This window comes from Streptomyces sp. 1-11 (assembly GCF_007176755.1).
Taxonomy (GTDB): Bacteria; Actinomycetota; Actinomycetes; order Streptomycetales; family Streptomycetaceae; genus Streptomyces.
Map to the genome: position 1 here is coordinate 1 of NZ_BJTV01000008.1, position 223,746 is coordinate 223,746.

Sequence of the window (223,746 nt, forward strand, 5' to 3'; positions counted from 1 at the left end):
CATCGTGAACGCCTGGTTGAACTGCTCGTTCGACATGATCTGCAGGCCCGGACGGGCCAGCTCGGCGCGCATCAGCAGCGCCATCACGCCGCCGATCAGGAAGAACGCGAACGAGGTGACCAGGTACAGCGTCCCGATCGTCTTGTGGTCGGTGGTCGTCAGCCACCGCACGGCCCTGATGTCTCTGATCCTCTTCACGTCCCGCCTGTGTCGGCGGCCGGCCCCCCGGTCACACTCGGACGGGGCGAGAAGGATCACGCAGGAGGGGTGTGACGATCCGGGCGGTGCCGGACACGAACCGGACATGAGCAACGACGAGATCTTCGCCGCTGCCTATCGCGAGCACTACTGGGCGGTCAGCCGCTATGTCGCGAGGCGACTGCGGGGGCGGGCCGACGAGGTGGAGGAAGTGGTGGCGGAGGTGTTCACGGTCGCCTGGCGCCGCCGTGCCGACCTGCCCGCGGCGCCGCTGCCCTGGCTGTACGGGGTGGCCCGCAACTGCCTGGCGAACGCGGTACGCGGCCAGGGGCGACGGCGCCGCCTGGTGGACCGCATCGGCAACGACGAGGCCGCGCACGCCCGGCACATAGCCGCCGGCCCCGACGCGGAGGCCCCCGGCGCCTGGGTGCACGAGGCCCTGGACCGGCTGTCCCCGGCGGACCAGGAGGTGCTGCGCCTCGCGGCGTGGGAGCAACTCGGCGCCGACGAGATCGCCGTCGCCCTCGGCTGCGGCAGCCGGGCGGCGGCCATGCGGCTGCACCGGGCCCGGACCCGGCTCAGGACCGAGATCGACCGGCTGCGGCCCCCGGTCGCGGCCGTGCCCGCCCCCGCCGACGCGACCCCCCGCGAGGACGACCGACATGGCTGACGAACTCGAACTCCTGCGCCGCGCCGACCCGGTGCCGGGCGACGGCTCCTGCTTCGCGGACGGGCCGCTGGACGGGCGGGCCGAGCAGCGGCTCCGGCGGCTGCTGGACGAACCCGGCCCACGCCGCCGTGTCCGGCTGATCCCGGCGTTCCCCGGCCGGAGCCGGCGCGCCCGGCTGGCCTGGGGCCTGGCCGCCACCGCCGCCGTGCTGGCGATCGCCGTCAACGCCGTGCTCGGCGAGGCCGGCACGTCACGGGCCGTGGCCGCGCCGCGGCCGCTGACCGTCCGCGCCGGCTCCGCGCCGGTGCCGCTCGGCGACCTGGTCGCCCTCGCCGACGCCGCCGCGGCGGCGGGCGCCCCGGGCCTGCGCAAGGGCACGCACGTGCAGTCCTGGAGCCTCGGCATGAGCGACGGCGAACCGCCCGTCACCCTGCCCGAGGAGCGGGTGGTGCGCTGGCGGGCGGACGCGAGCCACACCGAACTGGTGGTGGCGACGGACCCGCGCCGGCCCGGCCGGCCCGTCCTCACCGACGAGGGCGACGAGCCGCACCTGGTGGCGGACGGCCATGTGATCAGCCGGACCACGTACCCGCCGATGTGGAGCGACGCCCCGCCCGGGAAGGCCCCGCCGCACACCGAGGCGGGCCTGCGCGCCTACCTCACCGAGCTGGCCCGCCCCCCGGCCGACCGGGACACGGCGCCGCTGAGCACGGCCGAACTGCTGGACGCCGTCGCGGAACTGCTCGACAACTGGACCCTGGGCGCCCGTGAGTCGGCGGCCGTCGTCCGGGTGCTCGCGCGCGCCGGGGGACTCCGGCCGGCCGGCGAGGTGACCGACCGCCTGGGCCGCCCCGGACGCGCCTACGTGTACGGGACCAACGGCGTCCGGCACATGCTGATCCTGCAACCGCGCACCGGCGCCGTCCTCGGCATGGAGGACACCTTCACCGAGGACGACCCCCGGTACGGCGTGCGGGCCGGGGACGTCATGGCCTACCGCGCCTGGCTGCGCTGAGCGCCTCCCGGCGGGGTGCGCGGCCCCGGTGCGGCCACCGCGACGTCCGCCTGCGCGGGGCTGCGCCCTGCTCGGCCCGGCCGCCGCCCCGCGCGGGCGGGCCGGCTCGCCCGGCACCGTCCGCCCACGGCGTGACCGGCGCCCCCGGACCGCCTCGCGGGCGGCGCCGTGCCCCGCCCGCGGCCCGGCTCACCGGGGAAGGCTCACTGGGCCCGGCTCACCGGGGTCGTATCCGCCGGTGCCGGATACGGCGGGTCCGGGGCGCGCGGGGCAGCGCGGGGCGGCGGCGCGGGCGCACGGCGCGCAGCAACGACCGGACCACGGCGGCGGACAGGTGCACACCCGCGGCGGACACCGGGGCCGACCGTCGCGGGCGGGCCCGTCCCAGTGCGGCCCGGGCCGAGAAGGTCCAGGTCAGCCGCGAGCTGACCTGGACCCTCGCGGTCTTCCTCCCTACTCGTCCCATGCCTGGATCATGATCTGCTCGGCGATCTTTCCGTCATGCAGGGTGATCATCGACTCGGCGAGGACACGGGTGCCGTCCTCGTACTCGCACGACTCGCAGTAGGCCGCGTGGTCGCCCTGGACGACGCACCGGTCCAGCCTGTGCGTCATGTCGCGGCTGTAGACGTCGTCGAGCATCGCGGCTATCTCGCCCCGGCCGCGCAGGATCTTGGGATGGCTCGGCTGGGTGTTGCGGTCGATGATGCGGATCTGCGCGTCGTCCGCGTAGAGGCACAGCAGGTTGTTCCCGGTGTTCCCCTCTATGCCGCGGCGCAGTGTCTCGGTGTCGAAGCTGGAGCCTGTCGCGGTGCCCATGGTGTGACCTCCTTCAGGCGCCCGCGGCCCGGCGGAAACAGGGCCGCCCGGGCCCACCTCCGAGGCTCCTCCGCCCCGGCGGGGTCGGCAAGCGCAGCCGGGGTGGTCCGCCTGACGGGTGAGCGGCGTCCGGCGCCCGTGTCCGGCCGGGCCCCGGTCCCGTTGCTGAGGACATGATCTCAACACGACGCATCGTCACCGCAGTCGGCCTCGCCGCCGGGGTCCTCGGCCTCGCCGCTCCCATGGCCGCCGCGGCCGGCACCGCCGCACCGGAGAGCGGCCGGCTCGACCCGGTCACCGCGCTGGACTCGCTCGCCGACACCGGGCTCCCCGCCGAGCAGCGGGACCAGGTCCCGGCCGTCTCCGAACAACTGGGCGGGCTGAACCAGCTCACCTCACCGGACGGTCTCGGGCAACTGGGCCGGATCACCGATCTGGTCGGTCCCACGAACGGGCTGCTGCCCGGCCTCGGAGGCTGAACCGCCCGCGGCCCGGGGCCGTCCCGCCCGGCGGCGGCCCCGGGCCGGAGCACTGGACCGAAAGATCCACTCCTCCCGTCGTGGCCCGTGCCGGCGCCTGCCGCCGGAGCGTAGGGTCGCACCGATAGCACTACGAGGAAGGGGCCAGGCAATGGCGCAGGAAGTACGCGGCGTGATCGCACCGGGGAAGGACGAGCCCGTACGGATCGAGACGATCGTGGTTCCGGATCCCGGACCCGGTGAAGCCGTCGTACGCGTCCAGGCCTGCGGCGTCTGCCACACCGATCTGCACTACAAGCAGGGTGGTATTTCGGACGACTTCCCCTTCCTGCTCGGTCATGAGGCCGCCGGTGTCGTGGAGTCGGTCGGCGAGGGCGTCACGGACGTGGCCCCCGGCGACTTCGTGATCCTCAACTGGCGTGCCGTGTGCGGGAACTGCCGGGCCTGTCTGCGCGGCCGCCCCTGGTACTGCTTCAACACCCACAACGCCACGCAGAAGATGACCCTGGCCGGCACCGGCCAGGAGCTCTCCCCGGCGCTGGGCATCGGCGCGTTCGCGGAGAAGACGCTGGTCGCCGCGGGCCAGTGCACCAAGGTCGACCCGGCGGTCTCGCCGGCCGTGGCCGGGCTGCTCGGCTGCGGTGTCATGGCCGGCATCGGCGCCGCGATCAACACCGGCAACGTGGGCCGCGGCGACTCCGTCGCCGTCATCGGCTGCGGCGGCGTCGGGGACGCGGCGGTCGCCGGGGCGAGGCTCGCCGGCGCGGCCAGGATCATCGCCGTCGACATCGACGACCGCAAGCTGGAGAAGGCCCGCACGCTGGGCGCCACCCACACCGTCAACTCCAAGGAGAACGACGCGGTCGAGGCCGTCCGCGAGCTGACCGGCGGCTTCGGCGCCGACGTCGTCATCGAGGCGGTCGGCCGCCCCGAGACCTACCAGCAGGCCTTCTACGCCCGCGACCTGGCCGGCACGGTCGTCCTCGTCGGCGTGCCCACCCCGGAGATGAAGCTCGAACTGCCCCTGCTGGACGTCTTCGGCCGCGGCGGCTCCCTGAAGTCCTCCTGGTACGGCGACTGCCTGCCCTCCCGGGACTTCCCCATGCTGGTCGACCTGCACCTGCAGGGCCGGCTGCCGCTCGACGCGTTCGTCACCGAGACGATCCAGCTCGACCAGGTGGAGCAGGCCTTCGAGCGCATGCACCACGGCGACGTACTGCGCTCGGTGGTGGTGCTCTGATGACCGTGCGCATCGAACGCCTGGTGACGTCCGGCCAGTTCAGCCTGGACGGCGGCACCTGGGACGTGGAGAACAACGTGTGGATCGTCGGCGACGAGCGCGAGGTGATCGTCATCGACGCCGCCCACGACGCCGAGGCGATCGCCCGGGCCGTCGACGACCGGCGCCTGACCGCCATCGTGTGCACCCACGCCCACAACGACCACATCGACGCCGCCCCCGCGCTCGCCGAGCTGACCGGCGCCACCATCTGGCTGCACGCCGACGACCTGCCGCTGTGGCGGCTCACCCACCCGGACCGCGAGCCCGACCGGCATCTTGTCGACGGCCAGGTGATCGAGACCGCCGGCGCCGATCTGACCGTCCTGCACACCCCGGGCCACGCGCCCGGCGCGGTCTGCCTGTACGACCCCGGGCTCGGGGCCGTGTTCACCGGCGACACCCTCTTCCAGGGCGGCCCCGGCGCCACCGGGCGCTCGTTCTCCCACTTCCCGACGATCATCGACTCCATCCGGGACCGGCTGCTCACCCTGCCGCCGGAGACCAAGGTCCTCACCGGACACGGCGAGTCCACGACCATCGGGGACGAGGCGCCCCACCTCGAGGAGTGGATCAAGCGGGGGCACTGATCCCCGGCGCCGCCGAAAGGGCGGTGAAAGGCGACAGGAGATGTCCGGCTTCCCCGTGAGGGTGGACGACGACAGCAGTCGTCCACGGACAAGGAGGCCGGACATGTCAGGTTCACTGCGGGGCAGGGTCGCACTGGTGGCAGGGGCGACCCGGGGCGCGGGGCGGGGCATCGCCGTGGAACTCGGGGCGGCCGGCGCGACCGTCTACGTCACCGGGCGCAGCACCCGCGCCCGCCGCTCCGAGTACGACCGTCCCGAGACCATCGAGGACACCGCCGACCTGGTCACCGAGGCCGGCGGCAACGGCGTCGCCGTCCCCGTCGACCACCTCGACCCCGCCGCGGTGCGGGCCCTGGTGGACCGGATCGCCGACGAGCGGGGCCGCCTGGACCTGCTGGTGAACGACATCTGGGGCGGCGAGAAGCTCTTCGAGTGGGACACCCCGGTGTGGGAGCACGACCTGGACAACGGGCTCAGGCTGCTCCGCCTCGCCGTGGAGACGCACGCGATCACCAGCCACTTCGCGCTGCCGCTGCTGCTGCGCCACCCCGGCGGCCTGGTGGTCGAGGTCACCGACGGCACCGCCGACCACAACCGCGACACCTACCGCGTCAACCTCTTCTACGACCTCGCCAAGGCCTCCGTGCTGCGCATGGCCTTCGCCCTGGGCCACGAGCTGGGCCCGCGCGGCGCGAGCGCGGTCGCGCTCACCCCCGGCTGGATGCGCTCGGAGATCATGCTGGACGCCTTCGGAGTGCGCGAGGACAACTGGCGCGACGCCCTGGACCGCGAACCGCACTTCGCGATCTCCGAGACCCCGCGCTACACCGGCCGCGCCGTCGCGGCCCTGGCCGCCGACCCCGGCGTGTCCCGCTTCAACGGGCAGTCCCTGTCCAGCGGCGGGCTCGCCCGGGAGTACGGCTTCACCGACCTGGACGGCAGCCGCCCCGACGCCTGGCGGTACATGGCCGAGGTGCAGGGCCCGGGACGGCCGGCCGACGTCACCGGATACCGGTGAGCGCGGCGTCGCCGTCCCGAGCGGGCACGGCCCCGGCGCCCCCGTCCCGTGACGGCGCCCAGTTCACCGTTTCGTCACAGCCTGGCCGGAACCACAACCCTCCGGCGCCCGGGCGGGTCTAGTAGTCAGGAACCGCGGGAATCGCGAAGGGGACCACCCGGGCAGAGCCCGGGCGCAAGGGGACAAGGGGAAGAGGCCGACATGGGGGACATACGCAGACGCGGTGTCGTCGCACTGGGCGTCACCGGACTGGTGGCGCCGCTCACACTCGCCTTCGGCGCGGCGCCGGCCCAGGCCGCGAGCTGCACCACACAGGCGGGTCCGTACCAGAAGCAGGTGGAGAAGTTCCTCGGCCGGCCGGTCGACGGCAGGCAGTCCGCCACCGACTGCAAGGCCATCCAGGCCTTCCAGAACAAGCACGGCATCACGCCCAACATCGGCTACGCCGGTCCCGTCACCTGGGGCGTGATGGATCTCATGAACAAGCAGAAGGCCGTCGGGAACAACCCGAACAAGGCCGGCAAGTGCCCGGTGAACAAGGGCCGGATCGCCTGCGTGAACCTCACGCTCCAGCTCAGCTGGATCCAGGACGGCAGCCGGCTGGTCTACGGGCCGGTGCCGGTGCGCACCGGCCGCGACGGCTACGAGACCCGCACGGGCCTGAAGAAGATCTACTGGCGGGACATCGACCACGTCTCCAACATCTACGACGTGCCGATGCCCTACAGCCAGTTCTTCGACGGCGGTCAGGCCTTCCACTCGGTGGGCCTGAGCATGTGGAACCCGCCCGGGTCCCACGGCTGCGTCAACATGACCACCACCACCGCCAAGAAGTACTGGTCGCTGCTGAAGAAGGGCGACGACGTCTACGTGTACGGCCGCAAGCCGGGCACCTGAGCCTGCGGGCGAGGCGGCGCTGTGATGACGGTCACGGCTTCGCCGCCCGGGCCGCCGCGCCACGGCGGCCCGGGACGCCAACTGGCATGCCCCTCTGTCCCATTGACGTGATGAGTAACACGGTCCGATATGTCCACATCGGGGGTACTTACTCACAGCGTCTTCACGCCGGGCGGCATATGCTTCACAACATGTCCACCACTGTTGCAGCCGCCTCCGAGCGATCGGCCGCGGAGGTCAACGAGGAGATCAGGGCCCTGTGGCGCCGGTCGGGCGGGACACTGACCACCGAGCAGCGCGCGGAGTACCAGCGCCTCGTACTGGAGTGGGCCCTGGCGGCCCCGCAGTCCGACCAGGCCGCCTAGGCCCTGGAACCGACCGGCGGCCGTCCCGGCCGTACCGCCAAGGGCACCCGTGAGCCACGGGTGCCCTTCTCGTCGTTCGCCCCGGGCCGGTCGTCGCGCTCATGGCCGGCCGGCCCCCTCCGTCGCCGCCCGCTCAGCCCCACGTCGCCGAGTAGTGCCGCTGGTACGCCCTGCGGTCCTGCTCGGAGCGGATGTACCGGGTCGCGACGAGAGCGATCAGGCTGCCCGCGACGACCAGCAGACCGGGCCCCACGGTCCGGGTGTCCGTGAGCCGTGCCAGCAGCGTCCGCCCCTCGTCGCCGCCCGTGACGGGCGCCGCGGAGCCGGGCGAGGCGGCGCTCGGCGCGGCGGCGCCCCGCGAGGCCGGGGCGGACGGCGCGGGGGAGGACGCCGCGCCCTGCCCGCCGCCGGCGTTCCCCGCCGACACCAGGAGCCGGACGTTCAGCGCGGTCAGCGCCTTGGTCACCGGCTGGAAGAACGTCGTGCCGCCCGTGGTGCAGTCGCCGCTGCCGCCCGAGGTGACGCCCAGCGCGACGCCCTCGGAGAACAGCGGGCCGCCGCTGTCGCCGGGTTCGGCGCACACATCGGTCTCGATGAGCCCGGTGACGGTGCCTTCCGGGTAGTTCACGGTCGCGTTCAGGGCGGTCACCCGGCCGTCGTGCAGCCCGCTGGTGCTGCCGCTGCGGAACACCCGCTGGCCCACCGACGGATCGGCGGCCCCGGTGATCCGCACGCCCTTGCCGCCGCCCACCGCGACCACGTCCGCGCCGGGACCCGCCCGGCCCGAGTCGTACCGGACCAGCGAGAAGTCGCTGCCGGGGAAGGCGCTGTTCACCGTCGTGCCGAGCCGGCGGTCGCCCCCGTTGTCGGCGAACCAGGTCGAGCCGGCGGGCCCGCAGTGGCCGGCGGTCAGGATGAAGTCCCGCTGCCCGTCGGTGACGTTGAACCCCGCCGAGCAGCGGCCGCCGGTGGACAGGATCGGCTGCGCCCCGTTCAGCCGCGCGGTGAAGGCGCCCTTCGTACGCTCCATGTGCACGAAGCCGCCGATGCCCGAGGCCACTCGGCTCATCCGGGACCAGTCGGCCGCCGACACGGTGCGGTCGGCCCGCACCACGACCCGGTTGGTGCGGTAGTCCACCGCCCACGCGGTGCCCGCGACCCGGGGCGCCGAACTCAGCGTGCCGGTGGCCGACTTGAGCTCGTCCATGCTGTGCGCCACGACCTTGGCCTCGGCCCCCGCGCCGCGCACCGTCCGAGCCGCCCGCTCGTCCGTCACCGCCACCACCGGACGGCCGTCGGCGCCCAGCCAGCTCCCCGCCGTGCGCGCCGTGCCGAGCCGGGCCACGAGCGCGGCCCCGGGACCGCCCTCCGCGCCCGCCGAGCGCAGCGGCCGGGCGGATGCCGGGGGAGTCTCGCTCGCCATCGCGGCCTGCGCGGCCATCGCACCCCCCAGCAGGAGTCCGCCGACCGCCGCCAGCCGTGTCACCCGCCTCACGACCCGTCGTCGTGCGTGCCTCATGCATGGCTCCCGAACACCGGACGCGCGATGCCCGTACCGGCATCGCGGGGGTCCCGACCGGCGTCGGGCGCCCGGCGTTCAGTACGCGGCCCGGCCCGGCGGCGTTCACCGGCGGAGACGATCGGTCCCACCGGTCCGGCGGAGCCGTGCGCTCAGCGCTTGCGCGCCACCGCGCCGAACATGGCGACCTCCTCCGGCTCCGGCCCGGCGTCGGCGTCCGGGCGCCAGCGCGAGCAGGACACCACACCCGGCTCCAGCAGCTCCAGACCGTCGAAGAACCGGGCCACGTCCTCGGGCGTGCGCTGGGTCAGCTTCGGAGTGCCGTGCTCGTTCCAGAACTTGACGGCCTCGTCCACGTCCGGCATCGCCGGACTGGTGACGGTGTGCGACAGCACCAGGTGGCTGCCGGCCGGCAGCCGGTCGGTCAACTGCCGCACCAGGCCGTACGGGTCCTCGTCGTCGCCGATGAAGATGACCACGCCGAGCAGCATCAGCGCCACCGGCCTGCTGAAGTCCAGCGTCCTGGAGGCGTGTTCGAGGACGGCGTCCACGTTGCGCAGATCCTCGTCCAGGTAGTCGGTGCGCCCCTCCGGCGTGCTGGTGAGCAGCGCCCGGGCGTGCGCGAGCACCAGCGGGTCGTTGTCGACGTACACGATCCGCGCCTCCGGCGCGATCCGCTGGGCGACCTCGTGCGTGTTGTCGGCGGTGGGCAGCCCGGTGCCGATGTCCAGGAACTGCCGGATGCCGACCTCGCCGACCAGGTGCCGTACCGCCCGGCCCAGGAACAGCCGGTCGGCGCGCGCGTAGTCCCCGATGCCCGGGTGGAGCCCGCGGATCTGGTCGCCGGCCGCGCGGTCGACCTCGTAGTTGTCCTTGCCGCCGAGCCAGTAGTTCCATATCCGGGCCGTGTGCGGCCGGCCCGTGTCGATGCGGGCGCGCAGCGACACGGCCACGTCGTTGGTGGCTGCCGGGTTGTCGGTCACGTGGGTCAGCTCCTGGTCGCCTGGTGGGGATGGTGCACCGGTCAAGACGCAATCTAGACGCCCGAGTTGACCGGTGCGGCGGACCCGGGAATTCCACGGGCGCCGCGCGTCCGCCCGGCCCGCCGCGCTGCCCGCACCACGTGCCCCACCTGCCCGGCCTGCCCCGTTTCCGCACGGAGCGCGGGAGCCTATCTTGGGCCCATGACCAGCATCCCGCACGGCACTCCAGGCGAACCCGACCCGCTGCGCGCCCTCGGACTCGAGCGGCTGCGCCGGCGTACGAGCATGAAGTGGCGCACCTACCCCGAGGACGTGCTGCCGCTGTGGGTGGCCGAGATGGACGTCCCGCTCGCCGGGCCCGTCGTCCGCGCCCTCACCGACGCGCTCGCCCTCGGCGACACCGGCTACCCGGCCGGCACGGCGTACGCCGAGGCGCTGGCCCGCTTCGCCGCCGAGCGCTGGAACTGGGACGGGATCGACATCGGGCGCACCGCGATCGTGCCGGACGTGATGCTCGGCGTGGTCGAGATGCTGAAGCTGGTCACGGGACCCGGCGATCCGGTCGTCGTCAACTCGCCCGTGTACCCGCCGTTCTACCAGTTCGTCACCCATCTGGACCGCCGGGTGGTGGAGGCCCCGCTCGGCCCCGGCGGGCGCCTCGACCTCGACCTGCTGGCGCGCACCTTCCGGGAGGCGGCGGCCGGCGGCGGCCGGGCCGCCTTCCTGCTGTGCAGCCCGCACAACCCCACCGGCACGGTGCACACCGCCGCGGAGCTCGCCGCCGTCGCGGACCTCGCCGAGCGGTACGGCGTCCGGGTCGTCGCGGACGAGATCCACGCCCCGCTCGTCGCCCCCGGCGTCACCTTCACGCCGTACCTCGGCGTGCCGGGCGCCGAGCGCGGGCTGTCGCTGATGTCCGCCTCCAAGGGCTGGAACCTGGCCGGCCTCAAGGCCGCGCTCGCCCTCGCCGGACCCGGTGCCGCCGCCGACCTGGCCCGCATGCCCGAGGAGGTGAGCCACGGTCCCAGCCACCTCGGGGTGATCGCCCACACCGCCGCCCTGAACGAGGGCGCCGGCTGGCTCGACGCCCTGCTGGCCGGGCTCGACGCCAACCGGCGGCTGCTCGTCCGCCTGCTGGCCGAGCACCTCCCGGCGATCCGCTACGACCCGGCCGAGGCCACCTACCTGGCCTGGCTCGACTGCCGGGCGCTCGGCCTCGGCGACGACCCCGCCGCGGTGTTCCTGGAGCGCGGCCGGGTCGCGCTCAGCTCCGGCCTGCCCTTCGGCACCGGCGGGGCGGGGCACGCCCGTCTGAACCTGGCGACCTCGCCGGAGATCCTCACCGAGGGGGTGCGCCGGATGGCCGCGGCGGTGGCCTGAGTCCGCCGTCGGCCGGCCGCGCGTGTGCCCCGGGCGGCCGCACGTGTGCCCGGACGGCACGGGTGCTCCTAGACTGCCGGACATGGACGACACACGGCCCGAGCGGCTCGCCGCCGGCAAGTACCTGCTGGTCACCAGCTACCGCAAGGACGGCACCCCGGTCGCCACCCCCGTGTGGGTCGTCGGGGACGGGGACGGCCTGGGCGTGTGGACCACCGCCGACAGCTACAAGGTCAAGCGGATCCGCCGGCGCGCCGACGTCCTGGTCGGCCCCTGCGACGTGCGCGGCCGTCCCACCGGCGAGCAGGTTCCGGGGACCGCCGAGATCGCCGACGCGGCCACCACCGCCCGGTACCGCGGGCTCATCGCCCGCAAGTACGGCATCGTCGGCCGGCTCACCCTGCTGGGCAGCCGGCTGCGGCGCGGCACGGACGGCACGGTCGGCATCCGGGTGACCCTCGCGCCCTGAGCGGGCCGCCGCCCCGGCAGCGGCCGTGACGAGGGCGGCCGTCCGTCGCGGCGTCAGCTCCAGGCGCGGAAGGGCTCGTCGACGAGCTGGAACACCGGCTCGCCGCGCACCGGGTCCTTGGCCGTGGAGAGCCGTACCCGGTCCCCGCTGTGGATGCCGATCGGCGGTCCCATGACCCGGCCCCGGACGACGAACCCCTCGCTCATCTCGATCAGCGAAACGTTGCGCGCGGCGGGGGTGTTGCGGTGGACCACGGTGGAGTGGCGCACCGTGCCGGTGCCCTCGCTGCGCTCGGTGCGCAGTTCGCTGCCCTGGCACACCGGACACAGCAGCCGGTGGTACGTGGCGGTGCCGCACCAGGTGCAGCGCTGGAAGTGGATGGCGTCCCTGGAGTCCGCGGCGGTGGGTTCGAGCAGGCCCGTCGCGGAGCCGGCCGCCGGATGCGAGGTGCTTGCTGAGTGGTGGTACACGCTGGTCAACTCCCTGCGCTCGGCCGGAATCCCGCGTGCCCGGCGTGAACCGGGCACGTCGCACGGCCCCGGTGCCACCGTGCACGCCCACAGATTATGGCACTCAGTGTCACTCGTAAAGGCACTCGGTACCCCGAACTTGTGGAGGTCCGGTGCGCCACGAGCGGCCGGGCGCGACCGGGTCAGACGTGGCCGGCCAGCGCCTCGAACTCCTGCACCACCCGCCACAGCGGGGTGGCCCGGCGGGCCACGAGCACGACCACGTCGTCGGGGCCGTCGTCGCCCGGCCGCGCGGCGGGGCTCACCCGCACCGGCTGGGCGAAGGCGGCCTGCACGTGTGCGAGGGCGTGGTCCACCTCGGCGCCCGCGTCGCCCCTGCCGTCCGAACGCAGCCAGGAGCGCAGGGCGTTGTTGTGCGCGGCGACCACGGCGGCCGCGACCACGTCGGCGCGCAGCGTTCCGTCGGGCCGCCCGGCGAACCGCCGGCGCAGGTACTCGGCCAGCGCGCGCTCGTAGCGCCACACCACCGACAGCTCGTAGGCGCGCAGTCCTGGAACCCGCTTGGTGAGGCGGTAGCGCTGCACGGAGAAGGTCGGGTTCTCCGCGTACATCCCGAGCACCAGCCGGGCCGCGTCGCACACCCGCCGCACCGGTTCGTCGTCCTCCGCGCTCGCGGCGAGGAACGCGGTCATGTCGGCGAGGCAGCCCTCGTGGTCGGGGAAGACCACGTCCTCCTTGGACGGGAAGTAGCGGAAGAACGAGCGGCGGCCGACCCCGGCCAGCGCCACGATGTCGTCCACGGTGGTCTGTTCGTACCCGCGTTCCAGGAAGAGCCGGAAGGCCGCCGCGACCAGGGCCTCCCGCATCGGCGGCTTCGCGGCCGGCGCCGCGCTGCTGGAGCTCATGGACGCGAACGTAGCACCAGAACCAGTCATATGACACTCAGTGCAGCCCTCGGTCCCCGAGGAGGGAACTGAGTGCTTTTTCGGGCCGGTCAGGGCGGGAGTACGAGGGGCGTAACCTTTCCGCAGCCGCCGCCGGCCCCGTTCCGCGTCACGTTCCGCCAGGAGACCGCATGCCCGCCGCCCGCCCCAGCGTTCTCTACGTCACCGACCTGGCGTACCCGGCCCGCGGCCGCCGCTACTGCGACGAGGACATCCTCCTCACCTCCCGGCTGCGCGAGCGCTTCGACCTCGCCCTGTGCCACCCGCTGGACGCGGTGGCTCTCATGGACGGCTTCGACGCCGTCGTCGTCCGCAACAGCGGGCCCGTGCTCGGCTACCAGAAGGAGTACGAGGCCTTCCGCGAGCGGGCGCTCGCCACCGGGGCCCGGGTGTACAACCCGCTCACCGGCAAGGCGGACATGGCGGGCAAGCAGTACCTGCTCGACCTGAGCGCGGCCGGCTTCCCCGTCATACCGACCGTCGACCGCGCCGCGGACCTGCACCGGCTGCCCGCGGCCGAGCGCTACGTCGTCAAGCCCAAGCTCGGCGCCGACTCCCTGGGCCTGCGGATCCTGCCCGCCGGCCGGCTCGACGGGCTCGCCGACGGCACGGTCCTCGTCCAGCCGTGCGTCGACTTCGCCTACGAGGTGTCCTTCTACTTCATGGACGACGACTTCCAGTACGCCCTGTACGCCCCCGACCCGGAACGCCGCTGGGAGCTCACGCCGTACCCGGCCACCGCCGCCGACCTCGAGTTCGCCCGGCGCTTCGTGGACTGGAACGGTCTCGGCCAGGGCATCCAGCGCGTCGACGCCTGCCGCGCCCCCGACGGCGAGCTGCTGCTGGTCGAGCTGGAGGACCTCAACCCCTACCTGTCCCTGGACGCGCTGCCGGAGGAGGCCCGGGAGGCCTTCGTCGGCGCGCTGACCTCGTCCCTGGTCCGGTTCGTCCAGCAGGCGCCCGTCCCGGCCTGAACGGGGCCGCCGCCCGCGCCGTATCCCAGGCCGGGGACCGCGCACGTGCGTACGCACGGGACGGAAGGAGAGCAGGGTGCCGACACCGCCCGAGCCTGAACAGCCGCGCCCCGGACCGGTGCTTGAGCCGGTCCGCGTCCTGCGCCCGCGCCGCTTCGACGCCCTCGCCGAGCTGATGCGCGAGATGCACCCGGACCCGGGGCCGCCCGAGCCGGGGCCGCCCCGGCCAGGGCCTGGGGGACCGGGGGCGGACCGGCCTGGACCGAGGGGGCCTGGAGCGGACCGGGCCGGACCGAGGGAGCCGGGAGCCGACCGGCTTACACCGCGGGACCCGGGAGCCGACCGGGCAGGACCGAAAGAGCCGGGAGCGGACCGGCGGTTGCCGCACGCAAGCGTGCCGCACGGTCCGGTCGCCCGGCACGGGGTGTACGAGTCCTTCGGCCCGGCGCCCGGCGCGCCCCCGGCCGCCGAGGACGAGACCCAGGAACTGCCGCCTGTCCCCGCCGCCCCGCGAGCCGCCGCCCCGCGAGCCGGCGGCCCCGGCCCCGGCCCCGGAGCGCGCCGTGCCGCCCTCGCCCTCGCGGTCGCCGCGGCCGCGCTCGTCGGCTTCGGCTGCGCCCTGCTGCTGCCCGCCCGCCAGGACGCCACCGCCGCCCCGCGGCCCTCCCGCTCCGCGGCGCCGGCCCCGGCCGACCCCGCCCCGGCCACCCCCGCCCCGGCCGACCCAGCGGGCACCGCCTCCACCGACCCGGACGGCCCCGGCACGCTCCGGCAGGGCGACACCGGACCCGAGGTCACCGAACTGCAGCAGCGGCTGCTGCGCGTCCCCGACGTCTACCGCGACGGCTCCACCAGCGGCACCTACGACGCCCCGCTCACCGAGGCAGTGGCCCGCTTCCAGCTCTGGTACGGCATCAGCGGCGACGAGACCGGCGTCTACGGGGACGACACCCGCCGGGCGCTGGAGTCCCGCACGGTACCCGGCGCCGACGGCTGACCCGGCGGGGCCGCGACACGCTGCTGGCGCCTGCGGTTCGGCCCGGCCCCGCCGGGGCACTCCGACCGCATCCGACGCCTCCGGCAGGGCGTCCGCGACCCCGGAGCGCGGAGCGCCGGTGCGGAGGGGAGCTGGGTGGCATGACGGACGTGAAGGGCTTCTTCCGGCGGCTGGATCCGGACCTGTGCGTGGTGACGGCCGCCGCGGGCGGCGAGCGGGCCGGCTGTCTCGTGGGCTTCGCCTCGCAGTGCTCCATGCGGCCGCCGAGGTTCACCGTGTGGCTGTCCAAGGCCAACCGCACCTACGAGGTCGCCCGGGCCGCACGCTGCCTCGCCGTGCACCTGCTCACCGCCGACCAGCGGGCACTGCTGGAGATCTTCGGCGGCGAGACCGGCGACGAGGTCGACAAGTTCGCGCGGGTGCCCTGGCATGAGGGGCCGGACAGCGCCGTCGTGCTGCGCGACGCGGCGGCCTGGTTCGTCGGCACCGTCCTGAGCCGCACCGACGGCGGCGACCACGTCGGCTTCGTCCTCGACCCGGTGCGGGGCGGCGGGGGCCGCGGCGGGCCGCTGCTCCGGCTGTCCGACGCCAAGCCCGTCGAGCCCGGCCACCCGGTGGCCTGAACCGCCGGCCCGCACGGGCGCGGCCGGCACACGCCGCCCCGCTACCCCTCTGCCGGCGGCATCCGGATGCGACCGGCTACTCCTCCGCCGACGGCATCCGGATGTCCAGCACGCACACGTCGTCCCGCCGCTCGCCGGGCACCATGGCGGCGAGCAGCGCCTCCAGCGACCCGTCCGCGCCGTGCTCGTGCGCGTGCACCGCGTCGGCCATGCGGGCCAGGCCGGTGTCGATGCCCTCGCCGGGGCGCTCCACCAGGCCGTCGGTGTACAGCAGCAACCGGTCCCCGGGCTCCAGGCGGAGCTGGGCCGACTCGTAGACCGGCTCCGCGGTCGCGCCGAGCAGGATGCCGCGGGGGCGGTCGAGGTAGCGCACCTCGCCGTCGCGCACCAGCAGCGGCGGCGGATGGCCGGCCTGGGTCCAGGCGAGGACGCGGGCCGTCCGGTCGTAGCGGGCGAGCACCATGGTGGCCGTGGACCGGGCGTCCCGCGTCTGCAGCAGGAGCTGGTTCAGCCGCGCCAGCGCCCCGGTCAGCGAGGAACCCGTGCTGACCATGCCCTTGGCGGTGAACCGGAGCTGCGCCATGGTGGCCACCGCGCCGACGCCGTGACCGGCCACGTCGCCCACCACGAACAGCGCGGCGTCGTCGGGGAGTTCTATGGCGCTGAACCAGTCCCCGCCGACGTGCACGCCGGACTGGGCGGGCAGGTAGGCGACCTCCACGCGCAGCCCGGCCAGCCGCACCGGCTCGCTGGGCAGCGGCAGCAGCGCGTGCTGCAGCCGGGTGGCCAGCGCCCGCTCGGCCTGCAGGACCCCGCGCTGCAGCAGCATCTCGCGTTCGCTCTCGGCCAGGGCGAGTTCGGCGCTGCGCTGCGCGGTGAGGTCCTGGACGAAGCCGTGCACCTCGGCGAGGGCGCCGTCCGGAGCCGTCACCGCCTCGGCGACCATCCGGAGGTGCCGCACCTCCCGCGGGCCCTGGACGCGGAACGGCACGTCGAACCACTTCGCCCGCCGGGCGAGTTCGGTGACCGCGCGGCGCAGCGCCGGCGCGTCCTCGGGCAGCGCGAGGCCGGGCAGGTCCTCCAGGGCGACCGGTCCGCGCGCGGGGTCGCGGCCGAGCACCGCGTAGACCTGCGCGGACCAGGTGATCTCCTCGTTGACCAGGTTCCAGTTGGCCCAGCCGAGGTTGCCGAGCCGCTGGACGTCGGCCAGCCGCTGCTTCTGCAGCTCCGCGGGGTCGTGCCGCAGCCAGGACACCAGGAGTCCGTCGCCGTACGCCGCCGCCCGCACCGAGTAGATGCCGCTCACGGGCACCCGGTCGGTGATGTCCTGGTAGGCGAACGGCTCGCTCTCGAACGGCGTCCCGGTGGTGAGCGCGTCCAGGTAGCCCTGCCACAGCGGCTCGCCCGCGACGGTCGGATAGCTCTCCAGGATGTGGCTGCCGACCATCTCCCGGCCCGCCCGGCCGAACACGTCGACCGCTTCGGGGGTGGCGGCGTCGATGCGGTAGTCCTCCACCTCGCCGGAGGCGGCGCGTAGCGGGGTCAGCAGGATCGCCGCCCCGGGCAGGGCGTCGAGCACCGGCTGCACGGTACGGGCGGCGGCGTGGACGAGGTGTTCCGGCGGGGCGTCGAAGGCGCGCAGCCGGCCCGCGCACAGCCGGGCGACGGCCCGCAGCAGCTCCCGCTCACGGGTGTCGAACGGTCCGTCCTGCCGGCGCAGCACGCCGAGCGCGGCACCGGACGCGTCCCCGCCCGGCACCGGCAGCCAGGCCCGCGACGGCCAGCGCTCGGGCGGATCGCCGATCAGCAGGAAGCGCTCCCGGTCCGCGGCCGGGTCCTCGAGCCAGCGCGGCTCGCCGGCCCGCAGGGCGTCGAGCGGGGGGATGCCGGAGAGCGGCGGTACGTGGTGCCACTGGGCGGCGAGGGTCGGCTCGATCCCGGCGTGCCCGAGCAGTTCGAGTCCGCCCGCGGGCAGCCGCCCGTAGAGCATGACGGCGTCGGCGCCGGCCTCGGGCGCCAGGTGCTCCAGCAGGCACGCGGCCAGCTCCTGCGGCGAGCCGACCCGGACCAGGGCCCGGCCCACGCGCCCCAGGACGTCGATCAGGTCGCCGGTGCCGGCGGCCGGGGGGTCCCAGCGGCCGGCGGCCGGGGGCAGGGCGGGTTCCGCGGCGGCGGCCCGCTTGACCGGCAGCAGGGCGCCGAGGGTGAGCCAGCACTCCTCCAGGAGCGTGCGGCGCCCGGTCTTGGCGCGCCGCACCAGTTCGTCGTGCGCGGCGTCCGGGGAGCAGCCGGTCGTCGCCATGAGGGCGCCCGTGGCCCGCTCCAGCAGGGCCGACGTCGCCGCCTGGTCCCGCAGCCGCTCGAGCTGCGCGCGTTGCCGGGCCACGACTCTGGCCAGCGCCGCCACGTCGGCGCGCGTGCCGGGGTCCGCTGGGGGCACGGGCTCGCTCGTCACGGGTCGAGCATCGCACATCCGGGCCCCTGGATCACTCGTCTGCCGCATCGGCCTCTCCGGCTCGCGGAGGCTGTGCGCACCGGCCGTGGAAGGGCGGCCCTTGGCCAGGGGCGGAGTGCCCGGCCGTCGCGTTCAGCGTCCGGCGCCGCGTCCGGCCAGTGCCTCGCTGACCGCGCGGACACTGCGCGCGATGTGCTGGAGCTGCATGACCTCGGCGGCGTACAGCTTGATCGTGTGTTCGATGACCGACTCCGGCAGTCCGAGCACGGGCAGTTCGGACCGGGCCGTCTGCAGCGCGGTCCGCGCCACCCGGATCTCCTGCCCGACCTGGATCTGAGCGTGCCGCGCGAGCAGGACGGGATGCCGGATCATCGCCGGGTAGCTGCCGTAGCGCGCCGGGACCAGTTCGCGCAGCCACTTGGCCGCCGAGCGTTCCCAGTCGTAGGTGCCCGGTGTCTTGACCTGACAGGGCCAGTCGGGACTGATGCGCGTGGTGGTCAGGGGCATGGGTCTTCGCTTCCGGTGTGCGGCTCGTGCGGGTGGTCCGCCGGTCGGGGCGGCCCCGGCCTAGGGGATGACCGGGGCCGCCACGGGCGCGCCGCCGGGGCGGTGCGCCACCGGACGTCCCTGGCGCCGCCGTGGGTAGGGAACGGCGGCTCGGGGCGTCCGAGCGGGAGCCCCGGACGAGGACCGGCGCGTCGTGCGGGCTTGGCTGCGCATGCGGTACGTCGTCCTTCTCGGGGCGGTTCGCGGGGCGGGCCCGCGGAGGCGGACCTCCCCGGAGCGGGCCGGGTGCGATCCGTGAGCAGTATTTATATATGCCATCGGCTTGGCAAGACGTATGAAAACATTCATGCGCGGTATGGGCTGAATGATCCCCGTACGGCGAAAGATTTGCGTGCCGGTGGCCCGCGGCGGGGAAGATCTGGCCCGGACCGGGCCGCCCGGCGGAAGGATCAGTCCCGGAGGAAGAAGTGGTGCTGGTCCGCGCCCTGTTCGTACTTCTCCAGACGCGCCTGGGTGCGCTCGGGGTCGGCGTCGGTCATGGCCTGCAGGATCGCCGAGGCCAGCACACCGGGCGCGGCGTAGGAGTCGAACACCAGCCGGGAACCGGTGCCGGTGGCGAAGACGGTGTCGGCCTCCTCGGCCAGCGGGCCGAGCGCCAGGTCGGTGATCAGGGCGACCTTCAGCCCCGCCTCCCTGGCCACCCGCAGCGCGGTGAGCGTCTCCTTCGCGTGCCGTGGCATGGAGAACGCCAGCATCCAGGTACCGCCCGCCTCACGGGCCTGCAGCAGGGTGTCGTAGGCCACGCTGCCCCCGCGCGTCACCAGCCGCACGTCGGGATGGATGCGGCGGGCGGCATAGCCGAAGTACTCCGCCAGCGACACCGAGATGCGCAGGCCCAGAACGGTCAGCGGGGTGGAGCGGGACAGCTCCCGGCCGACCCGGATCACCCGGTCGGGGTCGGCGACGTCGCGACGCAGGTTCTCCAGGTTCTGGATCTCGGCGTCCACCGCGGCCTGCAGCTCGTTCGCCCGGTTCTCCTCGCCGGGCCCGCCGGCCAGGGCGCTCAGCGCGATCGACTGGAGCTTCTCCCGCAGCGCCGGGTAGCCGCTGAAACCGACGGCGGCCGCGAAGCGGGTGACGGAGGGCTGGCTGACGCCGACGCGGTCCGCCAGCTCGGTGATCGACAGGAAGGCGGCCTCGGTGATGTGCTCGATCAGGTACTGGGCGACCCGGCGCTGCCCCGGCGACAGTTGCGGGCCGTCGAAGAGCTCCCTGAGCTGGGAGGTCGGAGCCGCCTCGGCCTCCGGCACCGCCTTGCCCGAGGTGATCGCTGATGCCTGGGCGCGTGCCTGCTGCGGCGAGGGCACCGGTCCGCCTCCATTGTCTCCCACGACCACTCAACATAGCTCACCGGCCTTCATGAGCAGGGGGTTTACCGGGCTGCGGACTCACCGCCGGTACAGGGTGATGGAGTGCCCGACCTCGCCGACCGGACGGCTGGAGCCGATCAGTTCCGCCAGCCCGCCGCGCGCCTTCGCGGCCGCGGAGTCGGACACGGCCAGCAGCCCGTGCACCCGCTCCGGCGCCACCGCGCGCGGATCGCGGGCGGTGATCCCGTAGTACGACGGCACCCCGCTGCCCTTGTAGACCAGCCACATCCGCTCGCCCGGGTACCGCTGCCGCAGCCGGGCGGCGAGCCGGCCCAGGTCCTGGCCCCAGTCCACGTTGGAGTCGTGCAGCAGCCGGTGGGTGCGGGCGGGACCGCCGAACGCCTCGTTGGCGTACGGCAGGTAGTACGGGAAGGTGCGCAGCGAACTCACCGCCACCAGCAGCACCAGCAGCCCCACCGGGGCACCGGTCCGCCGCCGGCGCACCGCGAGCACGCACGCTCCGGCCACCGCGAGGAACACCGGCACGAACACCGCGTACCGGGTGCCGAGGTCGCGGGAGCCGGTCATCGCCGCCGCCAGCAGCACGGCGGGCGGCAGGAGCAGGTACGGCGCCACCGGCCGCAGTCGCCGCACCGCCACGGCCAGGACGGCGCCCGCCGCGCCCAGCGCCAGCAGCCCGAGCGGCGTCTTCACCAGCAGCGCGGCCGGCAGGTAGTACCAGCGCGAGCCCGTGTAGACGTGCCCGAAGAGGTAGCCCTGCCAGTGCTGGTTCTCCAGGCCGAACTGCAGCCGCATCCCGGCCCGGTACGCGGGCGGCAGCGGCAGCAGGTCCGTGAGGAGCCCGCGCAGGCCGTGCACGGCCGGCACCGGCTCGGTCGGGTCGAACCGCAGCCGCGGATCGACCGCCAGATAGCTCGCCCAGACCACTGCCACCGCCGCCACCGCCACGGCCGTGGCCGCCCCGGCCGACCGGAGCGCCCGCCCGCCGCGGCCCGCACCCCACACCGACACCACCGCCAGCAGCATCACGACCGGTACGGCCGGCAACGTGCTCATCCTGGTCGCCACCGCCGCCCCGAGCGCCACGCCGGACAACGGCAGGCAGAGCAGGGGCCGGCGCCGCGCCCGCCACACCAGCCACGCCGACGCCAGCACGAAACCCGCCGCCGGCACGTCGAGGGTGGCCAGCGAGCCGTGCGCGATCACATCGGGGGAGAAGGAGTACAGCGCGAGCCCGGCCAGCCCGCCCGCCGTGCCCGCCACGTCCCGTGCGAACGCGAACACCACCAGACCGGACAGCAGGGTCAGCGCGATCACCGGGAGCCGGGCCCACAGCATCAGCCGCCAGGGGTCGTTGCCCGACTCGTACAGCAGGTGCCGGCCCACCTCGCCCTGGTCGCCGGCGAAGGCCGGGTCGTAGCGCGGATCCGCGACCGCCACCCCGGCCGCGATCAGCAGCTTGCCGAGCGGCGGATGCTCGGGGTTGTAACGCACCCGGTGCTCGCGCAGGTAGTCGGTGGCCGTGGCCACGTACACGGGCTCGTCGATGGTGGGCGTCTGCTGGACGGCAGCCGTGACCATCGCGGCCGCCATCTGGCCCAGCAGCAGCGCCACCAGCAGCGGCACCGGCCACCTCCGGTACCGCGACAGCCGGGCGAGCCGGCCCGGCCACATCCGGACCCACGCCGGACCGCGGTCACCGGCCGCCTCCGGCACCAGGACCGCATCGGCCGCGCGGCTTCCCGGCACGGGGGCCTTATCGGGCGTGGGGCCCGTGCGGCTGCCCGGCGTGGCGGTCGTCCCGCCCGCGTCGGCCCCGTGCTGTTCGCGCGCCGTCATCCGTACCGCTCCCGCCGCCGGGGCGCCGCCGCTGCCCGGGTCGCACCGGCCGGTCCTCCGCCCCGCACACGGGTACGGCCGGCGGCCCGGAGCGGTTCAACCCCGGCGTCGCGCCGCCTACGGCGTGGGCAGCGCACCGGCCGGCACCACCAGGTCCGCCCGGTCCCGCGTCGTCGCGATCAGGTCGGCGTTGCGCTGGTCCGTGCCGCGCACCCAGGCCTCCGCCGCCGCGCGCTCCTTGCCGAACTCCACGTGCCGGTCAACGAGCCGCCGGATCCGCTCCTCCTCGTCGATCTCGCAGAACCACACCTCGTCCAGGCACGCCCGCACCCGGCCCCACGAACCCTCGCGCAGCAGCAGGTAGTTGCCCTCGGTCACCACCAGCCGCGCGGTCGGCGGCACCGGGATCGAGCCCGCGAGCGGCTGCTCCAGCACCCGCTCGAAGCCGGGCGCGTACACCACCTCGCCGGTCTCCTCGCGCAGCCGCCGCAGCAGGGCCGCGTACCCGGCCGCGTCGAACGTGTCCGGTGCGCCCTTGCGGTCTCGGCGGCCCAGCCGGTCGAGTTCGGCGTCGGCCAGGTGGAAGCCGTCCATCGGCACGTGCGCCACCCAGGGCGGCCCGCCGGAGTTCAGGGCCCGTACCAGATGTTCGGCCAGGGTCGTCTTGCCGGCGCCCGGACCGCCCGTGACACCGAGCAGGGCGCGCCGCCCGTGGCCGGCGAGGGCGCGGGCACGGACGAGGAGGTCGTCGAAGGTCAGCGGCACACCGGAGAGTCTGTCACCCGCGGTCCGGCCGGGTGGGACCGCGGTGTGCGGGCGCACTTCCTTCGGCCGTGTGGTCCGCGACACCCACTGGACCGCGCCCGACGGGGAACAGTGCTGAGTATGACTCAGCTCGGTCTGCCCGATTCCATCCAGGCCTGCCTCTTCGACCTCGACGGGGTCGTCACCAGGACGGCCGTCGTGCACGCGGCCGCCTGGAAGGAGACCTTCGACGCCTTCCTCAGTTCCTACGAGGGCGAGCGGGGAAGGCCGTTCGACGAGGTCGCCGACTACGACGAGTACGTCGACGGACGCCCGCGCGCCGACGGGGTCCGCGCCTTCCTCGAATCGCGTGGCATCCACCTGCCCGAGGGCGGTCCCGACGACCCGCCGGACGCCTCCACCGTGCACGGCCTCGGCAACCGCAAGAACGTGCTGCTGCTGGAGAAGATCCGCACCGGCGGCGTGGAGGCCTACGAGGGCACCCTGCGCTACCTGGAGGCGGTGCGCGCCGCCGGACTGCGCACCGCGATCGTCTCCTCCAGCGCCAACTGCCGTGACGTACTGCGGTCCGTCGGCGCCGAGCACTTCTTCGACGTGCGCATCGACGGCGTCGTCGCCGCCGAGCGGAGCCTGCCGGGCAAGCCCCGCCCCGACACCTTCCTCGCCGCCGCCCGCGACCTGGGCGTCGAGGCGGACCGGGCGGCCGTCTTCGAGGACGCGCTGGCCGGCATGGACGCGGGCCGGGCGGGCGGCTTCGGATACGTCGTCGGCGTCGACCGGACCGGACAGGGCGAGGCGCTGTACGCGCACGGCGCGAGCGTCGTCGTCAAGGACCTCGCCGAGCTGGGAGGCAAGCGGTGATCACCCACCGGTCGTACACGGTCGAGCCGTGGGCGGTACGCGAGACGGAGCTGAACCTCGACGTCCTCGCGCAGAGCGAGTCGGTGTTCGCGCTGTCCAACGGGCACGTCGGCTGGCGCGGCAACCTGGACGAGGGCGAACCGCACGGCCTGCCCGGCAGCTACCTCAACGGGGTGCACGAGCTGCACCCGCTGCCGTACGCCGAGGCCGGCTACGGCTATCCGGAGTCCGGGCAGACGGTCATCAACGTCACCAACGGCAAGATCATCCGGCTGCTGGTCGACGACGAGCCGTTCGACCTGCGCTACGGCCGGCTGGTCCGGCACGAGCGGGTGCTGGACCTGCGCCGCGGGGTGCTGGAGCGCACCTGCGAGTGGACGTCCCCGGCCGGTTCGACGGTCCGGGTGCGCTCCACCCGGCTGGTGTCGCTGACCCAGCGGGCGGTCGCCGCGGTGGCGTACGAGGTGGAGGCGGTGGGCAGCCGCAGCCGGGTGGTGATCCAGTCCGAGCTGGTCGCCAACGAACAGCTCCCCGGCGCGAGCGGCGACCCGCGCGCGGCGATGGCGCTGCAGTCGCCGCTGGAGCAGGAGGACGGCTTCGCCTCCGGCGACCGGCTGCGGCTGGTGCACCGCACCCGACGCAGCGGCCTGCGGGTGGCGGTGGCCGCCGACCACGTGGTCACCGGCCCCGAGCGCACCACGACCCGCAGCGAGGCGGACATCGACGTGGCCCGGCTGACCGTCACCTCCGTGCTGGAGCCCGGCCAGACGCTGCGGATGGAGAAGATCGTCGCCCACGGCTGGTCCGGCACCCGCTCGCTGCCCGCGATGGCCGACCAGGTCGACGCGGCCCTCGCGGCCGCCGCGCACGACGGCTGGCGGGGGCTGCTGGACGACCAGCGGGCCCACCTGGACGACTTCTGGGACCGCGCGGACGTCGAGGTGGACGGCGACGAGGAGATCCAGCAGGCCGTGCGGTTCGCGCTCTTCCACGTGCTGCAGGCGGGGGCGCGCGCCGAGCGGCGCGCCATACCCGCCAAAGGGCTGACCGGCTCCGGGTACGACGGGCACGCCTTCTGGGACACCGAGATGTTCGTGCTGCCCGTCCTCACCCACTCCGCCCCCGAGGCGGTCGCCCAGGCGCTGCGCTGGCGGCACAGCACCCTGGACGAGGCCCGCGAGCGCGCCGCCCAACTCGGGCTCGGCGGGGCCGCGTTCCCCTGGCGGACCATCCAGGGCGCGGAGGGTTCGGCCTACTGGCCGGCCGGCACCGCGGCCTTCCACGTGAACGCCGGCATAGCCGACGCCGTCCTGCGCTACGTCGAGGCCACCGGGGACCTGGACTTCGAGCGCGAGGCGGGGGTGGAGCTGCTGGTGGAGACGGCCCGCCTGTGGCGCTCGCTGGGCCACCACGACCACCACGGCGTCTTCCACATCGACGGTGTCACCGGACCCGACGAGTACAGCGCGGTCGCCGACGACAACACGTACACCAACCTGATGGCACGCCAGAACCTGCTCGCCGCGGCGGACTGCGTCGAGCGGCACGGGCGCGAGGCGCAGCGCCTCGGTGTGGACGAGGAGGAGAGCGCGGCCTGGCGGGACGCCGCCCAGGCCATCCATATCCCCTTCAACGACGAACTCGGCGTGCACGAGCAGCACGCCGGCTTCACCCGCTACCAGCGCTGGGACTTCGCCGGCACCCGCCCCGAGCAGTACCCGCTGCTGCTGAACTTCCCCTACTTCGACCTCTACCGCAAACAGGTCGTCAAGCAGGCCGACCTGGTGCTGGCGATGTACACGTGCGGCGCCTTCTTCGACGACGAGCAGGTGGCCCGCAACTTCGCCTACTACGAGCCGCTGACCGTGCGCGACTCCTCCCTGTCCGCCTGTGTCCAGGCCGTCGTCGCCGCCCAGGCCGGGCACCTGCGGCTCGCCTACGACTACACGGCCGAGGCGGCCCTGATGGACCTCGCGGACCTGGAGCACAACACCCGCGACGGGCTGCACATCGCCTCCCTGGCCGGTACGTGGATGGCGCTGGTCGCGGGCTTCGGCGGGATGCGCCAGGACGGCGAGGGCCTGCGCTTCACGCCCCGCCTGCCGGAGCGGCTGCGCCGGGTCGCGTTCCGCCTGCAGTACCGCACCCGCCGCCTGCACGTGGAGATCGGCGCCGAGAAGGCCACCTACACGCTCCTCGCCGGGCCCCCGCTCAGGCTCCACCACCACGGGGAGGCGCTGACGGTCGCCGCGGACGAGCCGGCCGTGCGCGCCGTGCCGCCGGTGCGCCCGCGTACCGTTCCCCGGCAGCCCGCGCACCGGGCGCCGAGCAACCGGTGAACGCCGGTCCGGCGGGGTCCGTCCCGCCGGACCTCAGGCGCCGTTCGCGGTGAGCAGTTCGCGCAGCGTCCGCTCCTGCTCGGCGCTCAGGCCGGTCACGAACTGCCGGAGCGCGCCGATCGGGTCCGGTCCCCGGTCCAGCGCCTCGCGCATCGCCTCGGCGGTGGCCTGGGCCGCGTCCTTCGCCGGGCGGTAGCCGCCCCGCCGGCCGTCGGTGTCCCGCAGCACCAGTCCTTTGTCGTACAGGCGTTTGAGGATGGTGTGCACGGTGTTGTAGGCGAGCGCCCCGTCGACCTCGGTCTGCACCTCCGCCGGGGTCAGCGGCCGGTCGGCGGCCCACAGCGCGGCCAGCACCTCGCTCTCCAGCTCCCCGGCGCCGCGCCGCTGCGCCCGGTCGCGGGGCCCTCTGCCAGCCATGGCCCAACCTTACAGCGCGTAGGGCCGTCGGCCGGACGGTCCCGCCCGCCGGGCACGGCGGGATGGTTCGCGCTACTTTGGCCGTGTTTTGGCCGAGGGAGAGGTGACCATGGCCGGCATCGCACAGGCGACACGCGAGGCGGCCCGGCGGGCGCGCACACGCCGCGAATCCGCCGGCGCGCGCCGGGCCCGCCGCGCCGGGCGCACCCGCCCGGCCCGGTCGCTCGCCGCCGTCGCGGCGGCCTTCACCCTGGCCCAACTGCTGCTGGTGCGCCCCGGCATGGGCCTCGGCTGGGACGAGACGGTGTACGTCAGCCAGGTCAGCGCGCACGCCCCCGCCGCCTTCTTCAGCGCACCCCGCGCCCGCGGGATCTCCCTGCTCGTCGCCCCCGTGGCGGCCTGGTCCTCGTCCACGGCCCTGCTGCGGATCTATCTCGCCCTGCTGTCCGGCCTCGCCCTGTACCTGGCCCTGCGGGCCTGGCGCGGGCTGTTCCCGGACCGTGTCCTCGCCCTGGCCGGCGCCCTGTTCGCGTCCCTGTGGGTAACCCTGTTCTACGGTCCGCAGGCCATGCCCAACTACTGGGTGGCCGTCGGCGCCCTGGCCGCCGTCGCCTGCGCCCTGCGGGCCCGCGCGGACCGCCGGGACCGGGCCGCGCTGTGGGGCCTGGCCGCGAGCGGCGCGCTGATGGCCTGGATGCGCCCCATGGACGCGGTCTGGGCCGCCCTGCCGCTGCTCGCGCTCGGCCTGTCGCGCCGCCACTGGCGGCTTCTGGCGGTCCTCCTGGCCGGACTCGCCGCCGGGGCCCTGGAATGGGTGGTCGAGGCGTACGCCGGCTACGGCGGGCTCGCGCGGCGCCTGGCCGACGGCTCGGCGATCCAGGGCGGGTTGGGCCTGCACATGGCGGTCGTCGACCAGTTCCGCAGCCTCGGCGGGCGGGCCCTGTGCCGGCCCTGCACCGGCCCGCCGCCGCACCCGCTGGTCACCGCCTGGTGGTTCGCGCTGCCCGTGGCCGCCGGGGCCGGTCTGGCGATCGCGGTCCGGGCCCGGCGGACCGCGCCCACCCTGCTGCCGCTGGCCTGCGGGGTGACGGCGGCCTTCCCCTACCTGTTCATGATCGGCTACGCCGCGCCCCGCTTCCTGCTCCCTGCCTACGCCCTGCTCGCCATCCCCGTCGCCGAGGCCCTGCTCCACCCGCTGGCCATGCGGCCGGGAACCCGGCGCACGGCGGCCGCGACCCTGGTCGCGCTCTGTCTCGCCGCCCATTTCGCCGTCCAGCTCGCCGTCCTGACGGCCGTCGTCGGGCGTACCACCGCCGCGCACCGGGACTGGTCCCGCACCGCCGCCGCCCTGCACCGGGTCGGCGTCCGCCCGCCCTGTCTGCTCACCGGCCCCGAGGCCATCCCGGTCGCGTTCTACGCCGGCTGCTCCTCGGCGGCGACGTCGGGCCACAACGCCAACAGCACGGACGCGACGATCACCCGCACCGCCCGCCGCACCCCCGTCGCCGCGCTGGTGCCCACGGGCTCGCGCCCACCCGGGTACGCCCGCACCTGGCCCTTCGTCCCGCTCACAGGGGTGCGCCTCTACTACGCCGTACCGGGGCCGCCCGGCGCCTGAGCCGGACGGCCGGATGGGCGGGGCGGCAGCGCGCGCGCCGGGGGAAGGCCGGCCGGTGACGAGATCGACGAGCGAGATTAGGCAGCGGACCTGCGGGAACGCGGACCGGGACCGAGCGCGTGCCGAGACGGAGGCGACGATGAGCGATCAGCAGGCCGGCCAGAGCCCGATGGCGGACGACGCCTACCAGCCCACCGGGAGCAACGAGGAACAGGAGGACGCCGGCCCCCTCGACCTGCAGGACGCGCTGGACGAGCGCGGCTACGACGACATCCTCGACGAGGGCTACTCCCCGCCCGAGCGGCCCCTCGGCGTCACCAAGCACGGCACCACCGCCGCCGAGCAGCACGAGGGTGAGACGCTCGACGAGCGGCTCCGCCAGGAGGTGCCGGACGTGCAGCCGCCGGCGGGCGACGAGACCGGGGACCTCCCCGGCGGCGAGGGCGAGCCCGTCGACCCGGAGGCGGGCGACGCCAGGGCGGGCCGGCTGGTCGCCCCCGACGAGGGAGCCCACACCGACACCACGAAGGAGGAGGTCGCCTCCGACGTCGGGATCGACGGGGGAGCGGCCGGCGCCGAGGAGGCGGCCATGCACATCACCGAGGAGCCGGAGGGTGAGGCGCCCTAGGGGCGCCTCACCGTTGGACCGCCGGACCGGAGCCGGCCGTGGGCAGCGCGCCGCAGCGCGGGTCCACGGCCGGCTCCGGTCGTTCGGCGGCGCGGGTTCCCGGCCGGCTCCGGTCCTGTTCGGCGGCGCAGGCACGACTCGGCGCCGGGCGGGCGCGCCCTGCGACGACGCGCGCCCGCCCGGCTCCTCCCCGTTGGTCTCCTCGGTGCTTCCCGGAACGCCCTGTCAGGGCAGGAGCTTCTCGATGGCCGACGGACCCTCGGTCTCCAGCTTGCGGCGCGCCCAGTCGAGGGTCGCCGGGGTGACGTCCCTGCCCGTCGCCATCACCAGGTCCTCCGGGGTCAGATCCTGCGAAGGAGCGGAGTGGAGCAGGGCGTCCGGGGTGCAGTGGTCGTCGGACGACCGGGACCCCTCGGGTGTGGATGTCGACATGATGCCTCCTCCTCGGTCCGGATGACCGCATCCGTGCCGGTGCCGCCGAACGGGGCACCCTCTCACCATTCACCCCGGCGGCGGACCCTGCATCCGGAAGGGGCCGCGGGACGGGGTGAGGACCGCCTGCCCAGCCCACGCCGGAGCACTCGCCCGTAAGCTGGGAATCCACCCATACCGGGGAAAACAGCAGTGTCCCGCACCGGGGAGGCCCACGATGGCCGAGATGCGCTTCCCGCAGGAGTCGTCCCGAAGCCCCCGCTACCTGCCGATCGCCGAGCACGGTCTCATCGGGGACCTGCGCAGCGTCGCACTGGTCGGCACCAACGGCACGATCGACTGGTACTGCTCGCCGTCCTTCGACTCGCCCAGCGTCTTCGCGGCGATCCTGGACGCCGAGCGGGGCGGCTGCTTCGAGCTGGCCGCCGCCGTGCCCGCCCGGACCAAGCAGTTCTACTTCCCCGACACCAATGTGCTGATCACCCGCTTCTTCACCGAGGACGGCGTCGGCGAGGTGCAGGACTTCATGCCGGTCACCGGCGACGGACTCTCCGCCGACTCCGACCGGCACCGGCTGATCCGGCGCGTGGTGTGCGTGCGCGGCACCGTCCCCTTCCGGACCAGGGTCGCGCCGCGCTTCAACTACGGCGCCGACCCGCACACCGTGCGCAGGCTGGACGGACTCGTCGTCTTCGAGTCACCCGAGCGGGCCCTGGCCCTCACCTCCACCGTCGTCCTCGAGAGCGACGCACAGGACGCGTGGGCCGACTTCAAGCTCGGCGAGGGCGAGACCGCGGTGTTCGCCCTCGACCAGGCCGGCGCGGAGGTGCCGCCGCGCGGCTGCCCCCACATGGAGGCCGAGCACCAGTTCAACGCCACCGTCACCTACTGGCGGCACTGGCTGCACCAGTCCCGCTACCGGGGCCGCTGGCGCGAGATGGTGCACCGCTCCGCGCTCACCCTCAAGCTCCTCACCTACGCGCCCACCGGCGCCATCGTCGCCGCGCCCACCACCAGCCTGCCCGAGCAGCTGGGCGGCGAGCGCAACTGGGACTACCGCTACGTGTGGGTGCGCGACGCCGCCTTCGCCGTCTACGCGCTGCTGCGGCTCGGGTTCACCGGCGAGGCCGAGGCGTTCATGCGGTTCCTGACCACGCACATCAGCCCCGGCTGCGGCGACCACTCAGGACCACTGCAGATCATGTACGGCATCGACGGCCGCACCGACCTGCCCGAACGCGAACTCACCCATCTGGAAGGGCATCTGGGCTCCGCCCCGGTCCGGGTCGGCAACGCCGCCGCCGACCAGCTCCAGCTCGACATCTACGGCGCCCTGATCGACTCCATCTACCTCTACGACAAGTGGGCCCAGCCCATCTCCAGCGGCCAGTGGGACGACGTCTGCCACCTCGTGGACTGGGTGTGCGACAACTGGGACCAGCCCGACGAGGGCGTGTGGGAGACCCGGGGCGGCCGCCGCAACTACCTGTACTCGCGGCTGATGTGCTGGGTGGCCGTGGAGCGGGCCATCCGCCTGGCCAACCGGCGCGGACTCCCCGCCGACCTGCCCCGCTGGCGCCGGTCCCGCGACACCGTCTACCGGTGGATCATGGACCGCGGCTGGTCCGAGCGGCGCGGCGCCTTCGTCCAGCACGACGAGAGCGACGTGCTCGACGCGGCCGTGCTCATGATGCCGCTCGCCAAGTTCATCGCCCCCACCGACCCCAAGTGGCTGTCCACCCTGGACGCGCTCACCGAGGACCTGGTCTCCGACTCCCTCGTCTACCGCTACGACCCGCAGGCCAGCCCCGACGGGCTGCGCGGCGACGAGGGCACCTTCTCGATCTGCTCGTTCTGGTACGTCGAGGCCATGGTCCGGGCCGGGCGGCTCGACGAGGCCCGGCTGGCCTTCGAGAAGATGCTGACCTACGCCAACCACCTGGGCCTGTACGCCGAGGAGATCGGCCGCACCGGAGAACAGCAGGGCAACTTCCCGCAGGCCTTCACCCATCTGTCGCTGATCAGCGCCGCCTTCAACCTCGACCGCGCCCTCGGCTGACCCGGCGCAGGCCGCCCGCGCCGCCCGCGCCGCCCGCGCCGGCGCCGTGTGCCCGCGGGCCGCACGGGTACCCGGGGTCTGCCCCGAGGGCACCACACAGGGTCCGCAGAGGGAGGAGACCCCGTATGACCAGCACCAGTGAGACCGGCGACGTCACCGGAACCCGCGACAAGGACTACAACCTCATCTGGTACGTCGAGGCGTGCCTGAAGAACGCGCTGCGCCTGGAGCAGTACATCCAGGACGCCGAGCGCGAGAAGGACGACGAGGTCGTGGAGCTGTTCCGCAAGGCCCAGTCGGACAGCCGCAAGGGCGCCGAGATGGGCAAGCAGCTGCTGCGCTCCCGGCTCGGCGGCGGCTGACCGGGCCCACGCCGGACGTACCGCGAGCCCCCGCGGGCGGGGCGCATCCGCCCCCCGCAGGGGCTTGTCGCGTCCCCGGCGGTGGACCGGCCCACGCGCCCCCGGGCCGGTGCGGTCAGGGCAGCGGCTGCTCCGCCCAGATGATCTTCCCGTTGGGCGTGTACCTCGTACCCCAGCGGTCGGCGAGCTGCGCCACCAGGAACAGGCCCCGGCCGCCCTCGTCGGTGCTCGCCGCGTACCGCAGGTGCGGCGAGGTGGTGCTGCCGTCGGAGACCTCGCAGATCAGCGTCCGCTCGCGCAGCAGCCGCACCCCGATCGGACCGCGCCCGTACCGGATGGCGTTGGTCACCAGTTCGCTGAGGATCAGCTCCGTGGTGAACGACAGCTCCGTCAGCCCCCAGTCGTCGAGCTGCCGGACCACCGAGGCCCGCACCTCGGCCACGGCCGCCGGGTCGGACGGCACCTGCCACTCGGCGACCCGGTCGGCGCCCAGGACCCGGGTGCGGGCCACGATCAGCGCCACGTCGTCGCTGGGCCGGGCCGGGAGGCGGTCCAGGACGGTCCGGCAGGTCTCCTCGGGCGAGGCGCCCGGCGTCCGGCGCAGCGCGTCGCGCAGCAGCTCCAGGCCGACGTCGATGTCCCGGTCGCGGTCCTCCACCAGACCGTCGGTGTAGAGCACCAGACTGCTGCCCTCCGGCAGTTCGAGGTCGACCGTCTCGAACGGCATCCCGCCCAGGCCCAGCGGCGGACCCGCGGGCACCTCGGGGAACTCCACCTCGCCGTCCGGGCGCACCAGCACGGGCGGCGGGTGCCCCGCCCGGGCGATGGTGCAGCGCCGGGACACCGGGTCGTACACCGCGTACAGACAGGTCGCGCCGGTGACCGCGGCCCCGTCGGCCGGGGTCTCGTCCTGGTCGATGCGGCCCACCAGCTCGTCCAGCAGGCCGAGCAGTTCGTCCGGCGGCAGATCCAGCGCGGAGAAGTTGTGCACCGCCGTGCGCAGCCGGCCCATCGTCGCCGCCGCGTGCAGCCCGTGCCCCACCACGTCGCCCACCACCAGCGCCACCCGGGCGCCGGACAGCGGCAGCACGTCGAACCAGTCGCCGCCCACCCCGGACTGGGCCGGCAGGTAGCGGTAGGCGATCTCCAGGGCGCCCTGGTCGGGCAGCGAACGCGGCAGCAGGCTGCGCTGGAGGGCCACCGCCATGCTGTGCTCCCGCGTGTAGCGGCGCGCGTTGTCGATGGACACGGCCGCCCGCGCCACCAGCTCCTCGGCGAGAGCCAGTTCCTCGGCGTCGAACGGCTGCGGCTTCTCCGAGCGCCAGAAGTTGGCGAGGCCCAGGACCAGGCTGCCCGCCCGCAGCGGCACGGTGATCAGCGAGTGGATCCCGTACGCCATGATCTGCCGGGTGCGCTCAAGGTCCTGCGCGTGCCAGCCGGGCGCCTCGCGCAGCACCGGCTCCACGACGGCCTGCCCGGTCGTCAGGCTCCGGGCCTGCGGCGACGTCGACACGAACCGGATGCGCTCGCCCATCGGGTACAGCGGGGCGTCCTTGCGGACGCCGCTGAACGCCGCCCGGCGCAGCGCGGTGCCCGGTTTCGGCTCCTCGCCCTTCAGCACCGCGTCGAACAGGTCCACGGTGACGAAGTCCGCGAACCGGGGCACGGCCAGCTCCGCCAGTTCCTCCGCCGTACGGGCCACGTCCAGACTCGTGCCGATGCCCACCCCGGCGTCGTACAGCATGTTCAGCCGCTCGCGCGCCACCTCCGCGCGGCCGGACAGCGCGCGCAGTTCCGTGGAGTCGCGCAGCGTGGTGACACTGCCCGGCGGCCCGCCGCGCAGGTCGGTGGGCCGCTGGTTGATGGCCAGCAGCCGGTCCTTGACCAGATGCACCTCGTCGGTCGCGACCCGCCCGGAGGCCAGCAGCCCGGCCGTCTCGTCGTCGAGCCCCAGCTCCAGCACGTGCCGCTGCTCGGCGTCCTCGGGCAGGTCCAGCAGCCGCTGCGCCTCGTCGTTGGCGAGCAGCAGCCGGCCGCCGCCGCCGACGATCAGGACGCCCTCCCGCACCGAGTGCAGCACCGCGTCGTGGTGTTCGTACATGCGGGTCATCTCGGACGGGCCGAGGCCGTGCGTCTGGCGCAGCAGCCGTCTGCTGACCAGGGCCGTGCCCGCGGTGGCCAGCGCCATCGCGGCCGCGGCCGCCGCGAGCAGCAGCGGGAGCTGCTGGTCGGCGGTACCGCCCACGTGCGCGGTGGTGATGCCGGACGCCACCAGGCCCACCACCTTGCCAGCCTGGTCCCTGACCGGCACCACCACCTGCACCAGCGGGCCGATGGTGCCGTTGACCTCCTCGACGACCGTGCCGCCGGCCACGGCCGGCGCGATCGTCCCGACGAACTGCTGGCCGATCCGGCTGGTGTTGGGATGGGTGTACCGGGTGCCGTCGGTCGACATCACGACGACGAAGTCCACGCCGGTTGCCTTGCGGGTGGCCTCGGTGCGCGGCTGCAGGACGGCCGTCGGGTCCGGGGCGCGCAGCGCGGCCGCCGTGCCGGGCGCGTTGGCGAACGACTGGGCGACGGCGAGCGAGCGGTTGCGCGCCTCCTGGTCGCTGTCGTGCCGCACCTGGAGCACCTGGGCCACCACCGCCGACACGACGAGCAGCAGCACGATCACCACTTGCAGCAGGAACACCTGTCCGGCGACGCTGCGCCCGGTCACCGCCGACCGCAGCATCCCGGGCGGCGCGCCGTTCGTGCCGGATGTCCGCTGCCTCGGCGCGCGCGGATGCCCAAAGGAACGGGGCGGCCGAGTCTCGGACCGGCCGGGCAGTCGGACCATGAGCCCATGTCTACACTGCGCGGCCCCCGGAGGCGAGGGCGTCGGCGGAGCCGGCTCCCGCGGGGGCCGCCCGGCGGTCCCCGTTCACCGCCACCGGGCCGCCGTCGGGCCGCCGCCGGGCAGCGCGCGGCGGCGCGGCGCCGTCGGGGCGGGCGGCCGCGTGGCGTGCGGCGGCCGTGGATGATGCGCGGGTCCGAGTTCAGGACTTGCGGGTCTTCGGCGGCAGGGCGCCGCCGGCCTCCAGCCCGGTCCCGCCCGGCAGGACGCGACCGGCCCGCAGGCTGCGCAGGGCGAGCAGCAGGACGGCGATGTCGTCCAGGTAGACCGGGTCCGGCAGCAGATCGGTGGGCAGCACCAGGTACGCGATGGCGCCCCAGAACACCCAGCGCGGTCCGGTGGGCAGCCCGGCGCGCCTGAGGTCGCGCCGGGCGCGGACCAGGCGCACCAGCAGGACGACGGCGACGGCGAGCAGCGCCGCCGCGACCACGGCGCCGATCACCAGCCAGGTCGCGGTGGAATCCATGCGGCCTCCAGACCCTCGTGACGGACGGGGCGGGCCGGTACGGACCCGTTCACTTCCCCTTCCCCTCCCTCTGCCCGCTCCCGGCCGCCGTACCGCCCCGCGGTGGGCGCGCTACCCCGGCTCCACCGCGCCGGCGCCGTCCGTGCCGGGCGCTCCGGGTGCTCCCGGAGCCTCCGGCGAGCCGTCCGGTACCGGTGCCGGACGCGGTCCCTTGGCGGTGAGGCGCAGCCGTTCGAAGGTCCGCGTGAGCTGCTGCAGCGCTGCGGGCGCCTTGGCGCCGGACCGCTGCTGCTGGGGCAGGGGGGCGGGCGCGGGAGCGTCGCGGAGGGCGGCCAGCGCCTGGTGCGCCTGCTCGGCGGCCTCCCGGTACAGGTCCCGGGACTTCGTCATGGCCTCCAGCGCGTCCGCGTACATGGCGACCAGCTCCCGCTGCCGGTCCAGCTCCTCCTGGAGGGTCGTCAGCGTCCAGTTCTCGCGCAGGTCCGTGAGCGCCTCCCCGGCGCCGCGCGGCAGCGGCCGGGGGAGGGCCACGAAGTGACGCAGCGCCGCCACCAGCCCGGCCGGCTCCGCCCCGTCCAGGAAGACGGTGCGCACGCTGTGCTCCCGGCCGTCGTAGTCCGCGGGGGCCGGGTCCGGGGGCAGCAGCACGGCGCCGCCGCGCGGCACCTCGACACCGAGGTCCTTCAGCGCCCAGTTGACGGCACGGAACTGCTGCGGCGCCGCCCGGTGCTCCATCACGCGGTGCCGCAGTCCCGGCGGCAGCAGCCGTGCGAGGGGCAGCCGGCCCTGCTCGTCGGGCGTCATCGCCTCGTGCACGACCACGTGGACGCACCAGGACTCACGGGCCGCGTCCTTCAGCCGCCGCCGCGTCTCCTTGTCGTCCTCGGGCAGTGCGTTGACCTGGCGGAAGCGCAGGCCGGCGATGGTCGGGTGGTGGTCCCAGGCGCCCTCGGCGCCCTCCGCCGGCCCGGCCTCGGGCCAGAACAGGGTCGCGGGCGAGGGCCAGGCGTCGTCCCAGGGGCGTTCCGCCTCGGCGACGAGCGTCCACTCCTGCCCCTCGGGGCGGCCGGCCCGGGGTACGAGGGTGAGCCGGGCGCGCACGGTCACCGTGCCCCCGGCCCGCCAGCGGGCCTCGAAGATCCGTTCGGGGGAGTCGTCGGGCGCGGGCGGCTCGGCGAAGTCGTCGATGTCCCCGCTCTCCTTGTGCCGTCCGAGGGTGCGGCGGACGACGTCCTCGGCGGCGGGGCCGGGGTGGCGGCCGCGGGCCGCCCAGAGGGTCTGCGGGATGGTGGCGCGGTCGGTGGCGGAGTTCGACATGGGCCAATCTGCTGATGGGGGCCGGTGCGCTACCCAGTATCACCGTCGGCGGCCGGAAACCGACGCCGGGGCCCCGGGCGGCGCGCCGCGCCACCGGTGACAGAGGCGCGGAGCGTGGCACGAGCGGGCTCGCGGTGGCGGAACGGTGCGCCCGGCGCGCGGTCGGGAGACTCGGCGCACGATGGGGCGCGCGTCTTGCGCAGTGCACGCCGTGCGGCGCGGGGCGGCACCGACGACGAGCGCCGGCGAACGTGATGTACGCCCGCACCAGGCCGGAACGCCGGCGCGGTGACGCCCGCGGTCCGCACCGCTCGCCCGCGGTGGTCCGGCGGAGGGGGCCCGCCCGTCATCCGCGCGGGGCGGGGCCCCTCCGCCGGGGAGTCACGCGCCGCTCTCCCGCAGCATGTCCTCGCGCTCGACCAGCTTCACCCGCTCGCGGCCCTGCGGCTCGCCCAGCGCCCGCTCGGCGGCGTCCAGCTTGTACCAGCCCTCCCAGGTGGTGAAGCGGACCGCGCGCTCGGCGAGGAAGGCGTCCACGGCCTCGGGCGCGGGCGAGGCAGGGGTCTGCAGACGGCCGTTCGCGTAGTCGTCCAGCAGGTTGGCCACGGTCTCGTTGGCGTCGCCCTTGGTGTGGCCGATGAGGCCGATGGGGCCGCGCCGGATCCAGCCGGTGACGTACGTCGACTGCAGGTGGCCGCCGCTCTCCTCGACGACCCGGCCGCCCTCGTCCGGGACGGTGCCGGTCTCCAGGTCCCAGGGGAGCTTGGGCAGCTTGTCGGAGAGGTAGCCTACCGCCCGGTAGACGGCGGTGACGTCCCAGTCCTTGAACTCGCCGGTGCCCTTGACGTTCCCGGTGCCGTCGAGGGCGGTCCGCTCGGTGCGCAGGCCGACGACCCTGCCGTCCTCGCCGAGGATCTCCGCCGGCGACTCGAAGAAGTGCAGGAACAGCTTGTGCGGCCGGTCGCCGACGTCGCGGATCGCCCAGTTCTCCAGGGTCTTGGCGACCATGTCGGCCTGCTTGTTGCCGCGGCGGGTCTCGATGGAGCCCGCGTCGTAGTCGATGTCCTCGGGGTCGACGATGACCTCGATGTTGGGCGAGTGGTCCAGCTCGCGCAGCTCCATCGGGCTGAACTTCGCCTGCGCCGGGCCGCGGCGGCCGAAGACGTGGATCTCCTTGGCCCGGTTCGCCTTCAGGCCGTCGTACACGTTCGGCGGGATCTCGGTCGGCAGCAGTTCGTCGGCCGTCTTGGCGAGGACGCGGGCGACGTCGAGCGCCACGTTGCCGACGCCGAGCACCGCGACCTTCTCGGCCTCCAGCGGCCAGGTGCGCGGCACGTCCGGGTGGCCGTCGTACCAGGAGACGAAGTCGGCGGCGCCGTGGGAGCCGTCCAGTTCGATGCCGGGTATGGACAGCTCGCGGTCGGCCGTGGCGCCGGTCGAGAAGATCACCGCGTCGTAGAACGCCCGCAGGTCGTCCAGGCTGATGTCGGTGGGGTAGTCGACGTTGCCGAAGAGGCGGATCTGCGGCTTGTCGAGGACCTGGTGCAGGGCGGTGATGATGCCCTTGATGCGCGGGTGGTCGGGCGCCACGCCGTAGCGGATCAGGCCGAACGGGGCGGGCATCCGCTCGAAGAGGTCGATGGAGACGCCGGGCTCGGCGGCCACCTCGGACTTGAGCAGGGCGTCGGCGGCGTAGATCCCGGCCGGGCCGGCTCCGACGATGGCTACCCGCAGGGGGCGCGGCATGATCAGTTCCCTTCGAGCGTGAACATTCGAGCCTGAACAGGAGACTCGCTCGATCGGGAAGCCTAAGCTAAGGCAGCCCTAAGTTAGTACGCGGGTCCGGTCTATGACCTCATAAGTCCATCTTATGAGAAGGCAAGGAGCCGCTTATGTGCCGGCCCTGGGCCGGGCCGGCGCGGCGGTGCCGGGGGTCAGACCGGCCGGATCACCCGGTGGATCGCGGACTCCCCGGCGCCGTAGACGGACTCCTCGCGGATGGTCGATCCCGGGCCCGGCGCGTGGATCATCATGCCGTCGCCGACGTGCAGGCCCACGTGCCGGTCGTCGTCGAAGAAGAGGACGAGGTCTCCCGGTTCCAGCGCGGCGAGGGTGACCGGGGTGCCGGCCAGCGCCTGCTCGTGGGCGGCGCGCGGCAGCGCGACCCCGGCGGCCTGCCACGCGGCCCGGGTGAGGCTGGAGCAGTCGTAGGAGCCCGGCCCGGTGGCGCCCCAGACGCAGGGCTTGCCGATCTGTGCCCGGGCGAACGCGATGGCCCTGGCGGCGCGGGAGGTGTCGGTGGCGGACCGGGCGTGGGTGCCGGTGGCCGGGGACGGGGGGAGCGGGTCGGTGGAGGTCGCCGGGGTCGGGGGGAGCGAGCCGGCGAAGGTGACCGGGGGAAGCGGGTCGGCGGTGGTCACCGTGGGTGAGGGGAGTGGGCCGGTGGAGGTCGCCGTGGCGAAGGCGCCGGTGGTGGAGGGCAGTGGAAAGGCGCCGGTGGTGGAGGGCAGCGGGAGGGAGCCGCTGGTGGCAGCCGGTATGAAGGTGTCGGCGGCGGCCGGCGGAGTGTACGTGTCGGTGAGGGCGTCACCGGTGATGGGCCGCGCGAAAGAGCCCGTGTCCGTCGAAGGCGCCGGGGCGGCGACGGAGGCGGGCGCGCTCGGTGCCGTCCACCAGGGCTGCTGCCACTGCTCGGCCGGCGCAGCGAACTCCGTTGTCGCCGCCGGGGGTTGAAGGGCGTGCCGGGCCAGCAGGTCGCGGGCCGCGGCCAGTTTGCGGCGGTGGTCCGTCTTGGACTCGGCGGGGGAGGGGTGCCTGGGCGCGGCGCCGGGCAGTTCCCTCGGCATGCGCGCCGGGGTGGTCGGCGGCACGGGAAGTGCGGCGACGGGCAGTACCGCCGTTCCCGCCGGGCCGGGGCCGCTCGCCTCCATGACGGCGGGGGCGCCCTGCTCCGCCGTACCCCACTCGACCGGCCGAGGCGGAAGCGGTACGGGCAACTCGGCCGGGGCCGACGGCAGTTCGGAGGCGAGGGGGGCCGGACGCTCGGCGGCGTCCGTGGGCGGAAGCGCCGGCCGGGTGCCGACCGGGCCGGACGGTCCCGCTTCCAGGGCGGCCCGGGGGCGGCCGTACGGCGCCGTCGAGGGCCCGCTCGTCAGCTCTGCCACCGCACGGCCGGCGGAGCCCGGCGCCAGCTCGGGCAGCGCGACGCTCAGGGCGTCCCGTTCACCGGCGTCCGCACGGTCCCACGAGCGGGCCGGGACGGCAGGGGGCGCGGGCAGCCGGTCAGCGGGGAGCGCGGCCGGGACCGTCGGGCCGACACTGGCGCGCGCCATGTCGAACCACTGCCGGGCCACCGCGTCGACCCCCGGCTCCGGACGCCGCCCGGAGCCCTTGGCGAGCGCGACCCCCCGGTTCCTGGCGGCCGCGGACATCGCCCGGGTCGCGTTGTAGTTACCGGTCGCGTTCTCCGCGTGTTCGTAGAGGGAGTCGATCCGCCGCCGAACCTCGTCGCGGCCCTCCGGCACCATGGAAGACGTGCTCCTTCCTCGCCCCGCGGGGCGGTCGGGCCGGTCCCGGGGTCGGTCGAGCCCCGGCCCCGGACGCCACGGCGGATTCGCTGGGGGCAGCCGGGCGGCCTGGCGGTCAACCTAGCCAACTTGTGTGCTCGGTGTGAAGGTTGCAGGGCGGAATGCCCGATACATATGTGTGATGTTCGCGGCGCCGTTCGAGTGGGAAGACTGTTCCGTTCTCCTGCGTGGCCCTGCCACCCGTCTCGCGCTGCCGTACGCTGCCGCCGCCGGTGTGACCGCGGTTTCCTGTGAGATCCCGGTGAATTCCCGTTGCGGTTGAACGCCGCGGTCCCGCCCTGCGTATGGGACGCGGGAACGCCATGCCCGACCGACCGCTCCACACAAGGGGACCACCTTGGCAAGCAGCAGGCGCAGACGCCCGACCGGCGCACGACGCGCGACCTTCGCAGCGGTCGCCCTGATGCTGGGCGGAGGCGGCCTCGCCGCCGTGAACGTCTACGCCTCGGCCACGGAGGGCGGTTGGGGCGGCGGGCCGGACCAGGCCGCCACCGGACAGGTCAGGTCCGCGGGCGTGACCACGATCGACTGCCCGGACGTGGGGAGCCGGCTGACGTCGGTCCCGGACGACGCCCGTGCCGACGTGGACCGCGAACTCGCCGCGCTCGACCAGCAGACGGCCGCCGCCTACCGGCAACTCCAGGCGTCGGCCGGGCAGATCAGCCAGGACCCGGGCGCGGCCGACGGACCGATCATGAACCCGCTGAAGGAGAAGCGGGCGGCGGCGATCGAGCGTATCGCCGCCGCCGTGGACCGGACCGGGGACCGGCCGGAGGGCCTGGAGTCCCTGGCCGCCTGCACCCTGCGCCCGGGCCAGGACGGCGCGGGCGCCGGAGCGGGCGACGCCGGCCAGACCACCGCCGCACCGGCGACCGGCGGCCGACAGGACGGCGGCCAGGGGCAGAACGGCGCCGGGCAGGCGGGCGCGGGACAGGGCGGCAACGGGCCCGTGGTCTCGGACTACGCTGACATCACCGCCGTACAGCCCAACGCCCCCGCCCCGCCGCAGCGGGACGGCGCCTCGCGCGGCACCTTCACCACCGAGTGCGGCGTCAACGCGAACGGCCTGTTCAACTCCGACAACGTCATCGTGGCCCCCGGAGTCTCCAACGGCGCCCACCACTTCCACGACTACGTCGGCAACCAGTCCAACACCGCCTTCGCCAGCGACGACGACCTGGCCAAGGCCGACACGAGCTGCGTCGACAAGGGCGACAGATCGACGTACTACTGGCCGGTGGTGCGCCTGCAGAACGGTAAGCAGGAGCGGGACGCCGGTGCGCCCGGCGGCGGCACGGAAGGCAACGCGGGCCAGATCGTCACCCCCAAGGACGTCACGCTGACCTTCGTCGGCAGCCCGCAGGGCAAGGTCACCGCCATGCCGCGCCTGCTGCGCATCATCACCGGCGACGCCAAGGCCTTCGTCAACGGCCCCGCCAACGCCAACGCCTCCTGGAGCTGCACCGGTTTCGAGGACCGGCAGCTCAAGGACAAGTACCCGCTGTGCCCGGCCGGCAGCGACGTGGTGCGCACCTTCCGCTTCCAGAGCTGCTGGGACGGCCGCAACATCGACAGCGCCAACCACCGTACGCACGTGGCGTTCGCGACGCCGGACGGCGCGTGCCCCGCGGGCTTCCAGGCGATTCCGCAGCTCGTCCAGCGCATCGTCTACGACGTCAAGGCGCCGAGCCTGAACGACGGCGGGCGGACGGTGCCGCTGTTCGCCGTGGACTCCTTCCCGGAGCAGCTGCACAAGCCGGTCACCGACCACGGCGACTTCATCAACGTCTTCGACGAGGGCCTGATGCGCGAGATGGTCGACTGCATCAACTCCGGCCGCACCTGCGGTCCGGGCGGCGACTCCGGCGCCACCGCGGCCCCCAGCCGGAGCCCCGGGGCCGGTGCGACGGACGAACCGGGCGGCGGCGCCTCGGCCGAGCCCAGCACGAGTGCCACGGCTTCGGCCGAGCCCGGCCCGGGTGATACGGCCACGGCCGAGCCGTCCTCCTCCGCCCCGGCCGAGGAGCCCAGGACCGACGCGACGACCGCACCGGCGAACACCACGAAGCACGGCAAGCCGGCCGAGGACGGCAGGCGGACCGAACACGCCGACGGCGACAGGCGGACCGAGGCAGGCGGCGGCGACGCGAACTCCGGTGGCACTCCGGCCACTTCGTCCGGTTCGGGCGGCGCCGGCAAGACCGGGCGGGCCACCGGGACCTCAGCCGCGCCGGCGGCCGACGGCGGCGGCCAGCCCACGGCCGCCCAGCCCACGGCCGCCCAGCCCACGGCCGTCCAGCCCGAGGCGCCGGTCGCCCAGCCGGAACCGCAGGCAGCCGGCCGGGGCGGACTCGCCGAGACCGGGGCCGACCTGTGGCCCGCCGGCATCGGCGTCCTGCTGGCGCTCGCCGGTCTGTTCATGCTGCTCAGGGCCAAGCGCCTGACCCACTGACGACCCGGCCGGCCCCGACGCCGACCCTGGTGCGCGAACGGCGGCCCTCCCCTCACGGGGTGGCCGCCGTTCCGTCGCCCTGGCCGGACGTACCCCTTGTGGGAGCGCTCCCAGGGGCGGGAGCATGTCTCCATGCCGACCAACGCCCCGAGCCCGTTCGTCCGCCCCTACCGCCCGGCCGACCGCGACGCGGTCGCCGACGTCTGCGTCCGCACCGCGCACAACGGCGGTGACTCCCGGGCGATCCATCCCGACCCGCGCCTGATGCCGACGATCTTCGCCGAGCCTTATTGCCACTTCGACCCGGACCTCGCCTTCGTGCTGGACGACGGTGCGGGCCGGGCCGTGGGCTACGTGGTCGGCACGGCGGACACCGAACGCTTCGTGAAGGACTGCCGGCAGGTGTGGATCCCCCTGGTGGCCGAGCGTTACCCGGCCCCGGTGGCGCCACCGCGCACGCCCAGCGAGGAGATGATCGGCCTGCTGCACCACCCCGAGCGCATGCTCCTCCCCGAACTCGTCGCCTACCCGGCCCACTTGCACATCGACCTGCTTCCGCCCTGGCAGCGGCGCGGACACGGGCGCCGGTTGATGGGCGCGCTGCTCGACGCCCTGCACCGGCAGGGCGTTCCCGCCGTCCACCTCGGCATGGTCACCGCCAACACGGCCGCCCGCGCCTTCTACGACCGCCTCGGCTTCCATGTGATCCCGGTCCGCGACCCGGGCCCGCTCACCTATCTGGGCCGGGCCACGGCGGACGCCTGAACCGGACGCCCGCCGGAGCGGTGCGTCAGCGGACGCGCAGGGTCCGCTTGGCGAGTTCCCAGGCTGGCCGCATCTCCTCGTGCTCCTCGGTGTCCATCCCGCCGAGGTGCAGCACGACCGGCCCGTCCGGAGTGCTCACCGCGAGGGCGGTCTCCTTCTTCGTCTCGTCGAGGAGCTTGCTCGTGTACAGGTACTCGACCTCGACGCCGGGCACGCCGGAGGTCGTCCGGAAGGAGTGGTACTTCGCCTCGCCGGCGTTGTCCTCGGCCGCCACGAACTCCCGCAGCACGGTGCGCGCGTCCGTGTCGCCGGGCTTGCCGGTCCATACGCGCAGGTAGCCGATGTTGCCGGCCGGCTTGGCGTCGATCTCGCAGGCGGCGGTGACCGGTCCCTGCCGCAGGAGGGCGTCGGCGAGGTCGCCCGTCAGGCCGCCGTCCGCGCCCTTCGACGCCTTCGACAGCTCCGCCCCGGCGTCGACGCCCTTGGCCTTCCAGTGCTCGGCGACGTCGAAGCTGACGGGCAGTTCGCAGGCCGAGCCGGCCGCGCCGACCGTGCCTCCGCCGGCCGCCGTCGCGGCACTCGCCGCCGACTTCGCCGGCCGGCCCGGCTCGCCCCCGTCCTGCGCCGTGGACGACTCGGTGCATCCGCTCAGCACCGCCGCCAGGAGCGCCGAGCCGGCCGCCAGACCCACTGCCCCGCCGCGCATGATCCCCACCTTGACCTGCACCGTCCCCTCCCCGGTCATCCGGCCGGACACTGTAGCGCAGGGGTCGAGGGCAGGGCGGGGAGCGGCGTCGCACCGCCGTTGCTGACGCGGCGTCTCATTACCCAACCGTGACCTCCCGTGGGCTACCGCCGGTAACTTACTCGACAGTAAGGTCCGTGCCACCCACCTCGGTACCCCCTGCCCCACCACTCGGGAGGTCCGCCATGCCCGCACGCACCCGTCTTCCGGTGCTCGCCCTCGCCGTCGCCGCCTGTCTGGGCGCACAGGCCACCGCGGCGCTGCCCGCCGCCGCCTCGGACACCGTCGTGTCCCGGGGCGTCACCATCCCCGCCTTCTACGACCCGCCCGCCACCCTGCCCGCCGCGGACGGCGCCCTCGTGCGCAGCGAGCACCTTCCGCTCGCGCTGAGCCTGCCCGGCCTCGACGGCCCGCTGCCCGGCCGCGCCACCCGGCTGATGTACAAGTCGACCGACTCGACCGGGAGTCCGGTCGCCGTGACCGGCGCCTACATCGAACCGGCCGCCGTCTGGAAGCACGGCGGAGCGCGCCCCCTGGTCGCCGTCGCGCCCGGCACCATGGGGCAGGGCGACCAGTGCGCCGCCTCACTCGGCCTGGAACACCCGCTGAGCGTCAACGCCCGGACGCTGTCGGTCGGTTACGAGGACCTGGCGATCTACCGCCTGCTCGCCAGGGGCGTCGCCGTCGTCGTCACCGACTACGCCGGCCTGGGCGCCACCGACCGGCTGCACACCTACGTCAACCGCCTCGACGGCGGGCACGCCGTGCTGGACGCCGTGCGCGCAGCCCGGAACCTGCCGGGCACGTCCGTGACGGCCGCCTCGCCCGTCGGACTGTACGGCTACAGCCAGGGCGGCGGCGCCACGGCCTCCGCCGCCGAACTCCAGCCGGCCTACGCCCCCGACGTCACCCTGGCCGGCACCTACTCGGGCGCCCCGCCCGCCGATCTGACCGCCGTCACCAGGGCGATCGACGGCAGCGACCTGGCCGGCGCCCTCGCCTGGGCCGTCAACGGCTTCCTGCAGGCCGACCCCGCCCTGCGGCCGATCGCCGACAAGCATCTCGACGCGGCGGGCAAGGCGGCGCTCCGAGACCTGTCGACCATGTGCGTCGGAGACGCCATCCTCTCCTACAACTCGGCGCACAGCACCGCCTGGACGACGGACGGCTCCTCCCTCAGCGACGTCATCGCGGCCGAGCCCGCGCTGCGGGACTTCCTCGACCGGCAGCGCATCGGCCGGGCGAAGCCGGCCGGGCCGGTCCGGGTGGCGACCGGGGTCAACGACGACCTGGTCCCGCACGCGCAGGCCCGCGCCCTCGCCGTCGACTGGTGCCGCAAGGGCGCCGACGTCACCTACGCGCCGGTCGTGGCGCCCCCGTTGGGCCGCTCCCTGCTCAACCACTTCGCACCGCTGATCGCCGACCAGGGCGACGCCATCGACTGGCTGACCGACCGCCTGGCCGGCAAGCCCGCCGGTTCCACCTGCTGGTCGCTGCCCGTCCGGCCCTGACCACGGCCGGCGCGCTCAGCCGGACGCGCGCCGGCAGTGCAGGAACAGGTGCGGCTCGGGCACGGCGCCGGGATGGGCCGGGGCGAACTCTGCGTGCTCCGCCGCCAGGACCGTCAGACCCGCCCCGGTCACCAGCGCGGTGAAGTCCCCGGCCGCGAAGCTGGTCACCCGTACCGGCTGCCCCATGAACAGCCCCTCGGCGCCCTCCAGGTCGAGGGGCACGGTGGCCAGCACCGCGTACCCGCCCGGCCGCAGCGCCCGGGCCAGCCGCGCCACCACGGCCGACTGCTCGGCGCGGGTCATCTGCAGCAGCGAGAAGTAGACGCACACCGCGTCGAACGAAGCCTCGTCGAGGGGCAGTTCACGGATGTCGCCGAGACGGAAGACGGCCTCGGGCACCTGCCGGGAGGCGAGGTCGACCATCACCGGGGAGACGTCGACGCCGAGCACCTCGTGCCCGGCGTCGACGAGGGCCCGCGCGGTCGGCCGCCCCGTGCCGCTGCCCACGTCCAGCACCCTGCTGCCCGGCTCCAGGCGGTCCAGCAGCCGGCGCAGGGAGTCGCGGTGCGCCTCGGAGGCGGCGAACGCGTTCTCGTAGTCGAGGCCGAGCGTGTCGAACAGCACGGCGGCCGGCGCCCGGTGGTCGTCCTCGGTCAAGACGGCTCCTCTGTCGTCACGTGCGGGTGCCGGGCATCGTCGCACCCCCGGTCCGCGTCCCACAACGCCGCGCGCCGGGCGCGGTTTGCGGGTCCGGCACCGGCAGGGCAGGGTTCGGGGCGTGCCCACCTTGCTGATCGTGCATCACACCCCCTCGCCCAACTGCCAGGAACTGTTCGAGGCCGTCGTCTCCGGCGCGACCACACCGGAGATCGAGGGCGTCCGCGTCGTGCGGCGGGCGGCGCTGTCCGCCACCGCCACCGACGTCCTGGAGGCCGACGGCTACCTCCTCGGCACCCCGGCGAACCTCGGCTACATGTCCGGCGCCCTCAAGCACTTCTTCGACCAGATCTACTACCCGTGCCTGGACGAGACCCGGGGACGGCCCTTCGGCTACTGGGTCCACGGCGGCAACGACGTCACGGGCGCCGTCCGCGCCGTCGAGACCGTCACCACCGGCCTCGGCTGGCGCCGTGCCGTCGATGCGGTGACCGTCACCGGCGCACCCGGCAGGCCCGACGTCCAGGCCTGCTGGGAACTGGGCGCCACGGTCGCGGCCGGGCTCATGGACGAGGCCTGACGGCGGCACCGCACCGGGGACCGCCGTCCCGCCCGCCCCTCGGGACCTGTTCGTCCGCCCGGCGCCGGCCCTCCGGGCGGACGACACGCCCTCCGGGCGGACGGTGGGCCGTCCGGGTGGCCTGCCGGCCGGCCCGTATCCCGTGTTCCGCCCGGTCGGGCGGGCGCGGGCCGGCGGGTGGAGGTGCGGGCGTGGTGTCCCTCGCCCACGATGGGACCGCGGCCGGCCTTCGGGTCCGGCCGCGTACGCACGTCGTCGACCCCAGGGAGCGTCGGATGCGAGCGGACGGCCATGCCCCCGGACGGCCAGCGCCGGACGGCCAGGACCCCGGGGAACTGCTGCGCCGGTGCGCCGAGGACGTACGGGACGTCGCCGAGGGCATCGGCGCGGTGGCCGCGCGCACCGGCGCGGCCCTGCTCGACCCGCGGCTCACCGGCTCCCCGCACCGCCGCCGCGGGACCGCCCTCGCCGCCCGCTGGGCGCTCCTGCGCGCCCTGACCGGCGGGCAGGGCCTCGGCCGTCCGGCGGCCGGGCCGCCGCGCGGCCCGGCACGGCTGCCCGGCCGTGCCGGACTGCCCGCCTGGGTGGCGGTCACCGCGCTGCGGCTGAGGGTCGCCGCCGTGCTGGCCGGGCACCCCGAGTTCGCCCGCGACCCGGGCACCCGGCGGCTGACGGACGCCCTCGCGGCCGGCGGCGACCCGGCGGCCGTACGGTCCCTGCGCGCCCTGTTCCGCGACCCGGGAGCACAGCGCGCCCTGGCCGGCCTCACCCCCCTGATGGCCGAACTCTTAGCCGTCAGGCGGCTTCTGGCAGGCGAGGCCGGGCCCGGCGACGGACCCGGCTGGGCGCTCGTCCCCGGCCCGCCGGACGGAGCGCCGCCCGCCGCCCCCGTGCCGCCCGTCCACGCCCGGGACAGGGGCGAGGCCGCGGCCGAGGCCGTCGACCTCACCGAACAGGAACGGCAGACCATCGCCGCCGAAGGGTCCTTCCTCGGCTTTCTGCGCAACATCCACGTGCTGTCCGGCGACGGACGGATCCTGGTGCAGAACGTGCGCGGCCCCGACGGCGTCGTCCGCTACGTCGTCCAGGCCCCCGGCACCCCGCCCGGACGGCCCCGCGACGACGGCCCGCGCGACTTCGCCGACGCCTGGCACGACCTGTTCGCCACCGACTCGCCCCACACGCGCTCGATCCGGCTCGCCCTCGAGGAGTACGGCATCCCGCGCGGCGCCGAGCTCGCCCTGATCGGGCACGGCGAGGGCGGCACCGCGCTGCTCAACCTCGCCCGGGACCCGGAATTCTGCCGCGCCCACCGGGTCACCCACGTCATCACCGTCGGCTCCCCGGACGCCGGGCTCCCCGCCGCCGACCCGGGCACCTGGATCGCCGCCATCACCGACCAGCACGACATGGCGCACGCCTCCGACGGCCGGCCCGGCGGCACCGGGACCGGCCCGGACCCCAACCGGTACGCACTCGACTACGCCGGACCCGCCGGCCCGTTCCCGCTGCGCCACACGGTCCGCGACTACATCGAGCACCTGCGGGCCGTCGTCCCCCAGGCCCGCGAGACCGTCGACGACGCGCTCACGCCCTACCGGGGACCCGTCGTGCGCACCCGGGCCTACCGGCTCAGGAACCGCGCCCACCCGCCCGAGGGGCACCCCTTCCTCACCCTGCCGACCGCCTCCGTCGCCACCACGGCCGGACCGGTGGACGTACCGGTGCGCTACTACGACTCCTCCGCCGCCCACCTGTGCTACCTCGTCGACGCCGGGGCGGCGCAGGCCCTGCTGCCCGCCGGCGGCCGGACCGTGCCAGGCCGGGCACGGTCCGGCCGGGCACCCGGCCGGGCGCTGGCGGTGCTGTCGCTGTACGAGCACCGCTGCTCGACCATCGGGCCCTACACCGAGGTCGCCCTGACGGTGCCGGTGGCCGACCTGTGGCGGCCGCGCCGGTACGATCTCGCCGCCGACCTGCTGCGCCGTGCCGACCTGCGCCGTACCGGCCGGCACGTCCTCTCCCTCGCCGTCAGCAGCGAGGAGGCCCGTGCCGTCGCCCGGGAGGTCTGGGGCCAGCCCGCCACCCTCGGCTCGGCCGTGGCCGACCTGATGGGGCGTCACCTCGGGTTCGCCACCATGGAGACCGGCCTCGTGGTGACCGGCCGTCTCGGTCCCGGCGTCCGCTGCCCGCAGCCGGACTGGGCGCTGTACGGCCGGCGCGACGGCTCCACGGTGCGCACCCTCGTCCGCGCCCACGGCGCACCGCGCCTGCACGCCGGCGCCCGGGTGCGGCTGCGCCTGGACACGGCGGCGGCCGAACCCATGGCCGGACAGCTGCGCCGGCTCGGCCTCGACCGGGCCCGGCCGCTCCTCGTGCTGCACCAACCGCGGTTCACGGCCCACCGCAGCGCCGGCGCCGTGCTGCCGCGCTGAACCGAACGCACCCGCAAGGGAGTTGGGAGCCGTCGTGGTCACCGAGTTGCTGCCCCGCACGATGCCCTCGCCTGCCGAGATCCTCGACCGGGCGGTCGCGTTGCGCACCGACGCAGACCTGCTGGACGGCTACGCCCGGCGGCTGCTCACCACCGCCCGGGCGCTGACCGGCACCGCGGCGCCCGAGTCGAGCCGCCGCGCCCTGGAACGCCAGGCGGCCGCCTGCCGTGTCGCGGCGCGCAGGCTGCGCACCGCCGCCGACGCGCTGCTCGCCCACCGGCGGACCACCGCGGGCAAACGGGGCAGCCCGCCGGCTGGCGCCGGCCGCTACGAGCCGTGGGCGGTGCCGGGCGAGGACAGAGGTGCGCGGGGATGACGGTACGGCGGCATGTGCGCGTCAGCGGCCGCGTCCAAGGGGTCTTCTACCGCGACACCTGCCGACGGCTCGCCGAGGAGCGCGGTGTGGCCGGGTGGGTGCGCAACCTGTACGACGGTGACGTGGAGGCCGTGTTCGAGGGGCGCCCCGACGACGTCGCCCACCTCGTGCGGTGGGCGGAGCATGGCCCGCCGGCGGCCACGGTGACGCGCTGCACGGACGTCACCGAGACCCCCGAGAGCCTGTCCGGCTTCCGCGTACTGCCCGACGCGGCGCCCGGCGACGACCCCGGCTAGGCAGCCGCCACGCGGGCGCCCCGTGCCCGTGTCCGGCTCCCGTCGAGCGCGCCGGCGTCGCCTCCCCCGGCTGCCCGCCCGGTCGGTGAACGGGTCGGCCCGAACGCACCGCGAACCGGAGCGCGGGTACGGCGACGGCCGGCCGCGACCGGCACTCCGACGGGGGTTCACATCGTGGTCCCACGTCACCGGGTGGTCGCCGGCGGGGACGCCCGGGCGGTACGGCGGTCCGTCAGGACGGGCGCGAGGGCGCCGAGCATGACGACGCCGGTCAGGGCGAAGGCCCAGGGGTAGCCGGTGCCGGCCGCGAGCCAGCCGAACGCGACCGCTCCGGCTCCCATGCCCGCGTCGTAGGCGCAGTTCCACAGTGCGCTGACGGTGCCGTATCCGGCGGCGGGAACGCGCGCGTACATCAATGTCAGCGTGGCGTTCTGCGCGATCCCGAAACCGGTCCCGAACAGGACGACGGCGGCGATGACGGCGGCCGGGCTGCCCGTCAGCGCCATCAGCAGCGTGCCGGCGGCCGACAGCAGCAGACCGGGGAGCAGCAGGGCGGCGGGGCCGCGCCGGTCCGCATGACGTCCGGCGATCCAGCGTGCCAGGGTGGCCGCCGCCGGCTGGACGAACAGGGCCACGGCGACGCAGCCCCTGGCCGGCCCGGACGCGGCGAGCGGCAGGAAGGTGACCACGATGCCGGCGGCGACTGCCGTGACCGTGAAAACCGCGGCGGGGCGCAGCAGTTCGGGTCTGCGCAGTCCCTCGGTCATGGCGACGGGGCGCCCGGATGTACGAAGACGTTCCGGCAGGCCGGGGACGGCCGGGAGGGCGGCGAGCGCGGCCACCGCCGCGGCGCCGAAGACCGCGCCGGGACCCGCGTGCGCGGCGAGCCACACGCCCAGCGGCAGAGCCACCAGCGACGGAACGCCCCCGACGACACCGACCAACGCCAGCCCCTCACCGCGCCGTTCGGCCGGAATGAGCGACGCCGTCAACGCACCGCCCGCGACCACGGTGAACGCGAAACCCAAGCCGCGCAGCACGCAGACCGCGACGACGCACCACAGGTCCCTGGAGAACACCAGCGCCGGCGCCGGCGCGCCCAGCAGCCCCAGGCCGAAAGCCAGGACGACGCGGTAGCCGTAGCGATTGACCAGGGCGGGAGTGGCGAACTCGCCCACCACCGTGGCCAGCATCAACGTGCCGGTGGCCAACCCGGCCCGCCCGCCGCCCCCGCCGCCGCTCGCCGCGTAGCCGGGAACGACCGACAGCAGCAGGTAGAAGCTGGTCGAGGCGCCCAGGATCGAGACGAAACGCAGCAGCAGAGGTCGAGTCACCAGGGGTGGGCGCCCCGCGGGACCAGAGGGAATCACTTCGAGCGTATCGGCCATGACCGGACGTTAAGATCCCTCACCGGCCCTCGGTAAGCTCCAGTTCCATGCCTCTGGAGTGGTCCGGTTCCTCACCTGATCTGCTGCTGGCCGTCGACCGGACCAGCGGCCGCCCGCTGCGCGCCCAGCTGGAACACGGCCTGCGGGACGCCATCCGCAACGGCCGCCTGGAGCTCGGTGAACGGCTGCCCTCGTCACGGGAACTCGCCCGCGCGCTCGGCCTGTCCCGCGGGCTGGTACAGGAGTGCTACGCCCAACTGCAGGCAGAGGGCTACCTGGTGACCCGCCCCGGATCGGCCACCCGGGTGGCGGCCGGTGCGACGGCGCCCCCTGTGACCGCCCCCTCCCAGCCCGCCGCCCCCCGTCTGCTCGCCGATTTCCGCAGCGGAGTACCGGACTTGAGATCCTTCCCCGTGCACGACTGGTCGCGGGCCATGAGGGAGGCGGCCGCCGGGATGCCCACCGAGGAGTTCGACTACGGCGACCCGCGCGGCACCAGGGCGCTGCGCGAGGTCCTGGCCGGCTACCTGCGCAGGGTGCGCGCCGCGGCGGCCGCGCCCGACCACATCGTGGTCTGCAACGGCTACGCCCAGGGCCTCGGCCTCGCGCTGCGTGCCCTCGCGGACGCGGGGGTGCGAACGGTCGCCTTCGAGGACCCCGGCTCACCCGCGACCGTTGCCGCGGCCGCCGCAGCCGCGGGTATGCGGACGGTTGCCGTACCGGTCGACGAACGCGGCATCGACGTCCGGGCCCTGGCAGCCACCGACGCCCGAGCCGTCCTGGTCACCCCCGCCCACCAGTGGCCGACCGGCGTCGCCCTCGCCCCGGAACGCCGGCTCGCCCTGATCGAGTGGGCCAGGGACCGCGACGCCCACATCCTGGAGGACGACTACGACGCCGAGTTCCGCTACGACCGCGAGCCCGTCGGTGTGCTCCAGGGCCTGGAACCACGCCGGGTCATCGGACTGGGCACCGTCAGCAAGTCCCTCGCCCCCGCGCTGCGGATCGGCTGGATGACCTGCCCGCCCGATCTGGCCGAACCCCTGGCCGAGCAGAAGCACCGCAGCGACCGCGGCGCACCCGGGCTCGACCAGCACGCGCTGGCACGACTGATCGAGTCCGGACGCTTCGACCGCCACCTGCGCCGTATGCGCGTCACCTACGCCGCCCGTCGGACCGCCCTGCTCGCCGCACTCGCCGAACACGCCCCCACGTTGCCGGTCACCGGCCTCGCAGCGGGCTTCCACGCGGTCGCCCACCTGCCCGCCGGCACCGGCGAAGACGATGTCATCGCCGCCGCCCGCGCCCGCGGGGTGGGCCTGTACGGCATGAGCACCTGCCGCGCCTCGCGCGCCGACACGCCGGCCCAACTCGTCCTGGGCTTCGGCAACGTCAGCGAACGGGGGATAACGGCAGGCGTCGCCGCCATCGGCGATCTGCTCACCGGGCGACCGGAAAGGAGAGGGCGCGGAAAGGGAACCGGCGGGAGGGATTCGGGGTCTTACGGTCCGTCGACGCCCGGGATCGGCCCGGTCGCGAATAAAACGGGGGAATGAGAAACATGCCCGTCCGCAGTCGCAGGACCCTTCTGACCGCCGTCGCCGTCACGGCCGGCCTCACCCTGGCCGCCGTCACACCCGCCCTCGCCGGCACCGGCGCGAGCCACACCCGTACCGCCGCCGTGTCCTCGGCCCAGGGCGACCCGCGTGACGCCACCCAGCGCGTGGCCGACTTCTACGGCGCCTACATCGACTCCGTCTGGGCCGCCGACGACCCGGCGGCCGCCGCCAACGCCAAGGCGCTGCGCGCCTTCTACCTGTCCGCCGCCGCCCAGAAGAAGGCCGGCGCCTACGAGCGGAGGAACCACGCCGACGGCATCCTGTTCGCGCAGAACGTGCCGGTGAAGTGGAAGGTCGCGTATACCGGGTCCGGCATGGGCCACGCCACCAGCAGGGTCACGCTGACCTGGAGCGACGGCGACCACGCCGAGGTCACCAGGATCGACGTCCAGTCCGACCTGCGGACCCTGAAGATCACCGGCCTCAAGCCGGCGGGCTGATCCGGGGAGCGGGCCCGCGGTCCCGCCCCGCCCCACCCGGGGCGGGCCCGCGCGGCCGTCAGGTCCGGCGGTGTCGGGCGGCCGCCCGCCCCCGTCCCGCCGGTCCGGCCAGGACTGAGCGGCGCCGCCCCGGGTACCCGACGGGTCCCCGGGGCCGTCCCGGCCGCCCGGGGAGAGCAGGGCGCCGCGAATGGAGAGACCATGACGCAGAACGGGGAGGGAACCGCCCCCGCCCGGCGGACGGAGGTCACCGGGATCCGCCTCGCCGGCGACGGACCGGAGCGGGCGCCGGCCGCATCGGCCGCGGATCCCCTGCCGCACGACCGCAGCCAGGCGATCCTGGAGGCCGCCAAGCAGATCGGCGCCCTGCTCAAGAGGAAGGGACACCCGTTCGCCCTCGCCGGCAGCGTGGCCGTCTACGCCCACGGCGGGAGCCGCGACCTCCAGCACGACGCCGACTTCGCCGTGCTCCCGGAGGACTCCGACGCGGTGGCCGCCACTCTGCACGAGGCCGGCCTGCCCGTGCGCACTCCGCCGGAGGACTGGCTGCTGAAGACGACCTGCCACGGGCAGGACATCGACATCATCTACCAGCTCGCGCACCAGCCCGTCACCAAGGACATGCTCGCCCGGGCGACGTGCCTGCCGGTCGACTCCGTCCTCATGCCCGTGCTCTCCCCGACCGATCTGATCCGCAGCCTGATCAGCGCCTTCTCGGAGCACTACTGCGACTTCGGCGCGGTCCTGCCGGTGGCCCGCGCCGTGCGCGAGAAGGTCGACTGGGACGAGGTGCGCGACTCGTGCGGGGACCAGGCCATGCCCGCCGCCTTCCTCTTCCTGCTCGAACGGCTGAACGTCATCGCACCCCGGGAGGCGCAGTCATGACCGACCAGGACGCACACCGGCCGCCGGCCCCGCCGGCCGCCGAGAACCTCGACTACCGCGTCGCCCACCTGGCGGAACAGATCGCCGCCGGACCGTTCGGCGAACTGGGCGTACGGCTCGTTCCGCACGGCGGCTCCGTGCTGCTGACGGGCACCGTGCCCTCCACCGAGTGCCGGGACCAGATCCTCGGCATGGCCCGCGAGGTGCTGGCGGGGCACCCCGTGCACTGCGACATCCTCGTCGCCGGGACGTCCTCGCCCGATCACGGGGAGGACCTGACATGATCCGCGTCGCCGCCGTCGGGGACATCCACATGGGGCCGGACAGCCAGGGCACGCTGCGCCCCGCCTTCGAGACCCTGCCCGAGTGCGCCGACGTCCTGCTGCTCGCCGGGGACCTCACCCGGCACGGCACGCCCGAGGAGGCGCAGGTCGTCGCCCGGGAGATCAAGGACCTCGCGGTGCCCGTCGTCGCCGTGCTCGGCAACCACGACCACCACGACGACCGCCCCGAAGAGGTCACCGCCATCCTGCGGGACGCCGGCGCGCACGTCCTCGAAGGACAGGCCGCCGTCGTCACCAGTGGCGGCGCGCGCATCGGGGTGGCCGGGACGAAGGGCTTCGGCGGCGGATTCGTCGGACGCTGCGCCGGGGAGTTCGGCGAACCGATCATGAAGGAGTTCGTCCGCTACAGCCGCCGCTGCGCCGACGGACTGCTCGCCGGCCTGAAACAGCTCGACGACTGGAACTGCGACGTCCGGATCGCCCTGACCCACTTCTCACCCGTGCCGGACACCCTGGCGGGGGAGCCGCCGGAGATCTACCCCTTCCTCGGCAGCTACCTGCTCGCCGAGGCGATCGACACCGCCTGCCCCGACCTCGCCGTGCACGGGCACGCCCACGCGGGCACCGAGCACGGGATGACCAGCGGCGGCGTCCGGGTCCGCAATGTGGCGCAGCCGGTGATCGGTCAGGCGTTCCACGTCTACAACCTGCCGGGCCGCGAGCCCGCGGCGGCCTGACCCGGCGGCTCCCGGCGCGGGCTCAGGCGGCCGTGCCCAGGGCCTCGCGGCCCGTCACGTCGCCGTCCTTCGCGGGCAGCCTCAGCGCGGCGGGAACCGCGACGCCGCGCCTCACCAGGCCCGCGCCGATCGCACCGGCGATCAGCAGACCGCCCGCGACCAGGGCGCCCCGCGCTCCCGCCCACTCCATCAGCAGGCCGAGGGCGGGCGGCCCGCCCAGGCCCCAGACGGTGCCGATGCTGCTCCACACCCCGAGCACCCGGCCCCGCATGTGGGCGGGCGGGTCGGTCTGCAGCACGGCCGTGCCGGCGGTGTCGGAGACCGACTCCACCACGGCCATCGGCAGCACCAGCACCAGCAGGACGGCCAGGGAGGGCGAGAGGCCCGCCGCCGCCTGGAGCAGCCCGCCGGCCGTCGCGAGCACACCCACGGTGCGCACCGACGGGCTGCGCAGCCGCGCGCCCAGGACCGCGCCGAGGATGCCGCCGACGGCCAGCACCGTGGACACCGTGCCGAACGCCCCGGCGCCGCCCGCGAGCGGCCCGGTGACCAGGACGGCGAGGGTGAGGCCGTAGTTGCGGCCGAAGACCGAGCTGAGGCCGGTGACGGCGGCGAGGGCGACCAGCCGGGGCCGGCGGACGAAGAAGGCCAGGCCCTGCCTGACGCTCAGCTCCGCCTTGTCCGGTACGGCGCGCTCGGCGGCCGCCCGCCCCCGGACCGCCCCGGCCACGGGGCGCAGGAACGGCACGACCGCCGCCACGAACAGGAACGACAGCCCGTTGGCGGCGTACGCGGCGGAGGTGCCGAGGAAGCCGACGGTCACTCCCGCCAGCGCCGTACCGGCCAGCCGGCCCGCGCTGTGCACCAGGGCGCCCACGCCGATCGCGGACGGCACGTCCGCCACCGGCACGAGGTCGTTGCCGAGCAGCGCGCACGCCGGTCCGTCGACGGTGGCGATGACGCCGGTCACCGCGGCCAGCACCAGCAGCGACGTCATGTCGATCCGGTCCACCGCCACGAGCAGGGCGGTGGTGAAGGCGACCGCGCCGAGCAGGGCCTGGCTGACGGCGACCGTCAGCTTCCGCGGCCAGCGGTCGACGGCCGCGCCGCCCAGCAGGCTCACGAACAGCGCGGGCGCCGCCTGCACGGACATCGACAGGCCGGTCGCCGCGGCGGACCCGGTGATCTGCAGCACCAGCAGGTTCTGCACGGTGAGCTGCATCCAGGTGCCGGCGTTGGAGACGAGGTTCGCGACCGACCACCAGCGCATGCCGCGGTGACGCAGCGACCGCCACGGCGAACGCGAGGCGCTCGGGCGTGCGGCGGGGGTGGTTCTGGGCGTGGGCAGGGCAGGGGCAGTGGACAAGGCGGCTGCTCGACATCCGGGGGAGTCGGGAGAGCGACCGGCGGAACGCCTGAACCGGCTGCGCTGCACGGCTGGTCCGCCCGGTCGGGAGGGCGCCGACCATGGTGGCAGACGGGACGGGCGAGCCGCCGCCGCCCTGCCTTCCGGAGCGGCATGGAGTGCCTCAAGACCCGGTGCCGGTCACGGACTTGGACTCCAGGTGGGCTTCCTCACAGGCGCCGTGGCGCCCCCTGGGCGGCGGGCGTTCGCCCGGAGGCGCGCGGGCCGCGCGGAGGGCGGCCGGACCGCGCGGTCCGGCCGCCGTAGGTGTGACATGCGTGACAACGACCAGGCCGGCGACGGCCGTCCCGCGCGCCCGGCGCCGCCGGACACCCGCCCGGGCCCCGGCACGCCCACCCGCGGCTCGTCCCGCACCGGCACCGAACCGTTCACCGCCCGCAGTCCCCTGCGGCTGCGGCGGCTGCTCTCCGCGGTCTTCCTGGCGCCCGACGAGGGGTTCCGGCGGCCGGTCGGACCGCCTCAGCGGTTGACCGACCGCATCCCCGCCTCGTCGTAGCGCTCGCCCGAGGCCCTCGGCAGCTCCGCGTCGATGCGGTCGAGGTCCTCCTTGGTCAGCTCGATGTCCACCGCGGCGGCGTTCTGCTCCAGGTAGGTGCGGCGCTTGGTGCCCGGGATCGGGACCAGGTCCTCGCCCTGGGCCAGCACCCAGGCGATCGCGAGCTGGGCCGGGGTCACGTCCTTCTCCGCGGCGATCTCCTTCACCTTCGCCGCCAGCCGCAGGTTCGCCTCGAGGTGGGCGTCGGTGAAACGGGGGCTGCTGCGGCGGTAGTCGTTCTCGTCCAGCTCGTCGGGGGAGGAGAAGCGGCCGGCGAGGAAACCGCGGCCGAGCGGCGAGTACGGCACGAAGCCGATGCCCAGTTCCCGGCAGGCCGGCAGCACCTCGGCCTCCACGTCCCGGGTCCACAGCGAGTACTCGCTCTGCACGGCGGTGACCGGGTGGACGGCGTTCGCCCGCCGGATGGTCTCCGCGCTCGCCTCGCTCAGCCCGATGTACCGCACCTTGCCCTCGGCGACCAGCTCCGCCAGGGCGCCCACCGTCTCCTCGATCGGCACCTGCGGATCGACCCGGTGCTGGTAGTACAGGTCGATGTGGTCCGTGCCGAGCCGCTGCAGCGAGCCGTGGACGGAGCTGCGCACGTGCTCGGCGGAGCCGTCCTGCCGGCCGACCGTGCTCATGTCGCCCGGTACGGCGTCGTCCATCCGGTAGTTGAACTTCGTGGCGATCACGTACTCGTCCCGGTGTCCCCGGATCGCCTCGCCGACCAGGGACTCGTTGGTCAGCGGCCCGTACATCTGCGCGGTGTCGAGGAAGTCGACGCCGAGCTCGAGGGCGCGGCGGATGGTCGCGATGCCCTCGTCCTGGTCGGCGGTGCCGTAGAAGGCGGACATTCCCATGCAGCCGAGGCCGATGGCCGATACCTGGAGATCCCGCAGACTGCGCTGTCGCATGTGCAATTCCAGCCTTTCGCACACTTCGGTCGGCGTCCGTGCCGCCCTCACGGCGCACGGACGGAAGGAACCACCCCACCATTCAGCGACGGATCGGGCCGCCCGGCATCCCGTGGGGGACGCCGGGCGGCCCGCCCTCGCGCGGCGGGAGGTTCCCGACGTTACGACCTGAAGTGCGCTCCAACGCAAGCGCCGGGCGCCCAGGTGTCAGACGCCCAGCCGGACCGGCAGCTCGAACAGGTCGTTCTGCGTGACCACCGGCTTGTTGCGCAGCTCGGCCGCCGGGACGGCCAGGTCCAGGCCGGGGAAGCGGGCGTACAGCGCGGGCAGCGCCACCCCCGCCTCCAGCCGGGACAGCGCCGCGCCCGGGCACACGTGCGGGCCGTGCCCGAAGGAGATGTGCCGGTTCACGGTCTCGCGGGTGATGTCGAACTCCCCGGCGTCCGGGCCGTGCGCCTTCTCGTCGCGGCCGATCGCGGCGTACGACACGATCAGCGCGTCACCGGCGGGGATCACCCGGTCGCCGACCGGGACGTCCTCGGTCGCGAACCGGATCAGCACGTGCGAGGTCGGGGTTGACCAGCGCAGCGTCTCCTCGATCACCGCCGACCAGTCGGCCCCGCCGGACAGCACCAGGTCACGCTGCTCGGGGTGGGTGGAGAGGTTCACGACGGCGTTGACGATCAGCGAGATCGTGGTCTCGTGGCCCGCCGCCACCATCAGCTGGAGCGTGGAGACGATCTCCTGGTCGGTCAGGCGGTCGCCGTCCTGCGAGGCGAGGACCAGCGCGCTGGTGAGGTCGTCGCCCGGCTCGGCCCGCTTGGCCGCGACGGTCTCGGCCATGATCTGCGCCAGCTCGGTGAGGGTCGCGACGACCTCCTGCGGCGGGGTCTGCGTGGAGAAGAACTTCTCGAACAGCACCTTCAGCCGCGGCAGCCGCGCCTCCGGCAGGCCCATGAGGTCGGCGATGACGTACATGGGCAGCGGGTAGGCGAAGGCCGCCTTCAGGTCGACCGTCGAACCGTCCGCGGGCAGCGCGTCGAGCAGGTCCTGCGTGAGTTTCCCGATGCGCTCGCGCATCCGCTCCACCCGGCGCGGGGTGAGCGCCTGCGCGACCAGCGTGCGCAGCCGGCGGTGGTCGGCGCCGTCCACGGTGAGCATGGAGCGGCCCGGGTTGGCCAGGCCGATCAGCGGCCAGTCGGCGGGTATCTCGCCGCGCCGCCAGGCGCCCCACACCTCGATGTCCTTCACCAGACGCGGGTCGGTGAGCAGCGCCTTGGCCTCCGCGTGATGGGTGACGGCCCACACCGGGACACCGCCCGGCAGTTCGACGGCGGCGAGCGGGCCGGCCGCGCGCAGTGCGGCGCTCTCGCCGGCCAGGTCGGAGACGAAGGGGTCCAGGGCGATCCGCGGTGCTCCGGTACCGGTGCTCATCGTGACGTGCCTCCCAGGGGCGGGGTTAGGGGTGTCGCGCCTGTCCGGGGCAGCCCCGGGCCCCGGCCGGCGGACGGACCGGCCGGGGTGACGCGCTGATCAGCGGGCGAGTACGGGGGTGAAGCGGACGGGCAGCCGGTTCAGTCCCCTGAGCCAGGGCGAGGGCCTGCGGGCGAGGGACCCGGCGGGCACCGCCAGGTCGATGTCCGGCAGCCGGTCCAGGACCACCTCGATGCCGGTCCGGGCGATCACCTCGGCGATCTCCTGCGCGGGGAACGGGCAGGAGTGCTCGCCGTGACCGAAGGAGAAGTGCGCGCTGTTGCCGCCGGTCAGCGCCGAGGCGTCGGTGCGCACCTGCGGGTCGGAGTTGGCGCCCTGCAGCCCGAGCAGCACCAGGTCCCCGGCCCGGACCGAACGGCCGCCGAGATGGGTGTCGCGGGTGGCCCAGCGGCCGGCCACGTTCTGCGTGGGGGTGTCCTCCCACAGCACCTCGTTCATGGCCTCCGCGACGCTGTGCTGTCCTCCGAAGAGCGAGGCGGCGAAGCGGTCGTCGGTGAGCATCAGCCGCAGCGAGTTGCCGATCCAGTCGGCGGTCGGCTGGTGCCCGGCCGCCGTCATCACCATCAGGTCCTGGGCGATCTCCTCGTCGGTGAAGCCGCTGTCGTCGGCGAGCATCCGGGAGACCACGTCGTCGGCCGGCTCCTCGCGCCGGTCGGCGATCAGCCGCTGCATCGAACCGGCGAGATGGGACTGCCCGGCCAGCGCCCGCTCCCGGCCGTCGATCATGTCGTTGAGCGCGGTGACCAGGCCGGGGCCGTCCTCGTCCGGGAAACCGTAGAGCCGGGCGAGGACGCGCACCGGCAGCAGCATCGCGTACTGCCCGATCAGGTCCGCCTCGCCGGCCGTGCACAGCGCGTCGATCAGCTCGTCCGCGAACCGCTCGGCGTGCCGCCGCAGTTCGGACGGGTCGACCGCCTCCAGCGCGTTGCCCAGCATCGCCGCGCGCTGCCGGTGCCGTTCGCCGACCGTGTACAGGATGGACGGCTGCTTGTGCCCGATCATCGGCAGCAGGGGCCAGTCGGCGGGCACGTTCTCCCACTGGTTCCACAGGTCCGAGTCCCGGCTGAACAGCACCGGATCGCCGGTGACCTGGTGCAGCTCGCGGTAGCCCAGCACCAACCAGGCCGGGAGGCCGCCGTCGAGCAGCACGGGCACCACCGCGCCGTGGTCGCGCCGCATCTCGCGGTACAGCCGGGCGGGGTCGGTCCCGAACCCGGGTCCGCCGAGCGGGACGGCTTCGGGGATCGTCACACGAACTCCTGTCGGGGCGAGCCCGCCCACGCGGACGGGTCGGCGTACCGGTTCCTGACGTGCTCCACCAGCGTGATCAGCGTGTGCTTGCCGGACTCGCGGGAGCGGGCGTCGCAGTCGATCAGCGGCACGCGCGGATCCAGGTCGAGCGCCTCGCGGACGTCCTCGCCCGCGCGCACGGCGCCGCCGAAGTCGTTGCAGGCCACGATGAACGGGGTGCCGTGGTGTTCCAGCCGGTCGATGGCGTACCAGGAGTCGTCGATACGCCGGGTGTCGACGAGCACCACCGCGCCGAGCGTGCCCGAGAACAGCCGGTCCCACAGGAACCAGAACCGCTCCTGGCCCGGTGCGCCGAACAGGTACAGCACGTTGTGCGCGTCCAGGGTGATCCGGCCGAAGTCGAAGGCGACCGTGGTGGCGGACTTGCCGCGCACCTGACGGATGTCGTCGACGCCGGCGCCGGCCTGGGTCATCGTCTCCTCGGTGTTGAGGGGACGGATCTCGCTGACGGAGCGGACCAGCGTGGTCTTGCCGACGCCGAAGCCGCCCACGACCACGATCTTGAGACCGTTGTCGGCGGTGGCACCCAACGGGGTGCGCGCGTCAGAGGTTGCGTAGTCCAACGAGCACCTGCTCCAGGATGTCGGGGTCGGTCGGGGCCGGCCTGCGGGGATGACGGGCGCTGACCCGGCCCGCCGCGAGCAGGTCGGACAGCAGCACCTTGGTGATGCTCACCGGCAGCCGCAGTTCGGCGGCTATCTCCACCACGGAGGCCGGCGACCGGCTCAGCTCGAGGATGGCCACGTGCTCCGACTGCATGCCGGACACCGGCTCCGACTCGGCGACCACGAGCGTGACCAGGTCGAAGGGGGTGTCCGGAGCTGACCGGCTGCGGCCCTGCGTGATGGTGTACAGGCGGTCGGGGGCGTCGTCCCTGCCCGGCCGGCTCATGACGTGCGCGGCGGCGCGGTCAGGTGCTCGCCGAGCTGTTCCACCAGCTCGCTCATGGTGTGCCCGACGAGTCCGGCGTCCGCCTCCTCCGTGGTGACCACGGCCAGATGGGCGCCCGCGCCGGCCTCCACGATGAACAGCACACCGCCGTAGAACTCCGCCATCGCCGAGCGCACGCCGCCGCTGCCGTCGCCGAACTCGACGGACGCCCCGTGCGAGAGCGACTGGATGCCGGCCGCGATGGCGGCGAGCTGGTCGGCCTGGTCGACGGACAGCTCCGGGGTACGGCACAGCTTCAGTCCGTCCCGGGAGAGCACGAGCGCGTGCAGGGCGCCCGGGGTCCGCTCCAGCAGGCCCTCCAGGAGCCAGGTGAGCTTGTCGTCGGCGGTGGTCGGGCCGGTCATGACGTGGTGTCGCCTTCCAGGTGCGAGTGCGGTGGGCGGGTGCCGGGGGAGGGGGCTTCGTGTCCGGCCGGGTGACCGCCGGGTGCGTCCGGGCCGTCCGGCGCCGTGACGTGGGAGTCGGCGTCGGCGCCGTCCCGGCCGGCGTCCTGGGCGGAACCGGCGCGGCCGCGGGCGTCCGGCGCCGGGCGGACTGCCTGCCGGAAGCTGCCGAAGCGGGCGGCGCGGGCCCTGGCGTCACCGGCGGGCCGCCGGTCGCCGGGCGCTCCCTCCTCGCCGCCGGACGGGACCGGGGCGCCGTCGGTGCGGGGCGCCGGCCGGGAGCGTTCCGCGGCGGCGAGGGTACGGCCCCGGCGGCGCTTCGGCAGCCCGGCCGGACCCGGCGCGGCCGCGTCGTGGACCGCGTCCAGGTCCGGGGGAGCCGGAGCCGGCGAGGCCTTCGCGGGCTCCGGGCGGGGAGCCGGCACCGGCGCCGCCGGGGCGGCACCGGCGAGGATGTCCTGCGGGACGAGCATCAGCACACCGGTGCCGCCGCGGGCCGAGGGCCGGAACGACACCTTCAGACCGTGCTTGCGGGCCAGCCGGCCGACCACGGCGAGCCCCAGCCGGGTGCCGGTCAGACCGCCCAGCTCCGAGACGTCACCGGCGACCGCCCGCTCCGCACGGCGCAGCTGCACCTCGCCCATGACCAGCCCGCTGTCCTCCACCGAGACGATGACCCCGGCCGGGACCTCCTCCACGTAGACATGGACCTCGGCGGTCGGCGGCGAGAAGTTCGCGGCGTTGTCGAGGAGTTCGGCCAGCGCGTGCATCACGCCCTCGGCGGCGTGCCCGGCGACCGCGCTCTCGCTGACCGAGTGCACCCGCACCCGCCGGTATCCGGCGATCCGGCCCATCGCCCCGCGCAGGATGGACTCCATTCCGATGGGCCGTGCCCACCGGCGGCCCGAGCGTGCTCCGGTCAGCACGGCGATGGAGTCCGCCAGCCGTCCCGCCTGGGCGGTGCGGTGGTCGAGGTGCAGCAGGTCGGCGAGCACGTCCTCGTCGGTGTGCCGGTCCTCCATCGCGCGCAGGTCGGCGAGCGTGGCCGTGGCCAGGGCCTGCATCCGGGCGGCCGCGTTGGCGGTCGCGGACACCGCCGCGCCGCGCTCGCGCCGCGCGCGCTCCAGTTCGGCGGCCAGGGCGGCGTTCTCCGCGCGCAGCCGGTCCGCCGCACGCTCACCCTCCTCCAGCAGCCGGACCCGCTCGGCGGCGAACGACTCGGTCAGCTCCGTTCGCCCGCGCGCGAGTTCGTCGGCGAGCCGCTGCTGCTCCTGGCGCGCCTCCTCCGCGGTGCGGGCCTGTCGCTGCTCCAGCCGTGCGAGGTCCTGGGCCATGCTCTCCAGCCGGCGTCCGCCGGCGCGCGCGGCCCGCAGGGCGTGCGCGGCCGTGGCCACCGCGGCGCTGAGCACGGCCGCCGCCGCGCCGGCGCCCCAGGCGAGCGGGGCGCGCACCGGACCGGGTGCCGCCGCCACCGCCGTCCAGACGACGAGAGCCGACAGGGCGGCGGTCGCGGCGAGGGCGACGGCGAACGTGCGGGAGGGGGAACGGTCGCCGGGATGCGTGGGCGGGGTCATCGGTCCGGGGGGATCCTCGCGGCAGAGAGGGGCAACGGAGGGCAGGCGGAGACATCCGGGTGGGGGAGAAGACACTCGGGTGTGAACTGCCGGTCACTATACGAGAGTTCGTGATCGAAAAGGAAAGAGTCCGTGTGCGTTCCAGGCATCGGACGGTCACCGGCCCGGACCGTCGGCCGATGCGGCCTGTGGTGTCGCCCACCTCGCCCGTGTGACGGTTCTCGCACGTCGAGACGTTTTGGCACCCCCTAATGTTGCCGCGACGTACGGCAGGGATGGCTGACACCATGGTGTTCGTCGCCGCCAGGCAGCTGAAGGGATCCAGGATGTTCCGCAAGGTGCTGGTCGCCAACCGTGGGGAGATCGCGATCCGCGCGTTCCGCGCGGGTTACGAACTCGGTGCGCGCACGGTCGCCGTGTTCCCGCACGAGGACCGCAACTCACTGCACCGGCTGAAAGCCGACGAGGCGTACGAGATCGGTGAACCCGGACACCCCGTGCGGGCCTACCTCTCCGTCGAGGAGATCGTGGGCGCGGCCCGCCGGGCGGGCGCCGACGCCGTCTACCCCGGGTACGGGTTCCTGTCGGAGAACCCCGAGCTGGCCCGCGCCTGCGAGGAGGCGGGCATCACCTTCGTCGGGCCGAGCGCGCAGACGCTGGAGCTGACCGGCAACAAGGCCCGCGCGGTCGCCGCCGCGCGCGCCGCCGGGGTGCCCGTGCTCGGCTCCTCCGCGCCCTCCACCGACGTGGAGGAGCTGGTGCGAGCCGCCGACGAGGTCGGCTTCCCCGTCTTCGTCAAGGCGGTGGCCGGCGGCGGCGGGCGCGGCATGCGCCGGGTGGAGGACCCCGCCCAGCTCCGCGAGTCCATCGAGGCGGCCTCGCGCGAGGCCGCCTCCGCCTTCGGCGACCCGACCGTCTTCCTGGAGAAGGCCGTCGTGGACCCGCGCCACATCGAGGTGCAGATCCTCGCCGACGGCGAGGGGAACGTCATCCACCTCTTCGAGCGCGACTGCTCACTCCAGCGCCGCCACCAGAAGGTCATCGAACTGGCGCCCGCGCCCAACCTCGACCCCGAACTGCGGGAGCGGATCTGCGGCGACGCGGTGCGCTTCGCCCGCGAGATCGGGTACCGCAACGCGGGCACCGTGGAGTTCCTGCTCGACCGCGACGGCAACCACGTCTTCATCGAGATGAACCCGCGCATCCAGGTCGAGCACACGGTCACCGAGGAGGTCACCGACGTCGACCTGGTCCAGGCCCAGCTCCGCATCGCCTCCGGCCAGACCCTCGGCGACCTCGGCCTCTCCCAGGACACCGTCACCCTGCGCGGCGCCGCCCTGCAGTGCCGCATCACCACCGAGGACCCGGCCAACGGCTTCCGCCCGGACACCGGCCGGATCAGCGCCTACCGGTCCCCGGGCGGCTCCGGCATCCGCCTGGACGGCGGAACCACCCACGCCGGTACGGAGATCAGCGCCCACTTCGACTCGATGCTGGTCAAACTCACCTGCCGGGGACGGGACTTCCAGGCCGCCGTGGGACGCGCCCGGCGTGCCGTGGCGGAGTTCCGGATCCGCGGTGTGGCCACCAACATCCCGTTCCTGCAGGCGGTCCTGGACGACCCCGACTTCCGGGCGGGCCGGGTCACCACCTCCTTCATCGAGCAGCGCCCCCACCTGCTGACCTCCCGGCACTCCGCCGACCGCGGCACCAAGCTGCTCACCTACCTCGCCGACGTCACCGTCAACAAGCCGCACGGCGAGCGGCCCGAGCTGCTCGACCCGGTCGCCAAGCTGCCCTCGCTCCCGGCCGGCGAGCCCGCGGCCGGCTCCCGGCAGCGCCTGGTCGAACTCGGTCCCGAGGGCTTCGCCCGGCACCTGCGCGAGTCGCCGACCATCGGGGTCACCGACACCACCTTCCGCGACGCCCACCAGTCGCTGCTGGCCACCCGGGTGCGCACCAAGGACCTCCTCGCCGTCGCCCCGGTCGTCGCCCGCACCCTGCCCGGGCTGCTGTCCCTGGAGTGCTGGGGCGGCGCCACCTACGACGTCGCCCTGCGCTTCCTCGCCGAGGATCCCTGGGAGCGGCTGGCCGCGCTGCGCGAGGCCGTGCCCAACATCTGCCTGCAGATGCTGCTGCGCGGCCGCAACACCGTCGGCTACACCCCGTACCCGACCGAGGTGACCGACGCCTTCGTGCAGGAGGCCGCCGCCACCGGCATCGACATCTTCCGCATCTTCGACGCGCTGAACGACGTGGGCCAGATGCGGCCCGCCATCGAGGCGGTGCGCGAGACCGGCACCGCCGTCGCCGAGGTCGCCCTCTGCTACACCGCCGACCTCAACGACCCGGCCGAGCGGCTCTACACCCTCGACTACTACCTGCGGCTCGCCGAGCAGATCGTCGAGGCCGGGGCGCACGTCCTGGCCATCAAGGACATGGCCGGACTGCTGCGCGCCCCGGCCGCCGCGAAGCTCGTCACCGCGCTGCGCCGTGAGTTCGACCTGCCCGTGCACCTGCACACGCACGACACGGCCGGCGGCCAGCTCGCCACCTACCTCGCCGCGATCCAGGCGGGGGCGGACGCCGTCGACGGCGCGGTGGCCTCGATGGCCGGCACCACCTCGCAGCCCTCGCTGTCGGCGCTGGTCGCGGCCACCGACCACTCCGACCGGCCCACCGGCCTGGACCTGGGCGCCGTCGGCGACCTGGAGCCGTACTGGGAGGGCGTCCGGAAGATCTACGCCCCGTTCGAGGCGGGGCTCGCCTCCCCGACCGGGCGGGTCTACCACCACGAGATCCCCGGCGGCCAGCTCTCCAACCTGCGTACCCAGGCCGTCGCCCTAGGGCTCGGCGACCGCTTCGAGGACATCGAGGCGATGTACGCCGCCGCCGACCGGATCCTCGGCCGGCTGGTCAAGGTGACCCCGTCGTCCAAGGTGGTCGGCGACCTCGCGCTGCACCTGGTGGGGGCCGGGGTCTCGCCGGAGGACTTCGAGGCGACCCCGGACCGGTTCGACATCCCCGACTCGGTGATCGGCTTCCTCCGCGGTGAGCTGGGCACGCCGCCCGGCGGCTGGCCGGAGCCCTTCCGGACCAAGGCACTGCGGGGCCGCGGCGAGGCGAGGCCGGCGCCCGAGCTGTCCGCCGAGGACCGCGACGGCCTGGCCAAGGACCGCCGCGCGACCCTCAACCGGCTGCTGTTCCCCGGTCCGACCCGCGAGTTCGACACGCACCGCCAGAGCTTCGGCGACACCAGCGTGCTGGACAGCAAGGCCTTCTTCTACGGTCTGCGCCCGGCCAAGGAGTACGCCGTCGACCTGGAGCCCGGTGTCCGGCTGCTGATCGAGCTGCAGGCGGTCGGCGAGGCCGACGAGCGGGGCATGCGCACCGTGATGTCCTCGCTCAACGGCCAGCTCCGGCCCATCCAGGTGCGGGACCGGGCGGCGGCCACCGACGTCCCGGTCACGGAGAAGGCCGACCGCGGCGACCCGGGTCATGTGGCGGCGCCGTTCGCCGGTGTGGTGACGCTCGCGGTGACCGAGGGAGACGAGGTGGCGGCCGGCGCGACCGTGGCCACCATCGAGGCGATGAAGATGGAGGCGACGATCACCGCGCCGAAGGCGGGCCGGGTGTCCCGGCTGGCCATCAACCGGATCCAGCAGGTGGAGGGCGGCGACCTGCTGGTGGAGATCGCCTGACACGAGCGCCCGCCCGCCGCGGCCGGCTGACCGGCCGCGGCGGGCGGGCGTGCGGACCGGCGCGCCCGGTCAGCTCCAGAGCGGGTAGGTCACGACCTGCTCGAATCCCTGGGGCCGGGCGCCCTCGTAGGTGAGGGTCATCCGGGTGAACTGCCGGACGCCCGGGTGCCCCTTCCACGGGGCCGGACTGTCCAGCCGCACCGTCACCCGGTACGAGTGGAACCTGCCGGCCGCGCAGTACGGCTTGCAGTCGTTGACCGCGTTGAGACCCTGGGCCACGGCCGCCCGGGAGCTCCACTTGCTCCACTGCAGACCCAGCAGACGGCTGTTGCCGTCACCGCACGCCAGGATGAAGTCGGCCGGGCGGACGTTGCGCTGGAAGGAGCAGTCGACCAGCACCGGATGCGAGCGCCGGGCCTGTCCGGCCGACGTGTCCTGCGGGGCCTGCGTGTCCGCGGAGGCCGTCGTCATGGCCGCCGTGAGCATGGCGCCCGCCGCGAGCGTGACTGCCGTTCCCACCAATGATCCGCGCATGGCCGCTCCCACTGTCGTTCCGTGTCCGACCGCGTGCACATCGACGCTACGACCGTACGCCCTGATGTACCAGTCGCGCAGGTCGCGCCGCGTGTCCGCGGTGCGGACGACCCCCGGGGCGGCCCGGACGGGCCGAACGGGTCAGCAGGCGCCCTCGTCCTGCCAGGGGCCCCACTCCGAGGCGCCGGGCACCTCGTTCTGGGTCCACCACTTGGCCTTCCAGTTGTGCTTGCCGTACGAGACCTCGTTGTCCTTGGTGTACACCGCCGTCGAGCTCCAGGCTGCCTTGCAGGAGCCGCCCGGGGTCGGGGTCGGGGTGGGGGTCGGGGTGGGGGTCGGGGTGGGTGTCGTGCTGGGCGGGGTGACTCCCGCGAACTTCACCGAGTACTTCGCGAAGTCCCAGGAGCCCTGCGCCACGCTGGAGCAAGTGCCCGACGTACGGCCGCCGTTGTCGGCCGGCGTGCACTGGCGGTCGCGGTTCAGTGACCAGAACGTGAACCGGTCCATGTGGTGGCTGGTGGCGTAGTCCAGCACCGTCTGGAAGTCGGCCTGGCTGAAGTACTCGCCGGTGTCGCTGCGGCCGTTCATGCCGGAGAAGCCCTCGTGGGCGTAGGCCGTCGCCTGGTCCCAGCCGAAGGTCGACTGCAGGACCGAGTTGAAGTTGGTCAGCGCCGTGGTCTGGCTCGCCGCCCCGTTGAAGCCGCCGTCGAACGGCATGATGGAGAAGTTGTTCGGGGTGAAGCCCTGGGACTTCGCCTCCAGCAGCATCTGCTTGCCGAACCAGCCGGTGCCGTCCGCCGTGCCGGCGGTGGTCACGGAGACGTACAGGCCCGGGTTGTTCTGCTGGAGGATCTTCGCGGCGCCGATCTCGTTCCTGATCGCGGCGCTGTTCTCGTACTCCGGCTCCTCCAGGTCGAAGTCGATGGCGTGCAGGCCGTACTTGGTGACGACCTGCTGGTAGGCGGCGGCCGTGGCGGCCGGGTCCGCGCACGCCTGCCCGAGCTTGGTGCCGCCGTAGCCGCCGATGGAGACGGACACGTCGCCGCCCTTGGCACGGATGGTGTTGATCACCGACTGGACGGCCGTGTCGGAGGAGACGGGGGACGTGCCGCCCCAGGTGGGGGAGCAGCCGCCGCCGTTCGGGGCGAGGACGAAGGCGAGCTGGAAGGCCTTGAGGCCGGTGGCGTCCATGATGTCGGCCGCGTTCGGCGGGTCGTTGTCCGTCGGCATCAGATAGGGGGCGGCGGCGTACCACCGGTCGCTCAGCGCGGAGGTGGCGCCCGAGGCGCTGGTGGTGACGAGGGCCGTGGTGCCGGCGGCGGCCAGCGCGACGGCGGCCGCCGCGCCCAGACATGCGCGAACAGGTCTCATTGCGAGCTCCAGGGGGGTGGGGGAGGAGTTGCCCGGCGGAAGGTCGCCCCAGCCTCCGGGAGCTGTTGCGGTCACGTCAATATGTTGGTCTAGTCCAAAGAGGTCTTTGGACTAGACCATACGATTTCTTTACTCGGGCGCCGGTGGCCCTCAGGCCTCGCCGCGGCGCAGCACGATCTGGGTCTGCGTGGTCTGGCCGACCAGCCGGTCCCGGTCGTCGCGCAGATCGGTCTGCACCACCAGCAGGGTCCCGCCGACATGCAGCGGACGGGCCGTCGCGTGGACCCGGCCGGTGGTGACGGCCCGCAGGAAATTGGTCTTGGACTCCACCGTCGAGGTCCCGGTGGCGCCCGCCGGCAGGTTCAGGTAGGCGCACACGGCGCCGACGCTGTCCGCGAGGGCCATCAGCGCGCCGCCGTGCAGTGCGCCGCCCGCGGTGCAGACCTCCGGCGACCAGGCCAGGGTGCCGACGGCGCGGTCGGCCGTGGCCTCGCGCAGCTCGATGCCCAGGCCGGCCGCGAACGGCATGGCGGCCAGCAGGTCGGCGGGCCGGGGAGCGGCCGGCTCGGACAGGGACATGGGGTACCGCCTCTCATCGGTCGCGTGCCGTCGCGCACGCCGGTCAGGCAGTGTGCCAGCGTCGCCCGTCGCCCGTCGCCCGTCGCCCGTCGCCCGTCGCCCGTCGCCCGTCGCCCGGCGGGGCGACGGCCGCAGCTGCCGCGGCCGGTCGCGGGCCGGACCGACGTCACCGGGCGGGTACGCCGAGGCCGGGCCCGTGCGGACGGCACCGGGCGGGGCGCCCGCCGTCCGGCCCGGCCCGGCCAGGCCCGTGGCCGGTTCCGCACACCTGTGCCGGAGGGTCCACCGCCCGTGCGCCCTAAGCTGTGCCACCCGTCGGGCACGCGAACGGAAGCGGTGGGTGGTACCGGTGGCACACATCCTGGTGATCGGCGGCGGCATCGCCGGCACGGCGGCCGCGCTGGGCCTGCGCAAGGCCGGACACGACGTCGCCGTCTTCGAGGCGCACCCCGACACCGCCGAGGACATCGGCGCCTTCCTCACCCTCGCCGCCAACGGCATGCGCGCCCTGGCCCAGATCGACGCCACGGACGCCGTCACCGCCATCGGTTTCCCGCTGACCTCGCTGCGCCTGCTCGACGACCGGGGCGGCGAGGTGGCGCGCGCCCCGCTCGCCGGCGCGGACGATCCCACCCTGCGCTACCGCTGCCTGCGCCGCGGCGAACTGAACGCGGCCCTGCAGGCGGAGGCGGTCCGCCGCGGCACACCCCTGCGCCACGGCGCCCGCCTGGTCGCCGTGGACGCCGGCGCCGAAGCGGTGACCGCGCGTTTCTCCGACGGCAGCAGCGCCACCGCGGACCTGCTGATCGGCGCCGACGGCCTGAACTCGGCCGTGCGCCGGCTCGTCGTGGCGCCCGCGGCCCGGCCCCGGTACGCCGGCCGGCGGGTGTACTACGGCTACACGGACACGGCGCCCGCTCCGGGGGAGACCGGCGCCATCACCATGGTGCGCGGCAGCGCGGCCGCGTTCGGCTACGCGGTCTCGCCGGCGGGGGAGACGTACTGGTTCGCCCGCGTCACCGCCGGCCCCCGGACCGCCGCCGGCCCCCGGACCGCCGCCGGCCCCCGGACCGCCGGCGAGGCGCCTGACCCCACGCCCGCCGACCTGCGCGGCGAACTGCTGCCGCTGCTGCGCGAGGACGCCACGCCCGCCGGGGACATCGTCGCGGCCGGCGACGGGAGCGTCATGGCCACCGACGCCACCGAGCTGCCGCTGGGCACCCCCTGGCGTGCGGGCCGTGTCCTGCTCGTCGGCGACGCGGCGCACGCGGCCTCGCCCGCCACCGGCCAGGGCGCCTCGATGGTGCTGGAGGACGCCGTCGTGCTGGCCAAGGCCCTGCGTGACCTCCCGGACCCGCGGACCGCTCTCACCGTGTACGAACACCACCGCCGTCCGCACGCGGAGCACAACATCACCGTCAGCGGCGCCATCTCGCGCGGCGCCCGCACCCCGGTGCGGGACACCCCGGCGGCCCCCGGCGCACCCCGCGAGGACGACGCGCTGAACCGCCTGCTGGACTGGGACACCCCGCTCCCCGGCCTTCCCCGCACCGAGCGCTGAAGTCCGGCTCCGCGCCGGCCAACCGGTCGTGTCCGGGCGGGAGTTCGGCCCCGTCCGCGCGGGCTATCCTCCCCCCATGGACGTGATCGACCCGGAGCCGGACGCCCGCCTCGCCCGCCGGGCGGCCGAGGCGGGAGCCGCCGTGGTCCGCGAGATGTGCGGCGGGCGGCTGGACCGCGTGGAGAAGTCCGCCGGTGACTTCGCGACGGCGGCCGATCTCGCGGCCGAGAGGACCATCCTGGACGTGCTGCGCGCCGCCCGGCCCGGCGACGCCGTCACGGCCGAGGAGAGCGGCAGCAGCGGCGCCGCGGACAACGCCCGCCGCTGGCTGGTCGACCCGCTGTGCGGCACCCTCAACTACGCCGTGCGGAACATGCTGGTCGGGGTGAACGTGGCCCTGCGGGAGGGTGACACGATCACCGCCGCCGCGACGGCCGACCCGTTCGGCGGCGAGGTGTTCTGGACCGACGGGGACCGCGCCCTGCTCCACCGGGACGGTACGGACGAGGAACTGGCGCCCTCGCCGGAGTCCCGGCTGGTCGACGTGAACCTCGATCCGCCGTTCCCCAACGCCCCCGGCTTCCAGGCGGTCCGGCTCCTGGCCGACCCCGGCTTCGGCCGGCGGTTCCGGCCCCGGGTGGTCTCCACCACCCTCGCGGTCGCCTGGGTCGCCGCCGGCCGCCGGGCCGCTTACGTCACCGACGGCGACCTGCGCGACAGCGTGCACTTCGCCGCCGGTATCGCCCTGTGCCGGGCGGCCGGCTGCACGGTGACGGGCATCCACGGCCAGCCCCTGCACACGGGCGCGGGCGGACTGATCGCGGCCGCCGACGCCGGCACCCACGCCGCGCTGCTGGAGATGGTCAAGAACCAGACGCGCTAGCGGAGTTGGCGCGCGACGCCGCCAGGTCACGCGTATTTCAGGTTTTGACTTCCGAAGGCTTGCCGCCCGCTTGGCTCACCACTTAAATCAAAACATGAACTAAGCTCATGGGGGTCAGTTTCCTGACCTCCGCAGCCGCATGGAGCCACCACATGAGACTGAGATCCCTGGGCATCGCGCTGGCCGCCACGGCCGCGCTGATCGCCCTGCCCGCCACCCACCCGCCGGCCGTCGCGGCCGAGACCCCCCTGTCCCAGGGGAGGACGGCCACCGCGTCCTCCGAGGAGAACGCGGGCACCGCCGCCGCCAAGGGCGTCGACGGCGACACCGGCACCCGCTGGTCCTCGGCCGCCACCGACGACCAGTGGTTCCAGGTCGACCTCGGCGCCACCGCCACCGTCAGCCAGGTCGTCCTCAACTGGGAGGCCGCCTACGGCAAGGACTACAAGGTCCAGATATCCAAGGACGGCGGCACCTGGACCGACCTGAAGTCCGTGACCGGCTCAGACGGCGGCGTCGACACGCTCGACGTCTCCGGACAGGGCCGCTACGTGCGCATGCTCGGCGTGCACCGGGCCACCCAATGGGGCTACTCCCTGTGGGAGTTCCAGGTGTTCGGATCCACGGGCGGCACCCAGTCCGCCTGCGGCACCGCCAACGCCGCCCAGGGCAGGCCCGCCACCGCGTCCACCACCGAGAACGCCGGCACCCCCGCCTCCGCCGCCTTCGACGGCGACACCGGCACCCGCTGGTCCAGCCAGGCCGCCGATCCGCAGTGGCTGCGGGTGGACCTCGGCTCGGTCCAGGACCTGTGCCGGATCGACCTCAACTGGGAGGCGGCGTACGGCAAGGACTTCCAGCTCCAGGCCTCCGCCGACGGCCAGACCTGGAGCACCCTGAAGAGCGTGACCGGCGCGAGCGGCGGCACCGCCTCCTACGACGTCAGCGGCACCGGCCGCTACGTCCGGGTCTACGGCACCGCCCGCGGCACCGGTTACGGCTACTCCCTGTGGGAGGTCGCCGTGCACACCGGCACCACCGGGGTGCCGCCGGTCCAGGGCGGCGGCGACCTCGGCCCCAACGTCATCGTCGTCGACCCCTCCACACCGAACCTCCAGCAGAAGTTCGACGACGTCTTCAAACAGCAGGAGTCCAGCCAGTTCGGCACGGGGCGCTACCAGTTCCTGCTGAAGCCGGGCACCTACAACGGCATCAACGCCCAGATCGGCTTCTACACCTCGATCTCCGGGCTCGGCATGAACCCCGACGACACCCAGATCAACGGTGACGTCACCGTCGACGCGGGCTGGTTCAACGGCAACGCCACGCAGAACTTCTGGCGTTCGGCGGAGAACCTCGCCATCAGGCCCTCCAACGGCACCGACCGCTGGGCGGTCGCCCAGGCCGCCCCGTTCCGCCGCATCCACGTCCAGGGCGGCCTCAACCTCGCCCCCAACGGCTACGGCTGGGCCTCCGGCGGCTACATCGCCGACTCGAAGATCGACGGCACCGTCGGCCCGTACTCCCAGCAGCAGTGGTACTCCCGCGACAGCTCGGTGGGCGGCTGGACCAACGGCGTGTGGAACATGACCTTCTCCGGCGTCCAGGGCGCGCCGGCGACCAACTTCGACAGCGGCCCCTACACCACCCTCGACAACACCCCGGTCTCCCGCGAGAAGCCCTTCCTCTACCTGGACGGCTCCGCCTACAAGGTGTTCGTCCCGGCCAAGCGGACCAACGCCCGGGGCGTCTCCTGGCCGGCGAACGCGGGCACGTCCCTGCCGCTGGACCAGTTCTACGTCGTCAGGCCCGGCGCCACCGCGGCCACCATCAACCAGGCCCTCGCCCAGGGCCTCAACCTCCTGTTCACACCGGGCGTCTACCACCTCGACCGGACCATCGACGTCACCCGCGCCAACACCGTGGTCCTCGGCCTCGGCCTCGCCACCCTGGTCCCGGACAACGGCGTCGACGCCATGCACGTCGCCGACGTCGACGGGGTGAGACTCGCCGGGTTCCTCATCGACGCGGGGAGCACCAACTCCGACACACTGCTGCGGATCGGCGAGCCCGGCTCCTCCGCCGACCACTCGGCCAACCCGACCACCATGCAGGACGTCTTCGTACGGATCGGCGGCGCCGGACCCGGCCTCGCCACCAACTCCGTGGTCGTCAACAGCAACAATGTCGTCATCGACCACACCTGGCTCTGGCGCGCCGACCACGGGAGCGGCGTCGGCTGGAACACCAACCGCGCCGACTACGGCCTGCGCGTCAACGGCAACGACGTCCTCGCCACCGGCCTGTTCGTCGAGCACTTCAACAAGTACGACGTCTACTGGAGCGGCGAACGCGGCCGCACGATCTTCTTCCAGAACGAGAAGGCGTACGACGCCCCGAACGCCGCCGCCGTCACCCACGACGGCATCGTCGGCTACGCGGCCTACAAGGTCGCCGACTCGGTCACCACGCACGAGGCGTGGGGCCTGGGCAGTTACTGCAACTACACGGCCGATCCCACGATCGTCCAGGCGCACGGCTTCCAGCTCCCGACCGGCCCGGGGATCAGGATGCACGACCTGCTGGTGATCTCCCTCGGCGGCAAGGGCCAGTACGCCCACGTCGTCAACAGCACGGGCACACCCACCTCCGGGACGGACACCGTCCCCTCCAAGGTGACCTCGTTCCCGTGACGCACGCCCCGCTCCCGCGCGTCCGCCGGACGCGCGGGAGCGCACTCACTCCCCGGCCAGCGCCAGCCGGGGAGCGCGCCGGTAGGTGTCCCGGTACAGGGAGGCGAAGCGGCCCGGGTGGTAGAAACCCCAGCGTGCGGCGATCTCCGTGACCGTGGCGCCGTCGGCCGGATCTGCGGCGAGCAGGTCGTGGTGGGCGTGCGCGAGCCGCACCCGGCGCAGCTGGGCCAGCGGAGTGGTGTCCAGATGGCGGCGGAAGGCGTACTGCAGGGCCCGCACGGTGACCCGCGCCGCCCCCGCGATGTCCGCCACGGTGACCGGCTCGCCGGCGTGGTCGTCGATGTACGCCGGCGCGCGGCGCAGCATCGCCGGGCGGGTGTCCGTGCCGTCCGGGCCCGGGACGGCCTCCGACATCGTGTTGGGGAACGCCGCCAGCACGCTCGCCGCCAGGTGCTGCGCGGCCGTCGACGCGACCAGCGGCTGGTCCGCGCTGTCCGGGTCGGCGAGCACGTGGTCGCGCAGATAGCCGATGGTGCGGCTGAGCCGCCGCGCGTCGTCCGCCGAGTGCGGCCGGTGCCCGGTGAGCCGCACCGGCCGCTGCCCGGGCCCGTCGGCGCCGGCCACCTGGGTGAGCAGGTCCGGACCCCCGCGCCCTCGAACTGCCGACGCGGCCGATCCCTCGGTGCGGTCCTTCCGCGTGGTGGCCCGCCCGTGACCGGCGCGAGCCGAACTGCGCGGCCCGCGCGCAGCGCCTAGGGTGGCGAATGCGGCCGGCCGTGTGCCGGACCGCTTCCGGGTCAAGAAACGGCCCTCTCCGAACCCGCTTTCGGCTGAGGGCGGTTGACCCCGCCCGACGGTCCCCGGGTCCGGGCGCGTATGTCCGAAGGGCCGGGCGCGCGGACGACGCGCCGCGCCTCCGGCCCGACTTCACCCCACGGGAAAGGCCGTACGGCCCCCGGTTTCGGACGCCCCGGCCCGGGGACCTCGGTGTGAGGGTCCGAGCAGGACCCCCGAGCCGTGTCCCCGCCCACCGCCGCGTCCCGCTCCGGGCCGGCACCGGCCGCCGTGCGCAGAACGTGCCGGACCCGCCGTGCCGGGCGTGGCATCCACGCGACCAGCGAAGGAATGGTAGTGATGAGCGAGAGCATCCCCGGTAAGCCGGCCCCCGAGTCGCCGGCGGTCGCCGAGCCGGCCCACCCCCGCGAGCCGCTGCCCCCCAAGCCCGACCAGAGCGGCCCGGACACGGTCTCGCCGACCGGTCAGCCCACCGGCGCCGACCAGGCCCGGATGGCGCAGAGCGGCAGCTACCTCACCAACGCCCAGGGCACCCGGCTGTACGACACCGACCACTCGCTGAAGGCCGGTCCCCGCGGCCCGGTGCTCCTGCAGGACCACCACCTGCGGGAGAAGGTGATGCACTTCGACCACGAGCGCATCCCGGAGCGCGTGGTGCACGCCCGGGGAGCGGGGGTCCACGGGGTGTTCCGCAGCTACGGCACGGCGGCCACCGTGACGAAGGCGGCGTTCCTGGCCGAGGACGTCGAGACACCGGTCTTCGTGCGCTTCTCCACCGTCCTGGGCTCCCGCGGCTCCTCCGACACGGTCCGCGACACCCGGGGCTTCGCGACCAAGTTCTACACCAGCGAGGGCGTCTTCGACCTGGTCGGCAACAACATCCCGGTGTTCTTCATCCAGGACGCCATCAAGTTCCCCGACGTCATCCACGCCGGCAAGCCGCACCCCGACCGGGAGATCCCGCAGGCGCAGAGTGCTCACGACACCTTCTGGGACTTCGTCACCCTGCACACCGAGGCCACCCACCACACGCTGTGGAACATGTCCGACCGCGGCATCCCGCGCTCGTACCGCACGATGGAGGGCTTCGGCGTCCACACCTTCCGTCTGGTCGACGCCGCCGGCGGGACGACCCTGGTGAAGTTCCACTGGAAGCCCAAGCTGGGCGTGCACTCCCTGGTGTGGGAGGAGGCGCAGATCATCAACGGCGTGGACCCCGACTTCCACCGCCGCGACCTCTACGACGCCATCGAGGCGGGCGCCTACCCCGAGTGGGAGTTCGGCATCCAGACCTTCCCCGACACCCCCGACCAGACCTTCGAGGGCATCGACCTGCTGGACCCCACCAACATCGTCCCCGAGGAACTCGCCCCCGTGCAGCCCATCGGACTGCTCACCCTCAACCGCAACCCGTCGAACTACTTCGCCGAGACCGAGCAGGTCGCCTTCCACGTCGGCCACCTCGTCCCCGGCATCGACGTCACCGATGACTCGCTGCTCGCCGGCCGGCTCTTCTCCTACCTGGACACCCAGATCACCCGGCTGGGCGGCCCGAACTTCCCCCAGCTGCCCATCAACCGGCCGCAGGCCCCCGTCAACGACATGCTGCGCGACGGCATGCACCAGACGGCCGTGCACCGGGGCGTCGCCCCCTACCGGCCCAACTCCCTCGACGGAGGCTGCCCGTTCACCGCCGGCGCCGACACGGGCGCGTTCATCGAGACGCCCGTACGCGTGCCCGAGGGGACCAAGGTCCGTGAGGCGCCCGAGTCGTTCGACGACCACTTCAGCCAGCCCCGCCGGTTCTGGCTCAGCATGAGTCCGGTGGAGCGGGAGCACATCATCCACGCCTACACCTTCGAGCTCGGCAAGTGCTACGAACAGGCCATCAGGGAACGGGCGTTGCAGGTTCTCGCCAACATCGACCCGCAGCTGTGCGCGGCTGTCGCCGCGGGCCTCGGGCTGCCCGCGCCCGAGCCCACCGTGCCGCTCGCGGACGTAGAACCGAGCCCCGCGCTCTCCCAGGTCGGCCTGACCTGGCCCAGCGACGGCCGGATCATCGGCATCCTCACCGGCCCCGACGGCGACCTCGACGGAGTCCGGGAGGTGCGCCAGGAAGTGCTCGACAGCGGCATGGTCCCGCTGATCGTGGCGCCGAGCGGCGGCACCCTCGGCGAGGGCGCGGACGCCCTCACGGTCCAGCGGACGTACGCCACCGCGCGCTCGGTGGAGTTCGACGCCCTGCTGGTGGCCGGGACCCCAGGGGTCGGCGTCGACGCCTTCGGCGCCCGGGACGCCAAGGCAGGCCTGCCCGCGCCCGTGCAGGGCACACCCGATCCCCGGGTGGCGCTGCTGCTGGCGGAGGCGTACCGGCACGGCAAGGCCATCGGCGCGGCCAAGGGCGGCGAGAGCGCGCTGGAGGCGGCCGGCATCCCCCTCGACGCACCCGGCGTGGTCACCGGCGACGGCGCCACCGCCGTACTGCAGCAGCTCAACGGCCTGCTCGGCGCCCACCGGGTCTGGGAACGCTTCCCCGCCGCAGCCTGAGTCGCGCCGGTCCCCCAACGGCGTAACCCAACGGGCGGCCGCCGCGCGCAGCCGGTGTGATGAGAGAGTCCCTACGTCAACCAGTGAGGCAACACACATGCGTATGCGCAGCTTTGCCACGGCGGCGGTACTCGCGGGCTCCCTCGCCCTGGCCGGTACGACAGCCGCCCACGCGGCCGACCCGGACCCGACGACCGGTACCGCCGGCAACAGCCCGGGCGTGCTCTCCGGCAACGTCACCCAGGTCCCGGTCGACCTCGGCCTCAACCTGTGCGGCGACAGCATCGACGTCATCGGACTGCTGAACCCGGGCGGCGCGAGCACCTGCACCACGCACTGACACCGCCGCGTGCGCCGGCCTCCTGGCAACAGGGGGCCGGCGCACCGCTGTTCAGGCCGGCGAGGTGCGGCAGAGCAGCAGGCAGACGTCGTCGTCGTGCTCGGAGTCGTGCAGCATCGGCTTCAGCAGCGACTCGGCCGCCGCGTCCAGGTCCTCCAGCTCCGCAGCGCTCAGCGCCTCCAGGGCCCGGCCCAGCCGCTCGATGCCCGCGTCGATCCCGGCCGCCCGCCGCTCCACCAGGCCGTCCGTGTACAGGGCCAGCGTCGACCCGGGCGGCAGCCGCACGGTGTGCTCCGCGTACTCGTACGCCAGCGGCACGCCCAGCATGATCCCCGGCTTGAGGTCGAGGACGCGCACCCGGCCGCCGGGGTCACGCGTGATGGCCGGCGGGTGCCCGGCCGCCGCCCACACCACGGTCGGGTCGCCCGGGGTGAAACGGGCGACGGCACAGGTCGCGTAGAGCTCCGGCTGCTGGTGGCGGAGCATCCGGTGCAGCAGCGTGAGGATGCGGCCCGGACCGTTGCCCTCGACGGCGTACGCCCGCAGCGCGGTGCGCAGTTGACCCATGATCACCGCCGCGCGCAGTCCGTGCCCCGTGACGTCGCCTATCACCGCGAGCACACTGCCGTCGGGCTGCCGGAAGGCGTCGTACCAGTCCCCGCCGATGTTCAGGCCGCGGGTCGCGGGCAGGTAGCGCGCGGCGAGCGACACCCCCGGCACCTCGGGCAGTTCGGTGAGCTGGGCGCGCTGCAGCGCCTCGGCGACGTCCCGGTGCTGCTCGTACTGGCGGGCGTTGTCCAGGGCGATGCCCGCCCGCCGGCCCAGCTCCAGCAGCATCACGGTGGCGTCCGGGTCGAACCGTTCGCCCGGCGCGGTCAGCGTCAGCACGCCCTGGACCGTGCGAGCGCCGAGCGGGATGCACAGCAGCGGCCGGTCGGGGGAGAGGGGGGAGGGCGGCTGGTCCTCGACGCCGGGCAGCTCGCCGGGGTGCCGCGCCGCGTGCTGCGGACGGCCGGTGCGGGCCGCGGTGAGGGCCGCGCGGTCGCCCGACGGGGTGCGCTCCTCGTCGGCGAGCCAGATGTCGACGTCGGAGGCGTACTCCGGGACGAGCAGATCGGGCAGCCTGCGCAGGATGTCGTCGTGTTCGAGGGAGGCGTTCAGGGCGGCGCTCGCGTTCGCCAGGAAGGTCAGCAGCCGCCGGGCGTTCTCGGCCGCGGCGCGTGCCGCCCGCTCGGCGTCCAGCAGTTCGTGCTGCGCCAGCGCGGCCGCCTCCAGCTCGGCGTGCAGCGCCAGCACCCCCTGGTTGGTCTGGTGCAGCTCCTCGCGGTGGAAGCCGACCAGCTCCTCCGTCTCCGCGAGGCTCTCCAGCACGGCGTCCGCGTCGGCGTCGGCGTCCAGCAGGGCCTCCGCGAGCGCGGCGCCGTCCAGTCCGGCGGGCGAGGGCAGCGGTGACGTGACCGGGCGGGGGCAGCTCAGGGCGTGCCGCCAGGCCCCGGGCCGGCCCGGCTGCCGTACCGCGACGTGCAACTGCCCGTCGGCGTCGGCGCGGACGGCGACCTCGGCGCCGCCCTCGCCCAGACAGCGGCGCAGCCGCGCGGTGAACGCGGTCAGGAACCGGGCGCGGTCGAGCGCGGGCAGGCCGGCGTCGGCCGTGAGCCGCGCGAGCACGGCCCGGGCGCGGGCGGCGTCGGCGGTCGAGGCGATGGTCCAGAGGTCACGGGCGGGCGTCATGGGAGCTGGTCCGGCGGTCGGGGGCCATTACGGCCACACTGGTGTCGTCGCGTACGGGGCGGGCGGGGCTGCTCGCGTCGCGCAGGATCGTCGCGGCCAGCACCGACGGGTCACGGGCGAGCAGACCGGGGTCATCGGGCGGCGACCAGCGGCTCGGCAGCCCGTCGCTGTGCATGACGAGCAGGCTCTCCGCGTCCCAGGGCACCCTCCGCAGCGGCACCCGCGCCGGGAAGTACGCCCCGACGATGCCCGGATGGGAGACCAGGGAGGTCCAGACACCACCCGTGCGCAGCCGGGCGCCGACGTTGCCCACCCCGGCGAAACGCAGCTCACGGCGTTCGGTGTCCACCTGTGCCACCGCGACGGCCGCGCCCCGGGTGCGCCGCAGCGCGGCGTGCAGCCGCTTCAGCGTCTCCACCGGAGGCAGCTGCGCGCTCCCGCGCAGCTCCTCGACCGCGGCGGTGGAGGCGTGCGCCGCTTTGGCGCCGTGGCCGAGACCGTCGGCCAGCAGCAGCGTCAGCAGGGAACCGGAGCGTGTCCAGCCCCAGCCGTCCCCCGAGTGCTCCGCCTGGTCGAGCGCGACGGTGATCCCGCCCACCGGCGTCTCGTGCGCGGGCGCGCCGGTGCGGGCGGCCTCCGGGTCGACACGCGCCGACGTCACCGTGCCGCGGCCCCGGGCGGTGTGCAGGTGGAAGGCGTTCGCGAGCCGGCGGCAACTGCCCAGGCCCGCGCCGAGGGAGCCGTCGGCGGTGCTGAAGCCGTCCCGCAGGGCCGTGCCGACGTCGGCGATGCCCGGCCCCTGGTCGAGCGAGCACAGTTGCACCGACGGCGCGCCGTCGGCCGGCCCGGTCACCAGGTTCAGCACCATGCGGCCGCCGCCGGCGTGCTTGATCAGGTTGGTGGCCAGCTCGGTGGCGACCAGCGCGGCCGCCGCGGTGCGCTCCTGACCGAGGCCCGCGGCGGAGCTCGCGGCCTCGGCCGCGACCCGGACGTCCCGCACCCGTGTCGAGTCGTGCACCGGGATCTCCCACACCCGGCTCATCGGACCCCCGTCCTGGACGGCGGCACCGGACCGACCCACGCGACAGCCGTGACCGTGGTGCCCCGGCCGGGCGCGGTGTCCACGTCGAACTCCTGGACGAGCCGTTTGGCGCCGCTCAGCCCCAGACCCAGTCCGCCGCCGGAGGTGTAGCCGTCCGTCATCGCCAGCTCCAGGTCCCGGATGCCCGGGCCCTCGTCGGCGAAGCACATCCGCAGCCCGCGGACGCCGCCGCACTCCAGCGGGGTGATCTCCGCCCGGCCGCCGCCGCCGTGCACCAGCGTGTTGCGGGCCAGCTCACTGGCCGCGGTCACCAGCTTGGTCTGCTGCACCAGGCCGAAGCCGAGCTGCGCCGCGTACTGCCGCACCTGCTGCCGGACGTAGGCCAGGTCGCCGTCCGAGCCGATGGGCAGGCGGGTCGCGCAGACCTGGCCGGGCGACGCCGGCATCATTCCTCCTCCGGCGAGAGCAGTTCCAGGGCGCGGTCGACGTCGAGGGCCGTGATCAGACCGGGCAGCGTGAGCCCCAGTTCGACCAGGGTGATCGCCACCGCCGGCCGCATGCCCGCCAGCACCGTGCGGGCCGCGAGCAGCCGGGCCGTCGAGGCGATCTCCGCGAGCACCCGGCCGAGGAAGGAGTCCACGATGTCGACGCCGGAGATGTCGAGCACCACGCCCGTCACCCTGCCGGCGGCGATGCGGCTGGAGATGTCGTGCTGGAGCTGCTCCGCCAGGCCGTCGTGCAACTCGCCCTGCAACGAGACGAGCAGTATGTCGCCGAGCGCCAGCACGGGCACCTGGGTCTGAGCGGGAAGGGGCCGGCTCACCGCGCGGCCGCCGCGGCGTCGGCACGGGCGGAGACCTCGATGCCCTGCCGGCCGAGCGCGTAGGCGAGCGCGTCGGCCAGCGAGGCGCGGGTGATCACCGACCCGAGGTCGATGCCGAGCTGCACGATCGTCTGCGCGATGGCCGGCCGGATGCCGGAGACGATGCACTCCGCCCCCATCAGCCGGGCGGCGGCCACCGTCTTCATCAGGTGCTGCGCGACCAGCGAGTCGACCGTGGGCACACCGGTGATGTCCAGGATCGCGTACCTGGCCCGTTCCTCGACGATCGCCTCCAGCAGCGACTCCATGACCACCTGGCTGCGCGCGCTGTCCAGGGTGCCGATCAGCGGCACGGCGACGGTGCCCTCCCAGAGCTGGATCACCGGCGTGGCCACTTCGAGGAGCTGCTGGCGCTGCCGGTGGATCAGGTCCTCACCCGCGTGCAGCGCCGTCTCCATCACCACCAGACGAAGGGTACCCATGATCAGGGTCAGGGCGAGCACCGCTTCCTGGGCCTCGGGACCGGCCGGGTCCGGGAACTCCCCGCGCAGCAGCTCGACCGCCGGAGCGCGCAGGGAGGCCACCTCGCCGGAGATCTGCGCCGGGCTCGACCCGGTGCGGGCGCGGGTGGCGGCCATCCGGCCCAGCTGCTCGCGCACCGTGCCGAAGCCGGGGGCGTCGATGTCCTCGGGGCGGCCGCTCATCGCCACGTCGGACAGCGCGTCCAGCACGGCCTTGCACGCCTCGACCGCCTCGTCACGGGAGACGGTGAACACCGAGCGGAACAAGGCGACGTCCGCCCAGCGCTGTGCGATCTGCTCCTGGCGCCGCTCCAGAAAGGCGCTCACCACACGAGACGCCGACTCGGCCGCATCCTGCTCCGGCACGTACATCCTCTCCCTTCCGCACAGCCCGGTTCCGCCCCGTCCGGCCGGTGCCGGGCCGATGGCCCGCGTGCGCCGGACGGCCAGGGTCCGCGCCGCCGACGGCACAACCCCGGACGGCCCGGCGGCCGAAGCCGCCGGGCCGGTGTCGGAGGGCCGTCTACCCGGGATCAGGGAGACCTCTCCTCACTGTTAGGCACGTCACTCGCGCGTGCGACGGATCAGTACGTCCCGCCGCCGCCCGGGCCGCCCACCTCGCCGCGCCACGCGCCCGTCTCCAGGCCGCCGCGCTGCTCGATGAACTCCTTGAACCGGTGCAGGTCCCCGGAGACCCGCCGCTTGACGACGCCGAGCTTGTCACCCATCTTCTCGGCCACGCCCTCCGGCTCGAACTCGAGCTGCAGCATGACCTTGGTGGTGGAGTCGTCGATGCGGTGGAACGTGACGACGCCGGCCTGCTTCGCCTCGCCGTCCACGGTGGTCCAGGCGACCCGTTCGTCGGGCTGCTGCTCGGTGATCGCCGCGTCGAACTCCCGGCGTACCCCAGCGACGTTGGTCACCCAGTGGGTGAGGGTGTCGCTGCGCTGCTCGATGCGCTCCACCCCCTCCATGAACTCCGGGAACGTCTCGAACTGGGTCCACTGGTTGTAGGCGGTGCGCACCGGGACGCCGACCCGCACGGATTCCTCGACCTGCGACATACAGGAACACCTCTCGTTCTCGTCGGCTGTACGAGGACCGGGTTCCTTCTTGCCGCCCGGCTATGCATGCGAACCGGCGCACGGACGACCGGGCGGGCGGCGCGGGCCGCCGCGAGCGGCGGTGTGCGGGGGAGCGGGGGGAGTGTGCGACCCGCCGTCAGTCCCGTGCCGGCGCCGCGGTCTCCCGGGCGCCGGGGACCGGCTCGGGCCGCTCCCGCGACGGGCGGCCCGCACCCCGGCGGCGCAGCAGCAGGCGCCTCGCGGGCCGCTCCACCGCCTCGTACAGCACCCAGGCCAGCGCCAACGACACGGTGAAGGCGACCGCCGTCACCCCCAGGCCGGCGAGCAGGCCGAAGTGGGGCTTGTTGCCGAGCAGTTGGGTGCCCGCGCGCAGGACCAGCAGGTGGATCATGTAGAAGGCGAACGACAGTTCCCCGAGCCGCACCAGCCGCCGGCGCCGCCACAGCGACGGCAGCCCGCGCAGGTCCGCGACGGCCGCGGCCGGGATGAGCAGCGCGAACCCCGCGATGGTGCAGACGGTGGCGGAGTAACCGGGCGTCACCTGCGGCACCAGGAAGTAGCCGATGACGGCCAGGGCCAGCGAGGCCTCCAGCCCGGGCCCGCGCCACCGGCCGAGCTGCACCAGCCGGGCCGTGACGGCGCCGAGGACGAACTCCGGGAGCCGGGCCGCGGGCATCGAGTACAGGGCCTGCTCCGTCCAGTGGTGGGCGTCCGCCCGGGCCAGGACCAGCACGGCCGCCACCGACAGCACGCCCAGCGCGGTGGCGCCGCGGGGGCCCAGCCGGCGCAGCAGCAGGAACAGCAGCGGGAAGGCGGCGTAGAAGAACGCCTCGCAGGCCAGCGACCAGCTCACCGGGTTCAGCGTCTGCCACCACGGACGCCACCACGAGTGCACCAGCAGCAGGTTGGACAGCGCCTGCCCGGAGGTCGGTCTCGGCTGGCGGGGCAGCGCGTAGGCCATGAGCAGGGCGAGGCCCAGGGTGACGAGGTGCACCGGGTAGACACGGGCGATCCGCCGCCGCCAGAAGGCCGGCGCGCGGTCGTGGGGGCGGGCGGACCACGTCAGCACGAAACCGGACAGCACGAAGAAGAAGGACACGCCCGTGGCGCCCGCCCCGAATCCCCACAGCACGAGACGGCCGGGCTCGCCCCCGAAGTAGCCGAAGTTGTTCACGTGCAGTCCGAAGACCAGCAGCGCCGCGACCCAGCGCAGCCCGGTCAGGGACGGCAGGGCGGGGGCGGCGGCCGGCGGGGCGGAGCCCGCCCTGTCGTCGCCGGTCCGTGCGGGCGGCGTCCGGGTCGTCCGGGTCGTCGCCGTGGTCATCACATCACCTGCCGCGGGAGGGTTGCGTGGGGCATAAAGGGGAACGTTGCCCGGTCGCCCCTTCGCTATCACCTCACGTCGCGAACATCACACCGCTGCCGAGCGGCCGGGTCCGCCATGTGCCGCGGCCGGCCGCACCCGCGCCTCCCTCCGAGTGAAAAGCCCCGCTCCCGGGCGTCCCGGTCCTCGTGCGCGGGGCCTCGGGAGCGGAGCGGGGCGGCGGGGGCGCTCCGGCCGGGTACGCCGCGACGCGGTGATCCGGCCCGCCGGCTTTCGCGCTCACCCGTCCGGAGGACCCGTCGGCCCGGTGCCCCGTCCGGGTGGACCGTGCGGCCACATGATGCGTTCACCCGGCGCCCGAGGCGATGCCGGTCCTGGCCACGCACGGGCGAACAACGGGTGTCGGCGCGAGGCCAGAATTGCATCCTTCGTTTTATTGAACCCTTCGTGTTTACAGGGGTAGGTTCGGCCCATGACCGCATCCGGTACTCCGAGCACCGCCGAGGAACTGCGCGGGTCCGGCCTGCGCGTGACGGCGGCCCGCGTCGCGCTGCTGGAGACAGTCCGTGCGGGTGACCACCTCGGGGTCGAGGCGATCGCTTCCGGGGTCCGCGACCGTGTGGGCCACATTTCGCTGCAAGCCGTCTACGAGGCACTGCACGCGCTGACCGCGGCGGGCCTCATACGGCGGATCGAACCGGCCGGCAGCCCCGCCCGGTTCGAAGGACGTGTCGGCGACAACCACCACCACATCGTGTGCCGGTCGTGCGGTGCGCTCGCCGACGTCGACTGCGCGGTGGGCGAGGCGCCCTGCCTGACCGCGTCCGACGACCGCGGCTTCTCGATCGACGAGGCCGAGGTCGTCTACTGGGGCACCTGCCCCGGCTGTTCCACCGGCCGCATTTCCTGAGTTCCCGAGTTCCAGAGTTGCTGAGCACAGAGTTCCGTTCCGTTCGGAAGGATTGCCATGACTGAGAACCACGACGCGATCGTCACTGACGCGAAGTCGGAGGAGCCGAGCGGCGGCTGCCCCGTCGCGCACGGGCGAGCCCTGCACCCGACCCAGGGTGGTGGCAACCGTCAGTGGTGGCCGGAGCGGCTCAACCTGAAGATCCTTGCCAAGAACCCGGCGGTCGCCAACCCGCTGGGCGCTGACTTCGACTACGCCGAGGCGTTCAAGTCCCTCGACCTTCCGGCCGTGAAGCAGGACATCCTGGCGGTGCTCACCACCTCCCAGGACTGGTGGCCGGCGGACTTCGGCCACTACGGCCCCTTCATCATCCGGATGGCCTGGCACAGCGCGGGCACCTACCGCATCAGCGACGGCCGCGGCGGCGCCGGCGCCGGCCAGCAGCGCTTCGCGCCGCTGAACAGCTGGCCGGACAACGCCAACCTGGACAAGGCCCGCCGCCTGCTGTGGCCGGTGAAGAAGAAGTACGGCCAGAGCCTGTCCTGGGCCGACCTGCTGGTCCTGTCCGGCAACGTCGCGCTGGAGTCCATGGGCTTCGAGACCTTCGGCTTCGCCGGCGGCCGCGAGGACGTGTGGGAGCCGGAGGAGGACGTCTACTGGGGTCCGGAGACCACCTGGCTCGACGACAAGCGCTACACCGGCGACCGCGAGCTGGAGAACCCGCTCGGCGCCGTCCAGATGGGCCTGATCTACGTCAATCCGGAGGGCCCCAACGGCAACCCGGACCCGATCGCCGCGGCCCGTGACATCCGTGAGACGTTCCGCCGCATGGCGATGAACGACGAGGAGACCGTCGCCCTGATCGCCGGCGGCCACACCTTCGGCAAGACCCACGGCGCCGGCCCCGCCGACCACGTCGGCCCCGACCCGGAGGCCGCCGGCCTCGAGGAGCAGGGCCTGGGCTGGCGCAGCAGCTACGGCACCGGCAAGGGCGCCGACGCCATCACCTCCGGCCTGGAGGTCACCTGGACCTCCACGCCCACCCGGTGGAGCAACGGCTTCTTCGACAACCTCTTCGGCTACGAGTGGGAGCTGACCGAGTCCCCGGCCGGCGCCAAGCAGTGGAAGCCGAAGGACGGCGCGGGCGAGGGCACCGTCCCGCACGCCCACGACTCCTCGAAGAAGATCGCCCCGTCGATGCTCACCACCGACCTGGCGCTGCGCTTCGACCCGATCTACGAGCCGATCTCCCGCCGCTTCCACGAGAACCCGCAGGAGTTCGCGGACGCCTTCGCCCGCGCCTGGTACAAGCTGACCCACCGCGACATGGGCCCGAAGTCCCTCTACCTCGGCCCGGAGGTTCCCGAGGAGACCCTGCTGTGGCAGGACCCGCTGCCGGAGCGCGAGGGCGAGGCGATCGACGCGGCCGACATCGCGGCCCTCAAGGCCAAACTGCTCGACTCGGGCCTGACCGTCACCCAGCTCGTCACCACCGCCTGGGCGTCCGCCTCCACCTTCCGCGGCAGCGACAAGCGCGGCGGCGCCAACGGCGCCCGCATCCGCCTGGAGCCGCAGCGCGGCTGGGAGGTCAACCAGCCCGACCAGCTCGCGCTGGTGCTGCGCACCCTGGAGAGCGTCCAGCAGGAGTTCAACGCCTCCGCCGGCGGCAAGCACGTCTCCCTCGCCGACCTCATCGTCCTCGGCGGCGCCGCGGCCGTGGAGAAGGCCGCGAAGGAGGGCGGCTTCCAGGTCGAGGTGCCCTTCACGCCGGGCCGGGTCGACGCCGGCGAGGAGCACACCGACGCCGAGTCCTTCGAGGCGCTGGAGCCGACCGCCGACGGCTTCCGCAACTACCTCGGCAAGGGCAACCGCCTGCCGGCCGAGTTCCTGCTGCTGGACCGGGCCAACCTGCTGACGCTGAGCGCCCCCGAGACGACCGTGCTGGTCGGCGGTCTGCGGGTGCTGGGCGTGGGCCCCGAGGGCTCGCAGCTCGGCATCTTCACCAGGACGCCCGGCTCGCTGACGAACGACTTCTTCGTCAACCTGCTCGACCTGGGCACGACGTGGTCGGCGACCACCGAGGACCAGACCACGTTCGAGGGCCGGGACGCCGCCACGGGCGAGGTGAAGTGGGCCGGCAGCCGCGCCGACCTGGTGTTCGGCTCGAACTCCGAGCTGCGCGCGCTCGCCGAGGTCTACGCCGGTGACGACGCGAAGGAGAAGTTCGTGAAGGACTTCGTCGCCGCCTGGGACAAGGTCATGAACCTGGACCGGTTCGACCTGGTCTGACCGACCCGCCGAGGGGCGTCCGGCCCCGGCCCGCACGGGCCGGGGCCGGACGCCCCTCGCCGTGTGCCGGGCGCAACCGCGAACCGCACGGGGGCGGCCCGCCCGCGCCCGGAGCCGAGGACCGTCCCCGGTACTGCGTTCGGGGCGGCCGGGGTGCACGATGGTGAGGTGGCGATCCGGATCCCGATCCGGATCCTCCGAACGCCGAGCGGACCCGCGCGTCCCGGCACGCGGCCGCCGGCAGGCGAGAGGAGGCGGCGGCCGATGACTCGGACACCTCCCACCGCGGTGAAACGGGACCGGCTGTGGCGCTGGCGGCACAACCCGCTGCGCCGGCACAGCGACGTCGTCGAGGCCTGGGTCGTGCTCGTCACCTGGACCCTCGCCCTGCTGGGCGCGGCCCTCGGAGGCTGGGCGGCGGCGCACTCCGTGGACTCGACGCTGACCGCGCGGCGGGCCCACGTGCACGCCGTCTCCGCGGTCCTCACCGACGGCGCCGCGAGGACCCCGGCCGCCGGCAGCGGCTACGACGACGGCCGGGTCTGGGCCACGGCCCGCTGGACGGGCCCGGACGGCAAGGTGCACATGGACCGGGCGAAGGTCCTGCCCGGCGCTCCGGCCGGCTCCCAGGTCACGGTGTGGACGGACCCCGCCGGCCGGGCGGTGCCCGAGCCCGCGTCCGCGGCCGAGACCATGCTGCAGACGGTGCTGACCGGCGCCCTGGTCGCCCAGGTCGCCGGCACGACGGTCTGGGCCGGCGGCTGGCTGGTCCGCAACGCGCTGGTGCGGCGCCGGCTGGCCGAGTGGGACGAGGAGTGGAAGCGCGTCGGGCCCGAGTGGCGCAACTACAGCGGCGGCCGGGGCTGACCGGTCCCAGGGCCTGTCTGACCATTCGCGTCGGATCGGCCCGCGGCGTCCGGTGCCGTGCATCGCAAGGCGGAGGGTCGTCCTCGTACTGGATGTACCTGGGCGTGCCCGACAACGCGGCGAGGTGCGGTGCCAGGCGTCGCGGGCCCGGCGGGAATGGTCAGACAGGGCCTGGCGGCCCGCTTCCCGCCCGCCCCGGCCCCCCCGGCGCCTCACCCGCGCAGTGCCTCGAACGCCTGCCGTGCGCCGATCCCGATCGCCAGGTCGATGTCCGGCGCCTGCGCCGCCCGCCGGTCCGCCCGGGTGAGCGCGGCTACGGCCACCCGCGTCCCGCGGTCCGCCTCGATCACACCGATCTCGTGCCGCAGGTGGAGGAACGTTCCCGTCTTCCCGCTCAGCCGCAGACTGTCGGCGCGCAGTTCGCTCGCCAGCCGCTGGGTGAAGACCTGATGCCCCATCAGCCGTCTGAGCTCGGCCGTGGCCGTAGGGTGCGCCACCTCGTCGCGCCACACCCGCCGCAGCAGGCCGACCAGCGCCGAGGCGGTGCCGAGATTGGCGTGCGCCGGGTCCAGCGTCTCGATGGTGTGCCGTCCCGCCCGCTCGTCGCGGACGGCCAGTTCCAGCGCCAGGGAGAAGTCGTTGCCCGCGGCGCCGGCGGCGCACTCGTACATGTGGTTCATCCGGTGCCGCACCCGGATGCCGGCGCAGCCCCACGAGCGCAGCCGGGCGTCGACGTCGGCCGCCGGCACCAGGTCGAACAGCGCGTCGGCGGCGGCGTTGTCGCTCACCGAGAGCATCAGCAGGAGCAGGTCGCCGACGGCGACCGTGACGGGGTGGCGGAACGCGGCGATGCCGGTCGGGCCGACGCTGCTGGTGGCCGGATCGACCGTCACCGGCCGGGCCGGGTCGAGGCCGCCCCGCGCGATCAGGTCCAGCACGACCAGGGCGAGCGGCACCTTCACCACGGACGCGAGGGGGACGGGCTCCTCGGTGTCGAAGCCGAGCCGGTCGCCGGTGTCGATGTCGCACGCGAGGAACGAGCCCCGGACGCCGAGCGCCGCCCAGTCCCGGGCGATCGCATCGGCGACGTCCAGCAGGGGGCCGTCGCCGCAGACCTGGGGCGCCCGGTGGGCCGCGTCCCCGGTCATCCGCGGGCCGCCAGCCGGGAGGCGGCGTCCGCGGACCCGGGCGGCCGCGCGGCGCGCGCACCGGTCCCGGCGCCGGCCGCCGCGGCCAGCGCCGCGGCCAGCCACTGCGGTACGTCGCCGCTTGGCTGACGCGGGGTGCCCCGCACCTCGTACCCGCGGTGCAGCGCGGCGTCGGCGAGCGGCGCCCAGTCGGCCCCGTGCCGCCGCGCGAACGGCTCGTCGCACAGCAGCAGCGCCCGGCCCGCCAGCGTCTCGGCGAGCGCGGTGGCCGCCGGTCCGGCCGGCCGGACCAGTTGCTCGGGCAGCCCGGAGCGGGCCGCCGCGCGCCCCAGCCTGTCGCGCGCGTACGGCACGTCGTCCTCCGGCAGGGTCAGGATCGGCAGGGGAGCGGTCCGCGCGCCGGTGGCGGCGCCGAGGCGGCGCGGCCGCAGGTCCTCCAGGTGGACCGCGCGACCCCGGGCGCCGCCCGGGGTGGCGTGCGCCGGCCGTCCGGCTTCGAGGGGCGGGGTGGTGTGCGCCGGCCGTCCGGCGTCGAGGGGCGGGGTGGCGTGCGAAGGCCCTCCGGCGTCGAGGGGCGGCGCGGAGGCCAGGCCGAGCGGCACCCGGTACGCGGCGTGCTCCGGCGGGACCCGCAGCAGCGCGAACGCGAGCGAGCCGTCCGCGAGCCGGGCCTCCCGCTCCCGGGGCGGCAGTTCGCGCACGCCGAGCGTGCTGCCGCGCTCCGCCCCGGCGCGGATGACCCGGGCCAGCTCCGCCGGCGCGCAGTCGGCGGGCACCCCCACCGCCCGGACCTGGGCCCGCTGGGCCGACCGGGCGGCCTGGTCGAGCCGCTGGGCCCGGTCCAGGACGTCCCGCGCGTAGGGGAGAAGCAGCATGCCCAGTTCGGTCGTGGCGACCTGCCGCCGGGAGCGGTCGAACAGCAGACCGCCGAAGCGGGCCTCCAGCGTCTTGATGCGGCGGCTGAGCAGCGGCTGGGCGATCCCGAGCCGGTCGGCGGCGCGCGAGAAGCTCGTCTCGTCCACGGTGGCGACGTACGCCTCGAGGTGTGCGAGCAGGTCCATCCAGCAGTCATATCAATTGGGTATGGGAACTTCAAAGTTCACTCTTGGACATGAGTGGAGTCCTGCTGTTTCGCTGTCCCCGTCGAAGATCCACCGACCGACACCCGATCACCGACGACCTGGGAGGACTCCGCACATGACCAGTGCCGACCCGATGCCGCGCCGCCGCCTGTTCAGGACCGGCCTCGCCCTCACCGCCGCCGCCGCGGTGGCCCCCGCCCTCGCATCCGCCCCCGCCTCGGCGGCCCCGGGCGCCGAAACCATCGACCTCGGGAGGGAGTTCGGCGATCTGGAGCGGCGTTACGGCGCACGCCTCGGTGTCTACGCCCGCAACGCGCGCACCGGCCGGACCGCGGCCTACCGCGCGGGGGAGCCGTTCGCGATGTGCTCGACGTTCAAGGCGTTCGCCGCCGCGGCCGTGCTGCGCGACCAGGCCGGCTGCGCGCCCCTGGACAAGGTGATCCACTACCCGGCGCGGGACATCCTCGACAACTCGCAGTACTCATACGACCACTTGGCCACCGGGATGACGGTGGGCGAGGCGTGCGCCGCCGCGATCCAGTACAGCGACAACACCGCCGGGAACCTGCTGCTGCGTCAGATCGGCGGTCCGCAGGGGCTCACCCGGTTCTTCCGGTCGCTCGGTGACCGGGTGAGCCGGCTCGACCGCTGGGAGACCGAACTGAACACCGCCGTCCCCGGCGACCCGCGGGACACCAGCACACCGCGAGCCCTCGGGGAGAGCTTCGAGCGGCTGACCCTCGGGCGGGCCCTGGCCCGCGCCGACCGCGAGCAGCTCGTCACCTGGCTGAAGGGCAACACCACCAGCGGCCAGCGGTTCGGCGCCGGGCTGCCCGCGGGCTGGGTCCTCGCGGACAAGACCGGCACCGGGTCCTACGCGACCGCCAACGACATCGGCGTCGCCTGGACGACCCGGCAGACGCCCGTGCTGCTCACCGTGCTGTCCACCAAGGACGCCGAGGACGCGCCCGTCGACAACGAGCTGATCCGCCGTGCGGCCGAGGTGCTGGCCGCCGCCCTCGCCCCCGGCGAGTAGGGCGGCCCGGCTCTCCCGCCCGTGCGTGGCGCGTGACGACCCGGTCCATGCGGGTCCATGTATATGAACTCAAAACAAGTACCAGAGTGTTGACGTGCTCACGGAAGCATCTCTACGGTTCGGGAGAAAGCGCTTTCCCGCTTTCTCCTGGGTGTAATGCCCGTGACCGTGCCCTGCGGTCCGCCTGTCGCGCGGACCGCGGGCGCGTTCACATGGAAGAACCAGCGGCATCGTCACCCCAGCACTCCAAGGCTCCAAGGCTCCACGGCACGAAGGCTCCACGGCACCGCACCCGCCCAGCCGACCCCCACCATCCTGGAGACAAGCCGATGCACCTGAGAGCAGCCATCGCCTGCGCCTGCCTGACCGCCGGCACGCTCGTCGCGCTGTCCGGCCCCACGGCGCAGGCCGCCACCACCCGCTACGAGGCCGAGACCGCGCCCGCCGTCTGCACCGGCACCATCGACTCCGACTGGACGGGCTACTCCGGCAGCGGATTCTGCAACGGGACCAACGCCACCGGCGCCGCGGCGCAGTTCACGGTGAACGCAGCGAGCGCGGGCACCGCCACCCTCAGGGTGCGCTTCGCCAACGGCGCCACCACGGCGCGGCCCGCCACCGTCGACGGGTCGGCGGCCACCGCGGTCTCCTTCGAGGGCACCGGCGCCTGGAGCACCTGGGTGACGAAGACGCTGACCGTGCCGGTGCGGTCCGGCGCCAACGTCGTCCGGTTCAGCCCGACCGCCGCCGGCGGACTGCCCAACATCGACTACCTCGACGCCGACCTCACCGGGGACACCACCCCGCCCTCTTCGGGCAGCGTGCTGTACGTCTCCCCGGGCGGCGCCGACAGCGCGTCCGGCAGCCAGTCCGACCCGACCACCCTGACCTCCGCGATCAGCCGCGTCACCCCCGGCGGCACCATCTACCTGCGCGGCGGAACCTACGCCTACGCGCAGACGGTCACCGTCCCCCAGGGCGCGGACGGCACCTCGGGGGCCCGCACCACGCTGAGCGCCTACCCGGGCGAGACCCCGGTGCTCGACTTCGGGGCGCAGAGCGAGAGTCCGTCCAACCGCGGCCTGCAGCTGAACGCCTCGTACTGGCACGTGTACGGCCTGGTCGTGCAGCACGCCGGCGACAACGGCATCTACGTGGGCGGCAGCCACGACATCGTCGAGCGCACGGTGACCCGCTTCAACCGGGACACGGGACTGCAGCTCGGGCGGATCGCCTCCAGCACCCCGAAGAGCCAGTGGCCGTCCGACAACCTCGTCGTCGCCGCCGAGTCGCACGACAACGCCGACTCCGACGGTGAGGACGCCGACGGCTTCGCCGCCAAGCTCACCGTCGGCACGGGCAACGTCTTCCGCTACGACGTCTCCCACCACAACATCGACGACGGCTGGGACCTGTACACCAAGACCGACACCGGCTCCATCGGCCCGGTGACCATCGAGAACTCCCTGTCCTACGGCAACGGCACCCTCTCCGACGGCACCGTCAACGCCAACGGCGACCGCAACGGCTACAAGCTCGGCGGCGACGACATCGCGGTCGACCACGTCGTCCGGCACAGCATCGCCTACCGCAACGGCCACCACGGGTTCACCTACAACAGCAACCCCGGCTCGATGCAGCTCGCGGGCAACGTCGGCATCGACAACGCCGAGCGCAACTTCTCGTTCGACAAGGGCACTTCGGTGTTCCGGAGCAACACCTCCTGCCGCTTCTCCAGCGGCGGGTCCAACGACAAGACGGTCGGTGACGCGGACGGCACCAACCAGTTCTGGACCGGCGCCAACGGCTCCCGGTGCGCGTCCTACTCCGGCGCCCTCGGCTGGTCCTTCGCCTCGGACGGCAGCCTGGTGGTGACCTTCGGCGGCAAGGTCGTCACTCCCTAGCCCACCTGCGCGGGCCGGGGCGGACGCCGCACGCGGGCGTCCGCCCCGGCCCGCGACGGCGATTTTCCACTACCGCCAGTAACGTGATGATCTTCTCCGCAGGTGTTACTCGCCAGTCAACTTCGCACGTCCGAGGGGCGTGCTCTGTCCGGAGAAGTCCATGTCGTCCATGTCGTCCGAAGCCTTCGAGAACGCGCGCCTCACGTACGAGCACCACATGCGGACGTGCCGCCAGTGCCACGCCGACACCGTGCCCTGCGCGGTGTCCAAGCACCTCCTGCGCATCTGCAACAACGCCCGCAGGGAGCTGCTGCGCACCCCCGAGCACCGGGCCGCCCAGGCCTGAGCGCACCGGGGGGCGGGCCCGGCCGGGGCCGGGCGGTTCAAGGTTCTCGCAGGCGGGGGGCTTGCGGCGGGGATGATCGGGGAACCCGGGCGGCTGTCCCGCCAGCCCGAGACCACGGAGGCCAGACGTGACCGCCGAACAGAGCCCGCAGCCCGACCCGACCACCCGGCACGCCCGCCCGGACTTCCCCTCCCAGGACCAGCCGCACCCCGGCTGGACCGGCCCGATGGACCCGCCGCCGGACCACGGCGAGGACTCCTACCGGGGCGCCGACCGCCTCCGCGGTTTCAAGACGGTGATCACAGGCGGTGACTCCGGCATCGGCCGCGCGGTGGCCCTGGCCTTCGCCCGCGAGGGCGCCGACGTGCTGTTCACCCACCTCGCCGAGGAGGCGGACGACGCGCGCGAGACGGCCCGGCTCATCGAGGACGCGGGCCGCAAGGCGGTCGCCGTGTCCTGCGACATCAGGGACGAGGACAACTGCCGCGCGCTGATCGGGCGGGCGGTCGACGAGTTCGGGCACATCGACGTCCTGGTGAACAACGCCGCCTACCAGATGTCCCAGCCGGACGGCATCGAGGCGATCAGCACCGAGCAGTTCGACCGGGTGCTGCGGACGAACCTCTACGGCATGTTCTGGCTCACCAAGTTCGCCCTTCCGCACATCCCGGCCGGGGGCAGCGTCATCAACACCACCTCCGTCCAGGCGTACAAGCCGAGCCCGCACCTGCTCGACTACGCCATGACCAAGGGCGCGATCGTCACCTTCACACAGGGCCTGGCCCAGATGGTCGCCGAGCGCGGCATCCGGGTCAACGCGGTGGCGCCCGGCCCCGTGTGGACGCCGCTGATCCCGGCGACGATGCCCGACACGGCCGAGTTCGGCAAGCAGAGCCCGCTCGGCCGCCCGGCGCAGCCCGCCGAACTCGCCCCGGCCTACGTCTACCTGGCCTCGGACCAGGCGAGCTTCGTCACGGCCGAGATCCTCAACGCGACCGGCGGCACCCCGCTGCCCTGACCGGGGCGGCACGGCGGCCGCCCCGGCTACAGCGGGGGCTCCTCGGCGAGTTCCAGCAGCGAGCGGGCGCTCTGCGCCGTCAGGGGAGCGGTCGCGGCGGCGGACGGGAACAGGCCGCCCCAGGCGCGGGCCCGGCCCAGGGCGCTCAGCCGCCAGGCGAGGCGCACCGCGCGCCGGAGTTCCGCCGCCGTGCGGCCGGCTCCCGTCCACGGCTCCAGGTAGGCGTCGCGCAGCCGCGGCAGCACGTCCGGCCCGTACCGGTCCGAGGCCCTGCGGGCCGGGACCCGAAGACTGCAGAACGGGTGCGAGACGGCCGCGTCGCCCCAGTCGAAGAAGGTGAACCGACCGGGCGCCGGATTGAACAACTGGCCGTCGTGCAGGTCGACATGGTCGAGCGAGTCGGGCACGCCCAGGGCCGCCAGTTCGCCGCACCAGTCCTCCAGCCGGGGCCTGAGCGCCGTCAGCCGGGCGCGTTCCTCCGGCCGCAGCGCAGGGCTGCCGGCCACCGACTCCTCGAAGACATACGGGAGTTCCGCGGTGCGGGCACTCGGTACGCCCAGCCGCTCCAGTTCCCGTACCCGGGGGACCAGTTCCCGCTGCAGGCCCGCGTACTGGCGCAGCAGGTCCTCCCAGACCTCCGGCCCGACGGGCTGCCGCTGGAGCACGTCCCGGAAGAGGGCGCCCCCGTCGGGCAGCAGCGACCAGCCGCGGCCGGCGTCGACCGCCAGCGGGGCCAGCACGTGCCGCGGCGCCCAGTGGGCCAGCGCGGCGGTGAGAGCGCCCTCGAAGGCACTGGACGGCGGGTTCGCCTTGAACCAGACGGCCCCCCGGCCCGTGGCGGCCCCGTGGTCCGCCACGGGCACCCGGACCAGCACGGACCACGGCCGCAGCCGTACCCGCAGGGCGCCGGACACACGCAGCCCGTGAGCCGTGAGCCCGTCCTCCACCCAGCCGAGGGCCGCGCTGCGCCAGCCCTCCCGCTCCCAGGGGGTCGGCGTGTCCGGGTACCCGCCCCGGTCCACGGCCGTCGACGCCACATTCCGCATCCGGCCATCCCAGCAGGCCGCGTGTGCGGTCGCCAGCGGTTTTCCGGCGGAGAGGGCAGGATTCGAACCTGCGTGGACCCAAGGGATCCGACCTCGAGACGTGCTCATGGTCCCCGATCAGCCGCTCCGGGCACCTCTCCCTGTTCCCGGCCCGGTCTCCCGCGCCGTTCACAGACACAACAGCGACAGGGGCCGCTGACGGCGCGGTGACGCCGGGCTGACAGCGGGCCGGCCGCCACCGGCGCCCCGCGCGCCCACCTGCTCGCCCCCGTTTGGGTCAGCGCACCGGAAACCCGAAGGAGTAGCCCTGCTGCTTCAGCCAGGGGAGCAGGGTCCGCAGGGCGGCCACCGTCTGCGAGCGGTCGCCGCCGGCGTCGTGGAAGAGCAGGGTGGGGCCGTTGGGCAGTTCCCGCTGGACGGTGGCGACGATGGCCTCGGCGCCGGGCCGCTCGAAGTCCTTGGAGTCGACGTTCCAGCCGAGCGGCCGCATGCCGTGGGAGGCCGCGAGGTGCCGGCTGTAGGGGGTGAAGGCGCCGCCGGGCGCGCGGTAGTACATCGGGTGCACACCGCCGGACGCCTTGGTGATCTGGCGTTCCGCGGTGACGATCTGCTCGGACTGGTAGGACTGCGGCTTCTTGTCCATCGTGGTGTCGTGCGACACCGTGTGGTCGCACAGCCGGTGCCCGGCCGCCACCACCTGCTTGACCAGGTCCGGGTGGGCCTCGGCCTGCGGCCCGACCATGCAGAAGGTCGCCTTCACGCCGTTGTCCCTCAGCACCGTCAGCACCTGAGGGGTCCAGGTCGGGTCCGGGCCGTCGTCGATGGTGATGTTGACCGCGTGCTCGCCGCCGTCGGAGGCGTGGACGATGCCGGCGGCGACCGGGGCGGCCTTCCGGGCGGCGGGCTTCGCCGCGGCCTGCTGTCCGCTCACAGGACCGGCCTGCGCGGTCCACACCGAGGTCGCGGCGGCCACCGCCGTCACCCCGACCGCCGCCGCGACCACCCGGCCGTACCATCCCCGCCCGCCGTGCCGTGCCATGTCCCGCCCCGTTCCTGCCGTGTCGATGTCCCCGTGCACCTGACAGGACGGGCGGGGGCGGCCGGAGGCTCCCGCTGTTACCGATCAAGGACAATTCCGGGGTGCTTCCGGGACAACGAGGAAACGCCAGGTGGGCAACGGCAGTCCGCCGCCCGGGTGACAGGCCCGTGCCCGCCCGGGCCCGGCGATCCGTCACACAGCGGACGGGCGGCGCGCGTACACCTCGATCTCGATCCTCATGCGGGGATCGGCCAGGCCGCACACCAGCATCGTCGCGGCCGGGCGGACCTCCCCGAATGCCCGCCGCAGCACCGGCCAGCACGGCTCGAAGTCCGCGCGCTCGGGCAGGAGGTAGCGCACTCGCACCACATCGGGGAAGCCGCAGCCGGCCTCGGCCAGCGCGGCCTCTATGTTGCGCAGGCACTGCTCGGCCTGCGCCACCACGTCCTCGGAGATGGTCATCGTGGTGTAGTCGAACCCGGTCGTCCCGGACACGTGCACCAGGTCGCCGTCCACCACGGCGCGGGCGTAGCCGATCTGCTCCTCGAAGGTGGAACCGCTGAGTATCGCGCGTCGCTCTGTCATGGGCCGCACGCTAGGCGACCCGTGCCGGACGGTCCAACGCCGGCCCAGGCGCGCCGGGTCGGGTCAGCGGCCGTAGCGGCGGTCCCGGTCCGCGTACGAACGCAGGGCGCGCAGCAGGTCGATCTGGCGGAAGGCCGGCCACAGGACGTCGACGAAGTGCACCTCCGCATAGGCGGACTGCCACAACAGGAAGCCGGACAGCCGCTGTTCGCCGGAGGTGCGGATGATGAAGTCGGTGTCGTGACCGGCCGGCGAGTACAGGTTGTCGCTGATGTGCTCCAGGTCGAACTCCGCGGCCAGGTCCCGGGGATCGCCGCCCGCGCCGATGTGCTTGTCGAAGGCCGCCCGGACGGCGTCGACGATCTCCCGGCGGCCGCCGTAGCCCACGGCGACGTCGACCTTGAGCCCACCCCGGCCGACGGTGCCCGAGGCGGCCTCCTTCAGCACGCGGGCGGTGTTCCCCGGCAGCAGGTCGAGGGCGCCGATGATCTCGATCTCCCAGGGCTCCCCGGGAGCGCAGATCCGCTGGACCGTCTCCTCGATTATGCCGAGCAGCGGGCCGAGTTCGTCGGCGGGCCGGTGGAGGTTGTCGTCGGACAGCATCCACAGCGTGACGTGGCTGATCCCGGCGTCGGTGCACCAGCGCAGGAAGTCCGTGACCTTGGCGCCGCCGACACGGTAGCCCTCACGGACGTCGCTGTGTCCCGCGCCCCGCGCCCAGCGGCGGTTGCCGTCCAGCATGATCGCCACGTGCCGCGGCCGGGGCAGGCCCTCCAGCTTGCGGTTCAGGCGCCGTACGTAGACCGCTTCCAACGCCGCACGCAAGGCCTTCATCGCCACACCGACATCCTTTCTCCGGGTCGTGTCAGAGGGGGAAACGATAGTGCCACGCCCGCCCTTGGGCACACCGCGCGAGCCCGGCGCCGCGTTCCCGCACGCCAACGCGCCCACGGGGTACGGACCGGTCCGCGTTCCGCCGCGGCGCGGGCCCGGACCACTTTCCCGATCCGGCCATGGACCGGGGCTCGTTCACCCGGCCGGGCCTCGTCGCGACGGGGCGCCGGGGACCACGTGACGCCTCTGCCCCACCGGCCGCCGGCCGGCCGGACTCCTGCCGGACGGGCGCCGGGCGGCCGGCAGGAGTCCGGTCCCCGCCGGGAGCCGGGTTCACAGGGTCAGGTACAGGCGCGTGCCCCGGGGCCGGAAGCCGACGCGTTCGTACACGCGGCGGGAGCCCTCGCCCGAGTACTCCAGCCACACCGACGACGTGCCACGGGCGAACGCGGCCTCCGCCAGGGCCGCGGTGACGGCGGCGGCGATGCCCCGGCCCCGGTAGGCGGGCCGGGTGCCGACGCCCGCGAGTTCCGCGGTGTCCTCGGCGGGCGCGGAGCACAGGGCCCCGCCGGCGCAGGTGCCGTCGGGCGCGCGCACGTACCGGACGGCGCCGCCCTGTTCAGCGGTGCGCCGCAGCCGGGCCGCGCCCGCCTCGGACGGGCCGAACTCGCCCGCGAACGCCTCGGACAGGGCGGTGTCGATCGCCCGGTAGTCCTCGTCGGTGCGCGGGGCCAGGACGGCCGGGTTCCGGCCCGGGCCGCCACCGGCCGGCGCCATCAGGGACCCGGGGGTGCAGACCAGGTACTCGTGGACCGCCTCGGTGCGGAAACCCGCCCGGCGCAGCGCGGGTTCGACGGCGGGCGCGGCGTCCGGGGCGAACTCGAGACGTGGCCGCAGACCGCGTTCGCGGAAGGCGAGGATCAGGGCCGCTATGTCCCGGTCGGCCGGCTCGGCGCCGGGGAACGGGGTCGCGTAGTTGACGTACGGGCTGTCGGTCTCGGGGTCGAAACCCGCGACGAAGCCCGCCAGCGCCAGGGAAACCGCACAAGTGGCTCCACACGCCGGGGAAGCCTCACAGGAGGTGCAGCGCGACCCGGCGGCGTGCTCACAGCCGGGCGACGACCAGGGCGATGTCGTCCTGGCCGCCGCCGGCCACCCCCAGGCTGTTCAGCAGCGTGTCCGCTAGCCGCTCGGCGCCCAGGCTGCCGCACTCCACCAGCGCCTCCCTCAGCCGGTCGATCCCGACGTCTATGTCCTCCTTGCGGCGCTCGATGAGCCCGTCGGTGTACAGCACCAGGGTGTCGCCGGGCGTGTACGGGATGCTGGCCTGCGGCCGCGGCACGTGCATCGGCCGGGCGCCGAGCGGCGGGTCGGTGGCGAGGTCGAGCAGCTCCGTGCGGCCGTCCGGGTGCGCCAGCACGGGTGGCGGGTGCCCGGCGCAGCTGTAGGTGATGAGCTGGCTGCGCCGGTCGACGATCGCCTTCACCGCCGTCGTGCCCAGGGCCCCCTCGATCGAGCGGGCGTACAGCCCCAGCACCTCCAGGGCCTGCGCGGGCCGTTCCAGGGCCCGGATGGCCGCCGACAGCGCGCTGCGCAGCATGCCCATCACGGCGGCGGCCTCCAGGCCGTGCCCGATGACGTCGCCGACCGCCAGGGCGAGCCGGTCCGGCGGGATGTCGACCACGTCGTACCAGTCGCCGCACACGTTGAGCGAGCCGATCGCGGGCAGGTAGCGCACCGCCACGTCGTGCGGATGGTGGGCCAGGTCGGGCGCGTACAGCATGGCCTCCTGCAGCGTCACCGCGACCGCGCGCTCCCGGGTGTTGGCCTGCCGCAGCTCCTCGTTCAGCCGCTGCAGCTCCCGCGCCCGGACGTACAGTTCGGCCTCCAGCGTCTGCGCGGCCTCCAGGCGCCTGCCGACCCGGATCCGGGTGGGGTCACCGGCCTGGTAGGCCTTGACGAAGGCGGTCACGTCCTCGACCCGGTGGATGATCCACGCCACCTGCCCGTCCGGCCCCAGCACGGGGGTGTTCACGGGGGACCACCAGCGCTCCTCGAACTCACCGGGCCGGCGCACGACGGGGATGTCGTACTTCTGCAGGGCCATCGTGTCCTGCTCGCGGGTGGACAGCACCCGGTGCAGCGAGGCGCCTAGGTTGCGCGTCCCGTCGGCCTCCGGGTCGTCCGGGTTGTCCGGGAACGCCTGGAAGACGTGCTGCCCGACCAGGTCGTCCCGGGTCCGCGCGGTCGCCTCCAGGTACGCCCGGTTGACGTCCACGATCACCAGGTCCGGACCCAGGACGAGGTACGGGCTCGGGGTGGCGGCGAACAGCGCCGCGTGATCGACCTGCGCCGGCATCCTCCGCTCCCTGTCCGGTGGTGGCCTGCACACCCAGGCTGCACCAGCCGGACGCGTCCCGCTCTCCCAGCGGCTCGCGGACACGACCGCGGCACGGGCCGTGTCCGGCCCGTGCCGCGGTCGTACCGGGCGGGCGCGCGCCCGCGGGCGGGTCAGACGGCGGGCCGGACGGCCTCCGCCTCGGCCGGCCCGGCAGCGGCAGCGACGGCGGGGGGCCGGCCCGGCAGCGTGAGCACTGCCACGAAGCCGAGGACGGCCACGGCGGCGAAGAAGTAGAAGCCCCACGGGTGACCGACCCCGGCGGCGACCAGGGCGCCGGTGATCGTCGGGCCGACGATCGACCCGATGCGGCCGATGCCGGAGGCCGAGCCGAGGGCGGTGCCGCGGACCGCGGCCGGGTAGTAGCTGGTCACGTAGGCGTAGACGAGCACCTGCGCCGAGAAGACGAACACACCCGTCAGGAAGACCACGGTGTCGAGCAGCAGGTCGCTGTGCATCCTGACGCTGAGGCAGGCCAGCATCACCACCGAGACCGCGAACCAGCCGAGGGTGACCGGCTTGATGCCCCGCCGGTCGGCGACGAAGCCGCCCAGCACCAGCCCGGCCACGCCGCCGGCGTTGAGGATCAGGAGCTGGGTGACGGCCGTGGGGACGGGGTAGCCGGCCTCGTTCATCAGCTTGGGCAGCCAGGTGTTGAGGCCGTAGACCAGCAGCAGGCCCATGAAGGAGGCGACCCAGATGCCGATGCCCGCCCGCAGGTAGGCCGGCTTGAGCAGCTCGGTGAACGGCACCCGCTGGGACCCGGTGGCCTCGCGGGCGCGCACGAACGCCTCCGACTCCGGCAGCCGGAACCACTGGACGGCCGCCACCACGAGCCCGGCCGCGCCGAGGACGTAGAACAGCACCTGCCAGTTGTCGGTCACCTGCAGGGCCAGCAGCGAGGTGATGACGGCGCCGGTGTGGTAGCCGGTCATCGTCAGCGTGCTGGCGCGTGCCCGGCGTCTGGCGGGCATGTGCTCGGCCATCATCGTCAGCGACACCGGCATGCAGGCGCCGAGACCCACCCCGGCGATCAGCCGCAGCACGGCGAACATCGCCACGGAGGAGGCGAGCGGGACCAGCAGGGTGAACACGGAGAACAGCACCACGGACCCGATGAGCAGCAGACGCCGCCCGAGCCGGTCGGCGAGCGGACCGACCAGCACCGCGCCGATGGCGACGCCGACCAGCGAGAGCGTGGCGATGGTGGTGGCGTCCCCGGCGGTGATGCCGAGGTGCCGGGTCTTGATCAGGGTCGGGATGATGGCGCCGAGGACGACGAGGTCGTACCCCTCGAGCATGACGGTGATCCAGCACAGGACCACCGTCCAGACGCCACGGCCGGCGGCGCCGGTGCCCGCGGAGGTGTTGGACGCGTCGGACGCGTCGGAAGAGACGACGGATGCCATGGAGACATTCCCCCCAGAGCGGCTACGGGAGACGGAAGTGGGCGAGCGGGAGCCGGAGCGGCCGCGCGGCGAGCCGGAGGGGTCGCGCGCGGGCCCGGCGGAACGGGAACGCGGGGATCAGAACGGGTAGTCGGCTATGTCCGGCCGTACGGTGACCCACTGGGTCTCGGTGAAGGCCTCGATGTTGGCGGCGGCTCCGCCGAACCGGGACCCGGTGCCGGACGCCTTGACCCCGCCGAACGGGGCGTGCGGCTCGTCGGCGACCGTCTGCTCGTTGATGTGGATCTTTCCGGAGTCGATCCGGTCGGCGAGCTTCATCGCCGTGCCCACGTCACCGAGGATGCCGACGGACAGTCCGTACTCGCAGTCGTTGACGATCCGCGCGGCCTCCTCCGGCGTGGAGAAGCCGATGACCGGCGCCACCGGACCGAAGATCTCCTCGCGCCAGGCCGGCATGTCGGGGGTGAGGCCGGTCAGCACGGTGGCGCGGTACCCGGCGCCCACGATCTCGCCGCCCGCGGCCAGCTTCGCGCCGGCCGCCACGCTCTCGGTGACGATGCCGTGCACCCGCTCCAGCTGCCGCCGGTCGATGATCGGGCCCAGCGCCACGTCCTCCCGGGCCGGGTCGCCCACGGGCAGTGCGTCCGCCTTTGCGGCGAGCACCGCCGCGTACTCCTCGAGCAGCGACTCGTGCACGATGTGGCGGCCGGTCGTCATGCAGATCTGCCCCTGGTGCAGGTACGAGCCGAACGCGCCGGCCGAGGCAGCCTTGCGCACGTCCGCGCCCGGCAGCACCACCAGGGCGTTGTTGCCGCCGAGTTCGAGGTGGGCCCGCTTGAGCAGCCGGCCCGCCTGCTCGCCGATCGCCCGGCCGACCGGGGTGGAGCCGGTGAAGGAGACGACCCGCACCTCGGGTGCCTCGACGACGGCCTGGCCGACCGACGCGTCGCCCGGGAGCAGGTGCAGCAGGCCGGAGGGCAGCCCGGCCTCCTCGAAGACGCGGGCGATGACGACGCCGCCGCTCACCGCGGTGCGCGGGTCCGGCTTCAGCAGGACCGCGTTGCCCAGGGCCAGCGCGGGCGCCACCGAGCGCAGCCCGAGGATGAGCGGGAAGTTGAACGGCGCGATCACGCTGACGACACCGGCCGGACGGCGCCGGGCGAACGACCAGCGGGCCTCCTCCGAGGCCAGCACCTCGCCCTGCGGGTGCGTCGGCAGCGCCGCGCACTCGAAGCACTCGCCCAGGGCCAGCCCCACCTCGAACGACGCCTTGGAGCGCACCGAACCGGCCTCGCGCACCAGCCAGTCCTCGATCTCGGCGGCGTGCTCGGTGAACAGCTCGCCCGCGCGGCGCAGCACGGCCGCCCGTTCCGCGGCCGGGGTGGCCGCCCAGGTCCGCTGGGCCTCGGCGGCCCGGGCCGCGGCGCGGCCGACGTCCTCGGCGGTGGCCAGGCCCACGGTGCCGAGCCGGTCCCCGGTCGCGGGCTCGGTCACCGGCCGCCCGGCGGTGGCGTCCCGCCAGCCGTCGCTGTGGAACTTCTCGCCCCAGACGGCGCTGTCCAGGAGTGTCATCGGTGTCCCTTCCGCCGCCCGTCGGGCGGCGAGTTCTCGGAGAGGGGTTCGGGCGTTCGGGCAGGGGTGGTCAGGAGGGGGTCGTCAGCGCGGTGTCGACCTGGACGAGCCGGGGTCCGTCCGGCCGCTCGGCCAGCACGGCCCGCAGCTCGTCCGCATCGCCGACGTGCCGGGCCGGCACTCCGTAGCCCTCCGCGATACGGGTGAAGTCGAGGCCCGGGATGTCCAGGCCCGGCGCGTCCGGCACGCCGAGCAGACCGCTGAACCAGCGCAGCGCCCCGTACGTCCCGTTGCGCAGCAGCACCACGGTGAGCGGGACCCGATGCCGCGCGGCGGTCCACAGGGCGGTGATGCCGTAGTTGGCCGAGCCGTCCCCGATCACACCGACGACCGGGCGGCCGGGCTGGGCCATGGCGACCCCGACCGCGCCGGGCAGCCCGAAGCCGAGGCCGCCGGCGGCCGGGAAGTAGTACGAGCCGGGCTCGCGCAGGTCCATCTGGCGCCACCACGCGGCGTTCGTCGACGTCGACTCCACGACGTAGGCGGTGTCGCCGGGCAGTTCGTCCCGCAGGGCCGCGAACACCTGCTCGGGGTGCAGGCGCGGCGCGTCGGCGGACGCCGGCTCGGGCGCCGGCCGGAACGCGTCCGCGGGCGCCGCGGGCGCGTCCAGCGCCTTCAGCAGCAGCTCGATCACCGCGGCCGGGTCGGCCACCAGGGCCTCGCCCATCGGCGCCCGCGCCGCGGCCGGGGCGTCCTCGGTCACCTGGATGAGCCGGGTGCCCTCCGGCAGGTACCGCCCGGGAAGGTACTCGTGGTACCGGAACACCGGGGCGCCGAGCACCAGCACCAGGTCGTGCCCCTCGAAGGCCCGGGACACCGGCTCGATGCCGGCCGGCAGCACCCCGCGGAACAGCGGGTGGCGGTTGGGGAAGGGCAGCCGGAACTGCGACGGCGCCGCCCACACCGGACCGCCCAGCCGCTCGGCGAGGCGCACCGCGTCGTGGAAGAGCCCGCCGGAGTCGATGTCGCCGCCCAGCACCAGCGCCGGCCGCCGCGCCGCCGCGACCGCCTCGGCCAGCCGGCGGCCCTGCTCCGCGCCGGGCACGCCCGCCCGCTCCACCCGCCGGTCCAGCACCGCCAGGGAGTTCTCGCCCGCGTCGGCCGCCCAGTCGTCGTACGGCACGGAGAGGTAGGTGGGCCGCCGCTGCAGCCGGGCCTCGAAGACCGCCTGGGCGAGCGCGCGCGGCACGTCCTGCGCGCACGCCGGCTCGGCGGCCCAGCCGGCCAGCGGCCGCATCAGCGCGGCGGCGTCGACGTTGGCGAGGTTCGCCTCCGGCCCGATGGCCGGCCGCACCTGCTGGCCGGCCACGATCACCAGGGGCGTGCGCGAGGCCACCGCGTTCGTCAGCGCGCCCATCGCGTTGCCGGAGCCGGACGCGGCGTGCAGGTTGACCAGGACGGGACGGCCGGTCGCCTGCGCGTAGCCGTCGGCCATGCCCACCACGGCCCCCTCGTGCAGGCCCAGGACGTAGCGGAACCCGTCCGGCAGGTCGGCGAGGAAGGGCAGCTCGTTGGAGCCGGGGTTGCCGAAGACGGTGGTGAGCCCCTGACGACGCAGGAACTCATGGGAGACATGACGCACGGATGGCACGGGTGCTTTTCCCTTCGGAAGTGACGCAGCACACGCTAAGGAGCACACGACATGGTCACCAATAGATGTTGCCCGGCCGCGATATAGACTCCGTCGATATGAGCAGCTTCGACCTGAACCTCGCCCGCGTCTTCGTGCTGCTCTACGAGACCGGCAGCGTCACGGCCACCGCCGAGACCCTGCACGTCACCCAGCCGACCGTCAGCTACAGCCTGGGCAAGCTGCGCCGCCACTTCGGGGACGAGCTCTTCCGCCGCACCGGCCGCGGCCTCACCCCCACCGCCGGCGCCCGCCGCCTGTACGAGCCGCTGCAGCGCGCCCTCGCCGACATCGACGGGGCGATCCGCCAGTCCGACGACTTCGACCCCGCCACCATGGGCGGCCGCTTCACCGTCTCTTTCTCCGACCTGGGCGAGGTCACGCTGCTGCCGCGCCTGGTGGCGGCCGCGCGCGAGCGCGCGCCCCGGGTGTCGTTCGCCGTCCGCTCCCTGGACGTGGACGACGCCGAGAGCCAGCTCCGCCGCGGCGAACTCGACGCCTTCGTGGCCACACCGGTGCTGACCTCGCACCGCACCGTGCGCATCCCGCTCTTCCACGAGCGCTACGTCGGCATGGTCGCCGCCGACCACCCGCGCATCCGCGGCACCCGCGTCACCCTGGCCGAACTGGCCGCCGAGCAGCACGCGTCGGTGTACGGGCCCAGCGGGCACGTCGCGCCCAGGTCGCTGCTCGCCACCCACGGACTGCTGGACCGCCTGACCGTGGACGCCACCCGCTTCTCGGTGCTGCCGTACCTGCTGGAGCGGACCGACCTGATCGCGATCGTCCCGGAGTACGTCGGCGAGGTCTTCACCGCCTCCCACCGGCTGCGGCTGGTCCGGCTGCCTTTCGACACCGAGCCGATCGAGATCGCGCTCTACGCCCGGCACGAGGCGTCCCGCAGCCCTTCGCAGCGCTGGCTGGTCCAGTTCATGGCGGAGGTCCTGGGCGAGCTGGTCAGTCCCGCGCAACTGCCGCCGACCGCCATCCGGTAAGGCGCGCTCATCTGGCGGTGCGGTGCCCTCTCGCGCACCGTGGAGGTCAGGGGATCGACCGACCGGGCGGGCGCACGTTCCGCGGGAGAGGTGGCACACGTGGACAGCAACGTCTCCGGGCCGAGGGTCGTGGTCGGCGTGGACGGCTCCCCGTCCTCGTACGAGGCCCTGCGCTGGGCCGTGCGCTACGCGGCCCTCATCGACGCCCGCGTGGACGCCGTCACCGCGTGGGAACTGCCGGGCCTGTACGGCTGGTCGGGGCCGGTGGTGGACATGGACATCGACCGGGACGAGGCCCGTGACCGGATGCGGCAGGAAGTCACCGAGGTGCTCGGCGACGACGTGGCCCGCTCGGTGCTGACCCACGTGGCGCACGGCAACCCCGCCGAGGTGCTGCTGCGGGCCGCCGAGGGAGCCGAGGTGCTGGTCGTCGGCAGCCGGGGCAGGGGCGGCTTCGCCCGGGCCCTGCTCGGCTCCGTCAGCCAGCACGTGTCGCAGCACGCGACCTGTCCGGTCGTGCTGGTGCGCCCCGGGGCGAAGTAGGCCTCGCCGGCGATCGTGCTGGTGCGCCCCGGCCCGAGGTGGGCCCCGCCCGCGCGCTCACTCGGTGGCGGCGCCCTGCCCGGTCACCGCGTCCCGGCCGCCCGGCGGCAGGTCGAACCGTACGTCCACCACGCCCTCCACGGCCCTGATCAGCCGGGCGGCCACCGGCACCAGGGCTCTGTCGCGCACCCGGCCGACGAGCGTCACGACGCCGTCCTCGACCACCACGTGCAGGGACGACGAAGGCGGCGGGAACAGGTAGGACACGATCTCCCGTCGGACCTGCTCGGCGATCTCCTCGTCCCCGCGCAGGAAGACCTTGAGCAGGTCGGCGCGGCTCACCACGCCCTGCAGCAGCCCGAGTTCGTCGACCACCGGCAGCCGCTTGACCCCGGTCCGCGCCATCACCCGGGCGGCCTCGGCCAGGGTGGCGTCGGCGCGCACGGTCACGGCCGGCTCGGTCATCAGGTCACCGGCGCTGAGCGCGCCCGCCTTGGCCATGTCGGCGGGGCGGCGCAGCCGGGTGTACTCCTCCGCGGGGTCGTCCCGTAGCTCCTCCGTGGGCAGCAGGTCGGCCTCGGAGACGACACCGACGACCCGGCCCTCGCCCTCGATCACCGGAAGGGCGCTGACCCGCCAGTCCTGCATCATCTCCACGATCTCCTTGAACGGGGCCCGGCGGCCGACGGCGGCGACCGTGTGCGTCATGACGTCGCTGACGATGTGCGGGGTGCCGTACATGGTGACTCCAGGAGGGACTCGGTCACGGAACCCGGCCGCGGGGGGCGGGCCGCAGGCGGCTAGGGCAGCTTCCGGTGCACCTCGAAGACCCCGCCCAGGCCGGACAGGCGCAGCAGGCGCGCGAAGCTCGTGCTCTCGGCGACCAGCCGCAGCCGGCCCCGGCGGGCCAGAGTCCGGTTCCGCGCCCGGCACAGGACGCCCAGGCCGGAGCAGTCGATGAAGGTGGCCGGGCGCAGATCGAGCACCAGATCGGGGCGCGGGCCCGCGGTGAGCGCGTCGAGCCGCTGCGCCAGCGCGTCCACGGACAACATGTCTATCTCCCCGTCCAGGGCCACGACGGTCGTGCCGCCGCCCTCGCTGGGCGCGGGGCGCGGGCCGGACGTCGTGCGGTTCTCGGACATGCAACGAGACAAACGCCTTCCGGGGCGTACGCGGTAGGGCCGGTCGGCCCCATACCGGGGCCGACGGGGCCCACGGGGCGGGGAACGGGCCCGGCGCGGGGGCGACAGGGGTCGGCGACGGGCGGACGGGGGAGGGCGGGGCCGGCGTGGGTACGGATGGGGCTGGGCGGGGCGCGGACAGGGCCGGCGTGGGTACGGACGGGGCTCGGCGGGGCGCGGACAGGGACCGGCACGGGCGCAGGTGGGGGTCGGCGACGACTGGGCGGAGCAGGGCCCGGACAAGGGCTGGCGTGGGCATGGGCAGGGACCGGCGGGGTTCGGCGTGCCGGCGGGGCCGGTGGGGTTCGGTGTGCGGACGGGGTGGCGTGCCGGCGGGGCCCGCGCGGGGTCCGGACGGGCGCCTTCCGGCCGGTGGCGAGGGCCGGTCGGCCCAAGCGTGTCCCCCGCGCACCGCACAAGCTGAACATGCGGGGCCCTTCCGGCGCCGTGCCGGAGCCAGGCCCACGCCCGCGTACCCGCCGGACGCCCTGGTGCCGCGGCAGACCGAACAGGTGAGGAGCGTCATGAAGGGCTATGTCTTCCACGGTCCCGGGCAGGCCTCCTGGCAGGACGTGCCGGACCCGGCGATCAAGGAGCCGACCGACGTGATCGTGCGGGTCGGCGCAGTGACCATCTGCGGGACGGACCTGCACATCCTCAAGGGCGACGTGCCCGAGGTGCGCCCGGGCACGGTGCTCGGCCACGAGGCGGTCGGCGAGGTCGTCGAGACCGGCAGCGACGTGAACACCGTGCGGCCCGGCGACCGGGTGCTGATCTCCTGCGTCACCTCCTGCGGCCGGTGCCGCTTCTGCCGGGACGGCTCCTACGGCCAGTGCCGCGGCGGCGGGGGCTGGATCCTCGGCCACCTGATCGACGGGACCCAGGCGGAGTACGTCCGCGTGCCTCACGCCGACCTGTCCGTGCACCCGCTGCCCGGCGCCGTCCGCAGCGAGGACGCCGTACTGCTGGCGGACATCTTCCCGACCTCCTACGAGGTCGGCGTCCTCAACGGGCGGGTCCGCCCCGGAGACACCGTCGTGGTCGTCGGCGCCGGCCCCATCGGCCTCGCGACGATCACCACGGCACGCCTGTTCTCGCCCGAGCGGATCATCGCCGTAGACCTGGCGCCGGCCCGGCTCGACGCGGCCAGGCGGTTCGGCGCCGACGCGGTGGCCGACGCGCGGGAGGCGCCCCGGCAACTGGTGGACGACCTGACCGACGGGCTGGGCGCGGACGTGGCGGTCGAGGCGGTCGGCGTCCCGGAGAGCTTCGAGCTGTGCACCCGCGTGGTCCGCCCGGGCGGGCACGTCGCCAACGTCGGCGTGCACGGCCGGCCCGCCACCCTGCACCTCGAGGACCTGTGGATCAGGAACGTCACCATCACCACCGGCCTGGTGGACACCCGCTCCACCCCGATGCTGCTGCGGATGGCCGTGGCCGGCCGGCTGCCGACCGGCGGACTGGTCACCCACACCTTCCCGTTGCAGCAGATGGAAGAGGCGTACGACATCTTCTCCCGGGCCGCCGAGACCGGCGCGCTCAAGGTGGTGCTCGGCGGGGAGCAGCACGCGGAACTGGCCGTCCCCGCGGCCTGAGCACGAAGCGAGACGGAGGCGAGGGACCATGACCGGCAGGACAAGGGCGGGCACGGCGGCGGGCCTCTCCGCGGAAGCGGTCACCACCCCCGCGGAGGCGGAGACCCGGACGGCGCTGGGCGACCTCGGCCGGCGGCTGGCCGCCCGGCGGCTGCAGCTCGGCCTGACCCGGCGGCAGGCCGCGGCCCGCGCCGGTATGGCGGCCAGCTATCTCAGGTACCTGGAGGAGCACCCCGGCGCCGCGCCGGGCACCGGCGCGCTGATGAACCTGGCCGAGGCGCTGGAGACCACCGTCAACGAACTCACCGGCGGCAGCGTCGACCTGCCGCCCGGCACCGGACGGGCCGCACACGCACCGGAGTTCAGCAGGCTGCGCCCGAGCGAGTGCCGCACCCTGCTGGCCATGCACGGCGTCGGGCGGCTCGCGGTGCCCACGGCGTCGGGCCCGCTGATCGTGCCGGTGAACTACACCGTGGTGGACGGCGCGATCGTCTTCCGGACCGCACGCGGCGCGACCCCCTCGCTGGCCGCCGGACTCCAGGTGGCGTTCGAAGTGGACCGCATCGACGAGGCGTTCAGCCAGGGCTGGAGCGTCCTGGTGCGCGGGCCCGCCCACGCGGTCACCGACCGGCACGAGCAACTCCGTCTCGCGGAGCGGGCGTACAGCCTGCCCTGGGCGGGGGGCAACCGGAGCGTGTGGGTGCGCATCGAGCCGTTCACCATCACCGGGCGCCGGATCACCGCGTGAGGCCGGCCGGCCGCGCCCCGCGACCGCGGCCGGGCGCCGGGCACGGACGACGGAGCGACACCGCGGGGGATCGGTGCCGCTCCTGCGACCACTGTGGCCCATGCCGCGCCGATGTCCGTAGGTCCGATGGACCCGTACCGGGGGCCACAGGTCCCTCACGGTCGGGTGACCGGCCGTCGTGAGGGACGCTTCGGCCGCGGGAACGGGCCACTCGGCCCATGCCCCGGGCGGGGCCGCCGGCGCACGCTGAAGAAGTCCCAGGAAGGCATCCGAGCCCCCGGAGGGCGCCATGGACGGCACTCCGACGGTCGTGAACGACGTGATGACCTGCCCGGTCGTCGCACTGCGCACCGGCGCCGGCTTCAAGGAGATCGCGCAGGCGATGCGGGAGTGGCAGGTGAGCGCCCTTCCGGTGCTGGACGCCGACGGCCGGGTGGTGGGCGTGGTCTCCGAGGCCGATCTGCTGCCCAAGGAGGAGTACCGCGAGGGCGACCCGGACCGGTCCGCGCAGCTGCGGCACCTCGCCGACCTCCGCAAGGCGGACGCGGTGACCGCGGCGGAACTGATGACCTCTCCGGCCGTCACCGTGCCGCCCGGGGCCACCCTCGCGCACGCGGCGCGCGTCATGGCCCGCCGCGGGGTCAAGCATCTGCCCGTCGTCGGTCCTGACGGGACCCTCAGGGGGGTCGTCAGCCGCTCCGACCTGCTGAAGGTGTTCCTGCGCGCCGACGAGGACATCGCCGAGGACGTCGCCCGCGAGGTGGTCGTGCGGCTGTTCGGCACCCGGGAGGCGCCGGTGCGGGTCGAGGTGCGCGAGGGGGTGGTCACCCTCACCGGGCGCGTGCACGACACCGCGCTGGTACCGCTCGCCACCCTGCTGGCGCGCTCGGTGCCCGGCGTCGTCGACGTGCGCTGCGCCCTGACCGGCCCGCGCCGCCACCCGCACGCGGGCCCCGGTCTCGCCGAGCCGCGGCCGGCGGCCCCCGCCTGACGGCGGCGACGGCAGGCGGAGCCGAGAGGAGGCCGTCCCCGATGCCCGCGAAAGCATCCCGACCCAACGACCGCCCCGTCCGGCTGTGGCGCTGGCGGCACAACGCGCTGCGCCGGCACAGCGACGCCGTCGAGGCCTGGATCGTGCTCGGCGTCTGGTTGCTGGTTCTCGTCGGCGGGGCCCTCGCGGGGCTGCTGGCGGCACACTCGGTGGACTCGGACCTCGCGGCACGGCGGGCCCGCGCACACCCGGTCGCCGCCGTGGTCACCGGCGTCGAGCCGGAGACGCCGTCCGCCGCGAACGGACGCGACGACGGCCGGGTGCGGGCCACCGTGCGCTGGACCGACGCCGGCGGATCGGTGCACCGGGCCACGGCCAGGGTCCTGCCGAACGCCCTGGCGGGCACCCGGCTCACGGTGTGGGCGGACACCGCGGGCCGGGTCGTGCCTGAGCCCCTGAGCAGGACGGAGGCGGCCCTGCAGGCGGGTCTGACCGGCATCCTCGTGGGCCCGCTCGTCGGCGCGGCCTTCTGGGGCGGCGGCCGGCTGCTCCAGGCGGCGCTGCTGCGCCGGCGGCTGACCGAATGGGACGAGGAGTGGAAGCGCGTCGGCCCGGAGTGGCGCAAGTTCAGCGGGGGACGGGGGTGAGGGCGGGGGAGAGGCGCCGCGAAACGTGCCTGCCAGGCCGGGAAACGTGCCTGCCAGCAGGCGGGGCCCCGTCGGAGCGGCTCGGGGGCGGGGCCCCGTCGCAGCGGCCTGGTGTCAGCCCTCGGCCGCGGTGAGGTGGGACTCCACGCTCACCACACCCTCGACGGCCCGGACCATGCCGATCGCCAGGGGGATGCGGGCAGCGTCGGCGACCCGGCCGGTCAGGATGGCGACACCGTCCGAGACCGTGATGTGCACCGGCTCGACCGGGGCCGGGAAGAGGACGTCGACGACGTCGCGCCGGATCTCGTCGGCGAGGTCGTCGTCCGGGCGCAGGAATACCTTCAGCAGGTCCGAGCGGCTGACGACGCCCTCGAGTACTCCCTCGGCGTTCACCACGGGCAGCCGCTTGACGTGCCGCAGGGCCATGATCCGCGCCGCCTCCGCGAGCGTGGCGTCGGCGTGGACGGTGACCGCCGGGGCGCTCATCACCTCGTCCGCCGTCACCGCTCCGGCCTTGGCCAGGTCGGGCAGGCGGCGCAGCTGGGTGAGCCGGTCCGGATCGCTGTCCCGGAACTCCTCCTTGGGCAGCAGATCGGCCTCGGAGACCAGACCGATCACCCGGCCGTCCCCCTCCAGCACGGGCAGCGCGCTGACCTTCCACTCCTCCATGCGCTCGACGATCTCCCTGAACGGTGCCCGGCGGCCGACCGCGACGACGGCCCGCGTCATCACGTCGCTCACCCGGTACGGGCTGCCTGCCATGGTGTCCTCCTCGGGGTCCTCCCCGCCGGGCCGGGCGGTCACACCAGGCCGCCGCTGCCGTAGGGGGCGTAGAGGTCGAGCAGCCGGATCCGGGACGCGTGCAGCCGCTGCGCGACCACCCGCCCCACCCAGACCGCGATCGCCCGGCCGAACTCCGGGTCCTCGGCGCACATGTCCAGGACGGTCCCGGCGTCGAACTCCCAGGCCCGCACCGGGCTCAGCGCCTCGGCGCCCAACTGCCAGATGTGCGGCGGGAAGTGCCAGGACCAGCCCACCAGGTCGCCGTGGCCGAGCGACTCGATGACGGCGGGACGGCGGCCGGGCACCCTCAGGTCCAGGGCCACGGTGCCGGTGCGCACGATCCAGAAGCGGTCCGCCCGCCGGCCTTCCTCGAACAGACGGGCACCGCTCGCGAACGAGACCTCGCGGGCGGCCCGCATCAGGGATTCACGGTGCTCGGCGGGCAGAGCGGCGTTCATGGTGGTGGTGGCGGAGGTCATGGCCCCGGCTCCCTTCATGGCGTCTGGTGCCAGCGTGGGCCTCCCGGGCCCTCGGCACCACGGGCCGCTCGGGCCCCGCCCGAGGGCCCTTCGGCCCGGCCGCGGGGGCCGGGAAGGGCGCACGAGGGCGGGAAGGACGCCATCCGCTTCTCGTGGATCCTGATTGCGCGGTGCACGGCCGCGAGCCGCTTCCCCGCGTCTCCAAGGAGTCCTTCCCGCTACCTCCAGCAGACCACGGGAAACGCCCGTCCACCAGTAGTGTCCGGCCGCCGCTCCACTCCGGCCACCTCGGCCGCCCGTCCCCGCGGCCCGTTCCGGGGTCCGGCTCTGGACGCCGGCGGACTCCCGGGTTAGCCTTCCTGTCCAGAGTTGGATTTCTAGTCCAGATGCGGGGCGGGACGGATGGATCACGTGACGGACGGCGCGGTGCCGGCGCGCCGTGCCGGGGCGGCGGCGCCCGCGCCCGCCGACCCGGACGAACACCTCATCCGGGAGGCCGAGAAGATCGCCGTCGCCCTCGGGCGCATGTTCCCGGGCCTGTGCGAAGTGGTCCTGCACGACCTGCGCGACCCCCGGCACGCCATCAGGAAGATCGAGAACAATCTCTCCGGCCGCCGGACCGGGGACTCCGCGACCGAGCTGGGCCTGGCCCGGATCGCCGACCCGGACTACCCCGGCGTCATCCAGAACTACCCCAACCGGTTCCCCGACGGCCGCCCGGCGAAGAGCACCTCGATCGGCATCAAGAACGGCGCCGGCGACTACATCGCCGCCCTCTGCCTGAACCTCGACGTCTCCGTGCTGTCACCCGTCACGCTCGCCCTGTCCAGGCTCGTCGCCACCGACACCGAGCACCGCGAACCCCCGCTGGAGACACTGCGCGACCGCAACGCCCGCGAGCTGCGCGGGGCGGTCGAGTCACTCGCCGCCGAGCGCGGCGGGACCCCGCGTTCGCTGAGCCGGGACGCCAAGAGGGAACTCGTACGGCACCTGCACGCCGAGGGCTACTTCGACTCGCGCGACGCCGCCCAGAGCATCGCCGACCTGCTCGGCGTCTCCCGTGCCACCGTGTACAACTACACCAGGTGAGAGGCCGCCCATGACCGCCGCGGACCGCCGTCTGCCGCACATCACCGAGCAACGGGCCGCCGCCCTCGCCGACGGGGACCCGGCGCCACCGGAGGCTCCGGCGCCCACCGCCCCGCCCGCCAGGACGCTGGCCGACCCCGACACCCCGTTCGCGGTCGTCGACGTGCACCGGGTGCGGCGCAACATCGCCCGGCTCGCCCGGCACGCCGAACGCCTCGGCGTGACCCTGCGCCCGCACGTCAAGACGGCCAAGAGCCTGGACGCCGCCGCGCTCCTGCACCCGGGCACGCCCGGCCCCGTCACCGTCTCCACCCTCGCCGAGGCCGAGGCGTTCGCCGACGGCGGCCACACCGACATCACCTACGCCGTCGGCATCGACCCCCACAAGCTGCCCAGGGTCGTCGCGCTGCGGCGGCGCGGCGTCACCCTGCGCGTCCTGCTCGACAGCGCCGGACAGGCGAGGGCCGTGGCCGAGGCCGCCCGGGAGGCCGGCATCACCCTCCCCGCCCAGGTGGAGATCGACTGCGACGGCCACCGCGGCGGCCTACGTCCCGACGCCCCGGAACTGGCCGGCATCGGCCGCGTCCTGCACGACGCGGGCTGCCTCGACGGGGTGCTGACCCACGCGGGCGAGTCCTACTTCGCCCACACCCCCGAGGAACGGCGCCTGGCCGCCGAGCGGGAGCGCGACGCCGCCGTCGCGGCGGCCGGCCGGCTGCGCGCCGCCGGCCTGCCCGTGCCCGTCGTCAGCGTCGGCTCCACTCCCACCGCCCACGCCGCCGAGGACCTCACAGGCGTCACCGAACTGCGCGCCGGGAACTACGTCTTCTTCGACCTCGTCATGGCCGGCCTCGGCGTCTGCGAACTGGACGACCTCGCCCTGTCGGTCGTCGTCACCGTCATCGGCCACCGCCCCGAGTACGGCTGGATCATCACCGACGGCGGCTGGATGGCCATGTCCCGGGACCGCGGCACCTCCGCACAGCCCCAGGACCAGGGCTACGGCCTGGTCGCCGGCCTCGACGGACGGCTGGTCCCCGGGCTCGTCATGACCGCCGCGAGCCAGGAGCACGGCACCCTCACCGCCCGCGACGGCGCCCCCCTGCCCGACCTGCCCATCGGCACCCGCCTGCGCGTCCTGCCCAACCACGCCTGCGCCACCGCCGCCCAGCACTGCGGCTACCACGTCGTCGACGGCAGCCGGCCCGCCGGTCCCGCGCCCGGGATCCAGGCCGTCTGGAACCGCGTCACCGGCTGGTGACCCGCACCCCGCCGGCCCGCTGACCGGCGACCCGCCGCCCCGCCCCTACCGTGTAAGGACCCCGCATGGCCGACGCATCGCCCGTAACGTTCGACGACGTCCAGGAGGCCGCCGCACGCCTCCAGGGCATCGCCCACCGCACCCCCGTGCTCACCTCCCGCACGCTGAACTCGGCCGTCGGCGCCGAGGTGTTCGTCAAGTGCGAGAACTTCCAGCGGGTCGGCGCCTTCAAGTTCCGCGGCGCCTACAACGCCGCCGCCCGGCTCTCGCCCGGGCAACTGGCCAAGGGCATCGCCGCCTACTCCTCGGGCAACCACGCCCAGGCCACCGCGCTGGCCGCCCGCGAGCTGGGGACCACCGCCGTCATCCTGATGCCCGAGGACGCCCCCCGCTCCAAACTGGCGGCCACCGCCGGATACGGCGCCGAGGTCGTCACCTACGACCGCTACACCCAGGACCGCACCGCCCTCGGCGAGGCCCTGGCCGAGGACCGGGGCCTGGCCCTGATCCCGCCCTACGACCACCCGCACGTCATCGCCGGCCAGGGCACCGCGGCGCTCGAACTCCTCCAGGACACCGGGGCGCTCGACGCGCTCGTGGTGCCGGTCGGCGGCGGCGGCCTCATCGCGGGCAGCGCCACCGCGGCCAAGGCCCTGCACCCCGGCATCCGCGTGATCGGCGTGGAGCCCGAAGCGGGCGACGACACCAGGCTCTCCCTGGCCGGCGGCGCGCGCGTCACCATCCCCGTGCCCCGCACCATCGCCGACGGCCAGGCCCTGGCCACGCCCGGCGAGATCACCTTCCCCATCAACCAGCGCCTGGTCGACGCCGTCGCCGTGGTCAGCGACGAGGAGATCGTCCACGCCATGCGGTTCGCCTTCGAGCGCCTGAAGATCGTCCTCGAACCGAGCGGCGCGAGCGCCCTCGCGGCCCTGATGGCCGGGCGCGTCGACGACCCGCCGCGGCGGATCGGCGTCATCGCCTCCGGCGGCAACATCGACACCGAGCGGTTCACCGGGCTCATCGCCCGCTGACCCTGTGACTTCTCCCACCCGCTCTTGCCCCGGCGGCCCGGGCCTACCTACGTTCGGACACATGTCCACCCATGGCCCCATCCTTCCTGGCGAAAGCGGCGAACCCGGCGAGTCTGTCGAACAGGCCGAAACGGGCGGGTCCGCGCGGGCCGGCCGGCCCCCGGCGGACCGGCCCGGCGCCACCCGGCTCGTCGAGTTCACCGTCGACCTCAGCTCCCACGAGATGCTCCGGCGCACCCACACCGTGGCCGCGCTGGGCGCCGGCTGGGACCCGATGGCGGCCCTGCACGGCGAGCAGGAGGCGTACGACCTGCTGTACTCCGGTCTCGACGCCGAGCAGCAGCGGCTCTACGAGAAGCTCATCGCGGCCGGTGTGCTGCCCCGGCGCGGCGGCGGCGATGCTGCCGCTTGATCCGCAGGCCGACATCGGCCGCCGTGCCTGGGTCGCCTGCCCCAACTGCGACGACCGCCGCGGCTGCGCCACCTGCGAGCAGGGGCGCCCGTGCCGCGGGCACTGGCGCTACCTGCTCTCCAACACCGGCAGCCTGCTGCACCTGCAGTGCCCGTCCTGCCGCCACGTCTGGAACCACGAGACGCACTTCGGCGCCACCCGCTCCCAGATGTGACACGGCCGGGACCCGCAGGACCCGCTCAGCCGGCGCCCCTCCAGCTGTGCGCCACGTCGACCACCAGCCGGCCCGACGCCTGCTGGACCCGGAACGGCAGCCGGGCCCGCACGCCGAGACCCACCTGCGTCCCGCCCTCGAAACTCCCGGCGAACCGGGTGTCCCGGAAGGTGCGGTACCCGCTCACGTCCACGCCCGGCAGGGTGCGGCCCACCCGCCCCGGGTACGTGACCGCGCCGGTCGCCGGGTCGTAGCTCGGCGCGCCGACACGGATGTCGAGCACGGCCCCGCCGCGGACCGGGACGGTGCGCCCGGTGGTGTCCTGCCGCAGCCGGTCGACGTACGCGACGTGGTAGCGGACGGCACGGCCGCCGCCGGGCACGTCGAACACGATGCGGTCGTAGCAGTCGTGCCGTCCTGTCCTGACGTTCTTCAGCGGCACCGCCCCGGTGGCCGGGCCGCCCTTGGGTCCGCTGCCCCAGCCGGCCGGACAGGCCGTGGCCCGCGCGGCGGCCGCCGGAGCCGCGTCCGCCGCCGTCGCCACGCCGCCCAGTCCGGCGCCCGCCAGGACGAGTACTGTCGCGATGATCCCTGTTCTCCGCATGATGTCCCCCTTGGTCACGCCATGCTGTTATGGGGTGAGACATGCTGATATGGCGAATGGTTGCACGACGGACGGGCAGACCGCGCGGGCCGGCCGAAGGCCTCAGGTCAGGGGCGGTGCCCGGTGCGGGGCGCTGGGCATGGCGAGGTGCGCGAGGTCGCCCGGCGGCGGTGTGCGCACCGGCCACAGCGGCGCGGCGTCGCCGTCGGCGAGCGCGGCCGGGGCGTCGGTGAGCCGCATGCGCTCGCGCAGCCGGCCGTAGAAGTCCATCGGGCCCAGCCGGACCGCCTTGAGCCGGCGGGGAGCGGCGTACACGCCGATCCACTCCCCGGGGCCGAGCACCCCGCGCACCTGGCCGTCGATGCTGACGGCGGCCTGCCCGGACCGCTCCAGCACGCGCAGCGCGATGGGCTCGTCCGGGGCCGCCACGACCGACCGGTTGAACGCCATGTGCGGGGCGACCGGAGTGAACACCAGGCCCTCGGCGCGGGGCGACACCACCGGGCCGCCCGCGGCGAAGCTGTACGCGGTCGAGCCCGTCGGCGTGGCCACCAGCAGCGCGTCGGCCGAGTAGGCGGCGAGCAGCCGGCCGGCGAGGTAGACGCCCACCGACACCTGCCGGTCCCGGGTCAGCTTCTCCAGGACCACGTCGTTCAGGGCCATGACGTTCAGGGCGACCCCCCAGTCGTCGCCGATCTCGCACTCCGGGCGCACCCGTGGCGGCGGCAGCATCGGGCCGCGGCCGTAGCGCACCAGCGCCTCCATGTTCGCGGGCACCTCCAGCCGGCACGACGCCCGCAGGGTGAGCAGCATCCGGTTCTCGACCGTGATCCGCTCCTCCCGCACGGCCTCCAGCGCGGCCCGCACCGCGGACGCGGGCACCTCGGTCAGGAAGCCCACCCGCCCGAGGTCCACGCCCAGGACGAGGGCGTCGTTCTCGGCCGCCAGCCGGGCGCCGCGCAGGAACGTCCCGTCGCCGCCCAGGGTGACGATCATGTCCGGATCGCCGGCCGCGTCGATCTCCTCCCGGGCGCTGTGCCGCTCGCCTTCCCGCCACACGTCGATGTCGGCACAGGCCACCGCGTGCTCGGCGCACCATTCGCGCACGGCGCTCGCGGCGGCCACGGCCTCCGCCCGTCCGCTGTGCACGACCAGGCCGACACGGTTCACCGTCATACCCGCCTCCCAGCCGGTTCGCCCCACAGTCCATCCTCGCCGGGAATCCCGGCCGGCACCTCCCGCGCCACCCGCCCGTGTCCCGCCGCCCCTCGCCGCGCCCTCGTGACGGGTCCGGCGCACGCCGGTCCGGGCCTGGACCGGCCCGATCCGGCGCCCCGCCGCCCACCGGGCCACGAGCACGGCGCCACGGCAGGCCTTGTCCGGTGGCTCCGTCCCGGGCGGGGCCGCCGGGGGAGGGCCCGCCCGGGCGCCTCCGGGTGGTTGGGCGGCGACAGCCGTGGCTACCCGCACCGGCATGAACGAGAACAGGCTGCTCGCCCTGGTGACCGGGATCTCCAGCGCAATCGGGTACGGACAGCGTCAAGGCCGCCGTGCACCGCTCCATGGCGGAGCCCGGCACAGCCGGTGACGCCGGCGGCGAGGACGGCTGACGCGGCGGTGCGCCGGGCCGGTTCCGTACCCTGACGGCATGCGCATGCGCCCCACCCTGAGCTGGACCCCCGCGGACGACCTGCCGCCGGGCACCACGGACCTGGAGCCGGTCGCCGACGCGCTGAGCGCCGGCGGTGTGCTGGTGCTCAGCGGAGCGGGCATCTCCACCGAATCGGGCATCCCCGACTACCGCGGCGAGGGCGGCAGCCTGACCCGGCACACCCCCATGACCTACCAGGAGTTCACCGCCGACGCCCGGGCCAGGCGCCGGTACTGGGCGCGCAGCCACCTCGGCTGGCGCACCTTCGGCCGCGCCCGGCCCAACGCCGGGCACCGCGCGGTGGCCGCGTTCGAACGGCACGGGCTGCTCGCGGGCGTCATCACCCAGAACGTCGACCGCCTGCACCAGGCCGCCGGCACCGAGGACGTGGTGGAACTCCACGGCAGCCTGGACCGGGTCGCCTGCCTCTCCTGCGGCGCCCTCAGTCCCCGCCGCGAACTCGCCCGGCGGCTGGAGGAGGCCAATCCGGGCTTCGATCCGGTGGCCGCGGGCATCAACCCGGACGGTGACGCCGACCTCACCGACGACCAGGTCGGCGACTTCCGGGTGCTGCCCTGCACGGTCTGCGGCGGCATCCTCAAACCGGACGTCGTGTTCTTCGGCGAGGCCGTCCCGCCGGCACGGGTCGAGCACTGCCGCGCCCTGGTCCGCGAGGCCTCCTCGCTGCTGGTCCTGGGCTCCTCCCTGACGGTGATGTCCGGCCTGCGGTTCGTCCGTCAGGCGGCCCAGGCGGAGAAGCCGGTGCTGATCGTCAACCGGGACCCCACCCGGGGCGACCGCCATGCCCGCACCCGCGTCGCGCTGCCCCTGGGCGCGGCGCTCACCTCGCTGGCCGACCTGCTCGGCGTCCCCGTCGACGGACGGGCCGTGGACCCGGCGTAGCCCAGGGCCGCGGCGGGTGCGCGGGGCCCTGCCGGGACCTGTGACGGCGGACGCCGGTCCGCCCGCCGCGGCTCACGGCGGGCGCCCTGGGTGCGGGACCGACGGTGGCCCGAGCACGGCACTCGCGGTGCCTGACAGCGCCCCCGCCGCCGCGCCGTCCGGTCAGGAACCGCCGGCCGCCGCGGTGGACACGGCGGTCCGGGCCGCCCGTTCCACCAGCGAGACGCCGTCCTTCATCGTCTTGTTGCCGTCCGACAGGACCGCGACCAGGTAGTGGTGTCCGCCCGCCGTGATCCGGCCGACGCTGTTGACGTCCCAGAGGTCGGTCGTGTCGCGCTGCAGCCAGCCGTTCTTCAGGGCCGTTCCGGCGCCGCCGGCCGCCGACACGCCCCAGGACTGGTCGTCGGCGACGTTGCTCATCAGGGAGCGGATGTACGCGCGGGACGCGGCGTCGAGCGCCGGCGCCGAACCCGGCTTCGTGGTCTGCCCGGTGTCGAACACCGCGCGCAGCAGCCGTATCTGGTCGGCGGACGTGGTCCGGGTCAGGCCCCACTTGCCGCCGGGGCCGCCCACGGTCTCGGTGAGCCCGAGCCGCTTGTTCGCCGCCTTCAGGCCCGGGGCCAGGCCGATGCTCCGCCACAGGGCGTTCGCCGCCGCGTTGTCGCTGTGCTCGATCATCGCCTTGGTCTGCGCGCGTTCCCCGTCGGTCAGGGCGCGCCCCGAGTCCTGCGCCTTGAGCAGCAGCGCGGCCAGGATGTCGACCTTGATGATGCTGGCCGTGTCGTAGGGGGTCTCCTCGCCGAACACGGTGGGCGTGCGGCCCGGCAGGTCGAGGTCGAGGACCGCGGCGGTCACCCGTGCCTCGCCGTGCGCGCCGACCGAGGCGGGGAAGTCCGCCGGGCCGGCGGCGGCCGGGGCGGACGCGGTGGCCGCGGCGGCGGAGGCCGGGGCGAGGGCGCCGGAGGCCAGCAGGGTCGCGGCGGCCACGGTGAGCGCGCCGCAGGCGGCCGCGCGCTTGCCCGGGCGCGGCGAGAGGAAGCTTCGGAACGGCATGGTGACAGGCCTCGGCGGTGCGGGGGACAGGGACACGATGGTGTGAACGTAGTCAGAAGGCGGGTCCGGCGAAGTGACCGCTGCCACGAAAAGGCCCTTTCAGGACGTTTTGTGAGCAGGGCAACAGATCGCGGGGGGCGCAGAATGAGACCAGGAGGCGTGCCTGGTCCGGGAGGCGTCATGAGCACATCAGGCGAGTCCAGGGTGTCCGGTCTCGAGGTCCGGTCGATCGACTACGTCCCCCTGGACGAGCGCCACGGCAGGCTCTGGCACCTGGGACCGCTGTGGTTCATGTCCAACGCGCAGATCGCCACCCTGGCGGTGGGGCTGATCAGCATCACCGAGGGCGGCAACCTGATCTGGTCGCTGCTGGCCATCGTCGTCGGCACCGTCATCGGCACCTTCTTCATGGCCTTCCACTCGGCCCAGGGGCCCCAGCTCGGACTGCCCCAGATGATCCAGTCGCGGCCCCAGTTCGGCTATCTCGGCGCCCTGCTGGTGTGGCTCTTCGCCTATGTGCAGTACGCCGGGTTCAACGTCTTCAACAGCAGTCTCGCCGCGGACGCCCTGCACACCACGCTGCACGGCGGCGTACGGCTGTGGGTGGTCGTGGTCACCGCGGTGGCGCTCGTGATCGCGCTGGTGGGCTACGACATCATCCACAAGGCGGAGCGCTTCCTGACCTACACGTTCCTCGTCGTCTTCGGCGTCTTCACCGTCGGAGTCCTGGTCACCCTGCACTACCCGCCCGGCTCCTTCGACCTCGGCGGCTTCCGGTGGACGCCGTTCCTGGCCCAGTTCGGCGTGGTCGCCGGCTACCAGATCAGCTGGGCCATCTACGTCTCGGACTACTCCCGCTACCTGCCGCCCGACGTGACCGTCCGCAAGACCTTCTACTGGACCTACTTCGGCTCCGCGCTCGGCGGCATCTGGCTGATGGTGCTCGGCACCCTGCTGGCGGCCTGGGCCGGCAAGGACTTCGAGACCATCCGGACCATCAACGCCGCCGGCGACAAGGTCTTCGACGGATTCGGCGCGATCGTGCTGCTCTTCGCCTCGCTGGGCCTGATCTCCGTCACCGCGCTGAACATGTACGGCGGTTCGCTGACCCTGATCAGCGCCATGGACTCGTTCCGGCGGGTGCGGCCCACCCTCGGCGTGCGGCTGCTGACCATCGGGCTGACCGCGGCGCTCTCGCTGGTCGGGGCGCTCGCCGCGACCGCCGACTTCCTGCAGAACTTCAACGACTTCCTGCTGCTGGTGCTCTACCTGTTCATCCCGTGGACCGCGGTGAACCTCATGGACTACTACGTCGTGCGCCGCGGCCACTACGCCATCGCGGAGATCTTCGACCCCCACGGCATCTACGGCCGCTGGGGCCGGCACGGCATCATCGCCTACCTCGTCGGCTTCGCCGTCATGATCCCGTTCTTCTCCGTCGGCAAGCTGTACGTCGGCCCCGCCGCCGAGGCGCTCGGCGGCGCCGACATCTCGCTGTTCGTCGGGCTGCCCGTGTCCGCGCTGCTGTACTGGTGGCTGACGCGCTCCGTGGACGTGGCCGCCGAGACCCGCATCGCCGAGGCCGAGGCGGAGGCCCTGGAGCGGGCGGCGCACGAACACCGCGAACCCTGAAGGCCGGGCCGGACAGCCGGAGGCGGTGGCCGTCTATATTGACTGCGCGACGCAGTGAAATCAAGGTATCTTTCTGCGCGACGCAGCCAATGTGCCGAGCCGCGCCCACTCGCACGACCTCGCGGCGATGTTCGGGTACTTCGGCACCACCGGCCTCGACGTCGACGTCGCCGCCCTGCGCCGGGCCCACCCCGAGGTCGGCCGGCACACCTTCGCCGACTGGGCGGCGGCCCAGGACTGGCCGGCCCTGCTCGCCGCGGCGCCCCGGCGCCGATGAGCGGGGCCCTCACTCCTCGTGGGACGGCATCCAGTGGTGCTCGCAGAACCAGCGGCCGAACAGCGCGCCCCCGTACACCACGAAGCCCACCCCGATCAGCCATGACTCGACCACCAGCACCGTCCCCACCGCCCCGTAGTTCAGCGCGTTGGTGACGATGAGCGGGGTGAACACCAGGTGCGAGAAGGCGCGCAGCCCGGCCAGGCCGACCACGGTGCCGATCGCGCCCGGCAGCAGGCGGCGCCAGGTGACCTGGCCGCCCAGCAGGAACCGCTGGCCCCACCAGAAGAACAGCACCCCGCTCAGCACGGACGTCAGGACCCGTGGCGCCCCGTGCAGCGCGGGCCGGGTCTGCACCTCCTGGTAGAGGTAGCCGGTCATCACCACGAGCCAGGTCGCCTGCCGCCAGACCCGGTGCCAGGGGCCGGACGCGAGACTCCAGATCCGCTCGTAGCCGTTCTGCACGCTGCCGGCGAACGACACCCCGAACACCGCGAGCAGCACCAGGCTCAGCACGCTGGTGGTGCCGATGACCTTGCGCGGCGGACTGATGATGCCGGTGAGCGCGTCGGCGGACGGCCCGGACAGTCCCATGCCGTCGGTGAGCCACGACGCGAAGCCGCCCCGGACCAGCGGATCGCCGGCGGCGACCACGATCAGCAGCGGGGCGAGCGTCACCAGGGCCAGCGTGGCGAACCCCATCGCCCGGTGCATCAGCTCCAGATCCCGCCCGCGCCGGAACAGCGCGTGCACGCCGAGCCACTCCCAAGCGCGGTGGAGGCCGCGCCGCCACTGCCTCACGGGTCCCTCCCGTGCTCGCGCACCCGGGCTCTCCGCCGTCCGGCGGCGCTGCGCCGGCTCTCGGCGGACGGCACCTGCCGAGCCCCTGGTCTGCCATGATCCGACGGAACGAGCCGGTCCGCACGGTCCCCGTCCGGCGGGCTGCCGCCCGGCTCCGGCTGGGGGGTCCCCGCCGCGTACGCGAGTACACCCGGCGGGGCGGTGCCGGGAGGTGCGGGTCCCGCCCGGCCGGGGACCGTCACGGGGCGGTGGGCGGCCCCGTCTCGCGGACCGTGGTGGTCACGCGGACGAGGGACGGGCGGCGGGGCGTGGAGCCGAAACCGAAGCGCACGGGTGGTGCGACCGGCGCGAGCGCACCGAGGTCCCGTCCCTCGAAGGTGGCCGTCGCCGCGGTCAGGGCCCGCAGATCACGCGCCCCGTACCATTCGCGCCTGCCCCCGCCGGCGCTTCCGCGTGTGCGCACGCCCAGCAGCAGGCGGGCGAGCGGATCCGTCACGGCGGTCCAGGCCGGCGACGCAGCCAGGGCGCCGGGTACGGCCCTGAGCAGCAGACCCGTCGCACCGCGCCGCCCGATGGTGAGCTCCATCCGGAGCAGCGGCTCCGCCGCCACGGTCCAGCGGCGGTCGTCGGTACGCACCCGTACGGGCACGACCCGCACCTCGTCGAAGGTGTAGGTGCTGCCGATGAACCGGGCCGTCTCCGGGGTGGGTGCCAGCAGCAGGCGGTGCCCGTCGGCCCGTTCGAGCATCACGTCGCTGAACGGGCCGAAGGGCGAGCGGAGCCAGTGCCCCAGCACCAGTCGGGTGCCGGACGACGTCCCGGCTCCCGCGATCCAGCCGTCGAAGCGGAGCGGAGCGGGCCGGGCCCGCGACCGGGCGCGGCCGCTCATCGGCCGGGGCCGGACGGGGGCGGTGTCACCGGCGTGTCCGCCCGGGGCGCTTGTCAGACCGTTCCGCTCTCGGCGATCGTGACCTTCGCGCTCGGCGTGCCGCTGCGGCTGCCCAGCCCCTCGATGCGCTTCACCAGGTCCTGGCCCTCGACGACCTCGCCGAAGACGACGTGCTTGCCGTCGAGCCAGTCGGTGACGATCGTCGTGACGAAGAACTGCGAACCGTTGGTGTTCCGGCCCGCGTTCGCCATGCTCAGCAGGTAAGGACGGTCGTGCTTGAGGTTGAAGTTCTCGTCCTCGAACTTCTCGCCGTAGATGCTCTTGCCGCCGGTGCCGTTGCCCCGGGTGAAGTCGCCGCCCTGCAGCATGAACTGCGGGATGATGCGGTGGAAGGAGGAACCGGCGTAACCGAAACCGTTCTGGCCGGTGGCCAGCTCGCGGAAGTTCCTGGTGGTCTTGGGGACCACGTCGTCGAACAGCTTGAAGACGATCCGGCCGGCCGGCTCGTCGTTGATCGTGATGTCGAAGTACACGTTGTCACTCATGGCGATCAACCTACCGTCGAGCGGCGCCCCGGCGCGCAGAAGGGTCCGCCTGGACGCCCGGTGTCCTCGCCGGCGTCCGCGGCGACACGGACCTCCGGCCTCATGACGAACCCTACCCGAACGCGTGCCCCCCGGCCGCGCCACCTCACCCTGGCCCCGCCCCCGGCCCCCGCGCGCCGGGGTCCTACGGGTACGACACCACCGTGGACGGCGTCGTCGACGTGCCCGAGGTCGGGGCCCCCGTCTCGTTGATCACGTGCTCGTACTGCCCGTTGCCGCCGAGCGAGACCACCAGCAGGTCGTGGAACCTGACGCCGGGACGGTTCGGCGCGGAGAAGCCGTGGTGCTGGACGATGCCCGGGTCGACGTTGTAGTAGCAGTAGCTGCCCAGGCCCCAGCCCTCGTGTGCGGTGACGTGGTCGCCGACCTTGTAGGCCGCGTATCCCTTGACGGCGCCGTTCTGCACGGCGGCCTGGTTCGGGGCGTCGTACGCCTTCTCGTTCTGGAAGAAGATCGTGCGGCCCCGCTGGCCGTTCCACTGCACGTCGTACTTGTTGAAGTGCTCCACGAACAGGCCGGTGCAGAGCACGTCGTCGCCGTTGACCACCACCCCGTAGTCGGCCCGGTTGGTCTCCCAGCCGACGCCGGTGCCGTGGTCCGCGCGCCACACCCAGGTGTGGTCGACGATGGTGTGCCTGCTGTTGATCACCATGCTGGTGGTCGCCTTGCCGGCGCCCGCGCCGCCGATGCGCACGAAGACGTCCTGCACGGTGGTCGGATTGGCCGAGTGGTCCTTGGCGGCGCCCGCCGGGCCTATCTCCAGCAGGGTGCGGGAGTTGACCGGTCCCGCGTCGACGAGGAAGCCGGCGAGCCGCACGCCGTCGACGTCGGCGACCCTCACCGCCGTGGCCCCGTTGTCGGGCACCAGGGTGGCGTAACCCAGGCCCAGCACCACGGTGTTGGGGCGGTCGACCTGGATCGGCCGGTCCACGTGGTAGACGCCCGGCGTGAGCAGCAGGTGCAGGCCCTGCGCGAGCGCCTGGTTGAGGGTGGCCGCGCTGACGCCCGGCTTGGCCACGTAGAACCGGGACAGCGGCAGGGACGTGCCCCTCGGCGTGCCGCCGCCCCAGCTCACCCCGCGGGCGTTGGTGCGCTTCTCCGGCAGGAAGACCCGGAACTCGCCGCCGGCGACGTACAGGAACGGCTTCTCGCGGGAGACCGGGGTGGTGTCCAGCGTGGTGTACACCGGGTCGGGGAAGCCCTGTGCCGGGGCGCCCTGGACACCCGAGAACACCATGTTCCACACGCCGTTGAGCCAGCCGCCGACGACGCTGTCCCGGGTGTACCACTGCTGCTGCGAGTAGGGCCCCACCTGGCCGTCGATCCGGCTGTCGGCGATGTAGCCGCCGCTCGCCCAGCCGTAGCCGGACGGCGCCAGGTTCAGCCCGCCCCGTACGTGCATCCGGCGGAACGGCGCCGCCTGGGCGACGGCCCACCGGTTGGTGCCGTTCGCGGGGACGAGGGCGAGGTTCTCCGCCGAACGCCAGAAGTTCTGCGTCGCGTTGCCGTCGAACCAGCCGGCGTCGACCGTGACGTCGCCGTTGATGGTCGTGTCGTCGGGGGAGAGGCCGAGGCCCGCGACGGAGGTGTAGAAGCCGATCTGGGCGTTCAGGCCGTGGTACGTGCCGGGCTTGAACAGCAGCGCGTAGCGGCCGTCGCCGAACTGGGCCGACTCCTGCTTCGCGAAGACCTCGTCGAGCTTGGCCTGGATGCCGGGCGTCGCCGGGTCGAAGACGAGCACGTTCGGACCGAGGTCGCCGCCGCCGGGGAGGGCGCGCTGGGACCGGCGCCGGCGGGTGGCGGCGCCGGCCGGGGCGGCCGCACCGGCCAGCACGGGCACGGCCGCCGCCGCGGCGCCGAGCACGGCCCGGCGGCCGACCGGAGAGGACGGGGAGGCGGGGGAGGAAGGGGTGGCGGGGGGCATGCGCGGCTCTCCTGGTTCAGAAAGTGAACGAAGCGGGGCTTGGGAGCGCTCTCTCGACGTTGGATGCTTCATTGGCGTGAACGGTGCGTCAAGAGTTGTGACGGGATTTCCCCGCAAGGCCTCTGAGTGACCGTCACATGCCGACCCCTGCCTTCGAGAAGTGAGCGAAGGCCTGGCGCTGATCCTTTGGCCGGTTCCCTTGACACCTTCCCCCGCCGCCCCAACACTCCAGCGATGGGAGAGCGCTCTCCCGCTCCGCACGGCCTCAGCCCCCACCTCCCTCCGAGGAGCCCGCATGTCACGGAGATCGAAGATCCTCTCGGGCGCGCTCGTCACCTCCGCCCTGCTGCTGACCCCGCTCGGACTGAGCGGCGTCGCCGCGTCGTCCACGCCGTCCGCGGCCGGCGTCCACACCGGCCACACCATGGCGCTGTCCACCGCCTCCTCGCCCGAGGACCCCGACGGCGACGGCTACATCCCCGCCGACCCGCCGGTCACCGGCGTCACCCCGTCGACGCAGAACCCGCCGCACCGCTACTTCCACGAGTTCCAGGCCAACTGCGCGGTCAGCCACACCCGGCCCGACGACCCGATCGTCTATCCGCAGCAGCCCGGCAAGTCCCACGACCACACCTTCATGGGCAACACCACCACGAACGCCGGCAGCACGACCGCGACCCTGAGCGCGGGCGGCACCACCTGCACGGCCCCCGGCGACCTCTCCGGGTACTGGATGCCCACCCTCTACAACGGGGACAAGCCCGTCCTGCCGGTCGGCCCGCAGGTCATCTACTACAAGGCCGGCGTCACCGACTACACCAGTGTCCGGCCCTTCCCCAAGGGGCTGCGGTTCGTCGTCGGCAGCCCCGTGCAGAGCGCCGACGAGTTCCGCCACCACCCGGGCTTCGTCGAGGGCTGGGAGTGCGGCGACAGCTTCTTCAACACCGAGTTCCCGGCGAACTGCCCAGCCCGCCCCGACGTCCAGCTCAACATCCGCTTCCAGGCGCCCAGTTGCTGGGACGGCCGGTACCTGGACACCCCCGACCACAAGAGCCACATGGCCTACCCGGTGGTGAAGCCCGGCACGAACGACAACGTCTGCCCCGCCGACCACCCGGTGGCGCTGCCGATGATCGAGTTCAAGATGGCGTTCCCGGTCAACGGAGACATGTCGAAGGTGCGGCTGGCCAGCGGGCCGGGCCACAGCTTCCACTACGACTTCTTCAACGCCTGGGACGACCGCACGCTCAAGGCGCTGGTCGACCACTGCGTCGTCGGCGGACTCCAGTGCGACGCCCGCGGCTACGACGAGACGCACCCTGAAGCGGGCGCGGCCCTCGGCGCCGACTACCGCCTTCCCTAGCCCCCACACCGGAAGACCCCACCACCATGACCCCACCACCCCGCACCCGCGCGCGCCGGCTCGCCGCGCCCCTCACCGCCGGCGTGCTGGCCGCCGGCGCCCTCACCGCCCTGCCCGCCGCGCAGGCCCACGCGGCCGGCAGCGTCGTCAAGGTGACAGGCGGCCAGGGCGACTGGCAACTGACCGTGGACGGAAAGCCCTACCAGGTCAAGGGCCTGACCTGGGGGCCGTCCATCGCCGACGCCGACCGGTACCTGCCCGACCTGAGGTCCATGGGCGTCAACACCATCCGCACCTGGGGGACCGACGCCGGCAGCAAGCCGCTGTTCGACTCGGCGGCCGCGCACGGCATCAAGGTCATCGCCGGGTTCTGGCTGCAGCCGGGCGGCGGACCGGGCAGCGGCGGCTGCGTCAACTACCTGACCGACACCGCCTACAAGAACCAGATGCTCGACGAGTTCCCCAAGTGGGCGCAGACCTACAAGGACAACCCCGGCGTCCTCATGTGGGACGTCGGCAACGAGTCGGTGCTCGGACTGCAGAACTGCTACAGCGGGACCGAGCTGGAACGCCAGCGCGACGCCTACACCGCCTTCGTGAACGACGTGGCGAAGCGGATCCACGCCGTCGACCCGGCTCACCCGGTCACCTCCACCGACGCCTGGGTCGGCGCCTGGCCGTACTTCAAGAGGAACGCGCCCGACCTCGACCTGTACGCCGTCAACTCCTACAACGCCGTGTGCGACGTGAAGTCCGCCTGGGAGCAGGGCGGTTACAGCAAGCCGTACATCGTCACCGAGACCGGTCCGGCCGGTGAGTGGGAGGTGCCCGACGACGCGAACGGCGTGCCCCTGGAGCCCGGCGACCGGGCCAAGGCCGACGGGTACACCCGGGCCTGGGACTGCGTCACGGGACACCGGGGAGTCGCCCTCGGCGCCACCATGTTCCACTACGGCACCGAGTACGACTTCGGCGGCATCTGGTTCAACCTGCTGCCCGCCGGCCAGCGGCGGCTGTCGTACTACGCGGTGAAGAAGGCCTACGGCGGTGACACCTCCCACGACAACACCCCGCCGTTGGTCTCCGCGTTCACCGTCGAGGGCGACGCCGGCCGGGTGCCGGCGGGCCGGGACCTGACCCTCGCCGTGCGGGCCGCCGACCCGGACGGGGACCCGCTCTCCTACGAGGTGCTGGACAACAGCATGTACGTCGACAAGAGCAAGGAGCTCACCCCGCTGCCCTTCACCGACCTCGGCGGCGGCCGCCTCAGGGTCACCGCGCCGGACCGGCCCGGCGTCTGGAAGATGTACGTCAAGGTGACCGACGGCCACGGCAACGTCGGGGTCGAGACCCGGTCCGTACGCGTCGTGCCGCCCACCCCGGACGGCACGAACCTCGCCCTCGGCAAGCCCGCCACCGCCTCCTCCTACCAGACGGGTTACGGGGACTGCCCGTGCCCGGCCGGCAACGCGGTCGACGGCGACCAGAAGACCCGGTGGGCCGGCGACTGGAGCGATCCGCAGTGGATCCAGGTCGATCTCGGCGCCCGCACCGCCTTCCGGCACGTGCAGTTGCTCTGGGAGGCCTCGTACGCCAAGGCGTACACCGTGCGGACCTCGGACGACGGGCAGAACTGGCGCACCGTGCGCACCGTGACGGACGGCGACGGCGGCGTGGACGACCTCGACGTCACCGGAACCGGCCGCTACGTCCGCGTCGAGGGCACGGCGCGCGGCACCGGCTGGGGCTACTCGCTGTACGAGTTCGGCGTCTACGGCTGACCGCGACGGTCGGCGGCACGAAGGGGTGAGGATGGGCGACGAGGACGAACTCGACCGGCTGCTGGGCAAGCTGACCCTGCGGGCCGCGGTCCGCCTGCTGACCGGCGCCACCACCTGGCGTACGGCGGCCGAACCATCGGTCGGACTGGGCCAGTTGGTGATGTCGGACGGTCCGGCGGGAGTGCGCGGGGAGGGCTGGGACGAACGCGACACCTCCGTCCTGCTGCCCTCGGCCACCGCGCTCGCCGCCACCTGGGACGAACCGCTGGTCGAGGAACTCGGCGGCCTCCTCGCCTCCGAGGCCCGGCGCAAGGGCGTGCACGTGGTCCTCGCGCCCAACCTCGATCTGCACCGCAGCCCCCTGGCCGGACGGCACTTCGAGTGCTTCTCGGAGGACCCGCTGCTGACCGCACGGACCGGGGCCGCCCTCGTCCGGGGCATCCAGGCGCACGGCGTCGCCGCCACGGCCAAGCACTACGTGGCGAACGACGCCGAGACGGACCGGCTGACCGCCGACGCCTTGATCGGCGAGCGGACGCTGCGCGAGGTGCACCTCGCGCCGTTCGAGGCGGCGGTGGCGGCCGGCGTCCGGCTGGTCATGGCCGGGTACAACCGGGTGAACGGCACCACCATGACCGCCCACGACCTGCTGACCACGCCGCTGAAGGACGAGTGGCGGTTCGACGGCGTCGTCGTCTCCGACTGGGGCGCCGTACGCGGCACACTGGACACCGCTCGCGCCGGTCTCGACCTCCAGATGCCCGGCCCGGCGGGGGAGTGGGGCGAGTCGCTGGCGCGTGCCGTGGAGGCGGGGGAGGTCGAGGAGCGGGCCGTGACCGGCAAGGTGCGCCGGCTGCTGCGGCTGGCCGCGTGGTGCGGCGTCCTCGGCGGCCCGGACCGGCCGGACCGCCCGGACCGTCAGGCCCGGCCGCTGCTGCGGCCCCGGCAGGCGCGGGTCCTGGCCCGCCGGGCGGCCGCGGCCGGAGCCGTACTGCTGACCAACCGGGGCGTCCTGCCGCTGGATCCCGGACACCTCGGCACGCTCGCCGTCATCGGCGCTCCCGCCGCCCGCGCCCGCACCCAGGGCGGCGGCAGCGCCGGCGTGTTCCCGCAGGACGAGGTCTCGCTGCTGGACGGCGTGCGGGCCGGCCTGCGCGGCCGGGCCCGGGTCGTCCACGTACCCGGTCCGGTCCCGGACGGCCCGCCACCGCCCCTGGACATGACCCTCGGCAGCGATCCGCGCACCGCCGTCCCCGGGGTGCTGCTGCGCGTCCTGGACTCCGCGGGCGATGAGCTGTACGCGGAACACCGGCGCGGCGGACGGCAGTTGGAGCCCCCGTTGCCGCCCGGTGCGCACACCGTGGAGATCAGCGCGCGACTGCACCCCCGCACCTCCGGGACCTGGCGCATCGGCATCGCCGGATACGGGCGTCTCGGCCTGCGCCTCGACGGACTCCCTCTGCTGGACGGCGTGTTCGCGCCGGCGACCGACGACCCGGCCGTCGTCCACGTGAGCCCGCCCACCCAGGTGGTCACGGCCAGGCTGACCGCCGGTACCACTCCGCTGCTGGTCGCCCGGCGGGAACTCGCCCCCGGCACCGGCCGGGCCACCGTCGTCGGCGCCGAACCGCCCGCGCCCGGCGCGGCCGCCGCCCTCGCGGCCGCGACCCGGGCGGCGCGCGAGGCGGACGCGGCGGTGGTGGTGGTCGGCACCGGAGAGCAGCAGGAGTCCGAGGGGCGCGACCGCACGCACCTCGCGCTCGGCCCCGAACAGGACGCCCTGGTCCGCGCGGTCGCCCGGGCCAACCCGCGCACCGTCGCCGTGGTCAACAGCGGCGGACCGGTGGAACTGCCCTGGCGGGACGAGGTCGGCGCGCTGCTGCTCGCCTGGTTCCCCGGCCAGGAGGGCGGCGGAGGCCTGGCCGACGTGCTGCTCGGCCGGACCGAGCCCGGCGGGCGGCTGCCCACCACCTGGCCCGCCGTGCTCGCCGACGCCCCCGTCACCCACATCGGGCCGCACTCGGGCGGGCTCCGCTACGACGAGGGCGTGCACGTCGGCCACCGGGGCTGGCTCCGCGCCGGGCGCACACCCGCGTACTGGTTCGGGCACGGACTGGGCTACACCACCTGGGCGTACGAGCACCTGTCCGGCCCCGTCCGGACGGTGGCGGGGGAGGACCTCACGGTACGGGTGCGGCTGCGCAACACCGGCACACGAGCCGGGCGGGAGGTCGTGCAGATCTACCTCGCCCGCCCCCGGCCGACCAGGATCGACCACCCGCAGCGGTGGCTCGCCGGCTGGGCCGCGGTGCGGGCCCGGCCCGGAGAGGCCGCGGTCGCTCAGGTGCGCGTCCCGGCGCGCGCCCTGTGCCACTGGGACACCGCCGAGGGAGGCTGGCGGACGGAACCCGGGCCCTGCCTGGTGCTCGCGGGACGCTCGGCCGGCGACCTGCCGCTGAGCCTGGAGGTGGCCGTGGCCGGCCGGGCCTGAGTGCCGGGCAGCGGTGGAGAGCGCTCTATCCGCGCGGGCCGCCGGGCCGTTAGGGTGCGGGGATGAGCAGACAGGCCCCGACGCTCGAGGACGTCGCCCGGGAGGCCGGCGTCTCCCGGGCTACCGTCTCCCGGGTCGTCAACGGCGTGCGCAACGTGGACCCGGCGATCCAGGAGACGGTCCGCCGCGCCATCGAACGGACCGGGTACGCGCCCAACCGGGCCGCCCGCTCCCTCGTCACCCGGCGGGCGGAGACCGTCGCCCTGGTCGTGTCCGGCGCCGGGGAGGCCTCCGGCGAGGCCCAGGCGGCCTTCGCCGCCCGGGTGTTCGCCGACCCCTTCTTCGGGCGGGTGGTCGCCGGGATCGTGGGTCGGCTGCGGCCCCGCTCGGTGCACCCGGTGCTCATGTTCGCCGAGTCCGCCGAGGCCCGCCAGGAGGTGCTGACCTATCTGCGGCAGGGCCGGGCCGACGGCGCTCTGGTGGTCTCCAGCCACGCCGACGACCCGCTGCCCGCGCTGCTCGCCGAGGCCCGGCTGCCCGCGGTGCTCTTCGCCCGCCCCTCGCGCCCGGTCCCGCTCAGCTACGTCGACCTGGCCCACCGGGACGGCGGCCGGCTCGCCGCGGAGCACCTGCTCTCCCGCGGCCGGCGCAGACTGGCCACGATCTGCGGCCCGTTGGCGGTCGCCGCGAGCCAGGAGCGGCTGGCCGGCTTCCGCGACACCCTGGCCCGCCACGGCCACCCCCACGTGCCCGTCGCCGAGGGCGGCTTCACGCTGGACAGCGGAGTCGCCGCCATGACCGACCTGCTGGCCGCACACCCGGACCTGGACGGGGTGTTCGCGGCGAACGACCTGATGGCCCAGGGCGCCTGCCAGGTGCTGCGCGAGCGCGGCCGCAGGGTGCCCGGGGACGTCGCGGTGGTCGGCTTCGACGACTCCACCGTCGCCGCCACCTGCCGGCCCGCGCTCACCACCGTCCGCCAGCCGGTGGAGGACATGGCGGCCGACATGGCCCGGCTGCTCGACGAGCACATCCACGGCACCCGCACCACCCCCACCTCGGTCGTCTTCGACCCCGAGCTGGTGGTCCGGGACTCGACCTAGGGCCCGAGCGCCCGGCCGGTCCCGGCGCCCGGAGAAGCGCCTCGTGCCCGACGGACGGCCCCCGGTACCCGGCCGCCGGGCGCCCGGTGCCTAAGGTTGAGTGTGATCAGTGACGCCACAGAGGACAGCGGGCAGGACCGGCGGACGGGCCGGCGGCGGCCGGGTTACCCGGCCGCGGCGGCCGTCTTCGCCGTAGGGATGCTCGGCACCACCCTGCCCACACCGCTGTACGGGCTGTACCGGCAGCAACTCGGCTTCTCCGAACTCGTCGTGACGGTGGTGTTCGCCGCCTACGCGGTGGGCGTCATCGCCGCCCTGCTGATCGCCGGCGGCTTCTCCGACGTGCTGGGGCGGCGGCCGGTGCTGCTGGCGGCGCTGGGCCTGTCGGCGCTCAGCGCGGTGTGCTTCCTGACCGAGGGCGGACTGCCGCTGCTGTACGCGGGCCGGGTGCTGTCGGGCTTCTCGGCCGGTCTGCTGAGCGGCACGGGCACCGCGGCCGTCCTCGAACTGGCGCCGAAGGGACGGCAGGCCCGGGCCGGGTTCGCGGCGACCGCCGCCAACATGGGCGGGCTGGGGCTCGGCCCCCTGCTGTCCGGCATCCTGGCCGAGTACGCGCCGCAGCCGCTGAAGCTGCCGTTCGCCGTCCACCTGGGCCTGCTCGCGGCGGCGGCCGCCGTCGTCTGCGTGCTTCCGGAGACCGTGCACCGCTCCGACCCGCGAGGGTCGCTGCGGCCGCAGGGGATGACCGTGCCGCCGGAGGTGCGCGGAGTGTTCGCGCCCTGCGCCCTCGCCGCGTTCGCGGGCTTCTCCATGCTCGGGCTGTTCACGGCGGTCGCCCCGGCCTTCCTCAACCAGACCCTGGGGGAGCGCAACCTCGCCGTCGCCGGCGCCGTCGTCTTCTGCGTGTTCTGCGCCTCCACCGGCGGACAGCTGCTCATGGGCCGGATCGGCGCCCGCCGCGCCCTGCCCTGGGGCTGCGCGGTGCTCGTCGCCGGACTCGTCCTGATCGCGCTGTCCCTGCTGCTGACCTCCTTCCCGTTGCTGCTCGCCGGCGCGCTGACCGGTGGCGCCGGCCAGGGCATGGCGTTCCGGGCGGGCCTGAGCGAGGTCAGCTCGGCGGCGCCGGAGGCCCACCAGGGCGCCACCATCTCGGCGTTCTTCGTCGTCGCCTACGTGGGCATCTCCCTGCCGGTCGTCGGGGTGGGTGCGCTGACGTCGGCGCTGGGACTGCGCGACGCCGGGCTGGTGTTCGCCGGGTGCGCGGTCCTGCTCGTCGCGGCCGTGGGCGCCCGGGTGAGCCGCACCCTGTCCCGGGCCTCCGTCCGGTGACCGGGACGTCCACGGACTCCGGTCGAACGTCCAGCCCCGCACCGGCGTCGAAGGAGGGACGGCCGACCATACGAGAGGTGTCCCATGGCATCCGTGCGTTCCACATCCCGCTCCCCGCTGACGCGCCTCGCGTCGATCGCAGGCCTGGTCTGCGCGGCCGCCGCCTGCCAGGGGCACACCGTGTCCACCCGTCCGGCGCAGACCACCGCCTGGCATGAGCCGTCCGCGTACACCTACACGTTGCGCTCGACCGGCGGGGAGCGGCCGCTGACCGGCACCTTCCGGGTGACCGTGCGGGCCGGGAAGGTGGTGCGCGCGGCCGGCCTGGACGCGGAGAGCCGCGCCGCCGTCCGGCGCTCGCCCACGCTCGTGCCCACGATCGGCACGCTGCTGCGGGAACTGGAGCGGGCGCGGCGCGAGGGCGCGGACCAGGCCGACGTGCGGTACGCCTCCGCCGGGTACCCGCGCCGTATCACCGTGGACTGGTCGGCCACCGCCGTCGACGACGAGGTCCGGTACGAGATGAGCGACTACACGCCCGGTTCGGCAGGGTCTGCGGGCAACTGAGCGCCGCTCGCCGGGCGTACACGTACGGGCGTCCTCGTGCGGGCGCACGCGCGTGGGCTTCCTCGGGCGGGCGTACGCGTGGGGGAGCCCGTACGGGGGAGCGGTTCATTCGCGCGGGGTCAGGACCTCCTGCAGGAGCGCGCCGTAGCGCCGGATGAGTTCCTTGCGGTCGGCGCCCAGCAGGCCCTCGTCCCGGGCCACCCACAGGCCGTAGAGCAGACCGCCCGACATCGCCGCCGCCAGCCGGGCGCGCAGGTCGGCGTCGGGTCCGCGCAGCCGGTCGCGCAGGGGTGCGATCAGCGTCTTCTCGTGGGTCTCGCGCAGCCGGTCGAGGATCTGCGGTTCGCCGCTGCCGTGCACCAGGGCCAGGAAGATGCCGCGGGCGGTGCCGTCCAGGTCGAGGAGGAGTTCGGCGAGCCGTTCGCCGAGCTGCTCCAGCGGCACGTCGAACAGCGGCTCGTTGTCGAGGGCCAGGTGCATCGTCTCCAGGAACAGCAGTTCCTTGCTCTTGAAGTGACGGATCACCAGCGCCGGGTCGGTCCCGGCGGCCGCGGCGATCCGGCGGACCGTGGTCCTGGCGAACCCCTGGTCCCGGAACAGCCGGGCGGCTGCCTCGTGGATGGCGTCACGGGTGGTGGAACCGGAACCGGTCTGCAGCATGCGGCACAGCTTAGGCGGCGCCCCGCCCGGCTTCCCGGGCTCTCGGCGCCCGCTGCGCCGACGGGGCGTGAAACGGCCGCTGACCGGCTGGATGATCGGGATACGTGAGTGTTTCAAGAAGTTCCGTCAACATAGTTGACTCGCCGCTGCGGCGCCCGCACATTACCTATCAGTAGAACCGTCCGGTAATCCCGCGACCGGTTCTGCACGGCCGTCGACGTGCGCGTTCGAGCCCGCGCTCCGCCGGCCGGCACTCCGCCCTGCTCGAGCCGCACCGTTCTCGTGAACCAAGCCCGCGGGGCACCGCCGTGCCCGCGCGCTCCCCACGCGCCCCACGCGCCCCCACCGAGAAGAGAGAGCAGATGCACATGCCCGCACTGCGCCGTGTCATGACCGCGACAGCAGCCGCCACCGGTGCCCTGGCGCTCGGCCTCACCGGTACCACCGCCCAGGCCGCCACCCCGCTGAAGTACGCGGCCCTCGGCGACAGTTACAGCGCCGCCTCGGGCGTCCTGCCGGTCGACCTCTCCAGCCCGCTCTGCCTGCGCTCCACCGCCAACTACCCGCACGTCCTCGCCTCCCGCACGGGCGCCCGCCTCACCGACGTCACCTGCGGCGCCGCCCAGACCAAGGACTTCACCGCCGCCCAGTACCCCGGTGTCGCGCCGCAGGTGAACGCGGTCACCGCCGACACCGACCTGGTGACCCTGACGATCGGCGGCAACGACAACGGCACCTTCATCAACGCCATCCTGTCCTGCGGCACCGCCGGCGTCCTCAGCGCCGGACAGGGCAGCCCCTGCAAGGACAAGTACGGCACCTCCTTCGACGACGCGATCGACGCGAACACCTACCCCGCCCTGAAGCGGGCCCTGGGCAGCGTCCGGGCCAAGGCGCCGGGGGCCCGGGTGGCGGTGCTCGGCTACCCGTGGATCACGCCCGCCACCGCCGACCCGTCCTGCTTCGCCAGACTGCCGATCGCCTCGGGGGACGTGCCCTACCTGCACGCCATGCAGGCCCACCTCAACGCCGTCGTACGGCGCGCCGCCGAGGAGACGGGGGCCGTGTACGTGGACTTCGCGCAGGCGTCCACGGGCCACGACGCCTGCCAGGCCGCCGGTACCCGGTGGATCGAACCCCTGCTGTTCGGGCAGAACATCGTGCCCGTACACCCCAACGCCCTGGGCGAACAGCGCATGGCCGAGCGCACCATGAGCGTCCTCGGACTCGGCTGACCGGCGGCCGTCCGCCCGGCTTGCCTTCGAGCGGACTCCAGCGTCCACACTGGACGCGACGGATCTCCGCACGACGACGGGCACGGCCGATGGACAGCACGAACAGGGCGGGGCACCCGCTGCCGTACGAAACCTACGTCGAGGCGATCGCACGCGAGACGCTGCGCTTCGCCGAGGCGGTCGACGGCGCCGACCCCACGAGCGCGGTGCCCTCGTGCCCCGGCTGGACCCTCGCCGACCTGGCCCGGCACGTGGGCGGGCTGCAGCGCTGGTTCTGCGCGCTGCTGACCGGGCTGGTCCAGGAGCCGCCACGCTCCCGGGACGTGGAACTGGGGCTGCCGGACAGCCCGGCCGCCTACCCCGGCTGGGTGGCGGCCGGGGTGCCCGAGGTGGCGGCCGTACTGCGGAACACCGACCCCGGGGCCCCGATGTGGACCTGGGGCGCGGACCCGCACGCCCGGTTCTGGGCCCGCCGGATGCTGTTCGAGACACTCGTGCACCGGGTGGACGCGGAGCGCGCCGTCGGCCGGGAGCCGGACATCGGCCGCGCGGCGGCGGCGGACGGGGTGGACGAGTTCCTCGTCAACCTGCCCCACGCGGGCCTGTTCGCCCCCGGTGTGCGGGAGTTGCGCGGCGACGGCGAGACCATCGCGTTCCGGTGCGCGGACTCCGGCGAGGAATGGCGGGTGCGGCTCGCCCCGGACGGCCTGTCCCCGCTGCCGCCCGCGGACGGCGGCGCGGCGCGGCCCGGCCCGTGCACGGCGGCCGTACACGGGCGGGCGGCGGACCTGCTGCTCCTGCTGTACGGCCGCATGTCCCGCGAGGATCCCGCCTTCGACGTCACGGGCGAGACCGCGCTCCTCGACCACTGGTTCGCGCACACGGCCTTCTGACCGCGCCGCCGGTCCCTACGGCTGACCCGCCCCGGCCCGGTCCCCGCTGCTCTCTAAGGCTGACCCGCCCCCGGCCCGCTCCCCGCCGGCCCGGCCGCCCCTGGCCCGCCCGTCCCCGGCCCGCCCTCCGCCGGCTCGTCGGCGAGCAGGCAGGCGGCCAGCGCCGCGGTGTCGTCCTGCAGCCGGTTGTCGCTGTAGGCCAGCAGGTCGTGGTGGAGCCGGTCCAGCAGCTCCCGGGGCGGCAGCGGGCCCCACTGGCGCAGGCGCTCGGTCAGCGGGTAGAAGCAGCCGTCCGCGTTCCGTGTCTCCGTGACGCCGTCCGTGTACAGCAGGAGCTGATCACCGGGCCGGAACGGGTAGGCGTCGACGTGGTACGCGTCCCCGACCAGTACGCCGAGGTTCAGCGGCGGCGCCGACCGCCCCCGGTCCAGCTCGCGCACCTCACCGGGAAGGATGAGCAGCGGCGGAGGGTGGCCGCAGTTGACGACGCGGACGACCCGGCCCCCCTGCGGCACCTCGGCGAACACGGCGGTGACGAACCGTTCGCCGGCCTCGCTGCCGCCGAGCTGTGTCGCCCTGCGGCTCATGCTCGTCTCCACCCGGGCCGCCAGCGCGGGCAGGTCGGGCTCGTCGTGCGCCGCCTCGCGGAACGCGCCGAGCAGGGCGGCCGCGGTCTCCACGGCCAGCAGCCCCTTGCCACGGACGTCGCCGACGATCAGCCGGACACCGAACCGGGTGGGCACCGCCTCGTACAGGTCGCCGCCGATGCGCGCCTCCGCCGCCGCCGAGAGGTACAGGCTCTCCAGGCACAGGTCGCCGATCCGGTGCGGTACCGGCCGGAGCAGCACCCGCTGCGCGATGTCGGCCACGAAGCGCACGTCCGCCAGGGTGCGCTCACGGCGGATGCGGTGCGCGGCCAGGATCGTGCCGAGGGCGCCGACCAGAGCGGTGCACACGTACGCGGCGACGTAGTGCCGCTCCCACAGGTAGCCCACGTCCCGGCCGGCGCAGCACGGGGTGCCGGCCAGCACCCCCTCCAGGAACACGGCGAACGCGGTGGCGGCGACCACGACGGCGGGCCGGTGGGCGAACGCGGTCACCAGCGGCAGGGCGATCAGCACGAAACTCACCGGCCACTGCACGGGGGTGAAGGGCTCCAGCAGCAGCACGGCCGCGACGAACACGACCGGCAGCCAGCGCATCCACGACGGGGCCACCGGCGGCCCGATCCGCGAGACGGTGCCGTCCCCCGGCCCGTGACCGGCACGTCCGTGCTTCACCCCGCGCACTCGCCACTCCCGTCACATGATCCCGACGGCCCCAGCCTGGTGCGCCGGGCCGCGGCGCACCGGTGATTGCTCCACCCAGCGGCATGTTCGCCCCCCTCGGCCATCGGCCGCGCCGCCCCGCCCCGCTTCCGGAGACACGAACTGATAACAGTGCACAACTGCCGGGGAGTTGCCGACGTCTGCTCCGGCATGAAGATCTCTTTCCTGCTCCACAACGCCTACGGGATCGGGGGGACGATCACCACGACGTTCAACCTGGCCCAGGCACTGGCCGAGCGGCACGACGTGGAGATCGTCTCCGTGTTGCGGCACCGCAAGCGCCCCCAGCTCACCCCCGACCCCCGGGTGAGGCTGCGGCCGCTGGTCGACCTGCGGCAGGAGAAGGACCACGCGTCGCACCGGACGCCCGCGAAGGTGTTCCCCGCCGCCGAGTACCGCTACCGCCAGTACAGCCGCCTGACGGACGAGCGGATCGCCGAGTGCCTGGCGGCCACCGACGCCGACGTGGTCATCGGCACCCGGCCCGGACTCAACGTGCACCTCGCGCTGCAGGCGCCCGAGCGGGTGCTGCGCGTCGGCCAGGAACACCTCACGCTGGACAACCACCCGCCGCGGCTGCGCACCGCGCTGCGCCGGGCCTACCGGCGTCTGGACGTCCTCACCACGGTCACCGAGGCGGACGCCCGCGACTACCGGCGCCGGATGCACCTGCCCGGCGTCCGCGTCGAGGCCCTGCCGAACAGCGTGCCCGATCCGGTGCTGGCGCCCGCCGACGGGCGCGCGAAGATGATCGTGGCGGCCGGCCGGCTGGTCCCGGTCAAGCGCTACGACCTGCTCATCCAGGCGTTCGCCAGGGTCGCCTGCGAGCACCCCGACTGGCACCTGCGCATCTACGGGGCGGGCGAGCAGCGGGACGCGCTGCGGGCCCGCATCGAGCGGCTCGGGCTCAGCAACAACGCCTTCCTGATGGGCCCCGCAGCGCCCATGGAGGCGGAGTGGGTGAAGGCGTCCATCGCGGTGTCCACCTCCTCCTTCGAACCGTTCGGCATGACCATCGTCGAGGCCATGCGCTGCGGCCTGCCGGTCGTGAGCACCGACTGCCCCTACGGTCCGGCCGAGATCATCCAGGACGGGGTGGACGGCCGGCTGGTGCCGGTCGGGGACCGGGACCGGCTGGGCTCGGCGCTGCTGGAGCTGGTCCGCGACGACGAACGCCGCCGGGCCATGGGACGGGCGGCCGCCGAGAACGCCCGGCGCTTCGCTCCCGGCAGCGTGGTGGCGCGGGCGGAGGGCCTGCTGGCGGAGGCCGCGGCGGCCCGGGCGGCGGGGCGCGGCCGCAGGGGGACGCGGCGGGACGTGCGCCGGAGCATGGCGAGCCACGGGTTCGCGGCTCGCGACATCGCCAGCACCGCCTCCGGGCGGATGCTGCGGACTCTGCGCGGGGGGCAGCGATGACCACGGGAAGCGGCGCCGGAGCGCGCGTGAACTGCGTCGTGGACGCCGAGGGCCGCATCGTCCTCGAACTGCCGGTGCCCGCGGCGGCCACCCGTCCGCACCTCCTGCTGCGGCTGCGGCCCAGGAACGGCGAACCCGTCGCCGCCCGGCGCGTCCTCGCCCTGGAGGCCGTGGCCGACGGGCCGTCGCGTGCCGTCCTGGAACCACTGCCCGCCCTGGAGGAGGGCCGCTGGGACGCCTTCCTGCTGTGCGATCCCGACGACGACGCACCCGTACGGCTGCGGTCCGGCCTGCGCGACCTGCGGGCCCTCGTCGACGGGCACCTCAGGGACCGGCCGTCGCCGGTGGCGGTGCGGATCCCGTACGCGACCAAGGAGGGGTATCTCGCGGTGCGGACCTGGCTGCGCCCTGTCCACGTGGAGGCCGGCCGGATCGACGTCGGCGACCGGTCGACGACGGTCACCGCCCGGCTGCACGGCGCCACGCTCCAGGACGGCGCCGTCGTCCGCCTGCGGATGCGGGGGAGCAGCGGCCCCGGGCGGGACGTCCGGCCGGTGCCCGACGGCGACCGCCGAGGCTTCGCCTTCACCGTGGACCACGCGGACCTGGCCGCCGGAACCCCGGCCGAGGGCGGCGTCTGGGACGTCTTCGTCCACCCCGGCGCCGACGAGCCCCCGGTGCGGGTCGCCCGGCTGCTGGACGACGTGGCGGACCGCAAGGCCTCGTTCGTCCACCCGGCCGCAAGGGCGGCCTCCGTCGCCCTGCGGGCCTACTACACGCTCGACAACGATCTGTCCGTCCGCGTGGCCGCGGCCAGCTGACCGCCCGGCGCCCGGCGCGAGTCCCGCCCGTGCCGGGCGCCCGGCGCCGCTGGTGCTGTGCGCGCCCACGACAGCCCCACCCTGATCACGTCCGTGCGGCGCGCGTTCCGGCTCCTCGAAGCGGTCGGCGCGCACCAGAACGGCGCACCCGCCGAGCAACTGGCCCGGGAGACCGGGCTGCCCCTGGCCACCGCCTTGATCGGGCCGACGGGAGCGGGCGGGCGGACGGCGGGCCGGCGGACGGCGGGCGCTGGCCGGCCGCGGAGGGCGACGACGTCAGCGTGAGGCCCGGCGCCCGGAACGTGGCCGCCGGCCGCCGCGCCGGATCGCGCTGACGGCGGTGCTCAGGCCGCCACGAGGTCGGCCCAGCGGGTGAACCGGCCGGGACGGACGTCCATGCCGTGTCGGGTGGCCAGGGCGTGCACGATGCCCTCGCCCCGCCCGTGCTCGTCCGGGTCGGCCCACGCGGGCGACTGCCCCCCGGGCCGGGCCGGGCCCGCGTCGGTGACCTCCACCCGCAGCACGCCGGGTCCGCCGCCGAGCGTCCAGGAGAGCCGCAGCACCGCCGGCGGCAGCGCGTGCACGATCGCGTTGGTCAGCAGTTCCGACACCACCAGCAGCGCGTCCTCGACGACCGAGGGGGAGACCTCCCAGTCCGCGAGGAGCGCGTTCACCCGCCGGCGCACGGCCGAGACGGCCCCGGCGAAGGGCGGCAGCGCGAAGACCTGTTCGCGCGTCTCCCGCGCCAGCGTATTGAGCTGTACCGCCATGATGGTCTCCTGGGGGGTGAAGCACTGCGGGCCAGGCGCCCGGCCCCCGGCCGGTGCCGGGTCTGCATGGCACGCTAGGGAGCGCCGGCGGACCGGTCAATGAACAGGGGTCGGCATTGCCGAACGGCGCCCTTGCTCGCGGGGCCACCGTACGTCTCCCGCGCACGCGAAGCGAATCTCCCGCATCGGTAATAGGCTCGGTCCATGGCCGGTCCGGTCCAGTCGATCGAACGGGCGGCGGCGATCCTGCGCCTGCTCGCCGGCGGCCCCCGACGGCTCGGGCTCGGCGAGGTGGCCGCGTCGCTCGGGCTGGCGAAGGGAACCGCCCACGGCATCCTGCGCACCCTGCAGCACGTGGACTTCGTGGAGCAGGATTCGGCCACCGGGAAGTACCAGCTCGGGGCCGCACTGCTGCACCTCGGCACCAGCTACCTCGACGTCAACGAACTGCGGTCCCGCTCCATCAACTGGGCCGACGCCCTGGCCGCCCGCAGCGGGGAGGCGGTGCGGCTCGGCACCCCGCTGGAGGGCAAGGTCCTCGTCGTCCACCACGTCTTCCGGCCCGACGACAGCCTCCAGACCCTGGACGTGGGCTCGCTGCTGCCGCTGCACGCCTCCTCCATGGGCAAGGTCCTGCTCGCCTTCGGCACGGCGCCGTTCGAGGAGGCCCTCGAGTCCGGCCTGGAGACCTACACCCGGCACACCCTGGTCAGCCCCGACCGGCTCAACCGCGCCCTGGCCGAGGTGCGGGAGCAGGGATGGGCCGCCGAGATCCAGGAGATGAGCATGGGCGAGGCCGGCGTCTCCGTGCCGATCCGGGGACACGGCGGCCTGGTCGTCGGCGCGATCGGGCTGTCCGGGCCGGTCGAGCGGGTCTGCGACAACCAGGGCCGGCCCCGGCCTAACCTGATCACCCTGATCCGGGAGGCGGCACGGGCGATCTCCAAAGACCTGGGCGCGGCCCGCTGGTAGGCCCTTCCCGCTCCCCGCGCGACGCATCGGAAGGTGGACCCGATCATGGTTGACCGGTACGTGATGTCCATCGATCAGGGCACCAACTCCACCCGCTGCATCCTGTTCGACCACCGGGGCCGGCTGGTGTCCGTGGCACAGCGGGAGCACGCGCAGCACTTCCCGAAGCCCGGCTGGGTGGAGCACGACGCCGTCGAGATCTGGCAGAACCTGCGGCGCGTCGTGCCCGAGGCGCTGTCCGACGCCGGAGTGGACGCGGGACGGATCGCCGCCATCGGCCTGGCCAACCAGCGGGAGACGACCGTGCTGTGGGACCGGCGCACCGGCGTCCCGCTGGACCGGGCCATCGTCTGGCAGGACACCCGCACCGAGCCGCTCGTCGAGGCCCTCGGACGCGACCCCGGCAAGGAGTTCTTCCTCGACCGGTGCGGTCTGCCGCCCTCCACCTACTTCTCCGCGCTGCGGCTGCGCTGGCTCTTCGACCACGTCGAGGGCCTGGAGCGGCGTGCCAGGGACGGCGAGGTGCTGTTCGGCACGATGGAGACCTGGCTGATCTGGAACCTCACCGGCGGCGCCGACGGCGGACTGCACATCACCGACGCCACCAACGCCAGCCGCACCATGCTGATGAACATCCGCACCCTCGCCTGGGACGAGGAGCTCCTGGCGTTCTTCGGCGTGCCCCGTGCGATGCTGCCCGAGATCCGGTCCTCCGCCGTGCCCTACGCCGAGGCCGGCGCCCTGCTGCCGGGGGTGTGGATCACGGCCGCGCTCGGCGACCAGCAGGCGGCCCTGTTCGGCCAGACCTGCTTCGCCCCGGGCGAGGCCAAGTGCACCTACGGCACGGGCAGCTTCCTGCTGCTCAACACCGGCGCCGAGCCGGTCCGCTCCCGGCACGGGCTCCTGACCACCGTCGCCTACCGGATCGACGACCGGCCGCCCGTGTACGCCCTGGAGGGCTCCATCGCCGTCACCGGCTCACTGGTCCAGTGGTTCCGCGACCGGCTGCGGCTGATCAACAGCGCGCCGGAGATCGAGACCCTGGCGCTGACGGTCGAGGACAACGGCGGCTGCTACATCGTCCCCGCGTTCTCCGGCCTGTTCGCGCCCCGCTGGCGCAGTGACGCGCGCGGGGTGATCGTCGGCCTCACCTCCTACATCACCAGCGGCCACCTGGCCCGGGCGGTGCTGGAGGCCACCGGCTGGCAGACCCGGGAGGTGGTCGACGCGATGAACGCCGACTCCTCGGTGGCGCTGCGGGAGCTGAAGGTGGACGGCGGCATGACCGCGAACAACCTGCTGATGCAGTTCGTCGCCGACGTGCTCGACGTCCCGGTGGTGCGGCCCATGGTCGCCGAGACCGTCTCCCTCGGCGCCGCCTACGCCGCCGGGCTCGCCGCCGGTTACTGGCCGGACCTCGAGGTCCTGCGCCGCAACTGGCACCGGGCCGGGCAGTGGCTGCCCGACATGGACCCCGCCCTGCGCGACGCGGAGTACGAGGACTGGCAGCGAGCCGTCGAACGCTCCCTGGGCTGGGTCAGACCACCCCGCCCCACGTAGCCCCGCGGGCTCCGGCGGCCCGCGCACCGGGCCGTCGGAGCCCGCCTCCCCCCCCCGGCCCCGCCGCCGCTGGCCGGGCGGCGGGGCCGCACGCCCCGCCCGGAGCGCGCGGCCGGCGTTCTCAGGCCGCCGCCGAAGGGCGGATGTTCTGGTTGAGGCGGAACAGGTTCGTCGGGTCGTAGGCGTCCTTCACCCGGACCAGCCGGTCGTGCACCGCGCCGGGGTACGAGGCGCGCACCCGGTCCTCGGCGGCGTCACCGGTGAAGTTCACGTACATGGAGCCGTCACCGTGCCGCGCGACGTCCGCGCGGGCCGCGCGGGCCCAGGCCACGTGCGCGTCGAAGCCGGCCGCGTCGGGCGACCGCGCGATCACGTTGCACAGCACGCCCGGCGCGCGCCGGCTGAACGCCGTGGCCTCGGCCGGAACCCGGGCGAACGCCCCGCCGAGCTGGTGCAGGTGCACCTCGCTGAAGGGGGTGGGCGTGGTCAGGTGGTGCCGCAGCGCCGCGTCGAGCGCGTCGTCGGACGGCTCGACGAACGCCGAGGTGAAGTAGTTGTGGGCGCCGGGCGTCCACAGCGGGTCGAGCAGTGACTGCATGTCCGCGTACGGCAGCGGTCCCATGAGGTCGGCGATCGGCGCACCCAGGGTGCGCAGCGGGCCCACGGCCGCCTCGCCCGCGGCCGGCTCGCCCGCGTACATGCCGGCCAGCGCCACGACGCGGGTCCCGTGCGCCTCCGGCGGCAGGAACGGCAGCGGGGGCGCCGTCGTCAGCACGGCCATGGTGGTCAGCTCGTCGGGCATGCCGGCGGTCAGGTCGCGCCAGCCGGTGACCACCCGCCGGGCCTGCGAGAGGGGGTAGAAGATCAGCCCGCCCAGCACCTGGGGCCCGACCGGGTGCAGCCGGAACTCCAGCGAGGTGACGATGCCGAAGTTGCCGCCGCCGCCGCGCAGCGCCCAGAACAGCTCGGGTTCGCGCTCGGCGTCCGCGCGGACCACGCGGCCGTCGGCGGTGACGACCTCGGCCGCCGTGAGGTTGTCCGAGGCGAGCCCGTGCCGGCGCACCAGCCAGCCCACCCCGCCGCCCAGCGTGAAGCCGGAGATCCCGGTGGAGGACACCAGCCCGCCGGTCACGGCGAGGCCGAACGCCTGCGTCTCGCGGTCGAGTTCGCCCCAGGTCATCCCCGCCCCGGCCACCACCCGGCGGCGCACCGGATCGACGACGGCGCCCTTCATCGGCGACAGGTCGATGACGATGCCGCCGTCGCAGGTGGAGAACCCGGCGATGCTGTGCGCGCCGCCCCGCACGGCGACCAGCAGGTCCTGACTGCGCGCGAACTCCACGGCGCGGATCACGTCCGCGGTGCAGGCGCAGCGCACCACGAGCGCCGGCCGTTTGTCGTGCGCGGCGTTCCAGACCGCCCGCGCCTCGTCGTAGGCGGCGTCGCCGGGACGGACGACGGTGCCGCGCAGGTTCGCCCGGAGTTCGGCGACGGTGGCGTCCCCCAGGACGCCCCGCGTCGTGTCGATCGACATGGTCGGCTCCTCGGTCACGAGTGCTTGCGCTGATGCCCGTGACCGTAGGCGGCGCCTCTTAGCAACCACTCAGCATCCGCTGTGCCCCTCCGGCGGCGGCACCGGGCCGCCCGGGACGGCGGCGCCGCGCCGGTGGCCGAGGCGGGCGAAGTGGGCCCCGGCGCGGGCGGCCGCCGCCGCGGCGGCGTCCCGGTCGCCGGCCTCCTCCAGCAGGCGGGACAGCATCAGCTCGACCCATCCCGCGGCGGGCACCGAGCCGGGGACCCGCTCCAGGCGCCGGGCGCGGGCCAGCAGCGCGCGGGCCCGCGCGGGGTCGCCCGAGGCCCGGGCCGTGAGCCCGAGGTGGAGCAGGGTGTTGACGGCGCCGGGCAGGTCGTCGGTCTCCTCGAAGCCGGCCAGTGCCCGGGCGAGGACGGCCCGCGCGCTCCCGGTGTCTCCGGCGGCCAGGTGCAGCAGGCCGAGACAGCCGAGCGTGACGCCCTCCTCCCGGCGGTCGCCGAGCCGGCGTCTGACCGCCAGCGCCGTCCCGAGGCATTTCCGCGCCGTGTCGTGGTCGCCGTCGCGGTGGATGTTGCCCAGCACGTTGAGGGCCAGGGACTCCCCGTGCGGGTCGGCGAGCGCACGGAAGCACTCGGCGCCGCGTTCCGCCGCCTCCGTGGCGGCGTCCGTGTCGCCCGCCAGGCGGGCGGCCCAGGCGAGGGTCGTCAGGACGTGGCCCCGGGCCCGGGCCGGACCGACGGTGCGGCCGGTGAGCACCGTCTCCTCGAAGAACAGCGACACCTGCCCGGCGGCGTCGCTCACCACGGTGTAACCCGGTGTCATGACCGGGAAGAACGGACCGGTCACGGCCCCGACGTCGTCCAGCAGCCGCAGACTCTCATCACAGGCCCGGCGGGCCGCCCCGCCCTCGCCGCGGCAGACCGCCCAGACGGCGTCGAGGTGGGCGACGGCGGCGAGGACCGACGGCACGCCCGCCTCCAGAGCCAGCGAGCGGGCCCGGTCCAGCGCTTCGCGGGCCCTCTCCCAGGCGCCGCGCATCCACAGCAGGATCCCCTGCTGGTAGCAGGCGTGCGCCAGGGCCGCCGGGTCCGCCCGCCGCCGGTGGATCCCGACGATCTCGGCCGCGATGCCCTCCAGCGGGGAGCCGTCACCGAGCCGGATCGCCAGTACGGCCCGGCCCATCAGCGCCGTCGCCCGCTGCGGGGTGGGCTCCGGCGCGGCGGCCAGGGCGTCGTCCAGCCAGCGCCGGCCCTCGGCGAGCCGGCCGCGCTCGGGCCAGAACGAGCGCAGCGCCACCGCCAGCCGCAGCGCGCTGTCCGGCCGGTGGCGCAGGAAGGAGTGCAGTGCGGCCCGCAGGTTGCCGTAGTCGGCCTCCAGTTCCAGTGCGGTCGCGCCGGCGACCCCGGTGGCCGGCTCATGGTCCCGCGCCTCGGCGAGCCGCAGGTAGAACCGCCGGTGCCGGGCCTCGACCGCCGCCGACTCCCCGCTGTCGCACAGGAGTTGGGCGGCGTACTGCCGGATGGTCTCCAGCAGCCGGTACCGGGCCTCGTGCGGTCCGGGCTCCACGCTCACCAGGGACTTGTCGGCCAGCCGGCCGAGGAGGTCGAGCACCGGGCCGGCCGGTTCGCCGTCCGCGCAGACGTCCTCGGCCGCCGCGAGGGAGAAGCCGCCGGTGAAGACGGCGAGCCTGCGGAACAGGCACTGCTCGGCGCCGTCGAGCAGCCGGTGGCTCCACTCCAGGGTGGCCAGCAGCGTCTGCTGCCGGGTCACGCCGTGCCGGCTGCCCCGGCTGAGCAGGGCGAGCGCGTCGTCGAGCCGTTCGGCGATCTGCTCCGGCGCCAGCAAGTGCACCCGGGCCGCCGCCAGTTCCAGGGCCAGGGGCATGCCGTCGAGCCGGAAGCAGATCCGCGCCACGGCCGCCGCGTTCAGCGCGGTCAGCCGGAAGCCCGGCGCCGCGTCGGCGGCCCGGTCCAGGAACAGCCGTACGGAGGCGAAGCGGGCCAGTTCCTCCACGGGCGGCAGCCGCCGCGGGTCGGGCAGCCCGAGGGACGGCACCCGGAAAGTGCGCTCGCCGTAACTGCGCAGCGGCTCCCGGCTGGTGGCCAGCACGGCGACTCCCGGGCAGCGGGCGGTGATCAGCGAGACGAGGGCGGCGCACGCGTCGACCAGGTGCTCGCAGTTGTCCAGGACCAGCAGCGTCGCCCGGCCGCCGAGCTGCGCCAGCAGCGCTTCCCGGGCCCCGCCGGACGACGGGAGGCGCAGTCCGAGCGCGGCGGCGACGGTTTCGGGGACCAGGTCCGGCTCCGTCAGCGCGGAGAGGTCCACGAACCACGCCCCGTCCGGGTGTTCGCCGCCGCACCGGTCCGCCACGGCGAGCGCCAGCCGGGTCTTGCCGCAGCCGCCGGTTCCGGTGAGGGTGAGCAGCCCGCCGCGCCTCAGCAGCCGCCGTACCTCGGCGATCTCCCGCTCCCGGCCGACGAGCCCGGTCGCCGGCGTCGGCAGCCGGCCCCGCCGGCCGCCGGCGGGCCGCCCGCCGGTCTCCGTCGGCGGCTCCGCCGAGCCGGCCAGCAGCACCCGGTACAGACTGCGGGTCTGCGGGTCGGGATCGGCGCCGGTCTCCCCGCGGAGCGTGTCGCGCAGCCGCTCGTACGCCGCCAGCGCCTCGGCGCGCCGCCCGGACTCGGCCAGGGCCCGCATCAGGGCCCGCAGCCCGGGTTCGTCCATCGGGTCGCGGGCGACCAGCGCCCGCAGCACGTCCACCGCCTCGGCCGTGCCGTGCTCGCGCCGCAGCGCCTCGGCCAGCTCCAGCCGGACGGCCGTGCGCCGTGTCCCGAGCGCCTCGGCCGCCTCGGCCGCCCAGGGTTCGTACCGGTCCTCGGGCAGCAGATCGGCGTCGGCCAGGGCGAGGGCGGCGCGCCAGCCGGCCGCCGAGCCGCCGGACGCGGCCCGCCGGACCGCCTCCTCCACCTCGTCCAGATCGACGCGCACCCCGCCGTCCGGGCCGAGCAGCACCATGTCGTCGCGCAGCACGACGATCTCGCCGCGCGCCCCGGCGGAGGCCAGCGCGCGCCGTGCGGCGTACAGCACCTGGTGCAGGTTGTTCGACGCGGCCGTGCCGTCGAGGTCCGGCCACAGCAGGTCGTAGAGCCGTTCCCGGTGCAGCCGGTGGCCCGGTGCCAGGCAGAGCAGTTTGAGCAGGGTCCTCGCCTTGCGCAGCCGCCACGCCCCGGTGGCGACCGGGCGGTCCTCGACCGTCACGGCGAAACCGCCGAGGAGCCGGATGCGTACCTCATCGGCCATGACTGTCCTCACGAGCAGGCTACCGCCCGGCGCGCGCCCCCACCCCCGCGTCGGGCGGGCACCCGGCCACGTTTGCGGGCTCCTTGAGGGGCAAGCCGCATTCCATGAGTGAACCGAACAAGGGCACCAGTCAGCAGACGCAGGACAAGAAGCGCACGGCCGCCTCGGCGGCCCGTCGCACCGCCGCCAAGGCGACCGCTCCGGCCTCCGGCGCGGCGAAGCAGGCCGAGGCGAAGGCGGCTGACGGGGCGTCAGCGGCGAAGAAGGCCACCGGACGCGCCGCCGACGGCGTGGCCGGCACGGTGAGCGCGGCCGCCAAGGGCGTCGAAGCGGGACGGCGGGCGGCCGTCGTGGCCTCGGGCCGGGTCGCCACGGTGGCCACGACGGCCTGGACGGTCCTCGCGCACCGCAAGCTCGTCGCCGCGGGCGTGAGCGCGGGCGTCACCGCGGTGGGCGTCGCGTCCTACGCGGCGGGCCGCCGCTCGGGCCGCCGCACCCTGGGACCGATCACCCGGTTCACCGGCGGCCGCATCTGACGTCCGGCCGGCCGCGGTGCGGCGGGAGGGCTCGCGGACGGCGGTCACCGGACCGCCGCCTCGGGCGGGCGCTCCCGCAGCGCGCCGTAGCCGATGAAGTACGCCGGCAGCCGGGCGAGCCGCGATCGCGTGAGCAGTCCGGCGAGACGCCGGGCGCGCGTCGCGCCGCCCAGCGGCGGCCGCCCGTCCAGCACCGGCGCCACGAGCCGGGCGTGGGCCGCCCGCTGCAGCGCCTGGGTGGCGACCGTGGTGGGCCGGCGCCTGCGCTGCACCCGGCGCACGTCGCGCAGCCCCACGCTCCCGCGCCGCAGCGGCCCGGCAAGATACCGGGCGGCGGCCACCGCGTCCTCGACGGCCAGGTTGATGCCGATGCCGAAGACCGGGGACATGGCGTGCGCGGCGTCGCCGATGCACAGCAGCCCCGGCCGGTGCCAGCGGCGCAGCCGGTCCAGGCGTACGTCGAGCAGCCGGACCTCGTCCCATGAGCCGAGCTGCCCGGTGCGGTCGGCGATCCAGGGGACGGCGGCGGCGAAGTCGGCCCGGAAGCGGTCCAGGCCGGCCGCCCGGCGCTGCCGGTCGGTGCCCTTGCGGATGAGGGTCGCGCACTGCCAGTACTGACCGCGGTCGATCATCGCGGCCAGCAGACGGTCCCCGGCGCCGCCGACCAGCCCGCTCGGATCGCCCTCGCGGCGCGGCAGCCGGAACCACCACGCGTCCATCGGGCAGCCGAAGCGGCGCAGCCCCAGTTCCGGCCGGCCGCGCGCCAGGGAGCCGCGGCCGTCGCAGGCGACGGTGAGCACGGCGCGCAGTTCGCCGGTGCGGCCGTCGCCGGTGCGGTAGCGCACCCCGGTCACCCGGCCGCCCTCGGTCAGCAGGGCGGTCGCCTCGGTGTTCATCCGCAGGCGGAAGGACGGCTCGCGCCGGGCCTCGGCCGCCAGCAGGTCCAGCAGGTCCCACTGGGGGACCATCGCGACGTAGTTGTAGCGGCCGCGCAGCACCGAGAGGTCGGCGACCGTGACCGGCGCGCCCCCGTCGCCCACCGGCAGCTGGACGGTGCGCACCCTGCGCTGCGGCAGCCGGGCGAAGCGCTCGGCCAGCCCCAGGTCGTCCAGCAGCGCCAGGGTCGAGGGGTGCACGGTGTCGCCGCGGAAGTCGCGGAGGAAGTCGCCGTGCTTCTCCAGCACCGTCACGTCGACGCCGGTCCGCGCCAGCAGCAGGGCGAGCACCATGCCGGCGGGACCGCCTCCCACCACACAGCACGTGGTCCGCTCCATCATGTCCCCGCCTCTCCGGAGAACCATAATTCATCGGCTGATGAATACTGTACTCCTCCGAGGCGGCCCCGCGGACCAAAGCGGGACTACCGCCTTCTGCGGCGCTCCGGCGACCGGGTCGCGGAGCCGGCCTCCCGCCAGGCGCCGTCCACACCGTCCACGCCGTCCACCTGGACCGGATCCCGCACCTGGTCGAGGATGTGCTCGCCGTACAGGTCCTGCAGCCAGTTGGTCTGGTAGATGGTGTCGAGATAGCGCTCGCCGAGGTCGGGCGCGATGGCCACCGCGGTGACGCCGCTGCTGCCGTGCTCGGCCAGCCAGTCGGTGGCCCCGCTGACCACCGTCCCGGTGGAGCCGCCGAACAGGAAGCCGCGCCTGGCCATGCGGTGACAGGTGCGGATGGTGTCGGCCTCCTCCACCCTGATCACCTCGTCCACGAGGGACTCGTCCAGCAGCGGCGGGCGCATGCTCATGCCCAGGCCGGGGATCATCCGGCGGCCCGGCTCCCCGCCGAAGGCCACCGAGCCCACGCTGTCCACCGCCACGATCCGCACCGGCCGGTGCCACCGGCGGAAGAAGCGCGCGCAGCCCATCAGGGTCCCGGTGGTGCCCGCCCCGACGAACAGCACGTCAAGACGCGGGAAGTGACTGGCGATCTCCGGCCCGGTGGTCCGGTAGTGGGCCCGCCAGTTGCCCGGGTTGGTGTACTGGCTGAGCCACACGTACCGGTCGTCGGACTCGCACAGCGAACGCACGTAGTCCAGCCGGGTGCCGAGGAAGCCGCCGTTGGCGTCCAGGTCGGCGACCACGTGCACCTGGCTGCCGAGGGCCTCCATCAGCAGCCTGGTCGACAGGTTGCAGCGGGCGTCGGTGACGCACAGGAAGCGGTAGCCCTTGCTCGCCGCGATCATGCTGAGCGCCACGCCCAGGTTCCCCGACGAGGACTCCACGAGCACGGAGTCCGGCCTCAGGACCCCGTCCCGCTCGGCGCTCTCCACCATCTCGTTCGCGGCTTTCAGCTTGATGGAGCCGGCGAAGTTGAAGCCCTCGCATTTCAGGTAGAGGGGACAACCGAAGATCGATTCCAGGTCGACGAAGAGGTTGCCTTCGTTGAAGGCGCTGGGGGAGGAGATGACGGGCACGGCGGGCCTCCTGGTCCCGGCCGGGGGACGGCCTCAGCCGTGCCGGCGCAGGTCGTGGAAGAAGTCGTCGACGAGGCGGAGGTTCCCCGCCCGGGCCACTTCGTCGTAGACGTACTTTCCGACGGCGAGATCGAGGACGCCGAGGCCGAACGGCGAGAAGATCACCGGCTGGTCCTGCGGTGGCACGGCCCGCCCGAGCATCACGTCGTTGAGGGTACCGTTCAGAAAGTCGCGGTCGCCGGTGCGCTGTTCGGCCAGGTGCGGAGAGGTGTCGGCCTTCAGGCAGTGCTCGACGTCGTCGACGAAGTTCGCCGCGCCGAGCAGGATCTCCGGGTCGAGGTCGCGCAACGACACGTGCAGCACCAGCGGGTTGTGGTCGAACCAGGCCGGCGACGTGACGTGCGGCCGGCCGGCGACGGTGGCGAAGACCACGAGGTCGCTGGAGCGGATGAGCGCCTCGGCGCTATCGTGGACGGTGACCCGCGCCGCGGTACCGGTCCCGCGCAGATAGCCGCAGAAGCCCGCGGCGCTGTCGGCGGACAGGTCGTGCACGCCGATCGAGTCGAACGCCCAGCCGGTGCCGGCCAGATAGGTGTGGATGTAGCGGGCGATCAGGCCGGTGCCGAAGAAGCCCACCCGGGTGGGACGCACACGGGTGCGGCTGAGCCAGTCCGCCGCCAGCGCGGCGGACGCCGCCGTCCTGCAGGCGCTGATGATGGAACTCTCCATGCACGCGAACGGATAGCCCGTGTCGTGGTCGTTGAGGATGAGCACCGCGGAGGCCCGGGGCAGCCCGGCACCGACGTTCTCCGGGAAACTGGAGATCCACTTCATGCCGTCCACGTTCACCGAACCGCCGATGGAGGCCGGCAGCGCGATGATCCGGGAGGTGGGCCGGTCGGGGAAGCGCAGGAAGTACGACGGCGGGTTCACCGAGTCCCCGGCGCCGTGCAGCCGGTAGGTGGCCTCGACCAGCTCCACGATCTGTTTCTCGCGCCCGCCGAGCGCCTGTTGCACCTGCTCGCCGGAGACCACCGCGAACGTCGGCACGCTGGCCGGGCCCGGCTGGGCCGGCTGGGTCCCGGTCGACAGAAGATGGGTCATCGCTCACTCGCCTCCGGAGTGGGGGAGCCGTCGGCAAGGCGCCGCGGCTCGGCCATGCCGACCACCACCCGCCGCTCACCGGTGAAGGGCTCCCTGCTGTGCGCGGTGCGGATGTTGTCCACCAGCAGCAGGTCGCCGGCCTGCCAGGGTTCGCGCCTGGTGTGCTTCTCGTATGTCGCGTTGAGTGCCTGGACGACGTCCTCGCCGATCGGGGTGCCGTCGCCGTAGCGGGTGTTGAACGGCAGGCCGTCCACGCCGTACTCGTCCACCAGGTACTCGCGCACCTCGGGGGCGAGCGTCCACTCGTTGAGGAAGGCGATCTGGTTGAACCAGCAGCGCCGGCCGGTCAGCGGATGCCGCACCACGGCGCTGCGGCGCTGCTCGGTGCGCAGCGAACCGTCCGGCTGCCAGTGGAAGTCGATGGCATGGGAACGGCAGTAGCGCTCGATCTCGGCACGGTCCTCGGTGCCGAACGACTCCGCGAGGGAGGACCCGATCTCGTCGTTGTAGCTCCGGGTCAGCAGCCAGCCCTCGCGCTCGAACTTCCCCGTGAGACCGGCGGGCAGCGCCTTGAGTACCTCCTCGGCGTCGGCCACCGCGGTCGCGCCGCCCTCGGCGGGCGGGGTCAGGCACGCGAACAGCATCAGACCGGGCACCTCGAGCGCGTAACTCAGCTCGTGGTGCATGCACATCGGCTGGTTGGCCGGCCACGCCGTCGACGAGTACAGGCCCGAACCGAGCGGTTCCCGGGGGGCGAACGCCTCCCGCTCCGCCATGAGGCCGCCGGCCAGCCCGGCGATGACGGCTCCCGCCCGGTCCGCGTCCCGCAGCTCCAGGCCGCGGACGACCAGCGCCCCGTGCTCGGTGACCTGCGCGCGCAGCGACTCGCGGTGCTCGGCCGCCCAGCTCGCCGCATCACCGGGGGAGCCGACGCGCACGACGGCGGGACGGTCCGGCCGGAGCTCCACGTCGAGCGAGGTGGCCAGAGGTGAGGAGGACATCTCGGATTCCTTTCGTTGCCCGGCGCGGGCTGGGCGAGGTTCAGGAAGACGCCAGGGGAGCGGTGGCGGTCAGGACGGCCCGCGCCGCCTCGGCCGGCCGCGTGCGCGGGAAGTAGTGGCCGCCGTCGGGGAGTTCGTGCAGCTCCACGCGCTCGGCCAGCAGCAGCCAGTCGCGGTGCCGGTCGGCGTGCCCGGCGGTGTGCGGGTCGTCGGCGGCGACGACCACCGAGACCGGCGCGGCCAGCCGTACCGCCGGCGGGTTCCGGAGCGCGTCGCGGAAGTAGCGGTGCGCGGAGACGCAGTCGTGCCGGTAGGCGGCGCCGATGTGCCCGGCGTGCCGGTCGTTCAGCTCGGCGAGTTCGGTGTAGCCGCTGTCCGAGGTCAGCCGCGCGGCGATCTCGGCGTCGCTCGGACCGATCAGCTCCTCCGCTGCGGCCCGCCGTGCCTCGGCGGTGCCGAGCAGCTGGGCGCCGAGGAACACCCGGGTCACCTCGACCCCGCGCTCCGCCAGCCGCCTGGCCGTCTCTAGAGCCGCCGCCGCCCCGGACGAGTGGCCCCACAGCATGACCCGGGCCGGGCCGCGCGCGGCGATCTCGTCGGCGACCCGCTCCGCCACCCGCGCGATCGAGGCGAACGGCTCGGGACGGTCGGACAGGTCGTGACCGGGCAGGTCCACGGCGAGCACCGCCAGGCCACTGCCCTCCAGCGCGCCCGCCATCGGCTGGTAGTTGACGGCGTTGCCGCCGGCGTACGGGAAGCACACCAGGACGGTGTCGGCGCCGGAGTCCGCCCGCGACAGGGGCTGGAGCAGTTCGGTGCGCCGCCGGCCCGCGCCGTCGGCCACGGCCGCGAGGTCCGCGAGGACCGGGTGCCGGGTGATGTCCTTCAGGGACACCGCGCGGTCGAGGGCGATGGTGAGCCGGACCGCCGTCAGCGAGGTGCCGCCCAGGTCGAAGAAGTGGTCCGTGCGGGCGATCCGGTGCTCGGGCACGCCCAGCAACTCGGACCAGGCGGCCGCCAGTTTCCGCTCGGCCGGGGTGAGCGCGGCACCCTCCCGCGTCGCGGCGGCGTCGCCGGCCACGGGCTCGGGCGCCCGCTCGGCCAGCGCGGTGAGCGCCTTGCGGTCGGTCTTGCCGTTCGCGGTCAGCGGCAGTTCCCGCCGCCAGTGGAAGGCCGAGGGCACCATGTAGCCGGGCAGCACGCCGCCCAGCGACTCCCGCAGCGCCTCCACGGCCTGCCGTTCCCCCGTGTAGTAGGCGATCAGGTGCTTGCTCCCGCCGGCCTGCTCGGCGACGACCACCGCCGCGTCCCGCACCCCGGCCACCCGCAGCAGCGTGTTCTCGATCTCGCCGATCTCGATGCGGAAGCCCCGGATCTTGACCTGGTTGTCCCGGCGGCCCAGGAACTCCAGCCTGCCGTCCGGATGCCAGCGCCCCCAGTCGCCTCCCAGGTAGAGCCGCTCACCCGGCCGGTACGGGTCCTCGCGGTACGCCTCCCGGGTGCGTTCCGGGTCGTTGACGTACCCCCGGCCCACACAGACGCCGGAGAACGAGATCAGGCCCGGGGCCCCCATCGGCACCAGCGAGAGCCGCTCGTCCACGACGAGCACGCGGACGTTGCCGACCGCGCGGCCCAGCAGCACACGCTCGGGCACCCCGTGCATGACCTCGTGGTTGGTGTCGTCCGAGGTCTCCGTCAGGCCGTAGGCGTTGACCAGCGCGGTCCCCGGCCGGTTCGCGAACCACCGCTGGACCAGCTCCCGCTTCAGCGCCTCACCCGTCACCGACACGCAGCGCAGGTCGGGAAGGGCACGGGGGCGCCGCTCCAGATACGCGACCACCACCTCCAGGTAGGAGGGCACGAGCTGCGCCACGGTGACCCGGCCTTCGGCCAGCGTGTCGACGAACCGCTCCACGTCCACGATCACGTCCTGCGGGACCAGCAGCGTCCGCCCGCCCACCAGCAGCGCGGACACCAGTTGCCACAGCGAGATGTCGAAGCACTGCGGGGCCGTCTGCGCCACCACCGAGCCCTCGCCGATCCCCAGGTCGTCGATCTTGGCGAAGAGGTGGTTGAGCATCCCCGCGTGCTCGCACATCGCCCCCTTCGGCTCACCGGTGGAGCCGGAGGTGAAGTAGATGTAGGCCAGTTGCCCGGCGTCGACCCGCACCCCGGGGTCGGTGCCGGCGTGCGGCTCCGCGTATGCCTCCTCCACCAGCAGCTTCCCGGTGTCCGGGAGCGTGGCCAGCGCCTCGTCGAGGGTGCCGGTGCTGCCGGACTCGGTGAGCACCAGCCGGCAGCCGGCCCGGGACAGGGTCGCCGCGATCCGGCCGGCGGGGAAGTGCGGCTCGATCGGCAGGTACACGGCCCCCGCCTTGAACACCGCCAGCGTCGCGGCCAGCCAGTCCAGATGGCGTTCGGTGACGACGGCGACGACGTCCTCGCGGCCCACACCCCGCGCCAGCAGGGCCCGGGCCAGCCGGTTCGCGCGCGCGTTGAGCTCGCCGTAGGACCACTCGCGGTCGCCCTGCACGGCCGCCACGGCCCCCGGGTGCTCCCGTGCCCGCCGCTCGAACAGCTCGTGCGCCCGCGCGTCCGGCAGCGGCCGGTGCGGACCGGCGAAACCTTCGAGCTGCTCGCGCACCTCGTCGTCGCCCAGCAGGCCCCGCCGCGCGTGCCCGGCGTCCACGTCGGCCGCCATCAGCCGCAGCGCCGTCAGGTGGTAGCCGGCGATCCGCTCCGCGCAGGCGGCGTCCAGCACGTCCGTGCGGTAGCGCAGCCGCAGCACCGGCCGCCCGTCCCGGTCGGCCCAGCGCACCTGGAGCACACCCTCGTCGGGGAAGCCGTCCGCGGCCTCCGGGGGCCCGAGCACCACCTTGTACGAGGGCTCGCCCACGCCCAGCTCCCGGCGCAGCTCCGCCACCGGGAACGTCCGGTGCTCCCGTACCTCCGCCTCGGCCCGCCGGGCCGCCGCCACGAGGTCCCGCCAGGACCCCGGCGGGACGGTGAGCCGGCAGGGCAGCGGTTCCCCGCGCGCGCCGGCCGCGTACCCCGTCACCACCTCCTGCTCGCCGGAGAGCGCCGCCAGCACCTTGGCGTGCGCCGCCAGCAGCACCGCGCCGGCCGGCGCCCCGCACCGCTCGCCGAGGGCGGGCAGCGCCCCGGCCACGTCGTCCGGCACGGCCGTCTCGTGCTCCGCGGCCCCCGGCACCGGCTCGCGGACCCACCGCGGCACCGCGGTGAGACCGCCGGCGGTCAGCACACGGCTCCAGAACTCCCGGTCCGCATCCACGCGCGCTCCCATCGAATGGCCTTCCTCAACTCGCCGTCGCCGAAGCGGCGCCGGCCGGACTCGGCGGTGCCGCCGGGTCGCCGGGCGGGCCGGCGGCCTCGGGCATGTCCACGGCGGGGTTGCCGCCCCACCGCGCGTGCGGCGGGACCTCCTCGCCCTTCATCAGGAAGGAGTCGGCGGCCAGCACGGCGCCGTCACCCACCGTCACGCCGTAGTGCACATGGGAGCCGACGCCCAGCGTGCAGCCGTCGCCGAGGGTGGTCCCCTCGGACTTGAAGGTGCCGTCCTCCTGCGAGTGGCACTGGATCTTGCTCCCCACGTTCAGGGTGCAGTCGTCCCCGATGACGGCGAGGGTCCGCTCCGTGAGGTAGCAGCCGTCGTCGAACACCCTGCGGCCGATCCGCACGCCCATCAGGCGCCACGCGAGGCTCTTGAACGGGGTGCCGTTGAAGATGTTCAGGTGCCGGTCCGGAACCTTCCACAGGCGCTCGTGCCGCCAGAACACGGGGTCGTAGATGGAGCACAACCGCGGGCGCAGCCGGCCGAATCGCATGATCACGCGTTCCACCAGGATGTGGTAGCCGGTGGTGAAGACGAGCGTGACCGCCAGGTAGAGGGCGATCACCACCTGTCCCGCCGTGCCGTACAGGTCCGCCGAGAGCAGCGCGAGCAGGGTGAGCCCGAAGACGTGCAGCCACCGGGCGCCCAGCATCACGGCCATGGAACGCAGGTTGTAGCGGTTCTTCGCGGCCAGCCGCCGGCGCAGTGTCTCGCCGGTCCTGAGGTCGTCGAACCGCGCGTCCCGCTCCACCGTCCGGGGGATCTCGAAGCACGGCGAGCCGAGCAGCCCGACGCCTTCCCTGATCTCCCCGTCGAGGGGCACCATCACCTTCGTCGCCAGCAGGCAGTTCTCGCCCGTCCGGCCCCCGGCTGGGAACGCGATGTTGTTGCCGAGGAAGTTGCGCGCCCCGATCGACGCCCGGGAGACCCGGAAGGACGTGCTGGAGTAGTCGGCGTTCACGATGGAGAGCCCGTCGGCGACCATCGTCCCGCTGCCGACCGTCACCAGGAACGGCGTCTCGTGCTGCACCTCGGTGCCGAAATTGGAACCCGTCTGCTCGACGTGCGACAGGTCGTACCCGAGGCCGCGCAGGTAGTGCACGATGTAGGAGCTGTCGCCGAAGAGCCAGGCGAAGAACCTGACGTTCGTCATCCGGGTCGTCGCCCGGTGCACGGTGTAGTGGAAGCCGTACAGCGGATACACCCGGTCGGGCCTGACCACGTAACTCATCAGGCGCGGCACCGTGCAGACCACCAGCAGTCCGCCCACCAGGAACCCGCCGAACAGCACGAGGGACAGCAGCAGCGCGTCGGGGAGCAGTTCCGCCCACGACAGCGAGGCCGTCTGCGGGTCCAGCCGCCTGCCGAGCGCCGGCACCTCGATGAACAGCATGTACACCCCGCCGACGGCCAGCGGGACGTACAGCAGGAAGAGCTGGGCCAGTGTGACGATCCCGAACCACGCGCGGCGCGCGGTCCCGCACCGGGCCGGTCCGACCCGTACGTAGTCCGTCCCGCCGGGCTCCGCAGGGGAGCCGTGCCAGCGCGCGCCGGCCGGAACCGCCTGGCCGCGGTGCAGGGCCGACGAGTGGCCGAGCTGGGCCCCGTCGCCCATCGACGTGTCGATGTCCAGGACGGTCTTCTCGCCGATGAACACGTCCCGGCCGAGGGTGATCCGGCCGGTCTGGATCCGCCCCGAGTGGGCCCGGTAGCCGAGGAGGAACGAGTCCTTGCGGATCACCGTTCCGGCGCCGATCGTCACCAGGTCGGTGCAGACCGGGACGGAGCGGGAGAGGATCGTGACCCCCTTGCCGATCCGCGCGCCCAGGGCCCGCAGGTAGAGCACGTACAGCGGGGTGCCGACGAAGAGGATCATCGGGTTCGCGTGCAGCAGCGCCTTGACGAACCAGAAGCGCAGGTAGCGCGGGCCCCAGACCGGGAACTCGCCGGGTTTCCAGCGGCCCACCAGCACCCACTTGGCGGCGACGGGGAACACGCACAGGGCGATGAACCCGATGCCGCCGAACAGCAGTGACCGCACGTAGATGTCGGCCGGCCCCGAGCCGGCCGCGACCCACCGGTACCCGCGGTCCGTGACGAACCCGGCGGCCAGGGAGTACATCAGGAAGATCAGTAACTGGAGGAAACCGCAGAGGAGATGATCACGGCTGCTGGTACGCGGTACCCGTTCCGGCGACGCGGCGGGCGCCTGCGGTGACGCGTCGGCGCCCTCGGGCTTCGCGGCCTCGGGAGCGGTCGGCGTGAGGGCCGCGGTCAGGCTCCGGATCGTGGGGTACCGGTAGATGTCCTTCATGGACGGCGAGGGCAGGTCGGTTCTCTTCCTGACCCGGGCGCAGAACTGGGCCATCACGAGCGAGTTGGCGCCGAGGTCGGTGAAGAAGTGGCCGTCCACCGGGACGTGCGCGGTGCCCACGACGTCGGCCAGCGCGAGGGCGAGTTCCCGTTCGGTGTCCGCTGCCGCCGCCGGATTCGCGTCGCTCCGACTGGTGTCCGTGCCTTCGTCCGGTCCCGCTATCCGGACCTCGGAGGACTGCTCCACCATTCGATCTCCCGCAGGGCTTCTGGGACGGCCGACGGCGGGGTGCGGCCGCTCCCCGGTCCGAGCGGACCGCGGCGCGGCCCGACCGGGCCGTCGGAGGTTCATGGCGTGTCATTGCTGATCACGAACCGCCAGAGTTCAGTTTCGGTCGATCACGGTGAGGCTGCCACTTCGCACCCTGTGCGATGTTTGGTGCGAATGAACGAGATGCCGTGATTCACCGGCCTTGTGGCGGTCCCGGGGCGTGCGGCGGATCACCCGACCGGCCGTCCCCGGCGCGCCCCCGCAGAGCCGTCGGCGCCCGTGCAGGTGGTGCGCCCGTGCCCGTGTGAGCCCTGTACGCGCCCCCGCCCGGCCGGGCGGACTCCGCCGTGCCGGCGCGCGCGGCCCGGGAGCAGCGAGCAGCGGGAACACCGGTAGCCGCTTCGCCGGCCGTCGAATCGTCCCCGGGAAGGCAGATCGGCCACCGTGCTGCTGCGTCTGCCCGCGTCCGTGTCCGAAGCGCAGGAGTGCCTGGCCGAGGGGGCCGTGCCGATCGGCGGGCATGGCGATGGACGGGGTCAGGCCCAGAGGCGCCCGCTGTCGCACACCTGGGCCCCCATGTTCCGCTCCATCATGCGCAGCGCCGCGTCCGCCAGGTCCTCGTGGATGTGCGCCACCGCGTCCCGGGGGATCACGACGTCGAGGTGCCGGATGTGGGCGTCCAGCGCGGAGTAGAGCACGCACTGCTCGGTGACCTGCCCGGACAGCACGAGCCGGCCGATCCCCTGCTGGTGCAGCAGGTACGTCAGCGGAGTCTCGAAGAAGATCGAGTGGCGGGCCTTGAGCACGAACAGGGAGCTCCGGTCGGGCTTCAGCGGCTCCACCAGCTCCGCGTGCGGCCCGGCCAGCGCGTGCTCTAGCAGCTCACCGTGGTGGGAGCGCCATTCGCCGAAGTTGTCGTTCACGTAGATCACCGGTACCTCGTCGTGCCGGGCGCGTCCGAGGAGGTCGGTCAGCACGGGCACGACGGACGTCACCGAGGGGAGCAGCAGATCGGCGTCCTTGTGGTCATAGGTGTTGATCATGTCGATGACGATCAGTGCGGTCTTGCTCATGCCGACCGGGTTCCACTCCACGGGACGGGCAACCGGCAGGTGACGGATAACGATCCCGGCGTACACCTTGCGTAATACCCGTGCCCCTCTAGCCTCCGGCCATGGCTTTTCTATCGCGTCGCCGCAGAGGGGCACGCCTGGCGCCGGAACTCGGCGACCAGGAGCTGGGCCGGCTGCTGAAGTCCCTGCTGGCGACCACGAGGACCGGAACGATCGCGACGACGGACCTGTGCGTCGCACAGCTCTCCCGGCTGCTGGCCCAGAAGCCGGACGACTGGGACCGCAGGACGCACCGCATGGGCGTGCTGGCCGGCTTCCTGGCCGGTTCGCACCTGGCGCGGTCCTGGGCCGCGCGTGAGCCGCGCGACGCCGACGCGCTCGTCCTGCACGCCTGGACCGAGGTCGCCCACGCCCGTACGCAAGGGGGCCTGCCGGACGCGGACGGTGTCGTGCGGAGCTGTCTGCGGGCGGCCGAACTGGCGCCGCGGGACCCCACTCCGTGGGTCGTCCTGCTGGCCGTGGCCCGCGTGGAACGCTGGGCGCGGCCACGGGTGTTCGGCGTGTGGAACGAGGTGATCGCGCGTGACCGCTGGAACCGCGAGGCCTACCTGAGCATGCTGGGCCACCTCAGCCCGGAGGAGGCCGGATCCCGCGTCCAGGTGTTGGAGTTCGTGGACACCCTGCGGGCCCGCATGCCCGCGAACGCCCCCTGCGCGGCGACGGAACTCACCGCCCAGGTACGGCAGTACCACGCCGTGCTGGACCGGGGCGGGTTCGAGGCGCTGGTGGCGCGCAACCACTGGTCGCAGGCGATGGGGGCGCAGGCCCTCGACCGCGTCGCGCACAACTGGGCGCGGCCGGGGTTCCTGAACCACGCCGCGGCCCCGGCCGATCTCAACCTGCTCGCCTACGCGCTGCTGGCCGCCGACCGGCGGATGGAGGCCCGCGCGGTCTTCGAGGCGCTCGACGGCACGGTCGCCGCCTGGCCCTGGCAGGCGGGCGGCGACCCCGTCCAGGAGTTCGAGCTGGCGCGGCGCAAGGCGACGGCCGGCAGGTGAGCGCCGCCCGTGCCGGGCACCGCGGCGGGCCCGGGCGCCACGCCTCACAACGCCGCGGTGAGCAGGGGGAGATAGCCGAGGGACTGCCCGCTCGCCGTCGGGTGGTAGGACTCGCCGAGGTCCAGCCAGTCCACGCTGTGCAGCCAGGGTTCGGCCGAGCAGATCTCGTGGCCGGCGAAGGCCTTGCGCACGTCGACGAAGGTGAACCCGTGGGCGGCGGCGCGTGCGGCCAGCATCGCGTTGAGATGGTCCGAGGCGTCGTTGAGCGCGGACCGCTCGGCGTCCGGCAGCCCGCCGGAGCAGCTGCCGTTCAACTGGTACAGGCGTGGGTAGCCGAGCACCACGACGCGGGCGGCGGGCGCCTTGCCGCGGATGGCCGAGTAGAGACGGTCGAGGTCGCCCGGCAGCGTCGCGTCCATGGCGGTGCGGGCCTTGGCCACCGCGGACCGGCACATGCCGTTGCCGCCCAGTACGCAGACCGCCATCACGCTGGTGAAGCCCGCGTCCCGGCCGCCCGCCGTGAGGGTGACGAGGCCGGTGCGCGGCCCGAGCGGACCGAGCTGGTTCTTCAGCACGTCCCCGGTCTTGGCGCCGTCGCAGGCGCTGAAGCTGAACGACGAGGGGGAGTGGGCCGCGGCCCACAGCGCGGGGAAGGAGAGGTTGCTGCGCAGGCAGCGCGGTACGGCGGTGAGGTAGCTGCCGGCGCCGACCCCCGCCGAGTAGGAGTCGCCGAGGGCCACGTAGCCCGTGGCCGCGATGCCGGGTGCCGCGGCCGTGGCCACGGGACCGGCGAGGGTGCAGGCGGCCGCGAGGAGGAGGGACACCGCCCAGGGCGCTATTCGGGACTTTCTCATGCCTCTCCTCTTATCCCGGCCCAGCCGGCCCCGCCCGTCCCGGACCCTCGTACGGCGCCGTGGAGTTGACGGACACCGCCGGTCATGGCGGGGGCGGGAGCACCCCGTGACGGCGGGTGCCCGGGGCCCGGTGCGGACGCGCGGTGGCGGGCCGGGCGCCCGGCGGACTTCACCCGTTGGGCCGTCACCCGACCGGCGGTCCGGCGGCCGGGGGGCTTACATCGTTGGATTGAACCGTGCATTGGCATGGACCTGACGCTCACGCGCCGCTAGGCTCTGCCCCGCCACGCATGAGAGCGCTCTCAGTCATCGGCTGTTCCACCCCCACCCCTGGAACGACGAAGGGCAACCCCCATGAGACGCAACGGACTCGCGCACGCCGCCCTGGCCGCACTCCTCGTCCTCGGCGGACTGAGCGCGGCCGGCACCTTCCCCGCATCGGCGACCGGCTCCGCCGCCGGACCCGCCGCCTCCACCCGATCCGCCGAGCCCGCCGCCGACGGGCTCGTGACCGCCATGCAACGGGACCTCGGCCTGACCCGGACCCAGGCGGTGGCCCGGCTCGCGGCCGAGAAGAGCGCCGCCGCCCTCGACCCAGGCGCCCGCCGCACGGCCGGCACCGCCTACGCGGGCTCCTGGTTCGACGCCCCCAGCGGACGCCTGACCGTGGCCCTCACCAAGGACGCCCCGGCCGCCACACGCCGGGCGATCGAGCGGTCCGGGGCCACCGTTCGCACCGCCGAGCACAGCGCCCGGCAACTGGACGCGGCCAAGGCGCGCATCGACCGGCTGACCGCGCCCTCGGGCGTCAGTGGCTGGCACGTCGATCCGCGGGCCGGCACGGTCGTCGTCGAGGTCGTCCGCGGCGAGCGGTCCGACAACGATGTCCGGCGCTTCCTGTCACAGGCCCGCCGCACCGGGCCCGTCACCGTGGAGACCTCGGCCGCGCCGCGGACCCTGTCCGCCGGCACGGTGGGCGGCGACCCGTACTACACCGGCAACGTCCGCTGCTCCATCGGCTTCTCGGTGTACGGCGGTTTCGTCACCGCCGGGCACTGCGGGCAGCCCGGTGCCGGGGTGAGCGGCTGGGACGGCTCCTACATCGGGACCTTCCAGGGCTCCTCGTTCCCGGACAACGACTACGCCTGGGTCAGCGTGGGCAGCGGCTGGTGGACGGTGCCGGTGGTGCTCGGCTGGGGCACGGTGCCCGACCAGCTCGTCCGCGGCTCGGCCGTGGCGCCCGTGGGCTCCTCGGTCTGCCGCTCCGGCTCCACCTCGCACTGGCACTGCGGCACGGTGCTGGCCCTGAACGAGACCGTCAACTACAGCCAGGGCGCGGTGCACCAGCTCACCAAGACCAGCGCCTGCGCCGAACCCGGCGACTCGGGCGGCTCCTTCATCACCGGCGACCAGGCGCAGGGCGTCACCTCCGGCGGCTGGGGGAACTGCTCCAGCGGCGGCGAGACCTGGTTCCAGCCCGTCAACGAGATCCTGGGCCGGTACGGTCTGACCCTGCACACCTACTGACCGCACGTGCCGGCTCCCGGGGTTCCGCGCCTCCCGCGCGGAACCCCCACCCGCTCGCCCCCGCCCGGGCGAGCGGGGCCGTCCGCGTGCCGGCCCCGCGCGGAACGGAAAGACACCGGCCATGCCCGACACCTGGACCACCCGCCCCGAGACCGCCGCGGACGCCGAGGCCGTCCGGGAGATCCACCTGGCCGCCTTCGCCACCCCGCTGGAGGCCGACCTCGTCGACGCCCTGCGGGCCGACCCCGCCCGGATCGAAGGGCTGTCCCTCGTCAGCACCGGGGCGGACGGCGTACCGGTCGGCCACGCGCTGCTGATCCGGTGCCACATCGGCGACGTCCCCGCCCTGTGCCTGGGCCCCGTAGCCGTACGTCCCGAACACCAGCGCACCGGCGCCGGATCGGCGGCCGTGCGCGCCGCCCTGCGGGCGGCCGGAGCGCTGGGCGAGCGCCACGTCGTCGTCCTCGGGCACCCGGCGTACTACCCGCGCTTCGGCTTCACCCGCGCCTCCGCCCACGGCATCCGGCTGACGATCGACGTACCCGACGACGCGGTGATGGCTCTCGCTCTGGACGCCGGCAGCCCCCTGCCCGCCGGAACCGTGCGCTACGCCGCCCCGTTCGGCATCTGAGACGTCTGCGGTGCGTCGGGAGGAGCGGACGTCGTTTCGGTGGACGGGTCCGGTCCGGCCGCCGGACCAGGGGCGTAGGTGCTGATCTCGACCAGGTTGCCGTCCGGATCGCGCAGGTAGGTGCTGGTGACGGGTCCTTGGGCGCCGGTGCGCGGTACGGGGCCTTCCAGCACGGGCACTCCGCAGGCGGTCAGACGGGCCAGAACCTGCTCCTGCGGGACGTCGGTGACCAGGCACAGGTCCGCGCTGCCGGGGGTGGGGTGCGTGGCGTGCGGGAGGAGTTCGCGGCCGGCCTCGTGGAGGTTGATCTTGCTGGTGCCGAAGGCCAGTGCACGGCGTCCCTCCCCGAAGGTGACCGGGCGCATCCCCAGGACGCGTTGGTAGAAGTCGACGGTCTGTTCGATGTCGGCGACGGTCAGCACCAGGTGGTCCAGGCCGGTGATCCGGATCGGCCCCGGTTCGAGGGAGTACCGGCCCAACTGCCGTTCGCAGGCCTCCCGTGCCGCGGCGGAGAGCAGGTCCCGCGAGCGGGTGAACACCCCGTGCAGGGCGGCACCGTAGCGGTCAGCGAGGTCGGAGTCGTGCGCCAGCACGTCGAGTTCGTTGGCCGCGGTGATCTCGGCGAAGGCACGCACGTCCGGCGGCGACGGGGTGTGCTCACGGCCGGTGAAGCGGTCGCGGAAGACCACCGGTGTCCCGTTCCCCAACCGGGGATACACGACCGCGCGGTCACAGCTCGCGTAGAGGTGGACCAGTGCCTCGGCCCGTTCGCCGATCAACTCGGCGAGAAGCGCGCGCTCATCGGTGCCCATCAGGGCGTGGTCGAATCCGTCGGTCCCGTACATCGCGTGAGACAGCCCGGCGGCCTGCACGTCCGGATCGGCGCCCCATTCGGCCAGCAGACCTGCGACGCGGTTCAGGTGGTTGAGGAGCGTGCCGCCGGGATGCTCCGTCTCGCCCGCGCCCCGGGCGCGCAGGAGGTCCTGCACAGCGGGCCACGCCGCCGCAGGGTCGCGGTCGCTTCCCGGTGATCCGCCGTCGGACGGGATGGTTCGCCGCATCAGGTTCAGGCCTCCGGGTTCGTCAGGCGTGCGACGTCTGCCACCAGTCGGGCCGTGACCGGGGTCTCGACCTGGTGGGCGGCCCCGGCGCGGAGGACCGCTCCGCCGATGGCGTCGACTTCGAGCGGGCGTCCGGCCGCGGCGTCACGCTGCATCGAGGACCTCATGGTGTCCGGGACGCGGTCGAAGAACGAGAGCACGGTCTCGGTCGTCACCCGTGCGCCGGCGGCCCGGGCCACGGCGGTGATCTCGTCGAGCACGGCGAGCAGCTCCGGGCGCCGGTCGCCGCGAACGGTTCCGACGTCCGCGCGGTGCTGGGTGGTCAGCAGGGCGAACGGGGCGAGGAAGGCGAGCTTGTCCCAGAGCATAGCCGTCTCATCGGTCCGCAGGGTCACGCCGAGACCGGCGTGCCGCAGACGATCCGCGAACTCGTCGAGGGGCGCGGCCAGTTCGAGGTTGGTGAAGGGGCTGGTGTGGTGGATGCGGGCCGGTGCGGTGCGAGTGGCCTCGACCCTGATCGTGCCGGCGACGACCTCGGCCGAGGGGTAGCGATCGCGTAGCAGGGCGACGTGGTCGAGGCCGTTGAGCAGCGGGATCACGACCGAGTCGCCGAGGGCGGAGGCCGGGAGGCGGTCGAGTGCCTCGTCCAGGGAGGTCTGCTTGACCGTCACGAAGACGGCGTCCACCGCCTCCCGCAGCTGTGTGTCCGCCTCGACCGCCGCGGTGAAGTCCCCGTACTGAGCGCTCTCGACGCGCAGGCCGCCCCGGCTCAGTGCGGCGGCGGTCGTCTCACGGGCCAGGCAAATGACGCGGTGACCGTCACGGGCGAGGAGCGCACCGATCAGGCCTCCGACACCACCCGGTCCGAGTACGGCCACCGTCAGCGGGCTTGTCTTCATCTGAGCTCCTGTCGTCCTGGGGAGACCTATTGAGCCGGGAGAAGGGCCGACGGCAGTCGACGTGAGGAGGAGCGCGTGGACCGTGGTGCCTCCCCCTCGGCGCGACGCGGGTCGGCACCCGCCAGGCACTCCCCGCACCGCGTCCGGATCAGGTGAGCGACAGGCGGGTTGCCGCCCTGGGCCCTGCAGCAATGATCAAGCGCCGCCCCGATCCAAGTCAATCAACGGGTTTGCTGTCAGTGACCCAAGCGATACCTTGGGTCCTCGTGACTCTCGACGATCTCCGTGTCTTCACCGCGGTCTGCCGGGCCGGTTCCCTGAGCGCGGCGGCCCGTGACCTCTCCTGCACGCAGTCCGCGGTCAGCCAGCACGTGAAGAGGCTCGAACGGGAGTTGGGCCTGAGCCTGCTGGAACGGCACACCCGAGGCGTGGTGCCCACGCCGGCCGGGCACATCCTGAACGCAGCGGTCACCGAGGGCCTGGGCGGCATCGACCACGCACTGCGCCGGCTCGAGGAGGCCGCGCGTGCGGAAGGCGGATCGGTACGGGTCACGACGGGAGCCACGACCGTCCGGCACTTCATGTCCGCGGCCGTCGTCGACTTCCGGCGGCGCTTTCCCCGCGCCAGCCTCCAGTTCCAGACCGAGACCTCCAGCCGCGGCTGCTTCGACGCCCTCGCCGCCGGCCGCGCCGACCTCGCCTGGATCACCCTGGGGCCCACAGACCGCGCCATCGAGCAACGCCCCGTCGCCGAACTCCCCTGGGCGCTCGCCGTCTCGGCATCCGATCCGCTCGCAGCCAAGGCCCGCGTGGAACCGGCCGACCTCCAGGACGCCCGTCTCATCGGGCTCCCGCAGAACTCCACCTCCCGCCTGCAACTGGGCGCCTGGCTCGCGGAATCCGGCATCCGGCCGGTCTTCGACACCAGCGTCACCGACTGGGACACCGCGATCCTGCTGGCCGAACTGGGGCTGGGCCTCGCCGTCGTCCCGGCCCTGCCCGCCTGGAGCAGTCCCGGACACCCGGACCTCCGACTGATCCCCATCCCCGCACTCCCCGCCCTGACCGCGGGCTGGGCCGTACGCCGCTGGGACGCCCTCTCCCCGCTGGCCCGCGCCTTCGCCGAGACCGTCGCGCACCATTGCGGCAAGCAGACCGTCCGGGAGTAGCCGCGGACCACGACGCACCGTCAGTTCCGTTCGCCAGGTCTGCGCGCGACCCCGGCCCTGCGTCGGCGGGAGTGGCCACGCCGGTGGCGTCGGCGGGAGCGGCCACGCCGGTGGCGTCGGCGGGAGCGGCCACGCCGGCGGCGTCGGCAGGTTCGCTTCCGATTCGAGGTCTTCGTCCGGGCCGCGACCGGCTACCCGTAGGTATTCGCGCTGACCGCCCTGGCCGTGCTCGGTACCCTCGTCCCTGCTCTGACCGACCGCGGCGCCGATCACCCGAAGCGCCGCGCCGGCCGCTGCCCCACCGCACCCGTCGCGACCACCACGCTGGAGTCCCCGTGCAGCATTTCGTCCGTCCGCCCGGCAGTCCACCCGTCAACGGCTACAGCCACGCGGTGGCGTTCACCGGTCCCATGGTCGCGGTCTCCGGCCAGGTACCCCTGGACACCGAAGGCGCAATCGTAGGCGATTCCGATCCCGCCGCTCAGATCCGGCAGGTCTTCGTGAACCTCGCCACGGCACTCCATGCCGCGGGGGCCCGCCTCCAAGATGTGGTCAAGCTGACCGTGTATCTCACCGACCTGGCCGACCTGGACGCCTTCCGCCTGATCCGCGACGAGTATCTGGACCCGGGCCGTCCGCCGGCCTGCTCCCTGGTGAAGGTCGCCGGACTCGTCCACCCGGCGTTCCGCGTCGAGATCGACGCACTTGCCGTCCTGCCCGCCGACACGTGAATCCGCCCATGCCGTGTTGCCGCCAGGTGCCCGGCGAGGACACTGGGGAAAGGGGTGAGTGGCAGGAGGGCCTGTGCGGTCGCCAAGCGGTGTAGGGCAGCGGGTTCTCCTGGTGGCGTTCGCCCTCCTCGCGCTGCTCGCATGTGGCGTCGGCGGGTATGCCCTGTACGGGTTCTCCCTGCCGGACGCCGTCTACATGACGGTGATGACGCTGACCACGGAGGGGTTCTCCGGCGCCGACCGGCTCACCGAGAGCGGCAAGCTCTTCACCGCCGTGCTGGCCGTGGTGGGCGTCGCGGTCTTCGTCGCGGCTCTGGGGCTGATCGGAACGGCACTGGTGGAGGGACGATTCGGGCCGGCAGGAAGGAAGCGGCGCATGCAGCATCGCATCGACGCGCTGCGCAACCATTTCATCGTCTGCGCCTACGGGCGGGTCGGCCAGGCTGTGGCCCGCGAATTCCAGGCCGAGGGCATCCCATTCGTGGTGATCGAGGCCAAGGCCGACCTGGAGGACAGGCTGCAGCGCGACCGTGCGCCTTATCTGATCGGCAACGCCGCCTCCGAGCCGGTACTGCGCCGCGCGGGCATCCATCACGCCCGCGGCCTGGTCTGCGCGGTCGACTCCGACGCCGAGAACGTCTACATCACCCTGATCGCGCACTCCCTCAATCCCGCTCTCGCCATCGTCTCCCGCGCCTCGGAGGCGGCGTCGGCCGAACGGCTCACCCACGCCGGCGCGAGCAGCGTGGTCTCTCCCTACACCACCAGCGGCCGACGCATGGCTCTGCTGGCGGTCCGCCCGCACGTGGTGGACTTCCTGGAGTTCACCCGGGTCGGCAGCTCCGACTGCCGGATCGAGGAGATTCGCGTCGATGCCGACTCCCGCCTCGTGGGACGGCCTCTGCGACAGGCCTGTGGGGGAGCGCTCCCGCTGCTGATCCGCCGCGCCGACGGCGCCCTGGAGCCCAACCCCGATCCGGAGACCGCCGTGCGGGCCGGTGACACCCTGATCGTGTTCGGTGACCCCGGCGCTCTGCGCCCCATCGAAGGCGAATAGGAAAGGCTGGCGGGCGGGACCAGCCGGCGGGCGGGTCCGGGGCGCCTGGTCCGCTACGCCACCGCGGTGAGCAACGTGCTCCACGGTGGTGTTCGGTGTACGCGATGGTCACTCCGATGGCCGGTGCCGTGTCCGGACACAGCGGGGAGGAGAGAGGTGTTGTCGAGGCCTGCTGATGCCGAGTGCGCGGATGTGCGGGTCTGGCCGGTGCCGGATGTGTTGGCGATCTTTCGGTTGGAGTCGGCTGACGAGATCGGTTTTGACGTGGATCTGCGGGAGTTGCAGGGACAGGCGCGGCTCGACGTGCTGTGTTGGTTTCTTCGTGCGATCGGGCGTCGACTGGGCAGGCCAGTGGTGTTGACGTCCGAGGGTGACTGGGAGCGAAGCCACCCGGTGCTTGGGTTCGATGTGGAGTCCGACGAGGTGGTATTGCTGGCAACGCCACAGGTCAGCTGACTGTTGCGGCCAGGCGCAATTCGTAGAAGGTTCCGTCGCGGAGCATGACGAAGAGGACGTCGGTCCGGCGTCGGGCGAGGCAGAGCAGGGGCCTGGATGTGGTGCTTGCCCTGGGTGATCTTCTTGTCGTAGTAGGCCTGGAAGACCGGGTCGCCCGGAGCGGCGAATGCGGAGAGGAAGAAGATCCGTCTGAGCTGCTTGTTTCCTCTCCTGGACGGCTGTTCGCCGCGGATCGATGAGCTCGAGCTGCGGGTCGCCGGGGCGAGACCGGCGTAGGCGGCGAGGTGGCCTGTGGTCGGGAAGTTGCTGCCGTCGCCGACCTCGATGAGGATCCGGGCTCCGGTCCTGGCACCGACCCCTGGCATCGACGTCAGGACCTTCGAAAGAGGGTGGTCCTCCAGCAGGGCCTGGACGGCGACGAGCGGGGCCACCGGACGAGTCCGCCGGCTCTGCCCACGACGATCGGAGCAAGGCACCCGGGGGAGCGGACGGCGACGGGGCCACGCCGGTATGCGCGTCGGCGCGGTGCGACGGATATGGATGGTGTTTGTCTCTCAGCCACGGCGCGGGACATATGCGGCGTCTACCAGCGCTGACGCCGCCGGACGGGCGGAATCGGGTCAACGTTTTCGTCCACTCTGTCAGTTGAATCCGCACTGGCTTTACGATTCGCATACTTGCGCATCAATGCGCGACCTGCTCATCGCTCTTCGCACGTGACCTCCTTGCATCAGTCACTGACCTAGGAGCACCATGCGTCTCAAGAAAATCTCCCTGGCCGCTGCCGCCGTCTCAGCCGCGTCCGTCGTGGGTGTCGTGATCCCGGCAGGCTCCGCGAGCGCGGCCCCGGTGCCCACGCCCACCGCGTCCGTAGCACCCGCGACGTCCCGTTCCGCGGCCACCGTGGCGGTGTACGTGTGGGGGACCAACGTGGCCGTCCGTGCTTACGAGTCGGCCAACAACTGCTGGAACTACCCGTCCACCAGCTGCCGCCTGCTGGGCCGCGTCACCAAGGTCTCCGGTCAGGCCACCTGCCAGAAGCAGGGGCAGTCGGTCACCGCCGAGGGGACCACGAACGACTGGTGGACCTTCCTCGACCCGAACGGATCCGTCCCCGGTGGATGGGTCAGCAACATCTACATCCAGGGCGGACACAAGATCGACGGCGTCCCCGACTGCGCCTGACCGCAGAGCCGTACGGTTGTTCCACCACCTGCCTGACCGCGGGCCGGAGAGTTCGTGTCTCCGGCCCGCACACGGTGAGGCGTGCCCGTGGAGACGAGGAACGTCCGGCAGTTTCGGCGGCGTCCGCTTCGCTTGGTACGTCGCTGATCGCGACCGGCCGAACTGGGGCGATGGCCGGAGGTGGCGTCGTGCTGGGCTGCTCAGATGGTTCTCAGGAGGGGCGTTTGGCCATGATGATCACGCCTGGTCCGCTCCATTCATCCGCGGGGAGCCGGAGGTCGGCGACGGGCTGTAGTCCGGCCTGTTCGATCAGTTCCACGAGCTGCTCCGGCCGCCACTTGTGCGTGGTCCAGCGAACGGGGACTCCTCCGTATGCCTCGGTGCGTGTCACGTCCTCGTCGCCGACGTGTGTGCCGGCGATGAGGTGCCCGCCGGGCTTCAGTGCGTATGCAAAAAGGGCGAGAACCTGGGGAAGGACATGGCGGGGGAGGTTGAACAGTGACCACCAGCCGAGCAGGCCGCCGAGGGAGGCTTCGGCGAGGTCGAGCTCGGTGGCGGAGGCGACGCTGAAGCGGCATTGCGGGTGGAGACGGCGTGCGTTCTCGATCATGCGGGGGGAGAGGTCGACCCCGGATACGTCGAGTCCGCGTTCGGCGAGGTAGCCGGTCACCGTGCCGGGGCCGCAGCCGACGTCGAGGACGGGCCCGAGCCCGCCCACGGTGTCGGCGAAGGCGTCGATCGACGCCTTGAGCCAGGGATGGCGACGGATGTCGCCCATGCGCGTTGTCACCACCATGTGGGCGTAGTTGTCGGCCACCTGGTCATAGGAGTCACGGACGACGTCGAGATCGGCTGGACGGTCAATGGGGTGCGCGCGCATCGGCCAACGATAGGACGGTGGCCTTGTGGAACCCGAGGGTGCGGGTATGGCGGATTTCCACCCGGCAAAACACTAAAAGCGTTGGAGGGCCAGATGGTGGCCACCGGCACGCCGTTTGGGCGGCCGGTCAGGAGGGCCGCTATGTGGTCCGCACACTGGGTGGCCGCTGTGGCCATGGCGTCTTTGGTCATCCCGATGACGTGCGGGGTCAGCAGGGCAGTTCGGCAGGCCGGAGAGCGGCGAGGTGAAGGCGGCGTGTTCGTGCTGGAAGGTGTCGACGGCTGCCGCGGCGAGTGGGTGTGCCTTGTCGCGCAGGGCAGCCGCCTACCGCAGTGTCCTGCAGCAGCGCCGAAAGTCGGCCCTGGCCCGGCCGAAGAAGGCGGCGAGCTGACCATGAGCTCACCACGCCAGACAACTGCTTCGGGGGCGCGCCCGTCGGGCGGCGTCGTACCCGGCCGGCAGAGTGCGGCCCACGGTACGTCGACGCGTTTCGGCGGGTCGCGACGGCGGCTTGACGGCTGAGGACCGGGGCCTCCAGCCGCTCAGCCTGAACCCGATGAGCTGGCCCCGCACCGACAGGCCCACGCTGCGGGTGCTGTCGGCCGGCCGGCGTCGCCATGCTCGCGTCGGATCGGCTGACCCGGCCCAGCCCTAGTCGAGGTACGCCGGTAGCTTGTCCTCCTTCTTGAAGTCCGCTATGTGAATGTGACAACTCTGCGCGGTCGCGGAGACGTTGATTGCATCAGCCCACGCATCCAGCTCCAGTGCTCCGTCAACCGGCATGCCCTTCAAGCCGACGTAGTGCGTCTTGCCGTCGATGAGACCGGATTCATCGCGGAGCAGGTGGATGTGAGGATTCCTCAAACGTAGATAGCCAGTGGCCGTGTCAGCAGGCGGCGGCACCGTGGTGCTGTCCGGCTCTGGCGGCACCGGAACATGCGAGAAGTGAATCGGCTACCGGAGCCAGTTGGGCTGCGGGACCGCGGCGCGTCACGCGGCACGGCCCCAGTGGCCGCAGCCCGGCCTGCAGGTCGCCCGCCGCAGCAGCGCCCAGCCGACCAGAGCAGTAGGCGAGACCCGGCAGGGGAGCATGCCGAGCCGCTGCCCCGCACCCGGCTGACGGGCGGCCCCGCGCACCTGCTGGCCCCAGGCACACTGGTGGGCGTGAAGCTGCCCCGCGTTCTCGCCTCCACCGGATCCGTTCCGGAAGGGAGGCCGGAAACGGTCGTCTCCCCCTCGCCCTGATTGGATGATGCAAGTCGTTCCGGTAGAAAACTAGTGATCTACGTCAGCTTCGGCCTTGAGGGCGACATGGCTCTGCGGCCTGTCGGCGACACGACGCCGAACAGTTGAAGAGGTGGACCGGACACCCGGACCACGAGGCGCCCCGGGCGAACGGGGTGACGTGGCTGGTACCGCCTCAAGGGAGAGCCGGTATGGCAGTGGCACCGCTCCGGGCACCATTGGGGTGCCGGCGTGGGGCCACCGGGACGCTCGTGCAGTCCCGCAGGCAGAAGCTCACGTGATTCCCCAGCTGCTGACGTGGTGCCAATGGTGAGGCCGTCCGCGTCAGTCCCACCAGAGCACGACGAGAAGCTGCCGTTGGGATGCACCGCGGTAGAACTCGCGCATGGCATTGAAGTGCTTCACCAGGTATGTCTTTGGGCCGCCGACGATCTTGTTCGCGCCGTTGCCGATCAAGGAGGCGGCCTGTGCCTCGTCTGGCGGCAAGGCGGCCAGGAGAGCCGGAAAGTCGATCTGTCCGAGTAGTTCCGCGACGCGAGCCACTTGAGCCGGGGAGAGAGCCGTGGGGTCTGGCCCGAAGGGTCCAATGGCATGCGGATGCGTGTTGAGGAAGGCGAGGTCGATGGCGGTGTCACCGTCGAGAGCCTGTCGGAGAGCATGGCGATGGACGTCGTCGAGACCTCCCAGCTCACAGACCCGTTCGAGCAGGGACGGCGCCCAGTCCAGATCGAGGACATCCGCGGAAGGCGGATCCCAGAGAGGATCTGCATCCGGCGATGCATCGGCTGACTGGCGGCACGAGGCGAGATACTGCGCCGAAATGCGGGCAAGCTGCTGAGTGACGGCCATGACGGCAGTATCCCGACGACGTCCGCTACGTCCCGACGGCGCGGGGTCGGCGGTGGGTGTTGGCGTCGATTGGCGACTCTGGAAGCTGTTGTATCAGTGGCGCCATATATGTTGCTGGGCATGACAAGTTGGATTGACTGCGGCGTCATAGCGTGGGTGGGAGAAGAACGGTACCGGGAAGACGAAACCGTCCTGGTCTACTTCAAGGGAACCAGCCTGGCCGCCATGGCCGAAGGCCTGTCCGCGCAGCAACGGCCGCCGTTCGCCTACGGCAACGACACGGTACCCGGCGACTGGGGCGTGATCGTGCACCACATGTTCAACCGCGACGACTACGACGAGATCGACTACCGCAAGCTATGCCCCCAGGGCGCTGAGCTGATGGTGTTCGTTCCCAACCCGTGCGTTGCCAAGGCCCACGGGCCCAAGGCGTACCACTACAAGGACGGCCAGATATCGTCCTGCATCGACTACGAGGATCCCGAGTACGTCGGAGAATACTGGCCCAACAAGATGGCCCCCCTCATTACGGCGGCCGGACTGGACCACCAAAACGAGACCTACGAGGAGCAGCTGACCCAGCTGATTTGTGACCGCCTGGGACTGCCCGCACTGGATCGCGACACCATCACGGTGGACCGCGACCTGGTGGCCTCCTACTTCTAGGAGATCTGTGAAGGTTGCAGTTACGGCGGTTGGAGATCGAGCCCGGTCTCAGCGACGAGGCCCTCGATGAGGCGGGGCGGTACTGTATCCGCTTCAGCCGCTTCTTCACTGACTCGGTGAGCTGGTCAAGGCTGTGCTTGGTGAGGTTGGCCAGCGACCTGTTCACCTCATCACCCCACGGCCGCTCTGCTGTCCACCGAACAGCGAAAGCCCCGGCTTTTGGCTCAACGCGTCAACCGAGGTGGAGGCTGAACGCAGAGCTCAGCGCCCGGGGCGGTTGAGTGAAGACATGCCCCACAGTTCGGCGATACGGCCGTTCTGTACCCGGAAGATCTCCATCATCGAGGGAGGAGCCTGCGCCTCGACGCCTGCTGGGATGCCGTGCAGGGTCGTACGGACTGCGGCCTTGTCTGCGTCCACGAGCATGTCCTCAACGACGACCTGAATATCGGGGAACATGGTGTGAAGCCCGCTCCACGCCTTCAAAACGCTGTCAACGCCAACGGTGCCCAGCGGGTGGCTCACGAAGTCGGTCGAGAAGATCGTCTCCGCCGCAGTGAGGTCACGGGCGTTGAATGCCTCATACATGCGCTGCGCGATGGCTCTTACGTCGTCTGTCATCTCACGCTTCCCGTCCGGAACATGGGCGTGGATCAGCCTATGAGAAGAACAGCAGCGGACCTGCGCGAGTCGAGCGGCTGCTCGCTGCTCGCACCTCGGAGAAGCCGCTCGTTCTTCCGATCCACCCCAAAAGGGCCGTTCCCACCGAGCGTTGGTCGTTGGCCGGCGGGGCGACCGATGTCCCGTCGCGCGCACCGGTAGAACACCCACCCGACAGTCCCGGGTTCAACCCTGGAGATCGCAACGCCCAGGTGTTGGTACATCGCTCTTTCGACCCGTGCGAGCTCTGCCGCAACGAGCCCTCGTGCTTCCTCTTCAGTCAGCATCTGCCCAGCGTCTCAGAGGGGCGGAGTGTGAATGTCTGCTCGTTCCGAAAAGGGCGCCGTCCACCAGCTGAGGGACGGCGCCCATACTGGATACAGAGTTTGAAGATCTGGCCTCATCCTTATCAGGACGATCACGAGGGTCTGCCAACGTCGGCCAACCGCCCCTGGGCGTCGGCCGATCGCCGACTGGGGTCCGGTGTCGACCGCTGGTGTCCGTGCTTGTTGGTGGCAGCCGCTGTGTCAGCCGCATGCGGTCTGTCAGGCGCGGCTGACAGTCCAGTGAAGGCACAGGCTCAGTCCGGGCCCGCAGGAGAGGGGCCGAGCCTTTCGATGACCTCGCGCATCTCCATCTCGTCGGCCTCGTAGACCGTCTCGCCCATGCGAGGGTCTCGTGCGTGGAGGGTATGGATGAGTGGCCCGTGGGGCGGTCCGAGGTGGATGAGGGAGGCCGACGGACCGTGGACGGCGCGCTCGGTGCCGGGGCGGGCGGTCAGGTCTATGCGGCTGATGACCCCGGGCGTGACCCAGACGGTCGCTTGTTCCAGGTGGGCCAGTATCTGCAGGTGGAAGTGCCCGCACAGGATGAGCTGGACGTCGGTCCCGCGGATCGTTTCGGCTAGCTCTGCGCTGTTACGCAGACCGAGCGCCTGCTGAACGTCGACGTCCAAGGCAACGGGTGGGTGATGGAAGGCCAGGACGGTGCCCCGTGCTGCGGGGGTGGCAAGCAGTTCGCTGAGCCAATGGAGTTGGTCGCCGTCGAGTCGGCCGTAGCCCTTGCCCGGAACCAGCGTGTCCAGCGTGATCAATCGCCATCCGTCGATGGTGGTTGCCCCCGCCCGCTCACCCACAGCTCCCTCATATACCGCGTCGGGCTGAACGTGGCCGCTGCCGAGCACTTCTGCGAATGCGGTGCGGTCGTCGTGGTTACCGGTTGCGTAGAAGACGTTCGCCCCTCGTCGGCCGGCGTAGCTGGACAGAAGTTCACGGGCCCGCGTGTACGCCTCGTAAGAGCCGTCGTCTGCGACGTCGCCGGTGACCACCACCGCGTCGAGGTCGCCTAGATGACCTAGTTCGCCTAGCAGGCGGCAGAGTGCCGCAGTGCCATCGGCCCCGTCGGCGTCGGGGCCGCCGGACCGATCCAGGTGGGTGTCCGAGAGATGCAAGATCCGCATCGTCCGACGTTAGCCTCCGGCACCGGAGGCAAGCCATGACCTTTCTTGTCATGCGGTTCCCTTCACCGGCCCTTGGCCACTCTGGCCCATGAAATCGAACGGCGACAGGGCTGGGACTGCCAGAAATGCTGAGCTACTGCTGCCAGTCTCGCGAACCGAACCATGCGGCTTCCCTCTCTGGCCTGGAGCATCAGTTTGGAAGATCGCGTACGTGGATGGCGTCTGACCTGGTGAGGCGTTGACCGTGTACATCGAGGAGGGGAGTGGTCCCTGATCAAGGCGACCGTTTCGGAGAGCGGAGTCTCAGAAGGCTTCGCCCTCGACTCGCCGGTCGGTGGCGGCCAGGGCGGCCAGGCCGTGCCGGACCGGGATGCGGTGGGCGGTGGAAGCGGCGACACCGGCTCGGGCGGCCAGCCGCACCGGCCCGAAACGATGCCGGCGCCGCAGCCGCACGACCTGCTGTTCGACCGCGGCAGGAGTCTGGCGCGGGCTCGGGTGTGGGCGGCTGGAGCGATCGTGCATGCCGGTCTCACCGACCACTGAAGCTGCGCACTCGGCCTGGCAGGGTGACGTTCAAACGATTGCGGAGTGGGCCAGGGCACGGTGCCGGACCGGCGGGAGGCTCCCCGGCCCCGGCGAATGGTGACACCCGCTGCGAGCTGGACTATCAGGCGTGGGCCTCGAGCGCACGCCGCAGCTGCTCTGGAGGCCCGCTTCCCGCCCGCTGGGTGACCTGGCCGGTCGTCCTGGCACGGGCGTCAGCCGGGAGCATCCCCGTCGGTGGCAGCAGCCGTCGGCGGATGTGAGGGTGGAGAGCAGGAGCCGTCCATCGAGGAGCAACGCATGATCGTCGCCATCGTCGGTGCCGGAAACATGGCCCGCGGAATCGGTACCCGGGCAACGGCCGGCGGGCATTCCGTCCGTCTGCACGACCGCAGCAAGGCCAAGGCGGTCGACCTGGCCGCCACGTTGAGCCAGGCCACCCCCGGAGCGGAGGTAACGGCGGTCGACGCGGACGCCGCGGCTGACGCCGACATCGTGGTACTCGCCCTGCCTCACCCGGCCGGACGCGACACGGCCGCCGCGTGGGCCGGCAACCTGGCAGGGAAGACCGTCGTCGACATCTCCAACCCGGTGGATTTCACCACCTTCGACTCACTCGTCGTACCCCCCGGCACCTCCGCCGCCGAACAGATCGCCGCCGCCGCGCCGGACAGTCGGGTCGTCAAAGCCTTCAACACCACCTTCGCCGGGCCGCTCACCACAGGTGAGGTGGCCGGCCGGCCGCTGGACGTTTTCATCGCCGGAGACGACGACACCTCGAAACAGGCTGTGTCCGACCTGGTCGCCTCCGCGGGGCTGCGTCCCCTGGACGTGGGGCCGCTGCGCCGGGCGCGCGAACTGGAAGCCTTCCAGTTCCTGCACATGGCGTCCCAAGAACGACTCGGTCTGAACTGGTCCAGCGCCATCGCGATCCTGCCGTGACAGCCGGCACGTCCGCCACCAGACACGTCGATTCTACGGAAGGAGCCGCAGCATGGGGCAGCCGCGGAAAAATAAGGATCGATTCTATCTCTATCCAATGCAGCGGGTGGTGGCTGTTTTCAGCGACGAGAAACAGGCGTATGCCGCCTGTCGGCAATTGGAGGCCGAGGGGTTCAATCTCTCGTCGGTGCACCTTCTGTCCGGGCCGGAGGGAGCACGCCTCCTGGACGCCCACGGCGCTCGGCGCGGTGTCGTCGCACGCATCACTCGTTTCCTGCAGCAAGGGGCGTACGAGGGGAAGGCGCTGGAGGTACACGCAGCCGCGTTGAGACGGGGTGAGTGTGTGCTGTACGTGCCGACACGCAACAGGGAAAGAATTCATCGAGCGGTCGATGTGCTGCGCGGGAACAATGGACGCTGGATCCTGCACTTTCGCCGATGGGCCATCGAGCAATTTCCGAACGGCGCCCCTTAATTCCATGCCGTCAGTCAATTGCCCCACCGGCCGGTCCAGCATCGTCGCGGAGTAGCGGAGTAGCGGAGTAGCGGAGTAGCGGAGTAGCGGAGTAGCGGAGTAGCGGAGCAGCGGGGCGCGCACAGCGTCCAGTGCTGCTCGTAGTGACAGCAGGGCCGACTTCTCCCGGAAGCACCGCCGCCACGGCGTGAACGTGCAGGTCGTCGTCGATCTCGCGGGCAACCTGCTGTGGATCGAGCCCGCCCTGCCCGGCCGAACCCACGACCTGCCCGACGCTCCGCCCTGAGCATCCGCTCGGCTGGCCGTCCTGGGCCACGAGCCCGTCGATCGCCCCCTCTCGCATGGCGACCACCGGTAGCGGCAGCAGGCCCACGAGGAGGGCTCTCGTAGTGATCAGGTAGGCCTGTTTCACAGCGGTTCCTCAGACGCCACCTAACGGCCTGAAGCCCCGGACTCATCGGCGGTCGGCCTGCGGCCTTGATCCGTGACGCGTCGGGGGCCTGGCCCACCAGCCTGCAGCGGGTGGTCGACCGTTACAGGTTGATGTTCGCCGCCTTGCTGCTGCCCGCGGGCGCCCTGTCAGACCTAAACGGTGCACGCAAGGCGCTCGTCCCTTTGGTTGGCACCGGTTGACTTCCTCCGCCACCTTGCAGATCTGATCTCCGTAGCCACCTGGCGACCCTGCCGGTTTCATTGCCGGGCTTCCGCGAGCAGGTGAGAAGTCGGCAACTTACAAAATCGGCTGGCCTGGACGTCTGTCCACCCCCACGATGAGCCCGTGGACCGATTGCAGTACAGCGCTTGGCAGTACGTGGCGGAGGCTCTCCCTCCCGAGGAGCTCCCGATGCTCGCCGCACATGCACTCGTCGACGGGCGTGATTCCCCTGCCCTGCGCGAACTGGCCGGGTTGCCACGCCGGAGCGACTCGGTCGAAATGCGCGAACTGTACGTCCTTGCCCTGCACGAACTCGGCATACCCCTCCCCGACGAGGACACGGCCGGCCGATGCCTCCTGGTGAGACTCGCGTTCGGTCTCGCGAAGGGCGAGCTGAGCCCCAAGGACGTGGGCGACGGACTGTCGATGACGGTCGCAGCCCGTACCCGGGAGGAGACTCGGTTCCTGTCTGTCGCGGCGGTCTACAGCCAATGGCTCAACCCCGACGAGCTTCCAGGATGGGAGAAGGAGCTGAGAACCGCGGCCCACTCGTTGGCCGCCGCCACTGACCTCGGCCCCCGAGTCAGTATGCCGGGGGCGCGGTCCGACTGACTGAGCCGTAGTGAGCAACCACAGACGCGAACAGCCACGGCAGCGGCCGTCTCAAAGAGCGTTGACCGCCGGTGGGCGGTCAGGTGTCGCGCGGGCGTTTATCGAAAGTGGGTGCGGCGGCGGACGGGCCGTCAGGGGTGTGACCCAGATATGCGTCGAAGGGGCAAAGAGATGATCTTGAATGCCTGAAGGGCGTCCGGGGCTCACACGGTGGTGTCGGTCCCCTCGGTGAGGATGCGGTAGACGGTGGCGACCGAGGGGCGCTTGCCCTGGTTCTTGCTCGAGGTGATGACGAGCTTGCGGGCGATCTCGGGGATGGGGGCGCCCTGCCCGCCGGGAGGACTGCTGCACGGTGGCCACGGCCGTCTCGCCGTGGCGCAGTCGCTGCCACGGGTGCGTGAACGGTGGAAGCGGGCCGCTGCCGTCCGACCGATCGCGTCGGTGGAGGGGACGAGATTCGAGTCGCCAACGCCACCGACAAGGCCGTCACCGCCGCATGTGGGCACGCTACACACCTGTGTCCATGCCGGTCATGTGGAGCTGGAAGGACGCATGCCCGCGCCGCCCTCGCCTCCGGGGTGCGGGCCGGGGACGAGGTTCCGTTCTGGGCTCTGGTGTGGGGCCCGCCGGCCGCCACCGTCCACTCCCGTACGGTGAAGGTGTTCGAGACCTTGGGCGACCGGCCGAACGCCGCCCGGCAGTATGCGACCGCTGCGGGCAGACGGCCGGGGGCGACGTACGCCCGGATCATCGCCCTCGACCTGGTCGTCCGCGCCGAGCAGCAGGCCAAGCAGGGCTATTCGAGCCGGGGTGGTTCAAGCACAGGCCATTCTCGTTTCCCGAGAGCAGTTGGCGACAAGACGGGCAGTTCCTGCGTCGAGCGGTGTTCAGCCTCCGGTGAGCCGGCGGACCTCCACTCGGGGGCCGTGGTAGACCTGCCGCCCATGGTCGCCGCCCGATCTGGTCCCGGTCAGGATGCCGGGGCGGTCAGGACGGCCTTGGCAGCCAGCCGGAGATTCCTGATCATCGGATTCGGGTCGCCCTTGCGGCTGACCAGGACGACCCGGCTGGGGGGAGCGCCCTCGACCGGGACGGTGACGAGGTGAGGACGCAGTGAGCTACGCCGATCGCCGACCGGTAGCACGGCGATCGCCCTGCCACTCGCGACGAGTTCGAGCTTGTCCTCGTAGCTCTCGATCGGCGGCACGCCGGCCCCGAGGATCCGGTAGGAAGCCCAGTCCGCGGTCTCGAACGCGCACGGCGCCGTCTCTTCGCCAGCCAGTTCTTCCGCGGTCACCGACGCGCGGTCGGCCAAGGGATGGCCGCGCGGGACCACGAGCATCCGGGGCTCCTCGTACAGCGGGGTGGTGAACACGTCGTCGGCGACGAGCGGCAGCGGGGCCCGCGCGATCAGGGCGTCGACGCGCTTGTCGGACAGTGCCCCGACGTCGCGGCAGCTCAGATGCCGGGTGGCGATCTCGGCGTCGGGGTGACGGCGGCGCAGTTCGCGTACGGCGGCAGTGATCACTAGGTCTTCGACGTAGCCGATGGCGATTCGTTCGGTCTGGGCCTGTTCGCGCACGGCCAGCTCGGCCTGGCGGGCGGCCTGCAGCAGGGCTTGGGCCCGGGGGAGGAATGTCTGGCCGGCCGGAGTGAGTCGGGTGCCCTGGGGGGTTCGGTCCAGCAGGCGTGTGCCGAGATATTTTTCGAGCCGTTGGATCTGACGGCTCAGCGCCGGCTGGGCTACGTGCAGGTCGGCGGCGGCCCGGCCGAAGTGCTGGTGCGCCGCCACCACGGTGAAGTAGCGCACGAGCCGCAGTTCCAGGTCCTGTCCGAGATCGTTCACCCTTGCAGGATACGCGTCATGCCGTTTCGGAATGATCGGGTTGCCGAACCGGTCTTGGACGGCCATGCCGTCCCGGGCCTTGACTGAAGGAGCAACGTTTCCCCGAGAAAGCGACAGGCGCGATGAAGGCGATCCAGTTCCACGAAGCGGGCGGGCCGGAAGTTCTGCGGTATGACGAGGTGCCGGTTCCCGAGGTCGGCCCGGGCGAGGTGCTCGTCCGGGTGCACGCGGCGGGCATCAACCCGCCGGACTGGTACCTGCGTGAGGGGATGAAGGTGATGCCGGCCGAGATGAGGCCGGCGCTGGAGTTCCCCCTGATCCCTGGAACGGACATGTCGGGCGTGGTCCAGGCGGTCGCTCCGGATGTGCTGGGGTTCGCCGTCGGTGACGAGGTCTTCGGCATGCTTCGGTTCCCCGGATTCGACGGTCGGGCATACGCCGAGTACGTGGCCGCGCCGGCTTTCGACCTGGCTCACAAGCCGGCCGGTATCGACCACGTGCAGGCGGCTGGGGCACCGATGGCCGTGCTTACGGCCTGGCAGTATCTGGTTGATCTCGGCCACGACGTGCCGTCTCCTTTCACCGGCCAGGTGCACCGGCCGGTGCCGATCACGCCGGGGATGACCGTGCTGGTCAACGGGGCCGCCGGTGGAGTGGGCCACTTCGCGGTGCAGCTGGCGAAATGGAAGGGGGCACACGTCATCGCGGTGGCCTCGGGCCGGCACGAGCAGTTCCTGCGCAAGCTCGGCGCCGACGAGTTCATCGACTACACCACGACACAGGCCGCGGACGTGGCCAGCGGCGTCGACCTGGTGATCGACACCGTCGGTGGCCCGGACAGCTCACGCTTCCTGACTGTGCTCAAGCGCGGAGGCACCATGCTTCCGGTGTTCTTCGCCCAGTACGACCCGGAAGAGACGGCGCGTCTGGGCATCACCGTCTCGAACATTCAGGTACGTTCCAACGGCCCGCAGCTCGCCGAGATCGGGCACCTGCTCGACGAGGGCAAGCTCCAGGTCGGGGTGGACAGCACCTACCCGCTGCCCGAGGCGGGCCGCGCACACACGCGAGCCGCGCAGGGCCACATCCAAGGCAAGATCGTGCTGACGGTGGTCTCGTGATCGCCGAACTCCAGCAGGCGGTGGCGAACTACGCCCACGCACTGGACGAGCTGAATGCCCGAGCTGGAAGCGGTCCTGACCGAGGACACCACCTGGACGTTCACGATGCCTGGACAAAGGGGCGCTCGGCGCGGTCGCCGGACGCACGGCGGTGCTCGACTTCATCCGTGACGGGCACACGGCCCGGACCGGAAGGGTGCGGCGCCACTTGAGCAATGTCGTGGTCACGACCGCGGACGCCGCCACCGCTGAGATGCGGGCCTACCTGCTGCAGACGAGGAACAGCGGCGAAGGGCTGCTGGGCGCCGCTGGTGATGCGCTGTTCCCCGTAGGGGCCGTAGGTGTAGGTCGCGGTGCGCTTGCCCGTGGTGTCGCCCAAGCCGATGACGGAGGTCTGGGCGTCGGTGAGGTAGTACTGGCTGCTGCCCCGTCTTCTCGCAGGCCCGGGCTATGTACTCGCGGAAGGGGTGGATCTTGGGGTTGGCCACTTCTCGTCGTAGGACCGCGAGTGCCTCGATCCACTCGCCGGCGTCCTCGGGCAGGGTGTAGGGCTGCCCGCTCAGACGCCGCGCCGGTCGGAGCGCCGTCGAGGAGGGGGCGGCGGTCGGTCGTACGACGGTGCGCACCACCGTTTCGGTGCGCTCAATCACCTCGCGGACCGGTTCACAGGTCTTGCCGCCCTCGCTGACCGGTCGCTCGGCGCGGGCCTGTGCTGTACGTACTTCCCATGCCCGACGGCGGCGGCGTGCAGTAGCGCGGGGGGCGGCCCCAGCCTCCGTAGACAACTGGCTCGCCGCATGCCGCCCCACTCGCCACGTTCAGGCTCCTCTCCGCGGACTACAAGCGAGGCCAGGCGGCCGGGACGCTGGACGGCAACGGGATCTCGTCCAGCCGCATCCACTGTTCCCGGCCGTCCTGGTCGAGGAGGCGGAAGCGCACGTCCCCGGCCTCGTCCGCCTCGTACGGGGCGTCCCCGACCGCCCGCAGCAGGGCTCGTAGCCTCGGATAGGGAGCCTGCATAGCCCGGCCGCGCACCCCTCACCGCGCAGGGCGACCAGGGCGAAGGACGCGACGTTCACCCCGGTGCGCCGGTGATCGCCGGCGTGGGCCACCGCCTCCGGGTGCTCCGCCGCAGGTGACGCGGCGCGGGTCGCGGACAGTGACGCCCGGGGTGCGGCAGACCGTAGTGTCGCTGTCCTCCTCAGAGTCGGGGTCCGTGCCCAGGGCGATCCAGCCCCAGGGGTCGAGTCCGTCGGGGAGGTGGCGCAGCGGCTCGGCGAGGAGTCGGGCGGCTGCGCGGATGATGGCGGCGGCTTGTTCGAGGCGGTCGGCGAGAGCGTTCGGCGGGCCGCTGAGGGCGATGCCGTTACTGCCGGTCCAGAAGGCGATCGCGACTTCGCCGACGTCGACGGTGGCGCCGTCGGCGTCTACGCCGGGGAAGAGGAGTTGGGCGCCGCTGGTGGCGCAGGCCCATTCGAGTCGCTCGGACATACAGGTGGGCTCCTTCGGTGTCGGGTGCCCGGGTGGGCGGGGGTGCACCGTGGGAGCAGGAGCGGTAAGCGTGGCAACCGACTGGAGTGCCGCACGCTGGTGTGGGCGCGGGTGGGTGTGGCGGCGAAAGCGGGGCGGGGAGTGCAGTGGCCGCTTACTCGGCTGTCTGGTGACTCGCATCGTGTAGCAGCGGCTACGAAGCCGCCCGCCGCGGGCGGCTCACCAACCGGTACGGGCCTTGCTCCTACTGGAGTTCAGGCGGGTGCGCTCCCGCTCCTGGCGCGAGGGCACTGTGCGTCTCTGTGTGGTGGCGGTGGCCGGGATCGGTGTCCCGGCGAGCGCTGCGCGGGCTCGGCGTTCCGCACGGGGATGCGCACCAGGTTCGCTGCCGGTAATTACGTTGTCGATCTAGTGAGGCTGCGGGAGCATCCCGGTCATGGGACAGCCTGCTGATGTGCTCCGCTTTGACCAGGTCGAACTGCGCCGATGGCGCGTCGACGATCTTGAGGTCCTGCATGTGGCGATCAGCGAGTCGCGTGATCATCTGCTGCCGTGGATGCCTTTCGCGGCCACGCATGACCGGAAGCAGGGGGAAGGGTTTCTGAGCCACTCGCAGAAGCAGTGGGTCTCGGGCGAGGAGTACAACTACGCGATCACTTCGGCTGGGGTGGTGGTGGGGAGCTGCGGCTTGCATCGCCGGATCGGACCTGGCGGTCTGGAGATCGGGTACTGGCTCCATCACGCCTGGACAGGGAAGGGGCTGGCTACCATGGCCGCGGCCGCCCTCGTGCAGGCGGGACGGGCGTTGCGGGGTATCGATCGCATCGAGATCCACCATGACGCGGCCAATTCCGCGAGCGGCGCCGTCGCCCGCCGCTTGGGCTTCACCGAGATCGAACACGTGCGGCTTCCGAACGGGCCGGACGCCCCCGGCGAGACGGGCGTCCAGGTCAGGTGGCGCCTACAGATATAGCCCGGCCCGGCCGGCGAGCCGGTGAATATGCGCCCGTCCGCCTGCTGCGGGCGCGAGCTCACAGCTCATGACCCTCACTCCTGCCCTGCCGTCATAATGGGGGCATGTCCTTCAGCCCGGAGCCGCACCGAGCGACCTCTCGCCTGCGGTCGCGGAGGACCTCGCGCTGTACCGGGAGAAGTTCCTTCAGCGCCTGCCCCAGTCGCTGGAGGAGCTGGACGGCCCGATCGAGGGGATCGTGGAGCTGCCGCTGCACGTGGCCTGGTCGGGGATGACCGTCTACGACCTGGGCAAGTCTCGTCAGCGCATGGGCCTGTACCGCACGGTCCTGCACGAGGGCCTGCGCGACGATCTGCCCCGATTCCTCAATCAGGATCTTCTCCTGTAGATGTGGCCGGTGCTGCGCACTCTCGTCGGTCGCACCGTGCGCTCCGTGTGGGAAGAGGCATTCCCCCAGCTCGCCGGCCGAGCCCGGGCAGCCGCGTGACGCAGATGCCGGAGCTGCACACGCGACTCCTGGCGGACGTGATCGCGCTCGGCTCGCAGTATCCGCTGGTTCTCACCGGCGGCTACGCCGTGCGGGCGCACCGCCTTGTGAACCGCCCCAGCCAGGATCTCGACGTCGCAACCGGGAACCCGGCGCCCATGACCGACATCGCGGCGACGCTCCGCGCCGGCTTGGAGGCCCGGGGCTGGACGGTGCAGGCGCTGGAGACGGCTCCGCTGTCCGCCCACTTCACCGTGACCGACCCGGCCACCGGGCAGGACTGCGAAGTCGACGTCCTCTAGGAGAACTTCTCGCGGCCCGTCACCCAGAGCCCCTACGGACCTGTCCTCGCGGAGGAGGACGTGATCGGCACGAAGGTCCGTGCCCTCGCCGACCGCGGAGCACCCCGCGACCTGATCGACGTCTACGCGGCCTCCCGCCGCTGGAGCAATGTCGACCTCGAGGAGTTCGGCCGCCGTCACGCCCGCGGCCGCTTCGAGCGTGAGGATCTGCAGGCGAACCTCACGGGCGCCGAGTGGACCGACGACGAGGCCTTCGCCGCCTACGGGCTCGCCCCGGCCACCATCACCGCACTGCGCACCTGGGCCCTCTAGTGGGCCGACGACCTCGCAGCCCGCCTCCTCGAGGAAGCCGATATCCCAGACATCGACTGATGAGTCCATGGCCTCCGCGTGTGAGGCTGCCGGCCGGGCGGGGACGGCGGGGCTCCTTGCCGACTGCATCGCCTGAGCGGGTCGTTCCAGCAGTCAGCTGGGTCAGGCACCAGCCCTACCGAAAACGGTGTCGTCCGGCCTGCGAGTCCACAAGGCAAGGTCACTGCTGGTCGCCACGGCGACGGTCTGTCCGGAGGGCGAGAAGCCCGCTGCACGGAATGTCGAGTAGTTCGAGTGGAAGATGTGCCACCACTGCTCTGCGTGCGGACCGGTATGGGGCAGTCCGCCGTCGCGGGAGAGCAGGACGCGCTCGTTGGGCCAGGCAGGGGTGACGACCTCCAGGGCCCAGCCGTCCCTCGTGGTCGTGTGCATCCCTCCGCCGAAGAGCCCCGCGATGCGCACACGGCTCCCGGCAATGGGCCCCAAGCCTGGGCAGGACAGATCGGCGACCGCGTCGGGGGTGCTGTCCTCAGGGGCGGGATCGCGATCCCTGGCGATCCTGTCCCCGGTGACGGCGTCGAACAGACCGTGACCGTCGGAGGAGACGACCATCACCAGATCATGGCCACTGCCAGGATGCGTCGCGAAGCCGATCCCGAGCAGACCACCGACGGCAACGCCGTATGTGGACTCGAAGACGGGCTGCCAGGGTTCAGGCGCGGGCACCACGGGTGCCGCGAGAAGCCGGTTCCGCATCGCACGCTGATACGCCGACAGCTCGGGCTCACGCTCCGACGGCTCGGCCGGCCCTGCCTTCTTCGTCCACTTCATCACGAATCAATGATCCATGTTTCGGCGGGCTCACCCAACGGAGTTGATGCAGTCCAGCACTCAAGGACGTGCTCGTGCAGCCTGGAACGCGGCTTGATGACCAAGGTCTTGCGGTCCCGCTACCACACCGCCGAGCCGTGTGTATGCGGCCGGTGACCAGCGAGGTGAGGGTGGAGTAGTCGACCTCGACCGAGCGTCGGCTGATGTAGTGGATCAGCAGGTCACGGACACCCTGGTTGCGGATCTTGTGCTTGTCGACGAGTTCGGCGACCGGACGCTGACCCTTGACCACGGCGGCCCGCAGCGTGCCCGGGGTCGAGGCCGGGAAGTGCCCCATCTCGGAAGGACCGGCCACGCCTGGGTGGCGGCGAAACAGCCGTCCCCGCCCGCCTCGCCTGCCGTGACGCCGTACTTCCCAAATGGTTCAGAAGTCATCTCATTTGGCGAGCCGGTGGTAGCAGATGAGGGTGCAGGCGAGGCTCGTGAAGGCGAGGAGGTGCTCGGCTTTGCGCTCGTAGCGACGGTGGAGGCGACGGCATCCGGCGAGCCATGCCATGGTGCGTTCGATGGTCCACCGGCGCCGGCCGAGCCGCTGTGAGGTCTCGACTCCTTTTCGGGCTATGCGGTGCCGGATGCCCCGCTGGGATAACCATCGCCGCAGGTGGGGGTAGTCGTATCCCTTATCGGCGTGCAGTTTCTCGGGCTTGCGCCGCCGGGGCCTCGCCGGGATCGGATCGGCGGTATGCCCTTCACGAGCGGGATCAGGGCCTGGCTGTCGTGGACGTTGGCGCCGGAGATGCCGACTGAAAGGGGCAGACCGGTCCGCTTGGTGATCAGGTGGATCTTTGAGTCGTACTTGCCCCGGTCGACAGGATTCGGACCTGTCAGGCCCCCCTCTTCAGGGCCCGCATGTTCACCGAGTCGATCGCGCAGCGGGACCAGTCCAGGTCGCCGCGTGAGCCGAGTTCGTCGAGGACCAGGCGGTGCAGCTTGGCCCACACGCGGGCCTTCGTCCACTCCGTGAAGCGTCGGTGGGCTGTCGCGCCGGACGGCCCGAACGAGGCGGCCGGCAACTGCTGCCACGTGCAGCCCGACGTCGCCACGAACAGGATCGCGGCCAGTACTTCGCGGTCGCCGTGCCGACGCCGGCCACCACCCTGAGGGCGCGACGGTGCCTCCGGCACCACCCGCTGGAACAGCTCCCACAACTCGTCCGGCACTAGCCGCTCAACGATCCTCGACACGACCAGCAGCTTACCCAGCCAAATGAGATGATCTCTTACAGTAGGAGCGCCGGCTCAACTGCCGCTCGAAACTGGCCGACTGGGAACCTGCGCATCCGTCTCTCCATCCTCATAGTCAGCGTGTCCCGAAAGCCGCACCGACCCGACCAACGGGCGGCTGGGACCCATCACAGGGGGAAGGAACCCGACTCTTGCTCGACAAGCTCGGCCGTACGATCACCGGCGCAGCAGTGCTCGCTCTCACCGCCGCCGGCGCCGTCACAGGAACAGCGCACGCTTCTACAGACGTTCCCGATGCCACCGGAGCCATCGAGGAAATAGCGGACGCCTCCTTAGGCGCTGCCGACGACTCCTCCACAGACGTTGGCGACAGCACCTCCGCGGCGGTCGCCGACTCCGTTTGGACCTCAAGAGGATGGCCCGCCCCGTCAGCCGATCCGCACCTTCCTGACGCAAGCGGCAACATCCCCGCCGACCAGGAGGAAGAGCCGCAGCCGCTCATCGATGAAGGCGTCTATGGCCCTGACACCGACCCGGCGTCCGCGTCACCAGATTCGCCAGATTCGGCAGCCGCAGCCGCAGCAATCAGCGGCGACGGAACGGCCAACTGGGCATACAACAACCTGGACACTCGGTGGGAGTACAGGACGGACTGCGCGAACTTCGTCTCGAAAGCTCTGTACCACGGGGGCGGGATGAAGATGCGCCCCGGCGGCCGCAAGGCAGATAACGCTTGGTGGCAGGGTAGGTACGGGTTTGGCAAAAGTTGGAGTTGGACGAGCGCGGACTACCTCCGGCGGCACGTGACCAAGTGGCGGAACGGCGCGATCCAACCGCACGAGTACAACGCCAAAGTGGGGGATCTCGTCTTCTTCAAGTGGAAGAGGGAGAGGGTCTATAACCACGCGGCGATCATCTACTCCATGGTGCAGGGGCATGCAGGCGTCGTGCAGCATGGCTTGAAGAACCAGACCACTCTCAGCGAAGTGATCAATCGGTACAGGCACACCTCGAACCCGATCGAGAAGGTCACGATCGTCAGGCCCAAGACCCGCTAGTAGCAAGGAACGTGAGATGGCCAGGTTGAAGCAGAGCCCTGCAGCGGCCGGATGGATGGCAGTCGCAGTGTTGCTGACGTCTGGATGTGGTGTTCTCGACAGCAGCTCTGCTGATGCCAGAGCGCCGGGCGCTTCCTACGAGCAGGCGTACGCCGACCACGAGCCGTTGCACGTGGTCGGCTACCCCTCCACAGGCTCGTTGCTGGTGATGCAAGAGCTCGTATGGGACATCGCCGACGGCAAGACGGCTGAGCTCCGCAAGCTGGCGACCAGCGACGGCAGCGATGCGGTAGCCCAAAAGACCGCCGAGAACTGGATCAAGGGCTACGCAGCCGGAGCCCGCGGCAAGGTAACAGGCGATTTCTATGACGACGGTTCCGAACGCCAAGTCGTGGTCCTGTACTTCCATGGCACCCACCAGGTCAAAGACTTCACTGTTCGACTCGACGGCGACGCGGGCAAGGAAGATTGGCGGGTTCTCATGAAGTCAACCGATTTCAAGGACGCCACCCAAGCTCCCAGCTGGGCGCCGAAGGAGCCGGGAAGAACCGGCTCCATCATGAAGAACAACAACTGATCGCATGGGCCCCCGAGGCCCCCGTCGTCCGGAACGAACCGGAGGACGGGGGCTTTCCCCTTCCCATGTCGGCGACGTGAGCGAGGCGGTCCCACGAATGGGGCCCGAGGTAAAAGACAAGACCATAGCCGGAGAGCGGTCCAGAGGGGCGGTGCGAGACGGCCGAGTGCGGAGGCGGCTCCTCGGCGCGCAACGTGCTGCTCTACGCGAGGATGACGAGACCGCCTGCTGGTCCGTGGAGGTTCGTGACGGAGCCGTCCAGGTCAAGTCGACGGACGTGCGGAGCGGCACCGCGGAGGTGGGGGAACTACTCGACCGCAGTCGCCGCCTCTTCAGCGACCACGCGCTGCGCCGGCGCATGTGGGAGGCCGGGGGTGGACAGCTGAGTACTCCTGAAGGCGCACGGCTCAGCGGGCCTGGCAGCCACGTCGGCACCCGTTACAGCCAGCAGTCCCGCCCCCCTTCATCACCCGGCCAACGCGTCTTCCAAGTCTGTTGGTGGCCCCCCAGGGGCCATGCCGGGGCATTCACCTGCGTTTATGTCCGTCTGGGCGCTCATCACAAGCCGAGGGCTGGACCCGTCTGAGCGGTGGTGTCCGTCGCTGAATGAGACGGAGACTGAGACGGACGGGCGTGGGCTGACCAGGTCTTGCGGATCAGCCGCAGGCGTATCCGTCTGCGGCCGGGGTCTCGTCGGCGGCCTGTCCGGTGCAGCCGGCCTGTGCGCTGCGGTACCGCGGCTTCAGGCGCCGTCGGCGTGCTTCGGCCACGGGGCTCGCATACCTTCACGTCATGGACTTCAACATCACTGCGGGGGAGGAAGCCGTCGTGTTCCACGTGGCGAGCCGTATACAGGGTGGCTTCTCCCTCACGGATGACGACTTGGCGGAGGAATTGGGTGAAGAGGTCCGCCCACTGCTGCAATCGCTCCTGGGCAAGGGTTGGCTTGTCGTTGACGAGGATCGCGAGCTGGCCTTGTCCACGATCGCTAGGCACGTCGTGTCCAGCCGGAGGGACGCTGAGGGGCCGCAGACATAGCAGGACCGACGCTCCCTGCTCGGTCGTTCCTTCGCAGGTCTGCTGGGACCTGTCGGCCGCAAGTATGGGCTCCTCATGTGTGAGCGGCATTCGCTCGGCCCGACGGCCAAGGGGTTGCGAATCCAGCTCCCAGGTTTAGCAGGGCAACAAGGCATGCGTCTGGACGCCCTCTTCGTCCCGAGCTCCCGAGGAGGCAGATGGGCACGGTGCCTCTAGGGTCTGCTGCGAAAGTGGATCTTACGAGTTGGTGCGTGATAGCGGGTGAGGTGTCGTGCCTGGCCGGTGGCATGATCCGTCTGTGGCGATCATGGTCAATCGGATGGTGCTGGCGCATCGACTGTTCACGGGGACCTCCCGGTGTCATCTCGCATGTCTGGTCGAGGAGTTGGCGGTTTCGTGGCAGGCCGGGGTTGAAGGGCGGAGTCACGCTGCGCGAGGTGGAGCGAGGAAGCGGGCTGCGGGAGCCGGCGCCCGCCACCAGCTGGTCTTCATCGACAGACTGGTGGCCACGCTGATCCACCTGCGGCACGACCTGCCGCACTCGGTACTGGGGCTGCTGTTCGGCGTCGACCGCTCCACCATCACCCCGTGCGATCACGGAGATACGTCCGCTTCTAGCCGATCGGGGGTGCGCGGTCCCTGACCGTCCTGGCCTGCGGTTACGGACACTGGCGGACGTATTCGCCTACGCCCAGGCCGAGGGCGTCGAGCTGCGGCTGGACGCCACCGAGATCCAGGTCCGCCGGCCACCGGCCGGCCGCGGTGAACGGCGCGCGTTCGTTTCTGGGAAGAAGAAGCAGAACACGATGAAGGCCACCGTCATCGCTGACTGGCGAGGTCGCACGTTATGGACCGACGCCCTGCGGCCTGGCCGTATGCACGATGCCACGGCCGCCCGCAATGAAGGCATAGCCATCTGCTTCCAGCACTTCCCCGACGTCGAGGTCCTCATGGACGACGGTTATTTCGGCCTGAGCCGCGAACACCGCGGACAAGCGATCACACCGCCCAGAAAACCCCGGCCGAGAGCACTGCCCGGCAGAGTCGAACAGTGGGAACGCGACCGCCACGGACACTCCTCCGACCGCATCACCGTCGAACACGCCCTCGCCGACCACAAACGCTGGAAACAACTGACCCGCTGGACCCACCGCCGCGACCGCCTGCCCGACACCTACCGCGCCATCGCCGGCCTCGTCTCCGACCGCACCACCACCGCCTGAAAACCGGCCACGAACAGGCCAAACACGACCCGCCCGCTATCACGCACCAACCGTTAGCAGTGGCCGTCCGTCCTGGCGCCGGCTGGAGCGAGGTTGGGCCAGGGATGCCCTGCTATGTCGGAGGCAGCGGACCGTAGGAGGTCGAGAAGAGTGCACCCTGGGTAGCTCCGGAAGCTTTCGTAGGTGCCCCGGTAGTAGCAGCTCCAATAGCTCACGACCCGCCGTTGCGTGCGTGCGAAGAAGGCCGGGTTGTCCACGATGAACTGCCCGTAAGCGAGATGGCCGCAGGTGCCGGGCGTGGCGAGATCACGGAGCTCATCACAGATGACGACCAGGATCTCCAAGACGTACTCGCTAACCAGCTGCACGACGTAGGGGACAACCCATGGGTCCGTGGAAACAATGACCTTCTCCAGGTGACGCTGCCTGACCACCCCGTCGCAGTGCCTTGAGTACAGGCAGTGCAGAAGCTGCCGTTGGCGCGATGAAAGCGACGCCACCGCGTCAGTTGGCGGCTCGTCGTTGTAGAGGCGCCCGGGGATCAAAACCTGCTGTCCCTCTACAGCGACCGAGAACGAGGCATGCGGCTGGTGCCGAGGATCAGGCATCACCGCCATGACTGCTACGGCATCGCTTGCAAGCTCGGCTGGGAACGCCGTGATCAACGGATTGCTGCTGTCGGAGAGCGGCTGCACGAGCCGAGCATAGGCGGATGCCTCGGCCAGGTAGCTGGCATCAATGGCCCCACATCCGCTCAACCCGGCGAAGGTATGCCGTCAGAGCACAAGGGAACAGGTCAGCCCCACGCCCGGAGCGGGGCGCGGGGCTTGGGGGCCTGCCGGGGGGCCAGCCGGTTGGCCGGGCGGTGTGGGTGTCCGGGTCGGTGGCGCGGGCGGTGATGCGTGCCCACTGCTCGCGGCTGACGTGGCGGCAGCCGCGGTCAGCGCGAACGGTGTCCGGTGAAGAGGCGGTACAGCAGGAGCACGATCACCGAGCCGACGATCGCAGCGATCCACGTCGAGAGGTGGAAGAAGCCGTTGATGGAGTGCACGCCGAAGATCACCTTGCCGAGCCAGCCGCCGAGCAGACCGCCGACGATGCCGATCAGCATCGTGACGAGGCAGCCACCCGGGTCCTTGCCCGGCGTGAGTGCCTTGGCGATGGCGCCCGCGATGAGGCCGATGAGAACCCAGGCGATGATGCCCACGGTGTGCGTCCTTTGCTGTAGGTGTGCTGTAGGTGTGCTGTGGGGGGGCCCGACGGGGGTGCCGCCGGGGCTGTGTGCCGGTTGCTCCGCGCGGACGACCGTCGATATACGGATATCCGTTCGGGATCACTCCACACGCGACCAGGTCGCGTTCCCTCCGACTGGCCCACCCCGCCCGTAGGCCGATCCAGTCGACGGTGGATTCGGTGACTGGTCCACCTTCGTTGGCAATCGGCCCAGGTTCGCTGTCACAGGTCACGGGAGAGGACAACTCACCTCAGAGCGGGCGCGGGCGAGGCAGGGGGCGCTGGAGCGCCTGACGGGCCGCCGCGTGCTCGGGGCGGCCGTCAGGGAGTGGCTGGTCACGATTCAGGTGTGGTGCTCTCGCTGTCGCCGGTCCCGTTCGCCGCGTCTGCGTTCTTGGTGTCCGACGGCGTGCTGCGGAAGGCGTGCCAGGCGCCGGCCTCGATGCCAGTGAGTACGGCCAGTGCCCCGTAGAGGCTGGTCCAGAGCCACGAGTCGTGCCGGAGGTGGCTGGTGGTGGCGACTGAGAGGAACACAGCGGACAGTGCGTACAGGCGGCTGAACTTCCGGTTGTGGCTTGTGAGCTGGGCGGCGCGCCGACGGTGCAGGGCTGCACTGATGGAGCGGTCGGGGTGCGGTTCCAAGACGGCGTCAGCGATGAATGCGGCTCTGGGCAGCACCTGTAGGGGCAGAGCGAGGTATAGCCACGGGGCTGGAGCATTGAGGAACTGCAGCATGCTCTTTCCGTCTCTTGGTGGAGAGGCGCCGGATCGCTGGTGTCCGGGTGCGTCGCACCGTGGGTGATGACCGGACAAACCCCGCAAGTCCCGCGCTGCTGCGGCGCCCGGCCGAGGTGACCGAGGTACTGCGGTGCTGGGAAGCGGCACGAGACCGGGCCCGCTCCCGGCACCGGTGAGGCGTCGGCAACGGGCCCGTGGAAAGCGGGGCCGGTGTGCTGGGAGCGGCGAGCCGGGCAGTAGGTCGGTCACCGGTGACCGCGCGGACAGGAACGGACCGTCCTCGTGGCGAGCCGGTCCCACCGCGCCTTCGGGCTCGCCCGGGCCCCCGCGGGGCGCAGGCAGGCTGCACGGGAGGTCTCGACCGTGACGCGCGCGGGATGCGTCGATGGTTTGCATGCGGTACGGCCCCGGGCGTGGGCCGTCAGGCCAGGCGGGGTGGGGCCGTACCGTGCGAGGTCCTCTAGCGCGCAGTCATCCCTGGATAGGCGCCGTTCGATCGTGTCAGCGCCCTGGCGAGCTGCTCCAGGGCCGCTTTGGCATGTTCGGGCAGGCGCGCGCCCCCAGAGGGGTCAGGCGGCGTCGGTGTCGGTCAGCCCGGGTCGTCACGGGCCACGTCACAGACAGGGGCAGCAGGACGGCCGGGCTTGTGAGCGAGCGGGATGCCGGCCGCGAGGAGGGTGTAGCCGGTGAGGTGGGTAGCGAAGCCGGCGACGCACAGCGTGGTGCCGCAGTCGAGGCACCGGCGCTGAGCGTATCGGTGGGGCGCAGGACCTCGACGCCTTCGAGCCAGGACGACTGGTCGTAGCGGGCGGGTTGGTCGGTGATGGCGCGCAGGATGCGCGCGGCGAGGTCGGCATGGGACACCGCGGTCTCCGTTCGGTGCGAGACGAGGCCGGAAGGGCGCCAAAGGGGATCGGCGGGTGTGGCCTTTCGGAACGAAGCGAACGGTGCCGGGCCAGGCGGTAAGGGACGCAACAGCGACCGCCCGCGCGGTGCGCGTCCGTTGCAGGTGCCTGGCTGGCGCATCAACGGCCCGGGGGACTGCTGGGCTCGTGTGTGGAGGTGTCGCGTATGCAGCGTGCGGTTTCGGCGGCTGATTATTGACCGTCACCGGCGACGGTGGTCCATCGCGGATCAATGCGGCCCAGCCATGCGTCTTGATCGTCGGCCAGTGGTTGCTTCAAGGGAAGTGAGAGGAACCGGCAGGCGAAAGTGAGGCCAGCGTCGTCTCCGTCGCCGTGGACGTGGTGCTCCCACCCATCGGAGGTGTTCGCGGGTGCCTGGAGGTAGAAGAAGCCGGTTCGTCGTGGCTGACCCGTGTCGGGGTGGGGCTTGTCCTCCACTGTGATGTGCCGGACCACTGTCGCAGTCAGCAGACCGGTCTCCTCGGCGACTTCTCGAAGAACCGCGTCTTCCAGTTCTTCGCCCGGCTTGACTCCCCCGGCAGGGACCTGGGTGCCGGCCTCCGGTATACCGACATGGTCGAACACCAGCAGCTCGGGGACGGCGCGATGACGGATCACGTATGCGGCGACGCGGACTCTGGGTCGGGTCATCCCGACATTGTCTGTCATCGGCACCGTTCATGATCGCGGGGCGTATCGGCTCCATGTTTCGCCCGCTTCCGTGACCAGCCCAGTAGCGATCTTGTCGTGGTACCGAAGCCCCTTTGCGCTGACGGGGCAGGGGCCTGGAGGGCGAGCTGGCGGATCGCGGCCGTCCTGCCGCACTGTGAGGGTACGCCGTTCGTGCGCCGGTGCGTCTGCACGCTGAGCGGGTTCATCAGCTGCCAGGTCCGGCGGCCGGGGAAGAGGCCGGCACGGCGCGGCTGCTCGACGATCACGAGTCAGGTGTCGACGGTCACACCCGTTGCATTGCGTGTTGCGGAGCGAGTCTGTTGGCTTGGGGCTGCGCTGTCGTGGCCTCTGCCGGCGCCGGTGGCGGCTGTCGCGGCGCGGCCTGAGAAGCTGTCCGATGCCGTGTCGGCTATTCAGTGAGGGGCTTGCGAGGTGCATCGGGACGATCAGTCAGTGAACCTTTCGACCTCACTGTCGCCGGAGCGGGTCGCTGAGATCAACGAGGTCATCGACCGGATCACGCGCTGGGCGAGGGGCCGCGAAGACATCGTCGGCCTGCTCCTGGTGGGATCGTGTGCCCGCAACGCCGCGCGACAGGACTCCGACATCGACGTGGTCCTGCTCACCACGGACGAGTGCCTATATCTCTGTGAGGATACCTGGGCGGTGGAACTCGGCTTGGGCGAACTGATCCGAACCCAGCCGTGGGGACGGATCACAGAACGACGCTATTCCACGGCCTCCAGTCTGGAGGTCGAACTGGGCATCGGCTCTCCGACCTGGGCGACAACAGATCCCGTCGATCATGGGACGCATCGTGTCGTCACCGACGGTGCCCAGGTGCTGCACGACCCGGCAGGCATCCTCGCCGACCTACTCGCCGCCTGCTGACTGACCGGCGGCTTGTCGGTGACACCCTTGGGCCGCTTGTGGGGCCGGTCCCCCAGCTCGGGCAGCAGCGCGGCCCGGCACCGCACGAGGGCGGGGCCGGGCCGGACGCGGTGGTCGCCTCGTTCGTCAGGCATCCAGGGCGTTCAGGAGCTCCTTGGCGCGCTCGTGGCGTTGTTCGGGCGGCGCACCGGCCCAGATTGCGTTTTCGAGGAGGTAGATGAGCAGGGCTCGGGTGCTGGGATCGGTGATGTCGAGGAGTGGGGAGTGAAGGGGGGGGCCTCGTCGGCTGAGATTGGGGCGACGGTGCCGGCCACGGCGTCGTAGTCGGTGGCCGGCGAGTGCTCGGGTTGTGGCATCTGAGTCTCCTCGTTCGTGTCGGTGGCGTGGGGATCACCGTGCGACAGCGGAGGGCTAGCGACGCAAGGCGCTGGTGGTGCGGGCAGCGGTCGGCCCGCACCACCAGGGGCAGGCGGTGGAACGGCCGGTCACGGCGGGCCCCGCATCCCGGCTGCAAGTGCTCTGACCGGGAAGGTACGCCGGGTTGGCGATTGGGACGGGCGCCCCCTCACACCCGCAGCCTGAACATCGCTTGGCGGCCAGTGACTCAGAAGCCTCGAAAAACGACGTCGTTGTCGACGGCGCCGGCGAACTCCTCGAAGTCCATGTTCGCCTCCGAGAGGTTGTTCTCGATGCTCCACAGCTCGGCTGCCACAATGCGGACACACCGCCCACGCTCACGCCGCAGGTCCACTACGAGAAGCGGCAGGTCAGTCGAGGCGACAGCTACAGAGTCTGCAAGGACAAGAAGTGGATGCCGATACTCCGCAGGGATGAGGTCGATGGCCGACTCGGGCGTCAAGCCCTCGAATCTCCGGTCATCGACAAGTGCGACGTTGGCCAAGAAGCCGTCCCTGCTGGGCGAGCACAGCGCAGCCCGTAGAGCGTCCCAAGCACCCTCTGCCGAGAAATCGGTGCGCACAACGAGGGCTTCCAAAGTGCAGGGGAGCTGATGCATGGGCGGACAGTACCGCCAGCCCGGTGAACGGACGGGCGTCCCGGCCGGCGTGGGGCGGCCCCGCACCGCGAGTGAGTTGCGGGGCGGGGCCGAAGAGGAGTCGTCGGTGCTGGTCGTCAGGGCTGGGTGTGGGGGTGGGCGGGTGCGCCGGTGGTGAGCAGGCGGGGGTCTTCACCTCCAGCTCGGCGCGGAGCTGGGGGACGAGCATGAAGCGGGGGGTGTGGTACTTCGGGGCGACCTTGCCGCCGCGGGTGCGGCAGGTGATTCAACGTGGTCCCGCTCGCACAGTAGAGCGGGACCCGGGTGGGCGGCGCGAACCGCACCTGCCGGGTGACCTGCGAGCGGATGACCTTCAGGTTCCTGGCCAACCATCCGCAGTGCCGGCCGTCGTCGCGGACGTCAGCGGCGGGGCGGACCGGGGCCGCCAGCGCAAAGACGGTCTTCTGGGCGCGCCCGACCTCCCGCGGCCGACCTGGATGTACGCCGTAGCTTTGGCCTTGCGTTCCTGCGCGTGGTGCTGGTCGTGGGCGTTCTGCCATACGCAGGCGGAGACGATGCCCAGGGCTGCGATGGCCGCGATGTGGGGCCAGGTGGGGCGCCGGCGTGGCCGCTCGGCTGTATTGGGTGGGTGATGGCTGGTGGCCCGGGCGGCTGGGGTTCGTTGTTGCTGTCGCCGCTTGCAGGCCCCCGCTGCCACCACTGGATGTCTTTGCCCATGCGTTGGTCCAGATGCTGTGAGCAGCGTGCTGTACAGGCCGGAACCGTGCTGATCGCTGCCTTGACGCGGCGCACGTCGCTCAGTGCATGAGTGGGGCCATGGAGCAGGCGCGGCCCCACATGCCACGGAGTTGCTCCGAGGGCCGCTGCTGTTCGCCGTGCAGGGCGTTGAGGATCACCAGGGATCCGGTGAGAGCGGGCACCGCCCACTGCGCGCAGGCGAGATGCCGCCGGGCCTTGTCGGTGTCGACGGGGTGCCGGGCCGACTGCGCGGTGTCCTGGGGGTCGGAGGAAGAGGCGAGTTCGATCTTCTTGCCGAGGACGCGGGCATAGGCGGTGGCGGCGAGCGCCGCGGCGGTGATCACCGTTTTGGCGGTGGTGGAGGCGGCCACGCCCTTCTGGTTGGCGATCCGGTGGGCGTTGACGACGAGCAGCCCACCGCCCCCGTAGAGGTGGGCACCGATGGCGGCGGCGTTGACCGGCACCCACTTCGCCCAGCCGGCGGACGCGATACGAGCCTGCGCGGTCTCGGTGGCGCCTTCCTGCCGCGCCGCGCCGTTGAGTCCGACCGCTCCCATCAGAGAGCCGCCGAACCACGCCGCCAGTCCCAGATCGTGCAGGCTCCGAATTGCGGTGTTGCGTCCGGACATGCTGGTGCTCCTTCAGGAGGCGGCGGTGGTCGGCACTCCGTCCAGCCTCGCCCGGCCATGACCCGGCCGCTATCACTGTTGGCCCAGACGGGCTGTCCGGCCTCGGTGGACACCCTCGGTGGGCCGCGCCCGCGGCGGCCCTCGCGCTCCGGTGATTCGGTGCATGCGACGCGGCGCACGTCGGGTGATGAGTGCTCCGAGTGTCAGATGGCCTCTTGGGGGCGGGTGGTGCTGAGGCGTTCGAAGAGGCCGGCCAGATGCGTGTGCAGGGCTTCCTCGGCCTCGTTCGCGGTCAAGTGGCCGATGAGCACGTGGGTGGTGAGGCCGTCGGCGAGGGCGAGCAGAGTGCGGGCTTCGTTCCGGGAGCCGGGCGGCGCCACGCCTTCGCCGGCCGAGCGGCTCTCGGTGGCCTCCGTGACAAGGCGGACGACGAGGTTCTCCAGGGCCGCATAGCTCGTTCTCAGCGGGCCGGCGAGTGGCTCGCTGACAGCGGCCTGAGCGACGAAGGCGAGCCAGATCCTTGCCTCGGCGCGGTGTTCCTCGCGGAGCAGGGCGATTTCGTCGGCCGCGTGGCCCAGGGTGGTGGCGGCCGACTGGGCCGGGCTCGCGGCCAGGCGGGTTCTCACTCGTTCGGCGATGCGGTCGCCGACATGGTCGACGGCGAAGAGGAGCATCTCCTCCTTGCTGCGGAAGCAGCGCTGAACGGCGCCCAGCGAGACCTGCGCGCGAGCGGCGACGTCGCGCATGCTCACCGCCTCCAGGCCGTGTTCGTCGGCGAGGAGGCAGACAGCCTCGGCGATCCGGCGGCGTCGGCTTTCGTAGTCCACCTGTTTAGGCATGCTCGGCCACTCTCCTTGTTCCGATACGATCGTATCGCCTCCGGGCCAGAGTTCGGTTCCGAGTACTTCGGCGTGTGGATGGGAAGCGCGATGATCAGTCAGGACGCCCTGTGGACGATGACGGCCGCCGCCCAGGCGACTGCGGTCCGACGCGGGGATGTGTCGGCGGTCGAACTGATCGACAGTCATCTGGGACGCATCGCCGAGGTCAACCCGCAGGTCAACGCGGTCACGCAGCTGTTGGCCGACCGAGCCCGCGAGGCCGCGGCGCACACGGACCGGCGGCGAGCGGCGGGCGAGGAACTCGGGCCACTGGCCGGTGTGCCGTTCACGGTGAAGGAGACCACGGCCGTGGAAGGCGTCCCGACCACACTGGGAACGGCACGCTTCCGCGACCTGGTGGCCCCGGCCGACGCACCCCCGGTGGCCCGGCTCCGCGCGGCGGGAGCCATCCCGATCGGCCACAGCAACATGCCCACCCTCGTCCTGGCCGGGATGCACACCCGCAGCGAGTTGTTCGGCGACACCGCCAACCCGTGGGACCCGGGCCGGACCCCGGGCGGCAGCAGCGGCGGCGACGGAGTGGCCGTCGCCACCGGCATGGCTCCACTCGGACTCGGCAACGATTCGGGCGGATCCGTACGGATCCCGGCCGCTTTCTGCGGCGTGACGGGACTGAAGCCGACCACCGGGCGATTCCCCGCCGACCACCGCGTCCTCGGCCCGGACGACCCGGGACCGGCCTCACAGATGCTGGTCACCGACGGACCCCTGGCCCGTACGGTCGCCGACCTGCGGCTGGCGTTCGAGGCGCTGGCCGGCACCGACCCGCGGGATCCACGGGCCGTACCCGTGCCCCTCTACGGCGAACCGCTGCCCGGGCCGGTGAAGGTCGCGCTGGTCGCCGACCCCGGCGGCCACGGCGTCCACCCCGCGGTCCGTGGGGCCGTCACAGCGGCAGCGGACGCACTGCGCGACGCGGGGTACGACGTACGGGAGACGGCAGACGTTCCCCGGTTGGACGAGGCACTCGAGGCATACGGCCGGATCACCGTGACCGAGTTCGCCCCGACCTGGCCGGTGGTGCGGAAACTGCTCGGCGAAGGCGGAGACCGCTACATCCAGATGGCCATGGACAGGACTCCGCCCGCGGACGCCGCGGAGCTGACCGGGCTGATGGGGACCTGGCTCGGTATCCGCCGCTCCTGGGCGGAGTTCCTCGACGAGTACCCGCTGCTGCTCGGACCGGTGTTCACCGAGCCGCCCGTCGAGCCGGGACTGGAGTCACGCGACGAAGCGGGAAGGGCACGGGTCGCCGCGGGCATGCGCCTGTGCACGGTGACCAGCTTCGTGGGCGTACCCGCGGTCGCCGTACCGACCGGAGTCGGCGACGGACTGCCGTCCGGCGTGCAGATCATCGGGCGCGCTTTCCGCGAAGACCTGTGCCTGGCCGCCGCCCAGGCGATCGAAGACCGCCTGGGCGTGCTCACGCCGATCGACCCGCGCCCCGAAGCCCCGGCCGCCGCACGGTAGTTCGGCGGGTGTGCAGCGGGGGCGGGCATCGGCCGACAGCAGGTGCCGGCCGTGCCGGGCGGCCACGACGGCCGGTGCGCCGAGACCGGGGAGCACGCTGACGGCCGCAGGGCGCCGGTGCAGGCGGGAGCGGGACCGCTCCCGTGGGTCACAGCACCCGGCGCCTGCGGCCCAGCCAGGTCTGGGCGATGACGACCACCGCCAGGAAGGCGCCGCTGACCACCTGCTGGTAGGCCGAGTCGAGGGAGCCGATCTGGTTGATGACGTTCTGGATGACCTTCAGCAGCGCCACGCCGACTAGCGAGCCGCTGATGAACCCGAACCCGCCGGTCAGCAGCGTGCCGCCGATGACCACCGCCGAGATCGCCTCCAGCTCCATGCCGGAACCCAGGATCGTGACGCCCGACAGCAGCCACGCCGCGTTCAGCGCGCCCGCGAGGCCCGCGCACAGCCCGGACACGGTGTAGACGGCGACCTTGGTACGGGCCACGGGCGCGCCCATCAGCGCCGCCGCGTCCTCGTTGCCGCCGACCGCGTACACGTACTGGCCGAAGCGAGTGCGCCGCAGCACCGCCGCGCCCAGCACGAACAGCGCCAGCGTGATCCACACCGGTACGCCGACGCCGAGCAGCGAACCCTGCCCGAGCTTCGCGAAGAACGCGCCCTTGTCCACGAGGTACGTCCGCGAACCCTCGTCGGTCAGCGCCAGCAGGACGCCGCGCGCACCGAGCATGGAGGCCAGGGTGACGATGAACGGGGCCAGCCCCGAGCGCGCGATCAGCAGCCCGTTGAGCAGGCCGACGAGCCCGCACACCACGAGCGGCAGCAGCAGCGCCACCGCGGTGCCGTACCGCGAGCCCCATGCCGCGAGCACCCCGCCGAGGGCGAACAGCGAGCCGACCGAGAGGTCGATGCCGCCGGTGACGATCACGAAGGTCATGCCGAGCGCGACGACGGCGAGGAACGCCGACGACAGCGCCATGTTCTCCAGGTTGTCGCCGGTCAGGAAGGTGTCGAAGCTCAGCGACGCCACGGCCATCGCGATCACCAGGGTGACCAGCGCGCCGTGCTGCTGGGCGAGCGCGCTCAGCCGTTCCGAGCGGCCGGCGCCGGGCGGGTCGTCGGTGTTCTGAGCGGTGGGGACGTCTTCGCGCATGGTGGCTTCCCCGGCGTCCGTGGTCATCGCTTCCCCCGTTCGCGTGCCGCGTACACGGCGCCGACGATCACCACGGCCTGCGCGATCTGCGTCCACGACGGGGGCAGGTCGTGCTTGATGAGCGTGGTGGTGAGCAGTTGGATCAGTACGGCGCCCGCGACCGTGCCGCCGATGCGGACCCGACCGCCGCTGAGCGGGGTGCCGCCGACGACCACCGCGGTGATGGCGGACAGTTCCATCAGGGTGCCCAGCGAGGTCGGGTCGCTCGCGGTGAGCCGGGCGGTCGCCAGCACGCCCGCGATCGCGGCCAGCGCGCCGGAGCATACGTACACCACGACCAGCACCCGGCGTACGGGCAGCCCCGCGAGCCGGGCCGCCGGACGGCTGTCGCCGATGGCCAGCAGCTGCCGGCCGAACGTGGAGCGCCGCACGACGAAGGCCACGAGCAGGGCCAGCGCGGCCGCTATCAGCACCAGGTAGGGGACGCCCAGCACGTCGCCGGAGCCCAGGGTCGCGAGGCCGGGGTCGTGGACGTCCTTGAGCTGGGGGAGCAGCACCAGGGCGAGGCCCCGGGCGGCGACCATCAGGGCGAGCGTGGCGACGATCGGCTGCACCCCGACGAAGGCGACCAGCGCCCCGCTCGCGGCGCCTGCCACCACTCCGCCGACGACCGCGATCAGCGTGGCGAGCCAGGGCCCGTAACCGAGGTACAGCGACAGCAGCGAGGTGGACAGCGCCATCACCGACCCCACCGACAGGTCGACGCCCTCGGTGCCGATGGCGAGCGCCATGCCGAGCGCCACGATCAGCACGGGCGCCACCTGCACGGCCTGGGTGCGGAAGTTCTCCGCGGAGGCGAAGTGCGGGGTGAAGGCGAAGTTGAACAGCAGCAGGACCACCACACCGCCGTAGACGCCGTAGTCCTGCAGCAGGCGCATCGCCCTGTCCCGGTCCACCGCGCCCCGGGCGAGGCTCAGTTCAGTCATCGTGCCCTCCGGCCGGTACGGCGGCGATCGCGCGCATCAGCTCGTCCTCGGTGACGGCGTCGCCGGTCAGCTCGCGCACCACCGCCCCGTCCTTGAGGACGATCACGCGGTCGCTGCCCTCGATCAGTTCCTCGGTGTCGGAGGAGATCAGCAGGACCGCCAGGCCGTCGTCGGCCAGTTCGTCGACGAGTGCCTGCACCTCCGCCTTGGCGCCCACGTCGATGCCCCGGGTCGGCTCGTCCAGCAGCAGCACCTTGGGGTGCAGGGCGAGCCACCGGGCGAGCAGCACCTTCTGCTGGTTGCCGCCGGAGAGTTCGCCCACCTTCTGGTGCGGTCCGGCCGCCTTGATGCGCAGCCGCTTCATGAACGTGTCGACGATCCGGTCGACGCGGGCGTCGTCGACCAGGCCGAACCGGGACAGCCCCGGCAGCGCGGCGAGCGCGATGTTCTCCCGGACCGACAGGCCCGGCACGATGCCCTCGGTCTTGCGGTCCTCGGGCAGCAGGCTGATGCCGGCCCGGATCGCCGCGGCGGTGGAGCCGCCGCGCACCGGCTCACCGGCCACCACGACCCGGCCGCCGTCGAGGGGCAGGGCGCCCGCGATGGCCTTCGCCGTCTCACTGCGCCCGGACCCGAGCAGCCCGCCGAGGCCGACCACCTCGCCCGGCCGCAGGGACACCGACACGCCGTCCAAACGGTGACGGACACTCAGGTCGTGTGCCTCCAGCACCGGTCGGGCAGCGGCGTCGTGGGAGCCGGAGAACTTGGTGAGCCCCTCCGCGCGCACCTCGCCGATCTCCCGTCCGAGCATCAGCGCCACCAGCCGGAGCCGGTCCAGCTCGGCGAGCCGGCCGGTGTGCACCACCCGGCCGTCCCGCAGCACGGTGACCGCGTCGCAGATCTCGTACAGCTCGTCCATGCGGTGACTGACGTAGACCACCGCGATACCCCGGTCCCGCAGGGTGCGGATCAGCCCGAACAGCGTGCGCACCTCGCGGGGTTCGAGGGAGGAGGTCGGCTCGTCCATGATCACGACCCGGGCGTCGATCGCCACGGCGCGGGCCAGCGCGACCATCTGCTGGGCGCCGACGCCCAGTTCGCGCAGCGGGCGGCGGACGTCGACCCGGATGCCGAGGCCACGCAGGGTGTCCGCCGCCTCCCGGTGCATCCGGCGGAAGTCGATCAGCCCCAGCCGGCCGCGTGGCTCACGCCCGAGGAACAGGTTGCGGGCCACGCTCATCAGCGGGACGAGGTTGACCTCCTGGTAGATGGTGGAGATGCCCGCCTGCTGCGCCTGCAGCGGGGTGGCGAAGCGTACCGGAACGCCGTCGTGGGAGATCTCGCCGGCGTCGGGCTGGTACACGCCGGTGAGCACCTTGATCAGGGTCGACTTGCCGGCGCCGTTCTCGCCCACCAGGGCGTGCACCTCCCCGGCGCGGGCGGTGAAGTCCACCTCGGACAGCGCCCGAACGCCGGGGAAGGTCTTGCACAGTCCGGTGACCGTGAGCATCTCAGAAGGCCTTGCCCAGGTCGGACTTGGCGTTGGCCTCGGTGTAGGAGCTGTCCTGGATGACGATGTCCTGGGCCACCTTCTGGCCCTGGGTGAAGCTGTCCAGGGTCTGGAACGCCAGCGGCCCGAAACGCGGGTTGGACTCGATCACACCGGAGATCCAGCCGTCCACGATGCCCTGCACGGCGTTGCGCGTGCCGTCGATGGTGACGATCTTGACGTCACCGGGCTTCTTGCCCGCGCTCTTGAGGGCGTTGACCGCGCCGAGGCCCATCTCGTCGTTCTCGGCGTAGATGCCCTTGATCCCCGGCTTGGACTGGATCAGGTTCTCGGTGACCGACTGGCCCTTCTCCCGGGCGAACTCGGCGGTCTGCCGGAACACGATCTTCAGGCCGGGGGCCTTCTCCTTGACGCGGTCCTCGAAGCCCTTGGTGCGCTCGGTGGTGACGTTGTTGCCGGCCGCGCCGAGCAGGACGGCGATCTCGCCCTTGCCGCCGGTCGCCGCGATCATCTGGTCGGCCGCCCGCTTGCCCTGCTCGACGAAGTCGGAGCCGATGAAGCTCACGTAGTCCCTGCAGGCCGTGGCGTTGATCTTGCGGTCCACCGTGACGATCGGGATGTGCTTGGCGGCCGCGGTGCGCAGCACCGGTTCCCAGCCGTCCGAGTTGAGCGGAGCGATGACCAGCAGGTCGGCGCCCTTGGCGATGAGGTCCTGGACGTCGCTGATCTGCTTGGAGAACTGCGACTGGGCGTTGGCGGTGAGCAGTTTGACGCCCCGCTTCTGCGCCTCCGCCTTGATGGAGGCGGTCTCCGCGATCCGGAAGGGGTTGGCCTCCTTCTCGGACTGGGAGAACCCGACGGTCGCGGACTTCAGGTCCAGCTTCTTGCCGCCGTAGGCGTCGATGGCGCAGGTCGGTCCGGAACCGCCGCTCGGCGAGGCGACGACCTGGCCGGCGTCCTTGTCCTGCGAGGCGGCCTTGTCGCCGCCGGAGTCGTCCTCCGACTTGGCGCATCCGGCCATCAGGGCCAGGCTCGTGGCGAGACCGGCGGCGAGCAGGGTCCGCGTACAGGCGCGACGCAGTGGTGCTGTGGGCTTCATGCAAGTCCCCAAACGGCGTGGCCCCGGCGCGCCGTAAGCGCTCACGGGGGTAGGACGGTTCTTGCGGTCAACTCGGCGTGCACGTCGTTTCAGGGGAGGTTTTTACATCGTTGGAAGAGCGCTGTAAACCCTCCCGTCCGAAATCCCGGCCGGGCGCCCGGCGTCGCCTCTCATCGTCGTCCCAGCGTGCTCTCCCGCTCCACCAGCCGGAACTCCGCGGTGAGTTCGCGTCCGCCGGGCTCTTCGCGTCCGGCGAGACTGCGCAGCAGCGAGCCCACCGCCATCCGTGCGATGGCCTGCTTGTCCGGTGCGATCGTGGTCAGCGACACCGCGCCGAACCGGCCCTCGGCGATGTCGTCGAAACCGACCACGGCGACGTCCCACGGCACCCGCAGACCCCGCTCGTGCAGCACCCGCATCGCGCCGATCGCGATCAGGTCGTTCAGCGCGAACACCGCGTCCGGCCGTACGCCCGAGTCGAGCAGTTCGGCCATGGCCCGGGCGCCGTCGTCCCGGTCCCAGCCGCCGACCGGGACCACCAGGTCGTCCGGCGCCGGCACCCCGGCCGCCGCCAGCTCCTGCCGCCAGCCGACGAGTCGCAGGTGGGCCGGGCGGTTCGCGGAGTCCGTACGGGCGCCCAGGTAGGCGATCCGGGTGCGGCCCCGGCCCAGCAGATGGCGTACCGCGGCCCGGGCGGCGGCCACGTTGTCGATGGCGATGTGGTCGTGCGGGGCGTCGTACTCGCGCTCGCCGAGCAGCACCAGTGGCACGTCGTCGGACCGCCCCTGCAGGTCCTCGGCCTCCAGCTCCAGCGGGCTGAGGATGAGCCCGTCGATCACCCGGGCCCGGAAGCCCTGGCTGACCAGCACCTCCTGCTCCCGTCTGCCGCGGGTGTGGTCCAGCAGCACGGTGAACTCGTGCTCCGCCGCCGCGTCGATCACCGCGCCGGCGAGTTCGGCGAAGTACGGGTTGCCCAGCTCCGGCACGGCCAGCGCGATGATGCCCGTGCGGCCCTTGCGCAGGTGCCGCGCGGTCAGGTTCGGCCGGTAGCCCAGCTCGTCGATGGCCTCCTGCACCCGGGCCCGCATACCCGGTGTGACGTGCGGATAGTTGTTCACGACGTTGGACACGGTCTTGATCGAGACGCCGGCCCGCTCGGCCACGTCCTTCAGGCTGACCCGCAAGGGGATCTCCTCGGCATCGATGGGAGCTCCGAAGGGCGGAGCCATGTCATGACTCTGGACAGCGGCCGGGAGCCGTGCTCTCATGCCAACTGCCGTGCTTCCAACGTTGTACAGACTGAAGCAACAAGCCGCCACCCTTCCTCAGCCATAGGGAGATCCGTGCGCATCAGATCACTCCGACATCGCCTGTCACTGCTCCTGGCGGCCGCCCTCGGCGTGGCCGGCCTGACCGCGGCGCCCACCGCCACCGCGGCGGACGACCCCGTCGCGGTCCACGGTCTCAAGGGCGAGTACTACACCCAGTCCGCCCCCGGAGCCTTCGACTTCGACCGGCTCAAGGCCACCGGCTTCGACCCGAAGCTCGACTTCGACTCCCTGGAGTCCCGCCTGAACTCGGCCACCGGCCAGTCCGACGACGTCAGCGTCCGCTGGACCGGCCGGATCGTGCCCGAGAAGACCGGCGCCACCACGTTCTCGATCATCGGCGACAACGGATTCCGCCTCTGGGTCGACGGCAAGCTCGTCATCGACCACTGGGTCGACGACTGGGACCGCGAACAGACCGGCGCTCCGGTCGAGTTGACCGCCGGCAAGGCCTACGACATCAAGGTCGAGTACTTCGAGCACTACGGGGGCTCCAACCTCCACCTGCGCTGGACCCCGCCCGGCGGCACCAAGACCGCCGTACCGCAGTCCGCGTTCCTGCTGCCCGAGGGCTACGCCTACGACGGCGCCATCGCCACCACCGTCCTGAAGGACGGCCGCACCCTGCGGCTCGACTTCGCCCAGACGCTGGCCAAGCCCGCCACGGCGCTGTCCGGCCACCTCGACGCCGTCATCGGCGGCGCCACCTGGCCGCTGGGCACCGCCCGGCTCGACCCGGACGATCCCAGAGCGCTGCTGGTCGCCCTGAAGGAACCCGTCGTCGGCAACAAGTCCGGCACCGCGCCCGGCCTCGCGGACGTCCGCTACGACGGCGAGGGCGGCCTGACGAGCAAGGACGGCAACGTTGTCAGCGCCTTCTGGAGCAGCGGCGCCAACCACTCGACCTACGAGCTGCGCACCAAGTGGGCCGACGACGTCACCCCGGCCAACGCCCACCGCGAGTACCCCAGGCCGCAGTTGACCCGTGACGCCTGGCGCAACCTCAACGGGAGCTGGCAGTTCGCCGCCGCCAAGGCGGGCGAGCAGCCGCCCGTGGGCCGCACCCTCGGCGAGCGGATCCTCGTCCCGTACCCCGTCGAGTCCCAGCTCTCGGGCATCGAACGGCACGAGGACCGCATGTGGTACCGCCGCACCTTCACCGTCCCGGCCGGCTGGAAGATCGGTGACCACAAGCGGCTCCAGCTCAACTTCGGCGCCGTCGACTGGCAGGCCGAGGTCTACGTCAACGGCACCAAGGTCGCCGAACACAAGGGCGGCTACGACAAGTTCAGCGCCGACATCACCGACGCCCTCAAGCCCGGCCGCACCCAGGAACTGATCGTCGGCGTCTACGACCCGACGGACGCCTCGGGTGGCGAGAACCCGCCGATGGGCAAGCAGCGCCTGGACCCGAGCGGCATCTGGTACACCCCGTCGTCCGGTATCTGGCAGACCGTGTGGCTGGAGCCCGTCGCCGCCGACCACGTCGACCAGCTCAAGCTGACCCCGCACGTGGACACCGGCACGCTCACCGTCGAACCGCAGGGCGTGCGCGACGGAGTACCGGTCACCGCGACCGCGTACGACGGCAAGCGCCAGGTGGCCACGGTCACCGGCAGCACCGGGCAGCCGCTCACCCTGAAGATCCCGAAGCCCCGTCTGTGGTCGCCGGACGACCCGTTCCTCTACGACCTCAAGGTGAAGGTCGGCGACGACCGCGTGGGCAGCTACTTCGGTATGCGCTCCATCGCCGTGGAGAAGGTGAACGGCGTGCCGCGCACCGTCCTCAACGGCAAGCCGGTCTTCATGATGGCCACCCTCGACCAGGGCTTCTGGCCCGACGGCCTGCACACCGCGCCCAGCGACGAGGCCCTGGCCTACGACCTGAAGATGCACAAGCGGATGGGCTTCAACTCCGTCCGCAAGCACATCAAGGTCGAGCCCGACCGCTGGTTCTACTGGGCCGACCGGCTCGGCCTGCTGGTGTGGCAGGACATGCCGGCCATGACCGCCGGGGTGAACCCGTCGACCGCCGCCCGCGCCGAGTACGAGCGGGAGATGAAGCAGATGATCGACGAGCACATCAGCAGCCCGTCGGTCGTCATGTGGGTGGTCTTCAACGAGGGCTGGGGCCAGTACGACATCGGCCGCGTCGCCTCCCAGGCCAAGGCATGGGACCCCACCCGCCTGGTGAACAACATGTCCGGCCTCAACCTGGGCGCGGACGGCGGAGCCGGCGACATCATGGACGAGCACGGCTATCCGAGCCCGGCCCTGCCCCCGCACCCGGACGGCCGGCGCGCCCTCGTCGCCGGCGAGTACGGCGGTCTCGGGCTCGCGGTGCCCGGTCACGCATGGTCGGTGCAGCAGTCGTACGTGGACGTCGACCCCAGCACCTACACCGACGACTACCTGAAGAAGCTCGGTGAGGTGCACGCGCTGGCCTGCAAGGGCGGCAACGGCGCCGTGTACACGCAGATCTCGGACGTCGAGGGCGAGCTCAACGGCCTGATGACGTACGACCGCAAGGTGACCAAGCCCGACGTGCGGCGTCTGAAGGCGGCTCAGGACGCCCTGATCGACGACGCGTCGCGGGCGGTCGTGGCGGGCTGCGCCTGACCCCCGGGCAGCGGCGGCGGGCGCCTCCCCGCGAACCGTCGCACCGCTGCCCGCAGTCGCCGCCGTGACCGTCCCCGGCCCGGTCCGCACGCCGCATCGACGGCGGGCGGACCGGGCCGGGCCCGCACGGGCCGAGGAACGGGCGGTTCGGTGCGTCTGCCTCGCCGCGCAGGGGGCAGACGGGGCAGGGAACGGAACTTCTCAGGAGAGGAATCCACCCATGCTCGGCATAGGCGCGGCAGTACTTTTCTTCATCGCGTTCCTCATCAACGCGGCGGATCTCAGCACCAACCACGCGTTCTCCTCGGTCAACGTCATGCTGCTGGGGCTGACCGCACTGGCGCTGCACGTGGCGGGTATCGGCTCCGGCTGGTCCCGCAGACGCTGAGCGCCCGTACCGAGACCGGCCGGTGACGCATCGTCGCCGGCCGGTCCCGCGTCTCAGGGCCGCCGTCCCCAGGCCATCAGCATGCCGGGACCCAGTTCGGCGAACCCGGGCGATGCGAGGTAGGCGAGCGCCTCGTCGACGACGGCGCCGTCGACGAGGCCGGTCTCCTCCAGATCCGGCCGCATCCGGCTCCACGTCTCGGACCAGAAGGCGGCGAGCGGGCTGCCCGCGACCAGCGGCGGGCAGTAGAGCTCGGCGGCGACGTCGCGCAGCCCCTCCTCCCGCAGGAAGCGCGGGTACGCCGGGACGGAGGAGGTGTCGGTGCCGATCGTCGACTTCAGGGCCCGCCACATGGCGTCCATGACCCGGCGGTAGGCGGAGGAGGCGTCCTGCGGATCCGCCACCTCGACGGCGTCGGCGAGCACCAGCAGGCCTCCGGGGTTGAGCCATCCGGCGAGCCGGGAGATGATCGCGCGGCGCTCGCGCAGGTGCATGAGGACGAACCGGGCGTGGATCAGGTCGAAGGTGCCGGGCGCCAGGCTCTCGTCCGTGAGGTCGGCGGTCAGCACCCGGACCCGGGGATCGACCAGTCCGGCCAGGCCGCCGGTGTCCCGGTCCAGCGCGACGACCTCCGCCGCTCCCGGCTCCTCGAGCAGCCAGCGGGTCACCGTGCCGGTGCCGGCTCCCACGTCCAGGCAGCGGCTGCCGTGCGCCACGCCGAGCGCCCGGAGCCGGCCGGTGGTGACGGGGTCGTAGGCCAGTGCGGCCGCGTCGATCCGCTCGGCCTCCCCGGGATGCTTCGGCTCGAAGAGGTCCTCCCCGTAGTGCCCGTCGCCGTGATGCCCGCCGCCGGCCGGACCGCCGGGCGCGGGCGAACCGGCCGTCACCGCCCCTGCCGGTGTCCGGGCGCGCCGGTCTCCCGCGGGATGCCGCGGGCCCGGGGCGGGGGCGCCGGCGGTCCGGCGGGGGAGGTCTCGATCGGCATGCGGCGAGCGTCCGCGAGGATGCCGCGGCTGTCAATCGACACGCCTGCCGGCAGGCCGGAACTACCGCCGAAGGGCCGTGGCGCCGCGCCGGTCCGGGCGGGTACGGCCGGAGCCGGCGGCACGCGCGGGCCGGCGCCCGGCCCCGGGAATATCCCGGCCGGTCGCGACCTTAGGCTGGAGGAACGTACAAGCAGCAGGGCGAGGGAGCGAGCGATGACAGTGGGAACCCAGCGAGCCGTACTGGCCGGCGGCTGTTTCTGGGGCATGCAGGACCTGATCCGCAAGCAGCCCGGCGTCGTGTCGACACGGGTCGGCTACTCCGGCGGTGACACGCCCCACGCCACCTACCGCAACCACGGCGACCACGCCGAGGCCATCGAGATCCTCTTCGATCCCGCGGCCACGAGCTACCGCGACATCCTGGAGTTCTTCTTCCAGATCCACGACCCGACGACGCAGGACCGCCAGGGCAACGACATCGGGCGCAGCTACCGGTCCGCCATCTACTACGCGGACGAGGAGCAGCACCGCGTCGCGGTGGACACGATCGCCGACGTCGAGGCGAGCGGACTGTGGCCGGGCAAGGTGGTCACCGAGGTGGAGCCCGTCGGCGACTTCTGGGAGGCCGAGCCCGAGCACCAGGACTACCTGGAGCGCTACCCGAACGGCTACACCTGCCACTTCCCGCGCCCCGGCTGGAAGCTGCCGCGCCGGGCTTCCTCCACGGCGAACTGAGTCCGGTCCACGGCCGTGAGCCCGGTTCACCGGTGGTGAGCCCGGTTCACGGCCGTCGTCCGTTTTCGTGGTGCTGATGCCGCGGGCAGTCCTGACCTGGGGGAAAGGGGCAGTCGCAAGGAGTCATGACCTGGCTCCCACCCGTGAGCGCCTGAGCGCCTGTGGGCAGCTTCGGCAGAGCGGCCGGGTGACGGGACGGGATCAATGTGAGACTGGGGGAGTGAGGGGGTGATCCCCGTGTCGGACCCATTTCACGGGTCCGCCCATCCCGGGCCCGTGCTGGACGAGAGCCGGCTGGAGCAGCTGATAACCGAGGCGCAGACGGCCCTGCCGGTCGAATTGCCCGCACTGGCCAACCAATGCGCTTCGGCCGTCGGACTGGACACAGCGCAGATCTACCTGGCCGACCTGCAACAACGGCTGCTCATCCCACTCGAAGAGACTTCGGAACCGCTGCTGGTGGACCATTCGTCGGCCGGCTGGGCCTATCGCACACTCTCCCCGCGCGTGGCGGAATCCGCCGACAGTCTGATGGTCTGGATACCTCTCGTCGACGGCGCGGAGCGGCTCGGCGTGCTGGGTGTGGGAACCGCCTCGCTCGACAGCGTACTGATGCGCCGCAGCCGGATGCTGGCCCATCTGTTCGCCATGCTGATCACGTCCAAGCGTGCCTACAGCGACTGGCTCGTCGCCCGCACCCGCACCACGCCCATGCAATTGCCCGCGGAGATGGTGCGCGCCTTCATGCCGCCGCGCACCATCGGATCCAGCAGATGCGTCTCGACGGCGGTTCTCGAACCGGCGTACGAGATAGCCGGTGATGCCTTCGATCACTCGGTGATCAAGAACAAACTGAACTCCGCGATCCTCGACGCCATGGGCCATGATCTGACGGCCGGCCTGACCGTCTCGGTCGCGATGGCCGCGGCGCGCAACGCCCGCCGCCGCGGTGCTTCCCTGGTCGACGTCGTCAGCTCCGTCGACCAGGCGCTCGCCCAGTGGCTGCCCGACCACTTCTGCACCGGAGTGCTGAGCCAGTTCGACGCGGAGACCGGGCTGCTGCGCTGGGCCAACTGCGGTCACCCACCACCGCTGCTGATCCGCGCCGGCAAGGTTCTGGCCGGTGCGCTGGACAGTCCTCCGCAGCCGCCGCTGGGGCTGGCCGGCTCACTCGCCCCGGCGGAACGGCAGGTGCAGGAGACGGAACTCGAACCGGACGACTGCGTCCTGCTCTACAGCGACGGCGTCGTGGAGGCCCGGGACGCGAGCGGTGGAGAGTTCGGTCTCGACCGGTTCACCGACTTCATCATCCGGTCCAACGCCGCCGGCGAGCGCCCGGCGGAGGTACTGCGGCTGCTCATCCACGCCATCCTCGACTACCAGGGCAACCAGCTGCGGGACGACGCGACCATCCTGCTCTTCGAATGGCGCGCCCAATCCCACTGACGCGGCACCGGGTTGAGCCCAATCGGCTCGCGATCGCGCTCCGTGGCAGCATGCCCGCCCGATGTGCTCCTGACCGACCGCGGCCGCACTCCACGCTGGGAGCGCGGCCCTCGGCGCATGTGGTTATGAGGTCCAGCCGCCGTACGGCACGGTGATGAGTTCCATGGCGTGGCCCGCCGGGTCCATGAAGTACACGCCGCGGCCACCGTCGTTGTGGTTGATCGTGCCGGGCTGCTGCCGGCGGGGGTCGGCGTAGTGCTCGATGCCGCGCTCTCTGATCTTCGCGTACGCCGCGTCGAACTCCTCCTCGGAGATCAGGAAGGCGTAGTGCTGGGGGGTGATGCTGTCCGCGGGGACGGTGGCGAAGTCCAGGGTGACGCCGTTGCTCAGGGCGACCGCGACGAACGGACCCCACTCGGCGGTGATCTCAAGACCGAGCAGGTTCGCGAAGAATTCCGCGGACTCCCGGTTGTCCCGGGCGTGGACGATGGTGTGGTTCAACTCGACTGACAAGGAATGCCTCCGAAGGCATGTCCCGACACCTCCATGCCTCACCCGGCCGGTGACCGACACGCGATGTCGCCGTCCATCCTAGTCGCGCAGCCATCCGAGGCCGGCCCTTTTCACGCGCCGCCACCACCCTGCGGTCCCCGGTGACCGTTGGCCCTACTCGTAAGTGGACAGGGCCAGCCCCAGACCGAAGAAGGTGGGGGCCCATTCTCCGACGAAGATGCCCCACCGGTCGGCGCGCTCCTCGCCCTTCTTCTCCACCTGGAGGGAGGCGGCCCAGGAGATGACGGACAGACCGATGGAGACGAATGCGGCGGTGTAGGCGTGCTCGGCCCGGATGCCGGATTCGTGCAGCTTCTTGACGATCATCGCAGGTTCGCTCCCTGGCTCGGCCGAAGTGATAGTCCAGCCTCAGGGCAGCCGGCCGGAGTCCGCGAGTGCTGAGGGGCCATTCGGTCCACGCGTGCGCACGGCGTCGTCCTGTGCCGGCGAGCCGCGCTGCGACGCCTGCGCCGGGTCACTCGGGTGATCGTGTGCCGGCCCGCCACACGGCACCTGGTCGCGGCGGCAGCGGCGAGGCAGGACCGTCACCGGCGGCCGCGCGGGCGCCGCTGCCTCCCGCCGCGGGCCCCCGGTCCTCAACCGGCGTAGGGCCCACGGACGATGCTCTTGCCGGAGTGATCGGGCTTGCCGTTGTAGGGCTGTACGGAGACGTCGACGACCGAGTACTCCCTGAGGTCGATGTTCTCCGGCACCGGCAGGACGGCCTTTCCGTCCGGGTCCAGGGCCCCCATGGACACGAGCTTCGTGTGGGAGCGGTCCATGAGCCACACCTCGAAGTAGCCCGAGGTCATGGGAAGCCCCTTGACCTGGACGGTCAGGCTGCGGTGCGCTCCCGTACCGCGGAGACTCGCGTAGCCCGTCGACGCGGGTCGCAGGGAGTCGAGCGCCCTGGTGCGGGCGGCGGCCGTCTCGCCGGCCCCGCGAGTCACCCACCACGTGACCGCGCTCCCCGCCGTGGCGCCGAGCAGTGCCGCGCACGCGGCCAGGACGACACTGAAGCGCGCTCGGCGCGAAAGCAGCGGCCGACGCGCTGCTCGTGGGGTGGGCGCACCGCGTTCGGCGGGAGAGCCGACGCGCTCTTCCTTCTCCGCGGGGACCGCGTCAGGTGCTTCGCCGACTGCGGTGACAGCGCCGGCAGGCGCTCGCGTGAGGGCGAGTTCGGTCGCGATCCCGGTCCACAACTCCGCGGGTGGCTGGAGGAGTCCGATGTCTTCGGACTCCGGCGCCCGAGCCGCCGTGACGACGCGCCGGAGCGCTTCGAGTTCACCGCGACAGGCCGGACAGGTCCGCAGGTGGAGGTCGTCGCTGCCTGAAGGGAGCTCTCCGAGCGCCATCAGGGCCAGCGTCCCCTCATCAGTGTGCTTCACCGTCCACCTCCAGTCGATGCTTCAAGCGCATCATCCCGCGCCGTGTATGACTCTTGACCGTTCCCAGCGGCATGCCCGTCCGCTCGGCGATCTGCGACTGGCTCAAGTCGTCGTAGAACGCCATTCTCAGCACTGTCTGCTGAGGCGCGGGCAACTGGACGAGCTCGTCCATGACCACGATGTGGTCGACCACCGCATCCGCTGCCGCGGCGGAGTTCGCCTCGTCGCCGGGAGACGCGAACGTGGCGACGGCATCGTGGTTCCGCAGATTCCGCGACCGTCGCTCCAGTGCGTCGGCGATCTTCTTGTGCGTGATGCCCACGAGCCACGTCTTGAGCGAGCCACGGTCGTGATCGAAGCCCTGACGGCCCCTCCACGCTCCGACGAACACCTGCTGGGTGACATCCTTGGCCTCTTCGGAATCACCGAGCTTGCGGAAGGCGATGGTGAACAGCAGAGCTCCCCAGCGCCGGTAAGCCTCGGTCAGACACGCCTCATCCCCCTCGGCGAAGCCTTGGGCCAGCAGATCGTCGGACCATGGTCCGGTCACCGTCGCGGCTCCAGCCGCCAGTACCTCAGACCCGGGCCAGAGCGCCGTCATCGGTCCACTCCTCCCTGGTCCATTTCCGCAGGGAGTTCCCCGGCCCGGGCCTGCTCATGAAACACCGCCGATTTCAGCATCCGTGCCCACGAGGACCCCGTTCGCGGGCCCGTGCCGTGCCAACGCCCATGACGGCCTTCCTTCCAGCCTGAGATCCAGTGGATGAGTCGAAAAGCGATTCCGCTCCTGAGCCCGTTTCGGTTGCGGAGTTCCGAAACGGTCAAGAAGGGCCAGGGCTTCAGCGCCGACGGCAACTCCCTGCAGCTGGGGATGAGGCAACTCCCCGATGCTGCGGATCAGGTGCGAGTCGGACCCATCCTCCGCGGGCGAACCGCTGGGCTGTCGGCTGCATCCACTCCCGCGGCGGTGGCGGAATACGTCCCCGTCATCCGCTTCACCCGGTACAACACGGCTCAGGAGTGAACTGCCATGACCCGCACCGTACTTGTCTCCGCCGCGTCTGCTGTCGCGGCTGTGGTGATCGCAGCGCCCACCGCCTCGGCGACGCCGCACACCGTTCACATCAAGGGCGGCCACACCTCCGTGACGGTGGCTCCGGCGATCGCCGAGGCGCTGCTGTCCAACGGAATCGCCCCGATCGTCACCCGCCCCGGCAAGCCCAGCCTCAGCACCCTCGGTGGCCGGCCCACGCTGAGGGCCACCTACCCCGTGACGGGCGGCTCGCTGACCACCAGCCCCCTCGGCGGAAAGATCAAGCACCGGGGCGGCCTCAAGTTCACCAACGTCTTCAACGGCCGCTCTCTGGAGGTCAAGAACTTCACCATCGACCTCACCAAGGGCAGGCTGACGGGCCTCGTCGCCGGCACCAAAACCCGTGTGCCCGTCTTCGAGCTCGACCTGACGACCGCCCATGTGAAGCTCGGCGATCACAAGGCCCAGGCCACCGACGTCACCCTCAAGCTCACCAAGGAAGCAGCCGGCGCCCTCAACACCACTCTCAAGACCAAGGTCTTCAGCGCCGGCCTGACCGTCGGGACCGCCGACACCCAGCCCACCTTCTGACCCACCCCGGAGACACCAGCAGGCGGTGCCGTCACCTTCCGGCACCGCCTGCGGCACTTCGTCATGCGAAACCGGCCGGGTCCCCCCTCACCGGCACCTCGGCGGCAGCACCGTCATGCCCGGCCGTCCCCCCGGCGTTCGAGCAGCCCCCTCTCGGATCAGATCTGGTTGAGGCCGCCGTCGACGAAGAGTTCGGTACCGGTGACGAAGCTGCTCTGGTCACTGGCGAGGAAGAGGGCCGCGGCGGCCACCTCGTCGGGGCGGCCCATGCGGCCCAGCGGCACCTGGCTGGCGAAGAAGCCCCACAGCGCGGCCGCATCGTCCGCCTCGGGGGCGAGGCCGGCGTTCCCGGGCGTCTCGATGGGGCCGGGAACGAGGGTGTTGACACGGATCCCCCGGTGCCTGAGCTCGTTGGCCCAGGTACGGGAGAACGAACGGATGGCCGCCTTGGACGCGGCGTAGACGCCGAACGCCTCGCCACCGGAGGCCGCCGCGGTGGAGCCGGTGAGGATCACCGACGCACCGTCGTTCAGCAGCGGCAGCGCCTTCTGGACGGTGAAGAGGGTGCCCCGCACATTGATGCCGAAAGTGGTGTCGAAGTGCTCCTCGGTGACCTGCTCCAGGGTGGCGAACTCACCGCCGCCCGCGTTGGCGAACAGCACGTCCACGTGCCGCCCCTGGTCGGCGACGACGGCGTAGAGGCGGTCGATGTCGGCCGGATCGGAGACGTCGCTCCGGACGCCGGTGGCGGTCGGGCCCACCTCGGCCAGTGCGGCGTCCAGCACCGCCTGCCGTCGCCCGGTGATGAACACGTCCGCGCCCTCGGCGGCGAAGCGCTTGGCGCCGGCCAGTCCGATGCCGCTGGTGCCACCGGTGACGACGGCGGTCTTTCCGTCAAGCTGTCCCATGATCAGAACTCCAGTCCTACAAGGCGGGCGCGGTCCCTGGAAGCCGATCACGCCGCTGCGTGGCAGGGCCCGACGCGAGAGGGGCCGCGGTGTGCCGAGCCGGTCCCGGGAGTCCGCGAGCGATTCGAGGGCTACCGCGACGCCAGGACGTCCAGCGTGATCAGGCCCTGACAGCGGGGACGACCGCTGCTGTACGGGCGTACACCGGACGCGACGCGGACCGGGTGCCGACAACGCCACGGGCGGGCCCCGCCGGCGCCGGCCGCCCCGTCCACGGTCTCATCGACTCGCGGCTCGCGCCCGCCCGCGGATTTGCCGCCCCTCCTGGACGGACGCACCCTGGAAAAGGCGTCCGGCGCGGCCGACCCGTGCGAGAGCCGCTGCTGTGCTCAGCGGCCGGTCTCGGAACAGCGGAGCATGTCGCCAAGGACACGGACGTGACGACTGCCGTGGACCACCGCGAGCCCGTGCGGGCCCGCGCACGACCGGCTCCGGCCGGCTGTCCGCCGGTCGGCGGAGCACAGGGCGAACGGCAGAAGTGTTGAGAAGCGCATAACCAACCACCCGGAAGGGACACCCCATGGGCACGGTCACCACTGCGGACGGCACGAGCATCTTCTACGTCGACTGGGGGCCGAGGGACGCGACACCGCTCGTCTTCCACCACGGGTGGCCCCTGAGTTACGTCGACTGGGACAACCAGCTGCTGTACTTCCTCTCCAAGGGCTACCGGGTCGTCGCGCACGACCGTCGTGGGCACGGGCGCTCCGGCCAGCCGTCGTCGGGCCACGAGATGGACACCTACGCGGCGGACGTGGCCGCCGTGACCGACGCACTGGACCTGCGGGACGCGGTGCACATCGGACACTCCACCGGAGGCGGTGAAGTGGTCCACTACGTCGCGCGGGCCGAGCCCGGTCGCGTCGCCAAGGCGGTGATCGTGTCGGCGGTGCCGCCCGTCATGATCAAGAAGGAGAGCAACCCCGAAGGGACCCCGGTGGAGGTCTTCGACGAGTTGCGCGCCGGACTCGCCGCCAACCGCGCCCAGTTCTACATCGACGTGGCGTCCGGGCCCTTCTACGGCTTCAACCGGCCCGGCGCCGAGGTGAACCAGGGGCTCATAGACCGGTGGTGGGCGCAGGGGATGATGGGTGCCGCCAACGCGCACTACGAGTGCATCAAGGCCTTCTCCGAGACGGACTTCACCGAGGACCTGGAGAAGATCGATGTGCCGGTGCTCGTCATGCACGGCACTGACGACCAGGTCGTGCCCTACGCGGACGCGGGGCCGAAGAGCGCTGAGATCCTCCGCAACGCGACCCTGAAAAGCTATGAGGGGTACCCGCACGGGATGCTGTCCGTCCACCCGGACGTCCTCAACCCCGTGATCCTCGATTTCGTGAAGTCATAGCCGACCCGGCCCCTCCGCACGCGTCCTCGGGCGGCTGCCCGCCCGCGCGGCTCAGAACACCGCCCGGACCTCTCCCACCTGTACCCCGCCGCCCAGCAGCGGCGCGCGGCCCACGCGAGTGACGACCGGCGCCGTCACGCCGGCCAGCTGGAGCGCGCGGGCCAGGACCGGTCCGAGGGCCCGGGCGCCGCCGTCCTCGATCTTGAGTGTCAGGGCGCGTCCGTCCGGCAGTGCGAGCGCCTGGACGGCCTCCGCGCCCACCTTCGACAGGGTGCCCGGCAACTCCCGCATCAGCCAGGTGTCGTGACGGCGGGTGCCGGCGACGTACTCGGGGTGCGCGCGCATGGCGTCGGCGACCTGCCGCTCGGGCGTGCCGGGTTCGGCCAGGACGTAGGAACGGAAGGCGCGGGCGAGGCCGGTCAGGCCGATCGCCATGAGGGGTGCGCCACAGCCGTCGGTGCCGACCGCCGCCACCCGCTCCCCGGCCGCCTCCTCCACCGCCGTCCGGATGAGCCGCTGCAGCGGGTGCCCCGGGTCCAGGTAGGACTCCAGCGGCCACTCGCGCAGCGCGGACGCGGCGAGCATCGCCGTGTGCTTGCCGGAGCAGTTCATCGCCACCGGATCGCGACGCGCGCCCGCCGCCAGGTACCGCTCCTGCTCCTCCTGGTCCAGGGGCAGGGCGGGTGGGCACCGCAGGTCGCGGGG

205 protein-coding genes and 10 pseudogenes (1 of these 215 only partly in view) are annotated in these 223,746 nt (G+C 73.0%); 103 read left to right on the top strand and 112 right to left on the bottom strand.

The annotated features are described in order from the left end of the window. Positions 1–198 (bottom strand): cbb3-type cytochrome c oxidase subunit I (locus TNCT1_RS18280; protein WP_373920483.1); only part of this gene is annotated, 198 nt, incomplete at its 3' end. Between the two features lie 106 nt (positions 199–304). Here TNCT1_RS18280 and TNCT1_RS18285 point away from each other — a divergent pair. Together TNCT1_RS18285 and TNCT1_RS18290 are read left to right on the top strand one after the other, a co-directional pair. Continuing rightward, the gene (locus TNCT1_RS18285; RefSeq protein ID WP_143633341.1) at positions 305–868 is read left to right on the top strand and encodes an RNA polymerase sigma factor; all 564 of its coding nucleotides are present in this window, start codon (positions 305–307) and stop codon (positions 866–868) included. Beyond that, a complete protein-coding gene (locus TNCT1_RS18290; protein WP_143633343.1) occupies positions 861–1,883 on the top strand; it encodes a CU044_5270 family protein in 1,023 nt (340 codons plus the stop codon). Before TNCT1_RS18285 ends, TNCT1_RS18290 begins: the two co-directional genes overlap by 8 nt. 217 nt (positions 1,884–2,100) lie before the next feature. Here the strand turns inward: TNCT1_RS18290 and TNCT1_RS18295 are convergent, their stop codons facing one another. Further along, on the bottom strand, positions 2,101–2,349 hold the full coding sequence (locus TNCT1_RS18295) for a hypothetical protein (protein ID WP_143633344.1): 249 nt from the start codon (positions 2,347–2,349) through the stop codon (positions 2,101–2,103). After that, complete coding sequence (locus TNCT1_RS18300) at positions 2,337–2,702, bottom strand: nuclear transport factor 2 family protein (protein WP_143633347.1); 366 nt, start codon at positions 2,700–2,702, stop codon at positions 2,337–2,339. The genes TNCT1_RS18295 and TNCT1_RS18300 overlap by 13 nt, the downstream gene beginning before the upstream one ends. A gap of 173 nt (positions 2,703–2,875) precedes the next feature. Here TNCT1_RS18300 and TNCT1_RS18305 point away from each other — a divergent pair, with 173 nt between their 5' ends. The 6 genes from TNCT1_RS18305 to TNCT1_RS18330 all read left to right on the top strand — a co-directional run bounded on the left by TNCT1_RS18305 (position 2,876) and on the right by TNCT1_RS18330 (position 7,330). Beyond that, the gene (locus TNCT1_RS18305) at positions 2,876–3,181 is read left to right on the top strand and encodes a hypothetical protein (protein WP_143633349.1); all 306 of its coding nucleotides are present in this window, start codon (positions 2,876–2,878) and stop codon (positions 3,179–3,181) included. Positions 3,182–3,332: 151 nt separating this feature from the next. Then, the gene (locus TNCT1_RS18310) at positions 3,333–4,421 is read left to right on the top strand and encodes an S-(hydroxymethyl)mycothiol dehydrogenase (RefSeq protein ID WP_143633351.1); all 1,089 of its coding nucleotides are present in this window, start codon (positions 3,333–3,335) and stop codon (positions 4,419–4,421) included. Further along, complete coding sequence (locus tag TNCT1_RS18315; protein WP_143633353.1) at positions 4,421–5,050, top strand: MBL fold metallo-hydrolase; 630 nt, start codon at positions 4,421–4,423, stop codon at positions 5,048–5,050. The genes TNCT1_RS18310 and TNCT1_RS18315 overlap by 1 nt, the downstream gene beginning before the upstream one ends. A gap of 103 nt (positions 5,051–5,153) precedes the next feature. Beyond that, on the top strand, positions 5,154–6,068 hold the full coding sequence (locus tag TNCT1_RS18320) for an SDR family oxidoreductase (protein ID WP_143633355.1): 915 nt from the start codon (positions 5,154–5,156) through the stop codon (positions 6,066–6,068). A gap of 201 nt (positions 6,069–6,269) precedes the next feature. After that, on the top strand, positions 6,270–6,965 hold the full coding sequence (locus tag TNCT1_RS18325; protein ID WP_143633357.1) for a L,D-transpeptidase: 696 nt from the start codon (positions 6,270–6,272) through the stop codon (positions 6,963–6,965). A gap of 179 nt (positions 6,966–7,144) precedes the next feature. After that, positions 7,145–7,330: a hypothetical protein gene (locus tag TNCT1_RS18330; RefSeq protein WP_143633359.1), complete on the top strand. Its 186-nt coding sequence runs from the start codon at positions 7,145–7,147 to the stop codon at positions 7,328–7,330. 133 nt (positions 7,331–7,463) lie between these two features. On the opposite strand, the gene TNCT1_RS18335 is transcribed toward TNCT1_RS18330, so the two are convergent. Then, positions 7,464–8,849 (bottom strand): S1 family peptidase, encoded by a 1,386-nt coding sequence (locus TNCT1_RS18335; RefSeq protein WP_143633361.1) that lies wholly within the window; start codon positions 8,847–8,849, stop codon positions 7,464–7,466. 152 nt (positions 8,850–9,001) lie between these two features. Further along, positions 9,002–9,832: an SAM-dependent methyltransferase gene (locus tag TNCT1_RS18340; RefSeq protein WP_143633363.1), complete on the bottom strand. Its 831-nt coding sequence runs from the start codon at positions 9,830–9,832 to the stop codon at positions 9,002–9,004. 201 nt (positions 9,833–10,033) lie between these two features. On the opposite strand from TNCT1_RS18340, the gene TNCT1_RS18345 reads away from it, so the two are divergent. Beyond that, complete coding sequence (locus TNCT1_RS18345; protein ID WP_143633365.1) at positions 10,034–11,212, top strand: MalY/PatB family protein; 1,179 nt, start codon at positions 10,034–10,036, stop codon at positions 11,210–11,212. A gap of 82 nt (positions 11,213–11,294) precedes the next feature. Continuing rightward, complete coding sequence (locus TNCT1_RS18350; RefSeq protein WP_143633367.1) at positions 11,295–11,681, top strand: PPOX class F420-dependent oxidoreductase; 387 nt, start codon at positions 11,295–11,297, stop codon at positions 11,679–11,681. A gap of 53 nt (positions 11,682–11,734) precedes the next feature. Here TNCT1_RS18350 and TNCT1_RS18355 read toward each other — a convergent pair whose 3' ends face one another. Continuing rightward, complete coding sequence (locus tag TNCT1_RS18355) at positions 11,735–12,151, bottom strand: Zn-ribbon domain-containing OB-fold protein (RefSeq protein ID WP_143633370.1); 417 nt, start codon at positions 12,149–12,151, stop codon at positions 11,735–11,737. 182 nt (positions 12,152–12,333) lie between these two features. Continuing rightward, on the bottom strand, positions 12,334–13,056 hold the full coding sequence (locus tag TNCT1_RS18360) for a TetR family transcriptional regulator (RefSeq protein WP_143633373.1): 723 nt from the start codon (positions 13,054–13,056) through the stop codon (positions 12,334–12,336). A gap of 170 nt (positions 13,057–13,226) precedes the next feature. On the opposite strand from TNCT1_RS18360, the gene TNCT1_RS18365 reads away from it, so the two are divergent. The 3 genes from TNCT1_RS18365 to TNCT1_RS18375 all read left to right on the top strand — a co-directional run bounded on the left by TNCT1_RS18365 (position 13,227) and on the right by TNCT1_RS18375 (position 15,689). Beyond that, a complete protein-coding gene (locus TNCT1_RS18365; RefSeq protein WP_143633376.1) occupies positions 13,227–14,069 on the top strand; it encodes a hypothetical protein in 843 nt (280 codons plus the stop codon). 379 nt (positions 14,070–14,448) lie between these two features. Continuing rightward, positions 14,449–15,066: a peptidoglycan-binding protein gene (locus tag TNCT1_RS18370; protein WP_373920484.1), complete on the top strand. Its 618-nt coding sequence runs from the start codon at positions 14,449–14,451 to the stop codon at positions 15,064–15,066. Positions 15,067–15,206: 140 nt separating this feature from the next. Further along, complete coding sequence (locus TNCT1_RS18375) at positions 15,207–15,689, top strand: flavin reductase family protein (RefSeq protein WP_143633380.1); 483 nt, start codon at positions 15,207–15,209, stop codon at positions 15,687–15,689. Between the two features lie 76 nt (positions 15,690–15,765). On the opposite strand, the gene TNCT1_RS18380 is transcribed toward TNCT1_RS18375, so the two are convergent. The 5 genes from TNCT1_RS18380 to TNCT1_RS18400 form a co-directional block, all read right to left on the bottom strand. Then, positions 15,766–18,162: a SpoIIE family protein phosphatase gene (locus tag TNCT1_RS18380; protein ID WP_143633383.1), complete on the bottom strand. Its 2,397-nt coding sequence runs from the start codon at positions 18,160–18,162 to the stop codon at positions 15,766–15,768. Between the two features lie 114 nt (positions 18,163–18,276). Beyond that, positions 18,277–18,651 carry a hypothetical protein gene (locus tag TNCT1_RS18385; RefSeq protein ID WP_143633387.1) on the bottom strand — a complete coding sequence of 125 codons (375 nt, stop codon included), beginning with the start codon at positions 18,649–18,651 and terminating at the stop codon, positions 18,277–18,279. A 449-nt stretch (positions 18,652–19,100) separates the two neighbouring features. After that, positions 19,101–20,018, bottom strand: coding sequence for a MurR/RpiR family transcriptional regulator (locus TNCT1_RS18390; RefSeq protein WP_143633966.1), 918 nt, complete (start codon positions 20,016–20,018; stop codon positions 19,101–19,103). Positions 20,019–20,099: 81 nt separating this feature from the next. Then, positions 20,100–21,716, bottom strand: coding sequence for a phospholipid carrier-dependent glycosyltransferase (locus TNCT1_RS18395; protein ID WP_143633968.1), 1,617 nt, complete (start codon positions 21,714–21,716; stop codon positions 20,100–20,102). A 282-nt stretch (positions 21,717–21,998) separates the two neighbouring features. Further along, positions 21,999–22,646, bottom strand: a complete 648-nt coding sequence (locus TNCT1_RS18400; protein WP_143633389.1) for a nucleoside/nucleotide kinase family protein — start codon at positions 22,644–22,646, stop codon at positions 21,999–22,001. Between the two features lie 120 nt (positions 22,647–22,766). Between TNCT1_RS18400 and TNCT1_RS18405 the strand changes: the two genes are divergently transcribed. Beyond that, positions 22,767–23,507, top strand: a complete 741-nt coding sequence (locus TNCT1_RS18405; protein ID WP_143633391.1) for an HAD family phosphatase — start codon at positions 22,767–22,769, stop codon at positions 23,505–23,507. Continuing rightward, on the top strand, positions 23,504–25,846 hold the full coding sequence (locus TNCT1_RS18410; RefSeq protein ID WP_143633394.1) for a glycoside hydrolase family 65 protein: 2,343 nt from the start codon (positions 23,504–23,506) through the stop codon (positions 25,844–25,846). The genes TNCT1_RS18405 and TNCT1_RS18410 overlap by 4 nt, the downstream gene beginning before the upstream one ends. Before the next feature lie 33 nt (positions 25,847–25,879). On the opposite strand, the gene TNCT1_RS18415 is transcribed toward TNCT1_RS18410, so the two are convergent. Further along, a complete protein-coding gene (locus tag TNCT1_RS18415; RefSeq protein ID WP_143633396.1) occupies positions 25,880–26,263 on the bottom strand; it encodes a BlaI/MecI/CopY family transcriptional regulator in 384 nt (127 codons plus the stop codon). Positions 26,264–26,372: 109 nt separating this feature from the next. On the opposite strand from TNCT1_RS18415, the gene TNCT1_RS18420 reads away from it, so the two are divergent. Both TNCT1_RS18420 and TNCT1_RS18425 read left to right on the top strand, forming a co-directional pair. After that, positions 26,373–27,881 carry a hypothetical protein gene (locus TNCT1_RS18420; protein WP_143633398.1) on the top strand — a complete coding sequence of 503 codons (1,509 nt, stop codon included), beginning with the start codon at positions 26,373–26,375 and terminating at the stop codon, positions 27,879–27,881. 139 nt (positions 27,882–28,020) lie between these two features. Beyond that, entirely contained in the window at positions 28,021–28,509 is a 489-nt protein-coding gene (locus TNCT1_RS18425) for a DUF5709 domain-containing protein (RefSeq protein WP_143633400.1), read from the top strand. 225 nt (positions 28,510–28,734) lie between these two features. Here TNCT1_RS18425 and TNCT1_RS18430 read toward each other — a convergent pair whose 3' ends face one another. Beyond that, positions 28,735–28,941: a hypothetical protein gene (locus tag TNCT1_RS18430; RefSeq protein ID WP_143633402.1), complete on the bottom strand. Its 207-nt coding sequence runs from the start codon at positions 28,939–28,941 to the stop codon at positions 28,735–28,737. Positions 28,942–29,158: 217 nt separating this feature from the next. Here TNCT1_RS18430 and TNCT1_RS18435 point away from each other — a divergent pair, with 217 nt between their 5' ends. Together TNCT1_RS18435 and TNCT1_RS18440 are read left to right on the top strand one after the other, a co-directional pair. Next, positions 29,159–31,000, top strand: coding sequence for a glycoside hydrolase family 15 protein (locus TNCT1_RS18435; protein ID WP_143633404.1), 1,842 nt, complete (start codon positions 29,159–29,161; stop codon positions 30,998–31,000). A 125-nt stretch (positions 31,001–31,125) separates the two neighbouring features. Then, positions 31,126–31,362 (top strand): hypothetical protein, encoded by a 237-nt coding sequence (locus TNCT1_RS18440; RefSeq protein WP_143633406.1) that lies wholly within the window; start codon positions 31,126–31,128, stop codon positions 31,360–31,362. Between the two features lie 115 nt (positions 31,363–31,477). On the opposite strand, the gene TNCT1_RS18445 is transcribed toward TNCT1_RS18440, so the two are convergent. From TNCT1_RS18445 to TNCT1_RS36825, 5 genes are all read right to left on the bottom strand, one after another. Continuing rightward, a complete protein-coding gene (locus TNCT1_RS18445; protein WP_143633408.1) occupies positions 31,478–34,099 on the bottom strand; it encodes a SpoIIE family protein phosphatase in 2,622 nt (873 codons plus the stop codon). 304 nt (positions 34,100–34,403) lie between these two features. Further along, positions 34,404–34,727, bottom strand: coding sequence for a DUF1232 domain-containing protein (locus TNCT1_RS18450; protein WP_143633410.1), 324 nt, complete (start codon positions 34,725–34,727; stop codon positions 34,404–34,406). 111 nt (positions 34,728–34,838) lie between these two features. After that, the gene (locus TNCT1_RS18455; RefSeq protein ID WP_143633412.1) at positions 34,839–36,044 is read right to left on the bottom strand and encodes a hypothetical protein; all 1,206 of its coding nucleotides are present in this window, start codon (positions 36,042–36,044) and stop codon (positions 34,839–34,841) included. 381 nt (positions 36,045–36,425) lie between these two features. Continuing rightward, a complete protein-coding gene (locus tag TNCT1_RS18460; RefSeq protein ID WP_143633414.1) occupies positions 36,426–37,790 on the bottom strand; it encodes an FAD-dependent oxidoreductase in 1,365 nt (454 codons plus the stop codon). A gap of 188 nt (positions 37,791–37,978) precedes the next feature. Further along, positions 37,979–39,571: a C40 family peptidase gene (locus tag TNCT1_RS36825; protein ID WP_308789285.1), complete on the bottom strand. Its 1,593-nt coding sequence runs from the start codon at positions 39,569–39,571 to the stop codon at positions 37,979–37,981. A 463-nt stretch (positions 39,572–40,034) separates the two neighbouring features. Here TNCT1_RS36825 and TNCT1_RS18470 point away from each other — a divergent pair, with 463 nt between their 5' ends. Next, the gene (locus TNCT1_RS18470) at positions 40,035–42,083 is read left to right on the top strand and encodes a DUF1996 domain-containing protein (protein WP_143633972.1); all 2,049 of its coding nucleotides are present in this window, start codon (positions 40,035–40,037) and stop codon (positions 42,081–42,083) included. A 132-nt stretch (positions 42,084–42,215) separates the two neighbouring features. Further along, positions 42,216–42,848, top strand: a complete 633-nt coding sequence (locus tag TNCT1_RS18475; RefSeq protein WP_143633416.1) for a GNAT family N-acetyltransferase — start codon at positions 42,216–42,218, stop codon at positions 42,846–42,848. Positions 42,849–42,873: 25 nt separating this feature from the next. Here the strand turns inward: TNCT1_RS18475 and TNCT1_RS18480 are convergent, their stop codons facing one another. Further along, the gene (locus TNCT1_RS18480; RefSeq protein WP_235902710.1) at positions 42,874–43,593 is read right to left on the bottom strand and encodes a lipoprotein; all 720 of its coding nucleotides are present in this window, start codon (positions 43,591–43,593) and stop codon (positions 42,874–42,876) included. 185 nt (positions 43,594–43,778) lie between these two features. On the opposite strand from TNCT1_RS18480, the gene TNCT1_RS18485 reads away from it, so the two are divergent. After that, positions 43,779–45,104, top strand: a complete 1,326-nt coding sequence (locus TNCT1_RS18485; RefSeq protein WP_143633418.1) for a lipase family protein — start codon at positions 43,779–43,781, stop codon at positions 45,102–45,104. Between the two features lie 15 nt (positions 45,105–45,119). Here the strand turns inward: TNCT1_RS18485 and TNCT1_RS18490 are convergent, their stop codons facing one another. Then, positions 45,120–45,761: a class I SAM-dependent methyltransferase gene (locus TNCT1_RS18490; protein WP_143633420.1), complete on the bottom strand. Its 642-nt coding sequence runs from the start codon at positions 45,759–45,761 to the stop codon at positions 45,120–45,122. A gap of 121 nt (positions 45,762–45,882) precedes the next feature. Between TNCT1_RS18490 and TNCT1_RS18495 the strand changes: the two genes are divergently transcribed. From TNCT1_RS18495 to TNCT1_RS18510, 4 genes are all read left to right on the top strand, one after another. Further along, positions 45,883–46,341 (top strand): flavodoxin family protein, encoded by a 459-nt coding sequence (locus tag TNCT1_RS18495; protein WP_143633422.1) that lies wholly within the window; start codon positions 45,883–45,885, stop codon positions 46,339–46,341. Between the two features lie 275 nt (positions 46,342–46,616). Then, the gene (locus TNCT1_RS18500; protein WP_160160406.1) at positions 46,617–48,776 is read left to right on the top strand and encodes an acetoacetate decarboxylase family protein; all 2,160 of its coding nucleotides are present in this window, start codon (positions 46,617–46,619) and stop codon (positions 48,774–48,776) included. A 34-nt stretch (positions 48,777–48,810) separates the two neighbouring features. Further along, positions 48,811–49,152: a hypothetical protein gene (locus TNCT1_RS18505; RefSeq protein WP_143633426.1), complete on the top strand. Its 342-nt coding sequence runs from the start codon at positions 48,811–48,813 to the stop codon at positions 49,150–49,152. After that, positions 49,149–49,448, top strand: a complete 300-nt coding sequence (locus TNCT1_RS18510) for an acylphosphatase (protein WP_143633428.1) — start codon at positions 49,149–49,151, stop codon at positions 49,446–49,448. The genes TNCT1_RS18505 and TNCT1_RS18510 overlap by 4 nt, the downstream gene beginning before the upstream one ends. A gap of 185 nt (positions 49,449–49,633) precedes the next feature. On the opposite strand, the gene TNCT1_RS18515 is transcribed toward TNCT1_RS18510, so the two are convergent. Continuing rightward, positions 49,634–50,782, bottom strand: coding sequence for an MFS transporter (locus tag TNCT1_RS18515; RefSeq protein WP_235902711.1), 1,149 nt, complete (start codon positions 50,780–50,782; stop codon positions 49,634–49,636). Positions 50,783–50,883: 101 nt separating this feature from the next. On the opposite strand from TNCT1_RS18515, the gene TNCT1_RS18520 reads away from it, so the two are divergent. From TNCT1_RS18520 to TNCT1_RS18540, 5 genes are all read left to right on the top strand, one after another. Continuing rightward, a complete protein-coding gene (locus TNCT1_RS18520) occupies positions 50,884–52,392 on the top strand; it encodes a PLP-dependent aminotransferase family protein (protein WP_143633432.1) in 1,509 nt (502 codons plus the stop codon). 5 nt (positions 52,393–52,397) lie between these two features. Continuing rightward, positions 52,398–52,895 carry a hypothetical protein gene (locus tag TNCT1_RS18525; protein ID WP_143633434.1) on the top strand — a complete coding sequence of 166 codons (498 nt, stop codon included), beginning with the start codon at positions 52,398–52,400 and terminating at the stop codon, positions 52,893–52,895. Positions 52,896–53,096: 201 nt separating this feature from the next. Continuing rightward, positions 53,097–53,780, top strand: a complete 684-nt coding sequence (locus TNCT1_RS18530) for a hypothetical protein (protein WP_143633436.1) — start codon at positions 53,097–53,099, stop codon at positions 53,778–53,780. Beyond that, a complete protein-coding gene (locus tag TNCT1_RS18535) occupies positions 53,777–54,064 on the top strand; it encodes a BON domain-containing protein (protein ID WP_143633438.1) in 288 nt (95 codons plus the stop codon). Before TNCT1_RS18530 ends, TNCT1_RS18535 begins: the two co-directional genes overlap by 4 nt. Then, a complete protein-coding gene (locus TNCT1_RS18540; protein WP_143633441.1) occupies positions 54,061–54,801 on the top strand; it encodes a metallophosphoesterase in 741 nt (246 codons plus the stop codon). Before TNCT1_RS18535 ends, TNCT1_RS18540 begins: the two co-directional genes overlap by 4 nt. Positions 54,802–54,823: 22 nt before the next feature. On the opposite strand, the gene TNCT1_RS18545 is transcribed toward TNCT1_RS18540, so the two are convergent. Beyond that, entirely contained in the window at positions 54,824–56,167 is a 1,344-nt protein-coding gene (locus TNCT1_RS18545) for an MFS transporter (RefSeq protein WP_143633443.1), read from the bottom strand. A gap of 313 nt (positions 56,168–56,480) precedes the next feature. On the opposite strand from TNCT1_RS18545, the gene TNCT1_RS18550 reads away from it, so the two are divergent. After that, positions 56,481–56,723: a hypothetical protein gene (locus TNCT1_RS18550; RefSeq protein WP_143633445.1), complete on the top strand. Its 243-nt coding sequence runs from the start codon at positions 56,481–56,483 to the stop codon at positions 56,721–56,723. Here TNCT1_RS18550 and TNCT1_RS18555 read toward each other — a convergent pair. From TNCT1_RS18555 to TNCT1_RS18585, 7 genes are all read right to left on the bottom strand, one after another. Continuing rightward, the gene (locus tag TNCT1_RS18555) at positions 56,687–57,676 is read right to left on the bottom strand and encodes an aldo/keto reductase (protein ID WP_143633447.1); all 990 of its coding nucleotides are present in this window, start codon (positions 57,674–57,676) and stop codon (positions 56,687–56,689) included. The genes TNCT1_RS18550 and TNCT1_RS18555 overlap by 37 nt on opposite strands. A 207-nt stretch (positions 57,677–57,883) precedes the next feature. Then, on the bottom strand, positions 57,884–59,110 hold the full coding sequence (locus TNCT1_RS18560; protein ID WP_143633449.1) for a cytochrome P450: 1,227 nt from the start codon (positions 59,108–59,110) through the stop codon (positions 57,884–57,886). Positions 59,111–59,209: 99 nt separating this feature from the next. After that, positions 59,210–60,421, bottom strand: coding sequence for a cytochrome P450 (locus tag TNCT1_RS18565; protein WP_143633451.1), 1,212 nt, complete (start codon positions 60,419–60,421; stop codon positions 59,210–59,212). Beyond that, positions 60,418–61,011, bottom strand: a complete 594-nt coding sequence (locus TNCT1_RS18570) for an ATP/GTP-binding protein (RefSeq protein WP_143633976.1) — start codon at positions 61,009–61,011, stop codon at positions 60,418–60,420. The genes TNCT1_RS18565 and TNCT1_RS18570 overlap by 4 nt, the downstream gene beginning before the upstream one ends. A 13-nt stretch (positions 61,012–61,024) precedes the next feature. Then, positions 61,025–61,372, bottom strand: a complete 348-nt coding sequence (locus TNCT1_RS18575) for a DUF742 domain-containing protein (RefSeq protein WP_143633454.1) — start codon at positions 61,370–61,372, stop codon at positions 61,025–61,027. Further along, positions 61,369–61,776 carry a roadblock/LC7 domain-containing protein gene (locus tag TNCT1_RS18580; protein ID WP_143633457.1) on the bottom strand — a complete coding sequence of 136 codons (408 nt, stop codon included), beginning with the start codon at positions 61,774–61,776 and terminating at the stop codon, positions 61,369–61,371. The genes TNCT1_RS18575 and TNCT1_RS18580 overlap by 4 nt, the downstream gene beginning before the upstream one ends. Beyond that, positions 61,773–63,389, bottom strand: a complete 1,617-nt coding sequence (locus TNCT1_RS18585) for an ATP-binding protein (protein ID WP_143633460.1) — start codon at positions 63,387–63,389, stop codon at positions 61,773–61,775. Before TNCT1_RS18585 ends, TNCT1_RS18580 begins: the two co-directional genes overlap by 4 nt. Before the next feature lie 326 nt (positions 63,390–63,715). On the opposite strand from TNCT1_RS18585, the gene TNCT1_RS18590 reads away from it, so the two are divergent. Then, positions 63,716–67,090: a pyruvate carboxylase gene (locus TNCT1_RS18590; protein ID WP_143633978.1), complete on the top strand. Its 3,375-nt coding sequence runs from the start codon at positions 63,716–63,718 to the stop codon at positions 67,088–67,090. Between the two features lie 69 nt (positions 67,091–67,159). On the opposite strand, the gene TNCT1_RS18595 is transcribed toward TNCT1_RS18590, so the two are convergent. From TNCT1_RS18595 to TNCT1_RS18605, 3 genes are all read right to left on the bottom strand, one after another. Then, positions 67,160–67,624, bottom strand: coding sequence for a hypothetical protein (locus TNCT1_RS18595; RefSeq protein WP_143633463.1), 465 nt, complete (start codon positions 67,622–67,624; stop codon positions 67,160–67,162). A gap of 141 nt (positions 67,625–67,765) precedes the next feature. After that, positions 67,766–68,995, bottom strand: coding sequence for a chitinase (locus TNCT1_RS18600; RefSeq protein WP_143633465.1), 1,230 nt, complete (start codon positions 68,993–68,995; stop codon positions 67,766–67,768). A gap of 150 nt (positions 68,996–69,145) precedes the next feature. After that, positions 69,146–69,574: a PaaI family thioesterase gene (locus tag TNCT1_RS18605; protein WP_143633468.1), complete on the bottom strand. Its 429-nt coding sequence runs from the start codon at positions 69,572–69,574 to the stop codon at positions 69,146–69,148. A 349-nt stretch (positions 69,575–69,923) separates the two neighbouring features. On the opposite strand from TNCT1_RS18605, the gene TNCT1_RS18610 reads away from it, so the two are divergent. From TNCT1_RS18610 to TNCT1_RS18620, 3 genes are all read left to right on the top strand, one after another. Beyond that, positions 69,924–71,135: an NAD(P)/FAD-dependent oxidoreductase gene (locus tag TNCT1_RS18610; protein WP_235902713.1), complete on the top strand. Its 1,212-nt coding sequence runs from the start codon at positions 69,924–69,926 to the stop codon at positions 71,133–71,135. Positions 71,136–71,211: 76 nt separating this feature from the next. After that, positions 71,212–72,018: an inositol monophosphatase family protein gene (locus TNCT1_RS18615; RefSeq protein ID WP_143633476.1), complete on the top strand. Its 807-nt coding sequence runs from the start codon at positions 71,212–71,214 to the stop codon at positions 72,016–72,018. Positions 72,019–72,170: 152 nt separating this feature from the next. After that, positions 72,171–74,711 carry a discoidin domain-containing protein gene (locus tag TNCT1_RS18620; protein ID WP_143633479.1) on the top strand — a complete coding sequence of 847 codons (2,541 nt, stop codon included), beginning with the start codon at positions 72,171–72,173 and terminating at the stop codon, positions 74,709–74,711. Between the two features lie 45 nt (positions 74,712–74,756). Here TNCT1_RS18620 and TNCT1_RS18625 read toward each other — a convergent pair whose 3' ends face one another. Beyond that, positions 74,757–75,335 carry a helix-turn-helix transcriptional regulator gene (locus TNCT1_RS18625; protein WP_235902714.1) on the bottom strand — a complete coding sequence of 193 codons (579 nt, stop codon included), beginning with the start codon at positions 75,333–75,335 and terminating at the stop codon, positions 74,757–74,759. Between the two features lie 501 nt (positions 75,336–75,836). Between TNCT1_RS18625 and TNCT1_RS18630 the strand changes: the two genes are divergently transcribed. Together TNCT1_RS18630 and TNCT1_RS18635 are read left to right on the top strand one after the other, a co-directional pair. Continuing rightward, complete coding sequence (locus TNCT1_RS18630) at positions 75,837–78,053, top strand: catalase (protein WP_235902716.1); 2,217 nt, start codon at positions 75,837–75,839, stop codon at positions 78,051–78,053. A 103-nt stretch (positions 78,054–78,156) separates the two neighbouring features. Further along, a complete protein-coding gene (locus tag TNCT1_RS18635) occupies positions 78,157–78,393 on the top strand; it encodes a chaplin (RefSeq protein WP_143633483.1) in 237 nt (78 codons plus the stop codon). A gap of 51 nt (positions 78,394–78,444) precedes the next feature. Here TNCT1_RS18635 and TNCT1_RS18640 read toward each other — a convergent pair whose 3' ends face one another. The 7 genes from TNCT1_RS18640 to TNCT1_RS18670 form a co-directional block, all read right to left on the bottom strand. Next, the gene (locus TNCT1_RS18640; RefSeq protein WP_143633485.1) at positions 78,445–80,124 is read right to left on the bottom strand and encodes a PP2C family protein-serine/threonine phosphatase; all 1,680 of its coding nucleotides are present in this window, start codon (positions 80,122–80,124) and stop codon (positions 78,445–78,447) included. Beyond that, positions 80,108–81,166: an ATP-binding SpoIIE family protein phosphatase gene (locus TNCT1_RS18645; RefSeq protein WP_174266346.1), complete on the bottom strand. Its 1,059-nt coding sequence runs from the start codon at positions 81,164–81,166 to the stop codon at positions 80,108–80,110. Before TNCT1_RS18645 ends, TNCT1_RS18640 begins: the two co-directional genes overlap by 17 nt. After that, positions 81,163–81,612, bottom strand: a complete 450-nt coding sequence (locus TNCT1_RS18650; RefSeq protein ID WP_143633487.1) for an anti-sigma regulatory factor — start codon at positions 81,610–81,612, stop codon at positions 81,163–81,165. Before TNCT1_RS18650 ends, TNCT1_RS18645 begins: the two co-directional genes overlap by 4 nt. Beyond that, entirely contained in the window at positions 81,612–81,989 is a 378-nt protein-coding gene (locus TNCT1_RS18655; RefSeq protein ID WP_143633489.1) for an STAS domain-containing protein, read from the bottom strand. The genes TNCT1_RS18650 and TNCT1_RS18655 overlap by 1 nt, the downstream gene beginning before the upstream one ends. Further along, complete coding sequence (locus tag TNCT1_RS18660) at positions 81,986–82,882, bottom strand: STAS domain-containing protein (RefSeq protein ID WP_143633491.1); 897 nt, start codon at positions 82,880–82,882, stop codon at positions 81,986–81,988. The genes TNCT1_RS18655 and TNCT1_RS18660 overlap by 4 nt, the downstream gene beginning before the upstream one ends. A 212-nt stretch (positions 82,883–83,094) precedes the next feature. Beyond that, entirely contained in the window at positions 83,095–83,574 is a 480-nt protein-coding gene (locus TNCT1_RS18665) for an SRPBCC family protein (RefSeq protein WP_143633493.1), read from the bottom strand. Positions 83,575–83,731: 157 nt separating this feature from the next. After that, positions 83,732–84,919, bottom strand: a complete 1,188-nt coding sequence (locus tag TNCT1_RS18670; RefSeq protein ID WP_143633495.1) for an acyltransferase — start codon at positions 84,917–84,919, stop codon at positions 83,732–83,734. A gap of 472 nt (positions 84,920–85,391) precedes the next feature. On the opposite strand from TNCT1_RS18670, the gene TNCT1_RS18675 reads away from it, so the two are divergent. The 3 genes from TNCT1_RS18675 (at position 85,392) to TNCT1_RS18685 (ending at position 88,985) form a co-directional block, all read left to right on the top strand. Then, positions 85,392–85,829, top strand: a complete 438-nt coding sequence (locus TNCT1_RS18675; protein ID WP_143633497.1) for a Fur family transcriptional regulator — start codon at positions 85,392–85,394, stop codon at positions 85,827–85,829. 57 nt (positions 85,830–85,886) lie between these two features. Then, positions 85,887–88,118: a catalase/peroxidase HPI gene (gene katG, locus TNCT1_RS18680; protein WP_143633499.1), complete on the top strand. Its 2,232-nt coding sequence runs from the start codon at positions 85,887–85,889 to the stop codon at positions 88,116–88,118. A 264-nt stretch (positions 88,119–88,382) separates the two neighbouring features. Further along, positions 88,383–88,985 carry a hypothetical protein gene (locus TNCT1_RS18685; protein ID WP_143633501.1) on the top strand — a complete coding sequence of 201 codons (603 nt, stop codon included), beginning with the start codon at positions 88,383–88,385 and terminating at the stop codon, positions 88,983–88,985. Positions 88,986–89,197: 212 nt separating this feature from the next. Here TNCT1_RS18685 and TNCT1_RS18690 read toward each other — a convergent pair whose 3' ends face one another. Next, the gene (locus TNCT1_RS18690) at positions 89,198–90,133 is read right to left on the bottom strand and encodes a serine hydrolase (RefSeq protein WP_143633503.1); all 936 of its coding nucleotides are present in this window, start codon (positions 90,131–90,133) and stop codon (positions 89,198–89,200) included. Beyond that, a complete protein-coding gene (locus TNCT1_RS18695; RefSeq protein WP_143633506.1) occupies positions 90,130–91,194 on the bottom strand; it encodes a LysR family transcriptional regulator in 1,065 nt (354 codons plus the stop codon). The genes TNCT1_RS18690 and TNCT1_RS18695 overlap by 4 nt, the downstream gene beginning before the upstream one ends. 136 nt (positions 91,195–91,330) lie before the next feature. On the opposite strand from TNCT1_RS18695, the gene bla reads away from it, so the two are divergent. From bla to TNCT1_RS18715, 4 genes are all read left to right on the top strand, one after another. After that, on the top strand, positions 91,331–92,251 hold the full coding sequence (bla, locus tag TNCT1_RS18700) for a class A beta-lactamase (protein ID WP_143633508.1): 921 nt from the start codon (positions 91,331–91,333) through the stop codon (positions 92,249–92,251). A gap of 329 nt (positions 92,252–92,580) precedes the next feature. Further along, complete coding sequence (locus tag TNCT1_RS18705) at positions 92,581–94,155, top strand: carbohydrate-binding protein (RefSeq protein ID WP_143633510.1); 1,575 nt, start codon at positions 92,581–92,583, stop codon at positions 94,153–94,155. Positions 94,156–94,324: 169 nt separating this feature from the next. Continuing rightward, positions 94,325–94,501, top strand: coding sequence for a hypothetical protein (locus tag TNCT1_RS18710; RefSeq protein ID WP_308789286.1), 177 nt, complete (start codon positions 94,325–94,327; stop codon positions 94,499–94,501). Positions 94,502–94,628: 127 nt separating this feature from the next. Further along, on the top strand, positions 94,629–95,519 hold the full coding sequence (locus TNCT1_RS18715; protein WP_143633514.1) for an SDR family oxidoreductase: 891 nt from the start codon (positions 94,629–94,631) through the stop codon (positions 95,517–95,519). A 26-nt stretch (positions 95,520–95,545) separates the two neighbouring features. On the opposite strand, the gene TNCT1_RS18720 is transcribed toward TNCT1_RS18715, so the two are convergent. The 10 genes and pseudogenes from TNCT1_RS18720 to mdlC form a co-directional block, all read right to left on the bottom strand. Continuing rightward, positions 95,546–96,565, bottom strand: a complete 1,020-nt coding sequence (locus tag TNCT1_RS18720; RefSeq protein WP_143633516.1) for a phosphotransferase — start codon at positions 96,563–96,565, stop codon at positions 95,546–95,548. Between the two features lie 47 nt (positions 96,566–96,612). Next, positions 96,613–96,705: pseudogene (locus TNCT1_RS35575) on the bottom strand. Positions 96,706–96,842: 137 nt separating this feature from the next. Further along, positions 96,843–97,604, bottom strand: coding sequence for a polysaccharide deacetylase family protein (locus TNCT1_RS18725; protein ID WP_174266347.1), 762 nt, complete (start codon positions 97,602–97,604; stop codon positions 96,843–96,845). Between the two features lie 192 nt (positions 97,605–97,796). After that, entirely contained in the window at positions 97,797–98,189 is a 393-nt protein-coding gene (locus TNCT1_RS18730) for a RidA family protein (protein ID WP_143633518.1), read from the bottom strand. A 63-nt stretch (positions 98,190–98,252) separates the two neighbouring features. Beyond that, positions 98,253–99,023 carry an isoprenyl transferase gene (locus TNCT1_RS18735; protein WP_143633987.1) on the bottom strand — a complete coding sequence of 257 codons (771 nt, stop codon included), beginning with the start codon at positions 99,021–99,023 and terminating at the stop codon, positions 98,253–98,255. A gap of 333 nt (positions 99,024–99,356) precedes the next feature. Continuing rightward, positions 99,357–100,058: a GNAT family N-acetyltransferase gene (locus TNCT1_RS18740; RefSeq protein WP_143633520.1), complete on the bottom strand. Its 702-nt coding sequence runs from the start codon at positions 100,056–100,058 to the stop codon at positions 99,357–99,359. A gap of 70 nt (positions 100,059–100,128) precedes the next feature. Then, on the bottom strand, positions 100,129–101,382 hold the full coding sequence (locus TNCT1_RS18745; protein WP_143633522.1) for a PP2C family protein-serine/threonine phosphatase: 1,254 nt from the start codon (positions 101,380–101,382) through the stop codon (positions 100,129–100,131). 152 nt (positions 101,383–101,534) lie between these two features. Beyond that, positions 101,535–102,830, bottom strand: a complete 1,296-nt coding sequence (locus tag TNCT1_RS18750; protein ID WP_143633524.1) for an aromatic acid/H+ symport family MFS transporter — start codon at positions 102,828–102,830, stop codon at positions 101,535–101,537. A 117-nt stretch (positions 102,831–102,947) separates the two neighbouring features. Next, complete coding sequence (locus TNCT1_RS18755; RefSeq protein WP_143633526.1) at positions 102,948–104,402, bottom strand: benzaldehyde dehydrogenase; 1,455 nt, start codon at positions 104,400–104,402, stop codon at positions 102,948–102,950. A 70-nt stretch (positions 104,403–104,472) separates the two neighbouring features. Further along, positions 104,473–106,053, bottom strand: a complete 1,581-nt coding sequence (mdlC, locus tag TNCT1_RS18760) for a benzoylformate decarboxylase (RefSeq protein WP_143633528.1) — start codon at positions 106,051–106,053, stop codon at positions 104,473–104,475. Positions 106,054–106,151: 98 nt separating this feature from the next. Here mdlC and TNCT1_RS18765 point away from each other — a divergent pair, with 98 nt between their 5' ends. Both TNCT1_RS18765 and TNCT1_RS18770 read left to right on the top strand, forming a co-directional pair. Further along, positions 106,152–107,087, top strand: a complete 936-nt coding sequence (locus TNCT1_RS18765; RefSeq protein ID WP_143633530.1) for a LysR family transcriptional regulator — start codon at positions 106,152–106,154, stop codon at positions 107,085–107,087. A gap of 99 nt (positions 107,088–107,186) precedes the next feature. Further along, entirely contained in the window at positions 107,187–107,630 is a 444-nt protein-coding gene (locus TNCT1_RS18770) for a universal stress protein (RefSeq protein WP_143633533.1), read from the top strand. Positions 107,631–107,687: 57 nt separating this feature from the next. Here TNCT1_RS18770 and TNCT1_RS18775 read toward each other — a convergent pair whose 3' ends face one another. Both TNCT1_RS18775 and TNCT1_RS18780 read right to left on the bottom strand, forming a co-directional pair. After that, on the bottom strand, positions 107,688–108,371 hold the full coding sequence (locus tag TNCT1_RS18775; protein WP_143633535.1) for a CBS domain-containing protein: 684 nt from the start codon (positions 108,369–108,371) through the stop codon (positions 107,688–107,690). Positions 108,372–108,430: 59 nt separating this feature from the next. Next, entirely contained in the window at positions 108,431–108,772 is a 342-nt protein-coding gene (locus TNCT1_RS18780; RefSeq protein WP_143633537.1) for an STAS domain-containing protein, read from the bottom strand. Between the two features lie 563 nt (positions 108,773–109,335). Here TNCT1_RS18780 and TNCT1_RS18785 point away from each other — a divergent pair. From TNCT1_RS18785 to TNCT1_RS18800, 4 genes are all read left to right on the top strand, one after another. After that, complete coding sequence (locus TNCT1_RS18785) at positions 109,336–110,406, top strand: zinc-dependent alcohol dehydrogenase family protein (RefSeq protein WP_143633540.1); 1,071 nt, start codon at positions 109,336–109,338, stop codon at positions 110,404–110,406. Positions 110,407–110,434: 28 nt separating this feature from the next. After that, entirely contained in the window at positions 110,435–111,154 is a 720-nt protein-coding gene (locus TNCT1_RS18790; RefSeq protein WP_143633542.1) for a pyridoxamine 5'-phosphate oxidase family protein, read from the top strand. Between the two features lie 289 nt (positions 111,155–111,443). Further along, positions 111,444–112,145 carry a CBS domain-containing protein gene (locus tag TNCT1_RS18795; protein ID WP_143633545.1) on the top strand — a complete coding sequence of 234 codons (702 nt, stop codon included), beginning with the start codon at positions 111,444–111,446 and terminating at the stop codon, positions 112,143–112,145. Positions 112,146–112,186: 41 nt separating this feature from the next. Further along, positions 112,187–112,792 (top strand): hypothetical protein, encoded by a 606-nt coding sequence (locus tag TNCT1_RS18800; protein ID WP_143633547.1) that lies wholly within the window; start codon positions 112,187–112,189, stop codon positions 112,790–112,792. Positions 112,793–112,906: 114 nt separating this feature from the next. Here the strand turns inward: TNCT1_RS18800 and TNCT1_RS18805 are convergent, their stop codons facing one another. Beyond that, a complete protein-coding gene (locus TNCT1_RS18805; protein WP_143633550.1) occupies positions 112,907–113,557 on the bottom strand; it encodes a CBS domain-containing protein in 651 nt (216 codons plus the stop codon). A 38-nt stretch (positions 113,558–113,595) separates the two neighbouring features. Then, positions 113,596–114,057 (bottom strand): cyclic nucleotide-binding domain-containing protein, encoded by a 462-nt coding sequence (locus tag TNCT1_RS18810; protein ID WP_143633553.1) that lies wholly within the window; start codon positions 114,055–114,057, stop codon positions 113,596–113,598. A gap of 402 nt (positions 114,058–114,459) precedes the next feature. Here TNCT1_RS18810 and TNCT1_RS18815 point away from each other — a divergent pair, with 402 nt between their 5' ends. The 5 genes from TNCT1_RS18815 (at position 114,460) to TNCT1_RS18835 (ending at position 118,067) form a co-directional block, all read left to right on the top strand. After that, positions 114,460–115,146, top strand: a complete 687-nt coding sequence (locus TNCT1_RS18815; protein WP_143633556.1) for a transcriptional regulator — start codon at positions 114,460–114,462, stop codon at positions 115,144–115,146. Between the two features lie 10 nt (positions 115,147–115,156). Further along, positions 115,157–116,407 carry an alanine racemase gene (locus TNCT1_RS18820; RefSeq protein WP_143633559.1) on the top strand — a complete coding sequence of 417 codons (1,251 nt, stop codon included), beginning with the start codon at positions 115,157–115,159 and terminating at the stop codon, positions 116,405–116,407. A gap of 65 nt (positions 116,408–116,472) precedes the next feature. Further along, positions 116,473–117,441 (top strand): threo-3-hydroxy-L-aspartate ammonia-lyase, encoded by a 969-nt coding sequence (locus tag TNCT1_RS18825; RefSeq protein WP_143633562.1) that lies wholly within the window; start codon positions 116,473–116,475, stop codon positions 117,439–117,441. Between the two features lie 61 nt (positions 117,442–117,502). Next, the gene (locus TNCT1_RS18830; RefSeq protein WP_143633565.1) at positions 117,503–117,853 is read left to right on the top strand and encodes a DUF6400 family protein; all 351 of its coding nucleotides are present in this window, start codon (positions 117,503–117,505) and stop codon (positions 117,851–117,853) included. After that, positions 117,840–118,067: a hypothetical protein gene (locus TNCT1_RS18835; protein ID WP_143633568.1), complete on the top strand. Its 228-nt coding sequence runs from the start codon at positions 117,840–117,842 to the stop codon at positions 118,065–118,067. Before TNCT1_RS18830 ends, TNCT1_RS18835 begins: the two co-directional genes overlap by 14 nt. 25 nt (positions 118,068–118,092) lie before the next feature. Here TNCT1_RS18835 and TNCT1_RS18840 read toward each other — a convergent pair whose 3' ends face one another. Further along, positions 118,093–118,671 (bottom strand): hypothetical protein, encoded by a 579-nt coding sequence (locus tag TNCT1_RS18840; RefSeq protein ID WP_143633570.1) that lies wholly within the window; start codon positions 118,669–118,671, stop codon positions 118,093–118,095. A gap of 102 nt (positions 118,672–118,773) precedes the next feature. Next, a complete protein-coding gene (locus tag TNCT1_RS18845; protein WP_143633572.1) occupies positions 118,774–119,847 on the bottom strand; it encodes an NAD(+)/NADH kinase in 1,074 nt (357 codons plus the stop codon). A gap of 472 nt (positions 119,848–120,319) precedes the next feature. On the opposite strand from TNCT1_RS18845, the gene TNCT1_RS18850 reads away from it, so the two are divergent. Beyond that, a complete protein-coding gene (locus tag TNCT1_RS18850; protein ID WP_143633574.1) occupies positions 120,320–121,225 on the top strand; it encodes an NAD-dependent protein deacetylase in 906 nt (301 codons plus the stop codon). 162 nt (positions 121,226–121,387) lie between these two features. On the opposite strand, the gene TNCT1_RS18855 is transcribed toward TNCT1_RS18850, so the two are convergent. Beyond that, complete coding sequence (locus tag TNCT1_RS18855) at positions 121,388–122,278, bottom strand: serine hydrolase (RefSeq protein WP_143633576.1); 891 nt, start codon at positions 122,276–122,278, stop codon at positions 121,388–121,390. A 180-nt stretch (positions 122,279–122,458) separates the two neighbouring features. On the opposite strand from TNCT1_RS18855, the gene TNCT1_RS18860 reads away from it, so the two are divergent. Both TNCT1_RS18860 and TNCT1_RS18865 read left to right on the top strand, forming a co-directional pair. Further along, positions 122,459–123,910, top strand: a complete 1,452-nt coding sequence (locus TNCT1_RS18860) for a cytosine permease (protein ID WP_174266348.1) — start codon at positions 122,459–122,461, stop codon at positions 123,908–123,910. Positions 123,911–124,001: 91 nt separating this feature from the next. Continuing rightward, positions 124,002–124,187, top strand: coding sequence for a hypothetical protein (locus tag TNCT1_RS18865; RefSeq protein ID WP_216856651.1), 186 nt, complete (start codon positions 124,002–124,004; stop codon positions 124,185–124,187). 9 nt (positions 124,188–124,196) lie between these two features. On the opposite strand, the gene TNCT1_RS18870 is transcribed toward TNCT1_RS18865, so the two are convergent. From TNCT1_RS18870 to TNCT1_RS18885, 4 genes are all read right to left on the bottom strand, one after another. After that, positions 124,197–124,988, bottom strand: a complete 792-nt coding sequence (locus TNCT1_RS18870; RefSeq protein ID WP_143633578.1) for a ribonuclease BN — start codon at positions 124,986–124,988, stop codon at positions 124,197–124,199. A gap of 238 nt (positions 124,989–125,226) precedes the next feature. Continuing rightward, a complete protein-coding gene (locus TNCT1_RS18875; protein WP_143633580.1) occupies positions 125,227–125,877 on the bottom strand; it encodes a hypothetical protein in 651 nt (216 codons plus the stop codon). Between the two features lie 53 nt (positions 125,878–125,930). Then, positions 125,931–126,422, bottom strand: a complete 492-nt coding sequence (locus TNCT1_RS18880) for a peptidylprolyl isomerase (RefSeq protein ID WP_143633582.1) — start codon at positions 126,420–126,422, stop codon at positions 125,931–125,933. Between the two features lie 184 nt (positions 126,423–126,606). Next, positions 126,607–128,406: a coagulation factor 5/8 type domain-containing protein gene (locus tag TNCT1_RS18885; protein ID WP_143633583.1), complete on the bottom strand. Its 1,800-nt coding sequence runs from the start codon at positions 128,404–128,406 to the stop codon at positions 126,607–126,609. Positions 128,407–128,701: 295 nt separating this feature from the next. Between TNCT1_RS18885 and TNCT1_RS18890 the strand changes: the two genes are divergently transcribed. From TNCT1_RS18890 to TNCT1_RS18915, 6 genes are all read left to right on the top strand, one after another. Continuing rightward, positions 128,702–129,769, top strand: coding sequence for a DUF1996 domain-containing protein (locus TNCT1_RS18890; RefSeq protein ID WP_143633584.1), 1,068 nt, complete (start codon positions 128,702–128,704; stop codon positions 129,767–129,769). 26 nt (positions 129,770–129,795) lie between these two features. Next, complete coding sequence (locus tag TNCT1_RS18895; protein ID WP_143633585.1) at positions 129,796–131,550, top strand: discoidin domain-containing protein; 1,755 nt, start codon at positions 129,796–129,798, stop codon at positions 131,548–131,550. 31 nt (positions 131,551–131,581) lie between these two features. Continuing rightward, a complete protein-coding gene (locus tag TNCT1_RS18900; RefSeq protein ID WP_143633586.1) occupies positions 131,582–134,041 on the top strand; it encodes a beta-glucosidase in 2,460 nt (819 codons plus the stop codon). A gap of 62 nt (positions 134,042–134,103) precedes the next feature. After that, the gene (locus tag TNCT1_RS18905; RefSeq protein ID WP_143633587.1) at positions 134,104–135,144 is read left to right on the top strand and encodes a LacI family DNA-binding transcriptional regulator; all 1,041 of its coding nucleotides are present in this window, start codon (positions 134,104–134,106) and stop codon (positions 135,142–135,144) included. Between the two features lie 105 nt (positions 135,145–135,249). Next, positions 135,250–136,473, top strand: a complete 1,224-nt coding sequence (locus tag TNCT1_RS18910; RefSeq protein WP_373920488.1) for an MFS transporter — start codon at positions 135,250–135,252, stop codon at positions 136,471–136,473. Positions 136,474–136,566: 93 nt separating this feature from the next. Beyond that, positions 136,567–137,040 (top strand): DUF6174 domain-containing protein, encoded by a 474-nt coding sequence (locus tag TNCT1_RS18915; protein WP_143633588.1) that lies wholly within the window; start codon positions 136,567–136,569, stop codon positions 137,038–137,040. 105 nt (positions 137,041–137,145) lie between these two features. Here the strand turns inward: TNCT1_RS18915 and TNCT1_RS18920 are convergent, their stop codons facing one another. Next, positions 137,146–137,700 (bottom strand): TetR/AcrR family transcriptional regulator, encoded by a 555-nt coding sequence (locus TNCT1_RS18920; protein WP_143633589.1) that lies wholly within the window; start codon positions 137,698–137,700, stop codon positions 137,146–137,148. A gap of 362 nt (positions 137,701–138,062) precedes the next feature. Here TNCT1_RS18920 and TNCT1_RS18925 point away from each other — a divergent pair, with 362 nt between their 5' ends. Next, positions 138,063–138,935: an SGNH/GDSL hydrolase family protein gene (locus TNCT1_RS18925; protein ID WP_143633590.1), complete on the top strand. Its 873-nt coding sequence runs from the start codon at positions 138,063–138,065 to the stop codon at positions 138,933–138,935. Between the two features lie 89 nt (positions 138,936–139,024). After that, a complete protein-coding gene (locus tag TNCT1_RS18930) occupies positions 139,025–139,828 on the top strand; it encodes a maleylpyruvate isomerase family mycothiol-dependent enzyme (protein ID WP_143633591.1) in 804 nt (267 codons plus the stop codon). 53 nt (positions 139,829–139,881) lie between these two features. On the opposite strand, the gene TNCT1_RS18935 is transcribed toward TNCT1_RS18930, so the two are convergent. After that, entirely contained in the window at positions 139,882–141,030 is a 1,149-nt protein-coding gene (locus tag TNCT1_RS18935) for a PP2C family protein-serine/threonine phosphatase (protein ID WP_143633993.1), read from the bottom strand. Between the two features lie 276 nt (positions 141,031–141,306). On the opposite strand from TNCT1_RS18935, the gene TNCT1_RS18940 reads away from it, so the two are divergent. The 3 genes and pseudogenes from TNCT1_RS18940 to TNCT1_RS18950 all read left to right on the top strand — a co-directional run. Further along, entirely contained in the window at positions 141,307–142,572 is a 1,266-nt protein-coding gene (locus TNCT1_RS18940; protein ID WP_143633593.1) for a glycosyltransferase family 4 protein, read from the top strand. Then, complete coding sequence (locus tag TNCT1_RS18945; RefSeq protein WP_143633595.1) at positions 142,569–143,393, top strand: transferase; 825 nt, start codon at positions 142,569–142,571, stop codon at positions 143,391–143,393. Before TNCT1_RS18940 ends, TNCT1_RS18945 begins: the two co-directional genes overlap by 4 nt. 57 nt (positions 143,394–143,450) lie before the next feature. Then, positions 143,451–143,588 (top strand): annotated as a pseudogene (locus TNCT1_RS18950) (helix-turn-helix domain-containing protein); the annotation flags it as partial. Between the two features lie 149 nt (positions 143,589–143,737). On the opposite strand, the gene TNCT1_RS18955 reads toward TNCT1_RS18950, so the two are convergent. Continuing rightward, complete coding sequence (locus tag TNCT1_RS18955; protein ID WP_143633597.1) at positions 143,738–144,163, bottom strand: ATP-binding protein; 426 nt, start codon at positions 144,161–144,163, stop codon at positions 143,738–143,740. A gap of 204 nt (positions 144,164–144,367) precedes the next feature. Between TNCT1_RS18955 and TNCT1_RS18960 the strand changes: the two genes are divergently transcribed. Both TNCT1_RS18960 and glpK read left to right on the top strand, forming a co-directional pair. Then, the gene (locus TNCT1_RS18960) at positions 144,368–145,135 is read left to right on the top strand and encodes an IclR family transcriptional regulator (protein WP_143633599.1); all 768 of its coding nucleotides are present in this window, start codon (positions 144,368–144,370) and stop codon (positions 145,133–145,135) included. 45 nt (positions 145,136–145,180) lie between these two features. Then, complete coding sequence (gene glpK / locus TNCT1_RS18965; protein WP_143633601.1) at positions 145,181–146,695, top strand: glycerol kinase GlpK; 1,515 nt, start codon at positions 145,181–145,183, stop codon at positions 146,693–146,695. A gap of 121 nt (positions 146,696–146,816) precedes the next feature. On the opposite strand, the gene TNCT1_RS18970 is transcribed toward glpK, so the two are convergent. Together TNCT1_RS18970 and TNCT1_RS18975 are read right to left on the bottom strand one after the other, a co-directional pair. Beyond that, positions 146,817–148,229 (bottom strand): FAD-binding oxidoreductase, encoded by a 1,413-nt coding sequence (locus TNCT1_RS18970; protein ID WP_143633603.1) that lies wholly within the window; start codon positions 148,227–148,229, stop codon positions 146,817–146,819. A gap of 69 nt (positions 148,230–148,298) precedes the next feature. Beyond that, positions 148,299–151,529: a BTAD domain-containing putative transcriptional regulator gene (locus TNCT1_RS18975; protein ID WP_143633605.1), complete on the bottom strand. Its 3,231-nt coding sequence runs from the start codon at positions 151,527–151,529 to the stop codon at positions 148,299–148,301. 104 nt (positions 151,530–151,633) lie between these two features. On the opposite strand from TNCT1_RS18975, the gene TNCT1_RS18980 reads away from it, so the two are divergent. Beyond that, on the top strand, positions 151,634–152,065 hold the full coding sequence (locus tag TNCT1_RS18980; protein ID WP_143633608.1) for a hypothetical protein: 432 nt from the start codon (positions 151,634–151,636) through the stop codon (positions 152,063–152,065). 44 nt (positions 152,066–152,109) lie between these two features. Here the strand turns inward: TNCT1_RS18980 and TNCT1_RS18985 are convergent, their stop codons facing one another. The 6 genes from TNCT1_RS18985 to TNCT1_RS19010 form a co-directional block, all read right to left on the bottom strand. After that, on the bottom strand, positions 152,110–153,339 hold the full coding sequence (locus tag TNCT1_RS18985) for an FAD-dependent oxidoreductase (RefSeq protein ID WP_143633995.1): 1,230 nt from the start codon (positions 153,337–153,339) through the stop codon (positions 152,110–152,112). 86 nt (positions 153,340–153,425) lie between these two features. Next, a complete protein-coding gene (sbnA, locus tag TNCT1_RS18990; RefSeq protein ID WP_143633611.1) occupies positions 153,426–154,481 on the bottom strand; it encodes a 2,3-diaminopropionate biosynthesis protein SbnA in 1,056 nt (351 codons plus the stop codon). Between the two features lie 33 nt (positions 154,482–154,514). Continuing rightward, positions 154,515–155,585: a 2,3-diaminopropionate biosynthesis protein SbnB gene (gene sbnB, locus TNCT1_RS18995; RefSeq protein ID WP_143633613.1), complete on the bottom strand. Its 1,071-nt coding sequence runs from the start codon at positions 155,583–155,585 to the stop codon at positions 154,515–154,517. Then, positions 155,582–156,586, bottom strand: a complete 1,005-nt coding sequence (locus TNCT1_RS19000; protein ID WP_143633616.1) for a TauD/TfdA family dioxygenase — start codon at positions 156,584–156,586, stop codon at positions 155,582–155,584. The genes sbnB and TNCT1_RS19000 overlap by 4 nt, the downstream gene beginning before the upstream one ends. Before the next feature lie 40 nt (positions 156,587–156,626). Next, positions 156,627–159,890: an amino acid adenylation domain-containing protein gene (locus tag TNCT1_RS19005; RefSeq protein ID WP_143633618.1), complete on the bottom strand. Its 3,264-nt coding sequence runs from the start codon at positions 159,888–159,890 to the stop codon at positions 156,627–156,629. 13 nt (positions 159,891–159,903) lie between these two features. Next, positions 159,904–162,501: a Pls/PosA family non-ribosomal peptide synthetase gene (locus TNCT1_RS19010; protein ID WP_143633620.1), complete on the bottom strand. Its 2,598-nt coding sequence runs from the start codon at positions 162,499–162,501 to the stop codon at positions 159,904–159,906. Between the two features lie 465 nt (positions 162,502–162,966). Between TNCT1_RS19010 and TNCT1_RS36340 the strand changes: the two are divergent. Next, positions 162,967–163,041 (top strand): annotated as a pseudogene (locus tag TNCT1_RS36340) (FAD dependent dehydrogenase); the annotation flags it as partial. A gap of 17 nt (positions 163,042–163,058) precedes the next feature. Here the strand turns inward: TNCT1_RS36340 and TNCT1_RS19020 are convergent. After that, on the bottom strand, positions 163,059–163,595 hold the full coding sequence (locus tag TNCT1_RS19020; protein WP_143633622.1) for a cysteine hydrolase family protein: 537 nt from the start codon (positions 163,593–163,595) through the stop codon (positions 163,059–163,061). Positions 163,596–163,696: 101 nt separating this feature from the next. On the opposite strand from TNCT1_RS19020, the gene TNCT1_RS19025 reads away from it, so the two are divergent. Next, positions 163,697–164,653: a hypothetical protein gene (locus TNCT1_RS19025; protein WP_143633624.1), complete on the top strand. Its 957-nt coding sequence runs from the start codon at positions 163,697–163,699 to the stop codon at positions 164,651–164,653. Positions 164,654–164,697: 44 nt separating this feature from the next. Here the strand turns inward: TNCT1_RS19025 and TNCT1_RS19030 are convergent, their stop codons facing one another. Beyond that, positions 164,698–165,507 (bottom strand): SGNH/GDSL hydrolase family protein, encoded by an 810-nt coding sequence (locus tag TNCT1_RS19030; protein WP_143633626.1) that lies wholly within the window; start codon positions 165,505–165,507, stop codon positions 164,698–164,700. A 354-nt stretch (positions 165,508–165,861) separates the two neighbouring features. Between TNCT1_RS19030 and TNCT1_RS19035 the strand changes: the two genes are divergently transcribed. Beyond that, positions 165,862–167,034, top strand: a complete 1,173-nt coding sequence (locus TNCT1_RS19035) for a S1 family peptidase (RefSeq protein ID WP_143633628.1) — start codon at positions 165,862–165,864, stop codon at positions 167,032–167,034. 121 nt (positions 167,035–167,155) lie between these two features. Beyond that, positions 167,156–167,665 carry a GNAT family N-acetyltransferase gene (locus TNCT1_RS19040; protein WP_143633630.1) on the top strand — a complete coding sequence of 170 codons (510 nt, stop codon included), beginning with the start codon at positions 167,156–167,158 and terminating at the stop codon, positions 167,663–167,665. On the opposite strand, the gene TNCT1_RS36345 is transcribed toward TNCT1_RS19040, so the two are convergent. Then, positions 167,641–168,654: a VOC family protein gene (locus tag TNCT1_RS36345; RefSeq protein WP_235902720.1), complete on the bottom strand. Its 1,014-nt coding sequence runs from the start codon at positions 168,652–168,654 to the stop codon at positions 167,641–167,643. The genes TNCT1_RS19040 and TNCT1_RS36345 overlap by 25 nt on opposite strands. A 77-nt stretch (positions 168,655–168,731) precedes the next feature. Continuing rightward, the gene (locus tag TNCT1_RS19055) at positions 168,732–169,625 is read right to left on the bottom strand and encodes a ketopantoate reductase family protein (RefSeq protein WP_143633632.1); all 894 of its coding nucleotides are present in this window, start codon (positions 169,623–169,625) and stop codon (positions 168,732–168,734) included. 266 nt (positions 169,626–169,891) lie between these two features. On the opposite strand from TNCT1_RS19055, the gene TNCT1_RS19060 reads away from it, so the two are divergent. The 4 genes from TNCT1_RS19060 to TNCT1_RS19075 all read left to right on the top strand — a co-directional run bounded on the left by TNCT1_RS19060 (position 169,892) and on the right by TNCT1_RS19075 (position 173,038). Further along, on the top strand, positions 169,892–170,794 hold the full coding sequence (locus TNCT1_RS19060; RefSeq protein ID WP_143633634.1) for a LysR family transcriptional regulator: 903 nt from the start codon (positions 169,892–169,894) through the stop codon (positions 170,792–170,794). A gap of 335 nt (positions 170,795–171,129) precedes the next feature. Continuing rightward, on the top strand, positions 171,130–171,525 hold the full coding sequence (locus TNCT1_RS19065; RefSeq protein WP_143633636.1) for a RidA family protein: 396 nt from the start codon (positions 171,130–171,132) through the stop codon (positions 171,523–171,525). Positions 171,526–171,637: 112 nt separating this feature from the next. Then, entirely contained in the window at positions 171,638–172,582 is a 945-nt protein-coding gene (locus tag TNCT1_RS19070; RefSeq protein ID WP_160160407.1) for a TrkA family potassium uptake protein, read from the top strand. A 156-nt stretch (positions 172,583–172,738) separates the two neighbouring features. Next, positions 172,739–173,038, top strand: coding sequence for a hypothetical protein (locus tag TNCT1_RS19075; RefSeq protein ID WP_174266350.1), 300 nt, complete (start codon positions 172,739–172,741; stop codon positions 173,036–173,038). On the opposite strand, the pseudogene TNCT1_RS19080 reads toward TNCT1_RS19075, so the two are convergent. Then, positions 173,031–173,451 (bottom strand): annotated as a pseudogene (locus tag TNCT1_RS19080) (transposase); the annotation flags it as partial. The gene TNCT1_RS19075 and the pseudogene TNCT1_RS19080 overlap by 8 nt on opposite strands. 340 nt (positions 173,452–173,791) lie before the next feature. Here TNCT1_RS19080 and TNCT1_RS19085 point away from each other — a divergent pair. Next, entirely contained in the window at positions 173,792–174,223 is a 432-nt protein-coding gene (locus TNCT1_RS19085) for a peptidase M23 (RefSeq protein ID WP_143633642.1), read from the top strand. 211 nt (positions 174,224–174,434) lie between these two features. Here the strand turns inward: TNCT1_RS19085 and TNCT1_RS19090 are convergent, their stop codons facing one another. From TNCT1_RS19090 to TNCT1_RS19105, 3 genes are all read right to left on the bottom strand, one after another. Then, on the bottom strand, positions 174,435–175,103 hold the full coding sequence (locus TNCT1_RS19090) for a trans-aconitate 2-methyltransferase (RefSeq protein WP_143633646.1): 669 nt from the start codon (positions 175,101–175,103) through the stop codon (positions 174,435–174,437). Between the two features lie 651 nt (positions 175,104–175,754). Further along, on the bottom strand, positions 175,755–176,033 hold the full coding sequence (locus TNCT1_RS19100; protein ID WP_143633650.1) for a hypothetical protein: 279 nt from the start codon (positions 176,031–176,033) through the stop codon (positions 175,755–175,757). Between the two features lie 639 nt (positions 176,034–176,672). Beyond that, entirely contained in the window at positions 176,673–177,197 is a 525-nt protein-coding gene (locus TNCT1_RS19105; protein WP_143633653.1) for a DUF1877 family protein, read from the bottom strand. 120 nt (positions 177,198–177,317) lie between these two features. Between TNCT1_RS19105 and TNCT1_RS19110 the strand changes: the two genes are divergently transcribed. Next, on the top strand, positions 177,318–177,863 hold the full coding sequence (locus tag TNCT1_RS19110; protein ID WP_235902722.1) for a hypothetical protein: 546 nt from the start codon (positions 177,318–177,320) through the stop codon (positions 177,861–177,863). A 261-nt stretch (positions 177,864–178,124) separates the two neighbouring features. Here TNCT1_RS19110 and TNCT1_RS19115 read toward each other — a convergent pair whose 3' ends face one another. The 3 genes and pseudogenes from TNCT1_RS19115 to TNCT1_RS19125 form a co-directional block, all read right to left on the bottom strand. After that, on the bottom strand, positions 178,125–178,484 hold the full coding sequence (locus TNCT1_RS19115; protein ID WP_143633656.1) for an ester cyclase: 360 nt from the start codon (positions 178,482–178,484) through the stop codon (positions 178,125–178,127). 619 nt (positions 178,485–179,103) lie between these two features. Next, positions 179,104–179,982: a metallophosphoesterase gene (locus tag TNCT1_RS19120; RefSeq protein WP_143633659.1), complete on the bottom strand. Its 879-nt coding sequence runs from the start codon at positions 179,980–179,982 to the stop codon at positions 179,104–179,106. A gap of 327 nt (positions 179,983–180,309) precedes the next feature. Then, positions 180,310–180,519, bottom strand: a pseudogene (locus TNCT1_RS19125) (IS481 family transposase); the annotation flags it as partial. Between the two features lie 306 nt (positions 180,520–180,825). On the opposite strand from TNCT1_RS19125, the gene TNCT1_RS19130 reads away from it, so the two are divergent. The 4 genes and pseudogenes from TNCT1_RS19130 (at position 180,826) to TNCT1_RS19145 (ending at position 183,209) form a co-directional block, all read left to right on the top strand. Next, positions 180,826–181,467: an NADPH-dependent F420 reductase gene (locus TNCT1_RS19130; RefSeq protein WP_143633661.1), complete on the top strand. Its 642-nt coding sequence runs from the start codon at positions 180,826–180,828 to the stop codon at positions 181,465–181,467. 52 nt (positions 181,468–181,519) lie between these two features. Then, entirely contained in the window at positions 181,520–181,942 is a 423-nt protein-coding gene (locus TNCT1_RS19135; protein ID WP_143633664.1) for a hypothetical protein, read from the top strand. A 145-nt stretch (positions 181,943–182,087) separates the two neighbouring features. Then, a pseudogene (locus tag TNCT1_RS19140) lies at positions 182,088–182,219 on the top strand (transposase family protein); the annotation flags it as partial. Between the two features lie 501 nt (positions 182,220–182,720). Next, a complete protein-coding gene (locus tag TNCT1_RS19145) occupies positions 182,721–183,209 on the top strand; it encodes a hypothetical protein (RefSeq protein WP_143633667.1) in 489 nt (162 codons plus the stop codon). A 203-nt stretch (positions 183,210–183,412) separates the two neighbouring features. Here the strand turns inward: TNCT1_RS19145 and TNCT1_RS36005 are convergent, their stop codons facing one another. Together TNCT1_RS36005 and TNCT1_RS19160 are read right to left on the bottom strand one after the other, a co-directional pair. Then, positions 183,413–183,715 (bottom strand): hypothetical protein, encoded by a 303-nt coding sequence (locus TNCT1_RS36005; RefSeq protein WP_216856653.1) that lies wholly within the window; start codon positions 183,713–183,715, stop codon positions 183,413–183,415. A 464-nt stretch (positions 183,716–184,179) separates the two neighbouring features. Next, entirely contained in the window at positions 184,180–185,055 is an 876-nt protein-coding gene (locus TNCT1_RS19160; protein WP_143633670.1) for a LysR family transcriptional regulator, read from the bottom strand. Positions 185,056–185,177: 122 nt separating this feature from the next. On the opposite strand from TNCT1_RS19160, the gene TNCT1_RS19165 reads away from it, so the two are divergent. Then, positions 185,178–186,176 carry an NADP-dependent oxidoreductase gene (locus TNCT1_RS19165; RefSeq protein ID WP_143633672.1) on the top strand — a complete coding sequence of 333 codons (999 nt, stop codon included), beginning with the start codon at positions 185,178–185,180 and terminating at the stop codon, positions 186,174–186,176. A 100-nt stretch (positions 186,177–186,276) separates the two neighbouring features. Here TNCT1_RS19165 and TNCT1_RS35580 read toward each other — a convergent pair whose 3' ends face one another. The 3 genes from TNCT1_RS35580 to TNCT1_RS19180 all read right to left on the bottom strand — a co-directional run bounded on the left by TNCT1_RS35580 (position 186,277) and on the right by TNCT1_RS19180 (position 187,667). Beyond that, entirely contained in the window at positions 186,277–186,555 is a 279-nt protein-coding gene (locus TNCT1_RS35580) for a hypothetical protein (protein ID WP_160160408.1), read from the bottom strand. A 458-nt stretch (positions 186,556–187,013) separates the two neighbouring features. After that, entirely contained in the window at positions 187,014–187,196 is a 183-nt protein-coding gene (locus tag TNCT1_RS19175; protein ID WP_143633674.1) for a hypothetical protein, read from the bottom strand. A gap of 18 nt (positions 187,197–187,214) precedes the next feature. Then, positions 187,215–187,667 carry a hypothetical protein gene (locus TNCT1_RS19180; protein ID WP_143633676.1) on the bottom strand — a complete coding sequence of 151 codons (453 nt, stop codon included), beginning with the start codon at positions 187,665–187,667 and terminating at the stop codon, positions 187,215–187,217. A 436-nt stretch (positions 187,668–188,103) separates the two neighbouring features. Between TNCT1_RS19180 and TNCT1_RS19185 the strand changes: the two genes are divergently transcribed. The 3 genes and pseudogenes from TNCT1_RS19185 to TNCT1_RS19195 all read left to right on the top strand — a co-directional run bounded on the left by TNCT1_RS19185 (position 188,104) and on the right by TNCT1_RS19195 (position 189,741). Continuing rightward, a complete protein-coding gene (locus tag TNCT1_RS19185) occupies positions 188,104–188,640 on the top strand; it encodes a GNAT family N-acetyltransferase (protein ID WP_143633678.1) in 537 nt (178 codons plus the stop codon). Between the two features lie 166 nt (positions 188,641–188,806). After that, positions 188,807–189,127, top strand: a pseudogene (locus tag TNCT1_RS19190) (transcriptional regulator). A gap of 5 nt (positions 189,128–189,132) precedes the next feature. Further along, positions 189,133–189,741: pseudogene (locus tag TNCT1_RS19195) on the top strand (nucleotidyl transferase AbiEii/AbiGii toxin family protein). 162 nt (positions 189,742–189,903) lie between these two features. On the opposite strand, the gene TNCT1_RS19200 reads toward TNCT1_RS19195, so the two are convergent. Both TNCT1_RS19200 and TNCT1_RS19205 read right to left on the bottom strand, forming a co-directional pair. After that, entirely contained in the window at positions 189,904–190,572 is a 669-nt protein-coding gene (locus TNCT1_RS19200) for a hypothetical protein (protein WP_174266365.1), read from the bottom strand. 436 nt (positions 190,573–191,008) lie between these two features. Beyond that, positions 191,009–191,807: pseudogene (locus TNCT1_RS19205) on the bottom strand (IS5 family transposase). A gap of 200 nt (positions 191,808–192,007) precedes the next feature. Here TNCT1_RS19205 and TNCT1_RS19210 point away from each other — a divergent pair. The 4 genes and pseudogenes from TNCT1_RS19210 (at position 192,008) to TNCT1_RS19230 (ending at position 195,712) form a co-directional block, all read left to right on the top strand. Beyond that, positions 192,008–192,874 (top strand): amidase domain-containing protein, encoded by an 867-nt coding sequence (locus TNCT1_RS19210; protein WP_160160409.1) that lies wholly within the window; start codon positions 192,008–192,010, stop codon positions 192,872–192,874. Between the two features lie 16 nt (positions 192,875–192,890). Continuing rightward, the gene (locus TNCT1_RS19215; protein WP_143633685.1) at positions 192,891–193,451 is read left to right on the top strand and encodes a hypothetical protein; all 561 of its coding nucleotides are present in this window, start codon (positions 192,891–192,893) and stop codon (positions 193,449–193,451) included. Positions 193,452–194,243: 792 nt separating this feature from the next. Then, positions 194,244–194,489, top strand: a complete 246-nt coding sequence (locus tag TNCT1_RS19225) for a hypothetical protein (protein ID WP_143633689.1) — start codon at positions 194,244–194,246, stop codon at positions 194,487–194,489. A gap of 307 nt (positions 194,490–194,796) precedes the next feature. Next, positions 194,797–195,712: pseudogene (locus TNCT1_RS19230) on the top strand (transposase family protein). Between the two features lie 53 nt (positions 195,713–195,765). Here the strand turns inward: TNCT1_RS19230 and TNCT1_RS19235 are convergent. From TNCT1_RS19235 to TNCT1_RS19250, 4 genes are all read right to left on the bottom strand, one after another. Continuing rightward, positions 195,766–196,407, bottom strand: coding sequence for a hypothetical protein (locus TNCT1_RS19235; RefSeq protein ID WP_143633692.1), 642 nt, complete (start codon positions 196,405–196,407; stop codon positions 195,766–195,768). A 245-nt stretch (positions 196,408–196,652) separates the two neighbouring features. Then, entirely contained in the window at positions 196,653–196,919 is a 267-nt protein-coding gene (locus TNCT1_RS19240; protein ID WP_143633695.1) for a GlsB/YeaQ/YmgE family stress response membrane protein, read from the bottom strand. Positions 196,920–197,281: 362 nt separating this feature from the next. Next, positions 197,282–197,680, bottom strand: a complete 399-nt coding sequence (locus TNCT1_RS19245; RefSeq protein ID WP_143633698.1) for a hypothetical protein — start codon at positions 197,678–197,680, stop codon at positions 197,282–197,284. A 1,100-nt stretch (positions 197,681–198,780) separates the two neighbouring features. After that, positions 198,781–199,239, bottom strand: coding sequence for an NUDIX domain-containing protein (locus TNCT1_RS19250; RefSeq protein WP_143633701.1), 459 nt, complete (start codon positions 199,237–199,239; stop codon positions 198,781–198,783). Between the two features lie 474 nt (positions 199,240–199,713). Between TNCT1_RS19250 and TNCT1_RS19255 the strand changes: the two genes are divergently transcribed. Continuing rightward, positions 199,714–200,151: an aminoglycoside 6-adenylyltransferase gene (locus tag TNCT1_RS19255; protein ID WP_216856654.1), complete on the top strand. Its 438-nt coding sequence runs from the start codon at positions 199,714–199,716 to the stop codon at positions 200,149–200,151. A gap of 604 nt (positions 200,152–200,755) precedes the next feature. On the opposite strand, the gene TNCT1_RS19260 is transcribed toward TNCT1_RS19255, so the two are convergent. From TNCT1_RS19260 to TNCT1_RS19275, 3 genes are all read right to left on the bottom strand, one after another. Beyond that, the gene (locus tag TNCT1_RS19260; protein ID WP_143633702.1) at positions 200,756–201,166 is read right to left on the bottom strand and encodes a hypothetical protein; all 411 of its coding nucleotides are present in this window, start codon (positions 201,164–201,166) and stop codon (positions 200,756–200,758) included. A 797-nt stretch (positions 201,167–201,963) separates the two neighbouring features. Further along, positions 201,964–202,533, bottom strand: coding sequence for a hypothetical protein (locus tag TNCT1_RS19270; RefSeq protein ID WP_143633705.1), 570 nt, complete (start codon positions 202,531–202,533; stop codon positions 201,964–201,966). Positions 202,534–202,736: 203 nt separating this feature from the next. Further along, positions 202,737–203,372, bottom strand: a complete 636-nt coding sequence (locus tag TNCT1_RS19275; RefSeq protein ID WP_143633707.1) for a TetR/AcrR family transcriptional regulator — start codon at positions 203,370–203,372, stop codon at positions 202,737–202,739. 90 nt (positions 203,373–203,462) lie between these two features. On the opposite strand from TNCT1_RS19275, the gene TNCT1_RS19280 reads away from it, so the two are divergent. Continuing rightward, positions 203,463–204,905 (top strand): amidase, encoded by a 1,443-nt coding sequence (locus tag TNCT1_RS19280; protein ID WP_174266351.1) that lies wholly within the window; start codon positions 203,463–203,465, stop codon positions 204,903–204,905. A gap of 148 nt (positions 204,906–205,053) precedes the next feature. On the opposite strand, the gene TNCT1_RS19285 is transcribed toward TNCT1_RS19280, so the two are convergent. The 5 genes from TNCT1_RS19285 to TNCT1_RS19305 all read right to left on the bottom strand — a co-directional run bounded on the left by TNCT1_RS19285 (position 205,054) and on the right by TNCT1_RS19305 (position 210,840). Further along, positions 205,054–206,061 (bottom strand): ABC transporter permease, encoded by a 1,008-nt coding sequence (locus TNCT1_RS19285; RefSeq protein WP_143633709.1) that lies wholly within the window; start codon positions 206,059–206,061, stop codon positions 205,054–205,056. 23 nt (positions 206,062–206,084) lie between these two features. Continuing rightward, positions 206,085–207,047: an ABC transporter permease gene (locus tag TNCT1_RS19290; protein WP_143633711.1), complete on the bottom strand. Its 963-nt coding sequence runs from the start codon at positions 207,045–207,047 to the stop codon at positions 206,085–206,087. After that, on the bottom strand, positions 207,040–208,557 hold the full coding sequence (locus TNCT1_RS19295) for a sugar ABC transporter ATP-binding protein (RefSeq protein WP_143633713.1): 1,518 nt from the start codon (positions 208,555–208,557) through the stop codon (positions 207,040–207,042). Before TNCT1_RS19295 ends, TNCT1_RS19290 begins: the two co-directional genes overlap by 8 nt. A 1-nt stretch (position 208,558) precedes the next feature. Further along, entirely contained in the window at positions 208,559–209,656 is a 1,098-nt protein-coding gene (locus TNCT1_RS19300; RefSeq protein ID WP_143633715.1) for an ABC transporter substrate-binding protein, read from the bottom strand. Between the two features lie 170 nt (positions 209,657–209,826). Continuing rightward, positions 209,827–210,840, bottom strand: a complete 1,014-nt coding sequence (locus TNCT1_RS19305; protein ID WP_143634005.1) for a LacI family DNA-binding transcriptional regulator — start codon at positions 210,838–210,840, stop codon at positions 209,827–209,829. Between the two features lie 159 nt (positions 210,841–210,999). On the opposite strand from TNCT1_RS19305, the gene TNCT1_RS19310 reads away from it, so the two are divergent. Both TNCT1_RS19310 and TNCT1_RS35855 read left to right on the top strand, forming a co-directional pair. After that, positions 211,000–213,603 (top strand): PA14 domain-containing protein, encoded by a 2,604-nt coding sequence (locus tag TNCT1_RS19310; RefSeq protein ID WP_143633718.1) that lies wholly within the window; start codon positions 211,000–211,002, stop codon positions 213,601–213,603. Between the two features lie 220 nt (positions 213,604–213,823). Further along, positions 213,824–213,991: a hypothetical protein gene (locus TNCT1_RS35855; RefSeq protein ID WP_174266352.1), complete on the top strand. Its 168-nt coding sequence runs from the start codon at positions 213,824–213,826 to the stop codon at positions 213,989–213,991. 53 nt (positions 213,992–214,044) lie between these two features. Here the strand turns inward: TNCT1_RS35855 and TNCT1_RS19315 are convergent, their stop codons facing one another. Next, entirely contained in the window at positions 214,045–214,878 is an 834-nt protein-coding gene (locus TNCT1_RS19315; protein WP_143633720.1) for a trans-aconitate 2-methyltransferase, read from the bottom strand. 312 nt (positions 214,879–215,190) lie between these two features. On the opposite strand from TNCT1_RS19315, the gene msrA reads away from it, so the two are divergent. Together msrA and TNCT1_RS19325 are read left to right on the top strand one after the other, a co-directional pair. Beyond that, entirely contained in the window at positions 215,191–215,712 is a 522-nt protein-coding gene (gene msrA / locus TNCT1_RS19320; RefSeq protein ID WP_143633722.1) for a peptide-methionine (S)-S-oxide reductase MsrA, read from the top strand. A 276-nt stretch (positions 215,713–215,988) separates the two neighbouring features. Next, entirely contained in the window at positions 215,989–217,158 is a 1,170-nt protein-coding gene (locus TNCT1_RS19325) for a PP2C family protein-serine/threonine phosphatase (RefSeq protein ID WP_235902724.1), read from the top strand. Positions 217,159–217,281: 123 nt separating this feature from the next. On the opposite strand, the gene TNCT1_RS19330 is transcribed toward TNCT1_RS19325, so the two are convergent. The 4 genes from TNCT1_RS19330 to TNCT1_RS19345 all read right to left on the bottom strand — a co-directional run bounded on the left by TNCT1_RS19330 (position 217,282) and on the right by TNCT1_RS19345 (position 219,699). Next, positions 217,282–217,671 carry a VOC family protein gene (locus TNCT1_RS19330; RefSeq protein WP_143633725.1) on the bottom strand — a complete coding sequence of 130 codons (390 nt, stop codon included), beginning with the start codon at positions 217,669–217,671 and terminating at the stop codon, positions 217,282–217,284. Positions 217,672–217,824: 153 nt separating this feature from the next. Then, a complete protein-coding gene (locus tag TNCT1_RS19335; RefSeq protein ID WP_143633727.1) occupies positions 217,825–218,037 on the bottom strand; it encodes a hypothetical protein in 213 nt (70 codons plus the stop codon). 269 nt (positions 218,038–218,306) lie between these two features. Beyond that, on the bottom strand, positions 218,307–219,065 hold the full coding sequence (locus TNCT1_RS19340) for an anti-sigma factor (RefSeq protein ID WP_235902751.1): 759 nt from the start codon (positions 219,063–219,065) through the stop codon (positions 218,307–218,309). 19 nt (positions 219,066–219,084) lie between these two features. After that, positions 219,085–219,699 (bottom strand): RNA polymerase sigma factor, encoded by a 615-nt coding sequence (locus tag TNCT1_RS19345; protein ID WP_143633731.1) that lies wholly within the window; start codon positions 219,697–219,699, stop codon positions 219,085–219,087. Positions 219,700–220,128: 429 nt separating this feature from the next. Between TNCT1_RS19345 and TNCT1_RS19350 the strand changes: the two genes are divergently transcribed. Then, positions 220,129–220,722 carry a hypothetical protein gene (locus TNCT1_RS19350; RefSeq protein WP_143633733.1) on the top strand — a complete coding sequence of 198 codons (594 nt, stop codon included), beginning with the start codon at positions 220,129–220,131 and terminating at the stop codon, positions 220,720–220,722. 158 nt (positions 220,723–220,880) lie between these two features. On the opposite strand, the gene TNCT1_RS19355 is transcribed toward TNCT1_RS19350, so the two are convergent. Next, positions 220,881–221,630 (bottom strand): SDR family oxidoreductase, encoded by a 750-nt coding sequence (locus TNCT1_RS19355; RefSeq protein ID WP_143633735.1) that lies wholly within the window; start codon positions 221,628–221,630, stop codon positions 220,881–220,883. Positions 221,631–222,210: 580 nt separating this feature from the next. Between TNCT1_RS19355 and TNCT1_RS19360 the strand changes: the two genes are divergently transcribed. Beyond that, positions 222,211–223,041, top strand: a complete 831-nt coding sequence (locus TNCT1_RS19360; RefSeq protein WP_143633737.1) for an alpha/beta fold hydrolase — start codon at positions 222,211–222,213, stop codon at positions 223,039–223,041. Positions 223,042–223,092: 51 nt separating this feature from the next. Here TNCT1_RS19360 and TNCT1_RS19365 read toward each other — a convergent pair whose 3' ends face one another. Next, on the bottom strand, positions 223,093–223,746 hold the 3' portion of the coding sequence (locus TNCT1_RS19365; protein ID WP_143633739.1) for an asparaginase. 342 nt of this gene lie beyond the right edge of the window; only the last 654 of its 996 coding nucleotides appear in the window; its start codon lies off the right edge, out of view; the stop codon is at positions 223,093–223,095.

Excerpts from the sequence above, each read along its gene's own strand:
- TNCT1_RS18825 (WP_143633562.1), top strand. The coding sequence starts at position 116,473 with ATGGCCGACGCATCGCCCGTAACGTTCGACGACGTCCAGGAGGCCGCC.
- TNCT1_RS18755 (WP_143633526.1), bottom strand. The coding sequence starts at position 104,402 with ATGACACTCCTGGACAGCGCCGTCTGGGGCGAGAAGTTCCACAGCGAC.
- TNCT1_RS18615 (WP_143633476.1), top strand. The coding sequence starts at position 71,212 with ATGGACGTGATCGACCCGGAGCCGGACGCCCGCCTCGCCCGCCGGGCG.
- TNCT1_RS18945 (WP_143633595.1), top strand. The coding sequence starts at position 142,569 with ATGACCACGGGAAGCGGCGCCGGAGCGCGCGTGAACTGCGTCGTGGAC.
- TNCT1_RS18795 (WP_143633545.1), top strand. The coding sequence starts at position 111,444 with ATGGACGGCACTCCGACGGTCGTGAACGACGTGATGACCTGCCCGGTC.
- TNCT1_RS18575 (WP_143633454.1), bottom strand. The coding sequence starts at position 61,372 with ATGAGCCGGCCGGGCAGGGACGACGCCCCCGACCGCCTGTACACCATC.
- TNCT1_RS18805 (WP_143633550.1), bottom strand. The coding sequence starts at position 113,557 with ATGGCAGGCAGCCCGTACCGGGTGAGCGACGTGATGACGCGGGCCGTC.
- TNCT1_RS19355 (WP_143633735.1), bottom strand. The coding sequence starts at position 221,630 with ATGGGACAGCTTGACGGAAAGACCGCCGTCGTCACCGGTGGCACCAGC.
- TNCT1_RS18605 (WP_143633468.1), bottom strand. The coding sequence starts at position 69,574 with ATGTCCCTGTCCGAGCCGGCCGCTCCCCGGCCCGCCGACCTGCTGGCC.
- TNCT1_RS18525 (WP_143633434.1), top strand. The coding sequence starts at position 52,398 with ATGCCCGTCCGCAGTCGCAGGACCCTTCTGACCGCCGTCGCCGTCACG.
- TNCT1_RS18295 (WP_143633344.1), bottom strand. The coding sequence starts at position 2,349 with ATGGGACGAGTAGGGAGGAAGACCGCGAGGGTCCAGGTCAGCTCGCGG.
- TNCT1_RS18905 (WP_143633587.1), top strand. The coding sequence starts at position 134,104 with ATGAGCAGACAGGCCCCGACGCTCGAGGACGTCGCCCGGGAGGCCGGC.
- TNCT1_RS18345 (WP_143633365.1), top strand. The coding sequence starts at position 10,034 with ATGACCAGCATCCCGCACGGCACTCCAGGCGAACCCGACCCGCTGCGC.
- TNCT1_RS19275 (WP_143633707.1), bottom strand. The coding sequence starts at position 203,372 with ATGCCTAAACAGGTGGACTACGAAAGCCGACGCCGCCGGATCGCCGAG.
- TNCT1_RS19110 (WP_235902722.1), top strand. The coding sequence starts at position 177,318 with ATGACAAGTTGGATTGACTGCGGCGTCATAGCGTGGGTGGGAGAAGAA.
- TNCT1_RS18380 (WP_143633383.1), bottom strand. The coding sequence starts at position 18,162 with ATGTGCGATGCTCGACCCGTGACGAGCGAGCCCGTGCCCCCAGCGGAC.
- TNCT1_RS18635 (WP_143633483.1), top strand. The coding sequence starts at position 78,157 with ATGCGCAGCTTTGCCACGGCGGCGGTACTCGCGGGCTCCCTCGCCCTG.
- TNCT1_RS18670 (WP_143633495.1), bottom strand. The coding sequence starts at position 84,919 with ATGACCACGGCGACGACCCGGACGACCCGGACGCCGCCCGCACGGACC.
- TNCT1_RS19090 (WP_143633646.1), bottom strand. The coding sequence starts at position 175,103 with ATGCGCGCGCACCCCATTGACCGTCCAGCCGATCTCGACGTCGTCCGT.
- TNCT1_RS18800 (WP_143633547.1), top strand. The coding sequence starts at position 112,187 with ATGCCCGCGAAAGCATCCCGACCCAACGACCGCCCCGTCCGGCTGTGG.
- TNCT1_RS36825 (WP_308789285.1), bottom strand. The coding sequence starts at position 39,571 with ATGGTGCCGGAGGGCCGCGACGAGGTTCGGCGGCGGATCGACTCCCTC.
- TNCT1_RS19245 (WP_143633698.1), bottom strand. The coding sequence starts at position 197,680 with ATGCTGCAGTTCCTCAATGCTCCAGCCCCGTGGCTATACCTCGCTCTG.
- TNCT1_RS18550 (WP_143633445.1), top strand. The coding sequence starts at position 56,481 with ATGCGTGACAACGACCAGGCCGGCGACGGCCGTCCCGCGCGCCCGGCG.
- TNCT1_RS18300 (WP_143633347.1), bottom strand. The coding sequence starts at position 2,702 with ATGGGCACCGCGACAGGCTCCAGCTTCGACACCGAGACACTGCGCCGC.
- TNCT1_RS19000 (WP_143633616.1), bottom strand. The coding sequence starts at position 156,586 with ATGTCCTCCTCACCTCTGGCCACCTCGCTCGACGTGGAGCTCCGGCCG.
- TNCT1_RS18820 (WP_143633559.1), top strand. The coding sequence starts at position 115,157 with ATGACCGCCGCGGACCGCCGTCTGCCGCACATCACCGAGCAACGGGCC.
- TNCT1_RS18725 (WP_174266347.1), bottom strand. The coding sequence starts at position 97,604 with ATGGCACGGCACGGCGGGCGGGGATGGTACGGCCGGGTGGTCGCGGCG.
- TNCT1_RS18305 (WP_143633349.1), top strand. The coding sequence starts at position 2,876 with ATGATCTCAACACGACGCATCGTCACCGCAGTCGGCCTCGCCGCCGGG.
- TNCT1_RS18695 (WP_143633506.1), bottom strand. The coding sequence starts at position 91,194 with ATGGACCTGCTCGCACACCTCGAGGCGTACGTCGCCACCGTGGACGAG.
- TNCT1_RS18475 (WP_143633416.1), top strand. The coding sequence starts at position 42,216 with ATGCCGACCAACGCCCCGAGCCCGTTCGTCCGCCCCTACCGCCCGGCC.
- TNCT1_RS19055 (WP_143633632.1), bottom strand. The coding sequence starts at position 169,625 with ATGAAGACAAGCCCGCTGACGGTGGCCGTACTCGGACCGGGTGGTGTC.
- TNCT1_RS19350 (WP_143633733.1), top strand. The coding sequence starts at position 220,129 with ATGACCCGCACCGTACTTGTCTCCGCCGCGTCTGCTGTCGCGGCTGTG.
- TNCT1_RS18840 (WP_143633570.1), bottom strand. The coding sequence starts at position 118,671 with ATGCGGAGAACAGGGATCATCGCGACAGTACTCGTCCTGGCGGGCGCC.
- TNCT1_RS19020 (WP_143633622.1), bottom strand. The coding sequence starts at position 163,595 with ATGAGCAAGACCGCACTGATCGTCATCGACATGATCAACACCTATGAC.
- TNCT1_RS19250 (WP_143633701.1), bottom strand. The coding sequence starts at position 199,239 with ATGACCCGACCCAGAGTCCGCGTCGCCGCATACGTGATCCGTCATCGC.
- TNCT1_RS18830 (WP_143633565.1), top strand. The coding sequence starts at position 117,503 with ATGTCCACCCATGGCCCCATCCTTCCTGGCGAAAGCGGCGAACCCGGC.
- TNCT1_RS18450 (WP_143633410.1), bottom strand. The coding sequence starts at position 34,727 with ATGGATTCCACCGCGACCTGGCTGGTGATCGGCGCCGTGGTCGCGGCG.
- TNCT1_RS18485 (WP_143633418.1), top strand. The coding sequence starts at position 43,779 with ATGCCCGCACGCACCCGTCTTCCGGTGCTCGCCCTCGCCGTCGCCGCC.
- TNCT1_RS18835 (WP_143633568.1), top strand. The coding sequence starts at position 117,840 with ATGCTGCCGCTTGATCCGCAGGCCGACATCGGCCGCCGTGCCTGGGTC.
- TNCT1_RS18405 (WP_143633391.1), top strand. The coding sequence starts at position 22,767 with ATGACTCAGCTCGGTCTGCCCGATTCCATCCAGGCCTGCCTCTTCGAC.
- TNCT1_RS19040 (WP_143633630.1), top strand. The coding sequence starts at position 167,156 with ATGCCCGACACCTGGACCACCCGCCCCGAGACCGCCGCGGACGCCGAG.
- TNCT1_RS18885 (WP_143633583.1), bottom strand. The coding sequence starts at position 128,406 with ATGCCCCCCGCCACCCCTTCCTCCCCCGCCTCCCCGTCCTCTCCGGTC.
- TNCT1_RS18375 (WP_143633380.1), top strand. The coding sequence starts at position 15,207 with ATGACGGACGTGAAGGGCTTCTTCCGGCGGCTGGATCCGGACCTGTGC.
- TNCT1_RS18445 (WP_143633408.1), bottom strand. The coding sequence starts at position 34,099 with ATGCTGCGGTCGGCGGTGACCGGGCGCAGCGTCGCCGGACAGGTGTTC.
- TNCT1_RS18785 (WP_143633540.1), top strand. The coding sequence starts at position 109,336 with ATGAAGGGCTATGTCTTCCACGGTCCCGGGCAGGCCTCCTGGCAGGAC.
- TNCT1_RS18290 (WP_143633343.1), top strand. The coding sequence starts at position 861 with ATGGCTGACGAACTCGAACTCCTGCGCCGCGCCGACCCGGTGCCGGGC.
- TNCT1_RS19215 (WP_143633685.1), top strand. The coding sequence starts at position 192,891 with ATGGCCAGGTTGAAGCAGAGCCCTGCAGCGGCCGGATGGATGGCAGTC.
- TNCT1_RS18385 (WP_143633387.1), bottom strand. The coding sequence starts at position 18,651 with ATGCCCCTGACCACCACGCGCATCAGTCCCGACTGGCCCTGTCAGGTC.
- TNCT1_RS18675 (WP_143633497.1), top strand. The coding sequence starts at position 85,392 with ATGACCGCATCCGGTACTCCGAGCACCGCCGAGGAACTGCGCGGGTCC.
- TNCT1_RS18980 (WP_143633608.1), top strand. The coding sequence starts at position 151,634 with ATGAGTGAACCGAACAAGGGCACCAGTCAGCAGACGCAGGACAAGAAG.
- TNCT1_RS19345 (WP_143633731.1), bottom strand. The coding sequence starts at position 219,699 with ATGACGGCGCTCTGGCCCGGGTCTGAGGTACTGGCGGCTGGAGCCGCG.
- TNCT1_RS19025 (WP_143633624.1), top strand. The coding sequence starts at position 163,697 with ATGGCTTTTCTATCGCGTCGCCGCAGAGGGGCACGCCTGGCGCCGGAA.
- TNCT1_RS18985 (WP_143633995.1), bottom strand. The coding sequence starts at position 153,339 with ATGGAGCGGACCACGTGCTGTGTGGTGGGAGGCGGTCCCGCCGGCATG.
- TNCT1_RS18415 (WP_143633396.1), bottom strand. The coding sequence starts at position 26,263 with ATGGCTGGCAGAGGGCCCCGCGACCGGGCGCAGCGGCGCGGCGCCGGG.
- TNCT1_RS19035 (WP_143633628.1), top strand. The coding sequence starts at position 165,862 with ATGAGACGCAACGGACTCGCGCACGCCGCCCTGGCCGCACTCCTCGTC.
- TNCT1_RS18780 (WP_143633537.1), bottom strand. The coding sequence starts at position 108,772 with ATGTCCGAGAACCGCACGACGTCCGGCCCGCGCCCCGCGCCCAGCGAG.
- TNCT1_RS19030 (WP_143633626.1), bottom strand. The coding sequence starts at position 165,507 with ATGAGAAAGTCCCGAATAGCGCCCTGGGCGGTGTCCCTCCTCCTCGCG.
- TNCT1_RS19200 (WP_174266365.1), bottom strand. The coding sequence starts at position 190,572 with ATGAAGTGGACGAAGAAGGCAGGGCCGGCCGAGCCGTCGGAGCGTGAG.
- TNCT1_RS18320 (WP_143633355.1), top strand. The coding sequence starts at position 5,154 with ATGTCAGGTTCACTGCGGGGCAGGGTCGCACTGGTGGCAGGGGCGACC.
- TNCT1_RS18510 (WP_143633428.1), top strand. The coding sequence starts at position 49,149 with ATGACGGTACGGCGGCATGTGCGCGTCAGCGGCCGCGTCCAAGGGGTC.
- TNCT1_RS18685 (WP_143633501.1), top strand. The coding sequence starts at position 88,383 with ATGACTCGGACACCTCCCACCGCGGTGAAACGGGACCGGCTGTGGCGC.
- katG (WP_143633499.1), top strand. The coding sequence starts at position 85,887 with ATGACTGAGAACCACGACGCGATCGTCACTGACGCGAAGTCGGAGGAG.
- TNCT1_RS18595 (WP_143633463.1), bottom strand. The coding sequence starts at position 67,624 with ATGCGCGGATCATTGGTGGGAACGGCAGTCACGCTCGCGGCGGGCGCC.
- TNCT1_RS18365 (WP_143633376.1), top strand. The coding sequence starts at position 13,227 with ATGCCCGCCGCCCGCCCCAGCGTTCTCTACGTCACCGACCTGGCGTAC.
- TNCT1_RS18640 (WP_143633485.1), bottom strand. The coding sequence starts at position 80,124 with ATGACGCCCGCCCGTGACCTCTGGACCATCGCCTCGACCGCCGACGCC.
- TNCT1_RS18555 (WP_143633447.1), bottom strand. The coding sequence starts at position 57,676 with ATGCGACAGCGCAGTCTGCGGGATCTCCAGGTATCGGCCATCGGCCTC.
- bla (WP_143633508.1), top strand. The coding sequence starts at position 91,331 with ATGACCAGTGCCGACCCGATGCCGCGCCGCCGCCTGTTCAGGACCGGC.
- TNCT1_RS19010 (WP_143633620.1), bottom strand. The coding sequence starts at position 162,501 with ATGGTGGAGCAGTCCTCCGAGGTCCGGATAGCGGGACCGGACGAAGGC.
- TNCT1_RS18955 (WP_143633597.1), bottom strand. The coding sequence starts at position 144,163 with ATGGCGGTACAGCTCAATACGCTGGCGCGGGAGACGCGCGAACAGGTC.
- TNCT1_RS18665 (WP_143633493.1), bottom strand. The coding sequence starts at position 83,574 with ATGTCGCAGGTCGAGGAATCCGTGCGGGTCGGCGTCCCGGTGCGCACC.
- TNCT1_RS18540 (WP_143633441.1), top strand. The coding sequence starts at position 54,061 with ATGATCCGCGTCGCCGCCGTCGGGGACATCCACATGGGGCCGGACAGC.
- TNCT1_RS18310 (WP_143633351.1), top strand. The coding sequence starts at position 3,333 with ATGGCGCAGGAAGTACGCGGCGTGATCGCACCGGGGAAGGACGAGCCC.
- TNCT1_RS18585 (WP_143633460.1), bottom strand. The coding sequence starts at position 63,389 with ATGACCCCGCCCACGCATCCCGGCGACCGTTCCCCCTCCCGCACGTTC.
- TNCT1_RS18660 (WP_143633491.1), bottom strand. The coding sequence starts at position 82,882 with ATGTACGTGCCGGAGCAGGATGCGGCCGAGTCGGCGTCTCGTGTGGTG.
- glpK (WP_143633601.1), top strand. The coding sequence starts at position 145,181 with ATGGTTGACCGGTACGTGATGTCCATCGATCAGGGCACCAACTCCACC.
- TNCT1_RS18315 (WP_143633353.1), top strand. The coding sequence starts at position 4,421 with ATGACCGTGCGCATCGAACGCCTGGTGACGTCCGGCCAGTTCAGCCTG.
- TNCT1_RS19300 (WP_143633715.1), bottom strand. The coding sequence starts at position 209,656 with ATGAAGCCCACAGCACCACTGCGTCGCGCCTGTACGCGGACCCTGCTC.
- TNCT1_RS18600 (WP_143633465.1), bottom strand. The coding sequence starts at position 68,995 with ATGAGACCTGTTCGCGCATGTCTGGGCGCGGCGGCCGCCGTCGCGCTG.
- TNCT1_RS18480 (WP_235902710.1), bottom strand. The coding sequence starts at position 43,593 with ATGACCGGGGAGGGGACGGTGCAGGTCAAGGTGGGGATCATGCGCGGC.
- TNCT1_RS19165 (WP_143633672.1), top strand. The coding sequence starts at position 185,178 with ATGAAGGCGATCCAGTTCCACGAAGCGGGCGGGCCGGAAGTTCTGCGG.
- TNCT1_RS19005 (WP_143633618.1), bottom strand. The coding sequence starts at position 159,890 with ATGGGAGCGCGCGTGGATGCGGACCGGGAGTTCTGGAGCCGTGTGCTG.
- TNCT1_RS18895 (WP_143633585.1), top strand. The coding sequence starts at position 129,796 with ATGACCCCACCACCCCGCACCCGCGCGCGCCGGCTCGCCGCGCCCCTC.
- TNCT1_RS18690 (WP_143633503.1), bottom strand. The coding sequence starts at position 90,133 with ATGACCGGGGACGCGGCCCACCGGGCGCCCCAGGTCTGCGGCGACGGC.
- TNCT1_RS18970 (WP_143633603.1), bottom strand. The coding sequence starts at position 148,229 with ATGTCGATCGACACGACGCGGGGCGTCCTGGGGGACGCCACCGTCGCC.
- TNCT1_RS19335 (WP_143633727.1), bottom strand. The coding sequence starts at position 218,037 with ATGATCGTCAAGAAGCTGCACGAATCCGGCATCCGGGCCGAGCACGCC.
- TNCT1_RS19175 (WP_143633674.1), bottom strand. The coding sequence starts at position 187,196 with ATGCAGGCTCCCTATCCGAGGCTACGAGCCCTGCTGCGGGCGGTCGGG.
- TNCT1_RS19290 (WP_143633711.1), bottom strand. The coding sequence starts at position 207,047 with ATGACTGAACTGAGCCTCGCCCGGGGCGCGGTGGACCGGGACAGGGCG.
- TNCT1_RS19085 (WP_143633642.1), top strand. The coding sequence starts at position 173,792 with ATGCGTCTCAAGAAAATCTCCCTGGCCGCTGCCGCCGTCTCAGCCGCG.
- TNCT1_RS18880 (WP_143633582.1), bottom strand. The coding sequence starts at position 126,422 with ATGAGTGACAACGTGTACTTCGACATCACGATCAACGACGAGCCGGCC.
- TNCT1_RS18775 (WP_143633535.1), bottom strand. The coding sequence starts at position 108,371 with ATGTACGGCACCCCGCACATCGTCAGCGACGTCATGACGCACACGGTC.
- TNCT1_RS18420 (WP_143633398.1), top strand. The coding sequence starts at position 26,373 with ATGGCCGGCATCGCACAGGCGACACGCGAGGCGGCCCGGCGGGCGCGC.
- TNCT1_RS18645 (WP_174266346.1), bottom strand. The coding sequence starts at position 81,166 with ATGAGCCGGGTGTGGGAGATCCCGGTGCACGACTCGACACGGGTGCGG.
- TNCT1_RS19105 (WP_143633653.1), bottom strand. The coding sequence starts at position 177,197 with ATGGCCGTCACTCAGCAGCTTGCCCGCATTTCGGCGCAGTATCTCGCC.
- TNCT1_RS19120 (WP_143633659.1), bottom strand. The coding sequence starts at position 179,982 with ATGCGGATCTTGCATCTCTCGGACACCCACCTGGATCGGTCCGGCGGC.
- TNCT1_RS19130 (WP_143633661.1), top strand. The coding sequence starts at position 180,826 with ATGATCGTCGCCATCGTCGGTGCCGGAAACATGGCCCGCGGAATCGGT.
- msrA (WP_143633722.1), top strand. The coding sequence starts at position 215,191 with ATGACAGTGGGAACCCAGCGAGCCGTACTGGCCGGCGGCTGTTTCTGG.
- TNCT1_RS18845 (WP_143633572.1), bottom strand. The coding sequence starts at position 119,847 with ATGACGGTGAACCGTGTCGGCCTGGTCGTGCACAGCGGACGGGCGGAG.
- TNCT1_RS19340 (WP_235902751.1), bottom strand. The coding sequence starts at position 219,065 with ATGGCGCTCGGAGAGCTCCCTTCAGGCAGCGACGACCTCCACCTGCGG.
- TNCT1_RS18765 (WP_143633530.1), top strand. The coding sequence starts at position 106,152 with ATGAGCAGCTTCGACCTGAACCTCGCCCGCGTCTTCGTGCTGCTCTAC.
- TNCT1_RS18460 (WP_143633414.1), bottom strand. The coding sequence starts at position 37,790 with ATGCCGCGCCCCCTGCGGGTAGCCATCGTCGGAGCCGGCCCGGCCGGG.
- TNCT1_RS18590 (WP_143633978.1), top strand. The coding sequence starts at position 63,716 with ATGTTCCGCAAGGTGCTGGTCGCCAACCGTGGGGAGATCGCGATCCGC.
- TNCT1_RS18930 (WP_143633591.1), top strand. The coding sequence starts at position 139,025 with ATGGACAGCACGAACAGGGCGGGGCACCCGCTGCCGTACGAAACCTAC.
- TNCT1_RS18535 (WP_143633438.1), top strand. The coding sequence starts at position 53,777 with ATGACCGACCAGGACGCACACCGGCCGCCGGCCCCGCCGGCCGCCGAG.
- TNCT1_RS18920 (WP_143633589.1), bottom strand. The coding sequence starts at position 137,700 with ATGCTGCAGACCGGTTCCGGTTCCACCACCCGTGACGCCATCCACGAG.
- TNCT1_RS18350 (WP_143633367.1), top strand. The coding sequence starts at position 11,295 with ATGGACGACACACGGCCCGAGCGGCTCGCCGCCGGCAAGTACCTGCTG.
- TNCT1_RS18560 (WP_143633449.1), bottom strand. The coding sequence starts at position 59,110 with ATGAGCACCGGTACCGGAGCACCGCGGATCGCCCTGGACCCCTTCGTC.
- TNCT1_RS18890 (WP_143633584.1), top strand. The coding sequence starts at position 128,702 with ATGTCACGGAGATCGAAGATCCTCTCGGGCGCGCTCGTCACCTCCGCC.
- TNCT1_RS18520 (WP_143633432.1), top strand. The coding sequence starts at position 50,884 with ATGCCTCTGGAGTGGTCCGGTTCCTCACCTGATCTGCTGCTGGCCGTC.
- TNCT1_RS18925 (WP_143633590.1), top strand. The coding sequence starts at position 138,063 with ATGCACATGCCCGCACTGCGCCGTGTCATGACCGCGACAGCAGCCGCC.
- TNCT1_RS19180 (WP_143633676.1), bottom strand. The coding sequence starts at position 187,667 with ATGTCCGAGCGACTCGAATGGGCCTGCGCCACCAGCGGCGCCCAACTC.
- TNCT1_RS18705 (WP_143633510.1), top strand. The coding sequence starts at position 92,581 with ATGCACCTGAGAGCAGCCATCGCCTGCGCCTGCCTGACCGCCGGCACG.
- TNCT1_RS18425 (WP_143633400.1), top strand. The coding sequence starts at position 28,021 with ATGAGCGATCAGCAGGCCGGCCAGAGCCCGATGGCGGACGACGCCTAC.
- TNCT1_RS35855 (WP_174266352.1), top strand. The coding sequence starts at position 213,824 with ATGCTCGGCATAGGCGCGGCAGTACTTTTCTTCATCGCGTTCCTCATC.
- TNCT1_RS18620 (WP_143633479.1), top strand. The coding sequence starts at position 72,171 with ATGAGACTGAGATCCCTGGGCATCGCGCTGGCCGCCACGGCCGCGCTG.
- TNCT1_RS19185 (WP_143633678.1), top strand. The coding sequence starts at position 188,104 with ATGGGACAGCCTGCTGATGTGCTCCGCTTTGACCAGGTCGAACTGCGC.
- TNCT1_RS18940 (WP_143633593.1), top strand. The coding sequence starts at position 141,307 with ATGAAGATCTCTTTCCTGCTCCACAACGCCTACGGGATCGGGGGGACG.
- TNCT1_RS19285 (WP_143633709.1), bottom strand. The coding sequence starts at position 206,061 with ATGCGCGAAGACGTCCCCACCGCTCAGAACACCGACGACCCGCCCGGC.
- TNCT1_RS18335 (WP_143633361.1), bottom strand. The coding sequence starts at position 8,849 with ATGAGGCACGCACGACGACGGGTCGTGAGGCGGGTGACACGGCTGGCG.
- TNCT1_RS18975 (WP_143633605.1), bottom strand. The coding sequence starts at position 151,529 with ATGGCCGATGAGGTACGCATCCGGCTCCTCGGCGGTTTCGCCGTGACG.
- TNCT1_RS18730 (WP_143633518.1), bottom strand. The coding sequence starts at position 98,189 with ATGACAGAGCGACGCGCGATACTCAGCGGTTCCACCTTCGAGGAGCAG.
- TNCT1_RS18325 (WP_143633357.1), top strand. The coding sequence starts at position 6,270 with ATGGGGGACATACGCAGACGCGGTGTCGTCGCACTGGGCGTCACCGGA.
- TNCT1_RS18735 (WP_143633987.1), bottom strand. The coding sequence starts at position 99,023 with ATGAAGGCCTTGCGTGCGGCGTTGGAAGCGGTCTACGTACGGCGCCTG.
- TNCT1_RS18580 (WP_143633457.1), bottom strand. The coding sequence starts at position 61,776 with ATGACCGGCCCGACCACCGCCGACGACAAGCTCACCTGGCTCCTGGAG.
- TNCT1_RS18815 (WP_143633556.1), top strand. The coding sequence starts at position 114,460 with ATGGATCACGTGACGGACGGCGCGGTGCCGGCGCGCCGTGCCGGGGCG.
- TNCT1_RS18745 (WP_143633522.1), bottom strand. The coding sequence starts at position 101,382 with ATGCCGGCGCAGGTCGATCACGCGGCGCTGTTCGCCGCCACCCCGAGC.
- sbnB (WP_143633613.1), bottom strand. The coding sequence starts at position 155,585 with ATGACCCATCTTCTGTCGACCGGGACCCAGCCGGCCCAGCCGGGCCCG.
- TNCT1_RS18720 (WP_143633516.1), bottom strand. The coding sequence starts at position 96,565 with ATGCGGAATGTGGCGTCGACGGCCGTGGACCGGGGCGGGTACCCGGAC.
- TNCT1_RS19115 (WP_143633656.1), bottom strand. The coding sequence starts at position 178,484 with ATGACAGACGACGTAAGAGCCATCGCGCAGCGCATGTATGAGGCATTC.
- TNCT1_RS18285 (WP_143633341.1), top strand. The coding sequence starts at position 305 with ATGAGCAACGACGAGATCTTCGCCGCTGCCTATCGCGAGCACTACTGG.
- TNCT1_RS19295 (WP_143633713.1), bottom strand. The coding sequence starts at position 208,557 with ATGCTCACGGTCACCGGACTGTGCAAGACCTTCCCCGGCGTTCGGGCG.
- TNCT1_RS18435 (WP_143633404.1), top strand. The coding sequence starts at position 29,159 with ATGGCCGAGATGCGCTTCCCGCAGGAGTCGTCCCGAAGCCCCCGCTAC.
- TNCT1_RS18330 (WP_143633359.1), top strand. The coding sequence starts at position 7,145 with ATGCTTCACAACATGTCCACCACTGTTGCAGCCGCCTCCGAGCGATCG.
- TNCT1_RS18855 (WP_143633576.1), bottom strand. The coding sequence starts at position 122,278 with ATGCCGTTCCGAAGCTTCCTCTCGCCGCGCCCGGGCAAGCGCGCGGCC.
- TNCT1_RS18440 (WP_143633406.1), top strand. The coding sequence starts at position 31,126 with ATGACCAGCACCAGTGAGACCGGCGACGTCACCGGAACCCGCGACAAG.
- TNCT1_RS18430 (WP_143633402.1), bottom strand. The coding sequence starts at position 28,941 with ATGTCGACATCCACACCCGAGGGGTCCCGGTCGTCCGACGACCACTGC.
- TNCT1_RS18630 (WP_235902716.1), top strand. The coding sequence starts at position 75,837 with ATGGTAGTGATGAGCGAGAGCATCCCCGGTAAGCCGGCCCCCGAGTCG.
- TNCT1_RS19135 (WP_143633664.1), top strand. The coding sequence starts at position 181,520 with ATGGGGCAGCCGCGGAAAAATAAGGATCGATTCTATCTCTATCCAATG.
- TNCT1_RS18960 (WP_143633599.1), top strand. The coding sequence starts at position 144,368 with ATGGCCGGTCCGGTCCAGTCGATCGAACGGGCGGCGGCGATCCTGCGC.
- TNCT1_RS18455 (WP_143633412.1), bottom strand. The coding sequence starts at position 36,044 with ATGTCGAACTCCGCCACCGACCGCGCCACCATCCCGCAGACCCTCTGG.
- TNCT1_RS18530 (WP_143633436.1), top strand. The coding sequence starts at position 53,097 with ATGACGCAGAACGGGGAGGGAACCGCCCCCGCCCGGCGGACGGAGGTC.
- TNCT1_RS18650 (WP_143633487.1), bottom strand. The coding sequence starts at position 81,612 with ATGCCGGCGTCGCCCGGCCAGGTCTGCGCGACCCGCCTGCCCATCGGC.
- TNCT1_RS19270 (WP_143633705.1), bottom strand. The coding sequence starts at position 202,533 with ATGTCCGGACGCAACACCGCAATTCGGAGCCTGCACGATCTGGGACTG.
- TNCT1_RS18360 (WP_143633373.1), bottom strand. The coding sequence starts at position 13,056 with ATGAGCTCCAGCAGCGCGGCGCCGGCCGCGAAGCCGCCGATGCGGGAG.
- TNCT1_RS18935 (WP_143633993.1), bottom strand. The coding sequence starts at position 141,030 with ATGCGCTGGCTGCCGGTCGTGTTCGTCGCGGCCGTGCTGCTGCTGGAG.
- TNCT1_RS18470 (WP_143633972.1), top strand. The coding sequence starts at position 40,035 with ATGCTGGGCGGAGGCGGCCTCGCCGCCGTGAACGTCTACGCCTCGGCC.
- TNCT1_RS19360 (WP_143633737.1), top strand. The coding sequence starts at position 222,211 with ATGGGCACGGTCACCACTGCGGACGGCACGAGCATCTTCTACGTCGAC.
- TNCT1_RS18900 (WP_143633586.1), top strand. The coding sequence starts at position 131,582 with ATGGGCGACGAGGACGAACTCGACCGGCTGCTGGGCAAGCTGACCCTG.
- TNCT1_RS18810 (WP_143633553.1), bottom strand. The coding sequence starts at position 114,057 with ATGACCTCCGCCACCACCACCATGAACGCCGCTCTGCCCGCCGAGCAC.
- TNCT1_RS18875 (WP_143633580.1), bottom strand. The coding sequence starts at position 125,877 with ATGAGCGGCCGCGCCCGGTCGCGGGCCCGGCCCGCTCCGCTCCGCTTC.
- TNCT1_RS18790 (WP_143633542.1), top strand. The coding sequence starts at position 110,435 with ATGACCGGCAGGACAAGGGCGGGCACGGCGGCGGGCCTCTCCGCGGAA.
- TNCT1_RS19280 (WP_174266351.1), top strand. The coding sequence starts at position 203,463 with ATGATCAGTCAGGACGCCCTGTGGACGATGACGGCCGCCGCCCAGGCG.
- TNCT1_RS19225 (WP_143633689.1), top strand. The coding sequence starts at position 194,244 with ATGGACTTCAACATCACTGCGGGGGAGGAAGCCGTCGTGTTCCACGTG.
- TNCT1_RS18710 (WP_308789286.1), top strand. The coding sequence starts at position 94,325 with ATGTCGTCCGAAGCCTTCGAGAACGCGCGCCTCACGTACGAGCACCAC.
- TNCT1_RS18860 (WP_174266348.1), top strand. The coding sequence starts at position 122,459 with ATGAGCACATCAGGCGAGTCCAGGGTGTCCGGTCTCGAGGTCCGGTCG.
- TNCT1_RS19260 (WP_143633702.1), bottom strand. The coding sequence starts at position 201,166 with ATGCATCAGCTCCCCTGCACTTTGGAAGCCCTCGTTGTGCGCACCGAT.
- TNCT1_RS18750 (WP_143633524.1), bottom strand. The coding sequence starts at position 102,830 with ATGGCATCCGTCGTCTCTTCCGACGCGTCCGACGCGTCCAACACCTCC.
- TNCT1_RS18850 (WP_143633574.1), top strand. The coding sequence starts at position 120,320 with ATGCGCATGCGCCCCACCCTGAGCTGGACCCCCGCGGACGACCTGCCG.
- TNCT1_RS18395 (WP_143633968.1), bottom strand. The coding sequence starts at position 21,716 with ATGTGGCCGGGCCGGCTCGCCCGGCTGTCGCGGTACCGGAGGTGGCCG.
- TNCT1_RS18500 (WP_160160406.1), top strand. The coding sequence starts at position 46,617 with ATGCGAGCGGACGGCCATGCCCCCGGACGGCCAGCGCCGGACGGCCAG.